This is a genomic window from Amycolatopsis tolypomycina, assembly GCF_900105945.1.
Classification (GTDB): domain Bacteria; phylum Actinomycetota; class Actinomycetes; order Mycobacteriales; family Pseudonocardiaceae; genus Amycolatopsis; species Amycolatopsis tolypomycina.
Window position 1 is genome coordinate 7830596 of the sequence record NZ_FNSO01000004.1, and the last position, 228051, is coordinate 8058646.

General features: G+C 70.7%; 220 protein-coding genes, 2 tRNA genes, 1 other RNA gene and 3 pseudogenes. 95 read left to right on the plus strand and 131 right to left on the minus strand.

Annotated features, from left to right (window positions below):
- The first annotated feature begins 177 nt into the window (after positions 1–177).
- The 17 genes and pseudogenes from BLW76_RS45800 (at position 178) to BLW76_RS45875 (ending at position 12095) form a co-directional block, all read left to right on the plus strand.
- Positions 178–864, plus strand: coding sequence for a hypothetical protein (locus BLW76_RS45800; RefSeq protein WP_143060806.1), 687 nt, complete (start codon positions 178–180; stop codon positions 862–864).
- 43 nt (positions 865–907) lie between these two features.
- Positions 908–1075: pseudogene (locus BLW76_RS50895) on the plus strand (helix-turn-helix domain-containing protein); the annotation flags it as partial.
- Between the two features lie 75 nt (positions 1076–1150).
- Complete coding sequence (locus tag BLW76_RS45805; protein WP_244170633.1) at positions 1151–2014, plus strand: ImmA/IrrE family metallo-endopeptidase; 864 nt, start codon at positions 1151–1153, stop codon at positions 2012–2014.
- Between the two features lie 27 nt (positions 2015–2041).
- On the plus strand, positions 2042–3277 hold the full coding sequence (locus tag BLW76_RS45810; RefSeq protein WP_091318777.1) for a helix-turn-helix domain-containing protein: 1236 nt from the start codon (positions 2042–2044) through the stop codon (positions 3275–3277).
- A 4-nt stretch (positions 3278–3281) separates the two neighbouring features.
- Positions 3282–3839, plus strand: a complete 558-nt coding sequence (locus BLW76_RS45815) for a flavoprotein (RefSeq protein WP_091318778.1) — start codon at positions 3282–3284, stop codon at positions 3837–3839.
- Between the two features lie 102 nt (positions 3840–3941).
- Entirely contained in the window at positions 3942–4214 is a 273-nt protein-coding gene (locus BLW76_RS45820; protein WP_034286343.1) for a hypothetical protein, read from the plus strand.
- Between the two features lie 36 nt (positions 4215–4250).
- Positions 4251–4703 (plus strand): hypothetical protein, encoded by a 453-nt coding sequence (locus BLW76_RS45825; protein ID WP_091318780.1) that lies wholly within the window; start codon positions 4251–4253, stop codon positions 4701–4703.
- A 246-nt stretch (positions 4704–4949) separates the two neighbouring features.
- Positions 4950–5216, plus strand: a complete 267-nt coding sequence (locus BLW76_RS45830; protein ID WP_091318782.1) for a hypothetical protein — start codon at positions 4950–4952, stop codon at positions 5214–5216.
- A complete protein-coding gene (locus BLW76_RS45835; protein ID WP_091318784.1) occupies positions 5197–5448 on the plus strand; it encodes an AMED_5909 family protein in 252 nt (83 codons plus the stop codon). The genes BLW76_RS45830 and BLW76_RS45835 overlap by 20 nt, the downstream gene beginning before the upstream one ends.
- A 334-nt stretch (positions 5449–5782) precedes the next feature.
- Complete coding sequence (locus tag BLW76_RS45840) at positions 5783–7336, plus strand: FtsK/SpoIIIE domain-containing protein (RefSeq protein ID WP_091318786.1); 1554 nt, start codon at positions 5783–5785, stop codon at positions 7334–7336.
- Complete coding sequence (locus BLW76_RS45845) at positions 7333–7719, plus strand: hypothetical protein (RefSeq protein ID WP_091318788.1); 387 nt, start codon at positions 7333–7335, stop codon at positions 7717–7719. Before BLW76_RS45840 ends, BLW76_RS45845 begins: the two co-directional genes overlap by 4 nt.
- Positions 7719–9323: a replication initiator gene (locus BLW76_RS45850; RefSeq protein ID WP_091318790.1), complete on the plus strand. Its 1605-nt coding sequence runs from the start codon at positions 7719–7721 to the stop codon at positions 9321–9323. The genes BLW76_RS45845 and BLW76_RS45850 overlap by 1 nt, the downstream gene beginning before the upstream one ends.
- Before the next feature lie 12 nt (positions 9324–9335).
- Positions 9336–9527 (plus strand): helix-turn-helix transcriptional regulator, encoded by a 192-nt coding sequence (locus tag BLW76_RS45855; protein WP_091318792.1) that lies wholly within the window; start codon positions 9336–9338, stop codon positions 9525–9527.
- Positions 9527–9766, plus strand: coding sequence for a hypothetical protein (locus BLW76_RS45860; protein WP_208613508.1), 240 nt, complete (start codon positions 9527–9529; stop codon positions 9764–9766). Before BLW76_RS45855 ends, BLW76_RS45860 begins: the two co-directional genes overlap by 1 nt.
- Before the next feature lie 64 nt (positions 9767–9830).
- Positions 9831–10112 (plus strand): transposase, encoded by a 282-nt coding sequence (locus BLW76_RS45865; RefSeq protein ID WP_091316954.1) that lies wholly within the window; start codon positions 9831–9833, stop codon positions 10110–10112.
- Between the two features lie 17 nt (positions 10113–10129).
- Positions 10130–10990 carry an IS3 family transposase gene (locus tag BLW76_RS45870; protein ID WP_244170719.1) on the plus strand — a complete coding sequence of 287 codons (861 nt, stop codon included), beginning with the start codon at positions 10130–10132 and terminating at the stop codon, positions 10988–10990.
- Between the two features lie 10 nt (positions 10991–11000).
- Positions 11001–12095: a tyrosine-type recombinase/integrase gene (locus BLW76_RS45875; RefSeq protein ID WP_167384947.1), complete on the plus strand. Its 1095-nt coding sequence runs from the start codon at positions 11001–11003 to the stop codon at positions 12093–12095.
- On the opposite strand, the gene BLW76_RS48255 is transcribed toward BLW76_RS45875, so the two are convergent.
- On the minus strand, positions 12053–13369 hold the full coding sequence (locus tag BLW76_RS48255; protein WP_143060807.1) for a hypothetical protein: 1317 nt from the start codon (positions 13367–13369) through the stop codon (positions 12053–12055). The genes BLW76_RS45875 and BLW76_RS48255 overlap by 43 nt on opposite strands.
- Before the next feature lie 374 nt (positions 13370–13743).
- Here BLW76_RS48255 and BLW76_RS45880 point away from each other — a divergent pair, with 374 nt between their 5' ends.
- The 6 genes from BLW76_RS45880 (at position 13744) to BLW76_RS45905 (ending at position 17994) form a co-directional block, all read left to right on the plus strand.
- On the plus strand, positions 13744–14106 hold the full coding sequence (locus BLW76_RS45880) for a hypothetical protein (RefSeq protein WP_091318796.1): 363 nt from the start codon (positions 13744–13746) through the stop codon (positions 14104–14106).
- A gap of 61 nt (positions 14107–14167) precedes the next feature.
- The gene (locus tag BLW76_RS45885) at positions 14168–14773 is read left to right on the plus strand and encodes a histidine phosphatase family protein (RefSeq protein ID WP_091318799.1); all 606 of its coding nucleotides are present in this window, start codon (positions 14168–14170) and stop codon (positions 14771–14773) included.
- Between the two features lie 73 nt (positions 14774–14846).
- The gene (locus tag BLW76_RS45890; protein WP_091318801.1) at positions 14847–15428 is read left to right on the plus strand and encodes a transglutaminase domain-containing protein; all 582 of its coding nucleotides are present in this window, start codon (positions 14847–14849) and stop codon (positions 15426–15428) included.
- Between the two features lie 183 nt (positions 15429–15611).
- A complete protein-coding gene (locus BLW76_RS45895; protein WP_167384948.1) occupies positions 15612–16625 on the plus strand; it encodes a hypothetical protein in 1014 nt (337 codons plus the stop codon).
- Positions 16626–16627: 2 nt separating this feature from the next.
- Positions 16628–17266: a hypothetical protein gene (locus tag BLW76_RS45900; RefSeq protein ID WP_091318803.1), complete on the plus strand. Its 639-nt coding sequence runs from the start codon at positions 16628–16630 to the stop codon at positions 17264–17266.
- A 74-nt stretch (positions 17267–17340) separates the two neighbouring features.
- Complete coding sequence (locus tag BLW76_RS45905) at positions 17341–17994, plus strand: HD family phosphohydrolase (RefSeq protein WP_091318805.1); 654 nt, start codon at positions 17341–17343, stop codon at positions 17992–17994.
- Here BLW76_RS45905 and BLW76_RS45910 read toward each other — a convergent pair.
- The 3 genes from BLW76_RS45910 to BLW76_RS45920 form a co-directional block, all read right to left on the minus strand.
- Positions 17991–18641 (minus strand): class II aldolase/adducin family protein, encoded by a 651-nt coding sequence (locus BLW76_RS45910; RefSeq protein ID WP_091318807.1) that lies wholly within the window; start codon positions 18639–18641, stop codon positions 17991–17993. The genes BLW76_RS45905 and BLW76_RS45910 overlap by 4 nt on opposite strands.
- 344 nt (positions 18642–18985) lie before the next feature.
- Positions 18986–20485, minus strand: coding sequence for an ISAs1 family transposase (locus BLW76_RS45915; RefSeq protein ID WP_425266050.1), 1500 nt, complete (start codon positions 20483–20485; stop codon positions 18986–18988).
- Entirely contained in the window at positions 20370–21296 is a 927-nt protein-coding gene (locus BLW76_RS45920; RefSeq protein ID WP_091318811.1) for a coiled-coil domain-containing protein, read from the minus strand. Before BLW76_RS45920 ends, BLW76_RS45915 begins: the two co-directional genes overlap by 116 nt.
- Positions 21297–21459: 163 nt before the next feature.
- Between BLW76_RS45920 and BLW76_RS45925 the strand changes: the two genes are divergently transcribed.
- From BLW76_RS45925 to BLW76_RS45930, 3 genes are read left to right on the plus strand one after another with little or no spacing between them, the layout of a single operon-like run.
- A complete protein-coding gene (locus tag BLW76_RS45925; RefSeq protein ID WP_208613631.1) occupies positions 21460–22629 on the plus strand; it encodes a DUF445 family protein in 1170 nt (389 codons plus the stop codon).
- Positions 22630–22665: 36 nt separating this feature from the next.
- Complete coding sequence (locus BLW76_RS50635; RefSeq protein WP_279627729.1) at positions 22666–22797, plus strand: hypothetical protein; 132 nt, start codon at positions 22666–22668, stop codon at positions 22795–22797.
- 40 nt (positions 22798–22837) lie between these two features.
- Complete coding sequence (locus BLW76_RS45930; protein ID WP_091318815.1) at positions 22838–24046, plus strand: DUF445 domain-containing protein; 1209 nt, start codon at positions 22838–22840, stop codon at positions 24044–24046.
- A gap of 92 nt (positions 24047–24138) precedes the next feature.
- Here the strand turns inward: BLW76_RS45930 and BLW76_RS45935 are convergent, their stop codons facing one another.
- The 3 genes from BLW76_RS45935 to BLW76_RS45945 are packed head-to-tail and all read right to left on the minus strand — an operon-like array spanning position 24139 to position 26777.
- Entirely contained in the window at positions 24139–25014 is an 876-nt protein-coding gene (locus BLW76_RS45935; RefSeq protein ID WP_091318816.1) for a metal ABC transporter permease, read from the minus strand.
- Between the two features lie 3 nt (positions 25015–25017).
- Positions 25018–25863, minus strand: a complete 846-nt coding sequence (locus tag BLW76_RS45940) for a metal ABC transporter ATP-binding protein (protein ID WP_091318818.1) — start codon at positions 25861–25863, stop codon at positions 25018–25020.
- A gap of 2 nt (positions 25864–25865) precedes the next feature.
- Positions 25866–26777, minus strand: a complete 912-nt coding sequence (locus tag BLW76_RS45945) for a metal ABC transporter solute-binding protein, Zn/Mn family (RefSeq protein ID WP_091318820.1) — start codon at positions 26775–26777, stop codon at positions 25866–25868.
- A gap of 186 nt (positions 26778–26963) precedes the next feature.
- Between BLW76_RS45945 and BLW76_RS45950 the strand changes: the two genes are divergently transcribed.
- The 5 genes from BLW76_RS45950 (at position 26964) to BLW76_RS45970 (ending at position 31540) form a co-directional block, all read left to right on the plus strand.
- On the plus strand, positions 26964–28064 hold the full coding sequence (locus tag BLW76_RS45950) for a LacI family DNA-binding transcriptional regulator (RefSeq protein WP_091318822.1): 1101 nt from the start codon (positions 26964–26966) through the stop codon (positions 28062–28064).
- Between the two features lie 102 nt (positions 28065–28166).
- Positions 28167–28658: a beta-class carbonic anhydrase gene (locus BLW76_RS45955; RefSeq protein ID WP_091318823.1), complete on the plus strand. Its 492-nt coding sequence runs from the start codon at positions 28167–28169 to the stop codon at positions 28656–28658.
- A gap of 41 nt (positions 28659–28699) precedes the next feature.
- Positions 28700–29635, plus strand: coding sequence for a glycosyltransferase (locus tag BLW76_RS45960; RefSeq protein ID WP_091318825.1), 936 nt, complete (start codon positions 28700–28702; stop codon positions 29633–29635).
- Positions 29636–29644: 9 nt separating this feature from the next.
- A complete protein-coding gene (locus BLW76_RS45965) occupies positions 29645–30520 on the plus strand; it encodes an HhH-GPD family protein (protein WP_091318827.1) in 876 nt (291 codons plus the stop codon).
- Between the two features lie 63 nt (positions 30521–30583).
- Positions 30584–31540, plus strand: coding sequence for a peptidoglycan recognition protein family protein (locus BLW76_RS45970; RefSeq protein ID WP_091318829.1), 957 nt, complete (start codon positions 30584–30586; stop codon positions 31538–31540).
- A gap of 85 nt (positions 31541–31625) precedes the next feature.
- Here the strand turns inward: BLW76_RS45970 and BLW76_RS45975 are convergent, their stop codons facing one another.
- Positions 31626–32372 carry an alpha/beta fold hydrolase gene (locus BLW76_RS45975; RefSeq protein ID WP_091318830.1) on the minus strand — a complete coding sequence of 249 codons (747 nt, stop codon included), beginning with the start codon at positions 32370–32372 and terminating at the stop codon, positions 31626–31628.
- Between the two features lie 75 nt (positions 32373–32447).
- Here BLW76_RS45975 and BLW76_RS45980 point away from each other — a divergent pair, with 75 nt between their 5' ends.
- Genes BLW76_RS45980 through BLW76_RS45990 form a run of 3 tightly spaced genes read left to right on the plus strand, consistent with a single transcriptional unit; the run spans position 32448 to position 34987 of the window.
- Positions 32448–33857, plus strand: a complete 1410-nt coding sequence (locus tag BLW76_RS45980; protein ID WP_167384949.1) for a M1 family metallopeptidase — start codon at positions 32448–32450, stop codon at positions 33855–33857.
- A 31-nt stretch (positions 33858–33888) separates the two neighbouring features.
- The gene (locus BLW76_RS45985; RefSeq protein ID WP_091318834.1) at positions 33889–34200 is read left to right on the plus strand and encodes an antibiotic biosynthesis monooxygenase family protein; all 312 of its coding nucleotides are present in this window, start codon (positions 33889–33891) and stop codon (positions 34198–34200) included.
- A complete protein-coding gene (locus BLW76_RS45990; RefSeq protein ID WP_091318836.1) occupies positions 34193–34987 on the plus strand; it encodes an SIR2 family NAD-dependent protein deacylase in 795 nt (264 codons plus the stop codon). The genes BLW76_RS45985 and BLW76_RS45990 overlap by 8 nt, the downstream gene beginning before the upstream one ends.
- Here the strand turns inward: BLW76_RS45990 and BLW76_RS45995 are convergent, their stop codons facing one another.
- Complete coding sequence (locus BLW76_RS45995; protein ID WP_091318838.1) at positions 34988–36004, minus strand: endonuclease/exonuclease/phosphatase family protein; 1017 nt, start codon at positions 36002–36004, stop codon at positions 34988–34990.
- A gap of 105 nt (positions 36005–36109) precedes the next feature.
- On the opposite strand from BLW76_RS45995, the gene BLW76_RS46000 reads away from it, so the two are divergent.
- Together BLW76_RS46000 and BLW76_RS46005 are read left to right on the plus strand one after the other, a co-directional pair.
- Complete coding sequence (locus tag BLW76_RS46000; RefSeq protein ID WP_091318840.1) at positions 36110–37087, plus strand: ATP-binding cassette domain-containing protein; 978 nt, start codon at positions 36110–36112, stop codon at positions 37085–37087.
- Positions 37084–37890 (plus strand): ABC transporter permease, encoded by an 807-nt coding sequence (locus BLW76_RS46005; RefSeq protein WP_091318841.1) that lies wholly within the window; start codon positions 37084–37086, stop codon positions 37888–37890. The genes BLW76_RS46000 and BLW76_RS46005 overlap by 4 nt, the downstream gene beginning before the upstream one ends.
- Positions 37891–37969: 79 nt before the next feature.
- Here BLW76_RS46005 and BLW76_RS46010 read toward each other — a convergent pair whose 3' ends face one another.
- Complete coding sequence (locus BLW76_RS46010; RefSeq protein WP_091318843.1) at positions 37970–41137, minus strand: AfsR/SARP family transcriptional regulator; 3168 nt, start codon at positions 41135–41137, stop codon at positions 37970–37972.
- A gap of 168 nt (positions 41138–41305) precedes the next feature.
- Here BLW76_RS46010 and BLW76_RS46015 point away from each other — a divergent pair, with 168 nt between their 5' ends.
- The 3 genes from BLW76_RS46015 to BLW76_RS46025 all read left to right on the plus strand — a co-directional run bounded on the left by BLW76_RS46015 (position 41306) and on the right by BLW76_RS46025 (position 44458).
- Entirely contained in the window at positions 41306–42733 is a 1428-nt protein-coding gene (locus BLW76_RS46015) for a M1 family metallopeptidase (RefSeq protein WP_091318845.1), read from the plus strand.
- Between the two features lie 64 nt (positions 42734–42797).
- Positions 42798–43439, plus strand: a complete 642-nt coding sequence (gene pcp, locus BLW76_RS46020) for a pyroglutamyl-peptidase I (protein WP_091318846.1) — start codon at positions 42798–42800, stop codon at positions 43437–43439.
- 125 nt (positions 43440–43564) lie between these two features.
- Positions 43565–44458 (plus strand): IS982 family transposase, encoded by an 894-nt coding sequence (locus BLW76_RS46025; RefSeq protein WP_091318848.1) that lies wholly within the window; start codon positions 43565–43567, stop codon positions 44456–44458.
- A gap of 174 nt (positions 44459–44632) precedes the next feature.
- Here the strand turns inward: BLW76_RS46025 and BLW76_RS46030 are convergent, their stop codons facing one another.
- Positions 44633–45295: an Ig-like domain-containing protein gene (locus tag BLW76_RS46030; RefSeq protein WP_244170634.1), complete on the minus strand. Its 663-nt coding sequence runs from the start codon at positions 45293–45295 to the stop codon at positions 44633–44635.
- Positions 45296–45457: 162 nt separating this feature from the next.
- On the opposite strand from BLW76_RS46030, the gene BLW76_RS46035 reads away from it, so the two are divergent.
- Genes BLW76_RS46035 through BLW76_RS46045 form a run of 3 tightly spaced genes read left to right on the plus strand, consistent with a single transcriptional unit; the run spans position 45458 to position 47361 of the window.
- Positions 45458–45841: a hypothetical protein gene (locus BLW76_RS46035; RefSeq protein WP_091318852.1), complete on the plus strand. Its 384-nt coding sequence runs from the start codon at positions 45458–45460 to the stop codon at positions 45839–45841.
- Position 45842: 1 nt separating this feature from the next.
- Positions 45843–46904 (plus strand): hypothetical protein, encoded by a 1062-nt coding sequence (locus BLW76_RS46040; protein ID WP_091318853.1) that lies wholly within the window; start codon positions 45843–45845, stop codon positions 46902–46904.
- Complete coding sequence (locus tag BLW76_RS46045) at positions 46897–47361, plus strand: YbaB/EbfC family nucleoid-associated protein (protein ID WP_091318855.1); 465 nt, start codon at positions 46897–46899, stop codon at positions 47359–47361. The genes BLW76_RS46040 and BLW76_RS46045 overlap by 8 nt, the downstream gene beginning before the upstream one ends.
- 1 nt (position 47362) lies before the next feature.
- On the opposite strand, the gene BLW76_RS46050 is transcribed toward BLW76_RS46045, so the two are convergent.
- The 4 genes from BLW76_RS46050 to BLW76_RS46065 form a co-directional block, all read right to left on the minus strand.
- A complete protein-coding gene (locus BLW76_RS46050; protein WP_091318856.1) occupies positions 47363–49048 on the minus strand; it encodes an Hsp70 family protein in 1686 nt (561 codons plus the stop codon).
- 59 nt (positions 49049–49107) lie between these two features.
- Entirely contained in the window at positions 49108–49470 is a 363-nt protein-coding gene (locus BLW76_RS46055; RefSeq protein ID WP_091318858.1) for a helix-turn-helix domain-containing protein, read from the minus strand.
- Between the two features lie 3 nt (positions 49471–49473).
- On the minus strand, positions 49474–49839 hold the full coding sequence (locus BLW76_RS46060; protein ID WP_091318859.1) for a type II toxin-antitoxin system RelE/ParE family toxin: 366 nt from the start codon (positions 49837–49839) through the stop codon (positions 49474–49476).
- 100 nt (positions 49840–49939) lie between these two features.
- Positions 49940–52498, minus strand: a complete 2559-nt coding sequence (locus BLW76_RS46065; protein ID WP_091318861.1) for an ATP-dependent Clp protease ATP-binding subunit — start codon at positions 52496–52498, stop codon at positions 49940–49942.
- Positions 52499–52861: 363 nt separating this feature from the next.
- Here BLW76_RS46065 and BLW76_RS46070 point away from each other — a divergent pair, with 363 nt between their 5' ends.
- The gene (locus BLW76_RS46070; RefSeq protein WP_091318862.1) at positions 52862–53686 is read left to right on the plus strand and encodes a (2Fe-2S)-binding protein; all 825 of its coding nucleotides are present in this window, start codon (positions 52862–52864) and stop codon (positions 53684–53686) included.
- Positions 53687–54050: 364 nt separating this feature from the next.
- Here BLW76_RS46070 and BLW76_RS46075 read toward each other — a convergent pair whose 3' ends face one another.
- Complete coding sequence (locus BLW76_RS46075; RefSeq protein WP_091318864.1) at positions 54051–54626, minus strand: TIGR03086 family metal-binding protein; 576 nt, start codon at positions 54624–54626, stop codon at positions 54051–54053.
- A 34-nt stretch (positions 54627–54660) separates the two neighbouring features.
- On the opposite strand from BLW76_RS46075, the gene BLW76_RS46080 reads away from it, so the two are divergent.
- On the plus strand, positions 54661–55518 hold the full coding sequence (locus BLW76_RS46080) for a helix-turn-helix domain-containing protein (RefSeq protein ID WP_091320707.1): 858 nt from the start codon (positions 54661–54663) through the stop codon (positions 55516–55518).
- A gap of 141 nt (positions 55519–55659) precedes the next feature.
- Here the strand turns inward: BLW76_RS46080 and BLW76_RS46085 are convergent, their stop codons facing one another.
- Positions 55660–56010 carry a histone-like nucleoid-structuring protein Lsr2 gene (locus BLW76_RS46085; protein ID WP_020641935.1) on the minus strand — a complete coding sequence of 117 codons (351 nt, stop codon included), beginning with the start codon at positions 56008–56010 and terminating at the stop codon, positions 55660–55662.
- A gap of 145 nt (positions 56011–56155) precedes the next feature.
- On the minus strand, positions 56156–57664 hold the full coding sequence (gene lysS / locus BLW76_RS46090) for a lysine--tRNA ligase (protein ID WP_091318865.1): 1509 nt from the start codon (positions 57662–57664) through the stop codon (positions 56156–56158).
- A gap of 78 nt (positions 57665–57742) precedes the next feature.
- Here lysS and BLW76_RS46095 point away from each other — a divergent pair, with 78 nt between their 5' ends.
- The gene (locus BLW76_RS46095; protein WP_091318867.1) at positions 57743–58495 is read left to right on the plus strand and encodes a class I SAM-dependent methyltransferase; all 753 of its coding nucleotides are present in this window, start codon (positions 57743–57745) and stop codon (positions 58493–58495) included.
- Here BLW76_RS46095 and BLW76_RS46100 read toward each other — a convergent pair.
- The 7 genes from BLW76_RS46100 to BLW76_RS46130 all read right to left on the minus strand — a co-directional run bounded on the left by BLW76_RS46100 (position 58492) and on the right by BLW76_RS46130 (position 66308).
- Positions 58492–59268 carry a type III pantothenate kinase gene (locus BLW76_RS46100; RefSeq protein WP_091318869.1) on the minus strand — a complete coding sequence of 259 codons (777 nt, stop codon included), beginning with the start codon at positions 59266–59268 and terminating at the stop codon, positions 58492–58494. The two genes, BLW76_RS46095 and BLW76_RS46100, sit on opposite strands and share 4 nt — an antisense overlap.
- Before the next feature lie 5 nt (positions 59269–59273).
- Positions 59274–59771, minus strand: coding sequence for an aspartate 1-decarboxylase (gene panD, locus BLW76_RS46105; RefSeq protein WP_091318871.1), 498 nt, complete (start codon positions 59769–59771; stop codon positions 59274–59276).
- A 9-nt stretch (positions 59772–59780) separates the two neighbouring features.
- Positions 59781–60692 carry a pantoate--beta-alanine ligase gene (gene panC, locus BLW76_RS46110; RefSeq protein ID WP_091318873.1) on the minus strand — a complete coding sequence of 304 codons (912 nt, stop codon included), beginning with the start codon at positions 60690–60692 and terminating at the stop codon, positions 59781–59783.
- Entirely contained in the window at positions 60689–61648 is a 960-nt protein-coding gene (locus tag BLW76_RS46115) for a Rossmann-like and DUF2520 domain-containing protein (protein ID WP_425266071.1), read from the minus strand. The genes panC and BLW76_RS46115 overlap by 4 nt, the downstream gene beginning before the upstream one ends.
- 224 nt (positions 61649–61872) lie before the next feature.
- A complete protein-coding gene (locus BLW76_RS46120; RefSeq protein ID WP_091318876.1) occupies positions 61873–62976 on the minus strand; it encodes a PrsW family intramembrane metalloprotease in 1104 nt (367 codons plus the stop codon).
- A gap of 314 nt (positions 62977–63290) precedes the next feature.
- Positions 63291–65777, minus strand: coding sequence for a DUF6779 domain-containing protein (locus BLW76_RS46125; RefSeq protein ID WP_091318878.1), 2487 nt, complete (start codon positions 65775–65777; stop codon positions 63291–63293).
- Positions 65778–65846: 69 nt separating this feature from the next.
- A complete protein-coding gene (locus tag BLW76_RS46130; protein WP_091318879.1) occupies positions 65847–66308 on the minus strand; it encodes a DUF3180 domain-containing protein in 462 nt (153 codons plus the stop codon).
- Positions 66309–66369: 61 nt separating this feature from the next.
- Here BLW76_RS46130 and BLW76_RS46135 point away from each other — a divergent pair, with 61 nt between their 5' ends.
- Positions 66370–67305, plus strand: a complete 936-nt coding sequence (locus BLW76_RS46135) for a helix-turn-helix domain-containing protein (protein WP_091318881.1) — start codon at positions 66370–66372, stop codon at positions 67303–67305.
- A 90-nt stretch (positions 67306–67395) separates the two neighbouring features.
- On the opposite strand, the gene folK is transcribed toward BLW76_RS46135, so the two are convergent.
- The 13 genes from folK to dacB form a co-directional block, all read right to left on the minus strand.
- A complete protein-coding gene (gene folK, locus BLW76_RS46140) occupies positions 67396–67887 on the minus strand; it encodes a 2-amino-4-hydroxy-6-hydroxymethyldihydropteridine diphosphokinase (protein WP_091318883.1) in 492 nt (163 codons plus the stop codon).
- Positions 67884–68243, minus strand: a complete 360-nt coding sequence (gene folB / locus BLW76_RS46145; protein ID WP_091318884.1) for a dihydroneopterin aldolase — start codon at positions 68241–68243, stop codon at positions 67884–67886. The genes folK and folB overlap by 4 nt, the downstream gene beginning before the upstream one ends.
- A complete protein-coding gene (gene folP / locus BLW76_RS46150; protein ID WP_167385082.1) occupies positions 68236–69033 on the minus strand; it encodes a dihydropteroate synthase in 798 nt (265 codons plus the stop codon). The genes folB and folP overlap by 8 nt, the downstream gene beginning before the upstream one ends.
- 35 nt (positions 69034–69068) lie before the next feature.
- The gene (gene folE, locus BLW76_RS46155) at positions 69069–69674 is read right to left on the minus strand and encodes a GTP cyclohydrolase I FolE (RefSeq protein ID WP_167384950.1); all 606 of its coding nucleotides are present in this window, start codon (positions 69672–69674) and stop codon (positions 69069–69071) included.
- Positions 69652–72045 (minus strand): ATP-dependent zinc metalloprotease FtsH, encoded by a 2394-nt coding sequence (gene ftsH, locus BLW76_RS46160; protein WP_091318891.1) that lies wholly within the window; start codon positions 72043–72045, stop codon positions 69652–69654. Before ftsH ends, folE begins: the two co-directional genes overlap by 23 nt.
- A gap of 201 nt (positions 72046–72246) precedes the next feature.
- A complete protein-coding gene (locus BLW76_RS46165; protein ID WP_091318893.1) occupies positions 72247–73059 on the minus strand; it encodes an ESX secretion-associated protein EspG in 813 nt (270 codons plus the stop codon).
- Between the two features lie 104 nt (positions 73060–73163).
- Positions 73164–73940 carry an ESX secretion-associated protein EspG gene (locus tag BLW76_RS46170; protein ID WP_091318895.1) on the minus strand — a complete coding sequence of 259 codons (777 nt, stop codon included), beginning with the start codon at positions 73938–73940 and terminating at the stop codon, positions 73164–73166.
- Positions 73941–74000: 60 nt separating this feature from the next.
- The gene (locus tag BLW76_RS46175; RefSeq protein ID WP_091318897.1) at positions 74001–75386 is read right to left on the minus strand and encodes a hypothetical protein; all 1386 of its coding nucleotides are present in this window, start codon (positions 75384–75386) and stop codon (positions 74001–74003) included.
- Positions 75387–75408: 22 nt separating this feature from the next.
- Positions 75409–75774, minus strand: a complete 366-nt coding sequence (locus BLW76_RS46180) for a hypothetical protein (protein ID WP_167384951.1) — start codon at positions 75772–75774, stop codon at positions 75409–75411.
- 141 nt (positions 75775–75915) lie between these two features.
- Entirely contained in the window at positions 75916–76467 is a 552-nt protein-coding gene (gene hpt / locus BLW76_RS46185; RefSeq protein ID WP_091318901.1) for a hypoxanthine phosphoribosyltransferase, read from the minus strand.
- 3 nt (positions 76468–76470) lie between these two features.
- Positions 76471–77430: a tRNA lysidine(34) synthetase TilS gene (gene tilS / locus BLW76_RS46190; protein WP_091318903.1), complete on the minus strand. Its 960-nt coding sequence runs from the start codon at positions 77428–77430 to the stop codon at positions 76471–76473.
- Positions 77427–78446, minus strand: a complete 1020-nt coding sequence (locus BLW76_RS46195; protein WP_091318905.1) for a zinc-dependent metalloprotease — start codon at positions 78444–78446, stop codon at positions 77427–77429. Before BLW76_RS46195 ends, tilS begins: the two co-directional genes overlap by 4 nt.
- 90 nt (positions 78447–78536) lie before the next feature.
- Complete coding sequence (dacB, locus tag BLW76_RS46200) at positions 78537–81155, minus strand: D-alanyl-D-alanine carboxypeptidase/D-alanyl-D-alanine endopeptidase (protein ID WP_091318907.1); 2619 nt, start codon at positions 81153–81155, stop codon at positions 78537–78539.
- Between the two features lie 172 nt (positions 81156–81327).
- Here dacB and BLW76_RS46205 point away from each other — a divergent pair, with 172 nt between their 5' ends.
- Positions 81328–81837, plus strand: a complete 510-nt coding sequence (locus tag BLW76_RS46205; protein WP_091318910.1) for an inorganic diphosphatase — start codon at positions 81328–81330, stop codon at positions 81835–81837.
- Between the two features lie 51 nt (positions 81838–81888).
- Here BLW76_RS46205 and BLW76_RS46210 read toward each other — a convergent pair whose 3' ends face one another.
- The 7 genes from BLW76_RS46210 to BLW76_RS46240 form a co-directional block, all read right to left on the minus strand.
- Positions 81889–83541, minus strand: coding sequence for an MDR family MFS transporter (locus tag BLW76_RS46210; protein WP_091318912.1), 1653 nt, complete (start codon positions 83539–83541; stop codon positions 81889–81891).
- A 160-nt stretch (positions 83542–83701) separates the two neighbouring features.
- A complete protein-coding gene (locus tag BLW76_RS46215; RefSeq protein WP_091318914.1) occupies positions 83702–84970 on the minus strand; it encodes a serine hydroxymethyltransferase in 1269 nt (422 codons plus the stop codon).
- 112 nt (positions 84971–85082) lie between these two features.
- Entirely contained in the window at positions 85083–85487 is a 405-nt protein-coding gene (locus tag BLW76_RS46220) for a hypothetical protein (protein ID WP_091318916.1), read from the minus strand.
- On the minus strand, positions 85488–85916 hold the full coding sequence (gene rplK / locus BLW76_RS46225) for a 50S ribosomal protein L11 (protein ID WP_091318918.1): 429 nt from the start codon (positions 85914–85916) through the stop codon (positions 85488–85490). It lies immediately after the preceding gene.
- 33 nt (positions 85917–85949) lie between these two features.
- Positions 85950–86468, minus strand: coding sequence for a gamma carbonic anhydrase family protein (locus BLW76_RS46230; protein WP_091318920.1), 519 nt, complete (start codon positions 86466–86468; stop codon positions 85950–85952).
- Positions 86469–86496: 28 nt separating this feature from the next.
- On the minus strand, positions 86497–87702 hold the full coding sequence (locus BLW76_RS46235) for a M14 family metallopeptidase (protein ID WP_091318922.1): 1206 nt from the start codon (positions 87700–87702) through the stop codon (positions 86497–86499).
- 106 nt (positions 87703–87808) lie between these two features.
- Entirely contained in the window at positions 87809–88396 is a 588-nt protein-coding gene (locus BLW76_RS46240; RefSeq protein ID WP_091318924.1) for a TetR/AcrR family transcriptional regulator, read from the minus strand.
- A gap of 124 nt (positions 88397–88520) precedes the next feature.
- Here BLW76_RS46240 and BLW76_RS46245 point away from each other — a divergent pair, with 124 nt between their 5' ends.
- From BLW76_RS46245 to BLW76_RS46255, 3 genes are all read left to right on the plus strand, one after another.
- Positions 88521–88976 carry a GreA/GreB family elongation factor gene (locus tag BLW76_RS46245; protein WP_091318926.1) on the plus strand — a complete coding sequence of 152 codons (456 nt, stop codon included), beginning with the start codon at positions 88521–88523 and terminating at the stop codon, positions 88974–88976.
- 97 nt (positions 88977–89073) lie between these two features.
- Positions 89074–89934, plus strand: a complete 861-nt coding sequence (locus BLW76_RS46250) for a hypothetical protein (protein ID WP_091318928.1) — start codon at positions 89074–89076, stop codon at positions 89932–89934.
- Between the two features lie 153 nt (positions 89935–90087).
- A complete protein-coding gene (locus tag BLW76_RS46255; protein WP_091318930.1) occupies positions 90088–90438 on the plus strand; it encodes a hypothetical protein in 351 nt (116 codons plus the stop codon).
- Between the two features lie 111 nt (positions 90439–90549).
- Here the strand turns inward: BLW76_RS46255 and BLW76_RS46260 are convergent.
- Positions 90550–90626: transfer RNA gene (locus BLW76_RS46260), tRNA-Thr, on the minus strand.
- A gap of 133 nt (positions 90627–90759) precedes the next feature.
- Here BLW76_RS46260 and BLW76_RS46265 point away from each other — a divergent pair.
- Entirely contained in the window at positions 90760–92427 is a 1668-nt protein-coding gene (locus BLW76_RS46265) for a hypothetical protein (RefSeq protein ID WP_208613510.1), read from the plus strand.
- 52 nt (positions 92428–92479) lie between these two features.
- Here BLW76_RS46265 and BLW76_RS46270 read toward each other — a convergent pair whose 3' ends face one another.
- From BLW76_RS46270 to topA, 7 genes are all read right to left on the minus strand, one after another.
- A complete protein-coding gene (locus BLW76_RS46270; RefSeq protein WP_091318932.1) occupies positions 92480–93685 on the minus strand; it encodes a DNA polymerase III subunit delta' in 1206 nt (401 codons plus the stop codon).
- A complete protein-coding gene (locus tag BLW76_RS46275; RefSeq protein WP_091318934.1) occupies positions 93682–95793 on the minus strand; it encodes a bifunctional MFS transporter/dTMP kinase in 2112 nt (703 codons plus the stop codon). Before BLW76_RS46275 ends, BLW76_RS46270 begins: the two co-directional genes overlap by 4 nt.
- Before the next feature lie 137 nt (positions 95794–95930).
- Positions 95931–96530 carry a hypothetical protein gene (locus BLW76_RS46280; RefSeq protein WP_244170635.1) on the minus strand — a complete coding sequence of 200 codons (600 nt, stop codon included), beginning with the start codon at positions 96528–96530 and terminating at the stop codon, positions 95931–95933.
- 419 nt (positions 96531–96949) lie between these two features.
- Complete coding sequence (locus tag BLW76_RS46285) at positions 96950–97741, minus strand: hypothetical protein (RefSeq protein WP_091318938.1); 792 nt, start codon at positions 97739–97741, stop codon at positions 96950–96952.
- 305 nt (positions 97742–98046) lie between these two features.
- A complete protein-coding gene (locus tag BLW76_RS46300; protein ID WP_091318940.1) occupies positions 98047–98838 on the minus strand; it encodes an ESX secretion-associated protein EspG in 792 nt (263 codons plus the stop codon).
- A gap of 86 nt (positions 98839–98924) precedes the next feature.
- Positions 98925–99503, minus strand: coding sequence for a hypothetical protein (locus BLW76_RS46305; protein WP_244170636.1), 579 nt, complete (start codon positions 99501–99503; stop codon positions 98925–98927).
- Positions 99504–99637: 134 nt separating this feature from the next.
- Positions 99638–102514, minus strand: coding sequence for a type I DNA topoisomerase (topA, locus tag BLW76_RS46310; protein WP_208613511.1), 2877 nt, complete (start codon positions 102512–102514; stop codon positions 99638–99640).
- A gap of 296 nt (positions 102515–102810) precedes the next feature.
- On the opposite strand from topA, the gene BLW76_RS46315 reads away from it, so the two are divergent.
- Positions 102811–103617: a S1 family peptidase gene (locus BLW76_RS46315; RefSeq protein WP_091318943.1), complete on the plus strand. Its 807-nt coding sequence runs from the start codon at positions 102811–102813 to the stop codon at positions 103615–103617.
- Between the two features lie 18 nt (positions 103618–103635).
- On the opposite strand, the gene BLW76_RS46320 is transcribed toward BLW76_RS46315, so the two are convergent.
- From BLW76_RS46320 to BLW76_RS46330, 3 genes are all read right to left on the minus strand, one after another.
- Positions 103636–104286, minus strand: coding sequence for a hypothetical protein (locus BLW76_RS46320; RefSeq protein ID WP_091318944.1), 651 nt, complete (start codon positions 104284–104286; stop codon positions 103636–103638).
- Positions 104287–104337: 51 nt separating this feature from the next.
- Entirely contained in the window at positions 104338–104925 is a 588-nt protein-coding gene (locus BLW76_RS46325; protein WP_091318946.1) for a hypothetical protein, read from the minus strand.
- 139 nt (positions 104926–105064) lie between these two features.
- Positions 105065–107326, minus strand: coding sequence for a sodium-translocating pyrophosphatase (locus BLW76_RS46330; RefSeq protein WP_091318947.1), 2262 nt, complete (start codon positions 107324–107326; stop codon positions 105065–105067).
- 350 nt (positions 107327–107676) lie between these two features.
- On the opposite strand from BLW76_RS46330, the gene BLW76_RS46335 reads away from it, so the two are divergent.
- Entirely contained in the window at positions 107677–110262 is a 2586-nt protein-coding gene (locus tag BLW76_RS46335; protein WP_091318949.1) for a DEAD/DEAH box helicase, read from the plus strand.
- A gap of 89 nt (positions 110263–110351) precedes the next feature.
- Here the strand turns inward: BLW76_RS46335 and BLW76_RS46340 are convergent, their stop codons facing one another.
- The 8 genes from BLW76_RS46340 to ssd form a co-directional block, all read right to left on the minus strand.
- On the minus strand, positions 110352–110969 hold the full coding sequence (locus tag BLW76_RS46340) for a bifunctional DNA primase/polymerase (protein ID WP_091318951.1): 618 nt from the start codon (positions 110967–110969) through the stop codon (positions 110352–110354).
- 849 nt (positions 110970–111818) lie between these two features.
- Positions 111819–112394, minus strand: a complete 576-nt coding sequence (locus BLW76_RS46345) for an Rv3654c family TadE-like protein (RefSeq protein WP_091318953.1) — start codon at positions 112392–112394, stop codon at positions 111819–111821.
- Positions 112381–112719 (minus strand): TadE family type IV pilus minor pilin, encoded by a 339-nt coding sequence (locus tag BLW76_RS46350; RefSeq protein ID WP_091320713.1) that lies wholly within the window; start codon positions 112717–112719, stop codon positions 112381–112383. The genes BLW76_RS46345 and BLW76_RS46350 overlap by 14 nt, the downstream gene beginning before the upstream one ends.
- A 20-nt stretch (positions 112720–112739) precedes the next feature.
- Positions 112740–112916 carry a DUF4244 domain-containing protein gene (locus tag BLW76_RS46355; protein WP_013230522.1) on the minus strand — a complete coding sequence of 59 codons (177 nt, stop codon included), beginning with the start codon at positions 112914–112916 and terminating at the stop codon, positions 112740–112742.
- Between the two features lie 28 nt (positions 112917–112944).
- Positions 112945–113661 carry a type II secretion system F family protein gene (locus BLW76_RS46360; RefSeq protein WP_091320716.1) on the minus strand — a complete coding sequence of 239 codons (717 nt, stop codon included), beginning with the start codon at positions 113659–113661 and terminating at the stop codon, positions 112945–112947.
- Positions 113658–114416: a type II secretion system F family protein gene (locus BLW76_RS46365; RefSeq protein WP_091318955.1), complete on the minus strand. Its 759-nt coding sequence runs from the start codon at positions 114414–114416 to the stop codon at positions 113658–113660. The genes BLW76_RS46360 and BLW76_RS46365 overlap by 4 nt, the downstream gene beginning before the upstream one ends.
- A 64-nt stretch (positions 114417–114480) precedes the next feature.
- Positions 114481–115632, minus strand: a complete 1152-nt coding sequence (locus tag BLW76_RS46370; RefSeq protein ID WP_091318956.1) for a TadA family conjugal transfer-associated ATPase — start codon at positions 115630–115632, stop codon at positions 114481–114483.
- A 265-nt stretch (positions 115633–115897) separates the two neighbouring features.
- Positions 115898–116965: a septum site-determining protein Ssd gene (gene ssd / locus BLW76_RS46375; RefSeq protein ID WP_091318957.1), complete on the minus strand. Its 1068-nt coding sequence runs from the start codon at positions 116963–116965 to the stop codon at positions 115898–115900.
- A gap of 638 nt (positions 116966–117603) precedes the next feature.
- Between ssd and BLW76_RS46380 the strand changes: the two genes are divergently transcribed.
- The 7 genes from BLW76_RS46380 to nicT all read left to right on the plus strand — a co-directional run bounded on the left by BLW76_RS46380 (position 117604) and on the right by nicT (position 127344).
- Positions 117604–118434, plus strand: a complete 831-nt coding sequence (locus tag BLW76_RS46380) for an HAD family hydrolase (RefSeq protein WP_091318959.1) — start codon at positions 117604–117606, stop codon at positions 118432–118434.
- An 835-nt stretch (positions 118435–119269) separates the two neighbouring features.
- Positions 119270–121009 (plus strand): glycoside hydrolase family 3 protein, encoded by a 1740-nt coding sequence (locus BLW76_RS46385; RefSeq protein WP_091318961.1) that lies wholly within the window; start codon positions 119270–119272, stop codon positions 121007–121009.
- Positions 121006–122262, plus strand: coding sequence for an exo-beta-N-acetylmuramidase NamZ family protein (locus BLW76_RS46390; protein ID WP_091318962.1), 1257 nt, complete (start codon positions 121006–121008; stop codon positions 122260–122262). The genes BLW76_RS46385 and BLW76_RS46390 overlap by 4 nt, the downstream gene beginning before the upstream one ends.
- Before the next feature lie 11 nt (positions 122263–122273).
- A complete protein-coding gene (locus tag BLW76_RS46395; protein ID WP_091318964.1) occupies positions 122274–124031 on the plus strand; it encodes a serine hydrolase domain-containing protein in 1758 nt (585 codons plus the stop codon).
- Positions 124032–124269: 238 nt separating this feature from the next.
- Positions 124270–125244, plus strand: a complete 975-nt coding sequence (locus BLW76_RS46400) for a MurR/RpiR family transcriptional regulator (RefSeq protein WP_425266051.1) — start codon at positions 124270–124272, stop codon at positions 125242–125244.
- Positions 125245–125268: 24 nt separating this feature from the next.
- Positions 125269–126198 (plus strand): N-acetylmuramic acid 6-phosphate etherase, encoded by a 930-nt coding sequence (locus BLW76_RS46405; RefSeq protein ID WP_091318966.1) that lies wholly within the window; start codon positions 125269–125271, stop codon positions 126196–126198.
- A gap of 54 nt (positions 126199–126252) precedes the next feature.
- A complete protein-coding gene (gene nicT, locus BLW76_RS46410; RefSeq protein ID WP_091320719.1) occupies positions 126253–127344 on the plus strand; it encodes a Nickel transporter NicT in 1092 nt (363 codons plus the stop codon).
- Here nicT and BLW76_RS46415 read toward each other — a convergent pair.
- Positions 127341–128063 (minus strand): Fic family protein, encoded by a 723-nt coding sequence (locus BLW76_RS46415; protein ID WP_091318968.1) that lies wholly within the window; start codon positions 128061–128063, stop codon positions 127341–127343. The two genes, nicT and BLW76_RS46415, sit on opposite strands and share 4 nt — an antisense overlap.
- Complete coding sequence (locus BLW76_RS46420) at positions 128056–128553, minus strand: phosphoribosyltransferase (protein ID WP_091318970.1); 498 nt, start codon at positions 128551–128553, stop codon at positions 128056–128058. The genes BLW76_RS46415 and BLW76_RS46420 overlap by 8 nt, the downstream gene beginning before the upstream one ends.
- 112 nt (positions 128554–128665) lie before the next feature.
- Here BLW76_RS46420 and BLW76_RS46425 point away from each other — a divergent pair, with 112 nt between their 5' ends.
- The 3 genes from BLW76_RS46425 to BLW76_RS46435 all read left to right on the plus strand — a co-directional run bounded on the left by BLW76_RS46425 (position 128666) and on the right by BLW76_RS46435 (position 131964).
- Positions 128666–129268 carry a GNAT family N-acetyltransferase gene (locus tag BLW76_RS46425; protein ID WP_091318972.1) on the plus strand — a complete coding sequence of 201 codons (603 nt, stop codon included), beginning with the start codon at positions 128666–128668 and terminating at the stop codon, positions 129266–129268.
- 100 nt (positions 129269–129368) lie between these two features.
- Positions 129369–131351, plus strand: a complete 1983-nt coding sequence (gene acs / locus BLW76_RS46430) for an acetate--CoA ligase (RefSeq protein ID WP_091318973.1) — start codon at positions 129369–129371, stop codon at positions 131349–131351.
- Positions 131352–131493: 142 nt separating this feature from the next.
- The gene (locus tag BLW76_RS46435; protein WP_091318975.1) at positions 131494–131964 is read left to right on the plus strand and encodes a DUF6319 family protein; all 471 of its coding nucleotides are present in this window, start codon (positions 131494–131496) and stop codon (positions 131962–131964) included.
- A gap of 157 nt (positions 131965–132121) precedes the next feature.
- Here the strand turns inward: BLW76_RS46435 and BLW76_RS46440 are convergent, their stop codons facing one another.
- Positions 132122–132475 (minus strand): cupin domain-containing protein, encoded by a 354-nt coding sequence (locus tag BLW76_RS46440; protein WP_091318977.1) that lies wholly within the window; start codon positions 132473–132475, stop codon positions 132122–132124.
- 118 nt (positions 132476–132593) lie between these two features.
- Between BLW76_RS46440 and BLW76_RS46445 the strand changes: the two genes are divergently transcribed.
- A complete protein-coding gene (locus tag BLW76_RS46445) occupies positions 132594–133310 on the plus strand; it encodes a VIT1/CCC1 transporter family protein (protein ID WP_091318978.1) in 717 nt (238 codons plus the stop codon).
- On the opposite strand, the gene BLW76_RS46450 is transcribed toward BLW76_RS46445, so the two are convergent.
- The gene (locus BLW76_RS46450) at positions 133311–134768 is read right to left on the minus strand and encodes a peptide MFS transporter (RefSeq protein WP_091318980.1); all 1458 of its coding nucleotides are present in this window, start codon (positions 134766–134768) and stop codon (positions 133311–133313) included.
- Between the two features lie 190 nt (positions 134769–134958).
- Between BLW76_RS46450 and nhaA the strand changes: the two genes are divergently transcribed.
- From nhaA to BLW76_RS46465, 3 genes are read left to right on the plus strand one after another with little or no spacing between them, the layout of a single operon-like run.
- Positions 134959–136146 (plus strand): Na+/H+ antiporter NhaA, encoded by a 1188-nt coding sequence (nhaA, locus tag BLW76_RS46455; RefSeq protein WP_091318981.1) that lies wholly within the window; start codon positions 134959–134961, stop codon positions 136144–136146.
- A 42-nt stretch (positions 136147–136188) separates the two neighbouring features.
- Positions 136189–136680 carry a phage holin family protein gene (locus BLW76_RS46460; RefSeq protein ID WP_091318983.1) on the plus strand — a complete coding sequence of 164 codons (492 nt, stop codon included), beginning with the start codon at positions 136189–136191 and terminating at the stop codon, positions 136678–136680.
- A 4-nt stretch (positions 136681–136684) separates the two neighbouring features.
- The gene (locus BLW76_RS46465; protein ID WP_091318984.1) at positions 136685–137611 is read left to right on the plus strand and encodes an alpha/beta fold hydrolase; all 927 of its coding nucleotides are present in this window, start codon (positions 136685–136687) and stop codon (positions 137609–137611) included.
- Here BLW76_RS46465 and BLW76_RS46470 read toward each other — a convergent pair.
- Entirely contained in the window at positions 137598–138686 is a 1089-nt protein-coding gene (locus BLW76_RS46470) for an FAD-dependent monooxygenase (protein ID WP_091318986.1), read from the minus strand. The two genes, BLW76_RS46465 and BLW76_RS46470, sit on opposite strands and share 14 nt — an antisense overlap.
- A gap of 109 nt (positions 138687–138795) precedes the next feature.
- Here BLW76_RS46470 and BLW76_RS46475 point away from each other — a divergent pair, with 109 nt between their 5' ends.
- Positions 138796–139677 (plus strand): TetR/AcrR family transcriptional regulator, encoded by an 882-nt coding sequence (locus BLW76_RS46475; protein WP_091318987.1) that lies wholly within the window; start codon positions 138796–138798, stop codon positions 139675–139677.
- On the opposite strand, the gene BLW76_RS46480 is transcribed toward BLW76_RS46475, so the two are convergent.
- From BLW76_RS46480 to nth, 4 genes are read right to left on the minus strand one after another with little or no spacing between them, the layout of a single operon-like run.
- A complete protein-coding gene (locus tag BLW76_RS46480) occupies positions 139674–140858 on the minus strand; it encodes a MarP family serine protease (protein ID WP_091318989.1) in 1185 nt (394 codons plus the stop codon). The genes BLW76_RS46475 and BLW76_RS46480 overlap by 4 nt on opposite strands.
- Before the next feature lie 4 nt (positions 140859–140862).
- A complete protein-coding gene (locus tag BLW76_RS46485) occupies positions 140863–141558 on the minus strand; it encodes an NUDIX hydrolase (RefSeq protein WP_091318991.1) in 696 nt (231 codons plus the stop codon).
- Positions 141555–142154: a TlpA family protein disulfide reductase gene (locus BLW76_RS46490; protein WP_091318993.1), complete on the minus strand. Its 600-nt coding sequence runs from the start codon at positions 142152–142154 to the stop codon at positions 141555–141557. The genes BLW76_RS46485 and BLW76_RS46490 overlap by 4 nt, the downstream gene beginning before the upstream one ends.
- Positions 142151–142834, minus strand: coding sequence for an endonuclease III (gene nth / locus BLW76_RS46495; RefSeq protein WP_091318995.1), 684 nt, complete (start codon positions 142832–142834; stop codon positions 142151–142153). Before nth ends, BLW76_RS46490 begins: the two co-directional genes overlap by 4 nt.
- 226 nt (positions 142835–143060) lie before the next feature.
- Here nth and BLW76_RS46500 point away from each other — a divergent pair, with 226 nt between their 5' ends.
- The 4 genes from BLW76_RS46500 to BLW76_RS46515 all read left to right on the plus strand — a co-directional run bounded on the left by BLW76_RS46500 (position 143061) and on the right by BLW76_RS46515 (position 146947).
- Positions 143061–143312 (plus strand): hypothetical protein, encoded by a 252-nt coding sequence (locus BLW76_RS46500; protein ID WP_013230551.1) that lies wholly within the window; start codon positions 143061–143063, stop codon positions 143310–143312.
- Between the two features lie 148 nt (positions 143313–143460).
- Positions 143461–144135, plus strand: coding sequence for a Crp/Fnr family transcriptional regulator (locus BLW76_RS46505; RefSeq protein WP_003081747.1), 675 nt, complete (start codon positions 143461–143463; stop codon positions 144133–144135).
- A gap of 453 nt (positions 144136–144588) precedes the next feature.
- Positions 144589–145845 (plus strand): MFS transporter, encoded by a 1257-nt coding sequence (locus tag BLW76_RS46510; protein ID WP_091318997.1) that lies wholly within the window; start codon positions 144589–144591, stop codon positions 145843–145845.
- 40 nt (positions 145846–145885) lie between these two features.
- Entirely contained in the window at positions 145886–146947 is a 1062-nt protein-coding gene (locus BLW76_RS46515; protein ID WP_091318999.1) for a DNA polymerase III subunit beta, read from the plus strand.
- Between the two features lie 113 nt (positions 146948–147060).
- Here the strand turns inward: BLW76_RS46515 and BLW76_RS46520 are convergent, their stop codons facing one another.
- The 7 genes from BLW76_RS46520 to sp36 form a co-directional block, all read right to left on the minus strand.
- Positions 147061–147315 carry a glutaredoxin family protein gene (locus tag BLW76_RS46520; RefSeq protein ID WP_091319001.1) on the minus strand — a complete coding sequence of 85 codons (255 nt, stop codon included), beginning with the start codon at positions 147313–147315 and terminating at the stop codon, positions 147061–147063.
- Positions 147312–148082 (minus strand): MBL fold metallo-hydrolase, encoded by a 771-nt coding sequence (locus tag BLW76_RS46525; RefSeq protein WP_091319003.1) that lies wholly within the window; start codon positions 148080–148082, stop codon positions 147312–147314. The genes BLW76_RS46520 and BLW76_RS46525 overlap by 4 nt, the downstream gene beginning before the upstream one ends.
- Entirely contained in the window at positions 148079–148897 is an 819-nt protein-coding gene (locus tag BLW76_RS46530; protein ID WP_091319006.1) for an NUDIX hydrolase, read from the minus strand. The genes BLW76_RS46525 and BLW76_RS46530 overlap by 4 nt, the downstream gene beginning before the upstream one ends.
- A gap of 108 nt (positions 148898–149005) precedes the next feature.
- Positions 149006–150148 carry a hypothetical protein gene (locus BLW76_RS46535; RefSeq protein WP_091319008.1) on the minus strand — a complete coding sequence of 381 codons (1143 nt, stop codon included), beginning with the start codon at positions 150146–150148 and terminating at the stop codon, positions 149006–149008.
- 36 nt (positions 150149–150184) lie between these two features.
- Positions 150185–150811: a hypothetical protein gene (locus BLW76_RS46540; protein WP_091320722.1), complete on the minus strand. Its 627-nt coding sequence runs from the start codon at positions 150809–150811 to the stop codon at positions 150185–150187.
- Complete coding sequence (locus tag BLW76_RS46545; protein ID WP_091319010.1) at positions 150811–151266, minus strand: RidA family protein; 456 nt, start codon at positions 151264–151266, stop codon at positions 150811–150813. The genes BLW76_RS46540 and BLW76_RS46545 overlap by 1 nt, the downstream gene beginning before the upstream one ends.
- A gap of 4 nt (positions 151267–151270) precedes the next feature.
- Positions 151271–151432: a Sp36 family protein gene (sp36, locus tag BLW76_RS46550; protein ID WP_003068074.1), complete on the minus strand. Its 162-nt coding sequence runs from the start codon at positions 151430–151432 to the stop codon at positions 151271–151273.
- Positions 151433–151641: 209 nt separating this feature from the next.
- On the opposite strand from sp36, the gene BLW76_RS46555 reads away from it, so the two are divergent.
- From BLW76_RS46555 to bagB, 3 genes are read left to right on the plus strand one after another with little or no spacing between them, the layout of a single operon-like run.
- Positions 151642–151890 (plus strand): hypothetical protein, encoded by a 249-nt coding sequence (locus BLW76_RS46555; protein WP_091319012.1) that lies wholly within the window; start codon positions 151642–151644, stop codon positions 151888–151890.
- A 21-nt stretch (positions 151891–151911) separates the two neighbouring features.
- Positions 151912–152919 carry an ATPase BagA gene (bagA, locus tag BLW76_RS46560; RefSeq protein ID WP_091319013.1) on the plus strand — a complete coding sequence of 336 codons (1008 nt, stop codon included), beginning with the start codon at positions 151912–151914 and terminating at the stop codon, positions 152917–152919.
- Complete coding sequence (gene bagB / locus BLW76_RS46565) at positions 152916–154025, plus strand: ATPase BagB (protein WP_091319015.1); 1110 nt, start codon at positions 152916–152918, stop codon at positions 154023–154025. Before bagA ends, bagB begins: the two co-directional genes overlap by 4 nt.
- A 124-nt stretch (positions 154026–154149) precedes the next feature.
- Here bagB and BLW76_RS46570 read toward each other — a convergent pair whose 3' ends face one another.
- Positions 154150–154446 carry a WhiB family transcriptional regulator gene (locus BLW76_RS46570; RefSeq protein ID WP_091319017.1) on the minus strand — a complete coding sequence of 99 codons (297 nt, stop codon included), beginning with the start codon at positions 154444–154446 and terminating at the stop codon, positions 154150–154152.
- A 345-nt stretch (positions 154447–154791) separates the two neighbouring features.
- Between BLW76_RS46570 and BLW76_RS46575 the strand changes: the two genes are divergently transcribed.
- A complete protein-coding gene (locus BLW76_RS46575) occupies positions 154792–156978 on the plus strand; it encodes a transglycosylase domain-containing protein (protein WP_244170638.1) in 2187 nt (728 codons plus the stop codon).
- Positions 156979–157056: 78 nt separating this feature from the next.
- Here the strand turns inward: BLW76_RS46575 and BLW76_RS46580 are convergent, their stop codons facing one another.
- The 4 genes from BLW76_RS46580 to BLW76_RS50330 are packed head-to-tail and all read right to left on the minus strand — an operon-like array spanning position 157057 to position 164734.
- Positions 157057–157449, minus strand: coding sequence for a hypothetical protein (locus tag BLW76_RS46580; RefSeq protein WP_091319020.1), 393 nt, complete (start codon positions 157447–157449; stop codon positions 157057–157059).
- Positions 157450–157499: 50 nt separating this feature from the next.
- A complete protein-coding gene (locus BLW76_RS46585; RefSeq protein ID WP_091319022.1) occupies positions 157500–158003 on the minus strand; it encodes a hypothetical protein in 504 nt (167 codons plus the stop codon).
- A 3-nt stretch (positions 158004–158006) separates the two neighbouring features.
- Entirely contained in the window at positions 158007–163499 is a 5493-nt protein-coding gene (locus tag BLW76_RS46590) for an RHS repeat-associated core domain-containing protein (protein WP_341866555.1), read from the minus strand.
- Positions 163397–164734 (minus strand): hypothetical protein, encoded by a 1338-nt coding sequence (locus tag BLW76_RS50330; protein WP_244170639.1) that lies wholly within the window; start codon positions 164732–164734, stop codon positions 163397–163399. Before BLW76_RS50330 ends, BLW76_RS46590 begins: the two co-directional genes overlap by 103 nt.
- Before the next feature lie 295 nt (positions 164735–165029).
- On the opposite strand from BLW76_RS50330, the gene BLW76_RS46595 reads away from it, so the two are divergent.
- Both BLW76_RS46595 and BLW76_RS46600 read left to right on the plus strand, forming a co-directional pair.
- Entirely contained in the window at positions 165030–166010 is a 981-nt protein-coding gene (locus BLW76_RS46595) for a metallophosphoesterase (RefSeq protein WP_208613512.1), read from the plus strand.
- A 29-nt stretch (positions 166011–166039) separates the two neighbouring features.
- A tRNA-Pro gene (locus BLW76_RS46600) sits at positions 166040–166113 on the plus strand.
- 41 nt (positions 166114–166154) lie between these two features.
- Here the strand turns inward: BLW76_RS46600 and BLW76_RS46605 are convergent.
- Positions 166155–166925: a methyltransferase domain-containing protein gene (locus BLW76_RS46605; RefSeq protein WP_091319025.1), complete on the minus strand. Its 771-nt coding sequence runs from the start codon at positions 166923–166925 to the stop codon at positions 166155–166157.
- Positions 166926–166964: 39 nt separating this feature from the next.
- Between BLW76_RS46605 and BLW76_RS46610 the strand changes: the two genes are divergently transcribed.
- Entirely contained in the window at positions 166965–168815 is a 1851-nt protein-coding gene (locus BLW76_RS46610) for a prolyl oligopeptidase family serine peptidase (RefSeq protein WP_091319027.1), read from the plus strand.
- A 69-nt stretch (positions 168816–168884) separates the two neighbouring features.
- Here the strand turns inward: BLW76_RS46610 and BLW76_RS46615 are convergent, their stop codons facing one another.
- The 6 genes from BLW76_RS46615 to BLW76_RS46640 all read right to left on the minus strand — a co-directional run bounded on the left by BLW76_RS46615 (position 168885) and on the right by BLW76_RS46640 (position 172845).
- Positions 168885–169070, minus strand: a complete 186-nt coding sequence (locus BLW76_RS46615) for a tautomerase family protein (protein WP_086840847.1) — start codon at positions 169068–169070, stop codon at positions 168885–168887.
- Between the two features lie 10 nt (positions 169071–169080).
- Positions 169081–169707 carry a TIGR03085 family metal-binding protein gene (locus BLW76_RS46620; protein WP_091319029.1) on the minus strand — a complete coding sequence of 209 codons (627 nt, stop codon included), beginning with the start codon at positions 169705–169707 and terminating at the stop codon, positions 169081–169083.
- Positions 169708–169753: 46 nt separating this feature from the next.
- Positions 169754–171142 (minus strand): glutamate decarboxylase, encoded by a 1389-nt coding sequence (gad, locus tag BLW76_RS46625; protein WP_091319031.1) that lies wholly within the window; start codon positions 171140–171142, stop codon positions 169754–169756.
- 74 nt (positions 171143–171216) lie between these two features.
- Positions 171217–171693, minus strand: a complete 477-nt coding sequence (locus BLW76_RS46630) for a Dps family protein (protein WP_091319033.1) — start codon at positions 171691–171693, stop codon at positions 171217–171219.
- Between the two features lie 45 nt (positions 171694–171738).
- Entirely contained in the window at positions 171739–172161 is a 423-nt protein-coding gene (locus BLW76_RS46635; protein ID WP_086840854.1) for an organic hydroperoxide resistance protein, read from the minus strand.
- Between the two features lie 135 nt (positions 172162–172296).
- Complete coding sequence (locus BLW76_RS46640) at positions 172297–172845, minus strand: NADPH-dependent FMN reductase (RefSeq protein WP_091319035.1); 549 nt, start codon at positions 172843–172845, stop codon at positions 172297–172299.
- A gap of 151 nt (positions 172846–172996) precedes the next feature.
- Between BLW76_RS46640 and BLW76_RS46645 the strand changes: the two genes are divergently transcribed.
- Positions 172997–174049, plus strand: coding sequence for an alpha/beta hydrolase (locus BLW76_RS46645; RefSeq protein ID WP_091319037.1), 1053 nt, complete (start codon positions 172997–172999; stop codon positions 174047–174049).
- A gap of 147 nt (positions 174050–174196) precedes the next feature.
- Here the strand turns inward: BLW76_RS46645 and BLW76_RS46650 are convergent, their stop codons facing one another.
- The 3 genes from BLW76_RS46650 to BLW76_RS46660 form a co-directional block, all read right to left on the minus strand.
- A complete protein-coding gene (locus tag BLW76_RS46650; protein ID WP_091319039.1) occupies positions 174197–174721 on the minus strand; it encodes a hypothetical protein in 525 nt (174 codons plus the stop codon).
- Positions 174722–175111: 390 nt separating this feature from the next.
- Positions 175112–175711, minus strand: a complete 600-nt coding sequence (locus BLW76_RS46655) for an acyl-CoA-like ligand-binding transcription factor (protein ID WP_208613514.1) — start codon at positions 175709–175711, stop codon at positions 175112–175114.
- Entirely contained in the window at positions 175692–177209 is a 1518-nt protein-coding gene (locus BLW76_RS46660; RefSeq protein ID WP_244170640.1) for a DHA2 family efflux MFS transporter permease subunit, read from the minus strand. Before BLW76_RS46660 ends, BLW76_RS46655 begins: the two co-directional genes overlap by 20 nt.
- Before the next feature lie 182 nt (positions 177210–177391).
- On the opposite strand from BLW76_RS46660, the gene BLW76_RS46665 reads away from it, so the two are divergent.
- The gene (locus tag BLW76_RS46665; protein WP_091320729.1) at positions 177392–178534 is read left to right on the plus strand and encodes an MFS transporter; all 1143 of its coding nucleotides are present in this window, start codon (positions 177392–177394) and stop codon (positions 178532–178534) included.
- Between the two features lie 111 nt (positions 178535–178645).
- Here the strand turns inward: BLW76_RS46665 and BLW76_RS46670 are convergent, their stop codons facing one another.
- On the minus strand, positions 178646–179026 hold the full coding sequence (locus tag BLW76_RS46670; protein ID WP_208613515.1) for a hypothetical protein: 381 nt from the start codon (positions 179024–179026) through the stop codon (positions 178646–178648).
- A gap of 16 nt (positions 179027–179042) precedes the next feature.
- Positions 179043–180233 (minus strand): RtcB family protein, encoded by a 1191-nt coding sequence (locus BLW76_RS46675; protein ID WP_091319043.1) that lies wholly within the window; start codon positions 180231–180233, stop codon positions 179043–179045.
- Positions 180234–180362: 129 nt separating this feature from the next.
- Here BLW76_RS46675 and BLW76_RS46680 point away from each other — a divergent pair, with 129 nt between their 5' ends.
- Positions 180363–180863: a hypothetical protein gene (locus tag BLW76_RS46680; protein ID WP_091319045.1), complete on the plus strand. Its 501-nt coding sequence runs from the start codon at positions 180363–180365 to the stop codon at positions 180861–180863.
- Positions 180864–180910: 47 nt separating this feature from the next.
- Here BLW76_RS46680 and BLW76_RS46685 read toward each other — a convergent pair whose 3' ends face one another.
- Together BLW76_RS46685 and BLW76_RS46690 are read right to left on the minus strand one after the other, a co-directional pair.
- Positions 180911–181951, minus strand: coding sequence for an aspartate-semialdehyde dehydrogenase (locus tag BLW76_RS46685; protein WP_091319046.1), 1041 nt, complete (start codon positions 181949–181951; stop codon positions 180911–180913).
- A complete protein-coding gene (locus tag BLW76_RS46690; protein ID WP_091319048.1) occupies positions 181951–183216 on the minus strand; it encodes an aspartate kinase in 1266 nt (421 codons plus the stop codon). The genes BLW76_RS46685 and BLW76_RS46690 overlap by 1 nt, the downstream gene beginning before the upstream one ends.
- A gap of 228 nt (positions 183217–183444) precedes the next feature.
- On the opposite strand from BLW76_RS46690, the gene BLW76_RS46695 reads away from it, so the two are divergent.
- Complete coding sequence (locus BLW76_RS46695; protein ID WP_244170641.1) at positions 183445–184035, plus strand: nitroreductase family protein; 591 nt, start codon at positions 183445–183447, stop codon at positions 184033–184035.
- Positions 184036–184211: 176 nt separating this feature from the next.
- Here the strand turns inward: BLW76_RS46695 and BLW76_RS46700 are convergent, their stop codons facing one another.
- The gene (locus BLW76_RS46700) at positions 184212–184577 is read right to left on the minus strand and encodes a hypothetical protein (RefSeq protein ID WP_091319051.1); all 366 of its coding nucleotides are present in this window, start codon (positions 184575–184577) and stop codon (positions 184212–184214) included.
- Between the two features lie 228 nt (positions 184578–184805).
- On the opposite strand from BLW76_RS46700, the gene leuA reads away from it, so the two are divergent.
- Together leuA and BLW76_RS46710 are read left to right on the plus strand one after the other, a co-directional pair.
- Positions 184806–186566: a 2-isopropylmalate synthase gene (gene leuA, locus BLW76_RS46705; protein ID WP_167384952.1), complete on the plus strand. Its 1761-nt coding sequence runs from the start codon at positions 184806–184808 to the stop codon at positions 186564–186566.
- Between the two features lie 3 nt (positions 186567–186569).
- Positions 186570–187547 (plus strand): helix-turn-helix transcriptional regulator, encoded by a 978-nt coding sequence (locus BLW76_RS46710; RefSeq protein WP_091319055.1) that lies wholly within the window; start codon positions 186570–186572, stop codon positions 187545–187547.
- Here the strand turns inward: BLW76_RS46710 and BLW76_RS46715 are convergent.
- The gene (locus tag BLW76_RS46715) at positions 187538–188440 is read right to left on the minus strand and encodes an SDR family oxidoreductase (protein ID WP_091319056.1); all 903 of its coding nucleotides are present in this window, start codon (positions 188438–188440) and stop codon (positions 187538–187540) included. The genes BLW76_RS46710 and BLW76_RS46715 overlap by 10 nt on opposite strands.
- A 130-nt stretch (positions 188441–188570) precedes the next feature.
- Here BLW76_RS46715 and BLW76_RS46720 point away from each other — a divergent pair, with 130 nt between their 5' ends.
- A complete protein-coding gene (locus BLW76_RS46720) occupies positions 188571–189122 on the plus strand; it encodes a DedA family protein (protein ID WP_091319058.1) in 552 nt (183 codons plus the stop codon).
- Here BLW76_RS46720 and BLW76_RS46725 read toward each other — a convergent pair.
- Positions 189109–189711, minus strand: a complete 603-nt coding sequence (locus tag BLW76_RS46725; RefSeq protein WP_091319059.1) for a peroxiredoxin-like family protein — start codon at positions 189709–189711, stop codon at positions 189109–189111. The two genes, BLW76_RS46720 and BLW76_RS46725, sit on opposite strands and share 14 nt — an antisense overlap.
- Positions 189712–189772: 61 nt before the next feature.
- Here BLW76_RS46725 and BLW76_RS46730 point away from each other — a divergent pair, with 61 nt between their 5' ends.
- Positions 189773–190378 (plus strand): TetR/AcrR family transcriptional regulator, encoded by a 606-nt coding sequence (locus BLW76_RS46730; protein ID WP_091319061.1) that lies wholly within the window; start codon positions 189773–189775, stop codon positions 190376–190378.
- Here BLW76_RS46730 and BLW76_RS46735 read toward each other — a convergent pair.
- Entirely contained in the window at positions 190368–191273 is a 906-nt protein-coding gene (locus BLW76_RS46735; protein ID WP_091319062.1) for a LysR family transcriptional regulator, read from the minus strand. The genes BLW76_RS46730 and BLW76_RS46735 overlap by 11 nt on opposite strands.
- Positions 191274–191359: 86 nt before the next feature.
- Between BLW76_RS46735 and BLW76_RS46740 the strand changes: the two are divergent.
- Positions 191360–192247: pseudogene (locus BLW76_RS46740) on the plus strand (EamA family transporter); the annotation flags it as partial.
- 172 nt (positions 192248–192419) lie between these two features.
- Here the strand turns inward: BLW76_RS46740 and BLW76_RS46745 are convergent.
- The 5 genes from BLW76_RS46745 to BLW76_RS46760 form a co-directional block, all read right to left on the minus strand.
- Positions 192420–193406, minus strand: a complete 987-nt coding sequence (locus BLW76_RS46745; RefSeq protein WP_091319065.1) for a Rossmann-fold NAD(P)-binding domain-containing protein — start codon at positions 193404–193406, stop codon at positions 192420–192422.
- A 57-nt stretch (positions 193407–193463) separates the two neighbouring features.
- Complete coding sequence (locus BLW76_RS46750) at positions 193464–194102, minus strand: DedA family protein (protein ID WP_091319067.1); 639 nt, start codon at positions 194100–194102, stop codon at positions 193464–193466.
- 117 nt (positions 194103–194219) lie between these two features.
- Positions 194220–194492, minus strand: coding sequence for an NAD(P)H-binding protein (locus BLW76_RS50640; RefSeq protein ID WP_279627730.1), 273 nt, complete (start codon positions 194490–194492; stop codon positions 194220–194222).
- Entirely contained in the window at positions 194432–194794 is a 363-nt protein-coding gene (locus BLW76_RS50645; RefSeq protein ID WP_341866546.1) for an NAD(P)H-binding protein, read from the minus strand. Before BLW76_RS50645 ends, BLW76_RS50640 begins: the two co-directional genes overlap by 61 nt.
- Positions 194795–194821: 27 nt before the next feature.
- Positions 194822–195253: a YybH family protein gene (locus BLW76_RS46760; RefSeq protein ID WP_091319068.1), complete on the minus strand. Its 432-nt coding sequence runs from the start codon at positions 195251–195253 to the stop codon at positions 194822–194824.
- 79 nt (positions 195254–195332) lie between these two features.
- Here BLW76_RS46760 and BLW76_RS46765 point away from each other — a divergent pair, with 79 nt between their 5' ends.
- Positions 195333–195689, plus strand: coding sequence for a YciI family protein (locus tag BLW76_RS46765; RefSeq protein ID WP_091320733.1), 357 nt, complete (start codon positions 195333–195335; stop codon positions 195687–195689).
- Positions 195686–196877 (plus strand): annotated as a pseudogene (locus BLW76_RS46770) (RNA polymerase sigma factor). The gene BLW76_RS46765 and the pseudogene BLW76_RS46770 overlap by 4 nt, the downstream one beginning before the upstream one ends.
- A gap of 33 nt (positions 196878–196910) precedes the next feature.
- Here BLW76_RS46770 and BLW76_RS46775 read toward each other — a convergent pair.
- The 9 genes from BLW76_RS46775 to BLW76_RS46820 form a co-directional block, all read right to left on the minus strand.
- Positions 196911–198023 (minus strand): ABC transporter ATP-binding protein, encoded by a 1113-nt coding sequence (locus tag BLW76_RS46775; protein ID WP_091319070.1) that lies wholly within the window; start codon positions 198021–198023, stop codon positions 196911–196913.
- Entirely contained in the window at positions 198020–199015 is a 996-nt protein-coding gene (locus BLW76_RS46780) for an ABC transporter ATP-binding protein (protein ID WP_091319072.1), read from the minus strand. Before BLW76_RS46780 ends, BLW76_RS46775 begins: the two co-directional genes overlap by 4 nt.
- Positions 199016–199020: 5 nt before the next feature.
- Positions 199021–199950: an ABC transporter permease gene (locus tag BLW76_RS46785; RefSeq protein WP_091319074.1), complete on the minus strand. Its 930-nt coding sequence runs from the start codon at positions 199948–199950 to the stop codon at positions 199021–199023.
- Complete coding sequence (locus tag BLW76_RS46790; protein ID WP_091319076.1) at positions 199947–200948, minus strand: ABC transporter permease; 1002 nt, start codon at positions 200946–200948, stop codon at positions 199947–199949. Before BLW76_RS46790 ends, BLW76_RS46785 begins: the two co-directional genes overlap by 4 nt.
- An 85-nt stretch (positions 200949–201033) precedes the next feature.
- Positions 201034–202713, minus strand: coding sequence for an ABC transporter substrate-binding protein (locus tag BLW76_RS46795; RefSeq protein WP_354852821.1), 1680 nt, complete (start codon positions 202711–202713; stop codon positions 201034–201036).
- Between the two features lie 327 nt (positions 202714–203040).
- Positions 203041–203544 (minus strand): uridine kinase family protein, encoded by a 504-nt coding sequence (locus tag BLW76_RS46805; RefSeq protein ID WP_244170736.1) that lies wholly within the window; start codon positions 203542–203544, stop codon positions 203041–203043.
- A gap of 37 nt (positions 203545–203581) precedes the next feature.
- Positions 203582–204016, minus strand: a complete 435-nt coding sequence (locus BLW76_RS46810; RefSeq protein WP_091319081.1) for a DUF2304 domain-containing protein — start codon at positions 204014–204016, stop codon at positions 203582–203584.
- An 11-nt stretch (positions 204017–204027) separates the two neighbouring features.
- Positions 204028–204729 carry a glycosyltransferase family 2 protein gene (locus BLW76_RS46815; protein ID WP_091320735.1) on the minus strand — a complete coding sequence of 234 codons (702 nt, stop codon included), beginning with the start codon at positions 204727–204729 and terminating at the stop codon, positions 204028–204030.
- 68 nt (positions 204730–204797) lie between these two features.
- Positions 204798–206753 (minus strand): DUF6541 family protein, encoded by a 1956-nt coding sequence (locus tag BLW76_RS46820; RefSeq protein WP_091319083.1) that lies wholly within the window; start codon positions 206751–206753, stop codon positions 204798–204800.
- 178 nt (positions 206754–206931) lie between these two features.
- On the opposite strand from BLW76_RS46820, the gene BLW76_RS46825 reads away from it, so the two are divergent.
- Complete coding sequence (locus BLW76_RS46825; protein ID WP_091319085.1) at positions 206932–208992, plus strand: DUF6541 family protein; 2061 nt, start codon at positions 206932–206934, stop codon at positions 208990–208992.
- A gap of 516 nt (positions 208993–209508) precedes the next feature.
- On the opposite strand, the gene BLW76_RS46830 is transcribed toward BLW76_RS46825, so the two are convergent.
- Positions 209509–210810 carry a lipopolysaccharide biosynthesis protein gene (locus tag BLW76_RS46830; RefSeq protein WP_244170642.1) on the minus strand — a complete coding sequence of 434 codons (1302 nt, stop codon included), beginning with the start codon at positions 210808–210810 and terminating at the stop codon, positions 209509–209511.
- The gene (locus BLW76_RS46835) at positions 210807–211826 is read right to left on the minus strand and encodes a glycosyltransferase family 2 protein (RefSeq protein WP_091319086.1); all 1020 of its coding nucleotides are present in this window, start codon (positions 211824–211826) and stop codon (positions 210807–210809) included. The genes BLW76_RS46830 and BLW76_RS46835 overlap by 4 nt, the downstream gene beginning before the upstream one ends.
- Positions 211827–211910: 84 nt before the next feature.
- Between BLW76_RS46835 and BLW76_RS46840 the strand changes: the two genes are divergently transcribed.
- Positions 211911–213008, plus strand: coding sequence for a UDP-N-acetylglucosamine 2-epimerase (locus BLW76_RS46840; protein WP_091319088.1), 1098 nt, complete (start codon positions 211911–211913; stop codon positions 213006–213008).
- Positions 213009–213065: 57 nt separating this feature from the next.
- On the plus strand, positions 213066–213575 hold the full coding sequence (locus BLW76_RS46845) for a glucosaminidase domain-containing protein (RefSeq protein ID WP_091319090.1): 510 nt from the start codon (positions 213066–213068) through the stop codon (positions 213573–213575).
- Between the two features lie 97 nt (positions 213576–213672).
- On the opposite strand, the gene recR is transcribed toward BLW76_RS46845, so the two are convergent.
- Together recR and BLW76_RS46855 are read right to left on the minus strand one after the other, a co-directional pair.
- Entirely contained in the window at positions 213673–214269 is a 597-nt protein-coding gene (recR, locus tag BLW76_RS46850) for a recombination mediator RecR (RefSeq protein WP_091319092.1), read from the minus strand.
- Between the two features lie 5 nt (positions 214270–214274).
- The gene (locus BLW76_RS46855; RefSeq protein ID WP_013230627.1) at positions 214275–214634 is read right to left on the minus strand and encodes a YbaB/EbfC family nucleoid-associated protein; all 360 of its coding nucleotides are present in this window, start codon (positions 214632–214634) and stop codon (positions 214275–214277) included.
- Between the two features lie 78 nt (positions 214635–214712).
- On the opposite strand from BLW76_RS46855, the gene BLW76_RS46860 reads away from it, so the two are divergent.
- Entirely contained in the window at positions 214713–215564 is an 852-nt protein-coding gene (locus tag BLW76_RS46860) for an N-acetylmuramoyl-L-alanine amidase (protein ID WP_208613516.1), read from the plus strand.
- Between the two features lie 168 nt (positions 215565–215732).
- Here the strand turns inward: BLW76_RS46860 and BLW76_RS46865 are convergent, their stop codons facing one another.
- Together BLW76_RS46865 and BLW76_RS46870 are read right to left on the minus strand one after the other, a co-directional pair.
- The gene (locus BLW76_RS46865) at positions 215733–218045 is read right to left on the minus strand and encodes a DNA polymerase III subunit gamma and tau (RefSeq protein WP_091319095.1); all 2313 of its coding nucleotides are present in this window, start codon (positions 218043–218045) and stop codon (positions 215733–215735) included.
- 43 nt (positions 218046–218088) lie between these two features.
- Positions 218089–219651 carry an ALF repeat-containing protein gene (locus BLW76_RS46870; protein WP_091319097.1) on the minus strand — a complete coding sequence of 521 codons (1563 nt, stop codon included), beginning with the start codon at positions 219649–219651 and terminating at the stop codon, positions 218089–218091.
- Positions 219652–219707: 56 nt separating this feature from the next.
- Between BLW76_RS46870 and BLW76_RS46875 the strand changes: the two genes are divergently transcribed.
- The gene (locus BLW76_RS46875; protein ID WP_091319100.1) at positions 219708–220583 is read left to right on the plus strand and encodes a spermidine synthase; all 876 of its coding nucleotides are present in this window, start codon (positions 219708–219710) and stop codon (positions 220581–220583) included.
- Between the two features lie 358 nt (positions 220584–220941).
- Here the strand turns inward: BLW76_RS46875 and ffs are convergent.
- The 8 genes from ffs to BLW76_RS46915 all read right to left on the minus strand — a co-directional run bounded on the left by ffs (position 220942) and on the right by BLW76_RS46915 (position 227988).
- An RNA gene (gene ffs, locus BLW76_RS46880) (signal recognition particle sRNA small type) lies at positions 220942–221036 on the minus strand.
- Between the two features lie 21 nt (positions 221037–221057).
- Positions 221058–221651, minus strand: a complete 594-nt coding sequence (locus BLW76_RS46885; RefSeq protein WP_091319102.1) for a GTP-binding protein — start codon at positions 221649–221651, stop codon at positions 221058–221060.
- Complete coding sequence (locus tag BLW76_RS46890; RefSeq protein ID WP_091319104.1) at positions 221629–221976, minus strand: DUF742 domain-containing protein; 348 nt, start codon at positions 221974–221976, stop codon at positions 221629–221631. The genes BLW76_RS46885 and BLW76_RS46890 overlap by 23 nt, the downstream gene beginning before the upstream one ends.
- Positions 221976–222410: a roadblock/LC7 domain-containing protein gene (locus BLW76_RS46895; protein WP_003061341.1), complete on the minus strand. Its 435-nt coding sequence runs from the start codon at positions 222408–222410 to the stop codon at positions 221976–221978. Before BLW76_RS46895 ends, BLW76_RS46890 begins: the two co-directional genes overlap by 1 nt.
- Entirely contained in the window at positions 222407–225217 is a 2811-nt protein-coding gene (locus tag BLW76_RS46900) for a sensor histidine kinase (protein ID WP_091319106.1), read from the minus strand. The genes BLW76_RS46895 and BLW76_RS46900 overlap by 4 nt, the downstream gene beginning before the upstream one ends.
- 25 nt (positions 225218–225242) lie before the next feature.
- Positions 225243–226031, minus strand: coding sequence for an ABC transporter ATP-binding protein (locus tag BLW76_RS46905; protein ID WP_091320740.1), 789 nt, complete (start codon positions 226029–226031; stop codon positions 225243–225245).
- Positions 226028–226978, minus strand: coding sequence for an ABC transporter permease (locus BLW76_RS46910; RefSeq protein ID WP_091319108.1), 951 nt, complete (start codon positions 226976–226978; stop codon positions 226028–226030). The genes BLW76_RS46905 and BLW76_RS46910 overlap by 4 nt, the downstream gene beginning before the upstream one ends.
- On the minus strand, positions 226975–227988 hold the full coding sequence (locus tag BLW76_RS46915) for an ABC transporter substrate-binding protein (protein ID WP_208613517.1): 1014 nt from the start codon (positions 227986–227988) through the stop codon (positions 226975–226977). The genes BLW76_RS46910 and BLW76_RS46915 overlap by 4 nt, the downstream gene beginning before the upstream one ends.
- Positions 227989–228051 lie beyond the last annotated feature (63 nt).

Sequence of the window (228051 nt, forward strand, 5' to 3'; positions counted from 1 at the left end):
CAACGCAAGGTGACCAGCGCGCCGCCGCCGGCGGCGCGCCTTGATCCCATAGAGCCAAGTTCGGCAGCTCACCAGGACGACACCCCCGGCACGTCACATGACAACCGACTCGCAGTGTGCTTCACTTCTACTTCCAGAACCTCAGATGAGGCGGCAAAACTAGAACCTGGAGGCAGGGTGACCCAAGCAGTGCCACCAACCGGGGGCGGCCCGTTCGGCGAGCTCACTTCGATGGGCATCGAACCTGAGACCCTGGCGGAGGCGATCGGCGCAGGCAGCCTCGAACGAAAGAAGGCCCGGATCGGCCACTGCGCCAAGAACGCACCCGGCTTCTACGCCTGGAATGGCACGCTCACGAGCCTTAGCCAGAACATGCCCAACGACGCGGACTGGAAGAGGCTTGATCCATCCAATCTTCCAGTCCTCATAAGCGCCGAACACAAGATTGTCTTTACAGTCTCCAGCGGCGATGCACTAACGGGCCAGCGCGTATACGGCCAGTTTCCCACCACAAAGAATCCAAAAGGCCGGCTGACAAACTGCCTGCAGCGGCGGAACGCCAACATCGGCATCGACGACCTATTCGACAACAGCCTCGACAGGATCGAGTCACCCGCAGAAAGACGCCTCATGGACTTCTTGAAGTCCACCGAGGACTTCAAGTACTGGATCCTCTTAGTCTTCACTGATGCGAAGCGAAATGAGATCAGGTACGAGGTTTCGGAACCTCGCAACAGCGACGCAAACGGTCGCCCAGCCGGCTGGAGCAGGCGCCTCATCTGTCCGCCCTACCCCATCGAGGAACAGTTCGGTGACGAGGATCCCAACGAGGGGTTCGGCGGAGCTTACGACGTTTCGATATAGTCATCAGGTCCGCAGATGAGTATCGACACTTGGAACGAACCGGATGTTCACACCGTCTCGACTGACGCTGGCTCGCAAGCGGCGAGGCAAGACCCTTGTAGACGTCGCCGCACGGATCGGAGTAACAGCTCAGAGTCTTTCGAACATCGAGAGAGGCGTACAAGAACCTTCGCTCGCAACCCTCCGAGCACTGTCCTCGGAGCTTCGCTTTCCGCTTTCGTTCTTCTCCCGAAGCGACATTGAATTACTTGACTCTAGTCAAGTAAGCTTTCGCGCACGGACCAGGATGACCGCAAAGGCGCGAGAGGCATCCCTAAGTTCCGGCGTAATTGCTGAAGAGTTTTACGAATGGCTGGAGTCTCGCTACAAAACACCTGACGTCCAACTTCCCGTAATCGACCCTCCGGCAGATCCAGAAGCATCCGCCGAGCACGTTAGAGGCGCATGGAGTCTCGGAGACACGGCTCCGATCGTCAACATGATTCACCTTCTTGAGGCTCACGGAGTGGCGGTCTTCTCTTTGCCTCCTGAATACGCAGAGGTCGACGCTTTTTCATTTTGGCGCGGATCACGTCCGTTCGTCATGTTGAATACGCTGAAGACCGCAGAAAGGAGTCGATTCGACGCCGCACACGAACTTGGACACCTGGTCATGCACGGAGCTAACGGATGCGGGGCCGGAGGACGCTCACTAGAGAAGGAAGCCAACGAGTTCGCTTCCGCATTTTTGATTCCAAAGGCCGGCCTCAAGCAGTCCACACCCAAGAACCTAACCACGGATAGGATCATCTCCTACAAGAAAAAGTGGAAGGTTTCAGCAATGGCGATGGCATATCGCCTGCACCAAACCGGCTATCTAACCGACTGGATTCATCGCAGGATGATTGTCGAACTGGGAAGACTGGGATTCGGCAAGTCCGAACCAGAGGGCATCAGCCGCGAATCATCTCTACTCCTTAGTAAGATCTCCGAATCCCTTCGCTCTCGCGGATCTGGAATCATTCATGCAGCGCGAGATTTGAATATTCACCCTTCCGACCTAAATGAGATCATTTTTGGAATTGGCGTTGTTTCATCGAACGAGTCGGAGGTAAGTAAGAGTTCCTCCACCGGCGACGATCGCAAACTTCGACTAATTCACTCAAAGTAGTCTTCGTAGTTCTGTTAACCTGACCTTATGCGTGGTGCGGGTGACCAGCTCAGCATCGGTGAGCGGATCGCGTTCTACCGGCGGCGGCGCGGGCTGTCGCAGGCGGTTCTTGCTGACCTGGTGGGCCGTACCGAGGACTGGTTGAGCAAGATCGAGCGCGGCGAGCGGGACATCCGCAGGCTCGACGTACTGGCCGACCTCGCGCGAGCGCTGCGAGTGACGCTGGGTGACCTGCTTGGCGAACCCGTGCTGATGGAAGAGCAGGACAAGCACGACGACGTCCCGGCGATCCGGGACGCGCTTATGGCTCCCCGCCGACTGTCGCGGACGCTGTTCTCCTCAGCCATGTCGCCCGAGTACATCGACCCTCAGCCAGTTCGGCAACTGGTGGAAGGTGCCTGGTCCAGCTACCAGAAGGGCGACCTCGGGCGCGTCGTCACCGCGCTGCCTGGGCTGATCAAGACCACGCAGGCGATGGAGGCGGCCTCGGCCGACGACGCTGGGTATAAGCGGGCCTGCGCGGCCATCTCGGCGCGCGTACACCACCTGGCCGCAACCACGCTAAGCAAGATCGGCGAAGCTGACCTCGCCTGGATCGCAGCCGAACGCGCCATGCAGGCAGCGGACGACTCCGACGACCCCCTGGTCCTGGCCTCGGCCGCCCGCTCCGGCACGCACGCGCTTCTGGCTGTGGGCCGGTTCGACGACGCGCTTGAGCTGGGCGACGTCGCGGCGAAGTGGTTGCTGCCCAGGATGGCTGAGGGCGATCCGGCCGCGCTGAGCCTGTACGGCATGCTCTACCTCCGCACGGCTGTCGCAGCGGCGCGACACCAGGACCGGACCACGGCGAACGACTTCCTCGGACACGCGAAAACTGCCGCTGACCAGCTGGGCGCGGACGCGAACTACTGGCAGACCGGGTTCGGGCCAGCCAACGTGGAGCTGCACCGGCTGTCGGCCGCCCTGGACCTCGGCGATGTCAGCCAGGTGATCGAGACTGCCCCTCGCGTCAACGTGGACCACCTGCCGGTGGAACGCCAGGTCACGCACCTGATCGACTTCGCCCGCGCGTTGAGCCTGCTCGCGAAGGACGACGACGCGCTTCAAGTCCTCCTACAGGCGGAGCAGAAGTCGCCGACCATCGTCCGGCACAACACGATGGTTCGGGAGGTCGTGCGGTCCATGTACCGGCGTGCCCCGGCGACGGCTGGTAAGTCCTCGGCGTTGCTCGCGCTGGCTGAGCGCTGCGGCGCGGTGAGGTAGTCGGATGTCTCGTGTTCTTGGGCTGGTCGCCTCCGGGGCCGGCGGGGTCGAAGACCTGCTTCCGCGCCTGATCAAGCCTGCCCAGGAAGCGGGCTGGACGGTCACGGTCACCTTGACGCCCACCGCCGGGCGCTGGCTGGCCGAGACCGGGCAGCTTGACGAGATCGAGCAGGCCACTGGCTACCCGGTGCGGGTCGAGCCCCGGTCGCCGTCGCAGAAGAGCCCACACCCGGCCCCGAGCTGCTACCTGGTCGCGCCGGCCTCGGCGAACTTCGTCGCGAAGATGTCCCTCGGCATCGCCGACAATCAGGCGTTGACGCAGGTCAACGAGGCGATCGGGACGCTGAACCTGCCGGTGATCGTGTTCCCGCGCGTCAACGCGGCCCACGCGCGTCAGCCGTCCTGGACCATGCACATCGAGAACCTGCGGCGCGTCGGCGTGGACCTGCTCTACGGTGACGACGTCTGGCCGCTGCACGAACCGCGGTCCGCTCCTGGCCGGGATCTGCCCTGGTCAGCCATGCTGGACGCGATCGAGAAGGCCGTTCCGGCCGACCGCTGAACCCACCCGGACAGTTTGTCCGGGTGATCTCTCCCACCCGGGTGTCTCCTGATCACAGCGCGCCCAATCGGACGCGCGATAGCCGAGACATCTGGAGAGCACATGGGCATTCACGTGGTGATTCAGCCCCTCGTCGGATACGGCGCTGCAGTCGTATCGCCTTCCCCGGGAGTCCGCCAACTGGTGGCCGGGGGCGATGAAACCGCGATCATGATCCAGGTACCAGCTCGGATCGGCGGCCTGATGGACACCGCGCGGTTCGCGCGGAGCCTCGCCGTGGCCGCGAACGAGTTCGGCGAGTGGTGCGAGACGCAGAACCGCACCCGCACCTACTCCTCTCCTCTCGGCGACCAGTGGTCGGAAGAGCGCGACTGAGCGCGAAGAAACCCATACCAGTAAAGGGAATTCAGCATGGCTATCGACAAGGGACACCGGTTCGGCATTGACTTCGACGACGCGTTTCCGCAGGGCTTGGTGATGGTGGGCGAAGTGTCGCCCGATAAGGAGTACCAGTCGCGGGAAGACCGGGCCGCCAATCGCCCGGTGCGACAGCGGGTCGACGAGGTGACCGGTAAGCGGCAGTGGAAGGTCATGGTCACCGACCCAGCCGAGACGCGCGCCAAGCGGGCCTCGTTCGAGATCACCCTTCTCGCCGACGTGCAGCCGGTCCCGACCACGTCGGAGGCGCTGCCGGGGATGCGGCCGATCGAACTGGACGGCCTGACCGCCGAACCGCGCGTGGCCGGGCAGGGCGAGTTCAAGTACCAGTCCTACGTCTTCCGCGCGACCGGCTTCAAGCAGGCCACCAGCAACGCGAAGACGTCCCGGTCCGGCGGCACCGGTGAGACGCCGAAGGCAGCGTGACAGCGATGGGCTTCCGCGAGCAGGTCGAGGCGTGGGAGCAGGCGTATCGGGACTACATGGCCGCGTGGGAGCACGGCCGCGCAGTCCTCTCGCCGGTGAATGCGACGAACACGGCGAACGCTGCTCGGCGGGTGTCGCGGGCGTGGCACGAGCTGGCGCAGTCGCGCGGGTTGCCGTGGTGGTGTGTGGCGGCGCTGGAGTCGGCGGCCGAGGGGTTCGCCGACCTGGCCCGGGAATGGGAATCGCATGACGGCAATGTGGGACGGGCTGGGGCTGCGCTGGACAGTCGGGGCGGGTACCGAGGTGACGGTGGAGGAGACCGGGACGGGCGCGTCGCATCCGCCGGTCCTGGTGCTGGCCGGTGGGCTGTGCGTGGTGACGCTGGTGCCGCCGGAGGACCAGACCGCCTGGACGGGGTGCGCGGTGTTCCTTCGCCGGCTCCGCGACCACGCCGAGGACCTGGCAGCGTTGCTGGAAGCCCGCGCGGAGAGGCGTGACCGTGCGCAGGGGTGAGCCGAAGACGCTGTGGGACGCCCACGAGGTCGTGATGGACCGACGGCCGCCGAACGACGCGAACCCGTCGGTGTGGCTGGCGTTCCGCCTCGGCAACGCACGGCTCTATAAGGCCGTCGCGGACGTCGACCGGGGTCATCACCACGAGGCGTTGTACTGGGCCGGATATGAGGAGCGGAAGGCGGGTGAGATCTCGGCGGGACTTCAGGCGGAAGGGATGCCCGCTGATTAGTCGCATGTAGACGACGGAAAAGTCAATAGTACTAGCGAAAACGCACGTGATGACGTGTGGCGATGAAGCACGTCCTGTTGCGGGTGCGTGTGATCCGTTAAGGCGCAGAAGCGGTGCCTGGCTACCAACCTTGCCGCTCCTGCGCTGTCCACAACCAGCGGAAGTGAACAATGACAACGCTAAACGATGACAACGGGCGAGCGTCAACGGGGGTCACCCGAACGCGCTGCGCCTCCTGCAAACGCTTCGCCAAACTGCTTCCCGGCGAGACCAAGTGCGCTCCCTGTTTGGGAATGCTGCCGCTGGATCTTCGGGTGAAGCGGGGTGGTCGGTGATGTCTCCCGGTTTCGCGATAGTGGGCTTGGCCGGGCTGGGGCTCGGCGTGTGGGTGCTGCACAAGGTCGGCCGCGCCCTGGCGTCCGTGGTCGAAGGTCTGGCTGCGGCGACCGTGGTGTTCGTGGCCCTGTGGTGGCTGTGCAAGGCCGTGGTGTGGATGCTCGCGCAGGTCGTGACCCGGTGGCGGACCAGCCTGACCGTGATCGCGTTCTACGCCTGGTGCGAACTGCTCGGATGGCTCTCCCTCGCGCTGACGCTGAGCGGTGTCGCGGCGGTTCTGGTTACGTGGTGGGCGATCGACGCTGTCTCGTTCGATCAGTGGTGCTGGCGGTTCCTGCGCTCGTGGTGGGCGCGGTGGGCGGTCTACGGCCGGAAGCTGCCGGAGTGGCTGCATGCCTGTGGCTTGTCGGTGCGGGACGAGGCGCTGCCGGTGGTGGTGAACGTGAACCTCGTCGGCCGTCGGCGCGCGCTCTCCCGCTCGACCTCGACTCGCTCCGGCACCCGACAGCCCGAGGTGCTCGGCGTGCGGTCGGGTGCCTCGTGGGATGAGGTCCAGGTGGAACTGGTGGCCGGGCAGAAGCCGGAAGACTTCGACGAGGCGGCCCGGGCGCTGGCCGTCGCGCGGAAGGTCGCTCGCTGCCAGGTCCGCGAGCTGGCACCGAACGTGGTGTCCATCGATTTCCAGCGGCGTGACCTCCTCGCGGGAGGTGTGGCCGGCCCGCAGGTTCCGGACGGTGTCGACTCGACCGGTGTGGACCTGCGCCACGTCTGGGCCGGGCGGACCGAGTACGGGCGTGACTGGCGCGTTCCGCTGCTCGGCTCCGGTGCGCACTGCCTGACTGCCGGTGCCTCGGGTGCGGGCAAGAACTCGGTGATGTGGTGCCCACTCGTGGCGGCGGCCTCGGCGATCCGGGCCGGGGTGGTGCGCATGTCTGGGATCGACCCCAAGGGCATGGAACTCGCCTACGGGCGCGGAATCTTCTCCCGCTACGCCGTCGGCGGCAAGGATGCAGTCGAGCTGCTTGACGGCCTGGTGGAGGAGATGGAATCCCGCAAGCGCGCGTTCGCCGGTCGGCTGCGCACGATCCCGGTCTCGACGGAGTATCCGTTGGAGCTGCTGGAGTTCGACGAGATCGGCGCGCTGACCAAGTACACGGATCGCAAGACGCGTGAGGCCATCGGGGAACGCGTCGCGCTCCTGACCACTCAAGGTCGAGCACTGGGCATCTCAGTCCGTGGCTACGTCCAGGAGCCCACCAAAGACACCGTCCCGGTCCGGGAGCTGTTCACCCGACGCGTGTGCCTGCGCGTGACCTCCAAGACGCACGTCGGGATGGTCCTCGGGGACGGCGCGTACGAACGCGGAGCGTGGGCCAACCGCATTGGCGACTCGGAGGCCGGTGTCGGCTACGTCTGGGGTGAAGGCATCCGCGAACCGCTGCGCATCCGCGCCGGGTGGGTCTCCGACCGCACCGTGAAGGCGCTGGAGGCGTACGTGACCAACGGGGGTGTCGCGGATCTGCGACACGGCGGTGAGGGGGTGGCCGCGTGAACCGTCTGATGATCTTCCTCGACGCCATCCGCGATCACCTCGACTCCTACCAGCTGCCGCCGGTCGCCTCGGTTGACGTCAACGCCTGGTCCAGCCCGATAACTGTTCAGCTCGACGTGGACGGGCTGCCGGAGGTGTCGCGGGCGCTGCTGGTGTGGAGCCAGACGCTCGAGGACGTCTCGGCCCGGCTGTGGCGGCTGTGTGACGGCAAGTGGGTGCACCTGTCGATCAGCGGACGAACACCCTGCGGCATCCCGGTCCTGGTGTTCGGCGTGGTCCGGTTCGAGCCGAGCACGTTCCCCGACCTCCCGGCAGGGGCGAAGCAGGACATGCCGGTCTACCTGCTGCGCGGCTGGTCGACGCCCGGGGAGGTGGCAGCCTGATGACCGAAACCCGCGCTGAACGGATGCGGACACCGCTGGCTGCCGACGTGATCCGGGCGACGGCGGAGAAGCACGGCGTCTGCGTCCGCCCGTTCACGATGGAGGTCGGCGACACCGAGACCGGCGAACTCCGCTACGTCCCGGTCCCGTGTGGCTCCACCGTCGAATCGGTCTGCCTACCGTGTGCCAGGAAGGCGAAAGCGATCCGGCAAGCCCAGTGCCGTGAAGGCTGGCACCTGACCGAAGAACCCGTCCTCACCGCCGAGCCACCGTCGGAGGATCACAAGGAGCTGCTGACCTACCGGGCTGATCTGGTCGCGGCGTACCGGGAGGTGGTCGAGCACGACCAAGCAGAGGCCGAGGAACTGCGGGAAGAGGTCGCCGGGGTCGACGCGGAACTTCGGCAACTCGGCATGCGCGGCCGCCTGCCCGCCCTCCACGTCCCGACCAAGCGGGCGGTGAAGCGCTCGACCCGTCGTCGGCAGGACGCGCCGAACCTGCCCCGGCGGAAGGTCGCCAAGACCACCGTGGGCCAGGAGTACGCGGGGAAGTTCCGGCCATCCATGTTCGTGACCCTGACCTGCGACACCTACGGCCCGGTCCGTGATGGAGCACCTCTCGACCCGTCCCGGTACGACTACCGGCGGGCTGCCCGGGATGCGGTGCACTTCTCCGCCCTAGTGGATCGGTGGTGGCAGAACCTGCGCCGGGTTGTTGGCTGGGACGCGCAGTACTTCGCGACCGTCGAGCCGCAGAAGCGGACCGCTCCCCACCTGCATGCGGCAATCCGCGGTGCCATCCCACACGACGTCATCCGCCAGGTCACCGAAGCCACCTACCACCAGGTCTGGTGGCCGTCACACGACCAGATCGTCTACACGGAGCGGCTGCCGGTCTGGGACCCGGACACTCGCGCATTCCTGGACCCGGACAGCCGGCGACCGCTGACCAGCTGGGACGACGCCGTGGAAGAGGTCGAGGACCCCGCCCATGTGGTGACCTTCGGGCGGCAAGTGCACTCCAAGGGCATCCTCGGCGGCACCGAAGAGGCCGGCCGCCACATCGGCTACCTCACGAAGTACCTCACCAAGTCCACCGGGGAAGTGGTCGAGGCAGACACCGCGCGGCTACGGGATCACCACGACCGGCTGCACGCCGAACTGTCGGTCACCCCGTGCTCGCCTCGCTGCGCGGTCTGGCTGCTCTACGGGATCCAACCCAAGGGCGCGGGCAGCAAGACCACCCCCGGGCACTGCAAGGGACGCGCTCACCGCCGGACCACGCTCGGACTGCCGGGGCGGCGGGTGCTGGTGTCGCGCAAATGGTCGGGCAAGACCCTCGACGACCACAAAGCCGACCGGAAAGCCTTCGTGGCGCAGGCGTTGGCCGCGATCGGGATCGAGAAACCGCAACCGGACCCGGCCCGGCTGGTCTGGCGCAAGGTCGAACCGGGAGACCCACAGGTCCCGCCCCGGCCACACCTGGTCATGCGCGCGATCGCGGAGCGGATCACGTGGAAGGCCGAGTACGACCGGGCGCTACTCGCTGCCGCCGGACCACCAGGGGACGGTCCGGAAACTTCGGCAACTCAGCTCGCTGCTTAACCAGGGGGAACCATGAACAACTTCGAAGGCACTGACCAGCTCTGGTCGGTTGAGGACGTCGCTGCCTATCTCCGCGTGCCGGTGAAGACCCTCTACCAGTGGAAGTGGCGGGGCGAGGGGCCGCCGGTGAGCAAGGTTGGCCGGCACCTGCGGTACGACTCCGCGTCGGTCCGGGCCTGGGTAGCCGGGCTGGAGGCTGCCTGATGGGACACGTCCAGGACCGCTGGTACCGGCCAAAGAAGGACGATCACGGCCAGGTGGTGCTCAACGGGCGCGGCAAGCCGGTGCTTGAGAAGACCGACCTCTACGGCGTCGGGATGCGCTATCGGGTGCGGTACGTCGACCCGACCGGCGCTGAGCGGAGCAAAGCCTTTGCGGACAAGCAGAAGCGCGCGGCCGACGACTTCCTGACCAAGGTCGAACACGACATGAATCAGGGGTGAAGTGCTCCGATGTTTCCGGACACGTCTTCCAAGTAGACTGCTGGAGGATCCGGAGGAGTGTTTCATGGTCAGGAGACAGCGAAGGTATTCGCCGGAGTTGAAGGCGGAGGTCGTCAAGGCGGTCCTCGAGGGCGGGTCAAGTTTCAGTGAGGCGGCCCGGGATTTCGACCTGGTCCCGCAGACGGTGCATAACTGGGTGACCGCGGAGAAAAAGAGGAGAGACGCGGCCCGGCCGGCCGGGGCCGGGGGCCGGGAAGCTGAACTGGAACGGCGTGTCCAGGAGCTGGAACAGGAAAACGCGTTCCTGAAAAAAGCGGCGGCCTTCTTCGCGAAGGAACAACGGTAGCGCGACGCTACGCGTGTATCGCGGCGGAGAAGGCCCATTTCGATGTCACCTGGATGTGCCGGTTGCTCGGCGTGTCCCGTTCGGGGTTCTATGACTGGGAGCGCCGGGTGGTGTCGGCGCAAGCGCGGCGCCGGGAAATGCTGACGGCGCAGATTCGGGCGGTGTTCGACTCTTCGCATCGCACCTACGGGTATCGGCGGGTGCATGCGGAACTGCAGCGCAGTGGCGTGCGGGTGGACGACGAGCTGGTGCGGCGCCTGATGCGCACCGCCGGCCTGCTTCCGGTGCAGGTCAAGCCCTGGCGGGGGCTGACCGTAGCCGGCCGCGCCGCAGGCACGATCCCGGACCTGCTCGGGCGGGACTTCACCGCGCCGGCGCCGGGGGCGAAGATGGTCGGTGACATCACGCAGGTCAACACCGGCGAAGGCCCGCTGTTCCTCGCGACAGTGATCGACTGCTATTCGAAAACCATTCTGGGATGGAGTGTGGACAAGCGCTACGACACCGGCCTGGTATCCGCGGCCATGACAATGGCCGCCGACCGTATCCCGTTGCCCGAGGGGGCGATATTCCACTCCGACCGCGGCAGCCAATACACCTCCTACGCGTTCTCTCGCCTGCTGGGTCAGGAAAATATCCGGCAATCGGTCGGGCGGACCGGGATCTGTTACGACAACGCCATGGCCGAATCCTTCTTCGGAAAACTCAAAGCAGAATGGATACACCACCGCACCTTTGCCACCCGGACCGAAGCCCGCCGCGAGATCATCAAGTTCATCGAAGGCTTCTACAACACACGCCGGCTACATTCAGCACTCGAATACCGGCCACCACGCGAAGTACTCGACGAATGGTTCACCCAACACCAAGCAGCATGATATAGTCTGCTTGAGCGGCGTCCGAAATCTTCGGAGCACATCAGGGGCGTACACCGATCCGGACGCGGGGAAGGTGCCGTTTCAACAGTACGCGGACAAGTGGCTGCGCACGCAGACCTTCGAGGAGTCCACGCGTGAGTCGGTCGGCGTCCGGCTCAAGAACCACATCTATCCCCACCTCGGGGACAAGTACCTGGACATGGTGAAGCCGTCGAGCATCCGGGAGTGGGACCGGGCGCTGCAGGACTGCAAGCTCGCGGCGAGCTACCGGCAGGTGCTCTTCGTCCACGTGCAGAGCATCTTCAACGCTGCGATCGATGACGAGCTGATCAGGAAGAATCCGTGCAACGCGGCGTCGGTGCGAAAGCCGTCCATTCCCGCGCGCAAGATCGTTCCATGGACGACCGACCGGGTTCACGCCGTGCGCGGTGCCATCTCCGAGCGGTACAAGGTCACGGTGTCGCTCGGTGCCGGTCTCGGCCTGCGGCAGGGTGAGGCGTTCGGCCTGGCCCTCGATGACGTCGACTTCGACGAAGACATGGTGACGGTCCAGCGACAGGTGAAGTTCGTCTACGGCAAGCCATGCTTCGGGCCGCCCAAGCGGGGCAAGATCCGCGAGGTCCCGCTGCCCTCGTCGGTCGCCCAGGACATAAAGGAGCACGTCGCGAAGTTCCCGCCGATCGTCGTCACGCTGCCGTGGCAGCACCCCGGCGGGGAACTCGTCTCGGCTCGGGTCATCGTCTATTCACGGGACCTGACTGCCATCTCCCGCCCGGTCTACAACCAGTGGGTGTGGGGGCCAGCCTTGAAGAAGGCGGAGGTTCCCCGGGTCAAGCGCGTTGACGGGTTCCACGCGCTGCGGCACTTCTACGCCTCCACGCTGCTGGACGCTGGCGAGTCCATCACCGCACTCGCAGAACACCTCGGTCACAGCGATCCAGGGTTCACACTGCGGACATACACGCATCTCATGCCGTCGAGTAAGGATCGGACCCGCCGGGCTATCGATTACGCGTTTAACTTCGAGAGTTGCTCTTGGACTGAGGCGACCGGCTCCGCCGACTACGTGAAATCGCTAGCTCCACGCTCACTGACCTTCGATTGAATCACTTTCAACTCAGGCTTTTTACTCTCCGCCCTCGCTCGCCTATTCATCAAAGCAGCAATCGCGCGCATCGTGGCATTTGCATTCATCCAAGAAATTTCTTCCTTGAAGGCGTCGAAATCCAGATCCCTCCGAAAGCTTTCGATTATGGAATCGAGCCAAGCATGATAAGCATGCTTCTTACCGTATGCGATGATTCTGCTTCGAACAGAGGCCCTAATATGCACGCTTACGCGCCAAGCGGTGATCTTGCCGTCATCTTGGAGACTTCCAAGGTAGCCGGCACTGAAGTTGAGCGGAAGGGAGGCGTTCGTCGCATGAAAATCGACTTCCAACTCTAGCGACATACTCTTATTGAAGATCCGGACATGTCCGGTGTCGATACGCTCAACCTTACTACCCTTCGGCAAAGTCAGTTCAAATCTGCTATAGTAATATGAGCCAGACTGAATCATGAATACTTCAGCTTCGTCTTCGTCGCCATCCACGCCATCCAGTGGATCGAATCCCACTCGATCCCGCACATCTCCCGTAAATAAGGCAAAAGCCCTATTGCTCAGTAGCACAGCCGGAACATCGTTGCGTTCCATGTCGACCAAGTCTTGCTTTTTAAATCGGTCCGCATTGCCAAAGTAGTCACGAAGATGGCTCGACAAACGCTGAAGGAGCATAAACTCGACAACTTCTTTGACAAGTTTGACCGAAGCGTTGTTCGGCACCTCCATTCGAACTCTCGAAATCTTTACTGTCCGCTTCTCGCGACCACGCGCGTCGACGCCTTCAGCGTTACTTTCATTCCTGGAGATTTTGCGTCTAACGAGCCGAAATGGCTCCTTTTTCCACTGGGCATGAAGAGCCTGATTTTCTGCAAATAAGGATCTGGTCAGCCGTCGAAATTCTTCAGAAAATCCATAGCCGGGGATCGAGGATACCCGATGATAGCCATTTTCATACTCTTGATTGTCCACGTCATCGACCTCTGGTCGACGTGCGGCCGATTCCTCGAATTCGTCAATCGTCAGGAAAACCGCGTTAACCCGCTCATACAGCGCCCGCTTCTTTAGCTTTTTTGCCACAACATATGCGGTCACTAGACCCACCAGAGCGCTGCCGAGAATAACGGAGACCTTATCTCCCAGGAAACTGGATAACGTGCCCGATACCAGATTAATTCCAAGCGCGGCAATAACCGCGAGAGACAGTAACTCCGAAAGCGAAGAACGAGTTTCCTTCACATCACCAAGAATACTACGCGGCGGTCGATCGGCACCCAATTGATCTCCTATCCCTGTCGAACCACGAAGCTTCCAAGCTTTGCTGTATCAAGTTCGCTCAGAAGACATGAGGCGTTACATACGCGCATCAACTCCCCGAGCCAGGAGCACTGCGACAGCTTCGGTGACCACTGAGCCGCCGACTCAATCCGCACAAGACAGTCGAGGTCCTTCACGCTCGTCGGATATCTCCGCTGTGCCGATCAAGCCTCGGCATTGCGGCGCGTCGTAGGCCGTCGACAACGTGCTCGGCGTCCGGCCTGAACCCCCGGCACGGCCCGATGACGGCCTGGCGGCATGATCTAGGTCATGAACCGCAGGTCAAGCGCGGTTCCATACCTTGTACTACCAGTTCTGAGCGGGAGCCCCGAGTCATGACCGATCCTGTCGACCTGGCCAAGGTGCCGGGCGTGATCCCGTACGTGGACAACCACAACGGCCCCCGCCGCCTCCTGACGGTCGAGATCCCGCACCTGGGCCACACAGTCCGCGCGTACGCACCGATAGCCAGCATCGACGGCCGCCAGTACGTGGTCTCCTGGGGATCGGTCTCCTTCGAGATCCCGGCGGACCGCAACGTCCACGTGAGCGTCCACCTCCACACGAACAGCGGCCACGACCTCACGATCACGCCGTTCGCCTCGACGGTCCTCTCGCCCCACCCGGCCGCGCTGCGCCTGAGTGCCCAGTTCGCCCCGAGCCAGCGCCCCGAAGGCACCCTCGTCCCCATCGGCTGAGGCTGCGGCGAATTCGTCGAACCCGCTCACCCGAACGGCCCAAGCGTGAAAGCCTGGACCCGTGCTGACCACGCGGTACCTCTTCCTCACCCGCCACGCCGAGGCGGGGCCGGACGGAAGGCTCACCGAAGCCGGTCAGCGCCAGGCCATCCTGCTCGGCCGTCGCCTCCGCGATGTCCCCGTCACGGCCATCCACCACGGGCCGCTCCCGAGGACCACCGAGACCGCGCACCTCATCGCCGGCCAGCTCCCCGAAGTTCCCCTCTACGTCGAGAAGGCGGCAGGCGACTTCGTCCCGTACACGCCGAAGCGCGAGGAGCTCCCCGAAACCTCCGGTGACCTCCTCCTCGCCTTCGCCCGCCAGTTCCCGCCCGCCGACGAAGACCTCGCCGTCGAAGCCGAACGGCGGTTCACCGGCCCGGTGCCGGGCAGCGAGCCGCGGTACGAAGTGCTTGTCACGCACAACTTCCTCGTCGGCTGGCTCATCCGCGCCTCCCAGGACGCCCCGCCGTGGCGCTGGCTCACCCTCACTCACGCCAACGCCGGCCTGACCGTCATCCGGTACTCCCCGGGCCGCCCCGCGTCGCTGCTGGCCTACAACGACCTGAGCCACCTCCCCGCCGAGCTGCGCTGGACCGGCTTCCCACCGGACTTTTACGTTCCGTAGTGGACAAACGCGAAGCGTAGCCGGGCCCGGAAATCGTTCTCGCCCGAATGGCCGAGCCTGTCAGGATGCGTGGATGGCCCTCGACCCAACGCCCACGTCCGATCGGCTGAGCGACTACCTCGCCGCCGACGCCGTCGTCGACCACGGGCACCCGGCGATCCGCTCGCTGGCCGCGGCGCTGCGTCCCGGCGGTGAAGATCCCGTCGAAGCCGCGAAAACCGCCTTCCTGTTCGTGCGCGACGAGGTCGAACACGTCATCGACGCCGACGATCCGCGAGTCACCTGGCGGGCGTCGGACGTCCTGCGCGAACGCGTCGGCATCTGCTACGCCAAGGCCCACCTGCTCGCCGCTTTGCTGCGCGCACAAGGGATTCCGGCCGGTTTCTGCTACCAGGAGCTCTCCGCGCTGCACGGCCTGAACGCCGTGTACCTGCACGGCAAGTGGTCCAGGCTCGACGCCCGCGGCAACCGCACCGGCGCCGGCGGCGAGTTTTCGCTCGACGTGGAGAAACTGGCCTGGCCGGTGGACACCGCCCGCGGCGAACGCGACCACCCGGAGATCCACCCGGCGCCCGCACCGGTCGTCGTCGATTTCCTGATGACCGCCGCGCCCGGGCCCGGCTGGTACGAAAAGGGGCTGCCGCGCACTCTTTGATCATGGTTTTCCGCGATTTTCGGAAAACCGCCCGAGCCGGAAAGTTATTGCCGAGAGTGACGTCTGTCCGTCAGTCCTGTCCCCCGAACTTCTTATTTCGCACACCCTCCGAGGCGCGTAAAGTGACTCCCCGCGCTCGAACAGACACTTTACGCATACGTCCGTTCGAGTGGCTCGAGGGAGGTGAAGCACGTGGCCGCGGCTGGCGGACGCCTCCGCCGTACCCCACTGCAAGAGATCTTCTGGACCAGGACGAGCCTGCTCCTCACGGTGCTCGTCGTGGTCGCCGGCCTGAGCCTGTGGATCGCCGGCCTGATGGACCCCGGCACCGGGAAGAACCTGGTGACGTCGCTGGGCACCGGCACCCTGATCTCCGCGATCGTCGGGTTCGGCACCACCCTGATCACCGCGAGCGCGTCACAGAAGGCGCTCGTGACACCGGTGATCGAGGAGAGCCGGCGTGCCCTCGAGGACCTCAGCGCCGAATACCGCGCGCTGAACAAGGAGTTCTTCCCCACCGACGTGTTCGAGCCGACCACCGATCCGGACCCCGCGTTCAACCGCAGGCTGATGGCCGACCTCGACGCGACGCGGCAGTACTTCTTCCGCGGCTTCTCCGGGCGGCACGCGGCCGCCCGCCTGTTGCTTTCCCGCACCGAACGGGAACTGCGCGCCGTCATCGCCGATCCGCGCGACGCGAACTCGATCAGCGGGCGCGCCCGGTACCTGTTGCGGCGCGAGGAGGCCGACGTCGACTACGAGCGGATCCAGACCCGGCTCGACGAAGAGATCCGGATCGGGCTCGTCGGCCTCTTCCTGGCGCGCAGCCGGTGCGCGTCGGTCGACATCACCGTGGTCGCCGACCCGCCGCTGGACCGGCTCGAAATGTTCGACGACAGCGTGTGGGTGTCGCTCTACAGCGACGTCCGCGGCGCCACGAAGCTGTACCCGCGGTCCCTGCGGTTCACCGAAGGTTCCTTCCTCTACAACATGGAACGCGCCGAATTCGTGCGCGTCTCGCAGTCCCGGACCGGCCGCCACTTCCGCATCACGTCCGCGACGACGCGGACGGATTTCCTGGCGCTGTTCGAGAAGATCACCGGATCCCCGTTGTCCGAGGAGCAGTTCCGCGAGCTGGAGGCCAAGTTCCACGCCTTCCGCGCGGAGTTCTCCGCAGTCGCCGAGCTAGGGAGCTGACCTTGCTCACCCGCCTGTCCCCCCTTTCCGAACTGGCCACGCGCCTGCGCACGGCCGGGTTCCCGCTCGCCTCGGAATGGCGCGCGGTCGACGGCTGGTTCCGGCCGTGGGCCGCCCAGTCCGGCCTGCGGGACGAGCTGCGCGCGCAGCTCCGCACGCTGACTGCCGCGCAGGCCACGAAGGTCCTGCGCTCGTCCCGGGAAACGACGACGCACTTCGCCTGGTGCCTGCTCGATTCGCCGTCCGACCCGTTTTCCTTCTGGCTGCACGAATACAAGGCGCAGGAGGACTGGCGGGCCGGGTACGCGGATTCCGTGCACAACCACAGGTACCACTTCTGCACCACGATCCTCCGTGGTGACTACCTGCACGAGCGGTACGAGACGACGATCGACGCCGGCACCGGGCTGATCGCGTCGGCGCGGTTGCGCCGCCGGACGCGGTGCGCGGCCGGAGCCTGCGCCACCATGCTGGCCGACGAATTCCACCGGATCCCCGAAGCGGCCGCCGGAACGATGACTTTCCTCGTGAAATCACGCCCGGTGAGCAGTTTCAGCTTGTCATTCGACCCGGCCTGCGGAATCGGCCATCGTCACGTTCCGGTCGAGGTCCGATTGGGGGAATTGGCCGACCGCATCTAGCTACACACCGGCGTCAGCGGCGCTTACCATTACTCCACCCGTCTGAAATACCACGGCCGGGATGGGAGAGGTGTATGCGCACGCAGGAAAGCACGATCGACCACGTGATCGTCGGCGCCGTCGAGAGAAAGGTCCACCGGCTCTGCCGGCAGTACGCCGACCGGCTGCAGTTCCACGGCTGGCACCACGTGAGTTTCGTCCGCGCGAAGGCGGCCGGTTTCGCCCGCTTCAACGGCGCCGACGTCGCGGCGGTGGAAGTGGCCGCGCTGGTGCACGACGTCAACTACCTGGTGCTCCGGAACTCGCCCGCCGCGGCGGGCCGGAGCATGCGGCTGGAAATCCTCGCCGAATGCGGCGTGCCACCGCGGATCGCGCGGTGGATCGACGAGATCGTCGACGAAGCGGAAATGGCCACCCGCGGCCGGGACATTTCCCTGGAGGCGCAGGCGTTGAGCGACGCGGACACGTTGTTCAAGGCGCTGCCGGTGACGCCGGTGGTGCTGGCGCACCACTACCTGCGCGAGAACGGGCTGAGCCTGCGCGAGCTGGCGCACAAGATCGTCGGCGAGCAGTGCGAGGTCCACGACGAGGGCTACTACTTCTACAACCCGGAGGCGGCGGCCACGTACTCCCGCTGGGCGACGGCGAACCTGCAGCTGTGGCAGTGCATCAAGGAGGCGGTCGACGACCCGTCGGTGGCCGAGCTGCTGGACGCGGTGGCGTCCTAACCCTGCCCGTAACCCCGCAGCCGGTCGACGACGTTGGCAACCTCGACCGGCGGCAGCAGACTGGGCCGCCCGGCACTCTGCGCGAGCAGCCACACCCGGCAGGCCCATTCGAGCTGCTGGGCCCGGTGATAGGCGGCCTCAAGGCCGTCACCGTAGGTAAGGGTGCCGTGGTTGGCCATCAGACAGCCACGGCGCCCATCAAGGGCTTCCAGCACGGCGGCGGCGAGTTCGGGCGTGCCATAGGTGGCGTAGCGCGCGACGCGCACCGACGGTCCGATCGTGGCGATGACGTAGTGGATCGGCGGAACTTCCCGCACCAGCGTCGAGACGGCGGTGGCATGCGGCGAGTGCGTGTGGACGACGGCGGTAACGGGCTCACCATCCGGGTCACGGACGTCCCAGTAGACGGAGAGGTGCATCGGAAGTTCACTGGTCGGCTTGAGCGAGCCATCGACAACCTGCCCCCCGAGATCGACAACGGCGATGTCAGCGGGGGTGAGGCTGGCATAGGCAACCCCGGTGGGCGTGACGGCGACGAGATCACCGGCCCGCACGGAGACGTTCCCGGAGGTCCCGACAACAAGGCCGTCACCGACCATCCGGCGCGCATAGGCACACACGGCGGCCCGCTCGGTCTCGAGGATCATGCACAGTTCCCGTCTCGTGGGTGATCAGCGGCTGCTGTGCAGACTGCCAGCCACCCACGAGTGTCGGCCACCTCCCCGGCCGGCCCCACACAGGCCCCCACCCTCCCGCAGGGTTCCGGCAAAGTTGTCCGAGCAGCCGCGCTGCTGGGCTCAGCCGGGCGTGGCAGCGGGTTCGAACGTCATGAAAGTGTCTTTCATGACGTCTGGCGCAGTGAACGAGTCGTTCACTGCATCGGCGACAGCTCCACCGGCCTTCGGCCACCCGGTGAAGGGTCACTCAGCGATCGACTTTGCCGGAACCCTGCCACCCTCCCGCAGGGGCCCGGCAAAGTTGTTTGTGCTGGTCATGTGGGGATTCCGTAGAGGGTGAGGGGCCGGGTGGCGTGGCGGGCTGTGTGGCGTAGGGCGGCTGCGATGTTGGTGCGGCCTGCTGCGCGGTAGGCGCTGATGGCGAGGTTGCGGAGGGTGGCCATGGCGCGGGGTGCGGTGCCGGTGCGGACGCGGGAGGCGTCTTCGCCGTAGGTGGTGTCGCGGACGCAGTGCAGCCGGTTCTCGATGCTCCAGTGCCCGCGCAGGAGAGTGGCGATGGTGGCGGGGCCGGCTTGGTCGGGGGTGAGGGGGGTGATGCCGTAAACGGTGTGATTTTCCCGTTTTCCGCTCACGCGGTCGGTGCGGTAGCGGGTGGTCTGGAAGACCTGTGCGGCGTGCGGGAAGTCGAGGTCGTCGGGGGCGGGCAGGGCTTCGGTGGTGCGTTGTTCGAGGCGTCCGTGCCCGATTCCGGTGCTGGTGTGGCGGGTGGCCTGGGGCCAGGGCAACGCCTGCAGCCGGGCGTGGAGGCGGTGCTGGTTTTCCTTGACGGTGAACACATAGTGCGCGTCGCGGTGGGTGAGGTAGCGGGCCAGGCCGCGGGTGGTGTGCAGTGCGTCGGCGGTGACCACGACGCCGGTGAGGTCGATGCCGTCGAGCAGGGGCTGCATCCAGGTGATCTCGCTTGTTCCCCTGGCCACGTTCTGCTGGGCCAGCACGATCGCGTCCTGGTGGGTCAGTGCGGAGAGCAGATGGACCCCCGCTCCGCCGGTGCGGGCGAAGGTGCCGCGCAGTGATTTGCCGTCCACCGCGATCGCTGTTGGCGTGCGTTCCGATGGGCTGCCTGCGGTGGTGGTCGCGGTAATCCAGGCGCTGATCGCGGTGTCGAGGTCGTCGCCGTCGATGCTGGAGAGCACCCGTCGCACGGTGGCCTCGCCCGGGGCGACGTGCCGGTCACGGCAGGGGTCGAACCGGGTGCCCAGCCGGGCCAGCACACGCTGTGGTGCATCCGCGGCCCACTCGCCGATTGCGGTGAACGACTGGGCTCCCGCGGCGACCGCGGCGGCGGCCAGCGTCAGGATCGATTCCAGTGAATGCCGTATCCCGCGCCGCTTCCGTGGATCAGGCACCAGGACGAGATATTCCCGCAGGTCAGCGACCTGGTCAAGGTCAGCGGCGGTGGCCAGCTGAGCCACCGCGGCAGGAATGGGAGAAGATGCAACAGCAGGCACGGCTCTCTCACAGATCATGGGCTTCGACAACCACATGATCACCACCGAGAGCCGTGCCTGCCTGCAACGACACGACTTTGCCGGAACCCTGCCCACCCTCCCGAGGGCGTCCCTAGTCCAGGCTACCGGCTCTGACCTGCAAAAACGCTCACTCCGGAAATCTGTGGACAACCCGAGCCGATGTGGATAACTAGGCCTTCGCCGGGGCCGAGGCCTTCGGTGCCGGGGCCGGCTTGCGGTCGCCGTTCGCCGCGGCGGCGGGCTTCTCGGCCGAAGCCGGACCCGAGCCCGAGCCCGAGCCCGCATCCTCCTCAGCAGGCGGCACCAGCAACCGCATGGCTTCCTTCACAGCCACATCCGTCGCAGCGATCCGCTCAGCCACCTTCGCCCGCAGGTCCAGCGCCAGCTTCCGGTTCTGATCCGCCGTAGCCTGGGAATCCCGAGCCGCCGCCAGCGCCGCCTCCGTCTCGCGCTTCTTCTGCGCGAACTCCTCCTCGAAGGCCTTCTTCCGCGCCGCCAGCTCCTCCGCCGCGACCCGGTCCGCCTCTTCACGCGCCGCCGCCGCCGCTGCCTCCGCCGCCGCGTCCGCTTCCTGGCGGGCCCGCTCGGCCGCCGCCGCCAGTTCGACCCGCTTCGCGCCCGCCGCCGCGTTCAGCTTCTCGATCTCGGCCCGTGCCTCCGACAGCAGCCGCGCGCGCTCTTCCTCCGCGTCCTTCGCCAGCTTGTCGGCCGTGCGGCGGGTCTCGTGCGCGTACTTGTCCGCCTGGTCACGGGTCGACGCCGCGTCCGCCTCCGCCGCCGATCGCAGGTCCGCGATCTCCTCCTCGGCCAGCTGCATCATCATCCGGACGCGCTCGGCCATCGCGCCCGCGCCGGACGGGCTCGAGCTCATCCTGGCCAGTGCGGCCTTCGTCTCGGCCAGCTCCTTCTGCGCGTACGCGAGGGCCTTCGTCAGGTCCGCGGACGTCGCGACGGCGTCGTCGCGGTTGCGCGACGTCTCGCGCAGCTCCTTGGTCAGCTCGGCGAGACGCTCGTCGACCTGGCGCTGGTTGTAGCCGCGGACACCCACGGCGAACTGGGCGGTCTTCGGGGAGTGGGGCTTCTCAGGCGCGACCATCGGGCCACCTTAATGAGCAAGGGTCCTTCGGGGCGTACCGCCAAAAGGATGCATCACGGATATTGGAACCCCCGGTGACGCATGGCATTCTGGGGCCCGACGCGAGGAGGCCACAGTGGACATACTCGCGGACATCGGTGCCCACTGGCCGGTCTACGCCAGCATGCCGCTGATCGCCGCCCTGATCGGCTACCTCACCAAGCGCGTCGCCATCGAGATGATGTTCCGCCCCCTGGAGTTCAAAGGCGTCAGACCCCTCGGCTGGCAGGGCGTCATCCCGGCGAACGCGCGGCGGATGGCCACCACGGCCGTCGATCTGCTCACCCGCAACCTCGTCGACCCGAAGGAGATCTTCAGCAGGCTCGATCCGGAAGAAATGGTCAAAGAGCTCGAACCACCGCTGCTGAAGGCCGTCGAAGAAGTCACGCGGGAGGTCATGGAGACCCACCAGCCGCGACTGTGGGAGATGCTGCCGGCGCGGGCGCAGCGGCTGCTCGTCGACCAGGTCCGCGCGCAGGCGCCCGCCGTCGTCAAGCGGCTGCTGCGGGACGTCTCCGCTAACATCGACGACGTCCTCGACGTCAACGACATGCTGATCGGCGCGATGGTCCGCGACAAGTCGCTCACCTGCCGGCTGATCCGCGAGGTCGCCGCGCCCGAGTTCAAGTTCATCGCGCGCTCGGGGATCTGGTTCGGGTTCGTCATCGGGCTGGTCCAGTTCGTCGCCTGGGCGCTGACGAAGCAACCGCTGATCATGCCGGTCTTCGGTTTCGTCACGGGCTTCGTCACGGACTGGCTCGCCCTCAAGATGATCTTCTACCCGCGCGAACCACGCGGGTTCGGCTTCTTCCGCTGGCAGGGCATGTTCCAGAAGCGCCGCCAGGAGGTCGCCGCCGACTACGGGGCGCTGATCGCCGACGAGGTGCTCACCGTGCGGAACGTGATGGAGGCCGTGCTCACCGGGCCGCGCTCGGACAAGCTGTTCGCCATGGTCACCCGCGAGGTGCAGCGCACGATCGACGCGCAAGCCAGCATCGCCAAGCCGCTGGTCGCGCTCACCATCGGCGGCCGGCAGTACCAGGAGATGAAGCGCGCGGCAGCCGCCAAAGCGATCGAGTTCCTCCCCGAAACGGTGAAACACGTCGAGAGCTACGCCACCGGCGCGCTCGACGTCCGAAACACGATCGTCACGAAGATGCAGCAGCTGACCCCGCTCGAGTTCGAGGGCATCCTGCGGCCGGCCTTCAAGCAGGACGAGTGGAAGCTCATCGCCGTCGGCGCGGTCATCGGTGGCCTGGTGGGTGAGCTCCAGGTGCTCCTCCTGCTGCACTGATCACGGGCAACGACTACGGCCGGGCGAGGACGTTTGATGAACCTGGGCCGGTCGCTGGCCCGGCTGGGCGAGCCGGACCAGGCCCGCGGCTGCTGGCGGCGCGCGCGGGACGTCTTCGAGGAACTCGGCGCCCCGCAGGCGGAGGAGGCTTCGGCGCTCGTCGGGTAGCCGGTACGGTTTCGATCTCGGGACCGCGAGGGAGGCCGGAATGGACGCTGTCCTGCACGACCTCGCCCTGCACTGGCCGCTCTACGCCGCGATGCCCTTCGTCGCCGCGCTGATCGGGTACGTCACCAAGCGCGTGGCCATCGAAATGATGTTCCGGCCGCTCGAGTTCATCGGGATCCCGCCGCTGCTGGGGTGGCAGGGCGTCGTCCCGAAGCACGGCGGGCGGATGGCCGCCGTCGCGACCGAGCTGCTCACCGCGAACCTGCTCGACCTGCGGGAAGTGCTCGCGCGGATCGATCCGGTGATCATCACCAGCGAGCTGGAACAGCCGCTGCTGAAGGCGGTCGACCACATCGCGCGCGAGGTGCTGGCCGAGCACCACCCGCGGCTGTGGGAGGTGCTGCCGACGCTGGCGCAGGAGATGCTGGTCAAGCAGGTCCAGGCGTCGGCGCCGCGGCTGGTGCGGGAGTTCCTCGACGACGTCCGCGAGAACCTCGACGAGGTGCTCGACGTCCAGCACATGACCGTCCAGCGGCTCACGCGGGACAAGAAGCTGCTCGTGCGGCTGATCCGCGAGACGTCCCGGCCGGAAATGGCGTTCATCGCGCGGATGGGCATCTACTTCGGCTTCGGGCTCGGCCTGGTCCAGACGATCGTGTGGGCGGTCACGCGCGAGCCGTGGGTGCTGCCGGTCTTCGGCGGGGTGATCGGGCTGTGCACCGACTGGCTGGCGATCAAGCTGATCTTCGTCCCGCGCGAGCCGGTGCGCGTGGGCCGGGTGATCTTCCAGGGCAAGTTCCAGCGCCGCCGGGCCGAGGTGGCGCGGCAGTACGGCGAGCTGATCGCGAACGAGGTCCTGACGGTCCAGAACCTGCTGGACGCCATCCTGCGCGGCCCCCGAGCGGACCGGCTGGCGGCGCGGGTGGAGCACCTCGTGTCGGAAACGGTCGACGCGCAGATGCCCCTGGCCTGGACCGTCGGCGGCACCCGTCTGAAGGAGATGAAGCAGGCCGCGGCGCGGAAGGCACTGGAGCACCTGCCGGACACGGCCCGGTACGCCGAGGGCTACCTCACCGAGGCGATGGACGTCGCGAAGGTGATCGAGCAGCGGATGCTGGCCCTGACACCCCTGGAGTTCGAGGGCCTGCTGCGGCCGGCGTTCCGGCAGGACGAGTGGAAGCTGATCGCCGTCGGCGGGGTGATCGGGTTCGTGGTGGGTGAGCTGCAGGTCCTGCTGATGCTCGGCTGACAGCGCCCCAATGTGGCGTTGGTTGCGTCCAACGCACCCAATGTGGCGTTCGGTGCGTCCAACGCACCGAACGCCACATTGGGGCGCTTGAGTCAGGCCGCCGCGACGAGGGCCGGCTCCACCGTGCTCACCCTCGTCCGGCGGTCGCGCTGCCAGGCGATCACCCGGCACACCACGTAGATCAGGAACGAAATCGCCGTCACGAACGCGCTCACCGGGAGCCCGGGTGCCAGTGACAGCACGATCCCGCCGATCGCCGACACCTCGGCGAACACCACCGACAGCACCGTCGCCTTCCACGGGGACGCCGTCACGCGGGCGGCCGCCGCGGCCGGGGTCACCATCAGGGCCACCACCAGGAGCGAGCCGACCACCTTGACGCTCAACGCGGTCGAAATGCCCACCAAAAGGGCGAAAACCACGGTGAGGGTCTTCACCGGGACCCCGCGCGCCACGGCCACGTTCCGGTCCACCGAAGCGAACAACAGCGGCCGGTACACCACCGCCAGCACCGCCAGCACCACCACCGACGACACCACGAACAACGTCAGGTTCGTCGAATCGATGGTGATGATCTGGCCCGTCAAGATCCCGAACTTGTTCCCGGACCGTCCTTTGTAGAACGACAGGAACAGCACGCCCATGCCGAGCCCGAAGGACAGGATCACGCCGATCACCGAGTCGCGGTCGGCGTCGCGGGCGCCCAGGATGCCCAGCAGCAGCGCCGCCACCACCGCGCCGATCAGGGCGCCGTACTCGACGCCGATCCCGAGCAGCAACGCCGCCGCGCCGCCGGTGAACGCCAGCTCCGACGTGCCGTGCACCGCGAACGACATCCGGCGCATCACGATCAGCGGGCCCAGCACGCCGGCCACCAGGCCGAGGATCGCGGCCGCCAGCAACGCCGTCTGGACGCCGTCGAGCTCGGTGATCAGCTCCCAGGTCTTGCCGAAGTCGAACAGATCCAAGACTCAGCCCACTTGCTCTTCGACGTCGTGTTCGTGGTGGTGCGGCTCGGCCTCGCACAACGCGCTCTGCGCGCCCGCGATGTGGATCTGGCCGCCGACCTTGAGCACCTCGACGCGGGTGCCGTACAGCTCCGACAACGTCTCCGTCGTCATGACCTCGTCGGGCTTGCCGATCCGGAACTGCCCGTTGACCAGGTAGAGCACGCGGTCGACGAACGGCAGCACCGGGTTGATCTCGTGCGTCACGAACAGCACCGCGGTGCCCGACGACCGGCGGCGCCCGTCGATCAGCTCGCTGATCGCGCGCTGGTGGGCCAGGTCGAGGGACAGCAGCGGCTCGTCGCACAGCAGCACTTCGGGGTCGCCGACCAGGGCCTGCGCCACCCGCAGCCGCTGCTGCTCGCCGCCGGACAGCCTGCCGACCGGCTGCTTCGCGTACCGCGTGGCCCCGACGGCGGAAACAGCTTCGGAAACGAGCCGGCGCCGGGCCGCCATGCCCGGGAACCCGAACCCCCAGCGGTGCCCGTCGAGGCCCAGCCCGACCAGGTCGACACCCCGCAGCGTCAGCGCCTCGTCGATGGCGCGCTGCTGCGGGATGTACCCGACCCTGCGGTTCGCGCCGCCGGGGCGGCCGCCCGCGATCTCGACCGTGCCCGCCGACAGGTCCTGCATGCCGAGCAGCGCCTTGAGGAAGCTGCTCTTGCCGGAGCCGTTCGGGCCGAGCACGGCGAGGAACTCCCCCGGCTCGACGACGAGGTCCAGCCCCGACCAGAGGGTGCGGGGGCCGAACGCGAGCCCCGCCCCGCGGACCCGGACCGCGGGGCGTACGTCGTCGGATGCGGGTGACATGGCTACTTCAACGCCCCAGCCAGCTCGTCGACTTCCCCGGTCATCCAGCCAATGTAGTCCGTCACACCCGCGGGCAGCGTCTCGGTCACGCCGACCACGCCGATGCCGGCCTCCTTCGCCTGCTTGACGACGTCCTGGGTCAGCGGCGTCACGGTCTGCTCGTTGTTGATCAGCGCCTTGACCTGTTTGGTGGCGATGAGCTGCTTGTACTGGTTCACCGCGTCGGCCGGGACGTCGGTGTCGTTCTCCACCGCGTCCGAAAACGCCTTCGGCGTCGCGTCGGTGATCTTGGCGCTTTCCAGCAGGTAGTGCGCGACCGGCTCGGTGACGACGACCTTCGTACCCGGGTGGGCGGCGCCGAGCTCTTCGAGCCGCTTCTCGAGCGCGTCGACCTTCGTCTTGAACGCGGTCGCGTTGTCGGCGAACTGCTGCTTCGACGCCGGCTGGAGCTCGCCGAGCTGCGCGGCGACCTGGTCGGCGATCTTGTCGACGCCCGGCAGGTCGTACCAGACGTGCTCGTTTTCGTCGCCGGTGGCGGCGATGTCGTAGGCGACGAGCTTCTTGGCGCTGCCCGCCTGCTCGGTGAGCTTGCCGAAGAACTCGTCGTACCCACCGCCGTTGGACAGCAGCAGCTGCGCGCCCTTCGCCGCGAGGGCGTCGTCCGCCGTCGTTTCGTACGAGTGCGGGTCGGCCGACGGGTCGTGGATGATCGACTTGACCTCGACCTTGTCGCCACCGACGGCGCTGACCACGCTGCCCCAGACGTCGGTCGACGCGACGACCTTGATCTTGGCGTCGCTGCCCGCCTGCGCGCCGCCGCCGTCGGAGGACGTCCCGCCGGAGCACGCGGCCAGAGCGAGCATGGACAGAGCCGAAGCGGCGGCGAGCACGCTCCTGGTGCGACGAGAACTCATCGAGGAACTCCTGAGAGGGACGCAGACGCTAATGGTAACCGTTGTCAGATTCACCTTACCCCATCCGGATGACTTTCTGGCCATGAGTTCCCGCTTTGGTGTATGCGTCTGCGCGCATGCGGATCGAGACATCGACCACGCGGGGTGTCTCTTCAGGAAACCGATCTGAACCGTTACGGTTTGCTGATGGGACGTCCTATTCGCACCCGGAGGCAGGCGACGCTGGCGTCGCTCGCGGCGGAGCTCGGTGTGTCCAGGACCACGGTGTCCAACGCCTACAACCGGCCGGACCAGCTGTCCCCGGAACTGCGCCGCCGCGTCCTCGAGACAGCGCGGCGCCTCGGCTACCCCGGTCCAGACCCGGTCGCCCGCTCCCTGCGCACGCGCAAGGCGGGCGCGGTCGGCCTGCTGCTGACCGAGAACCTCTCCTACGCCTTCCGCGACCCCGCCGCCGTCGGCGTGCTCGAAGGACTGGCACTGGCCTGCGAAGACGCCGGCGTCGGCCTGCACCTGGTGCCGGCCAGCCCGGGCCGCGAAGACGTCGCCGCGGTGCACCGGGCCGGTGTCGACGGCTTCGTCGTCTACTCCGTGCCGGACGACGACCCGCACCTCGCCGCCGTGATGGAGCGGCCGGTGCCGACGGTGATCATCGACCAGCCGAGCTTCGAGGGCATCGACCGCGTCGGCCCGGACGACGCCGCCGCGGTCGGCAAGATCGCGGAGCACCTGGTGACGCTCGGGCACCGCCAGGTCGGCGTCATCTGCATGCGGCTGGCCCGCGAGCGCAACGACGACTTCGTCTCGGCGGCCCGCCAGAGCGGCGCGCACTTCCACGTCCAGCGCACCCGGCTGGAAGCGCTGGCCGTGGCGTTCTCCGCGGCGGGCGTCGACTGGGCGAGCGTCCCGGTGGTCGAGCGCTTCGACCACACGGTGGACGACGGCGCGTCCGCGGCCCGCCAGCTGCTGGACGCGTACCCGCAGATCACGGCGGTGATCTGCACGTCGGACATCCTCGCGCTCGGCGCGATGGCCGAGGCCGAGCGGCGCGGGCTGCGGGTGCCGCAGGACCTCACCGTCACCGGGTTCGACGGCATCGCCGAAGCCGAGCGGATCGGGCTCACCACGGTCCACCAGCCGGTGCTGGAGAAGGGCAAGACGGCAGGCCGGCTACTGCTCAGCTCGGGCGAGCGGAGCGCGCCGAAGGTGATCACCCTGCCGACCGAGCTGCGCGTCGGCCGCACGTCGGCGCCGCCGCGGACGGTCGAGGAGCCGTGGTTCGGGGGCTGACACCCCGTGACATTGCCCTTAGTGCATTGCCCATCGGGGCACCGACCCGGTCCAATGGAGTGGTACGCCCGCGCCGCGGGGCCACTGGCCGGAAGGTGACCGATGACCTCGATCGACGTACTGCTCAAGCGCAACCAGGAACTCGGCGAGGTGACGCCCGGCGACCGGTCGTCCCCCAAGCCGTCGCTCCAGGTGGCCATCCTGACCTGCATGGACGCCCGCATCCGGGTGTTCGAGCTGTTCGGGCTCCTGCAAGGCGAGTCGCACGTCCTCCGCAACGCGGGCGGCGTGGTGACCGACGACATGATCCGCTCGCTGGCGCTTTCGCAGCGCAAGCTGGGTACGCGCGAGGTGCTGATCGTCCAGCACACCGAGTGCGGCCTCTCGATGGTCACCGAGGACGACTTCAAGGACGAGCTCGAGACCGACACGGGCCTGCGGCCGACGTGGTCGGTCGAGGCCTTCCGCAGCGTCGAGAACAGCGTCCGGACGTCGATGGAGCGGGTGCGGCGCAGTGCCTACCTGCCGCACACCGAGACCGTGCGCGGGTTCGTCTACGACGTGAAGACCGGGAAGCTCACCGAGGTCCAGTAGCATTCCCATCCAGATGACGTAGACATCTGGATGGGAACAGCATGCGCATCCTGTTCGCCGGGCTCGCGTCCGCCGGCCACACGTACCCGATGCTCCCGCTCGCGGCCGCGGCGCGGGACATCGGGCACGAGGTGTACTTCGCCGCCGGTGAGCACGTCCACGCGTCGCTGCGAGGGCTGAACCCGTTCCGGCCCGCGGACTCGTTCTACGAGATCTACGCCGAAGACATCGAACCCGACCTGAAGCGGCTGCGGCCGGAACTGGTCGTGCACGGCTGGGGCGTCCCGGAGGTGGGCCTCGCGGCGAAGCGCGCCGGGATCCCGTCGCTCTGGCACGGCTTCGGCCGGATGTTCCCCGACGGGATCGGGCTGACGCGTCCCGGCGGCGGCGTGCACCTCGACATCTGCCCGCCGTCGCTGCAGGACGCGGACTTCCTCGCGACCGCCGAGCGCATCGCCTTGCGGCCGGTGCCGTTCGCCGAGCCGGGCGGCTTCCCGGGACCGCTGATCTACCTGACCCTCGGCACCGCCTTCGGCACCCCGGAGGTGCTCACGACGGCGATCGAAGGGCTGGCCACGCTCGGCACGCACGTCGTGGTGGCCACCGGCGGGGTGGCCCTCGGGCCGCAGCCGGCCCACGTGACGGCCCGGGCCTGGGTACCGCAGGCAGCGGCGATCGCGCACGCGGACCTCGTCGTGCACCACGGCGGCAGCGGCACCACCCTCGGCGCGCTCGCCGCCGGCGTGCCGCAGCTGGTCCTGCCGCAGGGGGCCGACCAGTTCGCCAACGCCGACGCGCTGGTCGCCGCGGGTGCCGCGGTGCGGCTCCTGCCCGGCGAGCTGACCGCGGACGCCGTCGCCGAACAGGCCCGGAAGGCGTCCGCCTGCCGGGACGCGGCCCGCGCGGTCGCCGCGGAAATCGCCGCGATGCCGTCGCCGGAGGAAGTGGCCCGCGAGCGCCTTCCCGAGGTGAAGTAGCCTCCCGGCGTGGCTGTGGACGCTGACGTACTGCTCGACTGGTTTTCCGCACACGGCCGGGATCTGCCGTGGCGCTCGCCGGATTGCACGGCCTGGGGCGTGCTGGTCAGCGAAATCATGCTCCAGCAGACCCCGGTGGTCCGGGTTCAGCCGATCTGGCACGAGTGGATGGCGCGCTGGCCGGTGCCGTCGGCGCTGGCCGCGTCGGCCCAGGGCGAGGTCGTGCGGGCCTGGGGGAAGCTCGGCTACCCGCGCCGGGCCCTGCGGCTCCACGAGGCCGCCGGGGTCATCGCGAAGGAGCACGGCGACGTCGTTCCGTCCGATGTGGACACTCTGCTGGCGCTGCCCGGGATCGGCGCCTACACCGCGCGGGCCGTCGCCGCGTTCGCCTACGGGCGGCGGGCGCCGGTCGTCGACACGAACGTCCGGCGGGTCGTCGCGCGGGCGGTGCACGGGGCCGGCGACGCCGGGCCCGCGTCCAACACCCGGGACATGAACGACGTCGAGGCGCTGCTGCCTGCCGAAGATGCACCCGCGGCGAAGTTCTCCGCCGCGATCATGGAGCTCGGCGCGCTGATCTGCACCGCGCGGGCCCCGAAGTGCGCGGACTGCCCGATCCACGACGAATGCGCGTGGCAGCTCGCCGGCCGGCCGGAGTACACCGGCCCGGCCAAGCCGGTGCAGCGGTACGCGGGCACCGACCGGTACGTCCGCGGCCGGCTGCTCGACGTGCTGCGCGGCAGCGAAGGCCCGGTCGAGAAGGCCAAGCTCGACCTCGTCTGGCACGACGGCGGCCAGCGCGACCGCTGCCTGGACTCCCTGCTCGTCGACGGCCTCCTGGAACAGACCCGCGACGGCCTCTTCGCCCTGCCAGGTGAACACTAACGCGCTACAACCAAAGTTGGTCAATAGTTGTCATTGGCGCGGTGCGGAGTTACCGTTTTCCGCATGGTCACTGTTGACCGCCGGACCCTGCTGAAGGCAGGGGTGACCGCGTCCGCGGCCGGCGCACTGGGGATGACGACCACGGGGACGGCCGGCGCGGCCGTGCCGGTACCGACGATCCACCCGACGGCCGACTGGGGCGCCCGGCCCGCCACCGGCACCATCGTGGTGGAGAACCACAAGCCGACCTACATCGTCGTGCACCACGCGGTCGACCCGCCGATGAACGACGACTTCTCCCTGGCGCGCGCCTACTACGTCTCCCGGTTCATCCAGAACCTGCACATGGACAAGAACGGCTGGCTCGACAGCGGCCAGCAGTTCACGAACAGCCGCGGCGGGTACATCACCGAAGGCCGCCACCGCAGCCTGGAGATCCTGCGCGGCGGCACCCGGCACGTGCAGGGCGCCAACGTCGGCGGCCACAACAGCGAGGTCATCGGCATCGAGAACGAGGGCCTCTACAGCACGGTGGACGTGCCGCCCGCCCTGTGGAACTCGCTGGTCTCGCTCGTCGCCTACATCGCGAGCCAGTACGGCATCGCGCCGGAGTTCATCAAGGGCCACCGCGACTTCAACTCGACCGAGTGCCCCGGCCAGGTGCTCTACAACCGGCTGCCGGACCTGCGGACGGCCGTCGGGCGCGTGCTCGGCGTCGCGGTGGCGCGTGCGGAGGCCGAGTGGCCGCTGCTCAAGCCGGGCGACACGGGCCGGCAGGTGCAGCTCGCGCAGCAGTTCCTGCGTGCGTCCGGCTTCGGGGTGCCGACGGACGGCGTCTTCGGGAAGTCCACAAAGGACGCCGTGGCCGCGTTGTCCGCTCAGGCGGGCTTGGCCCGCGACACGTGCACCGCGGCGAAGGCCGCGGACGAGACGGGCTTCCTCGGCGCGGACGTCTGGCCGCTGATCGTCCCGGCCGACCGCTCGGCAGCGGCCTGGCGAGCGGACCTGGCCCGAGCCTGAAGGGTCACTTTCACGTGAAAGTGACCGGCGAGGTGGTCGGTGCGCCGAGCTCAACGGCGCGCGCGGTGCACCGTCCTTCTCGCCGTCAGCGGTTCAGGACCTGGCTGAGGAAGGCCTCGACGGCACCCCGGTAGATCTCCGGGGCCTCGTCGTGGGGCAGGTGGGCCGAGCCCGGCACCACCAGGTGTTTCGCGCCGTCGACCCGGTCGGCGACGAGCGCCTGCTGGCCGGGCGGCATGGCCGTGTGCTCGCCCTCGACCAGCAGCAGCGGGCAGCGGATCGCGGCGACGACGTCCCAGTAGTCCCGGCGGCCCCATTCGGCGGCGATGCCGTACAGGTCCTCGAGGTCCGCGACCAGGTGAAAGCCGTCGGCACGCTCCTCGACGCAGTCCGCGAAGTACTCGCCCGCGTCGCCGAAGAACTCGCGGACGTGGTCGAGCGAGGCGAACGGCACCGGCCAGCTCTCGAAGTACCCGCGCCAGGTCTCGACGGTCCGGCCGCGCTGGTCCGGCGCGAAGTCCTCCGACACGACCGCGCGCACCAGCTCCGGGTGCCGCGCCGCCGTCGCCCAGGCGTGCAGGCCGCCCATCGAATGCCCGATGAGCACGGCCGGCCCGGCGTCGAGGGTCTCGAGCGCCTCGGCGACGTCGTCGGCGAAGCGCTCGGTCGTCCACGGGCCGACGCGCGGGGCGTTGCCGTGGCCGCGCGCGTCGAGGCCGTACACCGCGCCGTAGGGCCGGAGCCACTGGGCGACCCGCCACCACGTCCGCGCGCGGCCCATCAGGCCGTGGAGCAGAACGATCGGCACGCCGCTGCCGCCGAAACAGAGCACGCGGCCACCTAACCACAAAACCGCTGGTGCGGAACGTGACCGAACGATCGCTTTCCATCACCTATGGTGGTGGGCATGCGCCGCCGACTGACCGCACTGGCCGTCTGCGCCGCGGTGGTCCTCGCCGTGGCGTGCGGCGGCGACGCCGTCACGGCGGCACCCCCGCCGCCGCCCATGCACCCCGTGCCGGGCGCGTCCGGCGCCGGAGATCCCTACTACCCGGACGACGGCAACGGCGGTTACGACGCTCTCGGCTACCAGGTCGACGTCAAGTACGACCCGCCGAGCGGGCACCTCGACGGCGACACCACGGTGACCGCGAAAGCCACCCAGGACCTCAGCCGCTTCGACCTCGACCTGCGCGGGCTGGACGTGCACGGCGTCGAGGTCGACGGCAAGCCGGCGCACTTCACCCGCGAGAAGGCGTTCGAGCTGGTCATCACGCCACCGGCCCCGATCCGGGCCGGGACGACGTTCCGCACGCGCGTGAAGTACGGCGGCGACCCGGCGAAGACCCCGCACGAGGGCGGCAGCGAGAACGGCTGGCGCCACTCGGCCGACGGCGGCGCGTACGTGGTCGGCGAGCCGCACTCGGCGGCGTTCTGGTACCCGGTGAACGAGACCCCGCGCGACAAGGCGACCTTCACGCTCACCGCGCACGTCCCGCCGGGCTGGACGGTGGTTTCGAACGGCCGCGAAGGCCCGCCGGGCACCTGGACCGACCCCAACCCGGTGGCGAGCTACCTGACGACGATCGCGATCGGCAAGTTCACGGTCGACAAGTCGGCTTTGCCCGACGGCACCCCGGTGGTCTCGGCGTACGCCCCGGGCACCGAGGCCCGCCGCGCGATCGGCGACCGCCTGCCGGAGGTGCTCGGCTTCCTGAGCGGCAAGTTCGGCCCGTACCCGCAGTCGGCGGCGGGCGGGATCTTCCTGAACGAGGACGTGCCGTTTTCGCTGGAGACGCAGACCCGGCCGACGTACGCGAAGTGGGCCGACCTGCCGACGCTGGTGCACGAGAGCGCCCACCAGTGGTTCGGCGACTCGGTGTCGGTCCGCAACTGGTCCGACATCTGCCTGAACGAGTGCTTCGCGTCGTATTCGCAGTGGCTGTGGGCCGAGCGCGAGGGCCAGAACCTCGACGACCGCTACCGCGCGGCGATCGAGATCACCCGCGGCAGCACGGACTTCTGGGCGCAGAAGCTCGTCGACATGGGCCAGGGCCACGAGTTCGAAGGCGTCTACAACAAGGGCATCCTGGCCCTGCACGCCCTGCGCCGCGAGATCGGCGACCCGGCGTTCGGCAAGCTGCTGCGCGAGTGGCCGACGCGGTTCCGCCACGGCAACGCGACCTGGCCGGACTTCGAGGCGATGGTGACGCGGATCAGCGGCGGCAAGGACCTGCGGGCGTTCTTCGACACGTGGTTCCGGGGGACGAAGCTGCCCGCGGACGCCGACCTGTTCCCCGGCTCACTGCGCAGCTGAAGCCCGCCCGCGGCCAACTAGGGTGGACGTCATGAGTGTCGTGAAGATCAACGCGATCGAGGTCCCCGAGGGCGCCGGCCCCGAGCTGGAGAAGCGGTTCGCCGCGCGCATGCACTCCGTCGACGAGCAGCCGGGCTTCCTCGGCTTCGAGCTGCTGCGGCCGGTGTCCGGCGAGACGCGCTACTTCGTCTACACGAAGTGGGAGTCCGAGGAGCACTACCAGGCGTGGGCGAAGGGCGGCCCGGCCGCGGCGGCGCACTCGGGCGAGCGCGCCAAGCCGGTGTCCACCGGTGCGAACCTGCTGGAGTTCGAGGTCGTCCTCGGTTCGCAGCCGGGTGAATGAAGCCGTTGAGCTCCTGGACGGCGCCGGCGCGCTCCTGATCTGCGCCGGCGCCGGCATGGGCGTCGACTCCGGGCTGCCGGACTTCCGCGGCGGCGAAGGCTTCTGGCGCGCGTACCCGCCGTACGCCCGGCTCGGGCTGCGGTTCGAGGAGCTCGCCGACCCGCGGCACTTCGCCGAAGACCCCGAGCTGGCCTGGGGTTTCTACGGGCACCGGCTTTCGCTGTACCGCCGGACGGTCCCGCACGACGGCTTCCGGCTGCTGCTCTCGCTGGGCGCACGCCTGCCCGGCGGCGTCCGCGTGTTCACCTCCAATGTGGACGGACAGTTCCAGAAAGCGGGCTTCGAGTTCGTCGCCGAAGCGCACGGCTCGATCCACCACCTGCAGTGCCTCGGCGGCTGCACGGACGACATCTGGCCCGCCGACATGGACGTCGTCGTCGACGAGGAGACCATGCGTGCGGTGCCGCCGCTGCCGTCGTGCCCCCGGTGCGGCGGCCTCGCTCGTCCCAACATCCTGATGTTCGGCGACGTCTCGTGGGTGCCGGACCGCAGCCAGGCCCAGCTCGACGAGCTGACGGCGTGGCGCCGGACGGCCCGCGACCTCGTGGTGGTCGAACTGGGCGCGGGCCAGGCGGTCCCGACGGTCCGCCGCTACAGCGAACTGGCCAGCGCGGCGACGGGCGCGTTGATCCGCATCAACCCACGGGAGCCGCAGATCCGCCACGGCCGCGGCGTCTCGATCGCGGCCGGCGCGCTGGAGACGCTGAAGCAGCTGCTGCCGCGCTGATCACGGCAACCGCACCTCGGCGAACACCGCCCGGTGATCACTTCCGGCGACGTCGAACACCCGGTAGTCCAGCACCGCCGCGCGGTTGTCGACCGCCACGTGGTCGATCGTCACCACCGGCATGGACGACGGCCACGTCGGGGCCAGCCCCTCGCCGCGCTCCTCCGCCGCGTCGCGGTAGCCGCGGGCCAGGATCGTGCGGTACGCCGCGTGGTCGAGCGTGGCGTTGAAGTCGCCGGCCATGATGCGCAGGCCGTGCTCGCCCGCCGGGCGGGACAGGTCCTTGATCTCGCGCTCCCACTGCGGCGTGTCGACGTCCGGGGAGATCGGGTGGACGGCCACGATCTCCGCCACCACGCCGTCACCGAGGTCGGCCTCCGCGCCCGGCTGCTTGGCCGCCGAGTCGCCGGTCAGGTCGACCTCCTTCAGCGGGAAGCGCGACGCGATCCCCGAGCCGAACGCGCCGGGCGCCGGGTGCAGCACCCGGTGCGGCAGCACGTCGAACAGCCCGGCCGCGGTCAGCCGATCGACCGCGGACGGCGTCAGCTCGACCAGGTTCAGCACGTCGATCCGCTGCTCGCGCACCAGGTCGACGACGGCTTTCGCGTCCGCCTGGCCGTAAAGCAGGTTCGAGGCGAGGACGCGGAGCGTCTTGCCGCTCACCGCGCGTTGCTCGCCCGCCGACACGCGCGGGAGCACGACGAGGGCCAGCGCGAGCGCCAGCACCAGCGCGACCCCACCGGTCCACCACCGCCGCAAGGCCAGCGCGAGGCCGCCGACGAGCACACCCGCCGCCGCCGCGTACGGCGTCAGCGACAGCGCGACCAGCGTGTACCAGCCGCCGTCGTAGCCGAGCAGGCGCACCGCCGCCAGCATCGCCAGTGGCACGACCGGCAGGATCACCAGGCCGGTGACCAGCGGGTTCCTGCGCCGGGACCGCGTCTCTTCCGCAACCACCATGCTGCCGAGTATGCCGAGACCGACGACCCGCGGGCCCGGCCGCGACAACTCCTCCACAAGATCTCCACCAGCGCCTGTCAGGGCGTACCAGCGCGCTGTGCGCGCCCTGCCAGCGCCGCCGTCCACTGTGATCCACAGAAGCGACAGAGAAGGAGGACGCCCATGTCGCACGCAATCCAGGCCGAGGGCCTGGTCAAACGGTTCGGGGAGACCAAGGCGCTGGACGGGGTGGACCTCGAGGTCCCGTTCGGCCAGGTCGTCGGCGTGCTCGGGCCGAACGGCGCCGGCAAGACGACCGCCGTCCGGATCCTGGCGACCCTGATGAAACCCGACGCCGGCAGAGCCACGGTCGGCGGCTACGACGTCGTCACCGACCCGGTCCGGGTCCGCAGCCTGATCGGGCTGACCGGGCAGTACGCGTCGGTCGACGAGGACCTGAACGGCATCGAGAACCTCGTCCTGATCGGCCGGCTGTACGGCTACTCCCGGGCCGCCGCCAAGACGCGCGCCACCGAGCTGATCGAGCGGTTCGAGCTGACGAAGGCGGCCAAGCGGCCGATCCGGACCTACTCGGGCGGCATGCGGCGGCGGCTCGACCTGGCCGCCAGCCTCGTCGGCCGGCCCGAGGTGCTCTACCTCGACGAGCCGACCACCGGGCTCGACCCGCACGCCCGCAACGAGGTCTGGGACGTCGTCCGCGGCCTGGTCGCCGAGGGCGCGACGGTGCTGCTGACCACGCAGTACCTGGAGGAAGCCGACCAGCTGGCCGACAAGATCACCGTGTTCGACCACGGCCGCGTCGTCGCCGACGGCCGCGCCGACGAGCTCAAGCGCCGCGTCGGCGGGCAGACGCTGCAGGTCCGGCCGACCCAGCTGTCCGACATGGACGCCGTCAACCGGATCCTCGGCGACCTCTCGGGGGTCCGGCCGACCCGCGACGACGCGACCGGCCTGCTCACCGCGCCGGTCAACGACCCGGTGCTGCTGTCCACGCTGGTCCGGAAGCTGGACGAAGCCGGGATCACCGCCGACGAGCTGGCGCTGCGGCTGCCCAGCCTCGACGAGGTGTTCCTCGCTCTCACCGGGCACACCGCCGAAACGTCCACCGAGAACAAGACCCTCGAAGGGAGCCTGGCATGACGACGCTGGCGCTCGACCGCCCGGCCCCGCCGCGGCACATCAGCCCCGGCAAGGGGTTCCAGCACGCGCTTTCGCTGGCCTGGCGCGGCATCCTGAAGATCCGCAAGAACCCCGAACAGCTCGCCGACGTCACCCTGATGCCGATCATCTTCCTGGTGATCTTCGTCTACCTGTTCGGCGGCGCGCTGTCCGGCTCGACCGACGCCTACCTGCAGATGGTCGTGCCCGGCATCATCGTGATGAACATCCTGCAGGCCTGCCTGACCGTCGGGGTGCAGCTCAACACCGACGTCACCAAGGGCGTGTTCGACCGGTTCCGCAGCATGCCGATCGCCCGCTCGGCACCGCTGATCGGCGCGGTGCTCGCCGACGTCGTGCGGTACGTCGTCTGCCTCGCGGTGCTGATGGTCGTGGCGACGATCATGGGCTACCGGATCGCGACCACGCCCGGCGAGTTCGCCGTGGCGATCCTGCTCGCGCTGGCGTTCGGGCTGAGCTTCTGCTGGGGCTCGGTGTTCGTCGGCATGCTGATGAAGACGCCGGGCTCGGCGCAGGCGCTGATGTTCGTCTTCATCATGCCGCTGACCTTCGGCAGCAACGTGTTCGTGCAGACGTCCACCATGCCGGGCTGGCTGCGGGCGTGGGCGGACATCAGCCCGGTCAGCCTGATGGCGAACGCGCTGCGCGGCCTGATGAACGGCGGGCCGGTCGCCGGTCCGCTGGCCGGCGCGCTGGCCTGGATGGCAGGCGCGGTGATCGTTTTCTTCCCGCTGGCCACCTGGGCCTACCGCCGGCGGGTCTGAGAGGCGCCGGCTTACGGGGGTGAGCCGCGCCGTGCCATGAACGACTCTTTCATGACGTCGGACGTCATGAAAGAGTCGTTCATGGCGTCGAGCCGACCTCGTCCAGAAGCCAGGCGATGGTGTCCTGTTTGGACGTTGCACGAACCGCTTCGTAGCGCGAGTCGTAGTCCGGGAGGGCCGCGCGCAGCTCGTCGATGAGCGCCCGCAGCTCGGGACTGCCCCGGTCGAGCCGCCCGCGGATGACGGCGGACGCGGCGAGCAGCCGGGCCGCCGTCTCCGGACGCCCCTGCCGCTGCCGGATCATCGCCAGCAGCTCCACCGCCCCGGCCATGTCCGGCATGTCACCGCGCCCGCTGGTCGCCCGGATCGCGATGGCCGCGTGCCGCTCCGCCGCGTCGGCGTCCCCCTGGGCCAGCAGGATCCGCGCCTCGAACGCGTGGATGAACTCGTCGCCGATCCCGCCGGGGAACCAGTCGTCGCCGCCCATCGCGGCGACGCGGTCGAGCAGCGCCCGCGCTTCAGCCAGCCGGCCGGTGCGCAGCAACAGCTCGAGCCGCCCGAACATCAGGATGGCCCGGTGCTGCAGGTTCGTGATGCCTTCGCCGTAGCGCTCCGCGGCTTCCTGGTCGCGCCAGGCGCCTTCGAAGTCGCCGGAGCGCGCCCGCTCGACGGCCAGCCGCCACCAGTGCTGCACGGCGTCCTCATAGGACCGCAGCTCGATCGACAACGCCAGCCCCTGCTGGTAGATCTCGATGGCCTTGGCGCTGTCACCGTTCTGCGAAAGCGCGTAGGCCTGGAAGCTCAACGTCATCGCGATGCCCCAGCGGTCGCCCACCGCCTCGAACCCGGCGTGGGCCAGCTCGCGCGCCCGGTCCGCGCCCGCGACGTCGCCCACGTCGTCGAGCAGGAAGCTCTCCACCCAGTGCCCGCCGGCGCGGGTCCAGGTGTCGTCGCTGTGCTCCGCCCGCCGCACCTCCCGGACGGCGACCTCGCGATCACCGCCGAGGAAGGCCAGCATCGGCAGCGCCACCGCGAGCCCGGGGTACCGCAGCACCGCCCCGGTGCGGACGCACTCGTCGACCAGCCGGAGGATTTCGTCCCGGTTCGCGCGGGCCGGGACGTCGTCCATGAGGTAGACGAGCGCCCGGTAGGCGGCCGACACCGTGGGCGGCAGCCGGTCGCCGAACGCGAGGGTCTCGTGGATCAGCCCGCCGGCCCGGCCGCCCTGGCCGAGAATGGTCAGGTACCACAGCATCCCGTCCAGTAGCTCGACGGCGTTGTCCACATCGGACATCTCGATCGCGCCGCGCAGGGCCGCGACCATGTTCGCGCTCTCGGTCTCGTACCGGTCGATCGCCCGCAGCTGCCCGGCGGTGCGCAGCAACGGGTCCAGCCGCTGCGCGAGTTCGCCGTAGTACGCGGCCATCGCCCGGCGCACCCGGTCGTGCTCGCCCGACTCCACGAGCCGCTCGGTGGCGTAGGCCCGCAGCGTCTCGAGCATCCGGTAGCGCGGCTCGCCACCGGTGTCGACCCGGTCGACGATGGACTTCTCGACCAGGCTGCCGAGCACGTACGGCACGTCCGCGGCGGGGAGCAGGCCGTCGGCGCAGACGGCTTCGACCGCTTCCAGCTCCGCGCCGCCGGCGAACACCGCCAGCCGCCTGGCCAGCACCAGCTCGGGCTCGGCCAGCAGGTCCCAGCTCCACTCGACGACCGCGCGCAGCGTCCGCTGCCGCGGCAGCGCCGTCCGGCTGCCCGAGGTGAGCAGCCGGAACCGGTCGCCGAGCCGTCCGGCGATCTGGGCCACGGTCATCGACCGCAGCCGGGCCGCGGCCAGCTCCAGGGCGAGCGGCATCCCGTCCAGCCGGCGGCAGATCTCCCCGACGTGGTCCACAGTGGACTCGTCGAGCACGAAGTCGGGGCGGACCGCGGCGGCCCGGTCGAGGAACAGCCGCGTCGAGTCCAGTTCGGCGGCCTCCGCGGGCGCGGCGCGTTCCGCGGGCACCGGCAGCGGGCCGAGCGGGCAGAGCGCCTCGCCGATGATGGCCAGCGGCTCGCGGCTGGTGGCCAGGATCCGCAGCCGCGGCGCCCGGTGCAGCAGGGCGTCGGCCAGCCGCGCGGCGGCGTCGACGACGTGCTCGCAGTTGTCCAGCACCAGCAGGGCCTCGTCGCCGCCGAGCACCTCGACGGCCTGCGCCACCGGATCCGGCGGCCGGCGGTGGACCTCGGTCTCGGCGCGGATTTCGCGGACCTCGAGCGCGCCCAGCAGCGCCCCGGTGACGTCGCCGGGGTCGCGGACGCCGGCCAGCGCGACGAACCAGACCCGGCCGCGCTGGTGCGCGGGGTGCCGCGACGCCGCCTCGGTGGCCAGCCGGGTCTTGCCCGCCCCGCCCGGCCCGGTCAGCGTGACCAGCCGGGCGCCGCCGAGCAGCTCGGCCAGCAGCTTGAGCTCGTCGTCGCGGCCGACGAACGTGGTCAGCCGGGTCGGCAGCCGGTCGGCCACCGGTGGCGGCGGCGCGAACTCGCCGCGCAGCGCGGCGAGGTGGACCTCCTGCAGCTCGGCGGAGGGGTCGACGCCGAGCTGGTCGGCCAGGGTGCGGCGGATCCCGGCGTAGACGGTCAGCGCCTCCGACTGCCGCCCGGCCGCGCACAGCGCGCGGATCCGCAGCCCGGCGAGCCGTTCGCGCAGCGGGTCGGCCTCGGCCGCCGCGGTCAGGTCGGCCAGCACCCCGGCGTGCTCGCCCAGCCGGATCAGGGCTTCGAACCGGTCCTCGGCGGCCTCGGCCCGCAGGTCGGCGAACCGCCGGGCGGGCGACGGCGCGAAGGGCGCGTCGAGGACGTCGGCCAGCGCGGCACCCTGCCACAGCGCGAGGGCCTCGGTGAGCAGGTCGGCGGCCCGGGCGTCCCGGCCGGCGGCCAGCTCCCGGCGGCCCTCGGCGGCGAGCCGTTCGAAGCGTTCGGCGTCGACGTCACCGGGTTCCACCACGAGCCGGTAGCCACCCGGCCCGGATTCGACGGCCACCGGCAAGGCCTTCCGCAGCCGCGAGACCAGCGACTGCAGGGCGTTGGCGGCGTCGGCGGGTGGTTCGGCGCCCCAGAGCCCGTCGACGAGCGCGTCGGCCGGGACCGCCCGCCCGGCGTCCAGCGCGAGCCTGGCCAGGAGCATGCGGAGGCGGGCACCGCCGATGTCGATCGGCGTGCCGTCGTCTTCCGCCACCCGGAGCGGCCCCAGCAGCGCAACGCGCATGCGTCCAGCTTTCCAGACGCACGCGCGGCGCCGGGGCGGGCCGACGGAAGTGCTGATTATCCGGACAAACCAGACACAGATCGCAGGTTCACCCGTTCGTGGCGATACGTTGCCGAAGGGCACTTTCACGTAAAAGTGCCCCGCCCATCCAGACGGACAGGAGCGTTCATGAGGGGACAGAAGCCGGTCGTGGTGGCGGCCGCGGTGCTCGCCAGTCTGTGCCTGGGCACCGGTGTCGCCGCGGCGGGCGACGGCTGGGGCTCGCCGAAGCCCGGCAGCGACGGCGCCGGGGACAGCTACTACCCGCAGGACGGCAACGGCGGCTACGACGTCGCCGACTACCACCTCAAGGTCACCTACGACCCGGCGACGCACCAGCTCACCGGGAACCAGGACATCACCGCACGGGCGACCCAGTCGCTCAGCTCGTTCAACCTGGACCTGCACGGGCTGACCGTCGACTCGGTCAAGGTCGACGGCCGCGACGCGGCGTTCGGCCGGACCGGCGACCACGAGCTGGTCATCACACCCTCGCGTGCGCTGCGGCGGGGCCGGCCCTTCACGGTCAAGATCGCCTACCACGGCGTGCCCGCGCCGATCGACGACCCGGCGCTCGGCAACAGCGGCTGGCAGTACGCCAAGGCGGGCGGCGCGTTCGTCGCCGGCGAGCCGAAGTCGGCCACCACCTGGTACCCGGTCAACGACACCCCGCTCGACAAGGCCACGTTCCACCTCGCGATCACCGTGCCCGACGAGTGGGGCGTGATCGCCAACGGCCGCGAGAAGCCCTCGGTCAAGGTGCCCGGCGGCACCACGCACGTCTGGGCCGAAGAGACGCCGATCGTGCCGTACATGACGACGGTCGCGATCGACAAGTGGACGTTCGACCGGCAGCAGCGGAAGGACGGGACGCCGATCGTCAGCGCGTTCGCCCCGGGCGTGCCCGACTCGACGAAGCAGGCCGAGGCGCGGCTGCCGGAGATCCTCGACTTCCTCGAGTCGAAGTTCGGCCCGTACCCGATCGACGCGGCGGGCGGCATCTTCCTCAACGAGCAGATCGGCTTCTCGCTGGAGACGATGAGCCGGCCGATCTACTCGGCGGGCTGGGCGGGCACGGTCCCGACGATCGTCCACGAGAACGCCCACCAGTGGTACGGCGACTCGGTGGCGGTCGCGCACTGGCGCGACGTCTGTCTCAACGAGTGCTTCGCCTCCTACGCCACCTGGCTGTGGGACGAGGCGAAGGAAGGCGTCGACCTGAACGCGATGTACGCCAACGACGTCAACACCGCGCCGGCGCGGCTCTGGAACGGCAAGCTCTACGACATGGGCCAGGGCAACGAGTTCACGTACGTGTACTCGAAGGGTCCGATGATGCTGCACGCGCTGCGCAACTACATCGGCGAGCGGGCCTTCTCCTGGGTCCTGAAGACCTGGCCGTCGCTGCACCGCGACGGGAACGCGAGCCTGCCGGAGTTCCAGCGGTACACCGAGTTCGCCGCGCACCGGAGCCTCAAGGGCTTCTTCGACGCGTGGGTGTACGGCACGGGCAAGCCGGCCGACGAGTTCCTGTTCCCGGGAGGGCTGAAGCACTGACGGCAGTCGTCGAGGCCACCCCGCGGACGTAGGGTGGCCTCGACGACTTCGTGGGGAGGACGACATGGCCAGGGTGCTGATGACGGGGTTCGCGCCCTTCGGCGGCGAGTCGGTCAACCCGTCGTGGCAGGCGGTTTCGCTGGTGGCCGCCCGACGGCCCGACGTCGCGGCGGTGGAGCTGCCCTGCGAGTTCGAGGCGTCGCTGCCCGCACTGCGGCAGGCTTTCGCGGCGCACCGGCCGTCGCTGGTGATCTGCGCCGGCCAGGCGGGCGGCCGGGCGGAGGTCACCCCGGAACGGGTGGCGATCAACCTGATCGACGCCCGCATCCCGGACAACGCGGGCGCGCAGCCGGTGGACACCCCGGTGGTCCCGGACGGCCCGGCAGCCTACTTCACGACGCTGCCGGTGAAGGCGTGCGTGGCGGCGATCCGCGCGGCGGGCGTGCCGGCCTCGGTGTCCCACACGGCCGGGACGTACGTGTGCAACCAGGTGTTCTACGGCCTGATGCACCTGCTGGCCACGGAGTGCCCCGGCGTCCGCGGCGGGTTCGTGCACGTCCCGTTCAGCCCCGAGCAGGTCGCGGCGGCGGGCAAGAGCGAGGCGTCGCTGGGCGTGGACCGGGTCGCGCTCGCACTGGAAACATTGGCGGACACGGCGTTGCGGGTCACGGAGGACCTGGCGGTGAGCGCGGGCGCGGAGCATTGACGAGCGACCGGACGCCTGGGCGAGACCGGGCGCGGCTTCCGGGGCGCGAATGACCCGAGCTAGACGAGTAATGCGTAAGTCTGGGTGGTGGCTGGAGATGGGCGAAGGGTGTTCAAGATCGGTTTGTGACGACAGACCTGAACACCCTTCTCACCGCACTCTACGTCAAGATCGACGACCACCTCGCCGGCAGGCGGCGGGTGGGCAGGCCGCCGAAGCTGACCGACGCGGAGCTGGTGACCTTGGCCGTGGCCCAGGCGTTGCTGGGGTTCACCTCCGAGGCCCGCTGGCTGCGGTTCCTGCCCGCCCGGATGCCCGGCGCGTTCCGCTATCTGCCTGGCCAGTCCGGCTACAACCGTCGGCTGCGTGCCGCGTTGCCGCTGGTCAAGCAGGTCATGCGCTGGCTGGCGGCGGACACCGACCTGTGGACCGACACCACCTGGATCGTGGACTCCACCCCGGTCGAATGCGGTCGCTCCCGACCCACGGTCCAGCGTTCGGAGCTGGCCGGCTGGGCAAAGTATGGCTTCTGCCGCTCCCACTCGCGCTGGTTCTGGGGACTGCGGCTGCATCTGGTCTGCACCCCGGCCGGACTCCCGGTCGCCTGGGCGCTGGCCGACCCGAAGGTCGACGAGCGGCAGGTGCTCATGGCCATCTGCGACCACGAACCCCACCTGCTCACCGAACGTCCGGGGCTGCTGATCATCGCCGACAAGGGCTACGTCTCCGCGGAACTGGACCGCTTCCTGGCCGAGCGCGGGGTCCGGCTGATCCGGCCGTCCTACCGCAACCGCAAGCCGCATCCCGGTGAGCCGCTGCTCAAGTCCATCCGCCAGCTCATCGAGTCGGTCAACGACACCCTCAAGGGCCAGCTGAACCTGGAACAGCACGGTGGACGCACCATCGAAGGCGTCGGAGTCCGCATCGCCCAACGCCTCCTGGCCCTCACCGCCGCCATCTGGCACAACCGCGCCACCGGCCAACCCATCACCCGATCACTGACCGCCTACGACCACTGACCGAGTTACGCATTACTCGTCTAGGCCGGCCCGCGTCCCCAGGATCGAGATGCCCGCCCAATCACGCGAGTCACGCGCCCAATCACGCGAGTTCCGCCTTCAATCACGCGAGTTCCGCCTCCGGTCACGTCTCAGGTGCCGTGGGCGCGTCGAGAATCCCGCCGCCGACGGCCGCTAACCGCCCCGGCCGGTGAGCTCGACGAACGCCGGTGGGCCCGGGACGTTGTGGTGCACCGTCAGGTCCGCGACCCGGTCGCCGCTCCACGCCGGCGTGAACGTCACCACCAGGGTGCAGCGGCGGCCCGGTGCCACCTCCTGGCCCACGCAGCCGCTCGGGTCGACCGCGAAGTCCGTGCCGTCCAGCTCGATCCCGCTCACCCGCACCGCGCTCGCGCCGACGCTGCGGACCGCCACCACGCACGTCGACGTCGTGTGCACCGGGGTCGTCCCGCACGCGACCGACTCCGGGACGATCACCCGCGGCTCCGCGGCCACCGCCGGGACGCCGGGGAACGTGGCCGGGCGGCCGCGGACCAGGTCGAGCACCGTCACGCCCGTCACCGTCAGCACCAGTGCGCCCGTCACCAGGAGCACGATCGCGATCGCCTTGACGCCGCGGGCGCTGCCGTCCTTGGCGGTGAACCCGCCGGCCGCCAGGACCGTGACCACCAGCGTGGAGATCAGCGTCGCGTCCGGGCCGGCCCCGATCGCCGCCGGGACCAGCGTGCCGAGCAGCGACGCGCCGACCGTGACCGCGAATCCCGTCCAGGAGAAGCGTTTTGCCTCACGCAACCGGCGCCGCACGGTCGGCGCCCGAGGCTTCGTCACTGTGCTCATGCTGGTAGGAGCGTCGAGCCCGGCTGCCACGGACGAGATTCCCCCGTTCGGCGGTACGGTGCCCGTTTCGTGATCTGAGGCACACCACCGGCAAACCAGCCTGTCACGCGATCGAACGGTGTTTACATGTCCGGAACGCGCAGTCCGAAGAAGAGGTGAGCGATGATCGGATTCGAGACCGACCTGCAGGACCTGCGGGACTCGGCCCGGGCCCTCCAAGGAGCGGCCGATGCCGCGGAAGCAGCGTCGACCGGCCTGCGCGGCACCGACGTCCCCGTCAAGCAAGAGGGCGGCGGCGGGTTCTTCGGCGGCCTCGGCGCGATGTTCCCCGCGGACAACGCCTTCGGCCGCACGCTCGGCATGCCGGCCGTCGCGGCGGCCTACAACGACCACCTGGCGAAGATCCAGAAGCTGGTCGCGCAGCTGCACCAGACCACCGCGGACACCAGCCACGCGCTGATGCGGGTCGCGGAGCTGTACGAGAAGGCGGACGAGAACTCGAAGCAGCGCGTGAACCGCGCGGCCGCCGGTCTGGAAGGGAACTGACGTGGACGGCTACTTCGACACCGGGCTCGACGCCCAGCCGATGTCCAGCGGCGACGACCGCCGCGCCGAGCTCCTGGACGGCGTCTCCGATGACCTGAAGGACGGCGCGACCGACGCCCTCGACGCGCTCGAGATCCTGAAGATGACCGACTGGCTCATCGGCGGCTTCGTCCCGATCGAGGGCGGCTTCGAGAAGATGCAGGACGACGTCGCCGGCATCTACCGCGAGTTCTCCGACGCCGACATCGACCACGACTCGGCCGAGGGCCTGCAGCACCTGATCATGCGGCACGACGCCGTCTGGAAGGCGCTGCAGCGCAACTCGGGCCCGAAGCTCGACGACGCCCGGCAGTTCCTCGACGTCTGGCGCGGCTCCGCGGCGAACGCCGTCAAGGCCTACCTGAACGACCTCGCGGACACCTTCACCGAGGTCGAAACCAAGATCACCATCCTGGAGGCCGACCTCGTCGCCGCGCGCGAGGCCATCGCGTCGGCCCGGCAGGACCTGAACAACCTCGGCTTCACCTTCAAGAAGACGGCGGAGGACTACCAGAAGTCGCAGGAGCGCAAGCGCGAAGCGGCGATGTCGAAGGTGCTGGCGGCGACGTTCGCGGGTGCGGTCACCGGCCTGCTCACCGTGGCCACCGCCGGCGCGGGCGCCGCGGCGGGCGCGACGATCTTCACCATGGCCAACGGCGCGATCGTCGCCGGGAACGCCGCCGGCGGCGCGATCACCGCGGTGGTGGCCAACCAGGCGGAGATCACCGGCGACAACGGCCTCGACCTGTACAAGAGCTTCATGGACAGCGCGGACAAGATCCGCAACGGTGCCGCCGACGCGGCGCAGACGCTGGCGGACCGCATCGGCGACGAAGCCGTCGACCTGCCGAAGATCCCCGACGCGCCGGACGTCAGCCCGGGCTCGAGCTTCGACCCGGACAACTTCGAGACCGACCGCACGTCGCGGCAGACCGAAAAGAACGTCCGCGACGCGAACGTCGACATCGCCCCCGACGGCCAAGTGTCCAGCGGCGCGACGCACGCCGGGAGGCTGGATGGCTGACGCCCCGGACCGCGACGCCCTCCTGGCCGAACTGTCCGCGCTGTCGGCGACGGCGACGTCCGCCGACGGCGCGGTCACGCTGTCGGTCAACACCGACGGCGTGCTGACCCGGCTGCGGCTGAGCGACGCCGTCTCGCGGATGTCGCCGTCGGAGATCGCGGACGCCGTCCTGCGCACCTACGTCGAAGCGCAGCGCGACTCGGCGAAGCGGACCGGGCAGCTGCTGGCCCCACTGGGCACCGGCGGCTACCTGATGGACCGGCTGCGCTGGCGGGTCCAGTTCGAGCCGGCGCCGGTGCCGGTGGCCGCGCCCGCGCCTCCTCCGGGCCCTCCGGCCGCGGACGGCAAGGTGCTGAAGGACCGGTCTTCGGACGCCCCGGCCGCCGAGCAGCCGGCCAGACCGGTGGCGGACGACGACTGGTACGCCGGCGGCATGCGGTTCGACAAGGCCTGGTGAGTCAGGTCGGCTTGACCTGGCTGGTGAAGCCGGCGATCAGATCCTCGAGGCGGCGGGGTTCTTCCGTGGCGTAGATCGCGGCCACCCGGCGCTCGGCCACGCCGAAAAGCACGATCGACGACTTCTTGTCGGCACGGGCGACGTACTCGCCGTGCAGCCCGCCACCGTCCCAGGTGCCGCGGCCGGCGGGCGTCAGCTTCGTGTTCACTTCGATGTATTCGGTGGTCACGCCCTGGTAGTAGCTGACGCTGCCGCCCGTGAAGGCGCAGATGACCGAGAGCTGGGCGCCCAGTAGCCGGGCGAAGTGGTCGTTGTCCTTGCAGGTGCTCCGGTCCGGGACGGACCCGGCCAGCAAGCGCAGGCACGGGGTGAAGCCGGCCCGGTCGCGCTCGGTCGTCTGCGTGCAGTCCGCCGCGGCCTGCGCGGCCTGATCGCGGATGACGAACACGACGACGGTGGCCACGACCGCGGCGACCAGGAGCACGGCGAGCGCGAGGAACCAGGGCTTGCGCTTCCGACGCGGTTCCGGCGCGGGCTGCGGCGGCCGAGCCGGTTGCTGCCACGGCTGCGGCCGCGGCGGCGTCGCAGGCGGCCGGACGGGCGCGAACGCGGGCACGGTGAGGTCGGTGGGGGTGCCGAGCGGAACGTGGTGGAGCCCGAACGCGACGGCGGTCTCGGGCTGGTCCTGCGTGGTCGGCGTGACGCCGAGCTGCCGGCCGAGCAGCGTGGCCAGTAGCGGCATCCGGCTCGGCCCGCCGACGAGGTAGACGCCGGCGAGCTGCGCGGGCGCGAGACCGGCGCGGCGGACGGTGGCGGCGAGCAGTTCGGCGCTGCGCAGCAGGCTGGGCCGCACGAGCGCTTCGAGTTCGTCCCGGCTGACGAGGACGTCCCCGAACGGCTCGGGCATCGGGACGTGGGTCTGCGCGTGCCGCGAGAGGCTTTCCTTGGCGTCACGGACATCCTGCAGCAGCGCCCGCCGCGTCCGGCGGTCGGCGGTGGTCTGCGGGCGCAGGAGCCGTTGCCACTGCGCGGGATCGGCGTGCGACACCTCGCGTCCGATGTGGACGAGCAGCGCCTGGTCGATGTCGAGGCTGCCGAGGTCGGGCAGGCCGTCTTCGGCGAGCACGGTGAAGCCCTGCCGGGTGACGCCGACGACGGCGCAGTCGAAGGTGCCTGCCCCGAGGTCGTAGACGCCGATGGGGCCGCCGGCCCGCCTCCCCAGGCTGGCGTAGTGCGCGGCGGCGGCGACGGGTTCGGGGATCAGCCGGACATCGGCGAGCCGCGCCTTCGCGGCGGCGGTCCGGAGGACGTCCTGCCGGTCGCCACCCCAGCCTGCCGGGTGCGAGATCCGCGTCTGCGCGGGCGGGCGGCCGAGCTGCCGTTCGGCCTCCTCGCCCATCCGGCGCAGGACGGCGGCGAAGGCGTCGGTGATCTCGACGTCGCTGTCGCCGAGCCGGATGCGACCTTCGTCGATGCGCCGCTTGGGGTTGGGTTCGAACCGGCTGGGCTCGAGCCGCGCCCGCCGTTCGGCATCCTGGCCGACGACGAGCAGGCCGTCGTCGTTGCGGTAGACGGCGGAGGACATGGTGACCGACCCGTCGACCTCGATGGCCCGCGGCCCCCGCCCGAAGGCGGAGAGGACGCCGACCGTGCTCGAAGTCCCGAAGTCGATCGAGAGCACGTCCACGCGGATTCCCCTCCCAAGGTCCGCGGGCATCGTCTCACGGCCGAGGGGCTCGGTTTCGGTCAGGCGCAGGCGCCGGCGGAACCGCGCTCCGCGGCCGAAACGGTGACGTCGCGATCCTCGAAATCTGCGACCACCCGCATCCGGCCACCGAGGGCCGTGATGTAGCGGCGGAGGGTGTCCAGCTCCATCTGGCCCGGATCACCCTGTTCGAGTTGGCTGATCCGCGGCTGGCTGACGCCCATGCGCCGGGCCAGTTCGGTCTGGCTGATTCCGGCATCCTCGCGGAGCTGGGCGAGGCGAAAACCGAGCACGTACGCCTCGGTGGCCTCGCGCGCGGAAGCACGTGCGCTGTCGACGTCGCGACCGGCCTCGCGATCGATGGCGAGCTTGTCAGCCTTGACTTCCTTCCAGGATCGGCTCATCGCTCAGTCCTCCTCTCCGTGACTCAGATGGTCGCGAAACCGTCGCTCCGCGATCGGGATGTTGAGGTCGTACCAGCGCTGCCAGTTGCCGGCCTTGTCGCCGGCCACCAACAGCACCGCGTGCCGGGCGGGGTCGAAGGCGAAGAGAATCCTGATCTCGCTGCTCCCTGCGGAGGCCGGCCTCAGCTCTTTCAAGTTGTGCAAGCTCGAACCCTTGAGCCGGTCGACCAGCGGCCGTCCGAGGCGAGGTCCCTCCCGAGCGAGCATGTCGATCGCCTCTTCGACCCGGTCGGCGGAGACCGGGTCTTCACGGCACAGGTCCACGAACCACCGGTCGACCTCGTCGTGCAGCTCGATCTCCCACGTCATCCGCAGTCTATAACTTACACCTTATATCCAGTATCCGCCAGACACGGGAAGGGCGGCTCCCCACTCGGGGGAACCGCCCTCCTGACGTACTACGCGACGATCACTCGCCTTCGGCTTCGCCGCCCTGCTCCTCGTGGCCCGCGCCGATGCTGACCGGCGGGGCGTCCGGGATGGACGACGGACGGCGCTCGCCGCGGAAGGTGAACCGCGCCTGGTCGTCCTTGTCCTCCGGGTTGCCGCTCCAGCCTTCGACGTCGACCAGGATGATCTGGCCCGGCTCGACCTCGCCGAACAGGATCTTCTCCGACAGCTGGTCCTCGATCTCGCGCTGGATCGTGCGGCGCAGCGGCCGCGCACCCAGCACGGGGTCGAAGCCGCGCTTGGCCAGCAGCGACTTGGCCTTCGCCGTGAGCTCCAGCTCCATGTCCTTCGCACGCAGCTGCGTCTCCACGCGGCCGATCATCAGGTCGACCATCATGATGATCTGTTCCTGCGTCAGCTGGTGGAACACGATGATGTCATCGATCCGGTTCAGGAACTCCGGGCGGAAATGCTTCTTCATTTCCTCGTTGACCTTCTGCTTCATCTTCTCGTACCGGGTGCCGGTGTCGTTGGACCCGGCGAACCCGAGCGAGACGGACTTCGAGATGTCCGACGTGCCCAGGTTGGACGTGAAGATGAGGACCGTGTTCTTGAAGTCGACCGTGCGGCCCTGACCGTCGGTCAGGCGGCCGTCCTCCAGCACCTGCAGGAGCGTGTTGTAGATCTCCTGGTGCGCCTTCTCGATCTCGTCGAACAGGACCACCGAGAACGGCTTGCGACGCACCTTCTCCGTCAGTTGGCCGCCCTCTTCGTAGCCCACGTAGCCTGGAGGGGCACCGAAGAGCCGCGAAGCGGTGTAGCGGTCGTGGAACTCACCCATGTCGATCTGGATGAGCGCGTCGTCCTCGCCGAACAGGAACGAGGCCAGCGCCTTCGACAGCTCGGTCTTACCCACACCGGACGGGCCGGCGAAGATGAACGAGCCCGACGGGCGCTTCGGGTCCTTCAGACCGGCACGCGTACGGCGGATCGCCTGCGAGACGGCCTTGACCGCGTCCTCCTGGCCGATGATGCGCTTGTGGAGCTCCTCCTCCATGCGCAGCAGCCGGGTGGTCTCCTCCTCGGTCAGCTTGAACACCGGGATGCCGGTCCAGTTGGCCAGCACCTCCGCGATCTGCTCGTCGTCGACCTCGGCGACGACGTCGAGGTCGCCGTCCTTCCACTGCTTCTCCCGCTCGCCCTTCTGGCCGAGGAGGGTCTTCTCCTCGTCGCGCAGGCGGGCGGCCCGCTCGAAGTCCTGCGCGTCGATCGCGGACTCCTTGTCGCGGCGGACGTTGGCGATCTTCTCGTCGAACTCGCGCAGGTCCGGCGGCGCGGTCATCCGGCGGATGCGCATCCGGGCGCCGGCCTCGTCGATCAGGTCGATCGCCTTGTCCGGGAGGAACCGGTCGTTGATGTACCGGTCCGCCAGGGTCGCGGCGGCGACCAGCGCCGAGTCGGTGATCGAGACGCGGTGGTGCGCCTCGTACCGGTCGCGCAGGCCCTTGAGGATCTCGATCGTGTGCTCCAGCGACGGCTCGCCGACCTGGATCGGCTGGAACCGGCGCTCGAGGGCGGCGTCCTTCTCGATGTACTTGCGGTACTCCTCGAGGGTGGTCGCGCCGATCGTCTGCAGCTCACCGCGGGCGAGCATCGGCTTCAGGATCGAAGCCGCGTCGATCGCGCCCTCGGCGGCACCCGCCCCGACCAGCGTGTGCAGCTCGTCGATGAACAGGATGATGTCGCCGCGGGTCTTGATCTCCTTGAGCACCTTCTTCAGGCGCTCTTCGAAGTCACCGCGGTAGCGGGAGCCGGCGACCAGGGAGCCCAGGTCCAGCGTGTAGAGCTGCTTGTCCTTGAGCGTCTCGGGCACCTCGCCCTTGACGATGCTCTGCGCGAGGCCCTCGACGACGGCGGTCTTGCCGACGCCGGGCTCGCCGATGAGCACCGGGTTGTTCTTGGTCCGGCGGGACAGCACCTGCATGACCCGCTCGATCTCCTTGCCGCGCCCGATGACCGGGTCGAGCTTGCCCTCGCGGGCGAGCACGGTCATGTTGCGGCCGAACTGGTCCAGCACCAGCGACGACGACGGGGTGCCCTCACCGCGGCCGGAACCGGTTTCGGTGGACTCCTTGCCGCCCTGGTAGCCCGAGAGCAGCTGCAGCACCTGCTGGCGGACCCGGTTGAGGTCCGCACCCAGCTTGACCAGGACCTGCGCGGCGACGCCCTCGCCCTCGCGGATCAGGCCGAGCAGGATGTGCTCGGTGCCGATGTAGTTGTGGCCGAGCTGCAGCGCCTCGCGCAGCGACAGCTCCAGCACCTTCTTGGCGCGCGGCGTGAACGGGATGTGCCCGCTCGGCGCCTGCTGGCCCTGGCCGATGATCTCCTCGACCTGCTGGCGCACGCCCTCCAGGGCGATGCCCAGCGACTCCAGCGCCTTGGCGGCGACACCCTCACCCTCGTGGATCAGACCCAGGAGGATGTGCTCGGTGCCGATGTAGTTGTGGTTGAGCATCCTGGCCTCTTCTTGAGCCAGGACGACCACCCGCCTCGCGCGGTCGGTGAACCTCTCAAACATGTGCACTCCCTCGACTGCTGCGCCGGCGGCCCGTTTCCATCGCGTGCTTTCACCGCGATGGATTCAGCACCGTGAGACCACTCTAGTAGCCAAGCCGTCGCGCTGGCGTACCACTACGGCTCTCCGTGGCCTTTTTCGCACCCGGACAGGGGGTCTTCCGGGTGCTCCCATCATCAGGTTGCCCTGCACCTTTACGTCAACCCCAACGTGCGAGTGGTCATCCGGATTCCGCCATCCGCGCGCTGTCCGCTCACCGCGAACAGTCCGCAAGCTGGGAGTGCCCCACCCGATTGGCGCAGCCCTCGGAAGTCTGTAAGGTTAGGCACGCCTAATCCACACACGGCGCTTCGAGGAGGGCCGCGGTTGAACCAGCAGCGGTCCTTCCGTGACGCACGCGAGGTCGGCGACGGCCTCGCGTCGTCGTTGCTGCGGGTTGCGGGGCGCCAGGAGCGCACCGAGCTGCGCCGCGACGTCCCGGCGGGCTGGATCCGCTGCTCGGAGCTGCTGGCGAAGCCGGAGTACTTCGGCGAGTGGCGCGGCCTGCTGGGCGACTGGCTGCTGCGCGAGCACTCCGCGGCACCGGCCCGCACCACGGCCAGCTGGGTACTGACGTGGTACCTGCACGTGCCGGCGTACGTGGGCGCGCTGCTGCTGCACCACGAGCGGCGGGTGCCGTCCCTCGCGCCGGCCGAGCTGGCGTTCCGGCTATCGGACGACCGCCCCCACCCGGACGGCATGGCGGTGCTGGGTGACGCGTTCCACTGCCTCCCGACCGACCCGGGCTCGGCCCGTCCGGAGGCCACAGTGGTCCGCGACGAGCGAGCCTTGGCGGCGGTCCTCCGGGCCCGCTACCTGGCCCACGCGGCCCGGTTCGTGACCGTGTACGCCCCGATCAGCGGACTGGGCCGCCGCACCCTGTGGGCGGCGGCGACGGACGCGCTGGAGAACTCGCTGTGGTGGGCGGGCCGCCAGGGCGGCACACCGGAGGCCGAAGGCGCGGGCGTCGCGGACGCGGCGCTGGTGCTCGACGAGCGGTACCCACCGCTGACGTCGGCGTCGACGTTGCGCCTGGCGGAAGGCCCGGAGGGCCACCGCGAGTGGACCCGGCGGCGCGAGAGCTGCTGCTTTTCGTACCTGCTGCCGTCGTCCGGCGAGTGCGACGGCTGCCCGCGCACCTGCTCGCGGTAGGCCCAGTTCCAGGCGAGGTTCGGACTCCAGCGCGGCCCGGTGCGGGGAGCACTGAAGGCCGCGAACGAGTCATTTGCGGCCTCCTGGCCTGCTGCCGCGTTGGGACTCCCCACCCCCACGCCGCCGAGCCCTGCCGCTCGGACCTCGCCGGCACAGCGCGCCCCCGGCAGAGTCCATCTCCCGGGCGGTCCTTCACGAGAGGCCGAGGGCCGGTGCAGCTGTCGCCGCTGTCACGACCGGCTGTGCCCTGCCGCACGACCGCCCGAGACCCCCGGCACAGCCCACCCTCCCGGGGGCTGCCCCCGCTTCCAGCGTATCGGCCACCACCGACAAAACCGCCCCCCGGACCGCAGCTGTCCACAGCTCAGCCCACTTGGGGACAACTCCATTCCGGGTCGCGTCCTGACGCGCCCAGCGCCCGCTCCAGCGGCGACGCGTCGGCCGCCACCGCCACCTCGGGCCCGTACACCCCCATCGCCCGCGCCTGGTCGCCCATCGCCACCGCGGACTCGTACACCGCCGTCGCCGCTTCGGGGGCGCAGTGGAACGCCTGGCCGCTCGCCCGGGCCAGGTCCCAGCCGTGCAGCACGAACTCGCCCAGCACCATCGCGCCCACCACCGCCGACGGCATCGCGGCCGAGCCCAGTGACGTCGTCCCCGTCCACACCGAAGGCGTCCCGAACACCGAAACCAGCGTCTCGGTCTGCTTCTCCAAGTCCGCGCGCCAGTCGTCCGTGACGAACGCCGCCTCTCCACCGCCCGGTGACGGCGGCTCCGCGCGCTGCCCGGCCGCGATCAGCCACGGACCCCAGTAGACCAGGTGGTTCAGCAGCCCGCGGACGTCGTAGCCGTCGCACGGTGTCGGGGCGGTCAGGTCGGGGACCGCGCCCGCGATCCGGAGGAATTCGGCCGCGGCCGGGCGCAACAACGAGGCAGTCATGCCGGTGATCCAAACCCCCGGCGAACCGGACGTCTTGAACGAACGCGACAGCTACCGTGATCCTGTGACGCACCGGATCCCGCGCGGCATCGTCGGCCCTGCCACCGCGCGCACCCAGTTCACGCTGACCCGGCACCCGCCCGCGCCCGCCCTCGCCGAATTCGTCGAATACCACTGGATCCTGCGCTGGGACCTGCGCGGCAAACCGCCGTACGAGCAGCGGGTGCTGCCGAACCTCGCCGTCCACGTCACGTTCTTCCCCGGCGCCTCCGGCGTGCACGGCCCGGCCCACACCGTCTTTTCACACCGGTTGACCGGCCGCGTCCAGGGCCTGGGCGTGCGATTCCGGCCGGGCACCTTCCGCGCGTTCCTCGACGGCCCGGTGTGTGACATCGCCGACCGGGCCGTCCCGCTCGCCGACGTTTTCGGAGCGGCCGCCGAGCAGGCCGCCGAATCGGTGCGCGCGGCCGGCAGCGACGCGCAAATGGCCGGTGCGATCGACAACTTGCTGATCGCAAATCCCGTGCGGCTGTCGCCGGCCGCACGGGCGGCGGCGGAGGCGGTGGAATCAATCGCGCGGGATCCGGGAATTACCCGGGTGGCGCAACTGTGCGCGGATACTGGACTAACCACCCGGTCTGTACAGCGGATGTTCGCCGAACACGTCGGCGTCCCGCCCAAGTGGGCGATCCGGATATACCGCCTCAATGACGCAGCGCAGCGACTGGTCACGGAAGGAGATCCCGATTACGCCGGTCTGGCGGTTCGACTGGGCTATAGCGACCAGTCGCACTTCATCCGCGATTTCCGGACGGTGACCGGTCAGTCGCCTGCCGAGTACGCCCGAACCGCCCGCACCGCTGAACGGCAACCGGACAGCGGCAAGACATGAAGAAAGCCGCCGGGCGGAAATTCGCCCGGCGGCCCGCTGAAACCCCGCGTCGACGACGATTGCCACGCCATCACCGCGGCCGGGGATAGCTGCTGGTCAGCGACCCGCAGCCGGCCCGCCCGAAGCCGGCGTGAACAATCTTCAGTTCTTCTTGTGGTAGGCCTCGACGACCTCGGAGGGGATACGGCCGCGGTCGGAAACCGCGTAACCGTTCTTGCGCGCCCACGACCGGATGGCCTGGTTCTGCTCGCGGTCGACAGCGGCAGGCCGAGCCGAACCCTTACCCGCGACCGGGCGAACCGAAGCGCGCTTGCGACCGCCCGCACGACGCGCGTGCTCGACATACTGGGCGAGCGCGTCCCGCAGCTCCTCGGCGTTTTCCGAGGAGAGATCGATCTGGTAGCTCACTCCGTCCAAACCGAACTCGACGGTCTCTTCCGCCTCACTGCCGTCGAGGTCGTCGACCAGCGAGACGAGCACCTTCTGTGCCATCCGATTCCTCCTGCGGGGGCTTACTCAATGATCTGGTACGGGGCAAGCCCCGGGACAGAAGTCTTTGTCTAAGACATTAGTACCCGCTTCCGGAGGGCAGCGCAAATCTCATTGCGATAACCGCTGCTATCCTCACACGGCCGGGTTATTCGGGACGCACCAGCGGGAAGAGGATCGTCTCCCGGATACCGAGACCGGTCAGCGCCATGAGCAGCCGGTCGATACCCATTCCGACACCGCCGCTCGGCGGCATTCCGTACTCCAGGGCACGGAGGAAATCCTCGTCCAGCCGCATGGCTTCGCTATCGCCCTGCGCGGCCAGCAGCGACTGTTCGGTGAGGCGTTCCCGTTCGACGACCGGATCGACCAGCTCGGAGTATCCGGTGGCGAGTTCGAATCCACGCACGTAGAGGTCCCACTTCTCGGCCACGCCGGGCCGGGAGCGGTGCTGCCGCGTCAATGGCGACGTCTCCAGCGGAAAATCACGGACAAACGTCGGGGCGTGCAGGTGATCTCCGACGAGGTGTTCCCACAGTTCCTCGACGAGCTTGCCGTGCCCGAGCTTCGGGTCGACTTCCAGGCCCCTGGCCTGCGCGAATCCGAGCAGTTTGGCGGCGGGCGTCTCCGGCGTCACCTCTTCGCCGAGCGAATCGGACAACGACTCGTACATTCCGAGCGTGGTCCATTCGCCGGACAGGTCGTACTCCGAACCGTCCGGCAGCGTGACGACCAGCGTGTCCAGCACCGACTGCGCGGCCTCCTGGATCAGCTGGCGGGTCATCACCGCGTTCGTGTCGTACGTGGCATACGCCTCGTAGTACTCGAGCATCGCGAACTCCGGCGAGTGCGACGAGTCGCTGCCCTCGTTCCGGAAGTTGCGGTTGATCTCGAAGACCTTCTCGATGCCGCCGACGACGCAGCGCTTGAGGTAGAGCTCCGGCGCGATCCGCAGGAAGAGCTCCATGTCGAAAGCGTTGGAATGCGTGACGAACGGGCGGGCCGCGGCGCCGCCGTGCAGCGTCTGCAGCATCGGCGTTTCGACCTCGGTGAACCCGCGGCGGTGGAACGACTCCCGCAGCGACCGGACCACGCCGGCCCGCGTGCGCACGACGTCCCGCGCGCGCGGGCGCATGATGAGGTCGACGTAGCGCTGCCGGATCCGGGTTTCCTCGGCCAGCTCCTTGTGCGCGGTCGGCAGCGGGCGCAGCGCCTTCGACGTGATGCGCCAGGCATCGGCCATCACGGAAAGCTCGCCGCGCTTGGACGTGATGACCTCGCCCTGCACGAACACGTGGTCGCCGAGGTCGACGTCGGACTTCCACGCCGCCAGCGCGTCTTCGCCGACCTTCGCCAGGCTGATCATCGCCTGCAGCTCGGAGTCGCCTTCGCGGAGGCTCGCGAAGCACAGTTTGCCCGTATTGCGCAGGAACATCACCCGGCCGGTGATGCCGACGGTCTCGCCGGTGGCCGTGTCGACGGGCAGTCCTTCGTGCGCCGCCCGCACCTCGGCGAGCGAGTGCGTGCGGGGTACCTCGACCGGGTAGGGATCGATACCCTCGGCGAGGATCCGGTCGCGCTTCTCCCGGCGCACCCGCATCTGCTCGGGCAGTTCGTCTTCGGCGGGCTCGCTGGTGGAAGCGGGGTTTTCGGTCATGGCCCATAGGGTACGAACCCCCCGGACCGCTACGCCAACCGGATTACCTTTACCTTTCCCGCCATTAGCCTGGACCGGGTGAGCGATCCCACCCGAGGTCAGCGCGCTTCTTCCTTCGGCACCCGCGCCGCCGAGTACGCCCGGCACCGGCCCGATTACCCGCGGCCAGCGATCGAATGGGGCCTTTCCGGCGCCACCGGAACAGCGCGCCGGGTGCTCGATCTCGGCGCCGGAACCGGCAAGCTCACCCTCGGCCTCACCGCACTCGGGCTCGACGTCACCGCGGTCGAACCCGACCCGGAAATGCGCGCCGAACTGGAGCGGGCCGTGCCGTCGGCGAAGTCACTGGCGGGGCAGGCGGAACGGATCCCGCTGCCCGACGCGGCGGTGGACGCGGTTCTCGTCGGCCAGGCCTTCCATTGGTTCGACGTCCCGGCGGCACTGACGGAGATCGGCCGCGTGCTGCGCCCCGGCGGCGTGTGCGTGCCGATGTGGAACTACGAAGACGAATCGGTGCCGTGGGTCGCCGGGTTCACCGAACTGGGCCGCGACGGCACGCGCCGCCCCGCGAGCGTCGAAGCCATCCGCGAGCTGACGCACCCGGCCTTCGAACCGTTCGAAATCGGCCGGTTCCGCCATGCGCAACGGCGGACGGCGGAAAGCCTGGTGGAAACGATCGCGACGTATTCGAAGGTGATCGTGGCGCCACCGGCGGAGTCGGCGGCGCTGCTCGGGCGGCTGCGGCGCTACCTGGCGGAGCACCCGGCCACCGCGGACGGCGAGTTCGACCTGCCGCTCGTCACCACGGCGCTGCGCGCCCGCCGGAGCTAGGGCCGGATGTTGCGCTCGTAGGCCAGCCGCAGGCCGAGCAGGGTCAGCTCGGGCACGTGGTCGGTGATCGTCTCCGACTCGCCGAGCACGAGCGGGGCCAGGCCGCCGGTGGCCAGCACCGCCACCGGCTCCTTGCCGCCCGGCGAGAGCTCGCGGACGATCCGGCGCACCAGCCCGTCCACCTGGCCCGCGAAGCCGTACAGGATCCCGGACTGCAGGCACTCCACCGTGTTCTTCCCGATCACCGACCGCGGCGGCACCAGTTCGACCTTGCGCAGCGCCGCCGCGCGCAACGCCAGCGCGTCCACCGAAATCTCGATCCCGGGCGCGAACGCGCCGCCCAGGAACTCGCCGCGCGCGGAGATGGCGTCCACGTTGGTCGACGTGCCGAAGTCGACCACCACGCACGCCGTGCTGTGGAGGTGGTGCGCGGCCAGCGTGTTGACCAGCCTGTCCGCGCCCACCTCCTTCGGGTTGTCCACCAGCAGCGCCACGCCGGTGCGCACGCCCGGTTCGACCACGATCTTCGGCACCCGGGCGTAGTACCGGCTCAGCATCACCCGCAGCTCGCGCAGCACCGCCGGCACCGTCGACAGCGCGCTGATGCCGGTCACGGCGTCCGCGTGCGGGCCGAGCAGCCCGCGGACCGTCAACGCCAGCTCGTCGGCCGTCATGCGCGCGTCCGTGCGCATGCGCCAGTCGCCCACGAGGTCCGTGCCGGACCACAGGCCCAGCACGATGTTCGTGTTGCCGACGTCGACGGTGAGCAGCAAGCGGTTCAGCTTTCCGCGTGCAGCAACGCGTCGAGCCGGCGGGCGTCCGCCGTCTCGGCGACCGGGAAGACCGCCGTGTCGTCGTCCGGCGGCAGCGTCACCGTGCCGGACAGCAGTCCCGATCCTTCGGGCGCGTGACCCGGGTCGGTGTGCCGGTGGACGATCCGGTTGTCCGCGTCGACGAACACCACGCGCGGCTGGTACGTCGCCGCCTCGGCGTCGTCCATCTGGCCGTACGAGATGAGGATGACCAGGTCACCCGGGTGCACCAGGTGCGCCGCGGCGCCGTTGATGCCGAGCACGCCGCTGCCGCGCTCGCCCTTGATGACGTAGGTCTCCAGCCGCGCCCCGTTGGTGACGTCCACAATGGACACCTGTTCCCCCGGCAGCAGGTCCGCGGCCTCCATCAGGTCCTCGTCGACCGTCACCGAACCGACGTAGTGCAGGTCGGCCTGGGTCACGGTGACCCGGTGGATCTTCGACTTGAGCATCGTGCGGTACATCGTGGACTCCTATTCCCCTGCGTCCCGCTCCGGATGCGCCGGGTGATCTACCGAAGCACCGAGCAACACCGGAACGTTGTCGATCAGCCGGGTACTCCCCACCCGGGCCGCGATCAACAGTCGTGCTTCACCATCGACGGGCGCGGGCCCGAGGTCGGTTCCCCGCAACTCCAGGTAATCCACCTCGACCGCGGGCCGCGCGGCGAGGGTCTTCCACGCGGTCTCGAGGACGGCGTCGGCACCGTCCCGGCCGACGAACGCCCCCGCGGTGAGGGCGGCCGACAGGACGATGGCGTCTTCGCGCTGCTCAGGCGTCAGGTAGACGTTGCGCGAGGACAACGCGAGGCCGTCGCGCTCCCGCACGGTCGGCACGCCGATGACGCGCGTGCCGATGTTCAGGTCGCGCACCATCCGCTTGATCAGCACCAGCTGCTGGTAGTCCTTCTCCCCGAAGAAGGCGTAGTCGGGCTGGAGCAGGTTGAACAGCTTCGCCACGACGGTGAGCACGCCGGCGAAGTGGCCGGGCCGGGCGGCGCCTTCCAGCTCGTCGCCGAGCGGGCCCGGGTGCACGGTCACCACGGCGCCCTCGGCGTAGAGGGCGTCCGCGGCCGGCGTGAACCCGATTTCGACGCCGTCCTCGCGCAGGACGTCGAGATCGGCCTCCAGCGGCCGCGGGTACGCCTCGAAGTCTTCGCCCGCGCCGAACTGCAGCGGGTTCACGAAGATCGAGGTGGCCACGACGGTGTTCGGCAGCCGCTTCGCGCGGCGGATCAGCTCGCGGTGCCCTGCGTGCAGCGCGCCCATGGTCGGCACGAGCGCCAGCTTGCGGCCGACGCCGTGCAGCGCCCGGCTGACCTGGCTCATCTGCTCCGGCGACGCGAACGTGTTCAGGGTGCCGCGGCTGAATTTCGGTGTGGTCACTGGTCTGGGTGCCCTTCGGCGGGATCGTCGAGGAGTTCGGTGAGGTCTTTGGCGGCCGCGGTGTCCAGCAGCCCGGCAGCCGTCGAACGCGCCACCGTGCGCCTGGCCAGCGCGCGGTAGGCCGGCGCCACGTCCGGCGCCCGGTCCGCCAGCACCGCGAGGTGCTTGCGGACGGTGCCGAGATCGCCACGCGCGACCGGGCCGGTGAGGGCGCGGTCGCCGTGTCGCAGCACATTATCCAATGCCGCCGAGAGCAGTGGCGCGACCAGGCGTTCGGATTGCCCGATTCCGGCCTGCCGCAACAGGTCCGCGCAGTCGGCGACCAGCGTCATCAGGTGGTTTGCGCCGTGGGCCAACGCAGCGTGGTAGAGCGCACGCGCAGAGTCGGGGATCCGCACCGGCTCGGCACCCATCTCGACGGTCAGCGCTTCGCCGACGTGCCACGCCGCCTCGTCGTCCTCGGCCGCCGTGACGCCGATGCTGCAGGCGGCCAGCCGCTCGAGGTCCTCCTCGCGGCCGGTGAACGTCATCACCGGGTGCAGGGCCAGCGGCAGGGCGCCGGCCTCGGCCGCGGGGTCCAGCACGCGGATGCCGTGCGCCCCGGAGGTGTGCACGACGATCTGCCCGGGCCGCAGCGACCCGGTGGCGACGAGCCCCCGCACCATGCCTTCCAGCGCGTCGTCGGGGAGGGCGAGCAGCACGAGATCCGCCCGGCGCACGGTTTCGTCGGGCGGCAGGAGGGGCACGTCGGGGAGGAGGCGTTCGGCCCGCGCCAGCGACGAGGCGGACAGTCCGGACGCGGCGACCACGGTGTGCCCCGCCCGGGCCAGCGCGGCGCCGAGCACGCTGCCCACCCGGCCGGCGGAAACGACGCCGACCGCGAGGCGGGCGGGCCGCATCATGGCGTGCGCCTGTGGACGCTCATGGTTGGCAGACTCCCTCTGCTCTCGTTCCAGTCCCGCTCCGGGTACCGGACGACGGCGCGAGACTAACTCGGGCAAGCGGGCGCCGTTGAGCCCGGGTGACCAGCTTCACCCGGACCGGGTCACCCGCGAGCGGCCTCGCCGACGAGGCGCGTCGCAGCTCCACCTCGACCCGGGTCACCCGCGGGCAGCCTCGAGGTCGCGCAGGCGGGCGCTCTCACCGCCCAGGCACGTCACCCCGCCGCCGCCCACCCGGGTCAGCCGCGGGCGGCCTCGTCGGCGAGGCGCGTCGCCTCCGCGCGAGCCGCCTTCAGCGTGCGCAGGAGCTCCTCCTGGCGCTGCTGTTCGGCGTCGGTGTGGAGCTGGTGCCGGTCGAGGAACGCGAGCTCCGTCACGCTCGCCTGGTAGACGCTGACGGCCTTCGCGGCCCGCTTGCCGGACTGGCGTTTCGCCTGGCGGCGCCAGGCCCGGCGGCCGGACAGGCTGGCCAGCAGGTCGACCTCCGAAGGCGCGATCCACCGCGCCGCGGCCATGTGCGGCAGCGCGGCGGCGATGATCCGCTGCTCCCGTTTCCGCTGCAGGACGACCAGGTAGACGACGCCGAGGAACAGCGGCAGCATGATCAGGAAGTAGACGGTGAGGAACTTCGACCCGCCGAGCAGCGCGGCGCTGTTCCACAGGGCGTGCAGGCAGACGGCGGCCAGGTACCCGGCGATCGGCGCGATGACCTTGAGCGCCTTGGTGCCCGTCCGCGCGGCGATGCCGATCCCGATGCCGGTGAGCACGGCGAACAGCGGGTGCGTGAACGGCGCGAGCACGCCCCGCAGGAAGAACGCCGTGATGACGCCCTGGCTGTGCCCGTCACCGAAGCCGTAGTCGGCGAAGGCGCGCCCGAAGTAGTAGATGTTCTCGGTGAAGGCGAACCCGGCGGCGCTGAAGCCCGCGTAGACGACGCCGTCCACGACGCCGTCGAACTCGCTTCGCCGGCGCCAGAGGATCAGCACGACGAAGAGCGCCTTCGCGGCCTCCTCGACGACGGGGGCGGAGATGAGCGCGGCGACGGTGTTGCCGCTGCCCTGGCCGAGCAGCTGGTCCCCGACGGCCTCGGCGGTGGTGTTGATGAGCAGCGCGGTGATGGTCGCGATGCAGGCGCCCCAGGCGAAGGCGAGCAGCAGGAACTTGGCGGGTTCGGGCTCCCACCGGTCGACCCACAGGAACCCGGCGACGACACCGGCCACGGGCACGAGCGCGGCGAGCACCCCGATGGTGACGGCGAGGGGCCCCACCCGCGCGGTGGCGAGCCCGAACAGGAACAGGCCGCACAGGGCCACCACGATCAGCCCGAGCACCGGCAGCAGCACGGTGACCCGGCGAGGCCGCCGTCCGCGATCAAGTGCCGTCGCGGGCGAGAGGGTTCCGCTCACAGCGGGTCACCCTACGCAGAGGCCCGCACGACCGGAATGCCGCCTGGCACACACGGCGCGCCGCCCGCCCGCGGGAGGGCGGCACGGCCCGCGGGTGCGCCGCCCGGCCCGCGGGTGCGCCGCCGCGATGCGCCCCAATGTGGCGTTGGGTGCGTCCAACGCACCCAATGCGGCGTTCGGTGCGTCCAACGCACCCAATGTGGCGTTGGGTGCGTCCAACGCACCCAACGCCACATTGGGGCGCTTGGGGCTCAGTCCTCCGCGCGCCGGCGGCGGCGGGGCGTCGAGCCCGTGCCGCCGTTTGCCGCGAGGAGCTCGCTCACCGAACGGCCCGCTGCGTGGGAACCACTGCCGGGCGCCGGCTCGGGGGCCGCGCGGCGGCCGTTGTGCGCCCCGTTGTGGGTTCCGTTGTGGCCGTTCTGCTGCTGCTCGACCTCGGCCGGGTCCACCGGCGCCATGCCGCGGCGGGACATCGAGGCGCGCTCCGCGACCATGCCCTCCCAGGCCGGCGGCTCGCCGTCCGGACGGCGGCGGCGGCCTCCGCCCGGCGGCTCGGCGGCTGCCGACGGCTGCTGCGAGTCCTCCGGCTTGCGGCGGCGGCCGCCGGAGCGGCCCTGGAAGTTGCGGACCGACTCCGGCAACGTCGGGTTCGCCAGCGGCTCCTCGGCCTTGGCAGCCTCCGCGGGCGCGCGGTGCGAACCACCGTGCCGGGACGGTGGCTCCTCCAGGATCGGCGACATGTCGGCCCGCGAGAACTGCTCCAGCCGCGACGGCCGACGGCTGTCGGCGGCCGGGACCGGCGTGGTCGGCGGCACCACCGGCGGCAGGTCGGTGCGCGACGGCTGCCGCGGCGCCGGCTTGTTGCTCGGCACCGGCGTCGTCGGCGGGACGACCGGCGGGATGTCCGTCCGCGAGGCCACGGCGTCCCGTGGCATCGGCGGCTTCGGCTCGGGCGGCTTCGGCCGGTTCGGCCGCTGGCGCTCGGCGAAGTCGTCGCGGTTCTGGAAGGCGGCGCTCAGGTCCTTGACCGGACGGATGTCCGAACGCGACATCTCCGACGGCTTCGGCGGCGGCACACTGGCCGCCGGCCGCCCCGGCACCGGCCGCGGCGGCTCGGGCGCCTTGCGCGGCTCGGGACGCCCGCCGTTCGGCTGGCCGCCGACGCGCGGAATGTCCGGGCGGGACATCTCGACGCGCGGAATGTCCGGCCGGGACATCTCCACCCGCGGAATATCGGGCCGCGACATCTCCACCCGAGGAATATCGGGCCGCGACATCTCCACCCGAGGAATGTCCGGCCGGGACATCTCGACGCGCGGAATGTCCGGGCGGGACATCTCCACCCGCGGGATATCGGGCCGCGACATCTCCACGCGCGGAATGTCCGCACGCGACGCTTCACCGCGCGGGACGTTCGGCCGTGGCGCCTCAGGCCGCGGCATCTCCGGCCGTGGCATCTCCGGCCGTGGCATCTCCGGCCGTGGCATCTCCGGCCGTGGCATCTCGACCCGAGGGATCTCCGGCCGTGGCATGTCGGGTCGCGGCATCTCCGGCCGCTGCGCCTCGACACGCGGGATGTCCGACCGCGACACCTCGACCCGCGGAATGTCGGGCCGCGACATCTCCACCCGCGGAATGTCCGGCCGGGACACCTCGGCGGGGCGGATGTCCGATCGCGACATCTCGGCCCGGCGCGCGGGCGGCGGCTCGGGGCGGCGGATCTCCGTCTTCGGCTCGGACGGCCGGCGGATCTCGGTCTTCGGCTCGGACGGGCGCCGGATCTCGGTCTTGGGGTCGGCGGGCCGCGGCACGTCCCGGCGCGTCGGCTCGGCGGCCGCCTCGGGACGGCGCTCGGGCTGCTTCGCGACCTCGTCCTGTTTCGGCAGGCGCATCGGCTGGGACTCGGCCTGGCGGCGCGCCGCCTCGGCCCGGAGCTCGGCGGCCTTCAGCTCGCGCTGTGCGGCGTTCAGCGCCGGGTCGACCGGCGGCACCGGCGGACGGCGCTCGCTCAGCGGCTTCGGCCGGGCGATCTGCTGGGTGCTCTGCACGGAGACCGGGGCCTTCGGGGCCGGCTTGCCGCCGAAACCCTTGCCCTTGCCGAGGCCGCCCTTGCCGTTCGCGGGCTTGCCGTTCGAGGCCTTGCGGCGGCGTTCGTCGAGGACGCGGTCGATCAGCTCGGTCGGCCGCTCGCCGCCGTCGGGCACCGGCTTCTTGCCGGCCAGCAACTGGGCGGGCTTCTTCTTCGGCGGGCCGTCGGTGACCAGGCGGTTCTCGTCGGACAGCTTGCGCATCCGGGTCGCCTGCGCGGTCAGCGCGACGCGTTCGAGCAGCACCTCGCCGCCGAACAGCGACTGGAGGCTGTCGCGCAGCGCGGACACTTCGGCGCGCAGGGCCTCCAGCTCCTCGCGGCCCTTGGAGTCGGCGACGGAGACTTTTTCCGCCTCCATCTCCAGCTCGTACTCGCGCCGGGCCGCGATCTCGCGTTCCAGCTCCAGTTCGTACACAGCCTGCGCCTCGGCGACCGCGTCCTCGCTCTGTGCCGCGCTCTTGCGGTACTTCACGGCGAGGAAAGCGCCGATCAGGGCGGCCCAGAGGGCCGCGACGATCCCCAGCCGGAGATAGCGGAGGTCGTCGCTGAGCACCAGTGCGAGGGTGGCTCCGATGGCGAGGACAAAGCCGACAACGAGCCACGGCCTGCCCAAGAGGCGGCCGCGCGAGTCGTCACCCACGCCGGTCATGACTGACACCGTACCTGCTCGTAATCCGAACGAGACCTACTCGGTCCAGCGAGCGGTGGGATTCCAGCGCTAACCGGTCGTCCCGCGGGTGTGCTCACGATCGTGGTCGCGGGGGGTCCGGCAGCAGTGTTCGAGCCACAAAGCCGCTGCTACCAGGGCTGCGGAGCACACCGCGCCGACCGCCGCGGCCCGCGTGTCGAGCACCGCGGCGACGAGTTCGTCACGTCGGGGAAAAAGATAGGCGAGCGCCGCGAGCCAGGCGCCCGCCATGAACGCGCCGGCGAGTGACGAAGCCTTGGCGAGAGCCACCGATCGGGCTACCCCGATCGCGCTGACGATCCGGCCGCTCTTGATCCGCGACCGGATCGAGAACGCCAGCCCGACCTCGACCACGGCCAGCACGGCGAAGGTGACGCCGGCGAGCAGCGGCAGCGGCGGCAGCGTGCCGTAGGCCGTCTGGAAGAGCAGGTAGCCGAGACCCAGGCCGAGCAGACCGGCGACCACCAGGTCGCGGGGCCGGGTGAAGTGCATGCCCCAACCGTACCGTGCAAGAGTTGACTCTCCACCGACTGGAGAGTTCATCATGCGTCTTGTGGGCACCACCGCAACCTTCACCATCGGCGAGCTGTCCCGGCGGACCGGCCTGCCGGTCAAGACCATCCGCTTCTATTCGGACGAGGGCCTGCTGCCCCCGACCGAGCGGACCGACGCCGGCTACCGGCTCTACGACGCGGCGGCGATGGCCCGCCTGGAGCTGGTCCGCACGCTGCGGGAACTGGGACTGGGCCTCGCCGACGTCTCCGCCGCGCTGGCCCAGTCGACGACCGTCGGCGAGCTGGCGGTCCGGCACGTGGCGGCGCTCGACGAGCAGATCCGGCGGCTGCGGCTGCGCCGGGCGGTGCTGCGCGCGGTGGCCAAGCGCGATTCCGAACTGGAGGAAGTGAAACTGATGAACCGTCTCGCGTCGATGTCCGACGAGGAGCGCAAGCGGCTGGTCGACGAGTTCTGGGACGAAATGGTCGAAGGCCTCGACATCGACCAGGAGTTCTACCGCCGGATGCGGGCCGGGAAGCCGGAGCTGCCGGACGACCCGTCGCCCGAGCAGCTCGAGGCCTGGATCGAGTTCGCCGAGCTGGTCCAGGACCCGGACTTCCGGGCCCTGATCCGCCGCATGAGCGAAACCCAGGCCAAGCAGATCGAGGACGGCGAGTTCGAGCAGCCGCCGGAAGGCTGGCAGCAGTACTGGCAGGATTGGTCAGCTCGCGCGGAAGCGGCCATCGCGGCGGGCGAACCACCCACGTCGGAGACGGGGCAAGCGCTTGCGGCCGACCTGGCGGCGGCCTCCGCCCGCGACGACCAGGACCCGGCATCGCCGGAGTTCCGGGCGGAACTGGCGGACCGGTTCGCCATGAGCGGCGACCCGCGGGCCGAGCGCTACTGGCAGCTGCTGGCGACGATCAACGGCTGGCCGCCGATCCCGACGGCCCAGCCGGCGGTGCGCTTCATGATCGAAGCCCTGCGCGGCTGAGCGCACCGGCACAACCGTTCAGCGACACCCCGGGAACGGACCGTAACGAAATCGGCCGATTCGCCGATGTGAATCCGTCTCGGGTCCGCGTCAGCGCAGCGCGAGGTCCGTCCGGCGGACCGTGGCCACCTCGTCCGCCGGGCGGCCCTTCAGCAGCTCGACGATCGGGCCGTGGCCCGGCAGGACCGCGTCCGGGGCGATCTCCACCCACGGCACCAGCACGCTCGCGCGATCCGGCGTCCCCGGGTGCGGCAGCAGCAGCTCCGGGTCCTCCGACGTCACGCCGTCCACCGTGACGACGTCGACGTCCAGGGTGCGCGGGCCCCAGCGCAGCTCGCGGACGCGGCCCGCCGCCTGCTCCGCCGCCTGGCCCGTACGCAGCCACGCCCAGTGGTCGCGGGCCGGGTCGTCGACCAGGCACACCGCGTTGAGGAAGTCCGGCTGGTCTTCCACGCCCCACGCCTTCGTCTCGTACACGCTCGACACCGCGACCAGGGCCGGCCGGACCGCGTCCAGCGCCAGCTGCAGGAACCCCAGCCGGTCGCCCAGGTTGGACCCGAGCGAAAGCACCGCCCGGCTCACCGGTCGCGCCGGACCGTGACCGCCACGTCGTCGAACGTCAGCGGGATCGGCGCCGACGGCTTGTGCACCGTCACCTCGACCGCACTCAGGCGCTCGTCGCGCATGACCTCGTCGGCGATCTTGCCCGCGACGCTCTCGATGAGGTCGTACGGCTCGCCCGCGACGATCCCGGCCGCCAGCTCGGCCAGCTCGCCGTAGTGCAGGGTCTTGGTCAGGTCGTCCGACGCGGCGGCCGGACCGAGGTCCAGCCACACCGTGACGTCGATGACGAACTCCTGGCCATCCCGCTTTTCGTGCTCGAAGACGCCGTGGCGCCCGAACACGCGCAAGCCGGTCAGCGTGATCCGGTCAGCCATCCGTCCTCCAAGCGGCGGCCACCGCGACCGCGTCCAGCGAAGCCCCGACCTCGTGCACCCGCACGCCCCACGCACCGGCCGCCGCGGCAAGCGCGGAGATCGCCGCCGTGGCGTCCTCCCGCCCGTCCGGCGGGCGGGGTGTTCCGTCCTTGCCGGACAGCAGGCGGCCGAGGAACCTCTTGCGCGAAGCGCCGACGAGCACCGGGAAACCGAGCGAGAGCAACGAATCCAGCCCGCGCAGCAACGCCCAGTCGTGCTCGGCGTTCTTCGCGAAACCGAGCCCGGGATCCAGCACGATGGCGCTCTCGGCCACGCCGGCCGCGAGCGCCGCGTCCACTCTGGACCGCAGTTCGGCCCGCACGTCCGCCACGACGTCCGCGTATTCGGCGAGCGCCTGCATGTCCTTGCTGTGGCCGCGCCAGTGCATCAGCACCCACGGCACGCCGGCCCCGGCCACGACCCGCGCCATGTCCGGATCGGCGAGGCCGCCCGAGACGTCGTTGACGATGTGCGCCCCGGCCTCGAGCGCCGCGGCGGCGACGGCGGCCCGCGTGGTGTCGACCGACAGCGCCATCCCTTCGGCGGCGAGGGTCTTGATCACCGGCAGCACCCGCTGCAGCTCGGTCTCGGCGTCCACCCGGGACGCCCCCGGCCGCGTCGACTCGCCGCCGACGTCGATCAGGTCGGCCCCGCGCGCCCACATCTCGCGGGCGTGCTCCAGCGCCTGGTCGAGCCCGAGGTAGCGGCCACCGTCCGAAAAGGAATCGGGCGTCACGTTCAGCACGCCCATCACGACGCACCGGCCGGGCGCGGGAAGCCCTGCGCTCACCGGCGCGCCTTGATGAGGTCGAGCGCCTCCGCCCGTGACGACGGTGAAGTCTTCAGCACGCCCCGCACGGCGGAGGTGGTGGTGCGGGCACCCGGCTTGCGGATGCCGCGCATGGCCATGCAGAGGTGCTCGGCCTCGATCACCACGATCACCCCGCGCGGCTCCAGCTTCCGCACGATCGCGTCGGCCACCTGCGAAGTCAGGCGTTCCTGGACCTGCGGACGCTTGGCGTACAGGTCGACGACCCGGGCGAGCTTCGAGAGCCCGGTGACCTTCCCGGCGGCGTTCGGGATGTACCCGACGTGCGCGACGCCGTGGAACGGGACCAGGTGGTGCTCGCAGCTGCTGAACATCGGGATGTCCGTGACCAGCACGAGCTCTTCGTGGGACTCGTCGAACGTCTTGTCCAGAACCGAGTCCGGCTCGGTGTACAGCCCCGCGAACATTTCCCGGTACGCGCGGGCGACCCGGGCGGGGGTCTCCCTGAGACCGTCCCGCTCCGGGTCTTCGCCGCAGGCCAAGAGGAGCTCGCGGATCGCCTTCTCCGCCCGGTCGTGGTCGAAGACCGGGCGGTCGGCGTCACTGGGGCTTCTCTGGTCCATCCACGTCACGACGCTCCCCCTCGCTCTGCTGCTGGTTGCCGGCTTGGTCGGCGAACCAGCCGTGCTCACGAGGGCGTTCTTCACCGCCGGGACGCCACGACTGGCCCGGCTGACCGCCCGGCGAGGTCGCGGGCGTCCAGCCCGGAGGGGCACCGTAGTTCGGCGGGCCGCTCTGGCCTGCCGGACCACCCGGCTGGCCGCCGTAGGTCTGCGGCCAGTGCGCCGTGCCGTTCGGGCCGCCGTAGGGACGGCCGCCGTTCGGGTAGGCGCCCGGCTGCGGCGGGGCGTACGGGTTGGCGTTCGGGTCGACCGGGGACGGCGACGGGTACGGCGGGCCACCGGGCAGGTCGCCCGCGCCCTGTGCGGTGCCGACCGGGGTCGGCTCCGGCTTCAGGACCGGCTTCTCCTTCTCCGGCGGCGGCCACGGCTCGCCGCGCTCCATCGCCAGCTCGCCCGGGGTCTTGATCGGCGGCTTGTCCGACGGCGTCCGCTCACCGAACTCGTTGAACACGGTGATGTGCGGGCGCTTCTCGACCGTCGCGAAGATCCGCTCCAGGTCCTTGCGGGTCAGCGTCTCCTTCTCGAGGAGCTCGATGACCAGCTCGTCGAGCACGTCGCGGTAGGTGTTGAGCACGTGCCACGCCTCGGTGTGCGCCGTCTCGATGAGCTTGCGCACCTCCTCGTCGATCTCGTGCGCCACCTCGAGCGAGTAGTCCGCCTGACGGCCCGCCGACCGGCCGAGGAACGGGTCGCCCTGCTCCTGGCCGTACTTGACCGCGCCGAGCCGGGCGCTCATGCCGTACTCGGTGACCATCGCGCGGGCGATCTTCGTCGCCTGCTCGATGTCGGACGACGCGCCGGTGGTGGGCTCGTGGAAGACGAGCTCCTCCGCCGTGCGGCCACCCATCGCGAAGACCAGCCGCCCGATCATCTCGGAGCGGGTCATCAGGTCCTTGTCGTCCTCGGGGACGAGCAGCGCGTGCCCACCCGTGCGGCCGCGCGGCAGGATCGTCAGCTTGTAGACCGGCTCGATGTCCGGCATCGCCCACGCGGCGAGCGCGTGCCCGCCCTCGTGGTAGGCCGTGATCTTCTTCTCCTTCTCGGAGATGATCCGGCTCTTGCGGGCCGGGCCGCCGACGACGCGGTCGACCGACTCCTCCAGCGCCGCGTCGGTGATCACGTGCCCGTTCTGGCGGGCGGTGAGCAGCGCGGCCTCGTTGAGCACGTTCGCCAGGTCGGCGCCGGACATGCCGACGGTCCGCTTGGCCAGGCTGCTCAGGTCGGTGCCCTGGGCGATCGGCTTGCCCTTGGCGTGCACCTCGAGGATCGCCTTGCGGCCGCGCAGGTCGGGCGCGGACACCGGGATCTGCCGGTCGAACCGGCCGGGGCGCAGCAGCGCCGGGTCGAGGATGTCGGGCCGGTTGGTGGCCGCGATCAGGATGATGCCGCCGCGGGCGTCGAAGCCGTCCATCTCGACGAGCAGCTGGTTCAGGGTCTGCTCGCGCTCGTCGTGGCCGCCGCCGAGGCCGGCACCGCGCTGGCGGCCGACCGCGTCGATCTCGTCGACGAAGATGATGCACGGCGCGTTCTGCTTGGCCTGCTCGAACAGGTCACGCACGCGGGACGCACCGACACCGACGAACATCTCGACGAAGTCCGAGCCGGAGATCGTGTAGAACGGCACGCCCGCCTCGCCGGCGACGGCCCGCGCGAGCAGCGTCTTGCCGGTACCCGGCGGCCCGTAGAGCAGCACGCCCTTCGGGATCTTCGCGCCCAGCGCCTGGTAGCGCGCCGGGTTCTGCAGGAAGTCCTTGATCTCGTACAGCTCTTCGACGGCCTCGTCGGCGCCCGCGACGTCCCCGAAGGTCGTCTTGGGCATGTCCTTGTTCAGCTGCTTGGCCTTGGACTTGCCGAAGTTGAGGACGCGGTTGCCGCCGCCCTGTGCGTTGTTCATCATCCACATCAGCAGGCCCAGCACGAGGGCGAGCGGGATGGCGAAGATGAGGATCTGCGTCAGCACGCCCTGCTGGGTCACCTTGGTGGTGAACTTGACGCCGGCGTCGCCGTTCTTCGCGGCCAGCAGCTTGTTGTAGATGTCAAGCGCCGCGTTCGCGGGGTACTGCGAAATGATCTGGGTGACTTGCTGCCCGTCGACGTCGATCGGTTTCGCCAGCAGCAGTTTGACCTGCTGTTCCTTGTCCTCGAGGCTGGCTTCCTTGACGTTGTTCGAGGTGATCTGGGAGTTCGCCACCGAGATGGGTGCCTGGGTGTACCCACGATCACTGTCGAAGATCGTGTTGTACGCGAACAACGCCAGCAACCCCGCGACGATCCACAGCAGTGGGTTCCTGAGCACGCTCTTCCGGTTCATACGACTCGGCCCTGGTGGCCTCGACCCTCCCTGGTTGGGCGGCTCCTGTGATACCCGCCATCACGATCTTGACAACCCGTGGTGCCTGGACACCTGCCCATCAGGGTACCGTCCGCTGCCGCGTTCATCCCCTGTGAGCCTCTCGCAGGTCAACGGGCGATACCGCGCCCGGGTTCCCGGCCGGTGTCCCCGCAGTTCACGCTATCGCGTGCCGTCGGACACACTGCTCACCATCTCGCCCAGCCGGGTGCGCAGCGTGGCCGGGTCCGCGGGGGCCACGGTGACCCACTCGCGACCGTCCGTACCTGCGCGGGAGAGGCTCAGGTAGCGCCCGGTCGCGGTGTCGAACCAGGCCAGCACGCGTGACCGCTGCTTGGCCCCGACCTGCGAACGGCTGTTCGCTGCCAGCTGACCGCCGCGCTGCCGGGGCTGTCCGGCGATGCGGCCGTACGCCTCCCGCGGGTCGGCCGTGACGCGTTCGCTCAGCGGTGTCCGGCGCGCCTTCCCGCGCTCCTCACCCGACGACGGCAGCGGCACCGGCACCCGGATCGGCGCAGTGTGCAGGGCGTCGTCCAGCGGGAGTGTGACTGACGCCTCGCTGCCGCGCGGCCCGGTGGGCAGGATCCCGACGACGGCGGAGACCAGGCCGTCCGGCGGGACGTCCCGCAGCCAGATCCCGTCGGCGTCCTGGATCGCGAGCACGCCCTTGGTCTCGTCGGCTGCCGCGAGGACGCCCACCGTCGGGGCTTCGAACTGCGGGATGTGCAGCGCGTCGATGGTCAGCGGGGCGAAGGCCAGCAGGTGCACGGCGTCCTCGATCGGCGGCGCGAGCCTGCCGCGTGGTTCGCGGATGCCGCGCGCCTTCAGCTCGACGTCGACGCGGTGACGCAGCGACACGCGCTCGTCCTCGGTCGCGCCGTGCGACCGGACGATCAGCGGGTACGGCAGCTCCCCGACCCGCGCCGACTCCCACAGGAAGTCGAACGCCAGTGGCGAGAAGAACTCTTGCATCATCACTCTCCCGGATCGGACTCTTGCTCAGCGTAGCCCGCACCCCCGACAAAACCGGGACCGTTCCGGGCCGACTGCGCACGTCCTAAGACCGATCCTCCCCGGGCTCAGACCGCGCTGGCCGTCGCGGCGCCCGCGAGCATTTCACCGAGGCGGTGGCGCAGCGTGGCGGCGTCGGCGGGGGCGATGGTGATCCAGTCCCGGCCGTCGCGGCCGCGGGTGGCCTGGGTGAAGTAGCGGCCCGTTTCGGTGTCGAACCAGCTCAGCACCGGCGTGCGGGTGCGGCCGCCGAGCCGGCTGCGGGCGTTGGCGCCGATCTGCCCGCCGCGCAGCCGCGGCTGGGCGTGCAGCCTGGCCAGCGCCTTGCGGTCGTCGTCGGCCGATGCGCGCTCGTCGCCGTTGCCGCGCCGCTGCAGGAAGTCGCCGCCGGTCAGCTGCTCGAGCGGCACCGTGATCGACTTCTCGGTGCCGCGCGGGGCGCCGGGCAGCAGCGACACGATCGCGCCGGCCAGCCCGTCGGCCGGGCACGGCTGCAGGTGCAGGCCGCGGGTGTCCTGCACGGCCAGCAGGCCTTGGCCACCCAGCACGCCGGCGATCGCGAGCAGCGGTTCGGCGTCCGGGGCGATCAGCTGGACGGCGTCCAGGCTCAGCTCGGGGTTCGCGAGCACGCCGAAGTAGTCCTCGACGTGCGGCTCGGGCCGGCCGCGGCCGTCGGCGAGGCCACGCGCGGTGAGCCCCTCCAGCGTGCGGCGGCGCAGCAGGGCCCGCTCGTCGACGGTCGCGCCGTGCGAACGGATGCGCAGCGGGTACGGCAGCTCGCCCAGCCCGGCGGACTCCCACAGGAAGTCGACCTCGACCGGGGTGAGCAGCTCAGCGTTCGGCATCGAGCCACCCCCAGGAGAAACCGGGCCGGGCACGCTGTCGGCGTGCCCGGCCCGAACGGATCAGCGGTCTTCGTCGTCCCCGGACCACGCGCCGATGACCGGCGGCGGGGTCGCCTGGTTCGCGCCGAAGGCCTCGTCCGGGTCCGCCTCGATGAGGAAGGACGCGTGCGTGTGCTCCTCGTCCTGCTCGCCCTGGGCACCCTGCGGGGCCATGCCGCCCATGCCCGGGCTCATCGGCGGCGGGGTCTGCCCGCCGATGGTGCCCGCGGACGAGACGACGCCCTGCTGCGGCGCCTGGGCCGACGCGGCGCTCTGGCCCTGGCCTTCGGCCGCCGCGAGGCTCGTTTCGTTCTGCGACTTCGCGCCGGACTTGCTGCCCGCGCCCAGCGCCCGCGACGCCAGCGCGCCGAGACCGCCGGCCACGCCGCCGATGCCGAGGCCCAAGCCGACCTTGCCGAGTGGGCTGCCGCCGCCGGACTGCGGGCCGCCCGGGGCGACGTGCCCCGCGCCGGTGCCCGCGCCGGTGGCTGTGCCGCCGGCGCCGTCGCTGCCGAGCGTGGCCGCGTCCGCGCCGAAGCCCGCACCCGCGACGCCGCCGTGGACGCCGTTCGGGCCGACCCCGGCGTGCTGCGCGCCGAACGCGCTGCCGTGGCCGCCGAAGCCCGCGGCACCGGCCGAGAAGATCGCGTCGCTCGCGCCGGGCAGGCTGCCCACCGGGCCGGTGCTGCCGACGCCGTTGACCGCGTTGAACGCGAAGGAGTTGTGCGACGCCGTCGGCTTCATGCCGAGCGACTCGGGGCCGAAGCTCGGGGTCGAGTTGTCGACCTCCTTCATCGCCTGCGTGTAGGCGTTGAAGAACGCGACCTGCTGCGCCTTGACGTCGTTGGCCGCGTCCGCCTGCGCCTTCTGGTCGGCGATCAGCGCCGCCGGACCGCCGGCCAGCGCGGCCGCCATGGACTGCTTGGGGTCGTAGTCCTTCGGGGCGGGCATCTTCTTGACCTCGGCGGCCGCCGCGGCCTGCTTGGCGAGCCGGTCGGACATCGTGTGCGCGGCGTCGGAAGCCTGCGAACCGGAGTTCGCGATGGCCACCAGCGCGCCCTGCGCACCCGCGGCACCCCGGCCCACCCACGCGTTGCCCAGCTCGGAGATCGCGTTGTAGAGGTGGTCGGAGGCCTGCTTCAGCTCGGAGCCGTGGTGCGCCCAGACGTGCCCGGTCGCCTCGGCCGTGCCGGGGTCGTTGTTGTTGACCGCGCCGGCGTAGAGCTGCTGGCTCTCCTGCGCGTTCCAGTTCGGCGGGTTGGCGATCGCCCGGTCGTTGCCCATGTCGAAGCCGCCGGCGCTGCCGCGGGCGTTGTCGACGATGTTCTGCGACGCCGAGTTGTCGCCGAGCGGGACCAGCGAGCCCGGGTCGGTCCCCGTCGGCTGGTCGCTGTCGTTCGGAGCCATGACTACGAGTTCCCCTCTGGACTCAGGCGTTACGGAACGGGTCGGCCGCGGCCTGGTCGATCTCGTGGTACCGGGACATCGCCGTGACGATGCCTTCTTCGGCGGCGGAGTACTGGTCGAGCAGGTTCTGCAGCGCGGCGGCGTAGGAGTCGCCCCCGCCGTCCGCGCGCTGCACGAACTTCGCGGCCATCGCGTTGCCGACCGGGTTGTCGCCGAGCTTCGGCGGCTGGGCCAGCGTGCCCGCGCCGGCGAGCAGGGCCTCGACGGCGTCCTTGCCGGTGCGGATCTTGTTCAGCACGGCCTGCGCGGCGTCGGGGTCGATCCCGACCTGACCCGCCGCGGCCGCGGCCTTGAAGGCGTTCGCGTCGGCAGCGCTGCTGTTCACCATCTGCACTCTCTCCCGTTCCCCCGACCCGGTCACCGCGGGCACGAATGGTCTTCGCATAGGTTAACGCACGTGATCAGAGCCTATGACGCATTCCGCGAAGCCGGGGTTCCGCACATCCGGTAGTTGCGCCGAACGGTTGGCTCAGGCCGTGTAGACCTTGGGGTCCAGGGTGCCGATGTAGGGCAGGTCCCGGTAGCGCTCGGCGTAGTCGAGGCCGTAGCCGACGACGAACTCGTTGGGGATGTCGAAGCCGATGTACTTCACCGGCACGTCCACCTTCACCGCTTCCGGCTTGCGCAGCAGCGAAACGACCTCGAGCGACGCCGGGTTGCGGCTGGCGAGGTTCTTCAGCAGCCACGACAGCGTCAGGCCGGAGTCGACGATGTCCTCGACGATCAGGACGTCCCGGCCCGCGATGTCGCGGTCGAGGTCCTTGAGGATCCGGACGACGCCGGACGACGACGTCGCCGAGCCGTAGGAGGACACGGCCATGAATTCCAGCTGCGTCGGCAGCGGCAGCGCGCGGGCGAAGTCGGTCATGAACATGACCGCGCCCTTCAGGACGCCCACCAGCAGGAGTTCGCCCTGCCCGTTGGCCGGATAGTCGGCGGCGATCTGCGCCGACAGTTCCGCGATCTTGTCCTTGATCTGCTGCTCGGTGACGAGCACGGAGGCGATTTCGCCCTCGTACACGGGTCATTCCCCTCGGGTGGTGGGTTGGGAGACGACGCAGAGCCTGCCATGCGCCCGGCGTGCTTCCAAGTTGCCCGGCAACCAGACGCCGCCCTGACCACGCCACCGGGCGACGAGGTCGTCGACCGCCCGGAGGTGCGCGTCGGTGAGCTCGCGCACACCCGATTGCAGCAACCACCTGCGAAGAACCCGCCGCCGCAGTGCCGCGGGCTCGGCCTCGAGGACCCCGACGGCCAGCCCCTCCACACCGCCCGCGCGGGTGAAGATCATGTCCGCCATTGTGTCCAGCGCCTCATTGTCTTCACGCAGTTGCGCGGCCGTGCGGGCGAGCGCGGCGGCGACCCCGCCGTTGAGGACGTCTTCCAGCAACGGCAGGACTTCGGTGCGCAGCCGGACGCGGGTGAAGCGCGGCTCGGCGTTGTGCGGGTCGTCCCACGGCTCCACGCCGAGCTCCGCGCACGCGGCCCGGGTGGTGGCGCGGCCGACGGCGAGCAGCGGCCGTCCCCACGGCGGGTCGTGCGGCCGCATCCCGGCGACGCTGCGCGGGCCGGACCCGCGGCCGAGCCCGAGCAGGACCGTTTCGGCCTGGTCGTCGAGGGTGTGGCCGAGCAGGACGAGCTCGTGCCCGGCGAGCGCCCGGTAGCGGGCCTTGCGGGCGGCGGCTTCCGGGCCGCCCGGGCCGGTGACGTCGACCCGGCGCACCTCGGCTTCGTCGACGCCCAGCGCCTTCGCCGCGGCGGCCGCGTCGGCCGCGACCTTCGCGGAGCCTTCCTGCAGCCCGTGGTCGACGACCAGCGCCCGGACGACGTGCCCGCGGTGGCGCCCGACGTGCGCGGCGGCCTCGGCCAGCGCCAGCGAGTCCGCGCCGCCGGACACCGCCACGCACAGCTCGTGCGGCCCGGTGACGCTCTCGAGGAAGCCACGCACGGCCCGGCGGACGGCCGCGACCGCCGGCCCGGTCATCCGTGCAGGCGCCGGACCCACGCCGCCGGGTCGGAGATCTCGGCGCGCGACGGCAGGGTGTTCGGCGACCGCCAGACGGCGTTGAAGCCGTCCATGCCGACGGCGTCCACGACGTGCTTCGTGAACTTCGCGCCTTCTTCGTACTGACGGATCTTCGCGTCGACGCCGAGCAGCGCGCGCAGCAGCCGGTCGAACACGCCGCCGCCCTTGCGCCGGGCGGTGAACCGCGCCCGGATCGTGTCGACGCTCGGCACGACCTGCGGGCCGACGGCGTCCATCACGTAGTCGGCGTGCCCCTCCAGGAGCGTCGAGAGCGCGAGCAGCCTGTCGAACACCGCACGTTCCTTCGGCGACTGGAGCAACTCGGCCAGGTTGAGCTTCGGGCCCTGCTTGATCGCTTCGGGCAGCCTGCCGAACAGGTCGGACAGGCCGTCGGTGCCGCCAATGCCGCTACTGGTAAGCCCGGAAACGAGCCGTTCGACCTCGTCGGCGAAGTAGTCGCGCAGCCACCTGACCGCGGTGAACTGCAGCCGGTGGGTGCACTCGTGCAGGCACACCCAGAGCCGGAAGTCGTGGCCCGGCACGTCCATCGCCTGCTCGGCGGCGACGACGTTCGGCGCGACCAGCAGCAGCGTGCCTTCCTTGTCCGGCCCGCCGAAGGGGTCGTACTGGCCGAGCACGCGGCTGGCGAGGAACGCGAGCACCAGCCCGGTCTGCACGCCGGCGCCGCCGGCCAGGATCGGCCCGAGCGGGCCGCCCTGCTGCGGCAGCGCGCGCCCGGTCAGCTCGCCCAGCCCGGCCGCTGCCGATCTCACCCAGCCCGGGCGGTCGACGACCTCGCCGGGCAGCAGCGGCAGGTCGAGCCCCAGGTTCGTCAGCTGCCGCACGTGCCCCTCGGCCTCGACGGTCAGCTCGCGCAGGTCGGTGACGGCCTCTTCGGCCCGTTCCCGCGGCACCTGCGGGCCGCCGCGCACCAGCAGTGCGCCGGTCTGCGCGGCGATCGCCCAGTCGACCATGGGCCGGGTCTGCGTTTCCTGACTCACCCTTCCGACGCTACCCGGCCGGTGCCGGTTTCCGGCCACGATCTTCGTACGGTTCGGCTTCCGCTAGGCGCAGCCGCACTTGCGGAGGCTCGTCGCGAGGACGTCGAGGGCGTCGCGACCGGAGTCGGTGTCGGAGCCGTTGGACATGAACGCGAACACCAGCACCCGGCCGTCCTGGTCGAGGACGAGCCCGGCGAGGGTGTTCACGCCGGTGAGCGTGCCCGTCTTGGCCCGCACCCAGCCGCGGCCGGCCTGCGACGCCGCCGTGTCGAAGCGCTTGTCGGCCAGGGTGCCCGAGCCGCCGGCCACCGGGAGGCCGGCCAGCACCGGGCGCAGCTTCGCCGTGTTCGGGTTCTTGCCGTCCTGCGCCGCCGCGGCCGCCAGGAGCTGGGTCAGCAGCCGGGCCGGGATGCGGTTGAGCGACGAGATGCCGCTGCCGTCGGACAGCGCGACGCCCGAGACGTCGAAGCCGGCGTCCTTGAGGACCTTGATGGTCGCCCTGGCCCCGCCGGCGTAGCTGGCCTCCTCGCCGCTCGCGAGCGCGACCTGCCGGGCGACCGCCTCGGCGAGGACGTCGTCGGACAGCTCCATCAGGTCGGACACCAGCTGGGTCAGCGGAGCCGACTTCACCTCGCCGACGACCTTCGCGTCCTTGGGCGCGGTCGCCTGGCCGCCCGCCGAAGCACCCAGCTTCGAGGCGATCGTCTGGGCGAGCGCGCTGCCCGCGTTCGCCGTGCGCTGCGAGTTGTTGTCCTTGGGGTTGATCCGGCCGCCGTCGGCCATCACGGGCGCCATCTGCGTCGCGTACGTCGACGGCGCGTCGCCCGCCTCCCAGCCCGGCGCGGTCGTCGCGCCCTTGAACAGCGTCAGGTCGACCTGCACCTTCTTGACGCCCGGCACGGCCTTCTTGACCTGCGCGACGAGGTCGTCGACGTGCGCGGCCCCCGGGTACAGCGGGGACTCGGTGCCCAGCGGCAGGTTGGTCAGGGTCGTGTCGCCGCCCCCGACCAGGATCACCGTGCCCGGGTCGGCGCCCTGCACGATCTTGGTCGAGAGGCGCAGGTTGTGGTCGAGGGAGAGCAGCGCGGCCGCCGACGTGAGCACCTTCGTCGTCGAGGCGGGCGTCACCGGCGTCGACGAGCCGTGGTCCCACAGCACGGTCCCGGTCACCGGGTCGATCACGCTGCCGGTGAGCTGCCCGAGCGCGCTGTTCCCGGCCGCCGAGGCCAGCACGGCCTTGACGCCGTCCGCGGTCGGCGCGGCGCCGGACGTGGCGGGCCCCTGCAGCTGCCGCGTGGCCGCGGCGGGCGACGGCGGGTCGCCCTTCGGCGCGTTCGGCGCCCAGGGCAGGGCCAGCCGGTTCGCGACCTTCGGGGTCGCCGCGGCGACCCCGCCACCGGCCAGCACCAGCAGGACGACCACGACGAGCGCGATGAGCTTGCCCTTGCGCCGCTTCTTCGGCGGCTCACCCTCCGACGGCGCCTCGGCCGCGGGCGGCGGCTCCGTCTGGGGCGGTTCGGTCCGCGGCTGGGGCTGCTGCTGGAAGACGCCGGGGAAGGAGGAGGGCCGCTCGATCCCGACGGTCGCCTCGGCATCGAACCGCCGGCCGTCCGGCTCGATCCGCTGCGGCCGGGCCAGCGACCCGGCCGACGCCGACGGCACCAGCCCCCGCGGCGGCTCCGGCGGCAGCGCGGGACGGCGTTCACCCGGCTCGGCGGGCCGGTCGCCGGCGCGGTCCTCCCGCAGCTCGATGCGCTGGCTCCAGGGCTGGGAGTCCTGCTCTTCGCGACGCTGCGCGGCTCCGCGGCTCAGCTGCTCTTCGCGGCGCTGCTGTTCTTCGCGCCAGTGCTGCAGCTCTTCGCGCCATTGTTGCGGTTCTTCGTCCCGGGGCGGGACGTGCCGCTCGACCGGCACCACGGGCACCGGCCCGGACGGCTTCATTTCGATGTACTGGGTGCTCTCCCCGGCCGAGGACACCGCTGGCGGGGCGGCTTTCGGCTCGGGCCGCTCGACGCGGATGTACTCGGTGCCCTCGTCGGCGGGCTTGGCCGCGGAGGGCTGCTGGGCCGCCCCGGACGGCTTGGCCGCGGACGGCTGGCCCACGGGCGGCTGCTGCCCGGCGGACGCCTGCTGGGCTGCCGGGGGCTGAGCCGGCGCGGACGGCTTGGCCGCGGACTGCTGGCCGGCGGGCGGCTGCTGGCCGGCGGCTGCCTGCTGGGCTGCCGGGAACGGCTGCTGGCCCACGGGGGGCTGGGCCGGCGAGGGCTGCTTGCCGGCGGGCGGCTGCTGGGCTGCCGGCGACTGCTGCTGCCCGGGCTGCTCGGCCCGGATGTACTCGGTGCCCTCACCATCCGGCTCGCCCGCCGCCGGCTGCTGCCGTGCCTCCGCCGGCTGCTTCGGCTCCCGGCTGCCGAGGCGGTCGGCCAGGTCCTGCTTGGCCGGCGGCGGCGGGGGCGCCGGCTCCTCCGCGGGCGCGTTCAGCCCCGGGATCGGCTCGGGCGGGACGTTCGGCGCAAACCACGACCCCTTCGGCGCCTCACTGCCTGTGACCTTCGGCACGCCCGGGCTGCCGCCGGTGGCCTTCGGCGGGTCCGGCAGCGCCATCGGCGTGGTCTCCCGCGCCCCGGACGACGAGCCGTCTTCGTCCGACGAAGGCCACATCGGCTGGTCGTTTTCCGGCACCCACCACTCCTTCTCACCTGCCCCGGGAGGGGCCAAGCTCACATGCCGCGTGGCCGACATCGATGCGGCCCCCCGGCAGGGCGTAGTCCACACTAGGAGACGTCAAGACAGTCATGAAGGTTGCCGCCCGCGTCGCGGGTATGCCCGGATCTGAAGAAGCAGCGAGGACGGCGTGGAGTTCGACGTCACGATCGAAATCCCCAAAGGGGAGCGCAACAAGTACGAGGTCGACCACAAGACCGGCCGCATCAAGCTGGACCGGACCCTGTTCACGGCCACCCAGTACCCGGCCGACTACGGGTTCATCGACGACACCCTCGGCCAGGACGGCGACCCGCTCGACGTGCTCGTCCTCGTCCAGGAGCCGACGTTCCCGGGCTGCCTGATCCGCTGCCGCGCGATCGGCATGTTCCGGATGACCGACGAGAAGGGCCCGGACGACAAGGTCCTCGCGGTCCCGACCAACGACCCGCGCCTCGAGCACCTGCGGGACATCCACCACCTGAACGAGTTCCACAAGCTGGAGATCCAGCACTTCTTCGAGGTCTACAAGGACCTCGAGCCCGGCAAGAGCGTCGAAGGCTCGACCTGGGTCGGCCGCACCGAAGCCGAAGCCGAGATCAAGCGCTCGCTCGAGCGTGAGACCGACCGCTTGGCCAAGGAAGAGGCCAACGGTCACTGACCTGTGAAAAGGCCCCCTCGGAAGTTTCCCGAGGGGGCCTTTCCCATGCGATCAGTGCGCGAGGGCGAGCGCCGGGGCGTCCGCTTCGGCTTCGGCGCGCTGCTCCATCGCCGACTTGTCCGACAGCGGCTTCTCCTTGAGGAACCACACCAGCGCGAAGCCGACGGTCAGCACGATCCCGCCGACCAGGAACACCGTGCTCATCGACTCGGCGAAGCCCTGCAGGATCGGCCGGGCCAGCGTCGGGTCGAGCGTCGACAGGAACGACGTGTCGTTGACGTCGAGGCCGCCTTGCAGCTGCTTCGCGAACTCCGGGTGCTGCGCCAACGCCGCCGTGTAGGCCGGCGTGGTCATCGCCGAGCGGAGGGCGTTCGCGATCCGGTCGCCGACCGTGCCGAACAGGATCGACAGGAACACCGCGGTGCCCGCCGTGCCGCCGATCTGCCGGAAGAACGTCGCCGCCGAGGTGGCGACGCCGATGTCCTGCGGGCGGACGTCGTTGGTCGCGGCCAGCACCAGCGTCTGCATCGAGGCGCCGAGGCCGAGGCCGATCACGAAGGCGATCACCATGACCAGCGCCAGCGAGCTGTCGACGGTGATCGTGGACAGCGCGAACAGCGCCGCCGCCATCAGGCCGACCCCGGCCACCGCGAACATCTTGTACCGGCCGGTCCGCGAGATCACGGCGCCGCTGCCCATGCTGGCGATCATGATGCCGAGCGTGAGCGGCAGCATCTGCAGGCCGGCCTGGGTCGGCGTGGCGCCCTTGACGATCTGCAGGTAGAGCGGCAGCGACATCATCGCGCCGAACATCCCGGCACCCTGCACGACGGTGACCATGGTCGACATCCGGAAGACGGACCGCTTGAACAGCCGCAGCGGCAGCAGGGCGGCGTCACCCATCCGGCGTTCGATCCCGACGAAGGCGGCCACCCCCAGGGCACCGACGACGTACATGGCGATCGAGGCGGTGGAGCCCCAGCCCCACTCGCGGCCCTGCTCGGCGACGAGCAGCAGCGGGACCAGGCCGGTGGCCAGCGCCACGGCACCCCAGTAGTCGACCTTCTGGTCCACGCGGGTGTGCGGGAGGTTCAGCACCTTGGTGACGACGACCAGCGCGGCCAGCGCGATCGGGACGTTGACCAGGAAGACCCAGCGCCAGCCGGTGATGCCGGCGAAGGAGTCGATGCCGGCGAAGAACCCGCCGACGACCGGCCCGGCCACGCTCGAGATCCCGAAGACGGCCATGAAGTAGCCCTGGTACTTGCTGCGTTCCCGCGGCGCGGTGATGTCGGTGATGATCGCCAGGGCCAGTGACATCAAGCCACCGGCACCGAGGCCCTGGAAGGCCCGGAAGGCGGCGAGCTCGTACATCGACGTCGCCATGCCGCTGGCGAGCGAGCCGACCAGGAACAGGGAGATCGCCGTCAGGTACATGGGCTTGCGGCCGTAGAGGTCGGACAGCTTGCCGTACAGCGGCGTCGAAAGCGTGGCGGTGATGAGGTAGGCGGTGGTGGCCCAGGCCTGCAGGGACAGGCCGTGGAGCTCGTCGGCGATGGTGCGCATCGAGCTCGACACGATGGTCTGGTCGAGTGCGGCGAGGAACATGCCGAGCATCAGCCCGGACAGCACGGTCAGGATCTGGCGGTGGGTCAGTTTGCCGTTCGTCGCGGCTGCTCCTTCCGCCGTGGTGGTGTCGCTCATGGGGTCTCCCTCGAAGTCTTCGCAGTTGCTTGTAACTCTCAACTACTTGCTTCGACCAACTATTCCCCGGACGCTTGTATCGTGCAACCAAATATCCTGTGACCCCGGACACGCCGAAGGCGGGCACTTTCACGTGAAAGTGCCCGCCTTCGGGAGGGGGTCAGGCGGAGTAGCCCGGGATCGGGAACGGCGCCAGGAACTCGCGGATCTCCGCGGCGATCGTGTCCAGGGCGGCCTCGTCGTCGGCCGCGGCCGCGGTGATCGTCCGGTCGATCCACGCCGCCACCTGCACCTGGTGCTCCGGCTTCAGGCCACGGGTGGTGATCGCCGACGTGCCGAGCCGGATGCCGGACGGGTCGAACGGCTTGCGCGGGTCGAACGGCACCGTGTTGTAGTTCAGCTCGATGCCCGCGCGGTCGAGGGCCTGCGCGGCAGGCTTGCCCGCGACACCCTTGTTCGTCAGGTCGATCAGCAGCAGGTGGTTGTCGGTGCCGCCGGACACGAGGTCGTAACCGCAGGCGAGCAGCGCGTCGGCCAGCGCGCGGGCGTTCGCGACGATCGTGTGCGCGTAGTCGGAGAACGACGGCTGCTGCGCCTCCCCGAGCGCGACGGCGATCGCCGCGGTCGTGTGGTTGTGCGGGCCGCCCTGCAGGCCCGGGAACACGGCCTTGTCGACGGCCTTCGCGTGGTCGGCGTCGGAAAGGATCATCGCGCCGCGCGGGCCGCGCAGCGTCTTGTGCGTGGTCGTCGTGATCACCTGCGCGTGCCCGACCGGCGACGGGTGCGCGCCGCCCGCGACCAGGCCGGCGATGTGCGCGATGTCGGCGACGAGCACCGCGTCCACCTCGGCGGCGATCTCGGCGAACGCCGGGAAGTCGATCGTGCGCGGGATCGCCGTGCCACCGGCGAAGATCAGCTTCGGCCGGTGCTGACGCGCGAGGTCGCGCACCTGGTCGAGGTCGACGCGGCCGGTCTCCTTCGCGACGCCGTAGCGCACCGGGGTGAACCACTTGCCGGTCGCGGACACGCTCCAGCCGTGCGTGAGGTGGCCGCCGTCCGGCAGCGCCATGCCGAGCACGGTGTCGCCCGGCTGCGCGAAAGCCAGGTACACGGCCAGGTTCGCCGGGGAACCGGAGTACGGCTGGACGTTCGCGTGGTCCGCGCCGAACACGGCCTTCGCCCGCTCGATGGCGAGCTGCTCCACCTGGTCGATGAACTGCTGGCCCTCGTAGTACCGCTTGCCCGCGTAGCCCTCGGAGTACTTGTTGGTGAGCACGCTGCCGGTCGCTTCGAGCACGGCCTGCGAGACGTAGTTCTCCGAGGCGATCAGGCGGATCTTGTCGTGCTGGCGCTTCGCCTCGTCTTCGACGAGCCCGGCGATCGCGGGGTCGGCCGTGGCGAGCGCGTTCAGTGCTGGCTGGTGTGTCATGGCGTACTCCGGCTCTGGAGTGGCCTTCACCCAGGCGCGCGGTGCCGGCCTCGTCGTCGCTTCCCGGTGGTGCTCCACCTCGATGGCGCCAGTCGCTGCTGCGCGTAAGAGCCTAGTCCACACCGCTCGAAGCTCGACGGTGTTCGGCGCACCACTTGCGGGTGCACCCGGACGTGCGGTCGCAGAACGGTCGCGCGCAGGTCGCACACCGCTTGACGCGGCGCCAGCCGCCGACGGTCACCAGTTCCGCCAGGCCCGCCGCACCCGCGGCCAGCTCACCGGTTTCCGCGAACGGCGTCACGTAGACGATCCGCCACACCGCACCGGTGTCGACGAGCCGCGGCCGCGCTCCCGCCTCGGCCAGCACGGCGTTGAGGCGGCGCGCGGCCGCGTGTTCGTCGGGCAGCTGCGCGGCGATCGCGCACAGCTGCGGATTTCCCTGGCGCAGCAGCCGTTCCGCGACCCCGAGCTCGGGGTCGAGCGCGTGGAACGGCGGCACGACCGCGTGCTTGCGCACTCAGTCGACGACCACGACGCCCATGGACCGGGCCGTGCCCGCGATCGTGCGCATCGCCGCCTCGACGTCATCGGTGTTGAGGTCCGGCAGCTTGCGCTCGGCGATCTCGCGCAGCTGCTGCGTCGTCAGCTTTCCCGCGACCTCGTGCCCGGGCCGCGCGGAACCCTTGTCCCCCAACGCCTTCTTGATGAGGAACGACGTCGGGGGCGTCTTGAGCCGGAGCGCGAACGAGCGGTCCTCGAACACCGAGACGACCACCGGCACGATGTCGCCGCGCTGGCTCGCCGTCGCCGCGTCGTAGGCCTTCTTGATCTCGACGAGGTTGACCCCGGTCTGCCCCAGCATCTTGCCGAGGTCGACGACCGGGGCGTTGCCCGCGGTGAGTTCCAGGGTGACCTGGTGGGTGAGCTTCTTCGTCTTCGGAGCCATGCCCCGAAGCTAGGGTCTCCAGTTACTGGAGGGTCAAACCGGTTTGGTGCCCGCGCGGTGCCGCCGAGCCAGCTCCTGGTAGATCGCCGCGTTGTGCTCGACCCACATCCGCGCCGAGTCGGTCAGCGGGACGAACTTCTTCGCCGGGCTGCCCATCGCGATCACCTCGTCCGGCACCTCCGTCGCCGGCGTGACCGTCGCCCCGGCCGCGACCAGCGCCCGCGCGCCGATCTTGGCCTTGTCGAGCACCGTCGAGCCGTTGCCGATCAGTGCCTGCTCCCCGATCGTGCAGTCGTGCACCAGGCACTGGTGGCCCACGGTGACGTTCTTGCCCACTTCGCAGACGCCGTCGTTGACGTGGATCACCGAGTTGTCCTGGATGTTGGCGCCCTCGCGGATGACGATCCGGCCGAAGTCGGCCCGGATCACCGCGCCGTACCAGACCGAGGCGTCCTTCTCGACGACGACGTCGCCGATGAGCGTGGCGGTGGGCGCGATCCAGGCGTCCGGGTGGACCTGCGGGCTGAGCCCTTCGAACGAGAACAGAGGCATGCCCGCACCCTAGACCGCGCCCATCGTGTCAGCCGGTGATCGCCGCGTTGATCAGGATGTCGACGGCCGCGTCGTTGCGGGTCGTCTGCGGCACGATCTGGGTGTCACGCGGGTAGAAGCCCGGGCTGCTGCCCTTCGGGTACATCTCGAAGGTGAAGCTCCAGATCTTGTGCTGCGCCCACATCCAGTCGTTGACGCTGCCGTCGGTGATGTAGAGGTCGCTGGACTGCTGCGGCGTGTAGCCGTTGGTCGCGGCCATCTGCCTGCCGAGCGACTGGAACTTCTGCGCCTCGGCCGCGGTCAGGCCCGGCGCGGTGTCGGCGTAGGTGTAGCCGAACGGCCAGAGCACCAGCTCGGAGTAGGTGTGGAAGTCGATGTGCGTCTTGATCTGCTGGGCGCCGCCGACCACCCGCGAGTTCACCCAGTTCGAGACGGCGCGGGTCTCGGGCGCGGAGAACGCCGCCGTGCCGCGGTAGGTCTCGCTCGACGTCGAGCCCGACGAGCCGCCGCAGCAGCCCCACTTGTAGCCCCAGTTGCGGTTGGGGTCGGTGCCGGGACCCTGGCGGTTCTTGCGCCAGCTGTGGAACGTGCCACCGGAGATGTCGTACTCGGCGCCGTCCGGGTTGACGCTCGGGATCACCCAGATCTCGGTGCTGTCAACGAGCCGCTTGACCGCGCTGTTCGTGGCGTACTGGCTGGTCAGCCGCTGCACGATGCGCAGGCACATCTCGACGGTGAGGTGCTCGCGGGCGTGCTGGTTGCAGGTGAAGAGGACCTCGGGCTCGTTCTCGTCGGTGGCGGCGTTGTCGCTGATCTTGAGCAGGGAGAGCGCGCGGCCTTCGTACGAGTTGCCGACGCTGCCGAGCTTCGTGAGCGACGGGTAGTTCGCGACCGCCTTCTGCAGTTCGGTCTGCGTCTCGGCGTACGTGTGGTAGCCGGTGTAGCCGGCCGGGAAGTCGGCGGCGGCCGCCGCGCCCTGCGACCGGTTGACCTTGCCGAGCGCCTTGACGCCGAAGCCCTGCGCGCGCAGCTGGGCCGCTTCGCCGGGGTTGGCGATGACGGTGGTCGTCGCGCCCTCGGCGTCGAGGATGTCCGCGCCGGTCCGCGCGATCTCAGTGCGTTGCTGGGCGGTGGCGGCGCCGGTCACCTCGTACACCTGCGGGCCGTCGGGCTGGGCGGCACCGGCCTGGCCGCCGGTGGTGAGCACCAAGAGGGCGGCCGCGGCCGCTGCCATGCACGTTCGTGTGCGCATCACGTCTCCTGCTCTCGGGGGTTCCTCGACCTTGGCCGGAGCCGGACAGGAGGCACAATCCGGAGCAGTACGGATCTATTGGGCGTTTCTACCCGTAGTTCGCGAAGCAGAGCGCCTCGATGTCGGCACGCAGCGCGGCGAACGGCCGCGGGCGCACCCGCTGCTGGACGACGGTGCCCAGCAGGTACGACAGGAGCGCACGGGCCCGCGCCCGGGGGTCGTCGACGTCGAGCGGGCCGAGGAGCTCGGCGAGCAGCTCGGTGAGCGACGTGAGCATGACGTCGATGGCCTGCGGGTGCTGCGCGCGCCCGGCGGCGATCCAGTACTCGAACCAGAGGAAGCCGGCGTTCGGGTTCGCGGCGAAGACGCTCAGGTACTCCTCGAGGACGGCGAAGAGCCGCTCGCGGGGTTCGTCGTGCTTCGCGGCGACCTCGCGCAGGCCGGCGGCGAAGGCGGTGATGTGCGCGGCCATCGCCCGGTCGATGAGGACGTCGATGTCGGCGAAGTAGTAGTGGATCGCGCTCTTGGTGAGCGGGCCGGCGTCCGCGATGGCCCGGACGGTGCACCCCGCGAGCCCGTCGCGGGCGAGGACGAGCCGGGCGGCTTCGACGATCTGTTCCTGCTTGGCCAGCTGGTTCGGCGAGAGCCGCTGGCTGCGGCCGGGGACTGCGCTCACGGTGATTCTCGTTACCTTCTTACTGGACGCCGGACCCCAAACCCTAGGGCAGACGTCCTGCGGGCGGCTTTCGGGTGAAAAACCGGATTGGCCACCCCGCTCCGCGCAGCGGACAATGCCCGGCATGGTGATCTCAGGGGACAAGGGGCTCAGCCCGGCGGCGCGCAGCCAGCTGGAGAAGGAAATCGCGAACCTGCGCGCGCAGCGGGATGCCCTCGCGCCGCAACCCGGCGAGCAGGAACGCACCGGGGACGCGGCGGACCAGGCGGACGTGATCGACCGGGCGGAGACCGCGGCCCGCCTCGACCGCCAGATCGCCGACCTGGCGGCCAAGATGGAGCACGGCGGCTACGGCAACAGCCAGCTCCCGGACGGCACGGTGGTATCACTGCGCTTCCCCGACGGCGACGAAGAGACGTTCCAGGTGGTGACGGTCCCGGGCGAGGACGCGGACGCGATCACCTCGGACAGCCCCCTGGGCCTGGCCCTGGTCGGCGCCAAGGCGGGCGACGAGATCACCTACCGAACCCCCCGCGGCGACGCCAAGGCCACGGTGGTCAAGCTGACCCCGCCGAAGTAGCTCTCCCGTCCGAAAGGGCCCCCGGCCGGGGGCCCTTTCTCGGCGCTGGCCTGCGGGAGTGATAGACAGGCGGGATGCGACTTTCGGGGGAATTCCGGTGAACGACGACGTGTCCCAGAACCTGGTCGTTTTCCGTCTGGCGGGCTTCGACGAGCCGGTGCTGGCCAGCGCACCGACGCAGGCCGAAGACGCGGTCGAACAGGCGTGGGCCCAGGTTCGCCGCCAGCACGAGGTGAGCGCCTCCGCGGTTTCGGCGGTCTACAGCGAATGGCAGCCGTCCGCGGCGGACCAGGAGTTCATGGCCCGGCAGTTCCCCGAGGCGGAATGCACCTACAGTTTCGCCCGTCCGGCCCCCGGCGAGTGGGAGCGCGCGTTCGCCGAAGCCCGCGCGGTGATGGCCGAGACGCACGAGTCCCCGCAGGCCGCCGAGGAGCTGCTGCCGGTGTTGTGGAGCACGTCCTCGCCGCGCGCCGGCCTGCTCGAAACCCTGCCGCACCACCCCCTGGTACCCGGCCACCTGTCGGTGGCGTTCGCGGTGGTGGGCCCGACACCGCGGGGCACCATCGGGATGCACCACATCACCCGCCACCAGCACGAGGAGATGGGCGCCCCGGACCTCACCGGCGTCGCCTACCAGAGCTTGGCCCGCAGCCTGAAGTTCGAGGTCCGCCAGGCTGGTGCGGACGTGCTGGTGTCGGTGGTCAGGGAGAACCTCCTGGCGGCGTCGGCAATCGCCTTGCCCGACCTGTACGAGCAGTTGTCGCAGCAGTTCGGCCCGGGCGACCTGCTGGTCGGCCTGCCGTGCCCGGACGAGATGTACGTCGTCCGGGAGGACTCGGGGTTGGCGGAGACGGTCCGCGAGCAGGTGCTCGAGTCGCCGTACGAGACGACGGAGCTGGTGCCATCGGTGTTGCGCCTCGGCCCGGACGGTGTGGAGCTGCTCGCCGAGCGCGGCTGATTCACCCGATTTATCACCCGCTGAACGAATCAGGCCTATCGTATGGGCCAGATTTGCGGAGCCGCCCTACCCCGGCAACACTCAGTATCAGAGTCCGATAACCGCAGACCACTCAGCGGCCGAGTTCGGAACTCAAAACAACGGGGAGAATCCATGGGCAAGAGATTCGTCATGCGGGGGCTCGCAGCTGGTGCCGTGCTTGCCAGTGCCGCCGGCCTGCTCGTCGGCAGCGCCGGATCAGCGTTGGCCGACCCGCCGGTCGACTGCGGTTCACATTGGGTGACAGACGCCTTCCACCGCCGTCACGTCTATTACCACAACTGCGCCTACGCTGCGGCCATCATCGACGTGAACCAGAGTTTGGCACCTACCCGTCAGTACTGCGTTGAGGCAAAAGTAGATTTTGACGCAGGCCTGGAAATCGACGGCGTCCACGATCTGTCGCTCGACCGAGTCAAGCTGAATCACTACCTGGACGGCACGTACTGCAACTGGCGTCCGTAGCCGTCGCACCGGACCTTGCGGGTCCCACCGGCCGGCACCCAGGTCACTCAGTTCGACCCTCACCAGACGAGTCAGGCCCCACCCGAGGTGTCTCGGATGGGGCCTGACCTGTGGAGCCGCCTAGGGGAATCGAACCCCTGACCTATTCATTACGAGTGAATCGCTCTGGCCGACTGAGCTAAGGCGGCATGTCTCCGGCTTCCGCTGGCGACGATAGCAAGTGTAGCGGAGGCTTGGCGCGTCACTTTCCGGGGGGACCGTCGTTAGGGCTCTATGACGCCGGTCTCACTCCCCGGCCGACCCACTTGGAGGCTCTGGCACATGCGGCGAAGACTGCCCCGCTCGGCGGCCCTGCCGGCGGCTGCGGCGTTGCTCCTGCTCAGCGCGGCGCCCGCTGCTGCGGACCCGACCTATCCGACCACGCCGATTCCGCAGCCGGCGAATCCGGGGCAGGCGCCGATCTCCGCGCCGATCGGGCCGCAGCCGCTCGGGCAGGCCGTCGGGGATGCCGGGACCGCGCTCGGGATCATCCGGTTGCTGCCCAATGCCGTGCCGACGAGCACGATCCTTCCCGGGTTCGGGCAGACGCTGCCGAAGCAGTCCGCGCTCGAGGCCGGGATGGGGCTGTCCAGCGCGTCGGCGAACTCCGATGCCTACCTGAGCTACGAGAAGGCCGTCGCGCAGGCGTCGCCGTTCGGGCTGTCGGTGGGCGGGAACGCGCCGCAGACGCCCGGCAGTGTCGTGCAGACCGCCTTGCCGGACAACCCGCAGCCCACCAGCGGGGGTCTCAACGCGCCGTCGAACCCGCTGCTCAACATCGGCCTGCTCAACGGGAGCGCGCACGCGCGGTGGAGCCAGACGCTCGGTCCGTGCGTCGACACCATCGCCGACGCCAGCACGTCGGTGGCGAGCCTGTCGCTGCTGAACGTCGTGCCGTCGATGCCGAACCTCGGCCTGGACGCGCTCAAGCCGAAGCTCGATCCGAACTCGCTCGCGAGCGGCTTCGACCTCACCAAGGGCCTGCAGAGCCTCGGCGGCCTGCTGCAGGGCGGCGGGCAGACCGCCGCGGACGGCAACGGCTCGCTGCTGAGCCTGCCGAACACGCTTTCGTCGCGGTCGCAGGTGAAGCTGGTCGACATCCCCGGCTCGAAGAACAAGGCCGTGCAGTCGACGTCGACGCTGCAGGCCGCGGACATCGAGATCCTCAAGGGCACGCCGCTGGCGCTGAGCGTCAAAGTCGTCAGCCAGCCGACGCTCAAGGTGACCTCCACCGGTGACGCGAAGACGTCCAAGGTCGAGTACACCGCGCCGGTGCTGACCATCGCGGCCGGCGGGAAGACGCTCTACACCCTCGACGCCGCGCACCCGACCAAGGACATCCCGATCGGGCTGCCGCTGAAGGGCCTGAGCGACCAGTTCGGGCAGGTCGACGACATCCCGGTGGTCGGCGGGCTGGTCTCGACGCTCACCAAGGGCCTCCAGCAGGTCGGCAACACCACGGGCACCGTCCTCGACCTCGGCGTGCTGCGGCTCAGCATCGCCGGGCTCGACCAGAAGTCGGCGAACATGACCACGCCGTTCGCCGGTTACCAGCTGGGCGCGTCGGCGCGGATGTTCGACCTGCAGCTGCTGCCGACGACCAAGCTCAAGAGCCTGCTGCCGGACGACCAGGCGAAGAACCTGCCGTCGTCGCTGGCCCAGCTGTCGCTCGGCGAGCAGATCGCCCGGGCGTACGCGCCGACCGGCGGCGTGGTCTGCGGGACCACGTCGACGCCGCCGCCCGCGGGTGGCGAGGCGCCGAAGGGGCCGGTGAAGAACCTGGCCTACACCGGTGGCGCGTACGACACGGTGCCGCTGTTCTGGACGGGCACCGCGATGCTGCTGCTCGGCGTGGTCATGGTGGCCGCGATGCCGGGCGGACGACGTCGTCCGCTGGCCGCGGCCGTCGAGGAGAAGCCGTTCAAGCCCTCGCCGCGTCCGCGCGAATGACCCGAGGGGTGTGAAGGAGCCCGCCAGGTTCGCCTGGCGGGCTCCTTTGTGTCTAGCCCTGGCGAAGCGTCGTGACCATTGCTTCGACGGCGATGCGCGGCTTCACGTTCAGCTCGATCGCCTCGCGGCACTCCAGCACCGCTTCGAGCCGGCGCAGCGTCGACTCCGGCGTCCACGACGAGGCCGCTTCGCGAATCTGGTCGACGTGGTCCGGGTGGTTGAGCGTGGCGCCGGAGCGGGTCCCCATCACCAGGACGTCGCGGTAGAACCCGACGAGGTCGACCAGGGCCAGGTCGAGCGTGTCGCGCTGGGTGCGGGTCGCGCGGGACTTCTGCTTCTTCTCCAGCTGCTTGACCGCGGCTTCGGCGGCCCGCTTCGCGCCGGCGACGCCCTTGCCGACGCCGTCGCCGCCCATCGCCGTGCGCAGCTCGTTGCGCTCGTCTTCGTCGCGGGCCTTGCTGGCCTCGCCCGCGTCCGCCTCGGCCGCGCTGATCAGCTGGTCGGCGCAGGTGAAGACGTCGCTCATCCGGCGGAGGCCGAGCGGGATCCGCAGCACGGTGGCGCGGCGCTGCCGCGCGGCCTCGTCGGTGGCGAGCCGGCGCGCACGGCCGACGTGGCCACCGCACACCGACGCGGCCCACTGCGCGCGTTCGGGTTCGACGTTGTCCCGGCGTATCAGCACGTCGGCGATGGCCTCCGGCGGCGGCGTCCGCAGCGTCACCAGGCGGCAGCGCGAGCGGATCGTCACCGAGACGTCTTCGGGGTGGTCCGACGGCGCGCACAGCAGGAACACCGTGCGGTCCGGCGGCTCCTCGACGGCCTTGAGCAGCGCGTTCGACGCGCCTTCGGTGAGCCTGTCGGCGTCTTCGATGACCACGACCTGCCAGTTGCCGGTCGTCGGGCGGCGCGCGGCGGCCTGCACCAGCGCCCGCATCTCGGCGACCGAGATCGACAGGCCTTCCGGCACCACGAGCCGGACGTCGGCGTGCGTGCCCGCCATCGTCGTGTGGCAGCCGGGGCAGGCGTCGCAGCCGGTGCCGGTGCTGCACTGCAGGGCCGCGGCGAACGTCCGCGCGGCCACCGAACGGCCGGAGCCGGGCGGGCCGGTGAGCAGCCAGGCGTGCGTCATCGCGCCGGGCGGCGCCGGCTCGCCGGCGATGATCTTGGCGGCGGCCGAGGCGGCCGCGCTCAGCGTTTCGACCGCGGGTTCCTGGCCGACCAGCTGGTTCCAGACGCCGATGCGTTCGGTCGTCGTCACTTCGCCTCCACGCGAGGCTCTTCCGGGGTCTCGATGGGCAGGGTGTCGAGCGGGAGCGTGACCGGTTTCTCCGTCGTCGGCGCCAGCGCGGCCAGCCTGCCGACGAACACGGCGCGCAGCGCGGTGCGGATGCGCTCGGCGACTTCGGCGTCGGTGCCGTCGGCGTCGATCACGACGTACCTGTCCGGGTCGGCCTCGGCCATCTCGGTGAGCAGGTGCTGGACGCGCCACTGGTCGTTCAGCGCGGCCGACTTGTCGCGCGGCGCCCCGTTGGGAGCGGCGTCGAGCAGGATCGTCAGGTCGGGGCGCAGGCGCCCGGTGGCCCAGTCTGCGAGGCCTTCGAGCTCGTCGCTGTCGAGCCCGGCGACGGCCGACAGGTGCGCCAGCGGCGAGTCGACGAACCGCTCCATGACGACCACCGAACCGGCGTCGAGCGCCGGCTGGACGTGCCGCTCCACGATGTCGGCCCGCACCGCGGCCGCGGCCAGCGCCTGGGCCCGCGCCCCGGTGAGCGAGGCACCCGAGACGAGCGCGGTGAGCCGCTTGTCGTCGAGCGCGGGGTCCGCGGCCACGACGACCGGCCGGGTGCCGCCGCGCATCCAGTCGGCGAGGTTGACGGCCTGGATGGCGGTGTTGATCGCGGTGGTGCCCTCGACGGCGATGAGGTAGCCGTTGACCCGCCGCGGCGTGCGGCGCAGCGCGTTGCGCAGGTCGGCGAGGATCGGCTCGACGCGCTTGTCGTCCATCTGCCGGTAGGCGAACAGCCCGGCGACCAGCGCGATCGCGGCGCCGCCGAGCATCACCGGGCGCGTGCCGTCGATGGTGAGCGGGTTGCCCCAGACGCTGATCGTGTGGCGCTGCACCGCGCCGACGAGCAGCGGGACCGTGACCGTGGTGCCGAACAGGACCAGCTTCATCATCAGCTGGTAGATCGCGTTGATCCGGCCGCGGATGGCGTCCTCGACACGCGAGCCGATGATCGTCACGCCGGTGAGGAACGCGGTGCCGGCGCAGATGCCGACGAGAACGACGGCGATCAGCGAGATCGTCAGGTGCGGGGACAGCGCCACGAAGGCGAGCGAGATCGCGGCCGCGACGATCGAGAGGCCGAACAGCCGGTCGTGCGGGAGCCGGCGGGCGAGCTTGGGCGCGAAGACCATGCCGGTGGCGAGGCCGAGGAAGACGGCGAGGACGAGCAGGCTGAACGCGGAGTCACCGGCCAGCAGGCTCGAGGAGTACGGCTTGGCCGAGCCGATCACGGCGCCGCCGGCGACGAACGCGCCGAACGCGCCGACCAGGAGGCCGCGCACGAGCGGCGTGCTGCGGATGAACCGGAAGCCGTCGGCGATCATCGCGCCGATGCCGAGCTTTTCTTCGTCGGCCGCCTTGACCTTCTGCCCCGGAGTCGCGTGGACGTTGCGCAGCGAGAGCTCGGGGATCCGGGTGGCGATGAGGATGGCGCTGGCGAGGTAGAGCAGGCCGGTGATGATGACGACCAGCTTCGCGATGTTGAGGCTGGGGTCGCCCGGGAAGAGGTGGAAGGTCGTGTTGACGCCGGTGATGATCGCGTTCGCGCCGGCCGCGGTGATGACGGCGAGGCCGTAGGTCATCACCATGCCGAGCTGGTTGGCCGTCTCGACCTGGTCGGGGCGGCGGAGCAGGTTCGGGACCGCCGCCTCTTTCGACGGGATCCACATGCTCGACGCGCAGCCGACGAGGAAGTTGCCGGCCAGCAGCCACCAGGGCGCGCTGACGATCGCGATGGACAGCAGGAAGCCGCACCGCAGCAGGTCGGCGACGACCATGACCTTGCGGCGGTCGAACCGGTCCGCGAGCAGCCCGCCGACCGGGGCGAACAGCAGCCCCGGTGCCAGGCCGGTCAGCACGACGCCGACGAAGGCGAAGTTCTGCGCGAAGTAGTTGTCGGTGAGCTTCGTGGCCAGGCCGGTGAGGGCCAGGATGTTCAGCCAGTCAGCCACGCTGCACAGGTACGTGACGCCCCAGAGCCGCCGGAAAGGTTTGATCGCCAGTACCCGCCGGACCCGGTTGATCGTGGACGCCTCGGCGCCCGACGACGCACCCGGGCCGGCCCCGGGTACCGATCGCACGCCCTCGCTGATACGCCCACCCCACTAGTCACCGCGGTGCCGGACGCCCCCGCGAGGGGACCCGACCGTGAAGCCAGGGTAGCCCGATCGGCCTCTGGCGCGCGGGACGGCCCCGTGGTGCGGGGCAGGCGACGACGCTAGTCGAACAGGCCCGTCACGCTGCTGACCAGGCTCGAAACCATTTCGATGGCGACGAACCCGAACACGATCAGCAGGACAACGGCCAGCATGACACCGGCAGCACTCGACGACGGCCGGTTGAACGCCGGCATCGAGACCGACGGCATCCGCGGCAGCCGCCGCCGCTTGACGGGCACGACATCGACGTCGTCGGCGTCGTCTTCGGCGAGCGGATCCTGCCGGACGGGCCGCATGATCTGCGGTGGCCGGGTCGGCCAGGTGCGCCGCCGGGTCCGCTGCCGCGGGAGCAGCCCCAGCGGCTGGTCCTGGTGCAGGGTGCCGGCCGGCGGGATCGCCTCGGGGGCCTTCGCCTTTTCCTCGCGCAGCGTCTCCTCGACCATCCGGCGGACGACTTCGTCGTCGGGCTTCACGGGCCCGGCCACCGGGATGGCGGCGGGCTCGTGGCCATTCGGAACCGCGGTGCGCGGCTCGGGCGACGCGGTGACCAGCCCGGAGACCGGATCCGCGAACATTTCGCCGGGAGCTTCGGACAGAGTGCCGTCGCGCTGAGTGAGCTCGGGGGCATTGAAGAAGGGAGCCTCACCGTTCGCGCTCATGGTGACCACCTCACTACTGAATGTCCTCGCCTTTCCAGGGTAGCGACACTGGCGGATAACGCATCCGCCCAATGGCTCTGTCTCCATTGGATGGTCGGTCACGGAGCGCAAGCCCGCACCCGAACCTCCTGAAGTGTCCAGCCCGACGGTCACCGGGTCGACCGCTGATGGTGACAGATCGTAGTGAGACGGGTCACAGCGGTTGAGGGGTGGGGTGGCCAGGGGGTGGCCTTCGGGTGGCCAGTTTGGCGGCTTGGGCTTGGGGGGTGGATGGGGTGGGGTTGAGGGTGAGCTGGCCCATGTGCCCGACCGGGGCTGAGCTGGGTCCGGCCGGGCTCGGCTGGGCTGAGTCGGGTCGGGTCGGGCGGGCTGAGCCGGGCTCGAGCGGGCCGACTCGACCCAGCTGGGCTGGGTTGGGCTTAGGGCAGCTCCTCCTGTCCCAGGTCGATCATCTTGCGACACCAGTCGCGGAGCATGCCGCGGCTGAAGGGGCTCAGGACCAGCTGGCGGCGGCCCTCTCCGCGGTCCAGGGCCGCCAGGGCGAAGCGGCCCAGGTCCGTGTCGACCAGGACGAAGCCGTGGTCCGGGAACTCTGCGCACAGCCCTCCGAAGGCCAGCATGTCCAGGACCGCCGTTCCTGACCTTGGGCGGGCCAGGAGCTCGCGCATTGCTCCCACGTCCTCATCCTGGCCGTCGTGGACCAGGCCGTCGTCGTCGACCGAGACCCAGATTGCTCTCGGGGATGCGCCGAAGGGGACCTCGGGGAGCTCGGCCACCAGCATCTCCGGCAGCTCCTCGAAATCCGCCAGGTGGATCGCCGTGCGGCCGGGGAGGGAGCCCATCATGAACGCGCGCTCGCCGTCGGCGTAGCAGCGGATGTCCGCCGTCTGCGGGCCTTCGTCGAACACGCCGCACAGGGCCGCCCGGACCGAGCCGCGCAGCATCAGCGAGACCACCTCGAAACCGATCTCGTTCAGCTCGCCGTTTTCGCCGAACGGGGTGCCGTCGATCCAGGCCGCCCACGCCATGTGCCGCTCGACCTCGGCCACCAGGTCCGCCGGGTCGTCCGACACCGGGCCGTGGACCAGGATGTCGTGGTCGCTGACGTCCGGGTTGTACAGCCGGTCGACCGGCTCCCGGTCCGGCATCGCCGCCAGCACCGGGCCCGCCGCCAGCTCCAGCAGCTCCCTGGCCGCCGTGCGCTCAGCCATGCCGCCGCCTCTCGCCCGAACCAGCACCAGCACCAGCACCAGAGCCGGCACCAGACCCGACCCCGGAGCCCGAACTCGAGCCGGAGCCGGCACCAGGCCTGGGCCCGGAGCCGGAGCCGGAGCCAGGATCCGAGCCGGACCCGGGCTCGGCACCAGGCCCGGCATCGGTCGCCTGCCGCTGCTCCGGGACGCCGTTGTTCAGCTCCGCCGCCGCGAGGATCGCCTCGCGGACCGTCAGGTCCTTCGAGGCCGCCGCGACCACCCTGTCGACGCCCTCCCCGGCCGTCGTGCGCACCTCCGGTTGCTCACGCATGGCTCTGCACCGCCTCGACGATCCACTGCTCGGCCGTGCTCCGCGACGCCGGACCCCACGTGACCGTCCAGCGCCCGTTCCGCGCCACCGCGGCGCTGAACTGGTACCGGCCGAGGTCGTTGTCCACCAGCCCGAACGCGCCGTGCGGGTACTCGGCCAGGATCGCGTTGCGCACCGCGAGGTCGACCAGCACCGTGCCCAGCCGCGGCCGGGCCGCGCACTCCCGGATCAGCTCGACCGCCCGCTCGCACCGGCGCGGGATCAGCCCGCGCTCGTCGGTCTCGATGCGGAGGTGCTCGCCCGGCCCCGGTGGCCGGTCGGGCAGCCCGTCGAACACCCAGCCCGGCAGCTCGCTCAGGAAGCCCGAGCGCAGCCGCGCGCGGTTGCCCAGCTTGTGCAGGACCGTGGTGTAGTCCTCGTCGCCGAAGAACCGCACCTCCCACGGCTTGGCCCGGGCCGGGAAGACGCCGGTGACGACGCCGCGGATGAAGCCGCCGCGCAGCGCCCGGTACAGCCCGACGGCTTCCGCGGTGACCTCCCCGCCCGGCGCGAGGCCGATCGCGGCCATCCCGGCGACGAACCGCGTGTACTGCTCCACCTCGTCCGCGAGGCTCGACGCGGGCGAGGAGCGACGGCCCGGCAGCGGTCCGGTGTCCGCCAGCACCGGCGGGATCTCGAACTCGGGGTCGTAGAACTCCATCACCGAGGGCCGCTCCGGCACCTCGGCCGAGAGCGGGGCGATGACCTCGTCGATGACGTCGAAGACGGCGACTGCGTTGCTCACCCCTCGATTGAACACCCTGGCACCGACAATTTCTCGCACATGTGTTCGAGTGGGTGAGATCGGTCGGCGAGCGGTCGGCGAACGGCTCAGGCATGCTCCGGCACCCGCCCCTCGACGAACTCCGCGAGCCGCTCCACGGTCCCGGGCAGCCACCAGAGCCTGCGGTGGCCGCCCCGCGGTCTGCTCAAGGCGGCCAGGTGCCGGCCGCGGTCGTCGTCGACGAACGCCAGCATCTCCCAGCGTGACGGCGAGCCGTCGCGGGCGATGTCGAACTGGACCGTGCCGTGCCGGGGCCGCCGCAGATCGTCCAGCACGTCGAGGACGAGGCATTCCTGCTCGGGCTCCAGCACTCCACGCTCGTCCGCGTCGAGGTACAGCCCCTCGCCCGGCACCGGGGGCAGCGGAGGCAGGCGCGTCAACGCCAGCCGGAGCAGCTCGGCAACACCGCCCGGCGAAGGCCCGGACAGGCGCAAACCGTCGCCGGCGATGCCGAACTCCGTGCGGTCGTCGTAGAACGCCGAAGCCCACGGCTCGTCGGAGATCGCGACGGCCACGCCGCAGACTCCGCCGGTGCCGACGAAGCCGGTCAGCGACTCCATCATGTCCATGGCAGTGGAACTGCCGGCGGCCGCCGCCCGGACCGGCTTCAGGATCTTGGTGGTCACCGCGTGCACGGTGCGTAGTGTTTTGGTCACGCGTTCATGAAACCCGGCACCACCGACAATTTCCCGAACATCCGTTCGAGGTGTCACCTGAAGGTGTGACTCGAGGGCCTCCGACCAGGGAGGCCCTCGAGCCCTTACTTGGCCTTCGTCGCGGTCGAACTCGAGCGCTTGGCCGTGGTCGACTTCGCGGCGGCGGCCTTCTTGGTCGTGCCCGCCTTGACCGTCTTCGCCGTGGTCGAGGCCGGCTTGCGCGCCGGCGCCTTCCGCTTCGGCGCCGGGCCCTTGGCCCGCTTCTCCGCCAGCAGCTCGGCCGCCCGCTCCGCGGTCAGCGACTCGATCTCGTCGCCCTTCCGCAGCGTCGCGTTGTACTCGCCGTCGGTCACGTACGGGCCGAACCGGCCGTCCTTGACCACCATCGGCTTGCCCGACACCGGGTCGTCGCCGAGCTCCTTGAGCGGCGGCTTCGCCGTCGCGGACCGCCCACGCTGCTTCGGCTCCGAGTAGATCTTCAGCGCTTCTTCGAGCGTGATCGAGAAGAGCTGGTCCTCGGTCGAGAGCGACCGCGAGTCCGTGCCCTTCTTCAGGTACGGCCCGTAGCGCCCGTTCTGCGCCGTGATCTCGTCGCCGGACTCCGGGTCCTTGCCGACCACACGCGGCAGTGAAAGCAGCTTCAGCGCGTCGTCCAGCGTGATCGTCTCGATGTCCATCGACTTGAACAGCGAGCCCGTGCGCGGCTTCGGCGCCTTCGCCTTCGCGGCCTTCTTCTGCGCGGCCGTGGCGTCCTCGGGGATCTCGATCTCCGGCAGCACCTCGGTCACGTACGGCCCGAAGCGGCCTTCCTTGGCGACGATCTCGTGCCCGCTGACCGGGTCGGTGCCCAGCGTGCGGCCCTCCTGCGGGGTCGCGAACAGCTTCTCCGCGATCTCCTGCGACAGCTCGTCCGGCGGCAGGTCCTCCGGCAGGTTCGCCCGCTGCGAGTTCCCGTCGACCTCGCGCTCCAGGTACGGCCCGTAGCGGCCGACGCGGACCACGACGGTGTGCCCGTTCTCGTCGCTGAACAGCGGGATCGAGTTGATCTCCCGCGCGTCGATGTCCTCGACGCTGCCCTCGACCAGCTTCTTCAGCCCGCCCAGGCGCCCGATCGAGCCGTCCACGCCCATGTCGCCGCCGAAGTAGAACTTCGACAGCCACTGCGCACGCTGCTCGTCACCGGCCGCGATGCGGTCGAGCTCGTCTTCCATGCCGGCGGTGAAGTCGTAGTCGACCAGCCGCTCGAAATGCCGTTCCATCAGGCCGATCACGGCGAACGCGACCCACGACGGAACGAGCGCGGAGCCCTTCTTCCAGACGTAGCCGCGGTCCTGGATCGTCTTGATGATCGACGCGTACGTCGACGGACGGCCGATGCCCAGCTCTTCCAGCTTGCTGACCAGGCTCGGCTCCGAGTACCGCGCCGGCGGCGACGTCGTGTGGCCGTCCGGGTTCAGCTCGGTCGCGGTCAGCGCCTGGTCCTTCTCGAGCACCGGCAGGCGGCTCTGCTTGTCGTCCGCTTCGCCACCGGTCTCGGTGTCGACGGCCTCGACGTACGCCTTGAGGAAGCCCGCGAAGGTGATCGTGCGGCCCGAAGCGGCGAAGGTGCACTCCTCGCCCGAGGTCGCGTTGCCGACGATGCGCACGGACATCGTGGTGCCCTTGGCGTCCGCCATCTGCGACGCGATCGTGCGCTGCCAGATCATCTCGTAGAGCCGGAACTCGTCGGTGTCCAGCTCGCCCGCGACCTGGCCCGGCGTGCGGAAGACCTCGCCCGACGGCCGGATCGCCTCGTGGGCCTCCTGCGCGTTCTTCACCTTGCGCGTGTACTGGCGCGGCGTCGGCGAGACGTACTCCTTGCCGTACAGCTGCGTGGCCTGGCTGCGCGCGGCCGAGATCGCCGACTCCGACAGCGTCGTGGAGTCGGTACGCATATAAGTGATGTAGCCGTTCTCGTACAGCTTCTGCGCGATCCGCATGGTGCGCTCCGAGGTGAACCGCATCTTGCGGCCCGCCTCCTGCTGCAGCGTCGACGTCATGAAGGGCGCGTACGGCTTCCGCGTGTACGGCTTCTCCTCGACGCTCGCGACCTTGAAGTCACGCTGCTTCAGCGCTTCGGCCAGGCGCCGCGCGTCAGCCTCGGCGAGCACCCGGACTTCGTTGTTCGACGCCTTGAGCTGCCCGTCCGAGCCGAAGTCGCGGCCGGTGGCCAGGCGCGCGCCGTCGACGGCGACCAGGCGCGCCGGGAAGTTCCGCGGCGACGCGTCCTCGCCGGCGTCCATGGTCGCCGAAATGTCCCAGTACGACGCCGACGTGAAGCGCATCCGCTCGCGTTCGCGCTCGACCACGATCCGGGTCGCCACCGACTGCACGCGGCCCGCCGAGAGCTTCGGCATGACCTTCTTCCACAGCACCGGCGAGACCTCGTAGCCGTAGAGGCGGTCGAGGATGCGGCGGGTCTCCTGGGCGTCGACGAGGTCGGCGTCCAGCTCACGGGTCGAGTCGGCGGCCGCGCGGATCGCCTGCTCGGTGACCTCGTGGAAGACCATCCGGCGGACCGGGACCTTCGGCTTCAGCGTCTCGAGGAGGTGCCACGCGATGGCCTCGCCCTCGCGGTCGGGGTCCGTGGCGAGGTAGAGCTCGTCGACGTCCTTCAGCAGGCCCTTGAGCTCGGTGACCTTGGACTTCTTGTCTGGGGTCACCACGTAGAGGGCCTTGAAGCCGTTGTCGACGTCGACGCCGAGCCGCGCCCACGCCTCGCCCTTGTACTGGGCGGGCACGTCGGCGGCACCACGCGGCAGGTCGCGGATGTGCCCGACGGAGGACTCGACGACGTAACCGCCGCCCAGGTAGGGGGCGATCTTGCGGGCCTTCGTCGGCGACTCGACGATGACCAGCCGCCGGTGCCCGGCGCCGTTGCCCGCCGCGGCTCCGTTCTTCTTGGTCCGTGCTCCTGCCACGCTGTCCTGCTCTCCGCTCATCTCGTCCCGCCGCCGCGGGACTGCACCACGTCCCTGCCGGGGCCCGTGTCTCGACCTGCCAGTGTGCACGCTGTTCCCGGCCGGACGGCGCGGAGGTGGCCCAACACGCCGCCGGTCCTGTGCCCAGCGCATCGCCGCTGACCTCGACGATGTTTCCCCAACGTACCTGCCACGTGATTTCGGCCACGTCCCGCGCAGCCTAGCGGGTGACCGTGCGGATACCCTCCGTTCGACGGTGGTGGGCCCGGGGATGTCACCGCTTCACTGGTTTCCCCGTCCAGCCGAAAGGACCCGCCATGACCCGACGCCTGCTCGGCGCCCTGTTCACCGCCGTGACCGCCACAGTATTGCTGGGGGCCACTCCGGCGAACGCCGCCGCGGCGAACTTCGCCGGCACCGTGGCCCTGTCCAACTGCTCGGGGTCGGTGGTCAAGCCGGCCGCGACGCCCGACACCGCGCCCGCGCTCGTGATGTCCAACGGCCACTGCCTCGAAACCGGTTTCCCGGCGCCGGGCCAGGTGATCACCAACCGTGCCTCCAGCCGGACGTTCACGCTGCTCACCGCCAGCGGCAGCAACAAGGCCACGCTCCGGGCCAAGAAGATCGTCTACGGCACGATGACCGACACCGACGTGTCGCTCTACCAGCTCACCACCACCTACGCGCAGATCAAGGCCAGCTACGGGATCTCGCCGCTGGAGCTGTCGAACGCCCACCCGGCCGCCGGCGCGGCGATCGACGTCGTCTCGGGCTACTGGAAGCGCATCTACTCCTGCAACATCGACGGTTTCGTCTACCGGCTGAAGGAGGGCAGCTGGACCTGGAAGGACTCGATCCGGTACACCTCCGCCTGCCAGACCATCGGCGGCACGTCCGGTTCGCCGATCATCTCCGGCGGCAAGGTCGTCGGCGTGAACAACACCGGCAACGAGGACGGCGGCCGCTGCACGGACAACAACCCGTGCGAGGTCGACCAGGCCGGCAACGTCACCGTCCGCGAAGGCATCAACTACGGCCAGGAGACCTACGGCATCCCGGCCTGCCTCACCGCCGCCAACGAAATCGCGCTCACCCAGGCCGGCTGCACGCTGCCCCGGCCCTGACGCCGCGCCCGCACCCGGTCAGGCCGTGCTCGTGACGGCCTCCGGGTGCGGGACCGGTTGCGGAGCCGCGCCCGGCCACGCAGCTTCGGCGCCGGGCGGCGGCTCCCCGATCAGCTCCAGCAACGCCTGCAGCCGGCGTTTCCCGGTGACCTTGACCGCCGGGACCTCGGCTTTCGGCCCGGTCAGCTTCGCCGTGACACCCAACGGCGTCAGCGCTTCGACCAGCCGCTCGTGCATGCCCGGCGCCAGCGGATCGACGCCCAGCAGGTACCCCTGCGTGCCGGGACGGCCGCCGGCCAGCGCCCACATCCGCAGCATCGCGCCACTCAGCCGGAACCCGTCCGGCACCGTCTTGCCCGAATCGTCCTCGGCCGGGCCCGTGCAGCCCTCACGCAGCCACCGCAGCGCCAGCGGCAGCAGGTCGACCCGGAACGACGTGCGCACCTGCGGGCGGCCGCAGTCGGCCTTCGAGACCTGGACGTCCGCGCCGCGGCAGCGGAACTCGCCGGCCAGGACGTGGGCCCGCCACGGCTCCTCGACGACCACCGACAGCCGGGCGGCGGTGCGCCCGAAGCCGGTGATCTGACCGTGGCAGCACAGCAGGCCGGCCAGGTCGCCCAGGCCCGGCCCGCTGGCCTCGGCGGAGAAGAGCGAGATCGTCCGATCCACCGCGCCATACTAGAACACAAGTTCGATTAACGGCAGGTCTCGCGCGGATCTTCAGCCGGCAGGCTGATCGAGCTCGCGGCAGGCCGGCGCGCGCTGTTCGGCCGCGGCCAGCGCCGGGACGTCCTTGAGGCCGCTGAGGTAGTCGAGCGCGTCGATGCGGTCGAGCGTCGCCCTGGCTTCGCCGAGGGCCGCCTTCGTCGCCGTCGCGTTGCCACGGGCCGCGTCGATGCGACGGCGGGCGTTCTCCGCCTCCGCCCGGATTTCGGCGAACTGCCCGATGACGTCCTTGCGCCCGGCGTCCGCCGACGGCACCGGTGGCGCACCGAGCGCGTTCAGCCCGGCCAGGCTGCGGTCGAGCCCGTCGACCACCGAAGAAAGCAGTTCGCTGGACGTCCGGGACGCCTTCTGCGGGGTGCTCGGGTCGACGGCGGGGAGCGCCGCGAGCGCGCGGACCAGGTGCGTCACCGCGTCGCAGTAGCCCGCCGCCCACCTCGCCGCGGGATCGGCCTGTGGCACCACGGTCTTCACCGGCAGGTCCTGCTCGGGCGGCGGCGGGTCCGTGACGGGCTGCCCGCAACCGGCGAGACCGATGGCGATCGTCGTGGTCAGCGCGGCGAAAACGGTCGACCGCTGCCGCACTCGCGTACCTCCTGCCCGACGACGTCCCGGCAGGCCCGACGGTACCGACTCGATGTTGCTTCGCAAGTCGCCGGGCCTTTCTGGGATGGCAAGCCCCGGGCCCGGCACGCGTCGCCGCGTACCGGGCCCGGGTTCTTCGTCAGGCCGTGATCTCCGTCGGGGTGTCCGACAGGACCGTCCCCCGGCGCTTCGAGACCACGATCGCCGCCACGATCACCGCGACCGCGACCAGCGAGATGATGATGCGCACGGCGGTGTTGGCGCTGTCGCCGACCGTCAGCTGCACGATGGCGGGCGCGATCAGCACCGAGACCAGGTTCATCACCTTGATCAGCGGGTTGATCGCCGGGCCGGCGGTGTCCTTGAACGGGTCACCCACGGTGTCACCGATGATGGTGGCCTCGTGCGCGTCCGAACCCTTGCCGCCGTGGTTGCCGTCCTCGACCAGCTTCTTGGCGTTGTCCCACGCGCCACCCGAGTTGGCGAGGAAGATCGCCATCAGGGTGCCGCAGGCGATCGCCCCGGCCAGGTAGCCGGCGAGCGCGCTGGTGCCCAGGCCGAACCCGACCGCGATCGGCGCGAAGACCGCCAGCAGACCCGGCGTCGTCAGCTCACGCAGCGAGTCGCGCGTGACGATGTCGACGACCTTGCCGTACTCGGGGCGGGTGGTGCCCTCCATGATCCCCGGGATGTCGCGGAACTGGCGGCGCACTTCGTAGACGACCGCGCCGGCGGCCCGGGACACCGCGTTGACCGCGAGACCGGAGAACATGAACACGACGGCCGCACCGACGATCACGCCGACCAGGGTCGCCGGACCGACGATGTTGGCGATGAAGTCACCGCCGACGCCCATCGCCTTCGTGATCGCGTCGGAGTAGGAACCGAAGAGCGCGGTCGCCGCGAGGACGGCCGTGGCGATCGCGATGCCCTTGGTGATGGCCTTCGTGGTGTTGCCGACCGCGTCCAGCTCGGTGAGGATCTGCGCGGCCTTCTCGTCGACGTCACCGGACATCTCGGCGATGCCCTGCGCGTTGTCCGAAACCGGGCCGAAGGTGTCCATCGCGACGATGACGCCGACGGTGGTCAGCAGGCCGGTGCCGGCCAGCGCGACGGCGAACAGCGCGACGCCGCCGCCGAGCAGGTAGGCCCCGAAGACGGCCGCACCGATGACGAGCGCGGTGTACACAGCGGACTCGAAGCCGATCGAGATACCGGACAGGATCACCGTCGCCGCACCGGTTTCCGAGGTCTGGCCGACGTCCTTGACGGGCTTGTACTCGGTGCCGGTGTAGTAGCCCGTCAGCTTCAGGATGACCGCGGCGAGCACGATGCCGATGATCACCGCGATGGTCGCGATGACCGCCGGGTTGCCCGTGCCCTCGAAGCCCGCGCCGAATTCGGAGAAGCTGCTCGGCAGGTACACGAACGCCGCGATCGCCGACAGCACCGCGGAAATCACCGCGGAGATGTAGAAGGAGCGGTTGATCGTGACCAGGCCGCCCTCGCCCGTCTTCGCCTTGGTGATGTAGACACCGATGACGGCGGTGATCACGCCGATGGCCGGCACGATCAGCGGGAAGATCAGGCCGTGCACGCCGAAGGCGGTGCTGCCCAGGATCAGCGCGGCGACCAGCATGACGGCGTAGGACTCGAAGAGGTCCGCGGCCATGCCGGCGCAGTCGCCGACGTTGTCGCCCACGTTGTCCGCGATGGTGGCGGCGTTGCGCGGGTCGTCCTCCGGGATGCCCTGCTCGACCTTGCCGACCAGGTCCGCGCCGACGTCGGCGGCCTTGGTGAAGATACCGCCGCCGACACGCATGAACATCGCGATCAGGGCGGCGCCGAAGCCGAAGCCCTCCAGCACCTTGGGCGCCTGGCCGGTGTAGACCAGCACGACGACCGCGGCACCGAACAGGCCGAGGCCGACGGTGATCATGCCGACGACGCCACCGGTGCGGAACGCGATGCGCATCGCCTTCTCGCGCCCGCCTTCCTCACGCGACGCGGCCGCGACGCGCAGATTCGCCTGCGTCGCCAGCCACATGCCGAGGTAGCCGATCGCGAACGAGAAACCCGCCCCGACCAGGAAGAAGATCGAACGGCCGATCTTCTCGTTCCAGTCGTCCGCGGGAAGGATGAAGAGCAGGAGGAACACGACCACGCCGAAGATCGCGAGGGTGTTCCGCTGCCGCTTGAGGTACGCGGCCGCGCCTTCCTGCACCGCCTTGGCGATGTCCTGCATCTTGGCGGTGCCCTGGCCTGCGGCCAGCACCTCCTTGAGCAGGACGTAGCCGATGACGAGTGCGGCAAGCGCGACCACGGCGACTACACCGACAATCGTGTAGCCACCTCCGGAGAGCGTGATGGACCCGCCCTCCGCGAGGAACTGCCGTGACATTCGTCCTCCATGAGACGTCGCCGTGCGCCAACGTCGACGGCAAGCCGAGGGGTTCGACACGGCCGGCGCTGGCATGGACCCTGTACCGAGCGACACGCTAGCCGGGCAGCAATGCACGTCTCACATGACGCTCACCACAGAGGGTGTGGATTGCGGGAGTGTATTGGTATCGCAACCTGCGTCTTCACGCCGTCCCGGTCACGGTACATTCCGTTACCTTGTGAGCCTCCTCACTTGATCGATCACTCGAACGCCGATCCGTTGGCGCAGCTGGGGATGCCAGAACTGTCGTACCCCTGTGCCAAGCTCGGCGGGTGGACGAATCACGGGGGCAGCGGCTGCTGAGGCGGGTGACCGCCGGCATCCCGCCGCGCGAGGAGCCGGTCACGCACGTCGCGGACCTGCCGGGCCGCGCCGCGCGCTACGCAGAGTGGCCGTCGTGGGCGGATCCGGCGGTTGTCGCTGCGCTGCGTGACTGCGGTGTGTCCGCGCCTTGGGCGCATCAGGCGGAGGCGGCTTCGCACGCGTACGAGGGACGGCACGTCGTGATTTCGACCGGCACGGCGTCGGGCAAGTCGCTCGCCTACCAGCTGCCGGTGCTGTCGCGGCTGGCCGCGGGCGAGAAGGCGAAAGCATCGGTTCGGGGGTTCCGGGTGGCGGAGCCCTCGGCCCGGGGCGAAGCCCCGGTTGTCACCGCGCTGTACCTCTCGCCGACGAAGGCGCTGGGGGCCGACCAGCTGCGTGCGGTGTCCTCTTTGGACGTGCCGGGGGTGCGGGCGGCGTCGTTCGACGGGGACACGCCGATGGCCGAGCGCGACTGGGTGCGCGCCCACGCGAACTGGGTGTTCACCAACCCGGACATGCTGCACCGCGGGATCCTCTCGGCGCACGGCCGGTGGGCGACGTTCTTCCGGCGGCTCAGCTGTGTGGTGGTCGACGAGTGCCACAGCTACCGCGGCGTCTTCGGCTCGCACGTCGCTCTGCTGCTTCGCCGGCTTCGGCGGGTGGCCGAGCACTACGGCGCTTCGCCGGTCTTCGTGCTCGCTTCGGCGACAACGGCTTCGCCTGCTTCGTTCGCCTCGCGGCTGACGGGGGTGCCTTGTGTCGCCGTCACGGAAGACGCGTCGCCACGCGGCGCCCGCACGGTCGCGTTGTGGGAGCCGCCGCTACTGGAGGAGCTGACCGGGGAAAACGGCGCGCCGGTCCGGCGTTCGGCGGGCGCGGAGACGTCGCGGATCCTCGCCGACCTGGTGCTGGAAGGCGCGCGGTCACTGGCGTTCATCCGGTCGCGGCGGGGCGCGGAGCTGGCCGCGCTGGGTGCGCGTCGCATACTGTCCGAAGTGGACCCGGTGTTATCGGAAACCGTTGCGGCGTACAGGTCTGGCTACCTGCCGGAGGAGCGTCGCGCGTTGGAAGCGGCTTTGTTGTCGGGCCGGTTGCTGGGCGTGGCGACGACGAACGCGCTGGAGCTCGGCGTCGACATCGCGGGCCTGGACGCGGTGGTGCTGGCCGGCTACCCGGGCACGCTGGCGTCGTTCTGGCAGCAGGCCGGGCGGGCGGGCCGGTCCGGCGATTCGGCGCTGGTGGTGTTCGTCGCGCGGGACGACCCGCTCGACACCTACCTGGTGCACCACCCGGAGGCGCTGCTTTCGCGGCCGGTGGAGACGGCGGTGCTCGACCCGGCGAACCCGTACGTGCTGGCGCCGCAGCTCGCGTGCGCCGTCGCGGAGCTGCCGCTGACCCTCCCCGAGCTGGAGGTGTTCGGCGGTTCGGCGGCCCAGGAGGTACTGGCCGAGCTGACGGAACAGAAGCTGGTGCGGCGCCGGTCGAGCGGCTGGTACTGGACGTCGCGGGACCGGCCGCACGCCGAGGTCGGCATCCGCGGCACGGGCGGGGAGCAGATCGCGGTCGTCGAGTCGGATTCCGGCCGGATGCTCGGGACGGTCGACCCGGGCTCGGCCTGCTTCGCCGTTCACCCGGGGGCGGTGTACCTGCACCAGGGGTCGTCGTACGTCGTCGACGAGCTGGAGCTGGACCAGGGGCTGGCGCTGGTCCACGCGGAAAACCCGGACTGGACGACGACACCGCGCGAGATCGTGGACATCTCCGTGCTGAGCATTCAGGAGAAGCAGGACTACGGCGGGGTGAGCGTCTGCCTCGGCGAGGTGGCCGTGACGTCGCAGGTGGTGGGCTACCTGCGGAGGCGGCCGTCCGGGGAGGTGCTGGACCACACGCCGCTCGACCTGCCGGAGCAGAGCCTGCGCACGCGTGCGGTCTGGTACACGGTGTCGGCCGCACTGCTGGGGCCGGCGGTTGCAGCCGCCGGCCGGGCGCGGGCTTCGTCCGCTGCCTCCGCCGGCTGCGGTGTCGCCGATGACTCCGGTGATTCCGCCGGCTCCGATGGCTCGGGTGACTCCGATGTCTCCGATGGCGAGGTGGGGACCGGGGGCCATCGGGTGGGGACCGAATCTGCGGGGCCGGTGGGGACCGGGGAGGAGACCCAGGCGAACGGTCGGGGGCCCGTTCGCGAGGGTGGCAGGACACCGGGGGGTGCCGGATTGGTTCCGGCACGGGTCCCCGGTGCCCTGCATGCCGCCGAGCACGCGGCGATCGGCCTGCTACCGCTGTTCGCTACGTGCGACCGGTGGGACATCGGCGGGGTGAGTACCGCGTGGCACGAAGACACCGGGGAGGCGACGGTGTTCGTGCATGACGGGCATCCCGGGGGTGCGGGATTTGCCGAACGCGGTTATGCCGCGATTGTCCCGTGGCTGGCCGCAACGCGGGAGGCGATCGTCTCCTGCGAGTGCCCGACGGGATGCCCGTCCTGCGTTCAGTCGCCGAAGTGCGGGAACGGCAACGAACCGCTGGACAAGGCGGGGGCAGTGGCCGTGCTGGGAACCGTGCTCGGGGCGTTGCGTCAACACGGCACCTAGAACGGCCACTTGGTGGTTCATGGAGTTGTGTCTTGCTCCGCCGGGGCCGGGCTGGGACCGGCCGGTGGCGGTGGTTCGGTGTTTCCGGCTCAGGCCGCGCTGGTCTGGACCAGCTGCCCGGCACGCTCGCCGGCCAGGGCACGCACGAGGACGTCGTGCACCTCGGCGGCGTCCGGCAGCTGCCAGCCGCACACCTCGGGCTTGACGCGCCAGTGCACGACACCGTGCTGGAACGGCGACGGCGGCAGCGGGATGTAGCTGTCCTTGCCGTGCCACTGGATGGCGGCGCGCTCGGCCAGCTCGGCCGGGATGCGGTCGGCGACGGTGGTCAGGAAGAGCCAGCGGCCGTTCGGCAGCGCGATGATGGGCGCGGGGTGGCCGATGGCACGGAGGAGGCGGCAGGCGCGCTTGCCGAGTTCGTCGTCGACCTCGATGGCGTCGAGCACGGTGCCGGTGGCGACGAGCAGGCTGTGGGTGCGGTCGGAGAACCAGGTGGCGACCTCGTGGGCGTGGGTGCCGAGCTGTTCGCGCCAGGCGTCACTGGCCGGAACCGGACGACGCCAGGTGAGGTCGTCGCCACCGGCGAGCGGAGCGGGGTTGACGCCCGGGAGCACCGGCCAGCCGCGCCAGGCGAGGCCGATCGCCTCCGCCCGCAGTTCGATGCGGAAGGCACCGCGCCAGCTGTCCGGCCAATTCGCGTCCAACATTGTCTTTCCTGCCTTCAAGTTCCGGTTCTCCGCGACCCCCTAGACCCGGTCGTGGTGTCGCACATCTCACTTAACGGCAAGTTGCACATTGCCCGGAACCCCCACGCGGCAACCGGTGGTTACGAGGCGATGAACGCCCAGTGATCCATACGGCCCGACCGAACCCCCGGGCGCGGATCGACGGTGAACGGCGACCGCACACGGACCGTTCGTCGCGGGAAACCCCAGGTTCCGCGGGGCTTCCGACCCGCTGTCCGGCGGCCCCGGCGCCTGCCTTCGGCCCAGGTGAGCAGCCGATTCGACCGCTCGCCGTGCATCAACGACCGCTGCCCGTGACAATGCGCCGCTCATCGCCCGGCCCGGCGGATCAGCCGGTCACCGCCCCATACCGACCGGTCGGCGTCCGCCGGACGGCCGGGGTGGGTGGCTTCGGGGCGAGTGCGGGGGTCGCTGTTGTCGGCGGGTGGGCGGTGTTGCGGGTCGTGGACGGGGCCGGCGGGTGGCGATGGGCCGGTCGGGTGGGTGGGTGCGGCTGGGGCTCGAGGGCGCGCGTCGAGGAGATGGGCCTCGGTACGCAAGCTCACCGATCGCGGCCGCCTGAGACGGAGCACCTGTCCCGCGACCCGGACGGGGTACTCCCGCAAGCGCTGCCCGGGGCCGGCGGAGCAGGTTCGCTCGCCGGCCCCCGCGGATCGGGGTGGCACGGCCGCGCCGGCGGGCACGGGGACCACCCGCCGGGTGCGGCCGCGGCTCGGCGCGGCCCTGGCTCGACGCCATGGTTCGCCTGTCAGGGGGCCGACGCCCCTGCGGCTGCGCTGCACTCGCTCGGCCGCGGGTGAGCGGGACCGCTCACCCGGTGGGCCGGAGCGGGTGGATGGGTGTTCCGCCGAGGTCACCCGTCGGGGCGTCCGTGGCTGGGCGGGCTGGCTGGCCCTTCGGTGGAGCCGTCAACGGGTGGGGTGGCTCGCCCGTCGGCGCGAGCGCGGGTGTGTGGGATGGCTCGCCTGTCGGGGGAACCGGGGGTGGCCAACCCGTCGGTGGGGCCGGGGCTCCGTGGGGTGGTGGCTCGGCCGCCGGGCCGGCTCGGGCGTGGGCCGATGGTTGGGGTAGGCCTGGTAGTGCTGGGCCGCGTGCCTCTACTTCGACCAGGGCGTCGAGCTGTTGCCAGGTGCAGCTTTGGAGTGTCACTCGCATCCGGTCGGCGATCCATCTTGCGCGTTCGCATGCTCGGGTCGGGCCTTCGCTCGCGTGCGCCGCCGCCGCCAGGGCGCCCAGGTCCGCCGCCGACTCTGCTTGGTGGCGGGCTATCACCGTTGCTGCCAGCCAGATCGCCAGCGTTGCCAAGATCGTCAGGGCCGCCACCGCCAGTGCCGCCCAGATCGTGGCCGCTCCGCTGTCCGGGGCCTGTGCCTCAGCCTTGGGCATCCGCCACCTCCGGGTTCGGCTCGGCCACCGCGTAGGCCGTTGCGTCCAGGTGGATCTCCGGGAGGAGGCCCGCTGCCGCCGGGTGGGCCGCTACTGTCGCCCTGATCCTGTCTTCGGTGTGCTCGACCGTCAGGGTTGCTCCTGGCGGACCTATCTCGTGGACCGCGGCCGCCGCTTCGGCGGCCTGGCCCCTTGCCAGCAGCCGTGCTGCCTCGCGGGCCGCGTCTGTGCAGCGCAACTGGATCGTCAGCACCGTGAGAGCCGCCAGCAGCAAGACCATCACCGCGGTCAGGACCATCAGGCCGAGCGCTGCCTCGACCGTCACCGAACCCCCGTCGCGGCCTCTCACGACGGCACCGACAAGGCCTTCATGACCAGGTTCGTCAGCCACGAGACGACCGAGTCTCCGGTCAGCAGGGAATAGAGGACGGCGGCGAAGGCCGCGACGGCGACGGTGACGATGGCGTACTCGACCGTCGTGGAACCGTCGTCCGAGCGGGGACGGCGACGGAACGTGCGCATGGGGTTTCCCTTCAGTACAGGTCCGTGGTCAGAAGAGCGGGCCGAGCCGTCCGGCGAGGCCGAGGACGACCGGCAGCACGCCCAGGCAGAAGAAGGCGGGCAGGAAACACAGCCCGACCGGCAGGGCGAGCGCCACTCCGGCCCGCTCGGCGCGTTCCTCGGCCTCGGTGGCCAGGTCGTCGCGGAAACGTGCCGCGAGGTCGGTGGCCGCCGTGGCGAACGCCGCGCCCGAACGGGACGTGCGGATCGCCGCGGCCGCCAGCTCGTCCAAGCCCGGGACTGCCCGCACCGACGCCCAGGCCTCGTCCGGCCGGGAGCCGAGGACGAGCAGCCCGGCCGTCGAGCCCAGCGCCGTTCGCACTGCGGCCGGCGCGGTGCCGGCCACGGCCTCCAGCGCCGTTGGCACCGGCAGCCCGGCGTGCAGGCAGGCGGCGAGGAGATCGAGCGTTCCCGCCAGCCGGAGCTTGGCGGCGATGTCCACGGCCGGTGGTCGCGGACGGCGGGTGCGGCGGATCGCCCACCACCCGGTCGCGGTCACGATCGCGCCCGCCACCGCCCCGGCGACCCCGCCGATCAGCACCCCTGCCGAGACGCCACCTACGGCCGCCGCGACGTACGAGAGCGCGTGATGCTTCTTGCGGACGGGCTCAAGACCTCCGGCCAGCCGTTCGAAGCGCCGCGCCGGGGGCCTGTCCGGCCAGGTGAGCAGCGCTCCGCCGAAGAGAAGGAGTGCGACGGCGTTCACCGGATCCACACCTTTCCGGTCAGCGCGCGGCACCAAGCCGTGCCGGCCCAGAGCAGGACGCACCCGGCGACCAGCAGTACCTGGCCCGCCGTGCTGCCGGTCAGCACCGACAGCGGAGCCGCGCCCATGACCTCGCCGAGCAGCACGCACAGCACCGGCAGCCCGGTGAGCACCGCCGCGCTCGCGCGGGGTCCGGCCAGCTTGGCGCGCATCCGGCGGGCGAACGCCAGACCGGCCTCGGCGTCGCGGCGGGCCGCGTCGAGGACGTCGGCCATCGGGAGGCCGTGCCGTTTGCCCAGTGACCAAGCCGCGGCCAGGTGCGGTAGCGCCGGTGCGGACAGCTCGGTGTCGAGGCGGGCCGCCGTCGCCAAGGCGCGTAGTTCGCCGGCCAGGGCCGGGACCGTGTCCGCGGCGGCTTCCGCCGCCGTCACCGGGTGGGCACCCGATCGGAGCTCGGCCACCATGGTTCGCAACGCCGTTTCGGTGTGCGTGGCCGTCGCCAGGTCCGCGGTGGCCCGGCGATGGGCTCGCCGCTCCTGGCGCCACGCCAGTGTCAGCACGCCGGCGGCGACCGCGCCGCCCGCTCCCGCGAGCAGTCCGGCGAGCGCCGTCGGGAGCAGCCAGCGGACTACGCGCCACACGTCGGGGATCCGGACGGTGGCCGGTGGCTCGGTCGCGACCTGGAAGCGGTCCGGTGGCGGTGGCCAGCACGCCAGGGCCGCGCCCAGGCACAGCAGGGGCCACGGGCCGATCATCGCCGTCGCCTCCGATCGCGCGGGAAAGCGTTGAGCAGCAAGGAAATCCGTACCAGCAGAAGACTCAGCACGCGATCGCCCCCGACGTCGGGAACAGGTGCCGATCGATCGTCCACCGGCCCGCGCGCCACACCGGGACGACCCGGGCCCGGCCGTGTTCCGCACGCAGGACGCCGACCTCGGCCAAGCGCCGGCGGCCGCCGGGTTCGCGCCGCATGTGCAGCACGACGCGGATCGCCGCGACGAGCTGGCTGTGCACGGCGTCGCGGCCGAGACCGCCGAGCGCGGCCAGTGCCTCGATGCGGGCGGGTACCTCGGCCGGGGAGTTGGCGTGGACGGTGCAGGCGCCGCCGTCGTGACCGGTGTTCAGCGCGGTGAGCAGGGCACCGACCTCGGCGCCGCGGACCTCGCCGACCACCAGCCGGTCGGGACGCATGCGCAGCGCCTGGCGCACGAGCTCGGGCAGGCCGACCGCGCCCGCACCCTCCACATTGGCCGGACGGGCGACGAGGCTGACGAACTGCGGGTGCGCGGGCTGCAGTTCGCCGGCGTCCTCGACGCAGACGATCCGCTCACCCGGGTCGACCGCGCCGAGCAGCGCGGCCAGGAGTGTGGTCTTGCCCGCCCCGGTGCCGCCGGTGACCAGGAACGCCATCCGGCGGGAGACGACGGTGCCGAGCAGCTTCGCGCCGGCTTCGTCGAACGCGCCGAGTTCGGCGAGAGCGCTGAGGTCGTGCGTTGCCGGGCGCAGGACGCGGAGGGACAGGCAGGTGCCGCCGGCCGCGATCGGCGGGAGGACGGCGTGCACGCGGATGCGGCCGTGGGGGCCGGTGCCGGGGAGCCAGCCGTCGACGTAGGGCTGCGCGTCGTCGAGGCGGCGGCCGGCCGCGAGGGCGAGGCGCTGGGCCAGGCGGCGGACGGATTCTTCGCCCTTGAAGCGGACGCTGGTGCGGACGAGGCCTTGCGGGCCGTCCGTCCAGACTTCGCCGGGGCCGGTGACGAGCACGTCGGTGGTGGCCGGGTCGTCGAGGAGCGGGGCGAGCGGGCCGGCGCCGACGAACTCGTCGCGGGCCTGACGGGCCGCGTCGAGCACTGCATCGTGGCCGAGGGCGCCACCCGCTTCGGCCCGGACGGCGCTCGCGACGGCGACCGGGTCGGCTTGGCGGCGGTCGCCGGCCAGGCGGTTGCGGACGCGGTCGACGAAGTCGGTGGTCATCGGTTCACCTGCCTTGTTCGGTGTGGCAGCGGGCGGTCGCGAAGAGCTGTGACGCGGGTGCCTGGCGCTCTCGGCGTGGGGCGGTCGATAGCTGAGGTGACACGAGTGCCTGGCGAGCACTCCTCTGACTCCGGCCCGGAGCGCAGCAATCTCGAGAAGCTCGTCGCGCTTTGGGGGCCGCGGCTCAGCAAGCACAGGATCGTGGGGAGCAACAGCTCCGAGACTCTCGTCGGAGCTCCTGACCGGCGGAGGTCTGCCTTGGCCGTCATCGGGTGGCCGCCTGGGCTTCGTTGTGAGCCGCTCGCAGGACCTTTGTCGCCGCTGTTGTCAGGGGGCCTTTGAATCTTGCCGGGAACTCACCCTTCTCCACTGCTTTTCCCAGGCCGCGTTCCGGGGGCATCGAGGCCATCACCGGTGGGCCGAGGAGGGCTGCCGAGCGGGCTGTCTTCTCGTGCGACCGTCCACATGTGACCACTCCGAGGCGGGTCGTCAGCTGCGTCAGACGCTTCAGCACCTGCTTTGCCGCCAGGCACGCCCGGAACTCCAGCGGCACCACCAGCAACACCAGGTCCGCGCGCAGCAGCACCTCCTCGGCCACCTCGCCGAGGGTGCGCGGCAGGTCACACACCACCGTGCGGCCCGAACGGCGGGCGGCCGACAAGATCGCCGACAGGGACTCGACCTTCGGGCCTTCGCCTTCGGGGGCGCACGCCAGAACCGGGAGGCTGCCGCCGCGGTGGCGGAGCCGTGGGAGGCTCGCGGCCAGCAACGACACCGATGCCCGGCCGCTCAGGTTCACCTCCGGCCAGCGGTTTCCCGGGGTGTTTTCCAGGCTGAGCAACACATCCAGGCCGCCGCCGAGGGGGTCGCAGTCCACCAGCAGCGCGCCGCCCGGGCCGCGGTCGGCCACCATTGCCAGCGCCGAGGCGAACACGGACGCGCCTCCGCCGCCCCGGCCTCCGACCACGCCGAGCACCAGGCCGGGTTGTTCCGCCGGTGTCTCGACGACGTCGGCGAACGCGCCGGCGAGCTCCGTCTCCTCGTCGGGCAACGAAATCACGCGCTCGACGCCGACGCGGAACGCGTGCTCCCACGTCGACGGGCCCGGGCTGCCCTTGCAGACCAGGAAGATCCCGCCACGCCGGGGCAGCGCGGGTGGCATCCGCGCGGCGTCTTCGTCGAGGAGCACCAGTGGCGCGCGGGCCCAGTGCGTGCTCGCCGCCGTCAGGTCGGGTGCGCGGTCGAGTTCGCAGCCCGCGACCGCGGCCACCCGCAGTATCTCGTCGAGCACGGTCTCGTCCGCGGCGACCACCAGCGGTCTTGCCCCCGTCATGCGTTCCTCCCCCGTCGTCGGTGCGGGCCGTGGGTGGCCCGGCTTCCACCGTCGCGGGCGGGGGCCGGGTGGCACAACGGGGCGGACGGCCGGCTGTGGACAACCGGGGTGTTGTGGACAACTGCGGCACGGAGACCGGCTCGCGGACCGGTTCTGTCGGTGCGGTGTGGCAGGATCGCGCCCGCCCGAGACGCATCTGCGGCAGAAATCAGCGCGAACATCCGCACGCGAAGTTTCCGCTCGCAGCACGAACCACCATTCGGGAGCGCACCGGGAAATTGCCGAAGGTAAGCGGACGGCAAAATGCCACGAACGACGTGGCAGAAAAAGGAATCCGGCCTGGGCAAAGGAAACCGGGAAAGGCAAGCGGGAGGTAAGAGGGCGGCCCCCGCCAGGGGGGAGGGACGGGGGCCGCCGTGGGTTCAGCCCCGGGGGGTCGGACTGAACCGGCCCGGTTGGACACCGGGCTCCCTCACTGTAACTCCGCCCGGCGCCCGTTCGCGCGCCGGAGGAGGCACACAGTTCGGTAACGGCACAGTGCGCCCGAAGTGCCTGCCTGTCATGGATTTTCCGCCCGGCGCGACGCGCGCGTGGTGGATCAACGGGACGCGCCGCGATCAAGCTCCTATCCTGGACACGTGGCCGAACCGAGCAGCGCGCCGTCGCGCATCCGGAAGCCGGGCCCGGAGCACGCGGTGGCCGCGTTCTTCGACCTGGACAAGACGATCATCGCTTCGTCGAGCGCGCTGGCGTTCAGCAAGCCCCTCCTCAAAGAAGGGTTGATCAACCGTCGCGCCGCGTTGCGAAGCGCATACGCGCAGCTGGTGTTCTCACTCGCCGGCGCCGACGAGAACAAAACCGAACGGCTGCGCGCCGAAGTTTCCGCGCTGTGCGCCGGCTGGGACGTCGCCCAGGTTTCGGCGATCGTCCGCGAGACGCTGCACGACGTCGTCGACCCGCTCGTGTACGCGGAGGCGGCGGAACTGATCGCGCGGCACCGCGAGGACGGGCACGACGTGATCGTGCTGTCGGCGACCGGCGAAGAAGTCGTCGCGCCGGTGGCGGAGATGCTCGGCGCGACGCGGAGCGTCGCTACCCGGATGCAGATCGTCGACGGCCGCTACTCCGGCGAAGTCGACTTCTACTGCTACGGGGCCAACAAAGCCGTCGCCGCGAAGCAGCTCGCCGCGACCTACGGCTACGACCTCGCCGAGTGCTTCGCCTACACCGACTCGAGCACCGACATCCCGCTGCTCGAGGTCGTCGGACACCCGCACGCTGTGAACCCGGACAAGCTCCTGCGGCGCGAGGCCCTCGACCGCGGCTGGCCGATCCTCGCCTTCGACCGGCCGATGTCGCTGCGTACCCGGATCCCCACGCGATCGGCCGGAATGGTGGCGCTCGGCGTCGGCGCGGTGGCCGCCGGGGCGACCTGGTACGGCCTCAACCGTCGCCGTCGGTCCCGATAGCCGGCCGTCCGCCACCCACACGGCCGTACGGCCTCCACTTTGCTTGGCCCAGCCCCGAATTGTCCGTCGCGCAGGGTGCCGATGTCACCCGATCCAGCCTCTGTACCGGTGCACCCGTCCGCGCACTTGAAGTGACCGGGCTCACGGCGTAGAAAGTAGGTGCGGACGTTCGGTCGGCCAGGGAGCAGGTAGAAGAGAAGCCTGTTCCACCCCGGCAAACCTCCGTGCGCGGACTCCGGGTACCCACGCGCAGCGCGCCGCGGGAGGCTCGTCGTCTAGGGACTGCGTAGTGGGACGCCACACGCCGAGTCCATGTAGGTACGACCAGAGTTGCACGCTTGGTCGCCCGAGAAGTTCGCGCTTGCAGGCGGCGCCCGTGGCTTCGGCCACGGGCGCCGCCTCGTCTATGTGGGGGTACGCCGGCGCGGGGTTCGGGCCGCATGCGTGACTGGCGGGGCATCACGCGTGATTGGGGGGTCGACACGCGTGATTGGGGGGTCGACACGCGTGATTGGGGGGTCGACACGCGTGAGCCGGGACGGGACTCGCGTGATTGGGGACGTCACTCGCGTGATTGAAGACGGGACTCGCGTGATTGGGGGCGGGACTCGGGGTGGGCGCATCTTGCGGATGGGGACTTTCGCTACCGATCCGGGTACGACTGGGCCGTTCGTGCGGTCGGTCGATGGACAGCGCCGGATTCGGTGAGTAGCTTCCCGATACTGGCGCCTCCGAGTGGACTTCTGACGTCCGACGGCGCCCGCAACTTTCTGGGAGGCTGGTCGTGACGACCCGAAATCGGAGGTTCCATGCGCTCGCCCTGCCCGTCGCCGGGGTGCTCGCCTTCACCGGTGTGGGTGTCGGGACAGCGGCGAGTGCGCCGCGGGTGAGCGCGGACGCGCAGGCCGAGGCCGCGGCGACGCAGGCACTGCGTGGGCTGACGCTGGAGCAGAAGGTCGGGCAGCTGTTCGTCACCTGGGTGAACGGCAAGACCGCCGACGAGGTCAACCCGAAGAACCAGACGGACTTCGGCGTCGACACTCCCGCGCAGGTCATCGAGAAGTACCACCTCGGCGGGGTCATCTACTTCAACAACGACTCGCGCGACAACTTCGACGACCCCGTGCAGGTCGCGAAGCTGTCCAACGGCCTCCAGCAGGCCGCGATCCGCAGCGGGGCGCACATCCCGCTGCAGATCGCCGCCGACCAGGAGGGCGGCACGGTCACGCGGATGGGCGCGCCGGCCACCGAGTTCCCGAACGCCATGGCGATCTCGGCCGGGCGGGACACGAACCGCGCGACGCAGGCCGCCACCATCCTCGGCCGCGAACTGCGGGCCGTCGGGATCAACCAGGACTTCGCGCCCGACGCCGACGTCAACTCGAACCCGGTCAACCCCGTCATCGGCGTCCGGTCCTTCTCCGGGCAACCCGGCCTGGCCAGCGACTTCGTCACCGCCGAGGTCAAGGGCTTCGAGAAGTCCGTGGCGGCGACGGCCAAGCACTTCCCCGGGCACGGCGCCGCGCCGACCGACAGCCACACCGGGCTGCCGCGGATCGACAGCACCGAAGCGCAGTGGCGGGCCACCGACGTGCCGCCGTTCAAGGCCGCGATCGCGGCCGGCGTCGACTCGATCATGAGCGCGCACATCCAGTTCCCGAGCCTCGACCCGTCGCTCGAACCCGCGACGCTCTCGAAGCCGATCATCACCGACCGCCTGCGCAACGAGCTGGGCTACAACGGCGTCGTCATCACCGACTCCCTCGAAATGGAAGGCGTGCGCAAGCTGCACAGCGACGCCGAAATCCCGGTGCTCGCGCTCAAGGCCGGCGTCGACCAGCTGCTCATGCCGGTGCACCTCGACCTGGCGATCAACTCGGTCCTCGCCGCCGTCAAGTCCGGCGACATCCCGATGCAGCGGATCGACCAGAGCGTGCTGCGCGTGCTGAAGCTCAAGTTCCTGCGCGGCATCCTGTTCGCGCCGTTCGTCGCACCGGGCCAGGTGATGAAGACCGTCGGCACCCCGTCGAGCCTCGCGACGGCGCAGGACATCGCCGACCGCGGCATCACGGCCATCGCGAACGACGCCGGCCTCCTGCCCCTGAAGCAGAAGCCCGCGACGACGCTCGTCACCGGCTGGGGCGTCTCCACGACGACGTCCCTCGCGCAGAAGCTGACCGCCCACGGCACGGCCGCGACGGCCTACCAGACCGGCCAGGTACCGACCGACGCCCAGATCGCCCAGGCGGTCGCCAAGGCGCAGAGCGCCGACCTCGTCGTCGTGCTGACCAACAACATCGGCACCTACCCGCTGCAGACCAAGCTGCTCGACGCGCTGCAGGCCACCGGGAAACCGGTCGTCGCGGTCGCCGCGCAAATCCCGTACGACGCCGGCTACCCGAGCACCGTGAAGACCTGGCTGGCCACCTACGGCTACATCGGGCCGACCCTGGAGGCGCTGGCGAAGGTGATCCTCGGCGAGACGAACCCGGTCGGGAAGCTGCCGGTCGACATCCCGGCGGGCGCCGACGTGCAGAAAGTCAAGTACCCCTTCGGCCACGGGCTGACCTGGTGAACCTCAACCGGCGCCACTTCCTCGGCGCAAGCGCGCTCGCCGTCCCGGCCCTCTCCAGCGGCTCGGCCGTGGCCGGAGCCCAACCCGAAGCAGCCCGGCCGGAAACACGCGTCCTCACCGGCGCGGAACAGCTGGCCGCCCAGGGCTGGCGCACGCTCGAGGGCCGCAAGGTCGGCGTGCTGTCCAACCCCACCGGTGTCCTGCTGAACGGCGACCACATCGTCGACTCGATGGTCGCCGCCGGCGTGAAACCGGTGGCGGCTTTCGGCCCCGAACACGGCTTCCGCGGCAGCGCGCAGGCCGGCGGCTCCGAGGGCGACTACACCGACCCTCGCACCGGCGTACCGGTGTACGACGCGTACGGCGTCGACGCGCCGAAGCTGGCTTCGCTATTCACGAAGGCCGGCGTCGACACCGTCGTCTTCGACATCGCCGACGTCGGCGCGCGCTTCTACACCTACATCTGGTCGCTCTACACGGCGATGGTGGCCGCGGCGCAGGTCAAAGCCACGCTCGTCGTCCTCGACCGGCCGAACCCGCTCGGCGGCCGGGCGGCCGGACCGGTGCTCGACCCGAAGTTCGCCTCCGGCATCGGGCGGCAGCCGATCGCCCAGCAGCACGGCATGACCGTCGGCGAGCTCGCCCGCTTCTTCGCCGGCGAGTTCCTGCCGGACGAAAAAGTGCGGCTCGACGTCGTCCAGGTCCGCGGCTGGCAGCGTGACACGCTCTTCGCGCGGACCGGGCTGAACTGGGTGCTGCCCAGCCCGAACATGCCGACGCCGGACACCGCGCTCGTCTACCCGGGCACCGGGATGTTCGAAGGCACCGTGTTCTCCGAGGGCCGCGGCACGACCCGGCCGTTCGAGATCATCGGCGCGCCCGGCCTCGACTGGCGCTGGCGCGAGAAGCTCGAAGACGAGCGGCTGCCCGGAGCGAAGTTCCGCGAGGCCTACTTCGTCCCCACCTTCAGCAAGTTCGCCAACCAGACGTGCGGCGGTGTGCAGCTCAGCGTCGACGATCCCCGCGCCTTCGACGCGATCCGGACCGCGGTCGCCATGCTCGTCACGGCGAAGGCGCTGCACCCGGGCGTCTTCGCCTGGCGCCCCGACAACTACATCGACAAGCTGTCCGGGTCCGACCGGCTCCGGACCATGGTCGACGCCGGTGCGGGCGTCGACGAGGTCACCGGCGCCTGGCGGGCCGAGCTGGCCGCGTTCGACCGGAGACGTCGCCACTACCTGCTCTACCGCTGAGGGGGAGACTCGTGCGTGCTAGGAAGGTCCTCGTCGCGGCCACCGGAGTCCTGGTCGCGCTGACCAGCCTGACCTCGGGAGCCAGCGCCATCACCAGCCACGATCCGGCGGCCGGCCGCTTCGACCGGCCGCAGCACGGGTTCGCCCCGCCGTGGACGACGCTGCGCGACGGGCGCCCGCAGGACGTCAACCTCGACCCCGCGCCGATCAAGGCGGCCGAGGACTTCCTGGCGAGCTGGACGAAGCCGGACGCGACCGGGCACCCGCACTTCGCCGGGGCAGTCGGCCTGCTCGCGCACGACGGCGTGGTCGTCGACCGGTACGCCGTCGGCGGCGCGCTGCGGTACGCCGACGCCAAGGGCACCGAACTTCCCGCGGACCAGCAGGTCCCGATGCGCAACGACACCATCTTCGACATGGCGTCGATCTCGAAGCTGTTCACCTCGATCGCCGTGCTGCAGCTGACCGAACGCGGGCAGCTCACCCTCGACACCCCGGTCAGCCGCTTCTTCCCGGAGTTCGCCACCGGCGACAAGGCCGCCATCACGGTCCAGATGCTGCTCACGCACGTCTCCGGGTTCGACGCCGACCCGATTCCGTCGCTGTGGGCGGGCTACCCGGACATCCCGTCGCGCCGGCAGGCCGTGCTCGACAGCCCGCTGAAGAACAAGCCGGGGACGACGTACCTCTACTCGGACATCAACCTGCTGACGCTCGGCTTCATCGTCGAGAAGCTGACCGGCCAGAGCCTCGACAAGGTCGTCCACGACCGGATCACCGCACCGCTCGGCATGGCCGACACCGGCTACAACCCGCCCGCGTCGAAGCTGGGCCGGATCGCCGCGACGGAGTCCCAGGCGAACCCGCCGCGCGGGATGGTGCGCGGCAGCGTGCACGACGAGAACGCGTGGTCGCTGGGCGGTGTCGCCGGGCACGCCGGCGTGTTCAGCACCGCGGGCGACATGGCCAACCTGGCCCAGGCGATCCTCAACGGCGGCAGCTACCGCGGGCACCGGATCCTGCGGCCGGACACCGTGCGCCAGATGCTCACGAACTACAACCAGCAGTTCCCGGACGACTCGCACGGCCTCGGCTTCGAACTCGACCAGCCCTGGTACATGGGTGCGCTGGCGTCGCCGGTCACCGCCGGGCACACCGGTTACACCGGAACGACGCTGGTCATCGACCCGGAATCGCGATCGTTCGCGATCTTGCTGACGAACCGGGTGCACCCGAGCCGGAACTGGGGCTCGATCAACACCGCCCGCCAGGTCTGGGCGACGTCGCTGGCCCGGGCCATGGCGGTGCGGCCGGCGGCCGGGAAGGACGCCTGGACGAGCACGCTCGGTAACGCCGCGGTGGCTACGCTCAGCACTCGCGCATTTACTACGCATAGTGATCAAGCGCGAGTCTCGTTCGCTGCTTTCGTGGACACCGAGGGCAGCAGTGATCCACTTCAGCTGCAGGCCAGCACCGACGGCGTTAACTGGCAACCGATCACGCTATCGGTTTCCGGACCGGGGGCACCCTCCGGAACCGTGACGTCGCTCTCCGGACACGGGCACCGCGCCTGGTGGCAGGCGGTCGGCACGCTGCCCCAAGGCGCGTCGGTGAGCCTCCGCTGGCGTTACAGCACCGACCCGAGTTACACGGGACGAGGAGTTTCGGTGGACGGTGTGAAAGTCACCGAGAGCGGCCGATCACTCCTCGACGGTGAACGAAACCCCGCGGTCTTCGTCGCGGAGGGTTGGCAGTTGACCTCTCGGTGACCGTCCGGTCGCCGAATGTCCACCGCAAGCCGGAATTTACCGTCTGCTTGCCGCTTGCACCGCGACACTAAGTTGCCAAGTCGTTAGCTTGACCTCGTTAACAAGGTCGACCCTGTTGGCGACTTTCTGGTCAACGATTAATCGCAAATCCAGATCCGCAGACACGGACGGGTTGCGATCGTACCGAAGGGTGTGGGTAGCCTTGTCGCAAATGCCAACGGTTAGTAACTTTCCGACGGTGAGTGATACCGAATCCGTAGTCGGCACGGCACCGTCCGAGCCCGTATCGGTCCAGACGGCCGTGCGGGACGCCGACTCCAGCCCGCTGGTGCGGATCCGGTCCCTGCTCCCCGGCCTGGCCCGCGCCGAACAGCGCGTGGCGAAGGTGGTGCTGGAGGACCCCGCGTCGGTCGCGCGCCGCAGCATCACCGAGGTGGCCCTGGCCGCCAACACGAGCGAGACCACGGTGACCCGGTTCTGCAAGGCCGTCGGGGTCGGCGGGTACCCGCAGCTGCGCATCGCGCTGGCCGCGGACACCGCGCGCACCGAGGCGCGGACCACGCGCAACCTGGGCGGCGAGATCAGCCCGGAGGACGACCTGGCCGCCGTGATCGGCAAGGTCAGCTTCGCCGACGCGCGGGCCGTCGAGGAGACGGCCGACCAGCTCGAGGTCGCCACCCTCGAGAAGGTGATCGAGGTCGTCGCGAACGCCGGCCGCGTCGACGTCTACGGCGTGGGCGCCAGCGCCTTCGTCGCCGCCGACCTGCAGCAGAAGCTGCACCGCATCGGCCGCGTGTGCTTCGCGTGGTCGGACACGCACATCATGCTCACCTCGGCCGCGGTGCTCAGCCCCGGTGACGTCGCGATCGGCGTCTCGCACACCGGCGCGACCACCGACACCGTCGAGGCGCTGCGCGTGGCGCGCGAGCACGGCGCGATCACCATCGCCGTGACGAACTTCCCGCGTTCCCCGATCACCGAGGTCGCCGATCATGTTTTGACGACCGCGGCGCGGGAAACCACGTTCCGGTCGGGCGCCACGGCCAGCCGCATCGCCCAGCTCACCGTCATCGACTGCCTGTTCATCGGCGTCGCGCAGCGGCACATGGACGCGTCGGTGAGCGCACTGGACGCGACGCGGGACGCAGTCGGATCACACCGCTTGGGGGTCAGGCCGGACGGTCGTCGCCGTCCGCGGGAAACCGGCAAGTAGATGACCGGAGAAAATGTGAGGCGCATGATGACTGTCCCCGTGCAGACGGTGCACGTCGATTCGCCGACCGAAACCCGCAATCCCCGCACCCGGGACATCGACCTGATGTCCACCGCGGGGATCCTGGGCGCGATCAACGCCGAGGACCGCACGGTCCCCGGTGCCGTGGCCGCGGTGCTGCCCCAGGTGGCGCACGCGGTGGACTACGCGGTGGACGCCCTGCGGGCCGGGGGCCGGGTGCACTACGTCGGCGCGGGCACGTCCGGGCGGCTGGCCACCCTGGACGCGGCCGAGCTGGTGCCGACGTTCAACGTGCCGGGCGACTGGTTCATCGCGCACCACGCCGGCGGCGAGAAGGCCCTGCGCAACGCCGTCGAAAACGCGGAGGACGACTCGGCCGCGGGGGCCGCCGAGATGGCCGCGATGGTGCAGCCCGGCGACTTCGTGCTGGGCCTGACGGCGTCGGGCAGGACGCCGTACGTGCTGGGTGCGCTGGCCGCGGCGTCGCGCCAGGGCGCTCGGACCGGGCTGGTTTCGGGCAACGCCAAGGCCGCGAAGCCGGCCGGGGTGGACGTGCTCATCGCGGTCGACACCGGTCCCGAGGCGATCGCCGGCTCGACCCGGATGAAGGCGGGCACGGCGCAGAAGATGATCCTCACGTCGTTCTCCACCGCGACGATGATCAAGCTGGGCCGGACCTACTCCAACCTGATGGTCAGCATGCGGGCGACGAACGCGAAGCTCCGCGGCCGGATCATCCGGATCCTGCAGGAAGCCACCGGCATGACGATGGCGGACTGCTCGGACGCGCTCACCGAGGCCGGGGGCGACCTCAAGGTGGCGCTGGTGCACTTGCTGTCCGGCGAGGACGTCAAGAGCGCCGCGAAGGCTTTGCACACGTCCGGCGGGCACGTGCGCAAGGCGCTGGACACTCTCAGGGTACGAGCGAGCTAGAACTCCATCTGTTCATCTGTCTAACCTCTCAGATGAGAGGGAAGGCGGGTGGGCATGGCGGGCAAGACGGAGGACTCGCGACGCAGGCTTTCGCGTCGCGAGTGGGTGTCGATCGGCGGGATGGCCGGGTTCGTCCTGTTGCTGAACGTCGTGGGCTGGGGCGTGCTCACGGCGTTCGTCGCACCGCACCACTACGCGCTCGGCGCGTCCGGCGTGTTCGGGATCGGGCTGGGCGTCACGGCGTTCACGCTCGGCATGCGGCACGCGTTCGACGCCGACCACATCGCCGCGATCGACAACACCACCCGCAAGCTGATGAGCGACGGCCAGCGGCCGCTTTCGGTCGGCTTCTGGTTCTCCCTCGGGCACTCGACGATCGTCTTCGCGCTGTGCCTGCTGCTGTCGCTGGGCGTCCGCGCGCTGGCCGGGCAGGTCGAGGACGACTCCTCGGCCTTGCACCAGGCCACCGGCGTGATCGGGACGTCGGTGTCCGGGGTGTTCCTGTACGTGATCGCGATCCTCAACCTCGTGGTGCTCGTCGGCATCCTGCGGGTGTTCCGGCAGATGCGCCGGGGCGAGTTCGACGAAGCCGCGCTGGAGCACCAGCTGGACAACCGCGGCGTCATGAACCGGGTGCTGCGCGGCGCGACGAAGGCCGTGCGCAAGCCGTGGCACATCTACCCGGTCGGGCTGCTGTTCGGGCTGGGCTTCGACACCGCGACCGAGATCGGGCTGCTGGTGCTGGCCGCGGGCGCGGCGACGTTCGCCCTCCCCTGGTACGCGATCCTCGTGCTGCCGATCCTCTTCGCCGCCGGGATGACCCTGTTCGACACCGTCGACGGCTGCTTCATGAACTTCGCCTACGGCTGGGCGTTCGCGAAGCCGGTGCGCAAGATCTTCTACAACATCACGGTGACCGCGCTGTCGGTCGCGGTGGCGCTGCTCATCGGGACGATCGAGCTGGTGTCGATCCTGGCCGAGAAGCTGGACATCACTTCGGGGCCGCTCGCCGCGATCGCGTCGGTGGACCTGGACTACGTCGGGTTCGGGATCGTCGGGCTGTTCGTGCTGACGTGGGTCGTCGCGCTGGCCGTGTGGCGGTTCGGGCGGATCGAAGAGAAGTGGTCGGCGAAGCTGACCGGCTAAGAAGCCGCGTCCGAGATGCTCTTCGCCTCCCGCGCACCCGCTTCGAACGCTTCGCAGCAGAACAGCAGCCACGCGCGGACGCCCTCCGGCGTCCCGCCCGCAAAACCTTCCGCCGCTTCGAGATAGCGCGGGACCCGGCGGAAGAAAGCCACTTCCGGGACGCTCAACGACTTCGGGTCCAGGCCGGTCGCGACCATCGACAGCCGGGCGGCCGCGCGGGCCACCACGCCGTCCGCGCTGCCGAACGGCTTGAGGGCCAGCAGCTCTCCGTGCACGACCGCCGTCAGGACCGGGCCCGGGATCGACGTCGCTCCCGTCACCAGCTGGGCGAGCAGCTCGAGGCGGCCGCCGCCGGACTGGGGGCGGCCCAACGCGTCCAGGTCGTCGACCAGGTCCGCCGCGGCCAGGACGTGCAGGCGGGCCAGCGCCTGCAGCGGCGCGCGGCGCCACGTCGGCAGCAGTGACTCCAGGGTCTCCGCGACGCGCAGGGCGCCGGCGAGGACCGGGTCGGCGACCGCGCCGTCGAGCGGCAGTTCGGGGTTGGCGCCCTCGATACCGGCGGACGCGCGGGCCGCGCGGACCGAGGCCTCCGCCGCGGTCGCCGCGCCGCCGCGGAGGTTGGCCGGGAGGCGGTGGACCGCGAACACCGCGTCCTGCGCGGACTTCGCCGCCGCCGCGACGCCTTCGAGGTCGAGGAGGGGCTTCAGGGGATCAGGCATCGAGCACCTGCCCCGAGCGCTGGACCACGGGCGGCAGCACCGACCACGGGAAGTTGATCCACTTGTCGGTGTGCCGCCAGACGTACTCGCACTTCACCGTCGAGTGCGGCTTCTCGTAGACGACCGCCGAGCGCACCTCGGCGACGTGGTCGAGGCAGAAGTCGCGGACCAGCTTGAGCGTCGCGCCGGTGTCGGCCACGTCGTCGGCGATCAGCACCTTCTTGCTCGTGAGGTCGACGACGTTGGGCACCGGCGGCAGCATCACCGGCAGGTCGAGGCGCTGGTCGACGCCGGTGTAGAACTCCACGTTCATCACGTGCAGGTTCTTCACGTCGAGCGCGTAGCCGAGCGCGCCGGCGACGAAGAGGCCGCCGCGCGCGATGGAAAGGACGAGGTCGGGCGCGAAGCCGTCTTCGGCGATGGTGTGAGCCAGTTCACGGCTCGCCGTGCCGAACAGCTCCCAGCTCAGCTCTTCCCGCTCTTCGGCCATCGAGCCGCCCTTCCGTCGTGGTCAGCCGAGCATAGGCAACGCCGAAGTGGACTGCGGAAATGCGTGAAAATTGGCTATCACAGACGGCCATTGGCGCACTTACGGTGATCACGTGAGCGACTGGAACACGCAACCCACCCTGGCCGGCACGCACGTCCGGCTGGAACCGCTGACCCCCGAGCACGCCAAGGGCCTGTTCGAGGCGGGCACCGACCCGGGCATCTGGGCGTGGCTGAGCAGCCGGCAGCCGGCGGACCTGCCCGCGGCCGAGCGGCTGGTCGCGCAGGCGCTCGCCGACCCCGACCGGCGGCCCTTCGCGCAGCTCGACGTCGCTTCGGGCCGTGTCGCCGGGACGACGTCGTACTACCAGGTCGTCGAGAAGCACCGGATCCTGTCGATCGGGCACACCTGGATCGGCGCGGACTGGCAGCGCACCGGGCTGAACACGGAGTCGAAGCTGCTGCTGCTCCAGCACGCGTTCGAAATCCTTGGTGCGCAACGGGTTTCCTGGGAGACGGACATCCGCAACCTCCGCTCGCAACGCGCCATCGAACGCCTTGGCGCGCTTCGCGAAGGCGTGCTGCGCGCGCACCGGATCCGGCCGGACGGCTCGTCGCGCGACACCGTCACCTACTCCATGCTGGCGCCGGAGTGGCCCGCCGCGAAGGCCCGGCTGAACGAACGCTTAGTCACCGGGGCTCGCCTGCCTCGGTGAAACGGCAGGGCAACGTGGGTGCAACCTTTTACAAGGCGGACTAACGTCGCTAGCGTGCCGCTAGCCGTCGTTTCGGCGCACTACAGGAGGCCTTGCAACCATGACCGAGCAGTCCCCCGCCCTGGACAACCTGCTCACCGAGAGCCGCACCTTCCCGCCCAGTGACGAATTCGCTGGCCAGGCCAACGCGAAGGCCGATCTCTACGCCGAGGCGGACGCCGACCGCGAAGCGTTCTGGGCCAAGCAGGCCGAGCGGCTCACGTGGGACACGAAGTGGACCACGGTACTGGACTGGACCAATGCGCCGTTCGCGAAGTGGTTCGTCGGCGGCAAGCTGAACGTCGCCTACAACTGCGTCGACCGGCACGTCGAGTCCGGCCACGGCGACCAGGTCGCGATCCACTGGGTCGGCGAGCCGGGCGACACCCGCGACATCACCTACGCCCAGCTGAAGACCGAGGTTTCCAAGGCCGCCAACGCACTCGCGTCGCTGGGCGTCACCGCCGGCGACGTCGTGGCGCTCCAGCTGCAGATGGTGCCCGAGGCCATCTTCGCGATGCTCGCGTGCGCGCGGATCGGCGCGCTGCACAACGTCGTCTTCGGCGGCTTCTCGCCGACGGCGTTGCGGGCCCGCGTCGACGACGCCGCCGCGAAGGTCGTCATCACCTCCGACGGCCAGTTCCGCCGCGGCAAGGCCGCGCCGATGAAGGCCAACGTCGACGAAGCGCTCGAAGGCGCCGAGACCGTCGAGAAGGTCATCGTCGTGAAGCGCACGGGCGACCAGCTCGAGGGCGACGTCCCGTGGACCGACGGCCGCGACCTCTGGTGGCACGAGCTCGTCGACGGACAGTCCGAAGAGCACACTCCCGAGGCGTTCGACAGCGAGCACCCGCTGTTCATCCTCTACACGTCCGGCACGACCGGGAAGCCGAAGGGCATCCTCCACACCTCCGGCGGCTACCTGACGCAGACCGCGTACACGCACCACAACGTCTTCGACCACAAGGCAGGCGAAGACGTCTACTGGTGCACCGCGGACATCGGCTGGATCACCGGCCACAGCTACATCGTCTACGGCCCGCTCGCCAACCGCGTCACGCAGGTCGTCTACGAAGGCACCCCGAACACCCCGCACGAGGGGCGGCACTGGGAGATCATCCAGAAGTACAAGGTCTCCATCTACTACACGGCGCCGACGCTGATCCGCACGTTCATGAAGTGGGGCGCGGAGATCCCCGAGAAGTACGACCTGTCGACGCTGCGCGTGCTGGGTTCGGTCGGCGAGCCGATCAACCCGGAGGCGTGGATCTGGTACCGCGAGAACATCGGCGCCGGCCGCACCCCGATCGTCGACACGTGGTGGCAGACCGAGACCGGCGCGATCATGATCTCGCCGCTGCCGGGCGTCACCTCGGCCAAGCCGGGCTCGGCGCAGAAGGCACTGCCGGGCGTGTCCGCGAAGGTCGTCGACGACCAGGGCACCGAGGTCGGCCCGGGCGGCGGCGGGTACCTGGTGCTCGACAAGCCGTGGCCGTCGATGCTGCGCGGCATCTGGGGCGACGAGGAGCGCTTCCGCGACACCTACTGGTCGCGCTTCAAGGACCAGGGATTCTACTTCGCCGGCGACGGCGCGAAGTACGACAACGACGGTGACGTCTGGCTGCTGGGCCGCGTCGACGACGTGATGAACGTGTCCGGGCACCGGATCTCGACGACCGAGGTCGAGTCGGCGCTGGTTTCGCACCCGACGGTGGCCGAGGCCGCGGTCGTCGGCGCGACCGACCCGACGACCGGCCAGGGCATCGTCGCGTTCGTCATCCTGCGCGGCAACGCGGTGGACGGCGGCGAGGAGGCCATCCAGGCGCTGCGCAACCACGTCGCGAAGGAGATCGGGCCGATCGCGAAGCCGCGGCAGATCATGGTCGTGCCGGAGCTGCCGAAGACGCGCTCGGGCAAGATCATGCGCCGCCTGCTGCGCGACGTCGCGGAGAACCGGCAGGTCGGCGACGTCACCACGCTGGCCGACTCGTCGGTGATGGACCTGATCTCGTCGGGCCTGAAGTCGGGCAAGTCCGAGGAGTGAGCTAGCGTTCTCGTCGTCAGAGCCCTTCCGGCTTCTCGCCGGGAGGGCTCTGTCATGAGACCCCGAGTGGCACGACTCGAACGCATGTTCTACGCTGTGCCGCGAACCACACCCACTTCCCGGGCAAGGAGACGACACGACGATGACCGTGGATGTCCTGACGCACGACGAGGAAACGGCCACCGAAGCCCTGGCTGTTGCCCCTGAAGAGGCGGCCGTCACCGAGTCCGCGTCCCCGGCCTCCCCCTCGGAGGAGCCGGCCGAGCCGGCCGCCGAGGAAGAGGCCCCGAAGCCGAAGCGCGGCCGCCCGAAGGGTGCGGCGACGGCGTCGACGGCGAAGAAGACCCGCACGGTCGAGCTGATCCTGACCGTCACCGGCACCGCCGACGGCGAGTGGCAGGCCGAGCTGAAGAACGGCTCGAAGTGGGTCGCCAAGGGCCTGGAGATCCCCGCCGCCGCGGTTTCGCGCGCGGCGAAGGAACTGCACGCCGAGCTGTCCGGCCCGATCGACGAGGTGATCAACCAGGCCCGCGAGGCGCAGGCCGCGAAGGTCGCCGCGCTGGAGGCCGAGCTCGAGAAGGCCAAGCAGGCCCTCGCCGAGCTGGACGCCTGAGGCTTCACTCCAGGAAGCGCCCGGTCCGCTTTGCGCGGGCCGGGCGTTTCCGCTTTCCGGGGCCGCCCCAAGCGCCCCAATGTGGCGTTCGGTGCGTCCAGCGCACCCAATGTGGCGTTCGGTGCGTTGAACGCAACCAACGCCACATTGGGGCGCTTCAGGCGATCGGCGGCCGGCCCGGCAGGGGCGACTTGAACTCGACCCACATCGAGTCCGTCAGCGCCTCCACGTGGTGGGTCACCCCGCGCGGGTGCAGCACCGAGTCACCCGGCTCGAACACGGCCTCCACGCCGTCGACCGCGCCGCGCAACCGCCCTGACAGGACGTAGACGATCGAGTCGTGGTCGTGCTCGTGCGGCGGCGACGCCACTCCCGCCGGGTAGTGGATCAAGTACGCCAGGCCGCTGTCGGCCGTCTCCAGCAGGCGGTACCGGCCTTCGCCGCCGAGCAGCGGCCGGCCCTCCACCGTGACCAACGGCTGCCACACTTGCTCGTCCATGCCGGTCATCATGACCCAGCGCGGCTGAGAGTCCACACAGGACGGCTTAGGTAAGGCACGCGTTAATTAGGCGCACCTGACAAAAATCGCAAGTCTCGCCACGATTCCGGGTTCGTGTTTCACTGTTCTGGTGACCGAAACCGCGGTGGAGCACGCGCACGAACCGCACCAGGGCGTGGGCGGGAAACTGAACTGGCTGCGGGCCGGCGTCCTCGGGGCGAACGACGGGATCGTGTCCGTCGCCGGCATCGTCGTCGGGGTGGCCGGGGCGACCACGGAAAGCACCACGATCCTCACCGCCGGAATCGCCGGGCTCGTCGCCGGTGCCTTTTCCATGGCCGGCGGGGAATACGTCTCCGTGAGCACCCAGCGCGACACCGAACAGGCCCTGCTCCGGCTCGAAAAGCAGGAACTCAAGACGATGCCGGAGGCCGAGGAGCGCGAGCTCGCCGGCATCTACGAGGAAAAAGGACTCTCGCCTGACTTGGCGAGCCAGGTCGCCCGCGAACTGACCGAAAAGGACGCCCTGCAGGCGCACGCCGAGGCCGAGCTCGGGATCGACCCCGACAACCTCACGAGCCCGTGGCAGGCCGCGTGGGCGTCCCTGCTCGCGTTCTCCATCGGCGCGCTGCTGCCGATCCTGTCCATCGCCTGGGCCGGCGTCTCCCTGCGGGTGTGGGCGTGCGCGGCCGCGGTCGTCGTCGGCCTCACGCTGACCGGGTGGGTCAGCGCGAGGCTCGGCGACGCGAACGTGGTGCGCGCGATCGTCCGCAACGTCGGCGTCGGCGCGCTCACCATGGTCGTGACCTACTTCGTCGGGGTGATCTTCGGGGTCACCGTCGGCTAGCTAGTGGACGCCCTTCATCAGCTTGCGGATGAACGGGATGCCCAGGAACAGCAGCACGCCGACACCGATGGCGATCAGGCCGACCGTGCTGAAGTACGGCGCCTCGTCGTCGACGGAGTAGTACTCGGCGAGCTTGCCGGACATCGCCGTGCCGAAGGAGATCGACAGGAAGTTCAGCGCCACCATCTGCGTCCGGAACGCCTCGGGCGCGAGCTTCGTCGACAGCGACAGCCCCACCGGCGAAAGACAGAGCTCGGCGATCGTGAACACGAACAGGATGCCGACCATCGCGAGCATCGGGCTGGCGTTCTTGCCGCTGCCCACCATCGGCAGGAACAGCAGGAACGCCGCCCCCATCAGCACCGTGCCGAGCACGAACTTCATCGGCGTCGACGGCTGGCGCTCGCCGAGCTTGGTCCACAGCGCCGCCAGCACCGGGGCGAAGACGATGATGAACACCGGGTTGATCGAGTTGACCCAGGACACCGGCATCTCCCAGCCGAACAGGCTCCGGTTCAGCCGCTGGTCGGTGTAGGCCGCGACGACCGTGAACTGCTGCTGGTACAGCGAGAAGAACACCGCGCTGGCGATGAACATCGGGATGAACGAGAACACCCGGCTGCGCTCGACCGCGGTGATCTTGCCACTGGTCAGGATGACGAGGAAGTAGACCACCGAGATCACCCCGACCACCCACACGACGACGTCGGCGAGGTTGCCCGGGTTGATGACGCCGCTGAGGACCAGCGTCACGATCGCGGCCACGAGCAACACGGCCGCACCGATCGCCAGCGCGCGCTGGGACGACGGCAGCGGGTTCGGCACCTCCCTCGCCTTGTCGCCGAGGTTCTTGCGGCCGAACGTGTACTGGGTCAGCCCCAGCGCCATGCCGATCGCGGCGAGGCCGAACCCGAGGTGGAAGCCGACCTCCGTCTGCGCCAGCCCGGTGAGCAGCGGGCCGACGAAGCCACCGAGGTTGACGCCCATGTAGAAGATCGTGAAGCCGGCGTCGCGCCGCTCGTCGCCTTCGGCGTACAACGTGCCGACGATCGCCGTCGCGTTGGACTTCAGCCCGCCGCTGCCGACCGCGACGCACACCAGGCCGACGCCGATGCCGGCCAGGCCCGGCAGCAGGGCCAGGCTGATGTGCCCGATCATGATCAGCACGGCGCTGTAGAACAGCGTCCGCTCGGAGCCGAGGAGGCGGTCGGCCACCCAGGCGCCGATGACCGCGGACAGGTACACCAGGCCGCCGTACGCGCCGACGATGCCGAGCGCGGACTCCTGCGCGAGCCCCAGCCCGCCCTGCTCGACCTTGTAGTAGAGGTAGATCGGCAGGATGCCGAGCATCCCGTAGTAGGAGAACCGCTCCCACATCTCGACCCCGAAGAGGTTCGCCAGTCCTCGTGGGTGCCCGAAGAACCTCGTGTCCTGCTGGACCTCGGTGGAGGTGCTCACAGCATCTGCTTCCTTCTGCCAGGAACTTTGTTGTCGATTGGCATGTTAGGAGCCCATCGCGTGACCCACCACCGACACCACCTGTGGCGGCGGTCATGACAATGCGTGACAAAGAGCTGTTAAAATGGCATCAAGGTGCGCCGGGAAGCCTGGTCGGCAACAGTGATCAGCGAACCCAGGAGCCGCCTCGATGACTCGCCCGTTGAGCGAATTCGCCCGTTACCTGCGCACCGAGACCACCGGTGGGCTCATCCTGCTCGCGGCCACGGCGGTCGCGCTGCTCTGGGCCAATTCGCCGCTGCGGGACAGCTACCACGCGCTGCGCGACTTCCGGCTCGGCCCGGAGTTCCTGCACCTGGACCTGACGGTCGGCGACTGGGCCAAGGACGGCCTGCTCGCCCTGTTCTTCTTCGTCGCCGGGCTGGAGCTCAAGCGCGAGCTCGTCATCGGCGAGCTGTCCCGGTTCAAGCAGGCGATCCTGCCCGTCGTCGCCGCGCTCGGCGGCATGGTCGTGCCCGCGCTCGTCGCGCTGGGCGTCGGCTGGGGGACGCCGGGCATCGAGCGTGCCTGGGCGATCCCGGTCGCCACCGACATCGCGTTCGCGCTCGGCGTGCTCGCTCTGACGGCGTCGAACCTGCCCTCGAGCGCGCGGGTCTTCCTGCTTTCGCTCGCCGTGGTCGACGACCTCGGCGCGATCATCGTCATCGCCGTGCTCTTCACGACGGGCTTCGACCTGGTCGCGGCGGCCGTGGCGGTGGCCGCGCTCGCGCTGTACGCCTTCCTGCAGCACCGCCGGGTCCGGACGCCGTGGCTGTACGTCCCACTGGCGCTGGTCACCTGGGTCGCGGTGCACTCGGCGGGCATCCACGCGACGATCGCCGGCGTCGCGCTGGGCCTGCTCACCCGCGTCCGCGCCGACGAAGGGGAGGCGGAAGCACCCGCGCTGCGGCTCGAGCACCGGCTCCAGCCGTGGTCGGCGGCGGTCGCCGTACCCGTGTTCGCGCTGTTCGCGGCCGGGATCTCGATCGACGGCGACGCGCTCGGCGCGGTCTTCACGACGGCGTTGCCGCTCGCGGTGCTCGCCGGGCTGCTCGGCGGCAAGGTCGTCGGCATCCTCGGGGCCAGCCTGCTCGCGGTGAAGCTGCGGCTGGCGGAGAAACCGCGCGGGATGGGCTGGCGGGACATGGCCGCGTTGTCGGTGCTCGGCGGGGTCGGGTTCACGGTGAGCCTGCTGATCGCGGAGCTGGCCCTGCCCGAGCAGGCGAGCGAGCTGGCGAAGGCGGCGGTGCTGATCGCGTCGGCCGCGGCGTCCCTGCTGGCGGCGGCCCTGCTACTCCGTCGTAGCAAGGTTCATGCGCGAATCGCCGACACACGGTGACTCCGCCGCGCCCGGTAATGGGACACATGGCACGATGACCCGGTGAGCAGCCCCAAACACGAGCGCACCGGTCCCGACGGCGTGGGGGCCGTGCCTTACCTCCCGCTGTCCTCCGCCTCCGACGTCCCCGGCGACCAGTCGATCGGCCGGCTGGTCGGCGACGCGACCCAGCACATCTCCACCCTGGTCAGGGCCGAGATGGAGCTGGCGAAGTCCGAGCTGGTCGGCGAGGTGAAGAAGGGCCTCAAGGGCGCCGTCTTCTTCCTGATCGCGCTGACGGTCTTCCTGTACAGCACGTTCTTCCTGTTCTTCTTCGCGGCCGAGGGGCTGGCCCAGTGGCTGCGCTACCGCTGGATCGCGTTCGGCATCGTGTTCGTCCTGATGCTGATCGTCGCGGGGGTGGCCGGGTTCCTCGGCTACCGCAAGGTGAAGAAGTTCAAGGCACCGGAGCGGACCATCGCCAGCGTCAAGGAGACGGCTGCCGCGCTGAAGCCGCAGCGCGCGCCCGAAGCCGGCGTGGCCACGCGCGACTAGTTCGTTGCACGCGTCCCCCGACCCGTCGATCGTCCGGCTCGACGGCCCGTGGGTCCACCGCGACGTCTCCGCGAACGGCATCCGGCTGCACGTCGCCGAGCTCGGCGACGGCCCGGTCGTGGTGCTGCTGCACGGGTTCGCCGAGTTCTGGTGGACCTGGCACCACCAGCTGCGGGCGCTGGCCGACGCCGGGTTCCGCGCGGTCGCCGTCGACCTGCGCGGCTACGGCGACTCCGACAAGCCGCCCCGCGGCTACGACGCGTGGACGCTCGCCGGCGACGTCGGCGGGCTGATCAAGTCGCTCGGGGCGCGCCGCGCCCACCTCGCCGGGCACGCCTGGGGCGGCATGCTCGCCTGGACGGTCGCGGCGCTGCACCCGCGGCTGGTGTCCTCGGTGACGGCGATCGGCGCGGCCCACCCGCTCGCGCTGCGGTCCGCGGTGGCCCGCCCGTGGCGCGGCCAGGGCCGCGCGGCCGGGCACCTCTTCCGCTTCCAGGTGCCGATGGCGCCGGAGAAGTGGCTGGTGAAGGCCGACGCCCAGGCCGTCGAGGACCTCTTCGGCGGCTGGGCCGGCCGCCGCTGGCGGTCCACTTCGGACTTCGGCGAGAGCGTCGCGGCGTTCCGGCAGGCGATGCTCGTGCCCGGCGTCGCGCACAGCGCGCTCGAGCACTACCGCTGGGCGTTCCGGGCCCAGTTCCGCGGCGAAGGCCGCCGGTTCACCGACGCCGTCGGCGCCCGGATCGCGGCGCCGACGCTGCAGCTGCACGGCGCCGACGACACCTGCATCCTCCCCGAGACGGCAACGTCGTCGACGCGCTGGGCGGGCCCGCACGCCGAGCCGCAGGTCTGGCCGGACGTCGGGCACTTCCCCCACCTCGAAGCCCCGGACCGCACGTCCGCGGCCATGGTGGACTTCCTCAAGCGAGACTGATGGCGTACTTCGCCCGCTCGAGCGACTCCTCCGACGCCGGGGCTCCGGGGTTTTCGGTGGCCAGCGCCTGGTTGAGCGTGACGAAGGGCCGCATGCGCGTCTCGTAGGCCGCGAAGGCTTCTTCGTGGCTCGCGCGCCCGAGTTCCTCGGCGAGGACGTACGCGCCGACCAGCGCCAAGCTCGTTCCCTGGCCGGACAACGGCGAAGCGCAGTAACCGGCGTCGCCGACCAGCGCGATCCGGCCCGTCGTCCAGCGGTCCATCCGGATCTGCGCCATGGCGTCGAAGTAGAACACCTCCGCCTCCGCCATTGCTTCCAGGAGCTTCGGCACCTCCCAGCCGACGCCGGCGAGCCGTTCGGCGATCAGCCGCTTCTGCTCCGGGACGGCCATTCGCGGCAACGGCTCCGAGCCGAAGCCGAGCGTCACGCGCAGTTCGCTGTTGCCACGCACCGGGTAGGCGACGCCGCCGGTGTCCTCGTGCCGGAACCAGACCTGCCAGTCCTCGAGGCCGAGGAAGTTCGCCGTGGGGAAGATCGCGAGGTACTGCCCCAGGTGGTGGATGAACCGCTCCTCCGGCCCGAACGCCAGCCGCCGGACGGCCGAGTGCAGCCCGTCCGCGCCGATGACCAGGTCGAAGGTCCGGAAGCCGCCGTGCTCGAACTCGACGCGCACCCCGTGCGGCAGTTCGGTGAGCGCGGTGATCGAGTCGCCGAAGACGTACTCGGCGTCGGTGGCCTCGTGCAGGATCGAGACGACGTCGTCGCGGAGCACCTCGATGTCGGCGCTGTCGAGCCGCCCGCTGCTCAGGGCGAACTCCTCGGACCGGAACAGCTCGTGGCCGTCACCGTCCACCATGGACATTCCCCGCATCCGGGTGCGCACCGCGCGCAGCCGCTCGCCGAGGCCCATCCGGTCGACGACGTCGAGCGCGACGCCGCGCACGTCGATCGCCTGCCCGCCGCTGCGGATGCCGGGCGCCCGGTCGACCACGGTGACGTCGAAGCCGGCCCGCGCCAGGTACCAGGCCAGGGTGCCGCCGGCGACACCGGCGCCGGAGATCAGGACGTTTCGCATGTTCCCTCCAGAGTCGTACGCTGATGTAGACAACACTGGAGTCGATGCAGTTCGAAGGCCAATTCTGTACTAGCACAGATGGCCTGCTGTACTAGGTCAGGGAGCCGCCGTGAAGTACTTGGCCATCGCCGAAGAGCTGCGGGGCCGGATCGCGCGCGGCGAGCTCCCGCCAGGCGCGCGGGTGCCCTCGACCCGGCGGCTCGCGGCCGACCACGGCGTCGCCATGGCGACCGCGGCGAAGGCGCTGGCCCTGCTCAGCCAGGAAGGGGTCGTGCAGGCCGAGCCGCGGTCGGGCACGGTCGTCGCCGGCCGCGACCGCCGCGGTGGCCACCAGGGGCTCACCCGCGACCGGCTCGTGCGGACCGCGATCGCGATCGCCGACGCCGAGGGCCTCGGCGCGCTGTCCATGCGCGGGGTCGCGGCGCGCCTCGGCGTCGCCGCGATGGCGCCGTACCGGTACGTGCGGAGCCGGGACGAGCTGGTGCTGCTCATGGCCGACGCCGCGTACGGCGAGCGCGGCTACCCCGCGAAGCCGTCCGGCGACTGGCGTGCCCGGCTGACGCTCGGCGGGCGGACCCTCTGGTCGCTGTTCAAGCGCCACCCGTGGCTGGCGCAGCTCGGGCCGATCACGCGGCCGCTGCCGCTGCGCAACCTCGCCGTGCACGGCGAATGGGCCCTGTCGGCGCTGTCCGAGCTGGGCGTCGACGCGACGACGCTGTGCAACCTCCACGTCCTGTTCTTCAGCCACGTCCAGGGCATGGCGGTCCACCTCGAGCGTGAGCAGAGCGCGCTGGCGTCGTCCGGGCTGACCGAGGAGGACTGGATCGACCAGCAGAGCGCCGGCGTGGCGGCGATGGCGGCCGGGCACCCGACGTTCACCAGGATGCTCGCCGACCTCGCCGAGGAAGGCTACGACCTGGTGCTGGACGACCTCTTCGAGCTGGGCATGCGGGCCCTGCTCGACGGACTGGCGCTGCGGTACGGGCGTTAGGCCGCGCAGGAGCCGGTCGACACGTTCGTCGTCTGCGAAGGTGCCGCGTCGACCTCGGCGCGGACCTGCTCGGCCGTGAGCGTGAAGCCGGTCTCCGGGTCCTCCACCGCCGCGCCGAAGACGACGCCGATGACCTTGCCGTCCGGCGTCACCATCGGGCCGCCGGAGTTGCCGCTGCGGATCTCGGCGCGGACCGTGAAGACGTCCCGCTGCACCGTGTTGGCCTCGTAGATGTCCGGGCCGCGCAGGTTGATCCGGCCGCGCACGCGGGCCGGCGTCGCGCGGTACGGGCCGTCGAGCGGGTAGCCGAGGACGACCGCGCTGTCACCCGCTCCCGCCGTCTCCGCCGCGAACTGCAGCGGCTCGGCCTTCAGGCGCGGCACCGCGAGCACCGCGATGTCGACCTCCGGGTCGAAGTAGACGACGCGGGCCGGGTAGTCGCCCTGGGTGGTCTCGATGCCGACGGTGTCGGTGCCGGCCACGACGTGCGCGTTCGTCATCACCCGCTGCGGCGCGATCACGAACCCGCTGCCTTCCAGCGACCGCGAGCACGAGCTGGCCGTGCCGCGGATCTTGACCACGCTGCCGTGCAGCTCCTGGACGATCGCGCTGCGCTGCAGCGCGGGGTCCGGCGGCGAGGTGTCCGCCGTCGGCGCCTTCTGGAACGGGTCCACGATGGACGGGAAGCCGGACGCGTCGAGCAGCTTGCGCAGCTGGCTCGGGAAGCCCTGCGCGGCCTGCGGCATGGTCTCGTTGACCTTGCCGAGCACCACCGAGCCGTTGATCGCCTTGGCCAGCCACGGCGCGCCGGACACGGCCGTCAGCGGCGTCGCGATCAGCCACGCCACCACGAACACCACCAGGGCCTGCACGACCGCGCCGAGCGTCTTGTCGACGCCGGACAGCTTGTCCGGGTTGATCTTCTGCCGCAGCCGCCGGCCCACGTAGACGCCGATGGCCTCGCCGAAGGCGACCAGGAAGACCACCGTCGCCACCGCGAAGGCGACCTTCCAGACGGGGTCGTCGAAGAACGCGACCACGACCGGCGCGAGCTTGATCCCGGCGACCGCGCCGAGCACGACGCCGACGAGCGAGGGCAGCGCGATGATCACGCCCTGGTAGGCGCCGGACACCGCCGCCAGCAGGGCCAGCAGCAGCACGACGATATCGACCCAGTTCACCGCGTCACTCCCCGCTCACTCGCGCCTGGAACGCGGCCAGCGCCTCGTCGAGGTCCCGGACGTCGCCCGAGTCCCATTCGCGCTCCCAGCCGCCCAGGCTCAGCAGGACCGACAGCAGCCCGGCGGTGAACCCCCACACGAACAGGCCGCCGACCTCGAAGGCCGGCCCCTTCCACGGCATGCCCTTCTTCCGCACCGTGAACCGGTTGGCCGGGTCGACCAGGTCGGCAATGGCGACGCGCGCGACGGACGCCGTCTCGGCCGGGTCGACCGCGTGCACCGGCGACGGCTCGGCCCAGTGCGCCAGCACCGGCGTCACGGCGAACCCGGACACCGGGACGAACAGCTCCGGCAGCACCGCGACCGGCCGGACGCCGGACGGGACCACGCCGGTCTCCTCCTCGGCCTCGCGCAGCGCGGTGCCGATCGGGCCGCCGTCACCCTCCTCGGCGCCGCCGCCGGGGAAGGAGACCTGGCCGGCGTGCGAACCCAGCGTGTCGGCGCGGCGCTGCAGCAGGATGTCCGGCTCGCCGTCGGCCTCCCGCTCGCCGAAGAGGATGAGCACCGCGGCAGGGCGCGTGTACGCGTCTTCGGGCGGGCTGAACCGCGTGAACGTCTTCGAATCGACTTCGGCGCTCACCTTGACCAGCGGCCGGAGCCACTCGGGAACCGACTCCGGTTCGACCAGTGGTCCGATCACGATGCCCCCTCGACTGCCGCGCGCACCTGGTCAGTGTTCACGAACGAGCGTGGATTGGCGATGAACCGCACCTCGCCCGCGGCGGTGACCAAGTAGGACGCCGGGAGCGACGAAGGCACCTTCAGCGCCGTCCGGACGGGCCCGCTCTGCCCGTTGCCGTCGTACACCGACGGCAGGTGCACGCCCAGCTTCGCCAGCAGGTCGAGGCCGTCCTTCGCCGGGCTCTGCACCTGGACGCCGAGGACGCGCACGGCACCCGGCTGCTTCGCGTACTCCTGGAGCACGGGCAGCTCGGTCCGGCACGGCTCGCACCACGACGCCCACACGTTGACCAGCGCCGGAGCGCCGCCGAGCGCGCGGCCGACGTCGACGCTCGCGCCGTCGCCGAGGCAGTCGGCCGTGACGCCTTCGAGCTGCTTCACCGGCTGCGCGGCGCCCGGCGCCGGGCACGGCTGGAGCGCCGCCGCGGACCGGGCGGGCGCGAGATCGCCCGACGGCTTCGCGGCGGTGTCGTCACCCCCGCGCGGCAGCAGCGCGACGATCAGCGCGACCGCCAGTACCGCGGCGGCCAGTGCGAACTTGGTGACTCTTGTCACCGGGGCGCCGCCAGCGCCAGGATGTGGTCCTTTTCGACGCCTTTGACCAGCTTCGCGGCTTCCTCGAACCCGGTCGGGCCGGTGCCGTACGACGGGCAGTCCTTGGCCAGCGGGCAGGCGCCGCAGGCCGGCTTCTTGGCGTGGCAGACGCGGCGGCCGTGGAAGATCACCCGGTGCGAGAGCATCGTCCACTCCTTGCGGGGGATCAGCTCGCCGACCAGGTGCTCGACCTTGACCGGGTCTTCCTCGGTCGTCCAGCCCCAGCGCCGGACCAGCCGCCCGAAGTGGGTGTCGACGGTGATCCCCGGCACGTCGAAGGCGTTGCCGAGGACGACGTTGGCCGTCTTGCGGCCGACGCCGGGCAGGGTGACCAGGTCTTCGAGCTTGGCCGGGACCTCGCCGCCGAAGCGCTCGACCAGCGCCGCACCGAGGCCCATCACGGAGTTCGCCTTCGCCCGGTAGAAGCCGGTGCTCCGGAGGTACTCCTCCAGCTCGGTGCGGTCGGCGCCGGCGTAGTCGGCCGCGGTCCGGTAGCGCTTGAACAGCGCAGGCGTGACGAGGTTCACGCGGACGTCGGTGGTCTGCGCGGACAGCACGACCGCGACCAGCAGTTCGAGCGGCGTGGTGAAGTCGAGCTCGCAGTGGGCGTCCGGATACACGTCGTCCAGGCAACGCTTCATCCGCCTGGCGCGTCTCACCAGAGCCAATCGGCTTTCACCAGCGCCCTCACGGGGGGCGTTCGTGGTGGCAGGAGGCACCCCGATAGCCTACGGGCGCCGTCGGACGAGCCGGTGACTGCACCGGTGGACGACCGACACGCCAGAGCACCACCTCGGCGCGTTTTCCGGCCGCCATGAGCGAGGATCTGGAGTAGATGCTTTTCAACGAGTGTTTCGGGGTCCGGTCATGACTGTCTGGTTCGTCATCCTGGTCCCCCTGGTGATCATGTTCTTCGCGCTCTTCATGGAGCGGGTGGAGAGCAGGCTCAAGCACGTCGCGGTGCAGGAGAACGAGGTCGAAGAGTTCCTCGAGCAGGCACAGCCCAACGAGGTCAGAGCGCTCTACGGGCACGGCATCGGCCGCGCGCTGGAGCTGTTCCGGCTGCGTAGGCTGGGCGGACGGGCAGCCAGGCTACGCGCGCGTCGCGTGCGGAGTTAGGCTCCACGTTCGAACGAGATCGTTTCCGCCTTGTGCGAGTCCGGCGGGCGATCTCGGGAGTACGCCCTAGACTGACGCGCAAGTGATCGGCGTCACGCTCCTCAAGCATCGGGGAGCGTGATCGTTTCTCGACGAGGAGGCACCCGAGGTGGACGAAACCCTGGCCCGTGCGGGCATTTTCCAGGGTGTGGAGCCGGCAGCGGCGGAGGCGCTGGCCCAGACCTTGGAATCCGTGGAGTTCCCCCGCGGCCATGTCATCTTCAACGAGGGTGAACCCGGCGACAAGCTGTACATCATCCAGTCCGGCAAGGTGAAGATCGGCCGCAAGTCGCCCGACGGCCGCGAGAACCTGCTGGGCATCTTCGGCCCGTCCGACATGTTCGGCGAGCTGTCCATCTTCGACCCCGGCCCCCGGACGTCGAGCGCGACCACGGTCACCGAGGTCCGCGCGGTCACCATGGACCGCCCGGCCCTGCGCCAGTGGATCTCGACCCGGCCGGAGATAGCGGAACAGCTGCTGCGCGTGGTCGCGCGCCGCCTGCGCCGGACCAACAACATGGTCGCCGAACTGATCTTCACCGACGTCCCGGGCCGCGTGGCGCGGGCGCTGCTGCAGCTCGCGCAGCGCTTCGGCAGCCAGGAGGCGGGCCTGCTGCGGGTCACGCACGACCTGACGCAGGAAGAGATCGCCCAGTACGTCGGCGCCTCGCGCGAGACCGTCAACAAGGCGCTCGCCGACTTCGCCCACCGCGGCTGGCTGCGGCTCGAGGGCAAGAGCGTGCTGATCCTCGACCCGGAGCGGCTGGCCCGCCGGGCTCGCTGAGTCTTTTGCGTCGAAGGCCCCCTCGGGTTCGCCGAGGGGGCCTTCTTCGTGTCCAGGAACATCTTCGTGTCCAGGAACAACAGTGTCCAGGAACAACAAAGAGCCGGGCGCCACCCCCGACGTGGCGCACCGGCTCTTCGTTGTCGCGCGGACCATCCCCCGACGATCCGCGCTCCCCGCCCTCCGGGCCAGGCCCCGACCCGAGTGCCGGAGGGAGCTGGGTTTCTGTGCTGTTGTTCAACCATCACGGCCCATACCCACGAATTCAAGGCCATTCACTCTCAAGGACGCCGCCTGGGCCGTTTCGTTGCAGGAGTCCACGGAGAATATCGTGAGCGTTACGCGATCGAGACCTCTCGCGCCGGCCCCAAGATCCACTGCCAGTCTGCCGGTGACGCACCTGACCGTCAAATAACTGGTACTGACGTACCAGTCTCCGGCATACTTGTACGCGTGTCCCAGTCTGTCTCGAACCACGAAAGCCGCACGTCCCTCGCCGACTACCGGACGGCGCTGACGACCCCGGCGGCCCGGCGCCCCGCCGTCGCCGCCGTGCTCGCCCGCCTGCCGATCGCCATGATCGGCATCTCGGCCCTGCTCTACGTCCAGCGCGAGACCGGTTCCTTCGCCGTCGCCGGCCTGGTCTCGGCCGGTTCACTCGTCGGGGTGTCGGTGGGCGCGGTGGTGCAGGGCAGGCTGATCGACCGGTTCGGGCCGACGCGGCCGCTGCTCACCGTCGCGCTGCTGTCCGTGCTCGCGATGACCGCCCTGGTCACGGCCATCGAATCGCACGCCGCAACCGCCGTGCTGGTCGCGCTCGGCGCGTGGACCGGGCTGTCCGAGCCGATGGTCGGGTCGGCCTCGCGGGCGCTGTGGGGACGGCTGCTCCCGCCGGGCGGGCCGCGCAACGCCGCGTTCTCGTACGAGGCGATCAGCATGGAGGTGTTCTTCATCCTCGGCCCCGGCGTCGCCGGGCTGCTGGTCATGGCGCCGTGGGCGGGCACCGGCCTGGTGCTGGGTGTCGCGCTGCAGTTCACCGGCGCGGTGCTGTTCGCCTTGAGCCCGGCCGTGCGCGCGTGGGGGCCGTCGTCGGAGTCCCACGGGTCGCTGCTGGGCGCGCTGGCGAGCCCGGGCATGCGGACGCTGGCCATCGCCGCGCTGGGCTTCGGCGTGGTGATCGGGTTCGTCGAGGTCGCCGTGCCGGCGGCGGCCACCGAGGCGGGCTCGCCTTCGGTGGGCGGGTTGCTGCTGTCGGCGTGGTCGCTGAGCTCGGTCGCGTTCGGCGTCGCCTACAGCCTGCGGCCGTGGCCGCGGCGGCTCGGCCTGCGGCTGCCGGTGCTGCTCGGCGGGTTCGGTGCGCTGGTCGCGCTGCTCGCGTGGCCGTCTTCGCTGTGGGGCCTGGCCCTGATGATGCTGCTGGCGGGCGCGCTGATCACCCCGCAGTCGACGGCCCACTCGACGACGATCGAGGTGGTCGCGCCGGCCGGGACGGCGGCGGAGGCGTTCGGCTGGGTGCTCACGGCGGTGACGCTCGGGCTCGCGGCCGGTCAGTCGATCAGCGGGTACGTCGTCGAGCACGCGGGTCCGGGCGCGGCCTTCCTGGCGGCGAGCGTGGCCGGCGTGGTGCTCGCGTTCGTCGTGTGGCTGCTGCGCGGCACGGTCCGTGCCGCGGCGGCTCCGGTCGAGTCTCGTCCGCTGGTCAACGCGTAGGCCGACGGTTTTTGTCGGTGCCTGCCGCTACCTTGCGGGCATGGACGTCACCGCGCCTGCCCACCGCCTCTCGGCGGCCGTCTCGGCCGCGTCGCGCCTGCTGCCGTCCCGCGCCGGACTGCGGCTGCAGGCGGACGCGGCCGGCCTGACGGTCGCCGGCGCCGCGTCGGACCTCGCCGTCCGGTTCGGCTGCCCGGCGACCACGCACACCGACGGCTCGGTCGTCGTCCCCGCGGCACCGCTGGTGGAGACGCTGAAGGTGCTCGACAGCGAGCTGGTCCGCCTGGTCGTCGAGGGCACGCGCCTGGCGTTGCGGCTGGACAACGCCCGGTTCGCGCTGCCACTGCTGCCCGCTGCTTCCGTGCTCGCGGACCCACCGGCCCAGGTGTCCTCAGTGGACGGAGCGGCGTTCGCGTCGGCGTTGCGGATCGTCGCGGGCACGGCGGCAAAGGGCGACCCGCTGCCGCTGTTCACCGGCGTCCGGCTCCAGGCATCCGGTTCCCGGCTGACGCTGACGGCATCCGACCGCTACCGGATGGCGGTGGCCCGCCTGCCGCTGTCGTCACCGGGGACGCTGGACGTCCTGGTCCCGGCGGCCCTGCTGGCGGAGGCGGCCCGCCAGGCCCGCGGCCGGGTGGGCCTGCACGCCGGCCCGGGACGCTTCGGCCTGAGCTGGGCAGACGGCCTGGTGGCCACAGCGGTGCTCGACGCGGGCTTCCTGTCGGAGGACTCGATCCCCTCGGCCGCGGTGGACACAAGGGTGACCCTGCAGGCGGACACCTTGGCGGCGGCGGTCCGTCGCGTAGGGGTGTACGCGGAGGACAGGAGGGTCTTGACCCTGGAGGTCGGCGACGCCCAGGTCAGGCTGGCGAGCGCCCGCCAGGACACGGGCGAGGCAGAGGAGCTCCTGAAGGCGGACGTCGACGGCGGCCGGACGTCACCGTCGTTCCAGGCGCGGTACCTGCTCGACGCGCTGGCGGCGTTCGCGGGTGAGCGGGTGGTGCTGTCGATCCAGCCGGGGATGCGGGCATGCATCCTGCGCGCGGCGGAGGGTGGGGAAGTGGAGCTGACGTACTACCTGATGCCGATGCTCAGCCGATGACGGTGAGTGCGGCGATCACCGCGCTCGAGAGCCCGCGCTGACCAGCCTCGAGCACGAGACCGGCCTGCGCGAGGTGTGGGCCGCCTTCCTCCACGGAGAGCGGCCCGCCGCACTCACTCCGCCGAAGCTGCCTTGACCGCCGCCTCGACCTCGGCGAACGACGGGTTCACCATCGCCTTGGACCCCACGATCACGGTCGGCACCGTCTCGTTGCCGTTCGCGACCTCGCGGACCCGGGCGGCCGCCGCCGGGTCCTCCCAGATGTTGATCTTCCGGATGTTGAAGCCGCTCTTCGACATCGGCCGGTCCAGGGCGGCGCAGAACCCGCAGCCCGGCCGCCAGTAGAACTCGACCTCGACGTTGCTCATCCGTTCTCCTCCGACCGCAAGTAGTCCAGCTGCGCCTGCACGCTCCACTCGGCGGGCGCCCACAGCGCCCGGTCGACGTCGGCATACACGACCTCGACGACCTGGCGCGGGGTGGCGTCCGCCCCGAGCGTCTTCAGAGCCGAACGCACCTGGTCGAGCCGCTGTTCCCGGTGGGCAAGGTACTCGCGCGCGGTCGCGGGCAGATCGAGGAGCTCCGGACCGTGCCCGGGCAACCCGACCGTCCCGGCCGGCAGCTCGATCAGCTTCCGCAGCGAACGCAGGTAGTCGCCGAGGTCGTGCAGCACCGTGGTGCCGCGCCCGAGGATCGTGTCGCCGGTCAGCACCTGGCCGTCGAGGACCAGCGAGATCGAGTCGTCCGTGTGGCCCGGCGTGTGGAGCACCCGGATCGCGAGCCCGCCCGCCGAGATCTCCGATCCGTCCACAAAGGACGGGGCGCCGACGCACAGTGCGGGGTCGAACGCCCGCACCGGCGCGCCGACGCGCTCGGCGAACCACGGCGCACCTTCCGCGTGGTCGGGGTGGTGGTGCGTGAGCAGGACCAGCTCGACCGGACCGACCGAAGCCAGCAGCTCGAGGTGCTCGAGGTCGCGGTAGCCCGGGTCGACCACGACGGCCGGGCTCGACGGCGTCGCCCGCAGCACCCAGCTGTTCGTGCCTTCGAGCGTCATCGACGACGGGTTGTTCTCCAGCAGCACCGACGCCGTCTCGGAGACCTGGCGCAGCACGCCGTAGGCGGGGGCGGTCATCGCGGCTCCAGGACGACTCGGACGTGATCGTTCTCGCGCACCAGCGTCGGCGCGATCCGGACGATCTCGCGCGGCGCGTTCAGCACGTCGTCGGCGGTGGCGAACGCCGCCAGCTCGCTCAGGGTCAGCCACGTCGGCGGCATCAGCATCCGGCGGCCTTCGCGCGCGTCGGCGATGGCGTCCTCGGGGCGCTGCCAGCCGGAGCTCGACGCCTCCGACGTCGCTCCGTCGGCTTCCTGGCCTTCGGGCAGCTTCGCGACGTAGAACCGGGTGTCGTAGCGGCGCGGCTCCTGCTCGGGCGTGATCCAGTGCGCCCACGGGCGCAGCAGGTCGGCCCGCAGCGTCAGGCCCGCGTCGGCGAGGAACCCGGCCAGCGACACCTCCCGCGTCTCCAGGGCCTGGCGGGCCGCCGCGTACGGCGTGACGTCGGTGAGCACCGCGTCCGCGCCGCCCGCGAGCAGCACACCGGACTCCTCGAACGTCTCGCGCACGGCCGCGCAGGTCAGCGCCCGCGCGAGGGCCTCGTCGCAGCCGAACCGCGACGCCCACCACGACGGCTCGGGACCGGCCCAGGCCACCGACGTGTCGGCGTCGCGCCGGTCGACCCCGCCGCCGGGGAACACGGTCATCCCGCCCGCGAACGGCATGCCCTTGACCCGGTGCTGCAGGAAGACCTCGACGCCGTCGGCGCCGTCACGGACCAGGATGACGGTGGCCGCGTCCTTCGGCGTCGCCGGCGGGCCGTCGGCGTTCGCGCGGGTGGCCACCCCCGCGCCGACCGGGATGTCGAAGACAAACTCCTTTGGCTGCTCCACCCGGGCAACATACCTCCGGCACCCGACGTTCCGTCGCGCACTTGTGGCACGCCGGACACAGCGAAGGGGGCACTTTCACGTGAAAGTGCCCCCTTCGCCGAAGAGGAACTACGGGGCGGTCCAGCCGCGCTGGTCGCCGCCGGAACGGGACGCGCCGTTGAGACGCATCTTCGCCGCCTCGGCCCGCTCACGCTCGGCCAGCTCGGCGTGCAGCTCGCGCAGCAGCGCCCGGTCGCGCTCGCTCAGGCTCGGGTCGTCCAGGTCCAGCGCCGGCAGCTCGACGACCTCGTGCATCGACGGCTTGCCCGCGGCGATCTCGCGGCCCTTCTCCGGGTCCTCGGCCAGCGCCTGCCGCAGCTGCGCCACCTCGGCCGGGGTCAGGTCGGCGGTGCGCTCCGCCCGCGTCTCCGACCGCGCCTTGCGGGGCGGCTCGGCGGCGGACTGCGGCTGAGACGGGGGCGACACGATCGGCACCACCGGGGCGACCGGCTCGGCCGGCGCCGTCGTGGTGCTGCTCGACCGCATGCTGTGCCTGCTGCCCGACTCCCCGACCGGCTCCGGCGTCACCGATGCCGGCGGCTTGGCGACCGGCTCGGACCGAAAGGACGACGAACTCGACGTCGTGCTCCCGGTCACCCAGGCCGGCGACGCGGCCGCCGAGGCGGCCTGGTGGTACTCGGAGTGCGCGACGCCCGGACCGCTGACCTCGACGACCGAGTGGATCCCGGCCCGGCGCAACGCCGTGTCGACGCGGAACGCGACGGCCGGCGGGTTGCCGTCCGGCCCCAGCTCGACGAGCACCACGCGCTGCGGCAGCGCGCCCGGCACGCTGCCGGCCGGGGTGTTGCGCCACACCGCGTGCACCGAGCGGACGTCCGGCAGCACCTGCAGGGTCCGGTCGAGCGCCTCGGCGATGCCGAACTCCGGGGCGTTCTCGCCGCTGAACCGGTGCGTGTTGACCTGCTCGGTCTCGTCGACGAGCAGGTCGTTCGCCAGCGTCGCGTCCGACCGGCTCATCTCGAGGACCAGCGCCAGCTCGCGCTGCTCGGCGGAGCTGACCGGGATCCGGCCCGCGATGAGCGTGCCGGTGGTCAGCTCGACCGCCTCGTCGATGTGGGCACGGGCGATCAGCTCGCGCGCTTCGGTCAACGCGCTGTCGTCGATCCGGCCCGCCAGGGCCAGCAACAGGTTGTGCAGGCGCAGGGGCACCGAGAACCCGTCCATGGGCGGGCCGTCGTGGACCTCCACCATTGCCTTGCTCCCTCCCAGCTCGCTGGCGGGCGAGCGTTATGCGGCTACTAGCCGGGTCCCCTCCACCGCGCCCACGCAGACCAGCTCTGAGTCGGCCAGCGCGGCCCGGTGGTACCCCGGCAGGTCGAAGCGCGGCGGGATGACCTCGACGCTGGGCTCTTCGTCGCCCAGTACCCGCAGCACCCGCTGCAGTTCGCCGGTCAACCTCGGCAGACCGTTCAGCGCGGTGATCAGCAGGACACGCTTGGCCGTACCCTGTCCGACCACACCGACGTGTCGCCAGCTCTGCCGCACTTCCCCCACGTCCGGGCGTCCTCGCAACGTTGCGTGGATCAACACGGACACGGAGTCGACCGAGTTAACCCATTCGGGCGCACTCGACGTGAATGTGTACCGGTTCTCGGCAACGTCGTCTACCCCCAGCGTCGAACTGACCTGGTGCCAGTCGGCGCCGTGCGGGATGAGACCGGCCACGAGCAGCCGGTACTCCGTTTGGTCGAGGTCGATCCTGTGCTTAAGCAAAGACCTCGGCAGGGTCCGGGCGAGCGTGCCCATGGCGCCCTCGCCGAGCCAGTCGCGGAACCGCCACAGCAGCTGGTCGGGCAGCCGCCCGGCCAGCCGGAGCAGCAGCTCGTGGGTGGACTGCTCGATGTCCGGGTCCATCACTGCACCTCCACGATCAGTTCGACCTCCACCGGCGAGCCGATGGGCAGCTCCGCGACACCGACGGCCGAGCGGGCGTGGATGCCCGCGTCGCCGAAGACCTCGCCGAGCAGTTCGGACGCGCCGTTGACGACCGCCGGCTGGCCGGTGAAGCCCTCCGCGGAAGCCACGAAGCCGACAACCTTGACGATCCGCGTGACGTTGTCAATGCCGACCAGCGCGTGCACGGCCGCGAGCGCGTTGAGCGCCGACGTGCGGGCGTGGCCCTTCGCCTCTTCCGGGCTGATCTCCGCGCCGACCTTGCCGGTCGCGGCGAGCACGCCGTCGACGAAGGGCAGCTGGCCGGAGGTGTAGACGTGCTTGCCGCTCTGGACGGCGGGCACGTACGCGGCCAGCGGGGCCGCGACGCCGGGCAGCTCGATGCCGAGCTCCTTCAGCCGTTCGCTCCAGCTCACGGGCTCAGCCCTTCGGACGCTTCAGGTACGCGACGTGCTGCTCGCCGCTCGGGTTCGGCAGCACGGTGACCAGCTCCCAGCCGTCCTCGCCCCACTGGTCGAGGATCTGCTTCGTCGCGTGGATCAGCAGAGGGACGGTCGCGTACTCCCACTTGGTGGCGCTCATGAACCGGGAGCGTAGCCAAGCGGGCAAGGGCGCCGGGGACGGCCGCCGGAAAAGGGGTGGCGACGCGCCGGACTGTGGTCCATCTCACGCCGGCCCCAAACGCCCCAATGTGGCGTTCGGTGCGTCCAGCGCACCCAATGTGGCGTTCGGTGCGTTGAACGCAACCAACGCCACATTGGGGCGTTTGACGCGGGGCTAGCGTGGATGGGGTGGAAACGTGGCGCGTGATCGCGACGGCCCTGCTCGCGGCGGCCGGGCTGCCGCTCGTGCTCGTCGTGATGGCGAAGGTGCGCGACCGGACGCGCAGCTCCGGCCAGGTCGCGCTCGGCGGGGTGGTGACGCTCACCCTGCTGGCGGTCGTGGGCGTGCTCACCCTGACCGTGCTGCCCGGCGCCGTGAGCTGGGCGCTCGTCGCGGCCGTCGCCGCTGCGGTCAGCGTCATGCTGCTGGCCGGTTGAGCGCTGAATTAGGGTGAAGAAGTGACCATTTCCCATGCCGGCTGGACCGACGAGCTTGCCCGCGCCCGGCTGCACTTCGTCACCGGCAAGGGCGGGACCGGCAAGACGACCCTCGCCGCCGCGCTCGGGCTCGCGCTCGCCCGCGAAGGCCGTCGCGTGCTGCTCATCGAGGTCGAAGGCCGGCAGGGCATCGCCCAGCTCTTCGACACCGAGCCGCTGCCGTACGCCGAGCAGCGCATCGCGGCCGTCCCGGGTGGCGGGGAGCTGCGCGCGCTCCACATCGACGTCGAAGCCGCGCTGCTCGAGTACTTCGAAATGTTCTACAACCTCGGCTTCGCCGGCCGGACGCTGCGGCGGATGGGCGCGATCGAGTTCGCGACCACCCTCGCGCCCGGGCTCAGGGACGTCCTGCTCACCGGGAAGATCAAGGAGTGCGTCGGCCGGACCGAGTCCGACGGGCGGCACACCTACGACGCCGTCGTCGTCGACTCGCCGCCGACCGGCCGGGTCGTCAAGTTCCTCGACGTCACCAAGGCGCTCACCGACCTCGCGAAGACCGGCCCGATCCGCGGCCAGGCCGACGGCGTCGTCCGCCTGCTGCACTCCGGCGAGACCGCCGTGCACCTGGCCACGCTGCTGGAGGAGATGCCGGTGCGCGAGACCGTCGAGGCCGTCGCCGAGCTGGACGGCGCCGACCTGCGCCCGGGTGCGGTGCTGGTCAACCGGGTCCGGCCGCCGCGGCTGCCCGCCCGCTCGGTGACCGCCGCCGCCGACGGCCGCGTCGACGCTTCCCGCGTCCGCACCGGGCTCGCCTCGGCCGGGCTGAAGCTGCCGGAAGCCACGTTGGACGCGCTGGTGGAAGAGACCGTCGAGCACGCCGTGCGGGTGGCCGCCGAGCAGCGGGCGCGCGAGCAGCTGGCCGAGGCCGACCTGCCGACCCTCGAGCTGCCGGACGTCACCGACGGCATCGACGTCGCCGCGCTCTACGACCTGGCCGAAGCCCTGACCGACCAGGGGGTGCGGTTGTGACCACCATCGACATCGACGCCCTGCTCGACGACCCGGAAAGCCGCGTGATCGTCTGCTGCGGCTCCGGCGGCGTCGGCAAGACGACGACCGCCGCGGCGCTGGCCCTGCGCGCGGCCGAGCGCGGCCGCCAGACGGTCGTGCTGACGATCGACCCCGCCCGGCGGCTGGCGCAGGCGCTCGGCCTGCGCGAACTCGGCAACCACCCGAAGCAGGTGCAGGTCGAGGGCTTCGAGCCCAAGGGCGAGCTGTGGGCGATGATGCTCGACATGCGTCGCACGTTCGACGACATGGTGCGCGTGCACGCCGGCCCGGAACGCGCCGAGCAGCTGCTGCAGAACCCCTTCTACCAGACGATTTCCACGTCGTTCTCCGGCACGCAGGAGTACATGGCGATGGAGAAGCTGGGCCAGCTCGCCGCCACCGGCGAGTGGGACCTGATCATCGTGGACACCCCGCCGAGCCGGTCCGCTTTGGACTTCCTGGACGCGCCGACGCGGCTTTCGAGCGCGCTGGACGGCCGGATGATCCGGCTGCTGACGGCGCCGGCGAAGGCGGGCGGCTGGGGCCTGCGCAAGGTGGTCAACGCCGGGTTCTCGATGTTCGCCAAGGCGGTGTCGACGATCATCGGAGGCCAGCTGCTGACCGACGCGTCGGCGTTCATGCAGGCCTTCGACAGCATGTTCGGCGGTTTCCGCGAGCGCGCCCGCAAGACGGCGGAGCTGCTGCGTTCGTCGGGGACGTCGTTCCTGGTCGTGGCCGCGCCCGAGCCGGACGCGCTGCGCGAGGCGTCCTACTTCGTGGAGCGGCTGTCGGCCGAGTCGATGCCGCTGGCCGGCCTGATCGCGAACCGGACGCACCCGGTGCTGGCGAAGCTGTCCGGCGCGGAGGCGCTGGCGGCAGCCGAGTCGCTGCAGAGCGCTCCCCTGGCCGAAGCCGTGCTGCGGCTGCACGCCGACCGCGTCCAGCTGGCGGCCCGCGAGGAGCGGCTGCTGGCGCGCTTCACCCGCGCGCACCCGGAGGTGGCGCTGGCGAAGGTCCCGGCACTGGCCGGCGACGTCCACGACCTCGACGGCCTGCGCGACATCGGCGTGAAGCTCGCCGGCTGAAGCTCCCGACCGATGTCATGAACGACTCGTTCATGACATCGGACGCGATGAACGACTCTTTCATGACGTCGGCGGCTGAGCGGTACGGGCGACGCGGCAGCAGGACCGCGCCGCCCGCAGCCGCTCAGCCGACCTTCACCCGCTCTGTCGCGTCGCGCTTGGCCGCTTCGAGCAGGTCGGCCCAGCTCACCACGTCGGGACGGCGGCGCAGCAGTGCCCGCCGTTCCCGCTCGGTCATGCCGCCCCAGACCCCGAAGTTGATGCGGCCGTCGAGTGCTTCGGCGAGGCATTCCGTGCGGACCGGGCAGCCCATGCAGACGGCTTTCGCCCGGTTCTGCTCCGCACCCCGGACGAACAGGCCGTCCGGATCGGCGTCCCGGCAGGACGCGTTGATTCGCCAGCTCGACTGGTTGGTTTCCATACCCCCAGCTCCCTACCCTGGTGATCGACGCACCGGCGGGGATCAGGCACTGCGCGCCCTGCCCCCGCGAGCGTGTCTCCCTCAGCTCACGTCGGTTACCCGGGCACCTCCCCGGTGCCGGTGCCGCCGTTCGGACCAGGCGAGCTCCCACCCGCGTTGATCCATCCGTCGGCTTTTCTTCGTGAGACGTTGACGGACTGTAGGGGCGTTCGGTTCCCCCCGTCGAGACCTAGGATGCCTTCCGTTACCAGATGTCACCGAAGGGGGTCTGTTTTGTCACTGATTTCACACTGGTGGAGACACGGCGTCACCGGCACCTGATTCACTCCGGGTAGCCTGGCCCTCGTGCGAAAAGCGGATGGTTTGTTCAAGCTCATCGGCCTCTGTCTGCTCGCGGGGGTGCTCGTCGCCGGCATGCTCTTCCCGGTCGTGGGGGCCGCCGGTGTCATGTCCAACCAGGCCAGCGAGACGGTGGAGAAGACCTCCTCCGACCTCGCGGACATCCCGCCGCCGCTGGTGACGACCGTCACGGACAACTCCGGCAAGCCGATCGCGACCCTGTACAGCCAGTACCGGCTGCCGATCAACCCGGACCAGATCAACGAGGCCATGAAGTGGGCCCTGGTCTCGGTCGAGGACAAGCGGTTCTACGAGCACCACGGCGTCGACTGGCAGGGCACGCTCCGCGCGGCCGTCAGCAACAGCACCGGCGCCGACACCCAGGGCGCCTCGACGCTGACCCAGCAGTACGTCAAGAACTACCTGATCAACGTCGTCTACCGCGGCGACACGATCGGCCAGAAGAAGGCCCAGGAGCAGTCGATCGCCCGCAAGCTCAAGGAAGCGCGGATCGCGATCCAGCTCGAGACGAAGCTGAGCAAGCAGCAGATCCTCGCGGGCTACCTGAACATCGTCGAGTTCTCCCGGCAGATCTACGGCATCGGCGCGGCCGCGCACGCGTACTTCGACACGACGCCGGAGAAGCTCACCGTGCCGCAGGCCGCGCTGCTGGCCGGCCTGGTCAACAACCCGATCAACAACGACCCGTGGAACCACCCGGACAAGGCCACCGCGCGCCGCAACCTCGTGCTCGACCGCATGGTGGACAACAAGAAGCTGGCGAAGGCCGACGCGGACCGCTTCAAGGGCGAGCCGCTGGGCGTGGTCCCGGACTCCCCGAAGAAGCCGCCGGCCAACTGCATCGGCGCGGGCCCGGAGGCCGGGTTCTTCTGCCAGTACGTCGAGGACTACCTCCTCAAGGCAGGCGGGATGACGAGGGACCAGCTCTACTCCGGCGGCTACACGATCAAGAGCACGCTGGACGAGCGCGCCAACCACGAGGCGAAGGTCTCGGCGGAGGCACAGGTCAAGAAGACGCAGCCGTACATCGCGAACACATTGTCGCTGGTCAAGCCGGGTAAGGACCGGCACGAGGTGGTGGCGCTTGCGGCGAACCGCGACTACGGGCAGAACCAGGACGCCGGGCAAACGACGTACACGCTGCCCGCGGGCGTCTACAACACCGGCGGCGCCGGGTCGACGTTCAAGGTCTTCACCACCGCCGCCGCGATGGACAAGGGAATCGTCGGGATCTACTCGCCGATCGACATTCCGGACACCTACGTGTCGCGCGTGTACACCGGCGGCGGCAACAGCTGCCCGCAGACCGGGCCACCGCTGCGCTCACGCTGGTACTGCGTGGGCAACGCCGGTGACTACAGCAGGCTCGCCTCCGGCGCAACCATCCAGACCGCACTGGCCACGTCGCCGAACACCGCGTTCGTCGAGCTCGAAGACCGGATCGGCAGCACCGGCCCAGCGATCGACATGGCACACCGCCTGGGGCTGCGCGATACGATGGCCAGCAGCGCGGCGGGCCGCACGCCCGACCCGAAGGCGGAGAAGGCCGAGCTGCGCGATCCCCAGAGCAAGTTCTACGGCCCCCAGGGCAACAGCCCCGGGCTCGGCTCGTTCACCCTCGGGGTGAGCCCGGTCAGCGGGCTGGAGATGGCCAATGTGGCCGCTACCATCCTGTCCGGTGGCGTCTGGTGCCCGCCGACACCGATCGCGGGGGTGACCGATCGCAACGGGAAACCGGTGGCGGTCAAGGAAGCCCCGTGCGAGCAGGCGGTGCCGGAAGGCCTGGCGAACACGCTCGCGATCGGGATGAGCAAGGACGACCAGCCGGGTGGCGGCACCTCGTTCCAGGCCGCCAACGCGGCGGGCTGGACCCGGCCGCTGATCGGCAAGACCGGAACCACGCAGGCGAACGTGTCGGCGGCCTTCGTGGGCGGCACCCCGCAGATCGCCGGTGCGGCCATGACGTTCAAGTTCGGCGGGGGCCAGGGCGGTATCTGCGACGCCGGCCCCGGCCGGGTCAGCCTCTGCCCCGGCGGCCGTGACGGCAACATCTTCGGTGGACACGCCCCGGCCAGGACCTGGTTCGGAGCGGTGTCGAGGATCTTGGAAGGCCAGCCGGAAGCGCCGTTGCCGCAGCCGGACCCGAGGTACATGGGCGGCCCCGGCCGCTGACCGGAAAAGCCGAAGGCCCCGCGACAACCGCGGGGCCTTCGGCTTTCCGGTCGGCAGTGCCCGGTCAGCAGTGCCCGGTCAGCAGTGCCCGATCGGCGACGCCGGGTCGTGCCCGGTCGCCAGGTAATAGCCGGTCACCCACCCGTCGATGGCTACCGGCACGCTGTTCTGGTAGTCGGTGTAAGTACCCGAGTACCAGACGTTGTCGCCGTGAATCGACTCGCCGGTCGTCCAGCAGTCCAGCGAGAACCAGCTCTGATTGGGAAGCGTGACGATTCGCTGCGACTGGGAATTCGGCTGCGCACGCACGTTGACCGCAGCGATCGTCAGCGCACACCAGGTGCCATACGTCCCGCCGGGACACGCCTCGACGCTTTCCGCCGACTCGGTCGAGGCCATGGCCACTCCGCCGAAACCGGAGAAAAGAGCCACGATTGCCCCCACCGTGGACAGTCGCTTGAACACCTTCATCGAAACCTCCTGACCGGCCGCCCGAGTGACGGCGACACCGAATCTGCGTGTTACGTCCTGCTCTGGCTCATCGACAACAGCAGTTCGGCGTTGAACCCGTCATCGATTTCCACGTAGGGTTGTTCGCCTTCGTGTTGGGCCCAGAACGTCTGGTTGCCCACCCACTCGGGGTCGTCGGTGAACGACAGCGACACCGTGATGAGTGCGGTGATCGCCGGCCCGTCCGGTATGGATCGGGCCCGCTCCAGCACGGCGCGGCTCAGCGCATAAGCGCGGCGGAGCACCAGCGCCGCGCGGTCAGCGCCGCGGGGGAGGTCGAGGTCGTGCACGCCCCGGCCGTTCACCGCCGCTTCGTACCCGGTCAGGTCGTCGAACGCGGCGCGCCGGCCCGAATACGACCGGCGCAGGGCCGCCAGGACCCACGCGCCATCAGGTTCCCGGACCCAACCGTCCGTCAGTATTTCCGCCGCCCCCGGCGGCAGGTCGGCCTCGGTGACGGTGTCCAGCTTCGTCCGCTCGGCGAGTTCGCGCATCGGGCCGGTCATGATGAGCATGGGTCAGTTCCCCAGAATCTTGAGGCCCTGCTGAATTCCGCGCTGGAATGCAGGGTCGCTCTTGAGTTGTTGCGCCAGTTTGCTCGGCAGGCCTTCGAACTGGCCGGTATCAAAATTGTACTGACACTTGGGGATCCGGCCGCTTTGGTCCTGGAAGTGCAGCTGTCCCGGCCGCTGCCCGGGGTTCGGGTTTTCGACGTCGATCCGGTACTGGCCCTTGTTCCAGGTCGTCGTGCTCGTCGTCCGGGTGCCGTTCTGCCCGATCATGGGCTTCTTCGGGGCGCTGCCCGAGCTCCCGCCGGAGCCCCCGCTGGAGCCGCGGCCCGAGTTCGCCGCCGCGTAGAGCCCACCGGCCAAGCCGAGCCCGGCCGCCGCCCCGGCCCCCGCGGCCGCGAGGCCCGCACCAGCCCCGACGAGCACGCTTCCGCCGCCGACCACCGCGACGAGGCCGAGACCGCAGGGCTCGGCGACGAAACAGATCCCGGCGCCGAGCACGGCACCCGCGATCCCGAGGCCGGTCGCCAGGTCACCCCAGAAACTCAGGCCCGTGACATCGGTGAACGTGGTCGGGTTGCCGCCGGCGTACACGTAGGGCTGGCGGGTCTGCGCCACGAGCGGATCGACGGTCAGGAACTGGGCGGTGGCCGGGTCGTAGTACCTCGCGCGCAGGTACAGGAATCCGGACTCCGCGTCGGTGTACTGGCCCGCGTACTGCAGGGGCGACGTCAGCGTCCCCGACGCGGTTGCCACGCCGTAGGGGGTGTAGGCGTAGGTCCCACCCACCGTGCCGGTCGCGGTGAGCAGGCCGACGGTGGAACCGAGCTGGTCGTGCACGAAGAACGCGATCCCGCCGGGCCCGCTCTGCTCGATCGGCAGGCCATCGGGCCCGTAGAGGTAGCTCGTCGTCCCGTCGGAAAGCAGGCTCGGGACCTCCGCGCCGTCCCAGACGTAGGGAGACGTCACCGACCCCACCGTTTTGGCCATCCGGAGGCCGTCACCGTTGTACCGGTAGGTCGCCGTGCCGGTGCTCGACGTCAGCCGTCCGGCCTGGTCGTACTCGTACGTCTTCGCTCCCGCCTTCGTGCGGTTGCCGAGTGCGTCGTAGGAGTACGTCGTGCTCCCGCCCGGTGCGACGGCGCAGGAGGGCGAAGCGACGGTGCCGGCCGGCAGCGTCCAGCAGAGCCGGCCTGCCGGGTCGAACGCCTGGGTCGCGTTCCCCACCTTCACCGGGTTGTCCGCCGCGTCGTAGGTGAAGGTCGCCGCGCCGGCCGACGCCAGTTGCTCCCGGGGGGTGTAGCCGAAAGCCTGCGACGGCCCGGAACCGACGGTCTGCGCGGACAGCTGACCGGCGTTGTCCCGGCCGTAGGTGAGCGACAGCACGGTCGTGCTGCCGGTGACGGCGGTGGTGCCCGTCAGGCTGCTGCGGTCGTCGTAGGTGTTGGTGACCGTGGTGCCGTTCGGGTACGCGGTCGTCCGCACCTTGCCGTTCTTGGTGTACCCGAACGTCGTCGTGTTGCCGGCGGTGTCGGTCACCGCGTGCAGCTGCCCGGCATCGTCGTAGGTGCGCACGACCGCCTTGGCCTGGCCCGGATACGTCGTCGTGATCTCGTTGCCGTTGTCGTCGTACCCGTGGAGCGTCGTGGCACCCGAGCCCTGCTTGGCCGCGACGAGCTCACCGAACGTGTCGTAGGCCCAGGTCGAGTTCCCGGTGCCGTCGGTCATCGAGATCCGGCGGCCCACGGCGTCGTAGCCGAAGGTCACGTTCGGCGTGATGCCGTCCGAGTACGAAAGGGACGTCGCCCGGCCGATCGCGTCGTGGACGTAGGTCGTGACGCGCCCGGCTGCGTCGGTCACCGTCTTCGGGCGGCCCGCCGGGTCGTACGAGGTCGTCGCGACACTGTTGTCGGCGTCGGTCCGGCTCGTCTGCCGCCCCTGCCCGTCGTAGCCGTAACGGGTCACGGCGCCGAGGCCGTCCACGGTGTCGGAGACGGTGCCGTCGGGGTTGTAGTGCGTGAGCTTGGTCGTGCCGTCGGCCTGGGTCTCCGTCACCAGGTGCCCGTCACCGTCGTAGGCACTGGTGGTGGTCCGGCCGTTTCCGTCCGTCGCGGACACCACGAGGCCGTCGGCGTCGTAGCCGGCCGAGCTGGCGTGGCCCAGAGGATCGACGGTTCGCGTGCGCCTGCCGTGCGCGTCGTTTTCGTAGGTCGTGGTTTTCCCCTCGCCGTCCACAACGGACGTCGGGAACCCGCGTGCGGTGTCGTAGCCGTAGCCGGTCCGGTTCCCGTCCGGATCGGTGGACGAAGTCACGTCGCCGAAGACGTCGAAAGTCCTCGTGGTGGTCTTGCCCATCGGGTCGACCGATCGCGTGCCGTCACCGGGGTGGGCCGCGTCGTCGTAGAAGAAACCACTGGTGCGAACGGGTTCCGGACCGAAGTTGCCGGTCGTCGATTCGACCACGTTGTTGGCCTTGGTGACGGTCGAGGACGTGAGCACGCGCAGCCCGCTCACCCCGGCCGGCAGGTGGTCGGCCTGGTCGTAGGTGTTGACCGTGGCGACCCCGTCGGGCGCGATGACCTCGACGAGGTTGCCGGCGTCGTCGTAGGCGTAGTTCGTCGTGTAGCCCAGGGCGTCCGAGGCCGAGATCCGGTTGCCGTGGTCGTCGTAGGCGAAGGTCTGCACGCCGCCGGCGGGGTCGGTCTGCGTCGTGACACCCAGCGTGACCGGGTCGTAGGTGTAGGACGAGGTGCCCGCGTCCGGGGTGCCGTAGCCCCGCGTTTCGCTGATCAGCAACCCGCCCTGGTAGGTCTGCAGGTCCTTGTGCCCGGCCGGATCGGTCACCAGGACCTGCCCGGCGGTGAGCCCGCCGTCGGGGGCGTAGGTGAACTTGGTGGCCCGGCCGTCGGGATCGGTCTGCACCGTCACGCGTTCGGCCGGGTCATAGGTCATCGACGTCACGGCTGATGCCGGACCGGCGAAGTTACCCGGGGTCCGCATGGAAGTCATCAGGTGCGTACCGGACGCGTACGTGTAGCGGGCGTGGTCGTCGTCCCGCAGCACCGGTGTCCGGGTGGTGCCCACGCCGTAGACGTCGGTGAGGTTGCCTTCCCCGTCGTAGCCGTAGGTGACCGAGCGACCGGCCTGGTCGGCCACCGCCGTGATGTGGCCACCGGTCCAGGTGAAGGTGTACGTGCGGCCGCCGGGGTCCGTCACGGTGGAAAGGTGGCCTGCTCCGTCGTAGGCCAGGGCCGTCCGGTAGGGCGGGTTCGCTTTGCTGCCGGGCAGGTCCGCCATCGACAGCAACCGGCCGGTTGCCTGGTCGAAGGTGAGGATCGTGGTGCCGCGGCGGGTGTAGACGTACGTCGAACCGGCCTTGACGAGCGTCGCGTCGTAGCGTGGCGCGGCCGGCGCATAGGCGCCGTTGCTGTTCACGAACGCGACCGCGGACCCGTCCTCCTGCCGGACCGTGACATTGCCGGTCGCGCCGTCGGTGACGGCGGACATGTTGTAGGTGAACGTCCAGCCCCAGCCGAAGGGTCCGTCGGCCGCCAGCGCCTTGTTGGGCCCGTTCGGGTCGGCGATGCTCTCGGCGTAGCTGCGGGTGACCTCCAGCGGAACACCCCGGCCGGGCGTGGCCAGATCGGTGAAGTCCTGGCCGAAATAGCCGGTACTCGTGTCGACCGGGTCACCCGCCGTCCGGCGCACGCAGCCACAGGCGACGAACGCCGGATTGCTGCCCTTCGGCGCGTCCTGGATCCCGGGCGGCCCCCCGATCGGCGAGCCGGGTGTGCCGCCTTGGGGGATGAAGGCCACAGCATCGAACGCCACGTCGTAGTCCGAGTTGTTCGTGCCACCGGTCGTGGTGGAACTGCCGTTGTTGTTCAGGACGACGTTGCCGCCGTTGGTCATCGCGAATGTGCCGATGGTGACCCACTGCTCGGAGTTCCACGCCTGGTTCACGCGGATCCGCCACGGGCTGACGCCGCCGCCGGGGTTGATGGTGTAAACCACGTTGGTCGCTTGGGCGCCGAGCCCGGGGATGTGCAGCTTGATCTTGTAGTACTGCAGGCTGGGCAGGTTCGGTGTCCACGTACCGGTGTTGATCAAAGCCGGGTTGCTGCCATCCTCGGTGTGGCTGAAGAGAATGTGGCCACCGAGCCCGGTGCCGAGCTGGTGGGTGTCGATCGCCCCGATCGGGTCGCCGGCGGAATTGGTGCCGTAGGTGTAGGTGAAGGTCCCGTTACCGGTCCAGTTCGCCGCGCCACACCCCTGCAGGTTCAACCGGTTGGGCTCGTCGTCGACGATGATCGCGTTCCCCGCGACCTTGCTCGTGTCGAGCGCGCACGTCGGCGGGTTGCGGGTCGGGTTGGCCGGCTCGGCCGAGCCGGCGCCGACCGCGTAGCCGCTCGTGGCGCAGGTGGTCGCGCAGGTGCCGATCCACGTCACCGGCTGGTGCCACCAGCACTGGAAGTCGTCGAGCAGGCAGTGGCTGGCGCCGGGAGTCGTCGGATTGGTGTTGACCGGGTCGCAGTGGTTGTCCGTACCGCACATCGCGGTGAACGGCGCGGGCTGCACCCAGGTGCGGCCGCCGTGGTACTCGGGGGTCGCGTACGCGCGCGACCCGTACCGCAGCAGCGGGCTGGCCATCCAGCCCAGCACCCGCTCCTGGTACGGCCAGCTGGCGGGGTGCGCCGCGTCGGCGTAGGTGTCCTGCAGATACGGATCACGGTTGGGCGGGTAGTCGAGGTTGGCCGGGTTGTTGGTCCAGCCCAGCCCCCAGGTCCCGTGGGGGCCCGTGCAGGACGGCCCGGGCGTGCACCCGGTCGTGTTGCCGTTGGCCGCGTTCGGCTGGATACCGGAGTTGTAGGCCCAAGCGGCGAAGTACCAGTTCTCGAGGTAGCGCGGGTCGCCACCGTTGGCGGTGATGCCGTCGGTGTAGAGCTGGTTCCACGTGCTCTCGAGGATCTGCAGCCCGGCGGCCAGGTTCTCCTGGTAGTCCATCGCCACCTTGGTCTGCCCGTTGACCGAGTAGACGTGGTCGCCGACGTGCATCCCGGTGGTGACCTGGCCGAGGCCGTAGCCGCAGTCGGAACCCGCGTAGTTGATCGACTTGATGTCGCCGCCCGCGCCGTAGTAGTCGGCGACGAGCGGACCGCCGGCGGTCCCCGCCGGGGCGTGCCACGACGCCTGCGACCAGTTCGACTCCTGAGCGACGATGGCTTCGTAGACCGACCGGGGCACGGTGTTCCAGGTGCTGCCCGCCGGGTGGGACAGCGGAATCAGGGGAAAGTCGCTGTTGGGCGCGTAGGCGGCGAGGCCGAGGTTGGCGAACCCGGCCGGCCGGGTGTAGGCGGAGCCGGTCAGCAGTCCCTGCTCGGCCATCTGGATCGCCCAGTTCACCTGGGCGGGGTTGGGCTGCATGACCTGCCGGTTCGCGCTGAGGCGCGGCACGGCGCACGTCGGTGCCTGGGCAGCCGCGGCGGCCTTCGGCGCTGCCATCGCGCCCGGCGAGGCGTCGCCGTGCGGTTCGGGCTTGCCGATCGGTGCCGCCACCACGCCGGTCGGCGACGCCGGGGCGTAGGTGGCCGTCGCGCTCGTGGTGCGCGCCGGCTCGGCAGGGCGCGACGGGGCGAGCACCTTTCCGGTCCGCGTCGCCAGCACGGCCGGAGTGTCCTTGCTCCCGTCCGCGTCCGGGCCCGTGAGCGCGTCACCGTCGAGGGACGACGCGGTTGCCCCCCCCCCCCCCCCCCCCCCCGCACCAGGCCCTGGTCGGAGACGGCTTTCACGTGCGCGGCCGACAACGCCTTGCTGTCGGTCGCGGTCGCGCCGGCCAGCACCGCGCCGCCCGCACGCCCTTGGAACAGGTGCGTCCGCTCCAGCGCCCCGGTACCGAGCGAACTGGTGACCCCACCCTTGGCCAGCATCGCCGTCGCCGTGTGGGTGCCGGCCCGGGTGACCAGGTAGGCGACCCCACCCGGGACCGGACGCAGTTCGTAGGCGTCCCCGGCGACCTGGGCGACGGGGCCGGTCCGGCCGTCCTTGCCGACGGCGACCAGCTGCCGCCCCTCCACGCCGACGATCCCGGCGTCGGCAGGCACGGCGGAAGTGACCTGCCCCGGCACGGTCACGGAGAAGTCGATGGTGCCGCGGGCGAGGTCGGCCTGCACCAGGCCGGTGTCTCGGTCATCGGCTCCGGTGTCCAGGGTGAAGACCGCCTTGGCGGCGGCGCCGCAGCCCGGTGAAAAGTATTTCAGACCCACCCCGCTGGCCAGCGGGTGAACGGAACTGTCGAGCAGGTCGACGGAATACGCGAAAGCTCCGTGGTCCCGGGCGGCCTGGTGGTTGACGGCGGAGCCGGGCAGGATCGCCACCGCGGCGTACCGGCCGTCGCCGGAAAGGCATTGGTAGCCGGTCCACAATGATTCGTCGCGGCCGGCCGGGCGCAGAAGCGCTACCTCCCGCCACGCGAATCCGGCGGCCTCCCGGCCGAGCAGCAGGTGGTAGCCTGCCGCGTCTCCCCAGCCGTCGAGCGCGACATCGGACGAGGTCGCGGCGCGGTCACCGAAGTCGCCGGCGACCGGCGCCTTCGCCACGGCAGGCACCGTCGGTGCGGCCTCGGCCGCCACCGGCTGGACCGATCCGCCGACAAGTGCGCATACGCTCAGAAACCCGACAACCGTCGCCAGCTTCGACCGTCTCTTGTACGCGCGCACACCACTGGAGCTGCCGAACATGAATTCCCCCTCATGCCTTTCACGCAGGGCGCGCGAAGGCTTCCCTGCGGACATTAAGGATCACGGCAAGCGGAAAGCAAGAGGCCAAAGGATTGAATGATCAACCGGGCGAAAACGTAATAATAAATGCGCGAATACCACACTGACCTCATAGCGGACAAATCGTCTTTCTCCTCCACGGACTTTCCGGGATGGACGGCCGCTCCCACGACGGAGTCGTGCCGGGGAGGCCCGGCGGCGGGGTCCCCGGAGCGGGGACGAGGCGTCCCGCCGTCGAGCACGTATCCTGGGTTCCGTGAGCACGCTCAGTAACACACGCACGTCGGGGGCGACGGCGGCGCGCCTCGCCGCGGGGACGCTGGCGCTCGGCGCCGCAACGCTCGGTTACGCCGTCGGCATCGAACGGCGCCGCTGGACCCTCCGGACCGCCGAACTGCCGGTGCTGGCTCCCGGGTCGCGGCCGTTCACGATCCTGCACGTCTCGGACCTGCACATGCTGCCCGGCCACCACAGCAAGCAGCGGTGGGTCGCCGCGCTCGACGAGCTGAACCCGGACCTCGTCGTCAACACCGGGGACAACCTGTCGCACCGGACCGCGGTGCCGGCCGTGCTGCGCGCGCTGGGGCCGCTGCTCGACCGGCCCGGCGTGTTCGTCTTCGGCAGCAACGACTACTACGCGCCCAAGCCGAAGAACCCGGCCCGGTACCTGATGCCGCAGGGCAAGAAGAAGCGCATCCACGGCGTCCAGCTGCCGTGGCGCGACCTGCGCGCGGCCTTCGTCGAGCACGGCTGGACCGACCTGACGCACGTCCGCCGCACGGTCGACGTCGGCGGGCAGCGCGTGTTCGCGGCCGGCGTCGACGACCCGCACCTGCGCCGCGACCGCTACGCCGACATCGCGGGCCCGGCCGACAGCGGCGCGGCCCTCCGCCTCGGCGTCACGCACTCGCCCGAGCCGCGGGTGCTCGACACGTTCGCGACGGACGGTTACGACCTCGTCCTGGCCGGCCACACCCACGGCGGCCAGCTCCGGCTCCCGGGTTACGGCGCCATCGTCACCAACTGTGACCTGGATCGCAGCCGGGCCCGCGGGGCCTCGCGCTGGGGGGCGCACATGTGGCTGCACGTGTCGGCCGGGCTGGGGACGTCGCCGTGGGCGCCGGCGCGGTTCGCCTGCCCGCCCGAGGCCAGCCTGTTGACGCTGGTCCCGCGCGGATCGAACGCCGGTGACCCGCATAAGGCAGCCCCCCGCAAAGCCCGCGACAGCGTCCGCTAGACTTCTCCACGACCCGTTAAGCAGTACCTCGGGGTGTGGCGCAGCTTGGTAGCGTGCCTCGTTCGGGTCGAGGAGGTCGTGGGTTCAAATCCCGCCACCCCGACGAGTAAGAGCCGGTGTCTTCGGACACCGGCTCTTCTGGTTTCAGCGGGTGGCCGTCACCTCGACCCAGCACTGGCTGAAATCCCCGTCGCCGCCGCGGGTCCACATCCACGCCGAGCGGGCCGCGCTCGCCAGCTGGTCGCGGTCGCGGGCGTACGCCGGGTCCGTGATCGCCGCGTCGAGTCTCGACTCCACGTACTTCGCCAGGTTGCGGTAACTCATGTCCTCGCGGTACTTGGCGCGCGAAGCCACCTCCGTGAAGCCCGCCCGGACGCACTCCTCCGCGATGGTGCGCCCGGCGAACGGGTTGCCGCCCGCGCGGCGGCGCATGAGGTAGTGCCCTCTCAGCGCCGCGTCGACGTTCGCCGTCTTCGGGCGCAGGCGCGCCTTGCTCCAGTCCGATGTGGACAGCGCCAGCCGCCCGCCGGGTCGGAGCACGCGGTACAGCTCCGCCAAGGCGTCCGCCGGAGCGGCGAGGTGCTCGAACAACGCGTGCGAGAACGCCACGTCCACGCTGCCGGAAGCGAACGGCAGGTCGTACGCCGAGCCCACCACGAAGTCCACTGTGGACCTTCCGGCGCGGCGGGCCGCCGCCCGGGCCAGTGCCACCTGGCCCGCGTCGACGTCGAGGCCCGTCACCCGGGACTCCGCGGCCAGGCCCAGCGTGATCGAACCGGGACCGCAGCCCAGGTCGACCACCCACGTGCCCGGCCGGAACAGGGGCTGGGCGAACGTCGCGCGCTCCGCCGCCGTGCGCGCGGCCAGCATCGACACCGCGTCTGCACCGTAGCCCGGCGCGTAACCCTCCAGCACCCCGCACACAGTACGGCCAGAAGGTGGCAGGATCGAGGGGTGAGCACGCAGTCAGCCAACCAATATCCGCCCGCGGTGGTCCCGGACCGGCTGTTCGACGACGCCGAAGCCGAAGCCCGCTGGCGCGCCCGCTTCCACGCCCCGCGCATCTCCGTGCCCGAGTGGGCCCGCGACGCCCCCGAAGCCAACGTCTACGTCTCCAACGCCAGCGGCGTCTGGGAGGTCTACGCCTGGAACCGCGCGACGGACGAGCACCGCCGCGTCACCAACCGGCCCAACGGCACCCTGCACGCCACGCCGTCGCCGGACGGCGAGTGGATCTGGTGGTTCGACGACACCGACGGCGACGAGTTCGGCTCGTGGGTGCGCGAGCCGTTCGCCGCGACCGAGGGCAGCGAGCCGGAGAAGGCCGTGCCGGACGTCCACGACGGCTACCCGGCCGGGCTCGAGATCGGCGTGAACCTCGTCGCGGTCGGTGTCTCGACCGACGACGGCAGCGAGCTGTTCGCCAGGGTCGACGGCGAGACGCGGCGCTTCTACAGCCACCCGGACGACGCCGGCATCGCGTCCCTGTCCCGCGACGAGAGCCTGATCGCGATCTCGCACTCCGAGCACGGCGACTCCCGGCACCCCGCGCTGCGGGTGCTGGCGACCGACGGGTTCGGGACCGTCGCCGAGAAGTGGGACGGCGAGGGCAAGGGCCTCTCCGCGCTCGAGTTCTCCCCGCTGCCCGGCGACCAGCGGCTGCTCGTGCTGCACGAGCGCCGCGGCCGCGAGGAACTGCTCGTCTGGGACGTCCGGGCGGACACCGAGACCGAGATCGAGCTGGACCTGCCCGGCGAGGTCGTCGCGGGCTGGTACCCGGACGCGCGTGCCCTGCTCGTCGTCCACTTCCACGAGGGCCGCAGTTCGTTGTACCGCTACGACCTCGACACGGCCGAGTTGTCCTCTGTGGACACCCCGGCCGGCCGGATCGGCGGGGCGGGCGTCCGCCCGGACGGCACGGTCGAGTACTCGTGGTCCAGTGCCGCCGAGCCGGCCGCGGTGCGGGCGCGCACCGCCGACGGCGCCGACGCGATCCTGCTCGAACCGCCGGGTGAGCGGGCGCCGGGCTCGGAGCCGGTGACCGACGCGTTCGTCGAAGGCGTCGGCGGGCGGATCCACGCGCTCGTCTCGCGGCCTTCGGGTGCGCCGGAGGGTCCCCTGCCCACGGTGTTCTCCCTGCACGGCGGCCCGCACGCGGCCGACGAAGACCGCTTCTCCGCCTACCGCGCGACCTGGCTCGACGCCGGGTTCGCCGTGGTCGAGGTCAACTACCGCGGCTCGACCGGCTACGGCTCGGCCTGGCGCGACGCCATCGAGGGCCGTCCCGGGCTGACCGAGCTCGAGGACGTCGCCGCGGTGCACGACTGGGCCGTCCAAACCGGACTCAGCGACCCGGCGAAGTGCGTCGTGAACGGTGCTTCGTGGGGCGGCTACCTGTCGCTGCTCGCGCTCGGCACGCAGCCGACGCGGTGGGCGGCGGGCGTGGCCGGGGTGCCGGTCGCGGACTACGTCGCCGCGTACGAGGACGAGATGGAGCAGCTGCGCTCGTTCGACCGCGCGCTCTTCGGCGGCTCGCCGGAGGACGTGCCCGCGGTGTACCGGGAGTGCTCGCCGATCACGTACGTCGACGCCGTGACGGCGCCGGTGCTCGTGCTGGCCGGCGACAACGACCCGCGCTGCCCGATCCGCCAGATCGAGAACTACCTCGACCGGCTCGGCGGCCGCGAGCTGCACCACGAGTTCTACCGCTACGACGCGGGCCACGGCTCGCTGGTGATCGCCGAGACGATCAAGCAGACGGCGATCGAGGTCCACTTCGCGCTGCGGGCCCTCGGCCTCCGCTGACCCCACGGGGCACTTTCACGTGAAAGTGCCCCGCTCCCGCGGCGGGCACTTTCACGTGAAAGTGCCCGGTCAGCGTTCGGAGTACAGCACCCCGCCGCTGGCCCAGTGGTCGGCGCCGATCTCGACGAGCGTCACCTGGACGCCCTCGGGCTTGCCGCCGCAGGTCCGGACGAAGGCGTCCGTCAGTTCGCGGACCAGGGCGCTCTTCTGGGCGGGCGTGCGGCCGGGGAACATGGCCACGCTGATCATCGGCATGGGGCGCAGCCTAGAGCCCCCGGTTCACCGCCCGCAGCCGGCCGACGGCGGCCGCGTCCCCCTCGAAGTCCAGGTCGACAGCGTCGCGGCCGAAGACGAACAGCAGCAGGTCGACCGGGTCGCCGACGACGGTGACCGGGTCCGGCCCGGTCTTCACGGCGGCCTCCCGGCCGTCCCGCGTCTTGAGTGTCACGCCGACGGGCGCCTTGCGCAGGTTGAGCTTGGCGGCCTGTTTCGCCGACTTCCAGGCGGCGGCGTCCCGGGTGGGATCCGCGGGCCGCGGCGCCCAGCCGTCCTGCGCCCGCCGGACGTCCTCGTGGTGGACGAGGAACTCGGCGGTGTTGGTGAGCTCGTCGAGCGGGCCGATCGCGGTGGGCCAGAACTTCGACGGGCCGTTGCGGACCTGGCCAACGAGCTCGCCCCAGGGCTTGGCGGCGTAGCGGTCCTGCACCTTCTGCGTGTACCCGGCCAGCGCGGGCACGACGATCCCGGGCGCGGCATCGAGACGGCTCTCCCGCACCACGAGGTGCGCGGCGAGGTCACGCGTGGTCCAGCCGTCGCACAAGGTCGGCGCGTCCGGCCCGAGTTCTTCGAAGAGCGCACTCAGCGCCCGGCGTTCGTCAGCAGCGACACCCATGCTTCGACGCTACCCGCCGGTAGCCGTCCTGGCGACGAGATGTGAGCTAGTGGTGGAACGCCGTCGCCTTCGAAGGGTCCTTCGGGTGGCCGCCGAGTTCCGCCAGTTCCGGCAGCACCCGCGCGAGGTCCGCCAGCAGCAGGTCCGCGAGGTCGTGCGTGAAGCCGTTGCGGACCACGATCCGCAGCACCGCCAGGTCCGTCCGGTTCTCCGGGAACGTGTACGCCGGCACCAGCCAGCCGCGCTCGCGCAGCCTGCGGGACACGTCGAAGACGTCGAACCCGGCGTCGGCGCGGGTCGTGAACGCGAACACCGGCAGCTGGTCTCCGCGCGTCAGCAACGAGAACGGGCCGAGGGCCTCGACTCCCGAAGACAGGTGCGTGGCGACGTCGCGCGAAGCCTGCTGTACCGCCCGGAAACCTTCCCGGCCGAGCCGCACGAACGTGTAGTACTGGGCCGCGACCTCGGCGCCCGGGCGGGAGAAGTTCAACGCGAACGTCGGCATGTCACCGCCGAGGTAGTTGACGTTGAACACCAGCTCGGACGGCAGCGCCGCCTTGTCGCGCCAGATCACCCAGCCGACCCCCGGGTACACCAGCCCGTACTTGTGGCCGGACGTGTTGATCGACGCCACGCGCGGGAGGCGGAAGTCCCACTCCAGGTCCGGGTCGAGGAACGGGGCGATCATCGCGCCCGAGGCGCCGTCGACGTGCACCGGGATGTTCCAGCCCGTGCGCTGCTCCAGGGCGTCCAGCGCCGCCGCGATCTCCGCGACCGGCTCGTAGCTGCCGTCGAACGTCGAGCCGAGGATCGCGACCACGCCGATCGTGTTCTCGTCGCAGCGGGCCACCGCTTCGTCCGCCGTCAGGTGGTAGCGGTCGCCGTCCATCGGGACCAGCCGCGGCTCGACTTCCCAGTACTCGCAGAACTTTTCCCAGCACACCTGGACGTTCGCGCCCATCACCAGGTTCGGCTTTCCACTGGGGCCGAGGCGGGCCCAGCGCCGCTTCAGTGCCATCCCGGCGAGCATGCACGCTTCGGACGAACCGGTGGTCGAGCAGCCCATGATGTCCGCCGGATCGGGCGCGTGCCACAGGTCGGCGAGGATGTTCACGCAGCGCCGCTCGAGCTCGGCCGTCTGCGGGTACTCGTCCTTGTCGATCATGTTCTTGTCGACGCACTCGGCCATCAGCTCGCGCGCCTGCGGCTCCATCCACGTGGTGACGAACGTGGCGAGGTTGAGCCGCGCGTTGCCGTCCAGCATCAGCTCGTCGCGGACGAGCTGCAGCGCGGTGTCCGGCGGCAGCGGGTCGTCACGCAGCTTGTCGTGCGGCATGACGAAGGCGGCGGCCAGCGCCGGGTTCGTCCCCGCGTAGAACGGATTCGTCCCGCTCGCGCGGTCCGGGCTGCCGGCTTTCCCTCGGTGCAGGACCATGCCACCGAACGTACTGGCCGGCACCGACGAAAAAGGGCCGTCCCGCCGGAGAACGGCCCTTTCGTGGCGGAAAATCAGGCCTGCTGGGCCTGCCACATCCAGTGCGCCTCTTCCAGCGCCCGGGTGATCTCGATCAGCAGGTCCTGCGTGACGAGGTCGCTCTTGTCGGTCTCGTCGATGCGCTGGCGCAGCCGCTCGATGAGCGCGGCCAGGATGTCGACGATCGCGGCGACCGTGGACTCGACCGACTGCCAGTTGTCGGGGTACTCGGGCACACCCGAGCTCTCGACGACGGTCTTCGCCTTGCCGTTCGGCGAGATGCCGATGGCGTTGGCGCGCTCGGCGACCTCGTCGACGTACTGGCGCGCGGTGTTCACCAGCTCGTCGAGCTGCAGGTGCGCGCTGCGGAAGTTCGCCCCGACGACGTTCCAGTGCGCCTGCTTGGCGATGAGGGAGAGGTCGACCAGGTCGACCAGCGTGGCCTGGAGGGCGTTGCCGGTGATCTCCTTGTCGGCCTCGGAAAGCGGGCTCTTGATCGGAGACTTGCTCATCTGGTGTTGATCCTTTCCTCTGACTGGTTCGGACCGGGGTGCGGGTCAGACTGTGGCGGAGAGCGCGACCTCGATGTTGCCGCGGGTCGCGTTCGAGTAGGGGCACACCTGGTGCGCCTGCTCGACCAGCTGGTCGGCCTGGGCCTGGTCGAGACCCGGCAGCGACACGTTCAGCGCGACGCCGAGGCCGAACCCGACCTCCTGCTTGAGCACGCTGACCTCCGCGGTGACGGTCGAGCCGTTCAGCGGCACCTTCGCCTGCCGGGCGACCAGCTGCAGGGCGCTGTGGAAGCAGGCGGAGTAGCCGGCGGCGAACAGCTGCTCCGGGTTGGTCTTGTCCCCACCGGGGCCGCCCATCTCCTTCGGGATGGCCAGCGACTCGTCGATGACGCCGTCCGAGGACGTCACTTCGCCGTTGCGGCCGTCGCCGCGCGCCGTCGCCACCGCGGTGTAGAGCGCCTGACCCATGTTCAGCCTGCCTTCTGTCCCGGACGCCCCACAGCGGACGTCTCACTGGGCACAACATCCCGCACCCGCGGAACGGTGCCCCCACATGGCAGGCATCACGTCTTGGTTGTTACCCGGCTGCGACCGGGCGAAACGTCATGCGGCGCGCGTCACGGCGAATTCGGCGACCTGCCGCCCGATCAGGCGAAGGGTGCGGACGCTCTTCAGGTCGGAGGCGCCGCCGCCCTCGTCGAACTTGGTCTCGGCGGAGTTGATCGAGCCGCCCAGCGGGGTGGCCCAGCCGCGCAGGGCGTGCGTGATCGTGCGGAGCTGCTCGAGCGTGGTGACGGCGGCCTGCCAGCCGTACGCGACGGCGGCGAGGCCGACCGCGCGGCCGTCGAGGTAGGGGCGCCGGTCGTCCCGCAGGTCCTCGACGTAGTCCAGGGCGTTCTTGACCAGGCCGGACAGGGCGCCGTGGTAGCCGGGCGAGACGACGATGAGGCCGTCGGCCTCGCGGATGGACTCCACCAGCCGGGTGGCGCGCTCGTCGCGTTCGGGGACGCCGGCGTCGTAGAAGGGCAGCACGAGTTCCGGGCCGGGGATCAGCCGGGTCCGGACGCCCACCTCCGCGGCGCCTTCGAGCGCGATGTGCAGCGCGCGTTCGGACTGGGAGCCCTCGCGCAGAGAGCCGCCGATCCCGAGCACGTTGATCGTCCTGGCTGAAGTCACGTTTTCAGGCTAACCCCTCTAGTTAACTGGAGGACCAGACTCTGGGACCGAGGTACTGGTCACAGCTGGACCGGATACCTACTGACGGGTAACGTCGCGCGCAGTCCCGACGCTCGTGGAGGCACCCGTGTCGATCCCGCTCCCCGTCCGCGCCCAGGCGGCCGCGTCCCAGCTCGCGTTCTGGCTGCCCACCCCGGTGCGGCGGGCGGTCGCCGGCCGGACCGTCCGCATCGACGGCCAGGACCTCGCACTCGACGCCCAGCTCCTCCTCCGGCTCCAGAAGATCGCCAGGGCCGAGCTCGTGCAGGGCTCGGTCGAGGAGTCGCGCGCCCTGCTCGACGCGGGCAGGCACCTGGTCAGCGGGCGGCCGATCGAGCCGGTTTCGGTGCGCGAGATCGCGGTGCCGACCCCTGACGGCGACCTGCCTGCCACGCTGTACACGCCGGTCGGGCTGCCCGAGAAGTCACCGCTGCTGGTGTTCTTCCACGGCGGCGGCTGGGTGATCGGCACGCGCGCGAGCCACGACAACGCGGTCCGCTTCCTGGCCAAGCACGCCGGGGTGCGGGTGCTGTCGATCGAGTACCGGCTGGCCCCGGAGTTCCCGTTCCCGGCAGCGACGGAGGACGCACTGGCGGCGTTCGAATACGCGGTGGCCAAGGCGGGCGACCTCGGCGCGGACCCGGCCCGCATCGCGGTGGGCGGCGACAGCGCGGGCGGCAACCTGGCGGCGGTGACGGCCCAGCAGGCGGTCCGCCGCGGCGGCCCGGTCCCGGCGTTCCAGCTGCTGATCTACCCGGCGACGGACTTCGCCCGGCGCTACCGCTCGCAGGACCTGTTCGCGGAGGACCTGTTCCTGACGGACGTGCACATGAAGTGGTTCGAGGGGCATTACGTGCCGGCGGGCACGGACCTGACGGACCCGCGGCTGTCACCGCTGCACGCGGAGGACTTGAGCGGCCTGCCGCCGGCGCTGGTGGTGACGGCGGGCTTCGACCCGCTGCGGGACGAGGGTGAGGCGTACGCGGAGAAGCTGAGCGAGGCCGGGGTGGAAGTCGCCTTGCGGCGCCACGAGGATTTGATCCACGGGTTCATCAACTTCACCGGGGTGGGGACGCGGTTCCGGGAGGCGCTGGCGGAGATGGCGGGCGCACTGCGGCAGGGACTGTCCAAACGTGACTGAGGCTACTTCCGGACGTCATGAACGACTCTTTCATGACGTCTGACGCAGTGAACGAGTCGTTCATGACCTCGGAACGGAACGAACCCGGAGCCCGGCGCGGAGAAATGTCCGCGGCCGGGCTCCGGGCCCCCCTGTTTCCTCCAGTGGCTACGACCCTGGAACCGGCAGCGGTGGCAGCGGCAGCGGCGGCACCGGCAGCGCGCCCAGCAGCCCGCCCAGGATCCCGGTCAGGGCACCCAGCAGCGCCTTGAGGAGGTCGCTGACGATCTTCAGCGGGCCGGGCAGGTCCGGGATCGGCGGCAGCGGCAACGGCGGCAGCTGGCGCGGCTTCGCCGTCGGGTCGGCCAGGAGCCTGGTCGACTCGTCGGCGCGGCCCTTGGCCAGGCCCGCCAGCTGCTGGGTGTCCGTCTGGATCGTGTACCGCTTGCCGGCGGCGATGTCCGCGAGGACCGGGCTGAGCTGCCCGAGGTCGCCGCGCGTGGCGCCGACGTCGCCCGCGTAGGCCACCTTGGTGAGGTCGTCGCGCATCTGGAGCACCTGCGCGGCGAGGGCCTGGGTGCTGGAGGAACCCTTGCCTCCCACCGGGCTCGCCGACGCGATCCCCGCCGTCGCGACCGCCAGCAGACTGCCGGCGGCTACCAGGGCGATGGATCGCCCGAATTTGGCTTTCATTCCTTACCTCCTGGCCTCGGGAGACCTGACGAGGTAAATCGATACCCCCCGTGTCGGAGATAAGCCACCCGATCACCGGTTCGGGATGTTTAACACCCTTACGTGCCGGATCTGAATGGAGGGAACTGGACCGCAATTGATTAACGGCGAAACCTTGCCCGTCCCCCTGAAGATCATCTCGACCGATTCCGAGCGTCACTGCTGGTAGCATTCGTCCACTATGGAACGTTCGGGTAACTCACACGAGTGTAAACAGTGATCATTTAGCTTCATCACTCCGTCGGACCGCGTGTCTCGACTGCTCCAGATGGGGCGTCCCCCACGCTCGCACCGCCACCCACACGGTTTCCCCCCGAGGTGGACGCGGGAATGCGAAATCGATTCCGGAATTCAGAGTGGCAGTCCCGCGTCCAGGTGGGCGACGGCCTGATCGATGACCAGGAGCATGTCGGCCTCCGGGTCCGCCGCGGCGCCCAGGAACGCGGCCAGCACCACGCCGACCACCGCGCCCGCCCAGTTGCGGACCTCGAAGTCGTCCGCGGCCCGGCCGGTGCGCCGCGCGGCCAGGTCGGCCAGCACGTCGATGCCCTCGGCGAACTTGTCCATCACGGCACTCCGGAGCTCCGGCTCCCGGAACACGAGCCCCTGCCGCTGCCGTTCCGCCTCCCACTCCTCGGCGGGCAGCTGCTCGCGGATGAAGGTCATCGTCGCCCGCAGCGCGCCGATCGGGCTCAGCGCGGCCGACTGCCCGACCGCGGCCTCGATGAGCAACGGATCGAACGGGTCGTAGAGGACCGTCGCCTCCTTCGTCGGGAAGTACCGGAAGAAGGTGCTGGGCGAGATCTCCGCCGCGGCCGCGATCTGGTCCACCGTCGTGGCGCTGTAGCCCTGCTCGTGGAACAGCCGCAACGCGTGCCGCTGGATCGCGGCGCGCGTCCTGGCCTTCTTCCGTTCGCGCAGCCCCGCTGGTTCAGATGGCGACGACGTCATGCCCCGATTCTCGCGGCTGCGCCCCCGCGCCCGCCCGGCCGGGCAGGAACAACAGCGCGAGCAGCGCCCCGGCGACGGCGAGACCGGCGCACACCCACAGCGTCGCGGCCATGCCGTCGGTGAACGCCGCCCGCGCGGACTCGGCGAGCCCGGGCCGGTGGAGCTGCTCCGCGACGGCGACCGCGCCCGAGGCGCTGCCCCGCACCGCGTCGGCGACCGGGGCGGGCAGGCCGCCGACGTCGACGCCGTCGCGGTAGACGCCGTTGAGCACCGTGCCCAGCACCGCGACGCCGATCGTGCCGCCGACCTGGCGCAGTACCTGGATCAGCGCGGACCCGGCCCCCGAGCGGCCTTCGGTGAGCGCGCCCATCGCCATCGTCATCAGCGGCGGCAGCGTGGCACCGGTGCCCAGGCCGATGGCGGTTTCCCAGCCGGCGGTGGCGCCGTAGCCACCCGACGGCGACGTCGTCAAACCCCACGCCAGCCCGGCCGCGAGCAGCACGAACCCGCCCGTGACGACCGCGCGCACCCCCACGACGGCGACCAGCCGTTCGGCGAGCTTCGCCGACACCAGCATCCCGCCGATCAGCGGCAGCAGCCGCACCCCGGTCGCCAGCGCGTCGGCGCCCTGCACCGCCTGGAACAGCTGCGGCAGCACGAACAACAGGCCCATCAGCGCGAAGGACGCCACCGTGGCCAGCACCGCGCCCCAGACGAACCGCGGCTCGCGGAACAGCGCCAGGTCGGTGAGCGGCGCGGCGACCCGCGTCTGCGCCCGGGCGAACACCGCCAGCAGCGCGCCACCCAGCACGATCAGGCCGCAGGTCAGCGGGTCGGTCCAGCCGTGTTCGCCGGCGTGGACGAAGCCGTAGGTGAGCGCGACCAGCCCGGACGTCGACAGCGCGATGCCCGCGAAGTCGATCCGGCCGCCGCCGGCACCCGGCGTGAGCGGCACGAGGAACAGCACCGCGACGACGCCGACGGCGGTCAGCGGGACGTTGATGAGGAACACCGAGCCCCAGGCGAAGTGGTCGAGCAGCCAGCCGCCGAGCAGCGGGCCGAGCGGGATGCCCGCGAACATCGCCATCACCCACGTCGTCAGCGCCTTCGCGCGCTCCTCCGGCGGGAACAGGACGTTCAGCAGCGACAGCGAGAGCGGGATGAGGAACGCGGCGCCGACGCCGAGCACGACCCGGGCGGCGATCAGCTCGCCTGGCGAGCCGGCGTAGGCGCACCACAGCGAGGCCAGTCCGAACAGCGTCAGCGCGCCGAGCAGCAGCTTCTTCGGGCCGAACCGGTCGCCCAGCAGGCCCGCGGGCAGCAGCAGCGCGGCCAGCGCCAGCGTGTAGGCGTTGCCGAACCACTGCAGCTGCGTGGTCGTGGCGCCGAGGTCGACGGCCAGCGTCGGCACGGCGACGTTCAGCACGGTCAGGTCGAGGCCGATGGTCAGCAGGCTCACCGCGAGCGCGCCGAGCGCCCACCACCTGCGTGGCTGCACTTGTTTCATAGTGACCCCCAACTGATAGTGACTACCAAGTGAGAGTAACTCTCAAAATCTCGGCGCGCTACCGGGAAATAACTTGCACGCGCGTACCACCTTGGGTTCTCATCGAGGACGTGCCGCTGCAGCCCTACCGCCGGGTGCTCTCCGTCCCCCGCGTTCCCTCGACGATGGCCCTGATGTTCCTGGCGCGTCTCCCGATGACCATGAACGGCGTGATGTTGACGCTGTATATCGTCACCGGGCTCGGCCGCGGCTACGGCGCCGCCGGGCTGGTCGGCGGCGGCGTCACCCTCGGGATGGCGCTCGGCGCGCCGCTGCTCGGCCGCTGCCTCGACCGATACGGGCTGCGCCCGGTCGTCGCGGTCTGCGGGATCGGCACGACGCTGTTCTGGATCGCCGCGCCGCACCTGCCGTTCGAGGCGCTCGCCGTGGTCGCGATCCCGGCCGGGGCGCTCTCGGTGCCGGCGGGCTCGCTGGCCCGGCAGGTGCTGGCCACGCTCGTGCCGGCGGAGGAGCGCCGCGCGGCCTACTCGCTCGACACCATCTCGATCGAGGCCACGTTCATGATCGGGCCGGCGGTCGGCATCGCGGCCATCACGGCGTTCTCCCCGTCGTGGACGCTGGCCGCGCTCGGCGTGCTGTTCGGCGGCACGGCGTTCCTGATCTGGCTGGTCGACCCGCCGATCCGGGACGGCGCCGGCACCGAAGCGGTGGCCCCCGGCCCCCGCCCGCCGCTGCGGAGCTGGCTCACCGGCCGGCTGGTGGGCACGCTGCTGATCGCGGGCGGCGCGTTGTTCGTGCTCGTCGGCACCGAGCTGGCGACGCTGGCGGCCCTGCGCGCGAACGGCGAGCTCGGCGTGACCGGGCTGGTCATCGCGGTGATGTGCGCGGCGTCGATCCTCGGCGGCATCGTGCACGGCGCGGTGAAGCGGTCGCTGCCGCAGGGCGTGCTGATGCTGCTGCTCGCGCTACTGGTGATCCCGGTCGGCCTGGCGGACCACCCGTGGTGGCTGCTGATGCTCGTGCTGATCCCGACCAACCTGCTGTGCGCGCCGACGCTGGCGGCCACGACCGAGACGGTCAGCCGGATCGCCCCGCCGCAGGTCCGCGGCGAGGCCATGGGCTTGCAGGACGCCTTCACCCGGCTGGGCCTGGCAGTCGGCGGCCCGGTGGTCGGCTTCGCGATCGACCACTCGAGCCCGGAGTGGGGCTTCGCGGCGGCCGGCGTCGGCGGCCTGGTGATCGCCGCGGCGGGCCTGCTCCGCCGCCGCGCCCCGGCGCCGGTCCTGGAACCGGCGCTGGCCGAAAGCCGCAGCTGACGCCCCCACCCCATGCGCCCCAATGTGGCGTTCGGTGCGTTGGACGCACCGAACGCCACATTGGGTGCGTTGGACGCAACCAACGCCACATTGGGGCGCTTGAGAGACCGGTCAGCTGCAGGCGGCGCGGAGGGCGTCGAGCTTCTTGACGTTGCGCTGCACCCACTGGGCGACGACGCCGGCGTCCTCGATGCGTTCCTTCTGCACCTGGACGTAGGAGTCGGCCATGCCGAGCAGCGCGTTCTTGACGTCCTGGTCCTGGACGTCGCCCGCGAGCTCGCGCAGCCGCCGCTCCTTGTCCTCGGCGCGCGCCTTGAACTTGGCCGGGTCGACCAGCGGGTTCAGGTCGGCGAGCCCGAGTGCCTCGGTGCACGCGGAGACCTTGTCCGCCGTCCTGCTCCCCTGGTCGACCGCGTTGCCGACCTCGGCGCACCCGCTCAGCAGCAGTGCGGCCGAGGCCAGCAGCGCGGCGATCGTTCCACCCCTCGTCATGGCGCCAAAGGTACCGTCAGCCCTTGACGCAGACCACCTGCTTGAGGTGCGCCACGACCTCGACCAGGTCCGTCTGCGCACGAATCACCGTTTCGATGTCCTTGTACGCCGCCGGGATCTCGTCGACCACGCCGGAGTCCTTGCGGCACTCGACGCCGGCCGTCTGCGCCGCGAGGTCGTCGGCGGTGAACAGCTTCTTCGCCTTGTTCCGCGACATCCGGCGGCCGGCGCCGTGCGACGCCGACTGGAACGACGAGTCGTTGCCCAGCCCGCGGACGATGTACGAACCGGTCCCCATGCTGCCCGGGATGATCCCGAGGTCGCCCGAGCCCGCCCGGATCGCACCCTTCCGGGTGACGAGCAGCTCGACGCCGTCGTAGGTCTCCTCGGCGACGTAGTTGTGGTGGCACGAGATCGCGTCGTCGAAAGCGACCTGCGGCAGTTCGTCGCGCACCGCCTGCTTCACCAGCGCGACCATCGTCGCGCGGTTGCGCGCCGCGTAGTCCTGCGCCCAGAACAGGTCGCGCCGGTAGGCCTGCATCTCCGGCGTGCCGGCGACGAACACGGCGAGGTCGGGGTCGGGCAGGTCGGCGTTGTGCGGCAGCTTGCGCGCGACGGCCATGTGCCGTTCGGCCAGCTCCTTGCCGATGTTGCGCGAACCCGAGTGCAGCATCAGCCAGACCCGGCCCTCGTCGGCGCCGCCCTGCTCGAGGCAGACCTCGATGAAGTGGTTCCCGCCACCGAGGCTCCCGATCTGCCGCGCGGCCCGGTCGTGCAGCTCCTGGACGCCGCTGTGCAGCTCGCCGAACTGCTTCCAGAACGCGTCCCAGCCACCGACGCCGTGCACCTTGGCCGGGTTCACCGGCGTCTTGTGCAGCCCGAAGCCCACCGGCACGGCACTTTCGATCCGACGGCGCAGCTTCCCGAGGTCGTCGGGCAGGTCGCTCGCGGTGAGCGAAGTCCGGACGGCGCTCATCCCGCACCCGATGTCGACCCCGACGGCGGCGGGCGAGACGGCGTCACGCATCGCGATGACGCTGCCGACGGTGGCGCCCTTGCCGTAGTGGACGTCGGGCATCACGGCGACGCCGTGCACCCACGGCAGGTTCGCGACGTTGTGCAGCTGCCGCATGGCCTGGTCTTCGACCGACGCGGGGTCCGCCCACATCCGGATCGGGACGCGGGACCCTTCGACAGCGGTGTACATGTTTCCTCCCCTTGAAGTGCTTGCGAGCCAAGGATGACCGTTGGGGTCGAATCGGACAAGGCGATTTCCGATCGTCCACTGTGGATGACGCCGGGACCGGTCCCCGGCCGTCCGTGTTCCGCTGGTCCGGTGACTGAGCCGAGCGCTGACCAGCCGCTGCCCCTGTCCGACGTGAACGCGGAACGGGAGGTGCGGCGCGGGATCAGGACGATGCGCTTGGCGATCGCCGCCCAGGCCGTGCTCTACCTGGCCCTCGCCGGTCTCGTGTGGTACCTGGCGACGAGCGTGGCCGACCCCGGCGAGGCCACCTGGCCGCTGGTGATCGTGTCGGTGAACGCGGCGCTGCTGGTTGCGCTGGCCGGGTGCAGCACGCTGCTGAGCCGGCGCGAACGCAAGATCATCCTCGCGGTCGTCTGGCTGGAATGCGCCTTCATGGCGGTGCTGGTCATCAGCGTGATCTTGAGCTTGGCGACGACTTCGGCGTCCGGCGGATCCCAGAGCACGCCGGTCGGGCTGTTCGTGTGGGGCGGGCTGATGATGGTCATGCTGCGGCCGCTGCAGAAGCCGGAGCTGCGGGCGGCGTTCGGTCTGCCGCCGATGCGGCCCCGTCAGAAGAAGCCGAAGAAGTGAAGGTGCCCGGCCCCGCGCATCGGGACCGGGCACCTTCGAAACCGCCGTCAGAGCTGCTGGGCCACCAGCTCCGCGATCTGCACGGCGTTGAGCGCCGCGCCCTTGCGCAGGTTGTCGTTCGAGATGAACAGCGCCAGCCCGCGGCCACCCTCGACGCCCTGGTCCACGCGGATGCGGCCGACGTAGCTCGGGTCGTTGCCCGCCGCCTGCAGCGGGGTCGGGATCTCCGACAGCTCGACACCCGGCGCGTGCGCCAGCAGCTCCGTCGCGCGCTCGACCGACAGCGGCCGCTCGAACTCCGCGTTCACCGAGATCGAGTGGCCGGAGAACACCGGCACGCGGACGCAGGTGCACGAGACGCCGAGGCCCGGGATGCTCAGGATCTTGCGGCTCTCGTTGCGGAACTTCTTCTCCTCGTCCGTCTCCAGCTCGCCGTCGTCCACAATGGACCCGGCCATCGGGAGGACGTTGAACGCGATCGGGCGGACGTACTTCTCCGGCTTCGGGAACTCGATCGCCGCGCCGTCGTGGGTCAGCAGGGAGGCGTGCTCGGCCGCCGCACGGACCTGGCCCGCCAGCTCGTCGACGCCGGCCAGCCCGCTGCCCGACACCGCCTGGTACGTCGACGCCACCAGCCGGGCCAGGCCGGCCTCGTCGTGCAGCGGCTTCAGCACCGGCATCGCGGCCATCGTGGTGCAGTTGGGGTTCGCGATGATCCCCTTCCGCGCTTCCTTGATGGCCTCCGGGTTGACCTCGCTGACGACCAGCGGCACGTCCGGGTCCATCCGGAACGCCGAGGAGTTGTCGATCACCGTGGCGCCGGCCGCGGCGAACCGCGGGGCCTGCGCCTTCGACGTCGAGCCGCCCGCGGAGAACAGCGCGATGTCCAATCCGGACAGATCGGCCGTCGCGGCGTCCTCGACCGTGATTTCCGTGTCGCGCCAGGGCAGCTTCGATCCCGCCGAGCGCGCCGAAGCGAAGTAGCGCAGCTCGGCGATCGGGAACTCCCGCTCCGCCAGCAGCTTGCGCATCACCGCACCGACCTGGCCGGTCGCGCCGACCACCCCGACCCGCAGCCCGTCCGCCATCAGCGACCACTCCCCGCGTAGACGACGGCTTCTTCGTCGCCGCCGAGTTCGAACGCCTCGTGGATCGCGCGCACGGCGTCGTCGAGCTGCGCGTCCCGGATCAGCACCGAGATGCGGATCTCCGAGGTGTTGATGATTTCGATGTTGACGCCGGCCTCGGCCAGCGCTTCGCAGAACGTCGCCGTGACACCCGGGTGCGAGCGCATCCCGGCGCCGACGAGCGACACCTTGCCGACGTGGTCGTCGTAGAGGACCGACTCGAAGCCGATCTCCGCCTTGACCTTCTCGAGTTCCTTGACGGCCTTGGCGCCGTTGGCCTTCGAGAGCGTGAACGTGATGTCCGTGCGGCCGGAAACCGTGCTGGACACGTTCTGCAGGACCATGTCGATGTCGATCTCGGCGTCGGCGATCACGCGGAAGATCCGGGCCGCGGCACCGGTGGTGTCCGGCACCCCGGTGACCGTGATCTTGGCTTCGGAGCGGTCGTGCGCCACACCGGTGATCAGGGCTTGTTCCACGGGGATCTCCTCGATAGAACCGGTCACCGTCGTGCCCGGCTTGTCGCTGTAGGAAGAACGGACTCGGATGGGGACGCCGTAGCGGCGCGCGTACTCGACCGACCGCAGGTGCAGGATCTTCGACCCGCTCGCGGCGAGCTCGAGCATCTCTTCGTACGTGACGGTGTCGAGCTTCTTCGCGTCCGGCACCACCCGCGGGTCGGCCGTGTACACACCGTCCACATCGGAGTAGATCTCGCAGACGTCGGCGTTCAGCGCGGCGGCGAGCGCGACGGCGGTGGTGTCCGACCCGCCGCGGCCCAGCGTGGTGATGTCCTTGGTGTCCTGCGCGACGCCCTGGAAGCCGGCGACCAGCGCGATGTAGCCCTGCTCGAGCGCCTCGGTGACGCGGCTCGGGGTGACGTCGATGATGCGCGCGTTGCCGTGCACCGACGTCGTGACGACGCCGGCCTGCGAACCGGTGAACGACCAGGCCTCGGCGCCCTGGGCCGCGATCGCCATCGCGACCAGCGAGTTCGAGATGCGCTCACCGGCGGTGAGCAGCATGTCCATTTCCCGCTCCGGCGGCGCCGGGTTGACCTGCTGCGCCAGGTCGAGCAGCTCGTCGGTGGTGTCACCCATCGCCGAGCAGACGACGACGACGTCGTTGCCCGCCTTCTTGGTCGCGACGATCCGTTCCGCCACGCGCTTGATCCGGTCGGCACTTTCCAGCGACGATCCGCCGTACTTCTGGACCACGAGGGCCACGCCCGAACCTCCTCGCGGGCCGGGCGGCTCCCTGGTGGGCACCGGAGAGCCCCCGCGTCCCATGATTTGAACTGGAGCCTACCGGGGCTTCGGCGGGCCGCCACCCTCTTGACGTGGGGCGGACCCGTCAGGTGGGTCTCGTGGAAGTAAATCTTCCGCAACACCAACGAAATGCGCGGAGCCCTTCCTCCCGAGTGACGCACAGCACTCGTGGGTAGTCTCGGCGAGGTGCGGAAACCAGCTGTGACGAGCGTCCCGATCGCAACCCTGATGGCGGAACGGTGGAGCCCGCGGGCGTACGACTCTTCCGCGTCGGTGACCGACGAGCAGGTGCGGGCGCTGCTGGAGGCGGCCCGCTGGGCGCCGTCGTTCGGCAACACCCAGCCGGCCCGCTACCTGGTGGGCGTCCGCGGCACGCCGTCGTTCGACGCGATTCTGGGGGCGTTGAACTCGGGCAACCAGGCCTGGGCGCACCGGGCGAGCCTGCTGCTGATCGGCGTGATGGTGACGACGAACGAGAAGGGCGACGTCCCGTACGCGGAGTACGGGCTCGGGCTGGCGTCGGAGAACCTGGTGCTGCAGGCGGTCGAGCTGGGGTTGATCGCCCACCAGATGGCGGGCTTCTCGCCGGACGCGGTCCGTTCTTCCTTCGGCCTGCCGGACGACGCGGTCTCGAAGGTGGCGATCGCGGTGGGGTCGGCGGCTTCGCCGGACGTGCTGGAGGAGGACTGGCGGATCGAGCGCGAGAAGGCCGACCGGGTGCGGCTGCCGCTGGCTGAGTTCGCGTTCACCGGCCGGTGGGGCGAGCCGGCACTGTAACCCGCAACACGCGTGATCGAGGACGGATCTCGCGTGATCGGAGCCGTATCTCGCGTGATTGGGGCCGTAACTGGCGAGTTCCGGCCTCAATCACGTGAGTTCCGGCTTCAATCACGCGGGTCACGGGTTCGGTCACGGCCGCAACCGCGCCAATCGGGACTGTCGGCGCGGTGACGTCAGGAAGCGCCGCCCACGCGGCGGATGACCTTGGCCAGGATCCCCGACACGACCATCCAGAAGATCGCCGCGATCCCGTAGTTCACCAGTACGCGCAGCTTCTCGTCACTCGGCGTGAACATGTCGCCGAAGCCGATGGCGAGGCTGTCGGCCCAGGATCGGACGAACGAGACGATTCCGTTGTCCGGGTTGGCCGAACCCACCGTGAAGATCACGTGGATCACCAGGAACGCGGCGAAGACCAGGCCGACCCAGCGGACGATCGACGCCACCACCGAGGCCACCTTGCCGCCGGTCTGGCGCCAGTCGACGGCGGCGCGACGGGAGACGCGGGTCTCCTCCGACGACTCTGCGTGCTCACCCATGCCCGCAGTTTCGCACGCCACCCAGCCGATTGCTACCCACAAGTAACCGTCCGGGTCACGGTTACATTGCGGCCCGGCTTCCCTCAAGCGGCGTCGCCTGGTTATGGTGGGGTCGTGGCGCGTGCTCTCCTGCTTCGCTGCCGCGACGGGGCCTGACCGGACCGGCTCCCCGTCGCGGGGCTTCGTGGTGCCGGTCGCACCCGTCGATCTGGAGACACCCCCAATCCCATGAGCAAGATCCGCAAGCCCTCTCGCCCCGCGCCCGCTGATCAGCCCGGCTGGAACACCCAGCGCGGCACGTCCATGCCGGTGCACCGCTACCGCCCCTGGTTCGACCTGGTCGAGAACATCGACCTGCCCGACCGCACCTGGCCCGAGAAGCGCATCGACCGCGCACCGCTGTGGTGCGCCGTCGACCTGCGGGACGGCAACCAGGCGCTGATCGACCCGATGTCGCCCGCCCGCAAGCGCAAGTTCTTCGACCTGCTGGTCCGCATGGGCTACAAGGAGATCGAGGTCGGCTTCCCGGCCGCGTCGCAGACGGATTTCGACTTCGTCCGCGAGATCATCGAAGACCACGCCATCCCGGACGACGTCAGCATCCAGGTGCTGACCCAGTGCCGCCACGAGCTGATCGAGCGGACCTTCCAGGCCCTCGAAGGCGCGCCGCGGGCGATCGTCCACATCTACAACTCGACGTCGATCCTGCAGCGCCGCGTGGTCTTCCGCGAGGAGCGCGAGGGCATCAAGAAGATCGCCACGCAGGCCGCGGAACTGGTCGTCGAACTGGCCGCCAAGCAGCCGGACACCGACTTCCGCTTCCAGTACTCGCCGGAGTCCTACACCGGCACCGAGCTGTCCTACGCGCTCGAGGTCTGCAACGCCGTCACCGAGATCTGGCAGCCCACGCCGGAGAAGCCGGTCATCCTGAACCTGCCGGCGACCGTCGAGATGGCCACGCCGAACGTCTACGCCGACTCGATCGAGTGGATGAGCCGCAACCTGGCCCGCCGCGACTCGGTGATCCTGTCGCTGCACCCGCACAACGACCGCGGCACCGGCATCGCCGCCGCCGAGCTGGGCTACCAGGCCGGCGCCGACCGGATCGAGGGCTGCCTGTTCGGCAACGGCGAGCGCACCGGCAACGTCGACCTGGTCGCGCTGGGCATGAACCTCTACAGCCAGGGCATCGACCCGCAGATCGACTTCTCCGACATGGACGAGATCAAGCGGACGGTCGAGTACTGCAACCAGCTGCCGGTACCCGAGCGCTCGCCGTGGGGCGGCGACCTGGTGTTCACCGCGTTCTCCGGCAGCCACCAGGACGCCATCAACAAGGGCCTCGACGCGCTGAAGGACGCCGCCGACAAGCAGGGCGTCCCGGTCGACGAGTACCCGTGGGAGGTCCCGTACCTGCCGATCGACCCGAAGGACGTCGGCCGCACGTACGAGGCCGTGATCCGGGTGAACTCGCAGTCCGGCAAGGGCGGCGTCGCCTACATCATGAAGGCCGAGCACCAGCTCGACCTGCCGCGGCGGCTGCAGATCGAGTTCTCGAAGGTCATCCAGCGCTACACCGACACCGAGGGCGGCGAGGTCGACCCGACCACGATGTACAACGCCTTCTCGGCCGAGTACCTGGAGCTGAAGACCCCGCTGGAGCTGGTCCGCCAGCACGTGCGCGACAACGGCGACGGCGAGTACGACATCACCGCGACCGTCCGCGTGGAGGGCGACGAGCACGAGATCACCGGCCGCGGCAACGGCCCGATCGCGGCGTTCTTCGACGCGCTGTCGACGGTCGGGTACGACCTGCGCCTCCTGGACTACAGCGAGCACACGCTCTCGCCGGGCGACGACGCGCGCGCCGCGTCGTACATCGAGTGCGCGATCTCGGACCGCGTGTTCTGGGGCATCGGCATCGACCCGTCGATCGTCACGGCGTCGCTGCGCGCGGTCGTCTCGGCGGTGAACCGCGCCAGCCGGTAGCCCGTGAAAGCCGAGCGGCTGGTCGCGCTGCTGTTCACGCTGCAACGCCGGCGCAGCGCGACCGCCGCCGAGCTCGCGTCCGAACTCGGCGTCTCCGAGCGCACGATGCACCGCGACCTGGCGGCGCTGCGCGACGCGGGCGTTCCCCTGTGGACGGAGCAGGGGCGGCACGGCGGTTTCCGCCTGGTCGACGGCTGGCGCTCCGGGCTCGACGGCCTCACCGCGCGTGAGGCCGTCGCGCTCTTCGCGCTGGGCGTCCCGTCCGCGCTCGCGGGCCTCGGCCTGGACACCGCGGGCAGCGCGGCGCGGGCGAAGGTGGCCGCGGGAATGCCTGCCGAGCTGCGGGAACACGCGGCTTTGGTGGCCGGGCGGTTCCACCTGGACGCACCGGGCTGGTTCGGCTCCGCGGACGAGCCGCCTTCGCTGGCGACGGTGGCCCAGGCGGTGTGGGCGCAGCGGCGGGTGTCGGTGGCGTACCGGCGCCGGGACAAGGTGGCCGAGCGAGAGCTCGAGCCGCTGGGTCTCGTGCTGAAGGCGGGCGTCTGGTACCTGGTCGCGCGGGTGGTCCCGGACGACGCCCTGCGGACGTACCGGGTCTCGCGGATCCTCTCGGCGGCCCAGCTCGACGAGGCGTTCGAGCGGCCGCCGGACTTCGACCTCGCCGCCTGGTGGCGGGCGTCGTCGGCCACGTTCGAGCAGGTCGCGCGGCCGTTGCGGGTGCGCGCCCGGCTGAACCGGACGGCGGTGCGCGAGCTGCGCCGCGTGTTCGGCGGCGAGCACCTGGCGGACACGGTCGTTTCGCTGGGGACACCGGACGCCGACGGCTGGGCCGACGCCGAACTCGCCCTGGAAGGGACCGAGATCGGCGTCGGCCAGCTGGTCGCGCTCAGCCCGGGGGTCGAGGTGCTCGAGCCGGCGGAGGTGCGGGCGGCACTGGCCGCGATCGGCGCGGAACTGGCCGCCCGCAACGCTCAGCGGTAGCCGGTCACGTCCGCCGGCTTGCCCGCGTCGGCCACCTCCACCATGTACCGCCAGGCGTCCGGCCGGCTGCCGTCCACGTCGTCGACCTCGTACTCCTTCGCGAGCTGCCCGCTGCTCACCGTCTGCCCGGACCACCGCGCCCGGTCCGGGTCCGAAGCCAGCGCCACGACCGTCCGGCCGCAGAACGTCGGCGTCTCCGAGATCGCGAAGTGCGGCACGCGCTCGCACGCATCGCGCCAGTTCTCCTCCGTCACCCCGTAGTGCTCCAGCATCGCCTCCGACCGCAGGTAACCCGGGGTGAAGGCCACCGCCGTCGCGCCGTGCGCGGCGAGCTCGGCCGCCTCGCCGATCGCCAGCAGGTGCGCCGACGCCTTCGCCAGGTAGAACGGCAGCGAAGTGCCTTCGCGGTACTTCGCGTTGTACTCGGCCGTGCCGTCGGTCAGCTCGACGACCAGGCCGCCCGGCTGCTTGATCAGCAGCGGGAGCAGGAAGTGGCTGGTGATCAGGTGCGCGTCGAGGCCGAGCCGGATCATGCGCAGGCCCGCCTCGAGGTCGTGCTCCCACACCGGTTTGGCCCAGCCCAGGTAGTTGTCGCCGCCCCAGAGGCCGTCGACCAGGATGTCGAGGCGGTCGATCCGCTTGGCCAGCGTCTCGACCTCGGCCGGCACCAGGTGGTCGACGCGGATCACTTCCGCCTGGCCACCCGCCTTCTCGACCAGCTCGGCCGTCTCCTCGATCGTCTCCGGACGGTCCACTTCGGACCGTCCGGCGCGGGTCGTCCGGCCGGTCACGTACACGAAGGCGCCCGCGCGGCCGAGTTCGACGGCGATCGCCCGGCTCGCGCCGCGCGTGCCGCCCGCCACCAGTGCGACTTTTCCGGAAAGTGTGTTCATGCGCCCAGCCTCACGGCGAACCATGACAACTCCTGACATGGTTTCGGCGAATCTGTGGCCGAGCTGTCGGGTTGCTGTGAGTCCCCGCCGATCGGGAGTGCCCGGCGGCGATCGGGCGGTTAATGGAGGTGTGGACGGATCGACGGCGGGACTGCTGGTGCTGTTCGTCGTCTCGCTCGTGCCGCTGCTGCCCACCGAGGTGACCCTCCTCGGCATGGGCGTCGCGGCGGCGCAGGGCGGGACGTCGCTGGCGCTGGTGATCGCCGTGGCGAGTGCCGGGTGCCTGGCGTCCGACCAGGCGCTCTATGCCCTCGGCCGGTTCGGTGGCCGGGCGGCGCTGGACCGGCTGAGCAGGCGGAAGAAGATCGCCGCCGGCCTCGGCTGGCTCGACGGGCGGCTGCAGCGCCATCCCCGGCCGGTGCTGGTGGTCGCCCGCTGGCTGCCGTCGGGCGGGACGCTGGGCGCCCTCCTCGCCGGATCACTCCGGTGGCCGATGGCGGAGTTCTTCGCCGCCTCGGCCATCGGCGTCACACTCTGGACGTCGTACGTGGCCTTCCTCGGCTACGCCGGCGGCCGGATCGTCACCGAACCCGGGATCAGCATGCTGCTCTCCCTCGGCGTGGCCCTGGTCCTGGGTTCGGTGATCACCTACGGCGTGAGACGGTCCGCTAGAGCGCTTTGAGGATGTCCGCCGGTTCGGTCCGCGTGACGAAGTCCGGGTGGACGTCGATGAAGCGGATCACGCGGTCGCGGTCGACCACGACGACCGCCGGGTGGACCAGCTCCCAGGAGCCGTTGACCTGCTCGAGGTCCGTGCCGAGTGTCTGCATGGCCTCGCGCACGACGGCGGAGACGGGATAGCTCAGCCCCAGCTTCCGCGCGACCGTGCTGCCCACGTCCGAAAGCACCGGGAACTCCAGGTCCGGCACGGTGCCGTCCGGCCGCTGCGGGCTGATCGCGGCCAGCCTCGCGCCGGATTTCGCCAGCTCGGGCAGCAGTTCCTGCTGGTAGGTGCGCAGCGTGAGGTTGCAGTACGGGCACCACTGGCCGCGGTAGAAGACGAGCACGGCCGACCCGTCGGCCACGAGCTCGCCCAGGCTGGTCGGCACACCGTCGGCACCCGGCAGCGTGAAGTCTTCGATCTTGGTTCCCACCTCGGCGAACTCCGTCGCGGCGCGGCGCCGGTCGGCGTCGAGCACCTCGGCGAGCTCCGGCGGCAGCGCGCTCCGGAGCTGGTCGTTCAGCCCGGTCAGGGCGGTTTCGAGCGTCATGGGTCCCCCTGGTCTCAGTTGTACTGATCGGTACAGTGGGTCGAACTGTACTATTCAGTACATGGAGACGCAAGCAGCGGCCTCGACCCCGCGCGGCAAGCGGACCCGGGACGCGATCGTCGACGCGGCGGCGGGACTGATGTACGTCGACGGCGTCGCGGGCACGAGCGTCGACAAGGTGCTCGCCGCGAGCGGGGCCGGGAAATCGCAGATGTACCACTACTTCAAGAACAAGGAGCAGCTGGTCGCGGCCGTGATCGACCGGTACCTCGAGCAGATACTCGGCAACCAGCCGGCGATCTTCACCCTCGCCTCCTGGGCTGACCTGGAGACGTGGACCGAGCAGCTGCTGGACGTCCACCGCCGCGCGGGCGGGCCGATCGCCTGCCCGCTGGGCAACCTCGCGGGCGAGGTGGGCGACAACCCGAAGCTGGCGCCGCTGGTCGACCAGGCGTACCGGACGTGGGAGTCGCACCTGACGCGCGGGCTGGTGACGTTGCAGGACAAGGGAGAACTCGATCCCGGCGCCGACCCGGCCCGGCTGGCGCAGGCGGCGATGACGTCCGTCCAAGGTGGACTGCTGCTGGCGCACATCCGCCAGGACATCACGGCGCTGGAGGACGCGCTCGGCATCGCGCTGGCCTACCTGCGCGGCTTCAAGCGGTGAGGTGACCGACCTCCGCGCGCAGCTCCTCGATCACCTGGGCCACCGCCGGGCGACGGCGGGCGCCGGTGCGGCACACCGCCTCCACCAGCCGAGCCGCGCGGATGCCGGCCAGCGGCCTGCCCACCAGCCCGCTCCCGCGGCGAGTGTCCATTGTGTACCGCGGCAGCAGCGCGATCCCGTGGCCGGCGGCGACCAGCCGCTCGGTGATCCGGAAGTCGTTGATCCGCTGCACGACCACCGGGCGCACGCCGGTGCGGATGGTGAGCGAGCGCAGCACGTCGTCCACCGGGAAGCCGAAGTCGACACTGATCCAGCGTTCGTCCGCCAGCTCCGGCAGCTCCACGCGGCGCCGGCTCGCCAGCCGATGGCCGGCCGGCAGCGCGACGTCGAGCGGCTCCCGCAGCAGCGGCACCACCTCGAGCCGGCCGGAGTCGAACTCCGGCGCGTGCTCGTCGCGGTGCGCCACGACGACGTCGTAGTCCGCGACCAGGCCCGGCACCTCCGACGGCGTCATGTCGACGTCCCGGACGTCGACCTCCAGGCCGTCGTACCCGGCGACGCGGGACAGCAGTCCCGGCAGCAGCATCAGGCCTGCCGACTGGAAGATCGCGATCCGCACCCGCCCCCGCGGCGCGCTGCGGTAGGTGTCCAATTCGGACTCGGCGCGTTCGAGCGCGGCGAGCACCTCGTCGGCGCGGGCGACCAGCGCGCGGCCGGCGTCGGTCAGCCGCAGGCCACGGCCCGCCGGCTCGGTGAGCGGCAGGCCGACTTCGCTCTGCAACGCCCGCAACTGCTGCGAGACCGCCGACGGCGTGCAGTGCAGGGCCCGCGCGGCAGCCGTCACGCTCCCGCGGTCGGCGAACTCCCGCAGCGTGCGCAGCCGGCCCAGATCCATGCCGCCAGCTTAGTTGAAGCAACGCTACAAGGTTGTTGCAGATATATTCGCTGGTCCTTCACTGTCGGCCTTGTCAGAGTGGAGGCATGCCCGCCCGTGATCGCCTGCTCGCCGTGCTCGTCGCCGTCCTCTGGGGCCTCAACTTCCTCGCCATCCACGCCACGCTCAGCCAGTTCCCGCCGGTGTTCGCGGGTGCGCTGCGGTTCGCCGTGATCGCCGTCCCGACGATCCTGTTCGTGCCGTGGCCGAAGGTGAAGGTGCGGCACCTGCTGGGGTACGGGCTCGGCTTCGGCACCGGGCAGTTCGCGTTCCTGTTCATCGCGATGGACACCGGGATGCCGACCGGGCTCGCGTCACTGGTGCTGCAGGCGTCGGCGCCGTTCACGGTGCTGCTCGGCGCCGTCTTCCTGCGCGAACGCGTCACCCCGCACCAGCTCGCCGGCATCGCGCTGGCGGTGGCCGGGATGGTCGCGATCGCCTGGCAGCAGTCGGGGCACGCCGCGCTGCTGCCGATGATCCTGACGTTGCTGGCCGCGCTGAGCTGGGCGTTCGGCAACCTGAGCACGCGCAAGGCCGAGCCGGACAACCCGCTGCACTTCACGCTGTGGATGTCGGTCGTGCCGCCGCTGCCGATGTTCGCGCTGTCGCTGGTCATGGAGGGCCCGGCCGCGCAGTGGCGATCACTGACGACGCTCGGGACGCCGACCGGCCTGACCGCGCTCGGCGGGCTGGCCTACGTCGTGCTGATCGGCACGGTGGTCGGCTCGGGCCTGTGGACGACGCTGATGCGCCGCAACCCGGCCGGCGTGGTTTCGCCGTTCTCGCTGCTGGTGCCGGTGGTCGGGCTGACGGCATCGTTCCTGCTGCTGGGCGAGCGGCCGACCTGGCCGGAGGTCGCCGCGGCGGCGGTAGTGATCGCCGGCGTGCTGCTCGGCTCGCTGCGGGGTGGGCGCAAGCCGGAGCCGGTGGGCGTGGGGGGCGCTGTCAGTTCGGAGCCGCTTGCGGCGCACACCGAGCCCGTGGCGGGCGCTGTCAGGTCCGAGCCACTCGCGCAGCACACCGAGCCTGCGCCCGAGCCCGAGGCGGGCACCATCAGCCCACAGCCACCCGCGCCGCACACCGCGCCCGAGCCCGCCGCGGGCTCCCTCAGCCCAGAGCCTCCAGCAGCTCGCGCTCGCGCCGTGCGCTGAGGCCGGCGCGCCGGTCGCGGTCCAGGCCCTGCTCGCGTTCCCAGCGCAACGTGTCGGCCAGCAGCTCCGCCCGGGGCCGGTGCCGCAGCCCCGCGGTGCGCGCCGCGGTCCCGGCGCGGGCCGACCACCCCTCCCAGCCCGGCTCGACCAGCCACATCGCCAGCGATTCGGGTCCCATGTACTGGGTCACGCCGTTCGCGAGCAGCCACTCCGCTTGGGCGGTGACCACCGGGCCGGTGTGCCCGCCGGCGGCGCGGGACAGCTCGATCCACTCCCCGAACGGCACGACCGGGCCGACGGCGTCGTACGTGCCGGTGGTTCCGGTCTCCGCGGCGTCGAGCAGCCAGGACGTCAGGTCGCGCACGTCGACCACCGACGTCGGGACGGCCGGGGTGGCAGGCACCAGCATCGGCCCGCGCGGATCGCGGGCGGCACGGGCGGCCCAGTAGCCGGAGCGCCCGGTGTGGTCGCCCGGGCCGCCGATGAGCCCGGCGCGGGCGATGAGCAGGCGGTCGCCCACCGCGGCCGCCGATGCCTGCTCGCAGGCGACCTTCGCCTCGCCGTACAGCTCGCGGTCGGCCTCGGTGCGGTCGGTCGGGGCGAGCAAGGGCGCGGACTCGTCCGCGCCCGGCGTCGCGTGGGCGGCGTAGGCGTTGACGGACGAGACGTACACCCAGTGCCCGGCCTTGCCGCCCAGCGCGTCGAGCGCGCCGCGGACGAACCCCGGCTGCCACGACACCTCGACGACCGCGTCCCACACCCGGTCCCGCAGGGGCTCGTACGCCGCCGGGTCGCGCCGGTCGGCGACGACCAGCGTTGCGCCCTCCGCGACTTCGCCGCTCTCGCCCCGCGCGAGGCAGGTCACCCGGTGGCCGCGGGCGACCGCCTGCCGCGACAGCTCCCGAGCCACCCACGCCGTTCCGCCCAGCACCAGGATCTCCATGCCGCCAGCCAAGCACCGGCGGCACCGCCCGGCGGGCGGATTCGCTGAGAGCAGACGTCAGGCCGCGGTCTCCTCCTGGTTCTCGTCTTCCGCGTGGGTGCGGCCCAGGCGCTTCTTCATGACGAAGAAGACGACGACGCCGATGACGATCGCGGCGAGCAGGCCGAACTTGGAGAACCGGCCGAGCCACTCCTCCGCGACGACGCCCAGGTAGAAGACGGCCGCCGTTGTGCCGCCGGCCCACACGATGCCGCCGGCGGCGTTCGCCAGCAGGAACTTCGGGTAGTGCATGCGCAGTGACCCGGCGAGCGGGCCGGCGAGGATCCGCAGGAAGGCGATGAACCGGCCGAGGAAGACGGCCCACACGCCGCGTTTGTCGAAGATCCGTTCGGCGTTGGCGAGGTGCGCCGGCCCGAAATGCTTCGGGAATTTCCGGCCCGCCCAGGCGAACAGCCGTTGCCCGCCGGTTTTTCCGATGAGGTAGCCGATGCTGTCGCCGATGATGGCGCCGGCACTGGCCAGGATGCCGATCCAGAGCGGGCTCAGGTTGCTGTGCTGCGAGGCCAGCAAAGCGGCGCTGACCAGCACGATTTCCCCGGGCAGGGGAATACCGAGGCTTTCGATCATGATCACCGCGCCGACGATCAGGTAGACCGCGAGCGGCGGGATCGCCTCCAGCCATTGGTCGACGTGCACAGCTCGTACCCCCTCGGGATTCTGATTGCTTTCCGCAGGGTACCGGGGGCGGTCCGCGCCGGACGGCCTCCTCAGGTATGGACAGGGGTACGACTTTGGTCGGGTGCCCAGGGTGAGTCAGCCGAGCGCCGCGAGCGCCGCGGCGACCGGAAAACCCCCGGAAACGACGTCGAAACCCCGGTTTTCGGTGAGCGGTTCGGCCGGCACCCCGACGAGCACGGCGGCCACATCGGCCCGGCTGATCCGGCCCGGCTCGAGGTGCCCGCCCGCCTTGACGCGGCCGGTGCCCGGCCCGTCGGTGAGCGTGCCGGGCCGGACGACGGTCCAGGTCAGCGCGGACTTCCGCAGGACGCTGTCGGAGATCTGCTTGGCGAGCAGGATCGACCGCACGAGCCGGTCACCCTGGTCGGGCGCGTCGGCGAACTGCGCGGAGAGCTGGACGTACCGGGGTCGCCGGGGTCGGCGGTGACGTCGGCCAGGACGGGCTCGACGGGGAGACCGCGGAGGAGCTCGGCGCGGTGCCGGCTGCGCAGGCCGGCCCGGACGGAGTGCCCGCGCACGGCGAGGAGCCGGACGACGTGGAGACCGGTCCGGCCGGTCGCCCCCAGCACGGTGACCTGCATGGGGTGATCGTGCCGGAGTCGGGGGCGGTTCGCCGGGTCGCCGGAGTTGTCCACAGGAGTCACCCCCATGTGGACAACTCCGGCCGACGGTCGCCGTCAGGGCTTCAGGTCCACTGCCGCCCGCAGAGTTGCATCCATGTAGAACGGCGTCGAGTCGTGCACGTGGGTGATCCGCCACTTCCCGTCCACCCGGCGGAAGCACACCGTCGACCGGAACCACAGGTCGAACCCCGCCGGCGCGCCCTTCGGGGTGGTCGAAAGGCGGTTGAGCGCGTGGCTGTACGCGATGTCGCCGCCGAGGAACACCTCCAGGTCGCGGATCTCGTACTCGATCGGCCCCTCGAACGTCTCGAACCACGCCCGGTGCGCCTCGACGTCGATGACCTCCGCTCCGCGGTGGACCAGCGGGGGTGCCAGCGTGAACGCGACCACGTCCGGCGCGTAGTGGGCGCCCAACGCCGCCGCGTCACGGGCCGTCATCGCCACCTCGCGTGCCGCCATCAGCTCGCGGATCTGCTGCTCGCTCATGCCATTCTCCTCACTGTCGGTGCCTGCACTGGAGACGTAGGTGCCGCCGGGCGGATTTCGACAGCCGGAGGTGGCGGAAGTGAAATACGTGGTCCTGATCTACGGCAACCCCGAGTCGCGCCAGGCCTGGGAAGGCATGAGCGACGCCCAGCGGGCCGCCGGGTTGGCCTACTACCAGCAGCTCAACGACGATCTCGACGCCTCCGGCGAGCGGATCGTCTCCGAACGGCTCGCCTTCCCGGAACTGGCCAAGCGGGTGGGCCCGCTGGCGACCGACGGGCCGTTCGCGGAGGCCAAGGAGTTCCTCGCCGGCTTCTACCTGCTCGACTGCGAGAGCGAAGAACGCGCCCTCGAGATCGCCCACCGGATCCCGGAGGCGTCCTTCGGCAAAGTCGAGGTGCGGCCGGTCATGGGACTCCACGGACCCGACCTGTGACCGACGTCGAACGCCTCCTCCGCGAGCTCGCGCCGCAGGTACTCGCCGCCCTCGTCCGGCGGTACGGGGACTTCGACACCTGTGAGGACGCCGTCCAGGAGGCGCTGCTCGCCGCCGCGCGGCAATGGCCGGCCGAAGGTCTTCCGGATCACCCGAAGGGGTGGCTGATCACCGCCGCGTCCCGGCGCCGCATCGAACAGTGGCGCAGTGAGACCGCGCGGCAACGGCGTGAGGAGACCTTCGTACTGGCCGAGCCGCCGGCGCCCGAACCCGTCAGCGGGGTCGACGACACCCTCACCCTGCTCCTGCTCTGCTGCCACCCTTCGCTGAGCCCGCCGGCGCAGGTGGCGTTGACCCTGCGCGCGGTCGGCGGCCTGACCACCGCCGAGATCGCGCGGGCCTTCCTCGTCCCCGAGAGCACGATCGGCCAGCGGATCAGCCGCGCGAAACAGAAGCTGAAGAGCGAACGGCTCACGAACGACCAGCGCCCCGAACGGCTCGCCGCCGTGCTGCAGGTGCTCTACCTGATCTTCACCGAGGGGCACACCGCCAGTTCGGGTGACGCACTGAGCCGCGTCGAGCTGACCGCCGAAGCCATCCGGCTGGTCCGGCAGCTGCACGCGGAACTCCCGGCCGACGGCGAGGTCGCCGGGCTGCTCGCGCTGATGCTGCTGACCGATGCCCGCCGCCCGGCCCGCGTCGACGGCACCGGGGCGCTCGTCCCACTGGCCGAACAGGACCGGTCCCGGTGGAACCGGGCCTTCGTCGGCGAAGGCGTTTCGCTGATCACGAAGGCGCTGGCGACGACGCCGGTGGGTCCGTACCAGCTGCAGGCCGCGATCGCGGCCGTCCACGACGAAGCCCCGACGGCCGAAGACACCGACTGGGCGCAGATCCTCACGCTCTACGACCTGCTGCGGGTGGTGGCACCCGGCCCGGGTGGTGACGCTGAACCGGGTGGTGGCGTTCGCGCAGGTCCACGGCCCCGAAGCCGGGCTGGCGGAACTGGCGGAAGCCGCGAAGGACCTCGCGGGGCACCACCGGGTCGACGCCATCCGCGCGCACCTGCTCGAAACCGCCGGGGACACCGCCGGCGCCCGCGAGGCGTACCTGGCCGCCGCGCGGCGGACGTTGAGCCTGCCCGAACAGGCGTACCTGCAGTCGCGGGCCGCCGCCCTCCGCCCCTGAGGGCACTTTCACGTGAAAGTGCCCTCAGGGCGGTCAGAGGATCTCGGCGGAGGTGCCGATGTCCGGCGGGCCCAGGTCGGGGTTGAGCGCCCCGGTGAGCTCCACCAGCTCCGGCTCCACCTCGTGCGGCTGGATGCGCCCGTCGCGGATGTCCTCCGCGTAGTGGCACGCCACCCGGTGGCCGCCGCCGATCTCGCGCAGCTGCGGACGATCCGTGTCGCACAGGCTCGCCTGCCGCCACGGGCAGCGCGTGTGGAAGCGGCAGCCCGACGGCGGGTTGGCCGGCGACGGCAGGTCACCGGCGAGCAGGATCTGCTCGCGGGTGTCCTCGACCTGCGGGTCCGGCACCGGGATGGCCGACAGCAGCGCCCGCGTGTACGGGTGCAGCGGTTCGCGGTACAGCGAGTCCGCGTCGGTCTCCTCGACCAGCGCGCCCAGGTACATCACGCCGATGCGGTCGGAGATGTGCCGCACCACCGCGAGGTCGTGCGCGATCACCACGTAGGTGAGCCCGAGCTGGTCCTGCAGGTCCTCCAGCAGGTTCACGACCTGGGCCTGCACCGAGACGTCCAGCGCGGACACCGGCTCGTCGGCGACGATCAGGTCCGGCTCCACGGCCAGCGCCCGCGCGATGCCGATGCGCTGGCGCTGCCCGCCGGAGAACTCGTGCGGGTACTTCCGCAGCGACGTCTCCGGGAGGCCGACCGCGGCCAGCAACTGCCGCAGCCGCCGCTGGGTGGCCTCCTTGTCCTTGTCGAGGCCGTGCGCGTGCATGCCCTCGAGCAGGATGGACTCGACCGACTGGCGCGGGTCCAAACTGGACATCGGGTCCTGGAAGACCATCTGCATCCGGCGCCGGGCCTTCCGCAGTTCCTCACCCTTCAGCTGCGCGACGTCGGTGCCGTCGAACTTCACGGAACCGGCGGTCGGCTCGTTGAGGCGCAGGATCGCCCGGCCCAAAGTGGACTTGCCACAGCCGGATTCGCCCACCAGGCCGTAGGTTTCGCCGCGGCGGATGGCCAGGTCGACGCCGTCGACCGCGTACACGTGCCCGACCGTCCGGTCGACCACGATGCCGCGCTTGATCGGGAAGTGCACCTTGAGGTCGGTGACCTCGAGCAGCACGTCACCAGCAGGACGGGTCATCGGGTTCCTCCTCCCGCGGCGACCGCGGGCCGCACGGGGTTGTGACAGCGCAGCAGCCCGTGTTGGTCGGGCGCCAGCTGCGGCTGGACCTCGCGGCAGACCGGCAGCGCGTTGGGGCAGCGCGGCGCGAACGCGCACGCGTGGTCCCACGGGATGTTGTCGGCCACCGAGCCCCGGATGGGGATCAGCTTCTCGCCGCGGCCCGCGTCGAGGCGCGGGATCGAGGCCAGCAGGCCGTGCGTGTACGGGTGCCGCGGCTCGGCGAACAGCTGGTGCCGCTGCGCCCGCTCCACGATCTTGCCGCCGTAGAGGACGTTGACCTCGTCGCACAGCCCGGCGACGACGCCGAGGTCGTGCGTGATCATGATCAGCGCGGTGCCGGTGTCCTGCACCAGTTCGCGCAGCAGCGCAAGGATCTGCGCCTGGATGGTGACGTCGAGCGCGGTGGTCGGCTCGTCGGCGATGAGCAGCCGCGGACGGCACGCCAGCGCGATCGCGATCAGCGCGCGCTGCCGCATCCCGCCGGAAAGCTGGTGCGGGTACTCGGAAAGCCGGCGCGACGGGTCGGGGATGCCGACCTTGTCGAGCAGGTCGACCGCTTCGACGGACGCCGCCTTGCGCGACATCCCGCGGTGGCGCTCCAGCACCTCGGTGATCTGCAGCCCGATCGGGATGACCGGGTTCAGCGAGGACAACGGGTCCTGGAACACCATGCCGAGGTCGCGGCCGCGGCGGTCGCGCATGTCCTTGTCGGACAGGCGAAGCAGGTCGGTGCCCTCGAAGCGCACCGAACCGCTGACCTTGTTGCCGCGCTTGGCCAGCAGCCGCATGATCGCCAGCGACGTCACGGACTTGCCGCAGCCGGACTCGCCGACCAGGCCGACCGTCTGGCCCGGTTCGACGTCGAAGCTCACGCCGTCCACCGCGGTGAACGGCGGCTCGCCGCGCCGCTGGAACACGACCGAAAGGTCGCGGACTTCAAGGAGTGCCATGGTTCTCACCGCCTGTTCTTCGGGTCGAGGGCTTCGCGGAGGGACTCGCCGAGCAGCGTGAACCCGAGCGCGACGATGATGATCGCGATCGCCGGGTAGTACGCGAGCTCGGGCCGGACGTCGAGGAACTGCCGGGCACCCTTGCTCAGCATGATGCCCCACTCCGCCCGGTTCGGGTCCGGGTCGCCCAGGCCGAGGAACGACAGGGCCGCGGCCTCCAGGATGGCGGTCGCCAGCGTCAGCGTGGCCTGCACGATGACCGGGCCGAGCGAGTTCGGCAGCATGTGCCGGAACACGATCGTCCCGCGCTTCACGCCCAGCGACGTCGCCGCGAGGACGTGGTCGCTGCCGCGCTGCACCAGCATCGAGCCGCGCAGCAGCCGGGCGAAGATCGGCACGCCGATCAGCGAGACGGCGAGGATCACCGTCCACTGGCTGGGCTTGGCGAACAGCGCCGCGACCGAAATCGCCAGCAGCAGCGACGGCACCGACAGCATGACGTCGACCAGTCGCATGAGGACGGTGTCGACCCAGCCGCCGAACGCGCCGGCGAGCCCGCCGATGATGATGCCGAGGAGCACCCCGATCACCGTGGCCAGCACCCCGACGAGCAGGGTGTTCTGCGCGCCGACGATCAGCCGCGACAGCTCGTCGCGGCCGAAGTCGTCCACGCCGAGCGGGTAGCCCGGCTGGGCGCCGGGGATGATCCCCTGGCCCAGGGCGACCTTGTCCTGCAGGTAGCGCTCGAACGGGTCCTTCGGCGCGATCAGCGGCGCGAAGATGGCCAGCAGCACGAACAGGCCGGTGATCACGCCACCGGTGATGGCGACCGGGCTGCGCAGCATCCGCCGCAGTGCTTCGCGGCCGAGGCTGTTCCCGCTCGCCGCGGCGAGCTTGTCGATCGGTTCTTTCTTCTTGTTCAGCAGAGTGTTCATCGCACACGCACCCTCGGGTCGATGAGCCCGTACGAGACGTCGACCAGCATGTTCACCAGCACGTACACCAGCGCGCCGAAGAGCAGCAGCGCCTGGAGCCGGGGGTAGTCACGCCGTTCGATGCCTTCGGCCAGCAGGAACCCGAGGCCGCGGAAGTTGAACACGCGCTCGGTCAGCACGGCGCCGCCGAGCAGCGCGCCGGTCTGCAGGCCGATGGTGGTGACCACCGGGAGCAGGCCGTTGCGCAACACGTGCCGCCGCCGGACGACCGGCTGCGTGAGGCCCTTGGAGTTGGCCGTGCGGATGAAGTCCTCGTTGAGCACTTCGAGCACCGACGCGCGGGTGATCCGGGTGATCACCGCGAGCGGGATGGTGGCGAGCGCGAACGCGGGGAGGATCAGGTGCCTGATCGCGTCCCAGACGGCGTCCCATTCGCTCGTCATGATGCCGTCCAGGACGGCGAAGTTGGTGACGGCGGTGGCGTCCAGGCCGGCTGTCTGCCTGCCCTGCGACGGCAGGCCCAGCGGCCCGGCGAGCAGGTCCTGCATCATGTAGCCGAGGAAGAACACCGGCACCGCGACGCCGATCAGCGTCAGCACGATGATCACGTTGTCAGCGACGCCACCGCGGTAGCGGGCCGAGAGGTAGCCCGCCGGGATGCCGAGGAGCACCGCGATGATCATCGCGGTGATGCCCAGCTCGATGGTGGCGGGCAGGAACGTGCCGATCTCCGACATCACCGGCTGGGTGGAGACCAGCGAGGCGCCGAAGTCACCGGTGATCGCGCGGCCGAGGAACTTGAAGTACTGGATGATGACCGGCTGGTCGAGCCCCAGCACGTGGTTGAGGTTGGCGATCTTCTCCGGCGTTGCCTTGTCGCCGAGGAGGGCGGCCGCGGGCCCTCCGGGCAGCGACCGGAGCCAGGCGAAGACCAGGATGGACAGGATGAGCAGCGTCGGGATCGCTTGTAGCAACCGACGCACGAGAAAACGGAGCACTTGGTGTCCTTTGGGGCCAGCCCGGGAAGTACGGGCATGGGGTGGGTGCGGTAGCACCCACCCCATGCCTCGCTCGGTGAAGCTGTCAGTTCACGGTGACGGTGTTGAACCGCTCGTCGGTCAGCGGGCTGGCGACCAGGCCCTTGACCTTCGGGCCGACCACGATGGCGGGCGGACCGTAGGAGATCGGGATGGCCGGCAGGTAGTCCATGATCTGCTTGTTGACTTCCTGGTACGCCTTGGCGTGCGCGTCGCCGGCGGGCGAAGCGTCCGCGTTGGCCAGCGCCTGGAACAGCTGCGGGTTGTCGAACCCGAACTCCGGCTTCTTGCGGCCGAAGAAGGTGCCGACGAAGTTCCCCGCGTCGTTGTAGTCACCGGTCCAGCCGAGCAGGTGGAGGTCCTGCTTGCCGAACTTCTGGACGTCGTCCTTGTAGCCACCGTTCCACGGCTTGGCGACCGGCTCGATCTTGATGCCGATGGCCTTCAGGTCCTCGGAGATCGAGGTGAAGACGTCCGCCGGGTTCGGCATGTACGGCCGGGTGACCTCGGTCGGGTAGTAGAACTTCAGCGTCAGGTTCGTCGCGCCGGCTTCCTGCAGGAGCTGCCGGGCCTTCGCCTGGTCGAACGGGTACTTCGTGACGTCGTCGGTGTAGCCGGAGATCGTCTTGGGCACGAACTCGGTGGCCACCTCGGCGCCCTCGGGCAGCTTGCTCTTGACGAACTGCTCGCGGTTGATGCCGTAGGCCAGCGCCTGGCGGACCTTGACGTCCTTCAGCTTCTCACCGGCCGGGCCGGACTGGTTGATGCCCAGGTAGAGCACGTTGAACGGCGGGCGCACCAGCACCTGCTCGCCCTCGTTGCGCAGCAGGCCGTAGTCCGCGGGCGCCGGGTAGTCGTAGCCCTGGATGTCGCCGGCCTTGAGCGCCTGCTTGCGGGCGTTCTCGTCCGGGATGACCTTGAAGATCAGCTTGTCGAGCTTGGCCGTCTGGGTCGGGCTGGTCTCGTTCTTGGACAGGGTGATCTCACCCTTGCCCTGGTCCCAGCTGTCGAACTTGAACGGGCCGGTGCCGACCGGGTGCTTGTTCGCGTACTCGCTGTAGGTGAACGAGTCGCCGGACTGGGTGACCTCGTCCGCCTTGTACTGCTTGAGCGCGGTCGGGCTCTGCATCGAGAACGACGGCAGGGTGAAGGCCGCCGGGAACGCGCCCTTCGCCTTGTTCAGGTTCACGACCGCGGTCGCCGGGTCCTTGGCTTCGCAGCTCTTGTAGACCGGGTCGCTGTAGTCGGTGCTCTCGTTCTTGGCGAACCCGCCGAAGACGTCGGCGTAGTAGATCATCTGGCTCTGGGCGGCGGCGCCCTTCATGTTGTACCAGCGGTCGAAGTTGAAGCAGACCGCGGCGGCGTCGAAGGCGGTGCCGTCGGAGAACTTCACGCCCTGCTTGAGGGAGAAGGTCCAGGTCTTGCCGTCGTTGCTCGGCTCCCACTTCTCGGCCAGCGAGGGCTCGAGGTCGGCGGTGCCCGGCTTGTTCTGGATCAGCGTGTCGAAGATCTGCCGCGTGATCCGGAAGGTCTCGCCCTCGTCGTTGAAGATCGGGTCGAACAACTTCGGGTTGCCGGCCGCGCCGAAGATCATGGTGCCCCCGGAACCACCCCCAGCGCCCTCTTCACGCTTGGATTCCGCACAGGCGGACAGCGAAACCGCGAGCGCGCCGCTTAGCCCGATCAGGGCCACCCGGCGTGTTCGGGTCAGCCGCAATTGCTGCATCTGGCACCCCTTGGGAGATGTTCGGGTTCAAAGTCACCGTCCGGTCGGTCAGGAACTCGACGGACGATCGGTGTGCTCGCCGACACTAGCGGGAACTCGGCCCGCACTTAAGCACGTGAGGTTACGATCGCGCTACGTGGACGTCGATTTGACCGCAATGTGTCCGTAAATCACGACAGAATGTGACCATTTGAGGTCCATGGCTGCGCGCGGTGCCTGATCCATGACTCAGATGGCGGTACCGACATTGGTCCACTCGTGTATCCGGCTACGGACCGCTGGATCGATCCGGAACAGGTCGCTCACGGTGCGTGATCGAGCCGTCCCCTACGAAAGTCGTGTCCCGGCGGCCCCGGCGGTGCCGTCGACGGCGAACCAGCCGCGCTCGAACCGTTGCCACCGCGCCAATTCGGCCCGTGCGGCCGCGCCGTCCCTGGCGACGGTCCTGGCCAGCCGTGCGGCCGCCGAGCCGCCCTCGAGCCAGCAGAGGTGCGAAAGCAGGGGTCTTGCCGAAGTGCGGCCGCTGGACACGCCCTCCAGCACCAGGACGTCCGGCACGGCCACCCGGACGAGCTCACCCGGCCGGGGCACCCCGGTGGTCCAGTCCACCTGCCGGTACGCCCCCGCCACGCCCGCGGCCAGCGGCCGCAGGACGCCGTCGACGAGCTGGGGCCACCACGCGACCGGGTCGTCCCAGGTCGCGAAGGCGTCGGTGCTCACCAGGGCCGCGCGGCACCCGCGGGCGGTCAGGCCGTCGACGACCTGCGTGGCCAGTGTGGACTTGCCGGCTCCCGACGGGCCGTCGATGGCCAGGACGCGCACCCGGCCCAGCCGCGCGGGGGCGGCGAGCAGGGCTTCGATCAGGGCGTCACTTGCTGACGCGCTCGACCTCCGGGAGCCCTTTGACGTCGTCGGGCGCCGCCGTCTTCGCCTCCAGCTCGGCGATCCGGCTCGCCAGCTCGCGCCGGGTGTCCTCGAGCTCGCAGCGCAGCAGCGCGATCTCCTCGACCGACGTGCGCACCTCTTCCTCGAGGTGCCCGGTCTCGGTGGACAGGTGCAGCGACACGAGCGCCAGCACGACGCCGGCCAGGAGGAAGACGAAGTTCGACGGGGTTTCCACCCCGGTCAGCCGGGCCAGGAACTGCGCGGCCGCCGGGATCGCGGCCAGCACCACGACGCCGACGGCGACGACCAGCCAGACGCCCGCGTACTTCTCCCGCAGCTTGCGCCGCCGCATCATCTCGATGACGACGAACAGCACCAAGCACGCGATGACGATGCTGAGGATGCGCCAACCCTGCATTCCCAAGCTCCTTAAGCCGAGTCCGAGGAGTCGACCGCGGGGCGGCGGCGGACCAGCGCGAGCAGCAGCGCGAGCCCGGCGCGGCCCAGGTAGACGGCCGACTTGACGGGCGAGTGGCTGGGCGTGCCGCCCGCGCGCTCGCGCATGATGACCGGGATCTCCTTGATGGTCAGCTCGGCCCGGATGGCCATGACCAGCGATTCGACCGTGTCGCCGAGGTACTCGGCCGGGTAGTAGCCGGCGAACAGCCGGATCGCGCGCGGCCCCATCGCCTTGAAGCCCGACGTGACGTCGGTGAGGCGGGTCTTCGCCAGCCGCGAGAACACGATCGACAGCGCGACCATGGCGTACTTGCGCGGCCCGCTGGCCTTGTACGCGCCCTTGCCCGCGAACCGGGAGCCGATCACGATGTCGGCGTCGTCCAGGCCGCGCAGCAGCGCGTCGAGCTCGTCCGGGTCGTGCTGGCCGTCGGCGTCCACCTGCACGACGACGTCGTACCCGCGGGCGGCGGCGTAGCGGAAGCCGGTGCGCATCGCGCCGCCGACCCCGAGGTTCACGGCGAGCCGGGCCACCTCGGCGCCCGCGGCACGGGCCAGCTTGGCGGTGTCGTCGACCGAGCCGTCGTCGACGACGAGCAGGTCGACGGCCGGAATCGCGCGCTTCACGTGCTCGATGACCGACGCGACACTCGCCGATTCGTTGAGGGCGGGCATCACGATGAGCACGCGGCGGCTGGTCACCGTGGTCGCCGGGGTCGTTGACACGGGATCACTTTATCCCTTCACTTCGCGTCACCGGCCGCGGACCCGGGTGCGGCGCCCGCCGCGACCACGTCCTGCTGGCCGGCGATCTCGTAGATCGAGGCACCGGCGTTGCGGTAGACCAGCTTGAACCCGGGTGTGGTGTCCAGGTGCTGGAGCCCGGCGTCGTTGCGCTGGTCGGGAACGGCGTTGCCCTGGCCGACGAAGGCGTAGCGGACCTTGAGCTCCCGCAGGATCTGCCGGGCCTTCGGGTCGCTCTCCAGCCGGTTCGCGAACGCGCTGACGTAGCCGACGTCGCTGGTGCGCGGGGCGCCGTAGTAGTTCCACTGGGTCGGCTTCACCCCCCGCAGCGCGTACATCCAGACCGAGCCGTCGAGGCGGTCGTTCAGCACGCGCTCGCCGGGCACGGTGTGCTGCGCCAGCCAGGCGAACGCCGTCTCCTCGTCCGCGCTCACCGCGGGGAAGCCGCGGTAGGCGATGTTCACGTGGACGGAGTTGAGGTACACGTACCCGCGGCTGAACCCGCCGATCACCGCCGCCAGCAGCACCACGCCGGCCAGGACGGGCGCGGCCGGGTGCAGCTTCGGCAGCCGGGGCCGGACCTTCGCCGCGAACCACGCCGTCGCCGTGTGGACGAACTCGCCGAAACCGACCGCGCCGATCATCGGCAGCAGCGCGGCGAGCCGGTAGTTGTCGTTGTAGAACGGCCCGCTGAGCAGGTGGACCAGGCCGTTCTCCATGGACACCGTCGCCGCGTACAGGCCGCCGAGCACGACGTACGCCGCGATCAGCCAGACCACCCGCCGGTGCCGGGCCAGCAGGAACACGCCGACGATGGCGGGCAGGCCGAGCCACCACTGCGGGAAGTTCGCCATCGGCGAGAACGTGACCGCCTGCCCCACCGCGCCGGTCATGGTCGCCGCGTTCGGCCAGACCGCGGCCGTGACGCCGCCGGCGTTGTAGAGCGAGGGCAGCACCTGGGGCAGGCCGAGCCCGGCGGCGAGCACCGCGGCCGCCACCAGCGACGGCCAGGCCCGCCGCCACTCGATCGGCTCGAACCCGAAGAGCACGGCGGCCAGGATCAGGACGCAGTAGACGGCGAGCACGAACACGACGCTCGTGTGCAGCGCCGCGAGCCCGGCGACCCCGACCCCGACGGCCAGCGGGCCGGTCGCGCCGCCCGGCTCGAGCAGCAGGCGGACCACCGCGAGCATGGCCGGGACCAGGGCGACGCCGGCGGCGTACGGCCAGACCGGGCCGTGCCAGAACAGGTCGTAGGGGAACGAGGTGAAGCAGGCGGAGGCGACGGCGGCCGCGGCGGCCGTCACCGGCGGCAGCCGCCACGCGCGGCACATCGCGGCCACGCCGAGCGGCACCGCGAAGGTGACGGCGATGGACGCGAAGTTCAGCAGCGGCATCACGGTCAGCCCGCCCTTGCCGAACAGCGGGGCGAGCAGCGCGTGGTAGGTGTCCGGGTAGAAGTAGTGCGGCTCGGCCGGCAGGTTCGCGATGGTGCCGACGGTCGACGGGCGCGCGTCGCCGGTCTCCGCGATCCAGCGGACGAGGTTCGCGTGGAACGCGGCGTCCCAGTCCTGGTTGACCGTGCCGGGCGCCGGGATGCCGCGCAGGACCGTGAGCGCGCCGACGCCCATGCCGGCGGCGACGCCGAGCGCCGTGAAGGCGTGCGCGCGCCACGACCACCGCGGGCGCTCGCTGCCGGACTCCGGCCGCCGGGTGAACCGGGCCACGGCCCAGGTGACCGCGAAGCCGGCGGCCGACACCACGAGCGTCCACAGTGTCACCGAGAGCGCGGTCCACCGGATGCCCGTGCCGCCGAGCAGGGGGATGCCGAGGGCCACGATCCCGAACGTGAGCACCGGCGCCGCCGCGCCGAGCGTCCAGCCGCGCAGGCCGATCGCCGCTCCGAAAACCGCGCCCGGCAGCCAGAATGCGGCCAGAACGAGCAGAAAACCCATTCTCCCACCTCATTTTCGCCGTGCCGGGCCCCGGAACGGCCGCGCGCCGCGGCGAACACCGTTCGCAAGGCCGCGGCCACGCTACCGCGCACGTCAGCTGGCTGGTCACCCGCGTCTTGGGCGGACCGCGGTCACCCATAGACTCGCGGCGTTGGCGGCTTTGTTGATCGGAGAAAGCATGCTGTCCGAAGCTGTCCGGCTGGCTGTGGGCGTCCTCGTGGTTCTGTTCCCGGGATTCTCGATCCTCGTGGTCACCGGCGTACGCGAACGGTTGTGGCTCGCGGGCCTTTCGGCGCCGTTGACCACCGGGTTCGTCCTGTTGCTGTCCCTTTTCACGGGGGTCACCGGCATTCGCTTCGGCCTGCTGACGGCCGTCATCGCGCTCGTGGTCGTCCTGCTGGTGCTCGGCGGGGTGCGGTGGCTGGTCCGCCGCCGTCGCCCGGCCGCCGAGCCGGTCGAGCCCGCCGAGGACCCGCGGCTGCGCACGCTGACCGGCCGCGCGGGGCTGGTGGCCCAGGTGCTGGGCGCGCTCATCGCCGTCGCCGGGGTCGGCCTCGGCGTCCGGATGTGGCACAAGGGCCTCGGGTCGTGGCAGACGCCGACCCAGGAGCACGACACGGTCACGCACGCCGTGCTGACCGCCTTCACGCACTTCACCGGCAAGGCCGCGCCCTGGCAGGTCCTGCCGATCGACGTCATCCACGACACGAACGTCCAGTTCTACCCGCCCGGCTTCACCGGCATCTGCGCGCTGATCACCGACATCTTCGGCGACACGATGCTGTCGCTGAACCTGGCGACGGTCGCGTTCACGGTGGTCGTGCTGCCGCTGTCGGTGGCCGCCCTCACCGCGGCGGTGCTCCGCCACGGCCGGCTCGGCCGCGGCTGGGTCGAGCTCGCCGCCGGCGTCGCGGCGCTGGTCTCCGTGCAGCTGTACCGCCCCGGCATCGCCTTCGCCCACGACGGCGGCGTGCTGCCGAACGCGGCCGCGATGACGCTGATGCCCGGGCTCGTCGCGGTGATGCTGGTGATCGGCAAGCGCAACTGGGGCCGTGCGGTGCTGGTCGGCGTCGCCGCCGCGGGTGCGTTCAACCTGCACCCGAGCGCGCTGACCTCGGTCGCGCTGACGACGGTCGCGGCCATGATCGGCCTGCTGTTCACCAAGGCGGGCAGGCTCGCGTTCGTCCGCGCGCTGCTGCCGCTGGTGCTGGCGGGCGTGGTCGCCGTCGTCCTGATCATCCCCGACGTGCTGGCGCTCCTGCGGCTCGGCAACGGCTCGGTGGTCGACGCGCCTGCCAACATCCGCGGCAGCCAGCTGGGTGCGTCGTTCGAGCTGGTCGCCCGCCTGCCGTACGGCGGCTACTTCGACCCGAGCGGCACGATGGGCCAGCTGGTGCTCGGCCTGCTGGGCCTGGCGGGCGTCGTCGCGGCGGTGCTTTCGCGGCGCGCGTGGCCACTGCTCACGGCCTGGCTGTTCTGGGCGACGGTCATGGTGAGCTTCCACTACTCGCCCAACTCGGGCTTCGGCGCGATGATCGGCCGCTACTACTACCGCGTCGCCAACCGCCTCGACACCCACGTCTACCTGCTGATCCCGGTTCTGGCGGGGGTCCTGTTCGTGGCGCTGGGGCTGCTCGTCGTCGCGGTGCAGAAGCGCAACCCGGTCCCGGCGCGGTTCCGGCCGGCGGTGGCGTACGGGCTGATCGTGGTGCTGCTGGGCGCGCTGACGGTGACGTCGTTCCGCGGCTACATGAACACGGGCGCGCTGTCACTGAGCCAGCGCTACGCGGCCCCGCAGTTCGTCCGCTACGACGCCGCCGACGACGCGGCGGCCAAGTGGCTGCACGAGCACGCGGCCCCGGGCGAGACGATCCTCAACAACGCGAACGACGGCTCGACGCTGTTGTACGTCGACTACGACCTGCCGATCCTCAACATCGTCCCGGACGGCCACAGCCCCATCCAGGACAACATCACGCTGCTGGCGATGTTCAACTACTACCCGGAGGATCCGGAGGTCCAGAGCATTCTGCGGGCCAAGAACGTCCGCTGGGTGTACGTGGACACCTCGGCGCCGACGGTGGGCACGGACGGGCACCACTGGACGGGGAAGCTGACGTACAGCCTGGCGCCGGGGTTGAGCCGGTTGCAGGGGTTGCCGGGGCTGACGAAGGAGTTCAGCTCGGGGACCGTGAGCGTGTACCGGCTGGACCTGCCGCAGACCCCGCCCCGCGGCTGAGGCTTCGGCCGCGGCTGGTCGTGAGTCAGCACTCTGCCGGCCCACGCGGCTGCTGTTCGACTGCCGCCTTTCCGCAACTCGGCTGCCGCCTGCCCACAGCACGGCGGCCACCCTTCACAACAGGGCTGCAGCCTGTCCACAGCTGCCGCCTTTCCACAACGGGGCCGGGGTGTGGACAAGGCGGCGCGGGCGGCTACTCGGCACGGGTTTTGGTCGGGCGCGGCCGATAGGCTGAAGCGGGGACGGACCCCCAGGGAGGGCGGGCCCTGAGCTGGGCCGTCTTTGCCCGCCTCGAACCGGCACCCACGCCGCAGCCGGGGCTTACCACTCACGGCACCGGCCAAGGCTTAGGCCAGCCTCAGGCGGGTTCCGGCGAAGTTGTTGTTGGTCGACCCTCCACCCCGAAGCCTGATTGTGACTACGGACGGGTTCTTGGCTTCGCAACGGGGTGGCAGGGGGTCTGGGTGGGGTTGCCGGTTATGGGCCTCAGCGTTCCGTTCACGACGGGAGGAACCTTCAGGCAGCGTCCGCTTCGGACTCGACCGGCTCCGGCGCGCGCCGGAGCACGAACGCGAGCACCACCGCCAGGCCCAGCGTCGGTGCCACCGCCAGCGCGACCACCGCGCGGAACACCGTGTCGCCCGGCAGGAACAGCAGGACCAGCGACGCCGTCCCCGTCACGATCGCCCAGGTCGCCAGCACCAGCTTCGCCTGCGTACGCGCCACCAGCACCGCCGTGAGCAGCTGCATCGGCACCAGCAGCACCGATGACCACACCAGCCCCGCCACCGACCAGCCGTCGATGTCGTAGCCCGGGCCGCTCACGAACCGGACCGCCCACGGGCCCAGCCACAGCCCCACCAGTGCACCCAACGCCGCCAGGACCAGCGACGCCGCCGCGCCGAGGGCCAGGACGCGGCGCAGCCGGTGGCGGCCCTCCGGCGTCACCGACAGCCGGACCACGAACGGCACCGCCAGCGACTGGACCGGGCCGATCAGCGTCAGCGGGAGGCGCGCGATGACCAGGGCCGCGAACAGCGCTCCGACGCGGTCGCCGTCGCCGCCCGGGGCCAGGAGGCCGACCAGGGCCGGGTAGCCCGTGATCACCGCCGCCGTCAGGGCCGCGCCGACCAGCAGCATGCTCATGCGGCGGGTCGTCACGCCCCAGCCGTCGCCCTCGACCCGGAAGTCGACCAGCTGCCGGGCCGGGCGGGCGAACAGCAGCCAGGCGAACGAGCCCGCCGCGACCGCGATCGCCAGCGAGACGACGTTGTAGGCCACCGAGACGAACAGGACACCCAGGATCAGCGCGCGCACCGCCGGCTCGGCGATCACGAGCAGCGAAAAGGCCTTCACCTTGTGCTGGCCGATGAGCAGCCCGCGCGTGCCGAACTGGCAGGCGAACGCGACGCCACCGGCCAGCACGATCACCGCCAGCGACCACTGGCCGTGGAACAGCTTCTCGTTGACCGGCGGGATCAGCAGCGCGAGCGAGAACGCGGCCGCGACGAACACGCCGACCGCGACCGCCCGCAGCGCCGGGCGGCCCGCCTTGCCGCCGTCGAGCGCGGCGACCGCCGACTGGCGCGACAGCTCCTGTTCGAGCGGGGAAAGCGTGCTGCCGAGGCCCATCACCAGGCCCCAGAACGTGACGAAGACGGCGTACTCCTGCGGCGGCAGCAGCCGCTGGCAGGCGACCGTGAGCAGGTAGCCGAGGCCGATGGACACGATCAGCGAGCCGCCGAGGCTGCCCGCGGTCGTGCGTCCGCTGCGCGCGGCGGCCGGCGTGTCCACTGGGGTGTCCACGTCGGCGCTCATCGGCGGCGGAGCTGCGCGCGCACGGCCATCGCCAGCCCACGCAGGACACCGGCGCCGAAGCCCCCGGCGAACACCGGCAGCAGCTTCGTCACCGCGCGGGCCTCGGGGCCGGTCGCGCCGCACTTCTTGACGACCTCGCCCGCCGCGACCGCGCCGAGGACACCGGCGGCCAGCGTCGTCTTCGGCTTCTTCGCCGCGAAGACCAGGCCGACGACCCCGGCCGCGAGCGCGCCGAACAGGGCGTTGCGGGCCGGGCCGGGCGAAGCGATGTAGGAGTCCACGTAGGTCGTGCCGCGGAAGTAGGCCTGCTGCGTGAACTTCTTGAACGAGTCGCGCCCGTTGTAGGTGGCCGACAGCTCCGGGGCCAGCCAGATCCGCTCGCGCTCGGCGATCCAGCGCAGCATGCGGGTGTCGTCGCTGGCGAAGCGGATGTCGTCGAACAGCGACGCGAACGCCGTCACCGAGCCCTCGAGGAGGCCGCGGCGAGCGCAGAAGAACGTCGTGCCCTTCGGGTAGACGTCGAACTCCTCGATGCCGTACGACATCAGCCGCGGGTTCGCGCAGTACTTGCGCCAGGGCACCTTGACCAGGCCGGCCATGAACCCGGCGTACGGGTTGTGCTCGGACGCGACGTTGATGTGGCCGTTCCAGACCGCGCGCTCGGGGTGCTCGACGAGCTGGTCGCGCAGGAACGTCAGGGTGTGCTCGTCGACGATGACGCGGCTGTCGAGCAGCGCGACCCACTCGCCGGACGACTTGGCGATGCCGGCCCGCCGCGCCTCGAACCGGCCGGAGTTGGCCTGGCTCAGGACCGTGATGCCGTGGCGTTCGCGCAGGTCGTCGAGGCGCGAGGGCGTGGCGTCGGTGCTGCCGTCGTCGACCACGACGACCTCGATCGGCCAGCTCGCGGCCGAGGCCGAGGCGAGCAGCGCGCCGACACTGCGTTCGATCCAGTCCTGCTCGTTGTAGACCGGGATCACGACGCTGAGCGAGGGGAGGAGCGGGTTCGCACTCACCGTGCCGAGGCTACCCGGCGGCCCCCGCGCCGGGTCGGCCAGTATCCTTACGCCACCGCACCCGACCTGAAATGGGCTCCTCTGGTGATTTCCTTCATTCTCGGCACCACCGCGGAACTGATCAAGATCGCGCCCGTCTACCACGGGATCCGCGAGCGCGGGATGCGGCCGAAGATCTGGTTCACCGCCCAGCACGTCGACGAGGTCGCCGACGTCCTCGCGGACCTGAACATGCCGGAGCCGGACGTCTGGCTGGTGCCGGAGGACAAGGCGCACAACCTCGAGTCGCCCGCCCAGGTGCCGGGCTGGGCCGCGCAGGTGCTGCGGACGGCGTGGAGCCGCCGCCAGGAGCTGCGCGCCGCGCTGACCGAGGACGGCCGTCCCCCGCTGGTGCTGGTGCACGGCGACACGTTCACCACGCCGTACGGCTCGCTGATCGGCAAGCGGATCCTCAAGTCCCGCGTCGGCCACGTCGAGGCGGGCGCGCGGTCGGGCAGCATCCTCTCGCCGCTGCCGGAGGAGCTGAACCGCAAGATCGCGGCGAAGATCGTCGACATCCACTTCGCGCCGAGCATCCGCGAGGTCAACAACCTCCGCAACGCCCGCGGTGTGGTCGTCGACACCGAGGCGAACACGGCGATCGACGCGATGCGCCTGGCCATCAACGGGCCGCTCGACGTGCCGAACCTGCCGGAGAAGTTCGGCCTGGCCACGCTGCACCGCTTCGAGCTGGTTTCGCGCCCGGACAAGTACCGCGAGGCGCTGGAGATCCTGCGCGAGCAGAGCCGCAAGATGCCGATCCTGTACATGGCCGGCGCGCCGGAGCGCGAGAAGATCCGCTCGCTGGGCATCGGGAACATCTTCGACGACCAGTTCATCGTCCAGCCGAAGATGCGCTACCTGAAGTTCCTGCCGCTGGTGGCCCGCGCCGAGTACGTCGTCACCGATTCGGGTGGTCTTTCGGCGGAGTGCTACTACCTGGGCCTGCCGTGCGCGGTGCACCGCGAGCGCACGGAGACGCCGCAGCACCTCGGCGAGACGGTCGTGCTGACGGAGATGCGCGGCGACAAGCTGCAGAACTTCCTCGACACGTACCAGAACCGGCGTGGCGAGTCCTGGATGGACAAGTACCACCCGTCCGAGATCGTCGTCGACACGCTGGCCCAGCTCGGCTACTGCTGAGTCCTTCGTCCGGGTGACCGCCGGTTTTTCCGGCGGTGACCCGGGCAAAGTGTCGCCATGATCCACATCGGACTGGCGGCCCTGCTGCTGACTTCGGGTTACCAGGAGTCGTACGTCAACGAGGTGCACCCGATCGCAACGGCGATCAACGCGGCGTACGACATCCCGGCGTCGGTGACGGTGGCGCAGTCGATCCTCGAGTCGAACTGGGGTCGCAGCAAGCTGTCCACGGCCGAGCGGAACTACTTCGGCTTCAAGTGCGTGACCCCGACGAGCCCGGGACCGATCGCCCTGCGCTGCGTGTCGTACCCGACAACGGAGTGCGTCCCGGCACCGTGCCACCCGGTGGACGCGTATTTCCGCTCGTACGCCTCGATCGACGACTCGTTCCGCGACTACGGCCGCCTGCTGACGACGTCACCGAACTACGCGGCGGCGCTGCCGATGCGGAAGGATCCGGACGCGTTCATCCGGGCGGTGGCGCGGAAGTACGCCACCGACCCGGAGTACGCGAACAAGGTGATCAGGCTGATGGACTTGTACGACCTGCGCCGCTTCGACCGGTGAGCTGCTCGAAGAACCCGGCTCGGCGCAGTCCAGGACGTCGGCCAGCTCCGCCTTCCGCGCCCGCCCGATCAGGAGGAGCGTCCGGACCGGCAGCACATCAGAGGACACGGCGGCCCGACAGGGCGCGGCCCAGCGTCAGCTCGTCCGCGAACTCCAGGTCACCGCCCATCGGCAGCCCCGACGCCAGCCGCGTCACGCTCAGGCCCGGGAAGTCGCGCAGCATGCGGACCAGGTACGTCGCCGTTGCCTCGCCCTCCGTGTTGGGGTCCGTGGCGATGATGATCTCCTTGATGTCCGCCTCGCCGATGCGCTTGAGGAGCTCACGCATCCGCAGCTGTTCCGGGCCGATGCCCGACAGCGGGTCGAGCGCGCCGCCCAGGACGTGGTAGCGGCCCTTGAACTCGCGGGTGCGCTCGACCGCCAGGACGTCCTTCGGCTCCTCGACCACGCAGATGACCGTGAGGTCGCGGCGCTCGTCGCGGCAGATGCGGCACGTCGGCTGCTCGGAGACGTTGCCGCAGATCTCGCAGAACTGCACGCCCTCCTTGACCTTGCCGAGGACGTCCTGCAGCCGCGAGATGTCCGCCGGATCCGCGGCCAGCAGGTGGAACGCGATCCGCTGGGCGCTCTTCGGCCCGACCCCGGGCAGGCGCCCGAGCTCGTCGATCAGGTCCTGGACGACACCTTCGTACAAGTTCGTCAGCCGCCGAAGCCGAGGCTGCCGAGGTCCGGCATGCCGCCACCGCCGCCGAGCCCGCCGGCCAGCGGGCCGAGCTTCTGCTCGGTGAGCTTCTGCGCGCTCGCCGAGGCGTCGCGCACCGCCGCGACGATCAGGTCGGACAGCGTCTCGACGTCGTCCGGGTCGACCACCTTCGGGTCGATCTGCAGGCTCTTCAGCTGGCTGTCACCGGAGACGGTCGCGGTGACCAGTCCGCCGCCGGCCGTGCCGGTGACCTCGGTGTTGGCCAGCTCTTCCTGGGCCTCGACGAGCTTCTGCTGCATCTGCTGCGCCTGCTGCATCAGCTGGGAAAGGTCGAAGCCGCCGCCGGGTTGGGCCATGATCGCACTCGGTCCTCTCTGCACGCCTGTGTCCCCACCAGGGTAGTCGCGCCACGCGAAGTGCCGGGCTGTGGCACCGTGGTCGCCGTGCGACGCGCGACTGTCCCCCTGCTGCTGGCCGGTGCCCTGCTGCTCACCGGCTGCTCCGACGACGCTCCGGCGGCTGCGCCTCCACCCGTCCCGGTGGTCACCACTGCCTCTGCCACGCCCACGCCCACACCGTCGCCTTCTTCGGTCGCGCCGTCGCCGTCGCCCTCGCCCTCGCCCTCGTCAGCGGGGGCTGGGAAGGTCGTCGTGCTCGATCCCGGGCACAACGGCGGCAACGGCGCCCACCCGGCGGAGATCAACCGCCAGGTGCCTGCCGGGCGCGGGCAGACCAAGCCGTGCAACACGACCGGCACCGCGACCAACGCGGGTTACCCGGAGCACGCGTTCACGTTCGACGTCGCCCAGCGGGTCGGAAAGCTGCTGGCGGACAAGGGAATCCGCGTGGTCTACACGCGGCAGGACGACACGGGCGTCGGCCCCTGCGTCGACCGCCGGGCGGCGATCGGCAACGAGGCGGCCGCCGACGCGGTCGTCTCCATCCACGCCGACGGCTCGGAAGCGGCCGGGGCGAACGGCTTCCACGTCGCGTACTCGGCACCGCCGCTGAACGCCGCGCAGGGGGCACCGTCGACGCGGCTGGCCCAGACTCTGCGCGACACGATGCGCGCGAGCGGCTTCGGCACGGCGAACTACATCGGCGCGAACGGCCTGTCCCCCCGCGCGGACCTGGCCGGCCTCAACCTCTCGACGCGCCCAGCGGCCCTGGTCGAGTGCGGCAACATGCGCAACGCCACGGAGGCGGCCCGCATGACCAGCGCGGACGGCCGCCAGCAGTACGCGTCGGCCATCGCCGCGGCCATCGAGGCCTACCTGGCTGCCTGACCCCCGCCGTGTCGTCCGCCTGATCACGCGTGTCGACCCTTCGATCACGCGAGTCGACCTTTCCCGCACGCTCGGCGGGTACCGGAACGGCGAACTCGCGTGCCTGGACGGACGACACGCGTGATCCGGGGGTCGACACGCGTGATCCGGGGGTCGACGCGGTCCGGTTCAGTCGAGGGGGCGGGCGCCGAGGTGCTCGGAGAGGAGCTTGCGGGCCACCTCGTCCGGGTCCTGGTCCGGCGGGGGTGGGGGCGGCGGCGGGGCCGGGCTGGCGTCCTCGTTGTAGAGGTCCTCGTCGTCCTCGTCGGAGGGTTCCGGGGGCAGCGGGATGTCCGGCTCGGTCGTCGTGACCTTGGGCCGCGCCGGTGGGGGCGGGGTCGCCGGGCGGGCGGGCGCCTCGGCGGGTGCCGCGGCCGCCGCCGACTGGCGCGTGAACGACCGCTCCGGCGCGGGTGCCGCCGGCTGGGGACGGGCGGCGGGCGCGGCCGCCGGGGCGGTGCCGTGGACGCAGCGGACCTGCCAGTCGCCGCCCAGGACGTCGGTCAGGGCGCCGGCGATCTTGCGGGCGTTGTCCTGGTCGGAGAGGCGGCGGGCCAGCGGCTCGGACTTGTGGGTCAGCGTCACGGCGTTGCCCTCGACGCTCGCCACCGTCGCCTGCGTCAGCATCGCCTCGAGGCTGCGGCCACCGGTGAACTTGCGCAACGCGGTCATCAGCTGCGGCCAGATGTTCCGGATCCCGGCGGCGTCCAGCGCGCCCGACGCCGCGGGCGCGGCTTCCGGCGCCGAGGCGGGCGCGCCGCTCTCGGCGGCAGCCGGAGCCGACGTGCCGCCGCCGGGCGTGCGCACCGCACCCCAGCCGTCGCCGGACTGAGCGGGCGCCGAGGCTGCCGCGGCCGGAGCCTGGGCCGCCGCAGCCGCCGAGCTGCCGCCACCCGAGGCCGGAGTGCCGCTGCCCGGAGCCGGGGCCGAGGTGCCGCCACCTGAAGCCGGGGCCGAGGCGCCGCCACCCGAAGCCGCTGCCAAGGTGCCGCTGCCCCGAGTCGGAGTGCCGCTGCCCGGAGCCTGGACCGAGGTGCCGCTGCCCGGAGCCTGGGTTGCCGCGGCAGCAGCGGCGGCCGTGCCACCACCCGGTGTGCGCGGGCTCCCCCAACCGCCGTCACCCGGCTGAGCCGCGGCGGGCCGTCCGGGCGCCTTGACCGGCTCGGGCACCGGCGGCGGGCCCGCCGGCGCCGAGCGCTGCGAAGGCCTCGAGAACTCGCGTTCCGGCGCCGCCCGCACCGGCGGCTCCACGCCACCCTCGGCCGGCGCGCCTCCCCCGCCGGCCACGGTCGCCCGGCGCTCCAGGCGCTCGATCCGCGCCAGCAGCGCCTTCTCCGCGTCCGTCACCGAAGGCAGCAGCATCCGCGCGCACAGCAGCTCGAGCACGAGCCGCGGCGACGTCGCGCCCCGCATCTCCAGGAGTCCACTGTGGACGATGTCGGCGTAGCGCGAGAGGGTGGCGAGGCCGATCCGCTCGGCCTGCGCGACCATCCGCGAGAGCTCCTCCTCCGGCGCGGACACCAGCCCGCCCGCGGACTCCGGCACCGCGCGCAGCAGCACCAGGTCGCGCAGCCGGTCGAGCAGGTCGGTCGCGAACCGGCGCGGGTCGTGGCCCGCCTCCGTCAGCTTCTCGACCGTGCCGAACACCGTCGCCGCGTCCTCGGTCGAGAGCGCGTCGACCATGTCGTCGATCAGCGCGACGTCGGTGACGCCCAGCAGCGCGACCGCCCGCGCGTACGAAACGCCTTCCGGCCCGGCGCCGGCCAGCAGCTGGTCGAGCACCGACTGCGTGTCACGCGCCGAGCCACCGCCCGCGCGGATGACCAGCGGGTACACCGCCGGCTCGACCTCGACGCCCTCGGCCGCGATGTTGCGCTCCAGCAGGCTGCGCATCGAACTCGGCGGGATCAGCCGGAACGGGTAGTGGTGCGTGCGCGAGCGGATGGTGGTGAGCACCTTGTCCGGCTCGGTCGTCGCGAAGATGAAGATGACGTGCTCGGGCGGCTCTTCCACGATCTTCAGCAGGGCGTTGAAGCCCTGCGTGGTGACCATGTGCGCCTCGTCGATGATGAACACGCGGTAGCGCGACTCGGCGGGCGCGTAGAAGGCCTTGTCGCGCAGCTCGCGGGCGTCGTCGACACCACCGTGGCTCGCCGCGTCCAGCTCCGTGACGTCGACGCTGCCCGGCCCCTCGGGCGCCAGCGCGCGACACGAGTTGCACTCGCCGCACGGGTCCGGCGTCGGGCCCTTGGCGCAGTTCAGCGAGCGCGCCATGATGCGCGCGCTGGACGTCTTGCCGCAGCCGCGCGGCCCCGAGAAGAGGTAGGCGTGGTTGATCCGCCCGGCGGACAGCGCCGTGCGGAGAGGATCGGTCACATGCTCCTGACCGACGACCTCGGCGAAGGTCGCCGGACGGTACTTGCGGTACAGCGCGAGAGCCACCTCGCGAGGGTACCGGCAGGGTCCGACAACCTTCGCCGTGCGGTCAGGAGACCAGGGCCGCCGTTTCGGCGACCAGAGCGTTCACCTTGGTGACGTGCGCCGCGGTGAACGCGTCACGCGCCCGCGCCTTGGGCAGCTCGACGTCCAGGTAGCGCTGCAGGCCCGAGTCGGGACCGTCGAGGGCGCCCTGCGCGACCGCGACGACCTCGGGGCCTTCCCCCAGCGTCCGGGTGGCGTACACCGACAGGTCGATCAGGTGCGCGGTGTACCGGCCGTGGGCCAGGAACTCGCGGATGTCCGCGACGGTGCCGTCCAGCGCCCGCTGCGCCGCCGGCTTCGTCGCCGGGCCGCCGGCCGCCAGGATCTGGTTGACCTCGATGCGGTCGTCGGTGTCCCGGCCCGGGTAGTCACCGGTGCGCAGCAGCGCGGCGACCCCGGCGTACGGGCCGGCGAGCACGTCACGAGCCGCCTGGCGCAGGCCGGGGCGGGCCTTCGGGTCCGCCGCGATCGCCGCGACGGCGGCCCGGTCGTCGGCCTCCTGCGCGACGGCGAGACCGCTGCGCACGAACGTGACGACGTCGTCGTCCGAGCCGCTCAGCGCGGCGCGGGCGGCGTTCTCGACCGCGGCACCGCCGTTGCGGAGCAGGTAGACCGACGCCTTGCGGCCGTTCGGCACGGTCAGCGCCGGGTCGGCCGCGTCGGCGAGCAGCTTGTCGTTGTCGGTCTTGGCCTGCGCGGCGCGCGCCGCGGCCTCCTTGGCCTGCTGCTGCGCGGCCGCGTCGGCCGCGGCGGCGGCCCGGCCGTCCTGCTGGTTCCGGTCCCGCTGGGCGGCGAGCCGGTCGGTGTTCGCCGTCCGCGCGTCCGCGGCGATCTTCCGGGCGGTTCCCGCGGCGATCTTCACCGCCAGGATGCGGTGGGCGGCCTTGGCCGCCTTGGCCGCGTCCAGCTGCTGCCGGACCGCGGTGACTTCTGCGTCGTTGTTCGTGGCGACCTGCCGCCACAGCGACAGGAAGTACCGGACGTCATCCGGCGTGCCGTCGAGCGCGGTCTGCGCGGCGGCCTTGACCTCCGGGCCGCCGTCGGCCACGGCCTGGTTGACCGTGAGCCGGTCGTCGACGTCCCTGGCCTGCTGCAGGCCGGTCTCCAGGAAGGCCCGGACGTCGGCGGGGGTGCCGTCGAGGGCCTGCTGGGCACGGGCGTTGACGGTCGGGCCGCCGGTGGCCATGGCCTGGCCGACGGCGAGCCGGTCGTCGGTGATCCGGGCGCGCTGCAGGCCGTTCGCCAGGTACTCGCGGATGTCGTCCGGGGTGCCGGAGAGGGCCTGCTGGGCGGTGCGCCTGGTGGCCGGTCCGCCGGTGGCGAGCGCCTGGCTGACGAGGACCCGCTCGTCATCGATCTGCGCCTGCCGTCGGCCGGTGGCCAGGAACGCCTGCAGGTCGGCCGGCGAGCCGAGCAACGCCGTTTCGGCGGCCCGCGCCACGCCGGGACCGCCGGTTTCCAGCAGCGCCACGGCCTGTGCCCGGTCGGGCAGCACGTCCGCGGCCGCCGGCGTCGCGAAGACGCCGGCCGCGAGTGCCGCGGCAACGATTACTGCGTTTGCACGCACGGTGAAAACCCCCTCGATCGATGATCGTCCGGTTGCTTATCGCCGGGGTCGCCGGAATGTTTCCGATAACCTCGACGCCTGTGAGCCGCACGCGGAAGCCCGAGCCGGAGCCCGGGCGCTACCCCGTGCGGTTCGGCACGGCGGAGCTGGTCCGCGACGCCGACCGCGGCAACGCCTGGCTGGTGTCGGTGGACGGCGTCGCGCAGTCGTACGTCGACCTCGACAACCCCACCCACCTGGAGTTCGACTACGTCCGCCGGTTCGGCGACGTGGTCGACCGGCTGCCGCCGGGCCCGCTGGACGCGCTCCACATCGGCGGGGCGGCGTGCACGCTGCCGCGGTACGTCGCGGCGTCGCGGCCGGGGTCCCGCCAGCTGGTGTTCGACGCCGACGGTGACCTGGTGGAGCTGGTCCGCACGCAGCTGGGACTGCGGGTGCCGGGCTTGCGCGTCCGGGTGACGGACGGCCGCGAGGGCCTCGCGACGCGCCGGGAGGATTCGGCGGACCTGGTGGTGGTCGACGCGTTCGAGCGCGCCACGCTGGCGGGCGGCCTGGCCACGCTCGAGGCGACAACGGCGATCGCGGGCCTCCTGCGCGCCCCGGGCATCTACCTGGCGAACATCACGGACGGCGCGGGCCTCCCGTTCGCCCGCCGCTTCCTGGCGACGCTGCTCGAGGTCTTCCCCCAGGTGATGCTGCTGGCGGACCCGGGAGTGCTCCGCGGCCGCCGCTTCGGCAACCTGGTGCTGGCAGCCTCGGCGAGCGACCTCCCGACGGCGGAGATAGCGCAGAAGACGGCGTCGGCAGCGTTCCCGGCGCGGTGCGTGCACGGCGCAGAGCTGCGGAAACTGGCAGGCAAGGCGGCGCCGATCACGGACGCGGACACCCCACCACCCCCGAGCCCCCCGGACGACGTGCTGGGCTTGTTCTAGGGCCCCAAGCGCCCCAATGTGGCGTTGGGTGCGTTGAACGCACCGAACGCCACATTGGGTGCATCCAACGCAACCAACGCCACATTGGGGCGCAAGAGCGGGCCGCGGCAGCACCGGAGCCGCGGCAAAGCCGGGCCCACACAAGCACGGGAGCCGCGGCAAAGCCGGGCCCACGCAAGCACGGGAGCCGCGGCAAAGCGGAGCCCACACAAGCACGGGAGCTGCGGCAAAGCGGAGCCACGGCAGACCTCCCAGGCCGAACCAGAGGCACCGTGGGGGTCCGGGGGCTCGGCCCCCGGGCAAAAGGACGAAGTGAAGGCCCGGCGAAGGGGCGAAGCCCCGAGAGCCGGAGCCGAAAAGAAGGGGACCCCGCGCACCCGCCAGAGCCTGCTTATCCTTGCTGCCTTCCGGCCCTGGGGAGGTTCACAGGGTGGACGCCGCGCGGGGTCCGCCGCCTAGTGTAGCGGGCCCCGATCAAGCCCCCGCGCCCGCCTGGGCTCGGGCTCGCTTGAACGTGTTGTGGAGCACCGCCAGCAGGGCGTCTCGCACCGACAGTTTCTGCCGGGCGTCGAACGTGATCAGCGGGACGTCGTCGCTCACCGCGAGTGCCCAGCGGACGTCCTCGAGGTTGTGGCCGAGCGAGCCGTCGAACATGTTCACCGCCACCACGAACGGGAGGCCCGCGTTCTCGAAGTAGTCGACCGCCGGGTAGCAGTCGTCCATGCGGCGGGTGTCCACGATGACCAGGGCGCCCAGTGCGCCGTGGACCAGGTCCTGCCACATGAAGCCGAAGCGGTCCTGGCCGGGCGTGCCGAACAGGTACAGCTTGACCTCTTCGTCGATGGTGATGCAGCCGAAGTCGAGTGCCACCGTCGTCGTGGTCTTGGCGGGGACGTGGCCGGTGTTGTCCGCCGACATCGAGGTGATCGCCGCCTCCGTTGTGAGGGGCTTGATCTCGGAGATCGACGACACGGCCGTCGTCTTGCCGACGCCGAAGCCGCCCGCGATGACGATCTTGACCGGGGCCGGCGGCCGGGCGCCCGGTTCAGTGAATGGCTTCGAGTCCACGAATGACCCTTTCGATCATGCCGAGGTCGTGCGAGTTGTGGTTGCCCGGCCGCCGGACGACGACGTAGCCCAGTTCGGCGAGGTCGGCCACCAGGACCCTGGCCACGCCGATGTGCAGGCCGAGCATGGCGGCCACCTCGGCGACCGACATCGTGTTCCGGCAGAGGGACACGATTTCCTGGCGTTCGAACGTGAGCTTCGGGTGCGACGCCGCCCCGAGGCGGGACGTCATGACCTGCGCCTCGATCTCCAGGCTCTGGTCGACCGGCTGCGCCCGCCCCGAGGTCATCAGGTACGGCCGCAGCAGCGAAGGCTCTTCGGTCATCACGACCCCACGGTGTTCTTGAGCTCCTCGATCAGGCCCGGCGTGAGCACTTCGGTGGCGCGGTTGGCGAACATCGCCATCTCGTAGGCGATCGTGCCCAGGCTGGCCTGCTTGTTGGCCAGCACGCCGAGGGAACAGCCGATGCTGATCGTGCAGACGAGCAGGTAGCCGTGCTCGAGCTCGATGATCACCTTGTCCGGCGAGCCGAGCGGGTGGCTTTCGGAGACGCCGTGGGCGAGGCCGAGCATCGCGGAGGAGATCGCGGCGAGGCGGTCGGCGTTGGAGCGCTCGAGCTCCGTCGACATCGCGATCAGCAGGCCGTCGGCCGAGACCGCGATGGCGGCTATCGCGCCCGCGGTGTGCTGCGCGAAGCGGCTCACCAGCCAGTTGAAGTTCTGGGCTTCGACACTGACGCCAGGTGCGGGGATGCTCATTTCCTGCTCTCTTCTCCTCGTTCCATCACACGACCGGCGACCACGCCTTGGGGCGGGCTGTCTGCCGTCATGTCCTCCGCCTTCGCGAGGCCGGCGGAGAACGCGTCGAACGCCGCTCGTTCGGCCGCCGGGTCCCGCTTGGTGCGGTTGACGACGGCGCGGGCGAGCGGCCGCCCCGCGGTCTGCTTGCGCAGGCCCGGGGCGAGCTGGGCACCGGGGACACGGCGCATCAGGCCGTCGCGCGACTGCGCGGCGGCCGTGAACGGGGCGGTGGCCACCGGTGGTGCGTCCACGGGGACGCGGACCGGGAGAGGTGACACGGGTGCGGTCACGACGGTAGGCGGTGCGGGCGGCGGTTCGGCCGTCAGCGCGGTGACTTCCGCGGCCTTCGGAAAGGCCGGGGCCGGCGGTGCGCCGGCTTCGGAGGCTTTGGCGAAGGCGCTCGCGAAGCCGTCCATCGCCGCCTTGGTCGCTTCCGGGTCGTGCCTCGGTTTGGTGTCGGCCGCCGGCGCGGACGTGCCCGGGCTGGGCAGCTGGGCGCCGCGGACCCGGCGGCGCAGGCCGCCACGGGATTCCGGAGCAGCGGCCGCCGCGACCGCCACCGCCGGCTCGGGCGCTTCGGCGGGCGTCGCGTCGGGTTCGGCGTCCGGCCACACCGGTTCCAGTTCGCGGAACCAGCGGAAGCCGTTGCCGTTGCCGAGCAGCGCCGGGATCGCCGGCGCCGGCAGTTCGGCCGGCCGGTCGCCTGCCGGTTCGGGCGCCGGCGGCCGGAAAGCGTCCACATTGGACGAAGGGAGCGGGGTGGCCGGCGCGGCGTGCCGCGGCGACGACGCCATCGGCGGCGCGGCCTGCGCCGGGATCGCGGGCGCCTGCTCGGTCTTCGGCCGCAGTGCGGTGCGGTGGGTGAACAGCGCCGCCGGGATGGTCAGCCGCGCGGTGACACCGCCGGTGGTCGGCGTCGCGAGCAGCTCGACGCCCAGCTGGTGGCGCCGCGCCAGGCGGCCGACCACGAACAGGCCGAGCACGCTGGTCGGCGCGAGCTCCAGGCGTTCGCGCTCGACGAGCCGCAGGTTCTCCTCGGCCAGCTTCTCGGCGGTCATGCCGATGCCGTGGTCGACGATGCTCACCAGGCAGGCACCGTCGGCGAGCATCATGGTGTCGACCTCGACCATCGAGCCCGGGGGCGAGAACGACGTCGCGTTCTCCAGCAGCTCGGCGAACACGAGCACCAGGTCGGCACCGAGCGCCGACGAGAGCAGGATTTCCGCGACGACACCGAGCTTGACGCGCTGGTAGTCCTCGATCTCCGCGAGCGCCGAACGCAGCGCCGTCGACAGCTCGATCGGGCCGGCGATGCGGGTTTCGTCGCGGGTGCCGGACACCACGAGCAGGTTGTCGGCGTTCCGGCGCAGGCGGGTGGAGAGGTGGTCGAGCCGGTACAGGCTGGCCAGCAGCCGGGTGTCCTGCTCGTTGCGCTCGACCTCGTCGATCAGGGCCAGCTGGCGGCCGACGAGGTTCTGCGTGCGCTTCGCGACGTTCGCGAACATCAGGCTGGTGTTGCGCCGGGTGAGCGCCTGGCGTTCGACCAGCTCGGCCGCGGTGGTCTGGACCCGGTTGAACGCGGCGGCCAGCTTGCCCAGCTCGTCTTCGGAGACGACGTCGATGGTGGCCAGCCGCGGGATCTGCTCCTCGGCTTCCTCGGTGTCGGTCACGCGGACGAGCTCGGTGCCGGCGAGGTCGGCGACCGACGTCGCCGCGGTGGTCAGCTGGCGCAGCGGGCCGGCGATCGAGCGGGAGACCGCGACGGCGAGGAACGCGACCAGCAGGAACAGCGCGCCGGCGCCGAGGCCGACCGTCCAGGCCAGCTGCGTCGCGCTGTCGGCACGCGCGGTCGCGGAGTCGGCGATCTCGTTGATCGCCTTCTCCTGCACGAGCTTCCGCTGGCCGGCGTGGGCGTCCGCGGCGGCGAACACGTCCGCGACGTACTGCGTGGTGGCCGCCGCGTCCCGGGGCTTGTCGACCTCGGCGGCGAGTTCGTCGACGCGCCGCCCGGCGTCGCTCTGCTCGATCCGGACGACCTGGGCGGACCGCTCGGCGTCGTCGCCGTCGTCGCCCTGCTTGACGAACCGGTCGATGAAGATCGGCGCCTGCTGGGTCGCGTCGTCGAGGATGGGCCGGCCGGCTTCGGGGGACACCGCGGTCACGATGAGGGCCATCGCGCGCAGCGAGTTCTCCTCGTTCGCCCGCAGCAGCGCGTCCAGCGCCGTCAGCTCGCGCGCGCCCTCGGCGTCACTGGTGAGCTGCGGAACCAGGCGCAGGGAGTCGATCACCGCGTCGATCACGGCGTTGTAGGTACGGGCGACGCTGTCGAGCGCGACGCCGCGGCGGGCGGCGTTCTGCCGGAGCTCGGCCAGCGAGCCGATCCGGGTCAGCGCCGCGGAAAGCTCGTCGGGGGCGTCGTCGCCCAGCGAACCGCGGACGTCGGCGACCGCCCGGTCGACCACCTTCTGCTGCTGGACCATCTGGTCGGGGCTCGCCGACGGCGTCGCCACGAACGCGGCCGTCAGCAGCCGCTCGCGCTGCAGCTGCCACATCAGCCCGCCGAGCTGCTGGGCGTGCCGCGCCACGGCGGCCGACTCCGCCGCCGCACCGGCGCTGTTCGCCTGCGTCAGCACGAACGGCACCGACACCAGCACCACCGCGACCAGCGGGGGCAGGAGCAGCAGGTTCAGCTTGCCGCGAATACCGAGCCGGGCGAGAAATCCCCCGCCGCCGGCCCGTTTCGCGGTCGACCTGCCGTGTCTCATCCCGCCACCTTCCCGTCTTCCGTTCTCACTCGACCGCGGCCACCCGGCTCACGTGGCCGCGGTGCTGCTCCCGGACCAGGTCCTCGATCCGGGCGCGCAGCGCGAGGAACCGCGGTTCGCGCTTCACCGCCAGGTCGCGCTCGGCGGGCAGCGCCACCTCGACGTCGGCCGCGACCCGGCCCGGGTCGGAGGCGAGCACCACCACCCGGCCGCCGAGGAAGACCGCCTCCTCGACGTCGTGGGTGACCATCAGCACCGTGGTGCCGGTGTCGGCCCACACCTGGCGGATCAGCACCTGCATGTCCTCTTTGGTCTGGACGTCCAGCGCGCCGAAGGGTTCGTCCAGCAGCAGGACTTCCGGTTCGCACGCCAGGGCGCGCGCGATCGCGACGCGTTGCTTCTGGCCGCCGGAAAGCTGCTTGGGCAGCGACTTGCGCACGCCGTCGAGGCCGGTTTCGGCGAGGTACCAGTTCACGCGCTCGGCGCGCTCGGCCGGGTCGAGCGAGAGCAGCTCGAGCCCGAACGCGACGTTCTTCTCCACGCTGCGCCACGGGTAGAGCGCGCCGGCCTGGAAGACGAGGCCGCGGTCCGGGCCCGGCCCGGTCACCGGCACGCCGTCGAGCACGATCTCGCCCTCGGTCGGCTTGCTGAGCCCGGCCACCAGCGACAGCAGCGTCGACTTGCCCGAGCCGCTCGCGCCGACGACGCAGACGAACTCGCCGCGCAGCACCTCGAGGTCGACGCCGTCGAGGGCGCGCGTGACCTTGCCGCGGACGGTGTAGTCCTTCGCGACGTTCCGCAGTTCCAGCGTCATGCCGCCCACTTCCCGACCCGCGTGCGCAGCAGGCGCAGCAGGACGTCGATGAGGAGCCCGGCGATCCCGATCACGACGAGCACCGCGAAGATCTTGTCGGTCTGCAGGAACCGCTGCGCGCGGACGATCCGGTAGCCGAGGCCGGCCGAGGAGTTGATCAGCTCGGCGACGACCACGAAGTTCCACGCCGCGGCGGCGTTGACCCGGATCGCGTCGATCATGCCGGGCAGCGAGTGCGGCACGACGATCTTGCGCAGCACTTCGCCGCGGCGCGCGCCGAGCGTGTAGGAGACGTCGATGAGCGAGTCCGGCACGCCGCGGACGACGTCGGCGGTCATCAACGTGTTGAAGAACACCGTCCCGATGAACAGGATGGCGATCTTCGACGGCTCGCCGAGGCCGAGCCAGATGATCAGCAGCGGGATGAACGCGCTCGCCGGCAGGTAGCGCAGCAGCCCGATCAGCGGCTCGAAGAACGCCTGCCCGGCGGTGAAGCTGCCCATCAGGATGCCGAGCGGCACCGAGACGACCACGGCGAGGCCGAAGCCCTCGAGCACGCGCAGGGTGGTCGTCCCGAGGTCGTCGAAGAGCTCGCCGGTGCTCGCCATGTCGGCCCCGGCCTGGAGGACCGCGACCGGGGACGGCAGGAACGTCGAGTCGACGGACCCGCTGACGCTCAGCACGATCCACGCGATCAGCGGGATGGCGAACGACAGCACCGCGAGCGTCCAGCGCGACGCCGCGGAAATGGGGGTGCGCAAGGAGAAAAGGGGCGAAGCGGACGGCTTCAGCCCGGCCCGGCGGGGCAGCGGCGACCAGTTCGGCCGTCCGCCGCCCGCCTGGGCCGCCTCCTGCTGTTCGGCGAGCCGCTGTTCGGCTTCCTGCGCCTCGGCGGCGTGCGCCTCGGCCGGGCTCGCCGGGGTGGTGCGCTGGGTGGGACCGGTCACTGGGGCGCAGCCTTCACGAACTGGTCGACGAACAGGCCGTCGAGCGACGGCCGCTGCTGGGCGAGGCCGGTGCTGACGATGAAGTCGATGATCTTGTTCGCCTGGTAGTCGAGGTGCTGCGGGGTGACACCCGGCGTGAACGCGTCGATGTTCTGCTGCCGCGTGAAGATCGTGGTGCCGGCGTCGTAGGACTTGTAGTCCGCTTCGGACACACCGCCGCGCTTGGCCATGATCTTGATGGCCGCTTCCTTGTTGTTCTTGATCCAGGTCAGCGTCTCGAACCAGGTGTTGACCAGCGCCTGGACGTCCTTCGGGTTGTCCTTGACCAGCTTCTGCGACGTGACGAGGTGGTCCGGGATGGCACCGGGGAACTCGGCCGACGAGGAGATCGCGCGGCTGCCCGGGCGCTCCAGCGCGGTCGAGGTGAACGGCGCGAACGCGGCGACCGCGTCGACCTGGCCGCTCTTGAACGCGGCGGCCGCGGCGTCGGTCGGCAGGTTGACGAGCTGGATGTCCTTTTCGGTCAGGTTCGCCGACTGCAGCGCGAGCAGCAGCAGGTAGTGGTCGACCAGGCCCTGCTCGACGGCGACCTTCTTGCCCTTGAGGTCGGCGATGCTGGTGATGCCGTCCCGCGCGATGATCTTGTCGTTGCCGGTCGAGTTATCGTTTACCAGCACGATCGACAGCTTGGCGCCGCCGGAGACCGACGACAGCGTGTCGTTGAGGGTCTGGCTGTTGGCGTCGATCGCACCGCTGGAGAGCGCGTTGATGCTGTCGGTGTAGTTGTCGAAGTACTTGAGGTCGACGTTGACGCCGTTCTTGGCGAACAGCCCCTGCTCCTGCGCCACCTGCCAGGGGAACCAGCCCGGCCAGGCGCTGAACCCGATGGTGATCTTGCTCCCGCTTCCCGATGCGGAACTGCCGCTGCACCCGGAAAGCGCGGTGACGCCGGCCAGGGTCAGCAAGGTGAGGAGCACCGTCAGCAGACGGGGGCGAGGACGGGAAATCACAACGAAACTCCAGGTTGCGGGGGAAGTGGAGTGGTGCCGTACCAATGGGGGAATCGCGGTGCT

Bases quoted from the DNA above. Each gene is read 5' to 3' on its own strand.
- BLW76_RS45805 (WP_244170633.1), top strand. From the start codon at position 1,151: ATGACCGCAAAGGCGCGAGAGGCATCCCTAAGTTCCGGCGTAATTGCT.
- BLW76_RS45810 (WP_091318777.1), top strand. From the start codon at position 2,042: ATGCGTGGTGCGGGTGACCAGCTCAGCATCGGTGAGCGGATCGCGTTC.
- BLW76_RS45815 (WP_091318778.1), top strand. From the start codon at position 3,282: ATGTCTCGTGTTCTTGGGCTGGTCGCCTCCGGGGCCGGCGGGGTCGAA.
- BLW76_RS45820 (WP_034286343.1), top strand. From the start codon at position 3,942: ATGGGCATTCACGTGGTGATTCAGCCCCTCGTCGGATACGGCGCTGCA.
- BLW76_RS45825 (WP_091318780.1), top strand. From the start codon at position 4,251: ATGGCTATCGACAAGGGACACCGGTTCGGCATTGACTTCGACGACGCG.
- BLW76_RS45830 (WP_091318782.1), top strand. From the start codon at position 4,950: ATGACGGCAATGTGGGACGGGCTGGGGCTGCGCTGGACAGTCGGGGCG.
- BLW76_RS45840 (WP_091318786.1), top strand. From the start codon at position 5,783: ATGTCTCCCGGTTTCGCGATAGTGGGCTTGGCCGGGCTGGGGCTCGGC.
- BLW76_RS45850 (WP_091318790.1), top strand. From the start codon at position 7,719: ATGACCGAAACCCGCGCTGAACGGATGCGGACACCGCTGGCTGCCGAC.
- BLW76_RS45855 (WP_091318792.1), top strand. From the start codon at position 9,336: ATGAACAACTTCGAAGGCACTGACCAGCTCTGGTCGGTTGAGGACGTC.
- BLW76_RS45860 (WP_208613508.1), top strand. From the start codon at position 9,527: ATGGGACACGTCCAGGACCGCTGGTACCGGCCAAAGAAGGACGATCAC.
- BLW76_RS45865 (WP_091316954.1), top strand. From the start codon at position 9,831: ATGGTCAGGAGACAGCGAAGGTATTCGCCGGAGTTGAAGGCGGAGGTC.
- BLW76_RS45880 (WP_091318796.1), top strand. From the start codon at position 13,744: ATGACCGATCCTGTCGACCTGGCCAAGGTGCCGGGCGTGATCCCGTAC.
- BLW76_RS45890 (WP_091318801.1), top strand. From the start codon at position 14,847: ATGGCCCTCGACCCAACGCCCACGTCCGATCGGCTGAGCGACTACCTC.
- BLW76_RS45905 (WP_091318805.1), top strand. From the start codon at position 17,341: ATGCGCACGCAGGAAAGCACGATCGACCACGTGATCGTCGGCGCCGTC.
- BLW76_RS45910 (WP_091318807.1), bottom strand. From the start codon at position 18,641: ATGATCCTCGAGACCGAGCGGGCCGCCGTGTGTGCCTATGCGCGCCGG.
- BLW76_RS45915 (WP_425266050.1), bottom strand. From the start codon at position 20,485: ATGCGGGCTCGGGCTCGGGCTCGGGTCCGGCTTCGGCCGAGAAGCCCG.
- BLW76_RS45920 (WP_091318811.1), bottom strand. From the start codon at position 21,296: ATGGTCGCGCCTGAGAAGCCCCACTCCCCGAAGACCGCCCAGTTCGCC.
- BLW76_RS45925 (WP_208613631.1), top strand. From the start codon at position 21,460: ATGCCGCTGATCGCCGCCCTGATCGGCTACCTCACCAAGCGCGTCGCC.
- BLW76_RS50635 (WP_279627729.1), top strand. From the start codon at position 22,666: ATGAACCTGGGCCGGTCGCTGGCCCGGCTGGGCGAGCCGGACCAGGCC.
- BLW76_RS45930 (WP_091318815.1), top strand. From the start codon at position 22,838: ATGGACGCTGTCCTGCACGACCTCGCCCTGCACTGGCCGCTCTACGCC.
- BLW76_RS45940 (WP_091318818.1), bottom strand. From the start codon at position 25,863: ATGTCACCCGCATCCGACGACGTACGCCCCGCGGTCCGGGTCCGCGGG.
- BLW76_RS45945 (WP_091318820.1), bottom strand. From the start codon at position 26,777: ATGAGTTCTCGTCGCACCAGGAGCGTGCTCGCCGCCGCTTCGGCTCTG.
- BLW76_RS45950 (WP_091318822.1), top strand. From the start codon at position 26,964: ATGGGACGTCCTATTCGCACCCGGAGGCAGGCGACGCTGGCGTCGCTC.
- BLW76_RS45955 (WP_091318823.1), top strand. From the start codon at position 28,167: ATGACCTCGATCGACGTACTGCTCAAGCGCAACCAGGAACTCGGCGAG.
- BLW76_RS45960 (WP_091318825.1), top strand. From the start codon at position 28,700: ATGCGCATCCTGTTCGCCGGGCTCGCGTCCGCCGGCCACACGTACCCG.
- BLW76_RS45970 (WP_091318829.1), top strand. From the start codon at position 30,584: ATGGTCACTGTTGACCGCCGGACCCTGCTGAAGGCAGGGGTGACCGCG.
- BLW76_RS45980 (WP_167384949.1), top strand. From the start codon at position 32,448: ATGCGCCGCCGACTGACCGCACTGGCCGTCTGCGCCGCGGTGGTCCTC.
- BLW76_RS45985 (WP_091318834.1), top strand. From the start codon at position 33,889: ATGAGTGTCGTGAAGATCAACGCGATCGAGGTCCCCGAGGGCGCCGGC.
- BLW76_RS46000 (WP_091318840.1), top strand. From the start codon at position 36,110: ATGTCGCACGCAATCCAGGCCGAGGGCCTGGTCAAACGGTTCGGGGAG.
- BLW76_RS46005 (WP_091318841.1), top strand. From the start codon at position 37,084: ATGACGACGCTGGCGCTCGACCGCCCGGCCCCGCCGCGGCACATCAGC.
- BLW76_RS46010 (WP_091318843.1), bottom strand. From the start codon at position 41,137: ATGCGCGTTGCGCTGCTGGGGCCGCTCCGGGTGGCGGAAGACGACGGC.
- BLW76_RS46015 (WP_091318845.1), top strand. From the start codon at position 41,306: ATGAGGGGACAGAAGCCGGTCGTGGTGGCGGCCGCGGTGCTCGCCAGT.
- pcp (WP_091318846.1), top strand. From the start codon at position 42,798: ATGGCCAGGGTGCTGATGACGGGGTTCGCGCCCTTCGGCGGCGAGTCG.
- BLW76_RS46030 (WP_244170634.1), bottom strand. From the start codon at position 45,295: ATGAGCACAGTGACGAAGCCTCGGGCGCCGACCGTGCGGCGCCGGTTG.
- BLW76_RS46035 (WP_091318852.1), top strand. From the start codon at position 45,458: ATGATCGGATTCGAGACCGACCTGCAGGACCTGCGGGACTCGGCCCGG.
- BLW76_RS46045 (WP_091318855.1), top strand. From the start codon at position 46,897: ATGGCTGACGCCCCGGACCGCGACGCCCTCCTGGCCGAACTGTCCGCG.
- BLW76_RS46055 (WP_091318858.1), bottom strand. From the start codon at position 49,470: ATGAGCCGATCCTGGAAGGAAGTCAAGGCTGACAAGCTCGCCATCGAT.
- BLW76_RS46060 (WP_091318859.1), bottom strand. From the start codon at position 49,839: ATGACGTGGGAGATCGAGCTGCACGACGAGGTCGACCGGTGGTTCGTG.
- BLW76_RS46065 (WP_091318861.1), bottom strand. From the start codon at position 52,498: ATGTTTGAGAGGTTCACCGACCGCGCGAGGCGGGTGGTCGTCCTGGCT.
- BLW76_RS46075 (WP_091318864.1), bottom strand. From the start codon at position 54,626: ATGACTGCCTCGTTGTTGCGCCCGGCCGCGGCCGAATTCCTCCGGATC.
- BLW76_RS46085 (WP_020641935.1), bottom strand. From the start codon at position 56,010: ATGGCACAGAAGGTGCTCGTCTCGCTGGTCGACGACCTCGACGGCAGT.
- lysS (WP_091318865.1), bottom strand. From the start codon at position 57,664: ATGACCGAAAACCCCGCTTCCACCAGCGAGCCCGCCGAAGACGAACTG.
- panD (WP_091318871.1), bottom strand. From the start codon at position 59,771: ATGTACCGCACGATGCTCAAGTCGAAGATCCACCGGGTCACCGTGACC.
- BLW76_RS46125 (WP_091318878.1), bottom strand. From the start codon at position 65,777: ATGACCGGCGTGGGTGACGACTCGCGCGGCCGCCTCTTGGGCAGGCCG.
- BLW76_RS46130 (WP_091318879.1), bottom strand. From the start codon at position 66,308: ATGCACTTCACCCGGCCCCGCGACCTGGTGGTCGCCGGTCTGCTCGGC.
- folB (WP_091318884.1), bottom strand. From the start codon at position 68,243: ATGGCTGACCGGATCACGCTGACCGGCTTGCGCGTGTTCGGGCGCCAC.
- folP (WP_167385082.1), bottom strand. From the start codon at position 69,033: ATGGGCGTGCTGAACGTGACGCCCGATTCCTTTTCGGACGGTGGCCGC.
- folE (WP_167384950.1), bottom strand. From the start codon at position 69,674: ATGGACCAGAGAAGCCCCAGTGACGCCGACCGCCCGGTCTTCGACCAC.
- ftsH (WP_091318891.1), bottom strand. From the start codon at position 72,045: ATGAACCGGAAGAGCGTGCTCAGGAACCCACTGCTGTGGATCGTCGCG.
- BLW76_RS46165 (WP_091318893.1), bottom strand. From the start codon at position 73,059: ATGATGCAAGAGTTCTTCTCGCCACTGGCGTTCGACTTCCTGTGGGAG.
- BLW76_RS46170 (WP_091318895.1), bottom strand. From the start codon at position 73,940: ATGCCGAACGCTGAGCTGCTCACCCCGGTCGAGGTCGACTTCCTGTGG.
- BLW76_RS46175 (WP_091318897.1), bottom strand. From the start codon at position 75,386: ATGGCTCCGAACGACAGCGACCAGCCGACGGGGACCGACCCGGGCTCG.
- BLW76_RS46180 (WP_167384951.1), bottom strand. From the start codon at position 75,774: ATGGTGAACAGCAGCGCTGCCGACGCGAACGCCTTCAAGGCCGCGGCC.
- tilS (WP_091318903.1), bottom strand. From the start codon at position 77,430: ATGACCGGGCCGGCGGTCGCGGCCGTCCGCCGGGCCGTGCGTGGCTTC.
- BLW76_RS46195 (WP_091318905.1), bottom strand. From the start codon at position 78,446: ATGGTCGACTGGGCGATCGCCGCGCAGACCGGCGCACTGCTGGTGCGC.
- BLW76_RS46210 (WP_091318912.1), bottom strand. From the start codon at position 83,541: ATGAGCGACACCACCACGGCGGAAGGAGCAGCCGCGACGAACGGCAAA.
- BLW76_RS46215 (WP_091318914.1), bottom strand. From the start codon at position 84,970: ATGACACACCAGCCAGCACTGAACGCGCTCGCCACGGCCGACCCCGCG.
- rplK (WP_091318918.1), bottom strand. From the start codon at position 85,916: ATGGCTCCGAAGACGAAGAAGCTCACCCACCAGGTCACCCTGGAACTC.
- BLW76_RS46230 (WP_091318920.1), bottom strand. From the start codon at position 86,468: ATGCCTCTGTTCTCGTTCGAAGGGCTCAGCCCGCAGGTCCACCCGGAC.
- BLW76_RS46235 (WP_091318922.1), bottom strand. From the start codon at position 87,702: ATGGCAGCGGCCGCGGCCGCCCTCTTGGTGCTCACCACCGGCGGCCAG.
- BLW76_RS46245 (WP_091318926.1), top strand. From the start codon at position 88,521: ATGGTGATCTCAGGGGACAAGGGGCTCAGCCCGGCGGCGCGCAGCCAG.
- BLW76_RS46255 (WP_091318930.1), top strand. From the start codon at position 90,088: ATGGGCAAGAGATTCGTCATGCGGGGGCTCGCAGCTGGTGCCGTGCTT.
- BLW76_RS46265 (WP_208613510.1), top strand. From the start codon at position 90,760: ATGCGGCGAAGACTGCCCCGCTCGGCGGCCCTGCCGGCGGCTGCGGCG.
- BLW76_RS46280 (WP_244170635.1), bottom strand. From the start codon at position 96,530: ATGAGCGCGAACGGTGAGGCTCCCTTCTTCAATGCCCCCGAGCTCACT.
- BLW76_RS46285 (WP_091318938.1), bottom strand. From the start codon at position 97,741: ATGGCTGAGCGCACGGCGGCCAGGGAGCTGCTGGAGCTGGCGGCGGGC.
- topA (WP_208613511.1), bottom strand. From the start codon at position 102,514: ATGAGCGGAGAGCAGGACAGCGTGGCAGGAGCACGGACCAAGAAGAAC.
- BLW76_RS46315 (WP_091318943.1), top strand. From the start codon at position 102,811: ATGACCCGACGCCTGCTCGGCGCCCTGTTCACCGCCGTGACCGCCACA.
- BLW76_RS46330 (WP_091318947.1), bottom strand. From the start codon at position 107,326: ATGTCACGGCAGTTCCTCGCGGAGGGCGGGTCCATCACGCTCTCCGGA.
- BLW76_RS46340 (WP_091318951.1), bottom strand. From the start codon at position 110,969: ATGTTGGACGCGAATTGGCCGGACAGCTGGCGCGGTGCCTTCCGCATC.
- BLW76_RS46345 (WP_091318953.1), bottom strand. From the start codon at position 112,394: ATGCCCAAGGCTGAGGCACAGGCCCCGGACAGCGGAGCGGCCACGATC.
- BLW76_RS46355 (WP_013230522.1), bottom strand. From the start codon at position 112,916: ATGCGCACGTTCCGTCGCCGTCCCCGCTCGGACGACGGTTCCACGACG.
- BLW76_RS46365 (WP_091318955.1), bottom strand. From the start codon at position 114,416: ATGATCGGCCCGTGGCCCCTGCTGTGCCTGGGCGCGGCCCTGGCGTGC.
- BLW76_RS46370 (WP_091318956.1), bottom strand. From the start codon at position 115,632: ATGACCACCGACTTCGTCGACCGCGTCCGCAACCGCCTGGCCGGCGAC.
- ssd (WP_091318957.1), bottom strand. From the start codon at position 116,965: ATGACGGGGGCAAGACCGCTGGTGGTCGCCGCGGACGAGACCGTGCTC.
- BLW76_RS46405 (WP_091318966.1), top strand. From the start codon at position 125,269: ATGATGACTGTCCCCGTGCAGACGGTGCACGTCGATTCGCCGACCGAA.
- nicT (WP_091320719.1), top strand. From the start codon at position 126,253: ATGGCGGGCAAGACGGAGGACTCGCGACGCAGGCTTTCGCGTCGCGAG.
- BLW76_RS46415 (WP_091318968.1), bottom strand. From the start codon at position 128,063: ATGCCTGATCCCCTGAAGCCCCTCCTCGACCTCGAAGGCGTCGCGGCG.
- BLW76_RS46420 (WP_091318970.1), bottom strand. From the start codon at position 128,553: ATGGCCGAAGAGCGGGAAGAGCTGAGCTGGGAGCTGTTCGGCACGGCG.
- acs (WP_091318973.1), top strand. From the start codon at position 129,369: ATGACCGAGCAGTCCCCCGCCCTGGACAACCTGCTCACCGAGAGCCGC.
- BLW76_RS46435 (WP_091318975.1), top strand. From the start codon at position 131,494: ATGACCGTGGATGTCCTGACGCACGACGAGGAAACGGCCACCGAAGCC.
- BLW76_RS46440 (WP_091318977.1), bottom strand. From the start codon at position 132,475: ATGATGACCGGCATGGACGAGCAAGTGTGGCAGCCGTTGGTCACGGTG.
- nhaA (WP_091318981.1), top strand. From the start codon at position 134,959: ATGACTCGCCCGTTGAGCGAATTCGCCCGTTACCTGCGCACCGAGACC.
- BLW76_RS46470 (WP_091318986.1), bottom strand. From the start codon at position 138,686: ATGCGAAACGTCCTGATCTCCGGCGCCGGTGTCGCCGGCGGCACCCTG.
- nth (WP_091318995.1), bottom strand. From the start codon at position 142,834: ATGAAGCGTTGCCTGGACGACGTGTATCCGGACGCCCACTGCGAGCTC.
- BLW76_RS46500 (WP_013230551.1), top strand. From the start codon at position 143,061: ATGACTGTCTGGTTCGTCATCCTGGTCCCCCTGGTGATCATGTTCTTC.
- BLW76_RS46515 (WP_091318999.1), top strand. From the start codon at position 145,886: ATGGACGTCACCGCGCCTGCCCACCGCCTCTCGGCGGCCGTCTCGGCC.
- BLW76_RS46520 (WP_091319001.1), bottom strand. From the start codon at position 147,315: ATGAGCAACGTCGAGGTCGAGTTCTACTGGCGGCCGGGCTGCGGGTTC.
- BLW76_RS46525 (WP_091319003.1), bottom strand. From the start codon at position 148,082: ATGACCGCCCCCGCCTACGGCGTGCTGCGCCAGGTCTCCGAGACGGCG.
- BLW76_RS46535 (WP_091319008.1), bottom strand. From the start codon at position 150,148: ATGGTGGAGGTCCACGACGGCCCGCCCATGGACGGGTTCTCGGTGCCC.
- BLW76_RS46540 (WP_091320722.1), bottom strand. From the start codon at position 150,811: ATGGACCCGGACATCGAGCAGTCCACCCACGAGCTGCTGCTCCGGCTG.
- sp36 (WP_003068074.1), bottom strand. From the start codon at position 151,432: ATGAGCGCCACCAAGTGGGAGTACGCGACCGTCCCTCTGCTGATCCAC.
- BLW76_RS46570 (WP_091319017.1), bottom strand. From the start codon at position 154,446: ATGGAAACCAACCAGTCGAGCTGGCGAATCAACGCGTCCTGCCGGGAC.
- BLW76_RS46580 (WP_091319020.1), bottom strand. From the start codon at position 157,449: ATGAAGGTGTTCAAGCGACTGTCCACGGTGGGGGCAATCGTGGCTCTT.
- BLW76_RS46585 (WP_091319022.1), bottom strand. From the start codon at position 158,003: ATGCTCATCATGACCGGCCCGATGCGCGAACTCGCCGAGCGGACGAAG.
- BLW76_RS46590 (WP_341866555.1), bottom strand. From the start codon at position 163,499: ATGGCAGCGCCGAAGGCCGCCGCGGCTGCCCAGGCACCGACGTGCGCC.
- BLW76_RS50330 (WP_244170639.1), bottom strand. From the start codon at position 164,734: ATGTTCGGCAGCTCCAGTGGTGTGCGCGCGTACAAGAGACGGTCGAAG.
- BLW76_RS46615 (WP_086840847.1), bottom strand. From the start codon at position 169,070: ATGCCGATGATCAGCGTGGCCATGTTCCCCGGCCGCACGCCCGCCCAG.
- BLW76_RS46620 (WP_091319029.1), bottom strand. From the start codon at position 169,707: ATGGGTGTCGCTGCTGACGAACGCCGGGCGCTGAGTGCGCTCTTCGAA.
- gad (WP_091319031.1), bottom strand. From the start codon at position 171,142: ATGGTCCTGCACCGAGGGAAAGCCGGCAGCCCGGACCGCGCGAGCGGG.
- BLW76_RS46630 (WP_091319033.1), bottom strand. From the start codon at position 171,693: ATGAGCAAGTCTCCGATCAAGAGCCCGCTTTCCGAGGCCGACAAGGAG.
- BLW76_RS46635 (WP_086840854.1), bottom strand. From the start codon at position 172,161: ATGGGTCAGGCGCTCTACACCGCGGTGGCGACGGCGCGCGGCGACGGC.
- BLW76_RS46650 (WP_091319039.1), bottom strand. From the start codon at position 174,721: ATGAAAGCCAAATTCGGGCGATCCATCGCCCTGGTAGCCGCCGGCAGT.
- BLW76_RS46655 (WP_208613514.1), bottom strand. From the start codon at position 175,711: ATGACGTCGTCGCCATCTGAACCAGCGGGGCTGCGCGAACGGAAGAAG.
- BLW76_RS46665 (WP_091320729.1), top strand. From the start codon at position 177,392: ATGTTCCTGGCGCGTCTCCCGATGACCATGAACGGCGTGATGTTGACG.
- BLW76_RS46670 (WP_208613515.1), bottom strand. From the start codon at position 179,026: ATGACGAGGGGTGGAACGATCGCCGCGCTGCTGGCCTCGGCCGCACTG.
- BLW76_RS46675 (WP_091319043.1), bottom strand. From the start codon at position 180,233: ATGTACACCGCTGTCGAAGGGTCCCGCGTCCCGATCCGGATGTGGGCG.
- BLW76_RS46685 (WP_091319046.1), bottom strand. From the start codon at position 181,951: ATGGCGGACGGGCTGCGGGTCGGGGTGGTCGGCGCGACCGGCCAGGTC.
- BLW76_RS46700 (WP_091319051.1), bottom strand. From the start codon at position 184,577: ATGGGTGAGCACGCAGAGTCGTCGGAGGAGACCCGCGTCTCCCGTCGC.
- leuA (WP_167384952.1), top strand. From the start codon at position 184,806: ATGAGCAAGATCCGCAAGCCCTCTCGCCCCGCGCCCGCTGATCAGCCC.
- BLW76_RS46715 (WP_091319056.1), bottom strand. From the start codon at position 188,440: ATGAACACACTTTCCGGAAAAGTCGCACTGGTGGCGGGCGGCACGCGC.
- BLW76_RS46725 (WP_091319059.1), bottom strand. From the start codon at position 189,711: ATGACGCTCGAAACCGCCCTGACCGGGCTGAACGACCAGCTCCGGAGC.
- BLW76_RS46730 (WP_091319061.1), top strand. From the start codon at position 189,773: ATGGAGACGCAAGCAGCGGCCTCGACCCCGCGCGGCAAGCGGACCCGG.
- BLW76_RS46735 (WP_091319062.1), bottom strand. From the start codon at position 191,273: ATGGATCTGGGCCGGCTGCGCACGCTGCGGGAGTTCGCCGACCGCGGG.
- BLW76_RS46745 (WP_091319065.1), bottom strand. From the start codon at position 193,406: ATGGAGATCCTGGTGCTGGGCGGAACGGCGTGGGTGGCTCGGGAGCTG.
- BLW76_RS50645 (WP_341866546.1), bottom strand. From the start codon at position 194,794: ATGGGGGTGACTCCTGTGGACAACTCCGGCGACCCGGCGAACCGCCCC.
- BLW76_RS46760 (WP_091319068.1), bottom strand. From the start codon at position 195,253: ATGAGCGAGCAGCAGATCCGCGAGCTGATGGCGGCACGCGAGGTGGCG.
- BLW76_RS46775 (WP_091319070.1), bottom strand. From the start codon at position 198,023: ATGACCCGTCCTGCTGGTGACGTGCTGCTCGAGGTCACCGACCTCAAG.
- BLW76_RS46780 (WP_091319072.1), bottom strand. From the start codon at position 199,015: ATGGCACTCCTTGAAGTCCGCGACCTTTCGGTCGTGTTCCAGCGGCGC.
- BLW76_RS46785 (WP_091319074.1), bottom strand. From the start codon at position 199,950: ATGAACACTCTGCTGAACAAGAAGAAAGAACCGATCGACAAGCTCGCC.
- BLW76_RS46795 (WP_354852821.1), bottom strand. From the start codon at position 202,713: ATGCAGCAATTGCGGCTGACCCGAACACGCCGGGTGGCCCTGATCGGG.
- BLW76_RS46810 (WP_091319081.1), bottom strand. From the start codon at position 204,016: ATGCAGGGTTGGCGCATCCTCAGCATCGTCATCGCGTGCTTGGTGCTG.
- BLW76_RS46815 (WP_091320735.1), bottom strand. From the start codon at position 204,729: ATGCCCGCCCTCAACGAATCGGCGAGTGTCGCGTCGGTCATCGAGCAC.
- BLW76_RS46820 (WP_091319083.1), bottom strand. From the start codon at position 206,753: ATGGGTTTTCTGCTCGTTCTGGCCGCATTCTGGCTGCCGGGCGCGGTT.
- BLW76_RS46825 (WP_091319085.1), top strand. From the start codon at position 206,932: ATGCTGTCCGAAGCTGTCCGGCTGGCTGTGGGCGTCCTCGTGGTTCTG.
- BLW76_RS46830 (WP_244170642.1), bottom strand. From the start codon at position 210,810: ATGAGCGCCGACGTGGACACCCCAGTGGACACGCCGGCCGCCGCGCGC.
- BLW76_RS46845 (WP_091319090.1), top strand. From the start codon at position 213,066: ATGATCCACATCGGACTGGCGGCCCTGCTGCTGACTTCGGGTTACCAG.
- BLW76_RS46855 (WP_013230627.1), bottom strand. From the start codon at position 214,634: ATGGCCCAACCCGGCGGCGGCTTCGACCTTTCCCAGCTGATGCAGCAG.
- BLW76_RS46875 (WP_091319100.1), top strand. From the start codon at position 219,708: ATGTTTCCGATAACCTCGACGCCTGTGAGCCGCACGCGGAAGCCCGAG.
- BLW76_RS46890 (WP_091319104.1), bottom strand. From the start codon at position 221,976: ATGACCGAAGAGCCTTCGCTGCTGCGGCCGTACCTGATGACCTCGGGG.
- BLW76_RS46895 (WP_003061341.1), bottom strand. From the start codon at position 222,410: ATGAGCATCCCCGCACCTGGCGTCAGTGTCGAAGCCCAGAACTTCAAC.
- BLW76_RS46900 (WP_091319106.1), bottom strand. From the start codon at position 225,217: ATGAGACACGGCAGGTCGACCGCGAAACGGGCCGGCGGCGGGGGATTT.
- BLW76_RS46905 (WP_091320740.1), bottom strand. From the start codon at position 226,031: ATGACGCTGGAACTGCGGAACGTCGCGAAGGACTACACCGTCCGCGGC.